192 protein-coding genes, 5 tRNA genes and 2 rRNA genes (2 of these 199 only partly in view) are annotated in these 230,686 nt (G+C 35.9%); 96 read left to right on the forward strand and 103 right to left on the reverse strand.

Annotation, left to right across the window (positions count from 1 at the left end; translation table 11 throughout):
* From OD90_RS06570 to OD90_RS06590, 5 genes are all read right to left on the reverse strand, one after another.
* Window positions 1-1,287 (reverse strand): 23S ribosomal RNA (locus tag OD90_RS06570); it reaches 1,541 nt to the left of the window's first position.
* A gap of 237 nt (window positions 1,288-1,524) precedes the next feature.
* A tRNA-Ala gene (locus tag OD90_RS06575) sits at window positions 1,525-1,601 on the reverse strand.
* A gap of 175 nt (window positions 1,602-1,776) precedes the next feature.
* A tRNA-Ile gene (locus OD90_RS06580) sits at window positions 1,777-1,850 on the reverse strand.
* Window positions 1,851-2,061: 211 nt separating this feature from the next.
* Window positions 2,062-3,585, reverse strand: a 16S ribosomal RNA gene (locus tag OD90_RS06585).
* The 16S and 23S rRNA genes sit together here with 2 tRNA genes alongside, the layout of an rRNA operon.
* A 669-nt stretch (window positions 3,586-4,254) precedes the next feature.
* Window positions 4,255-6,234, reverse strand: a complete 1,980-nt coding sequence (locus tag OD90_RS06590; RefSeq protein WP_144668178.1) for a putative porin — start codon at window positions 6,232-6,234, stop codon at window positions 4,255-4,257.
* Between the two features lie 65 nt (window positions 6,235-6,299).
* On the opposite strand from OD90_RS06590, the gene OD90_RS06595 reads away from it, so the two are divergent.
* The 11 genes from OD90_RS06595 to OD90_RS06640 all read left to right on the forward strand — a co-directional run bounded on the left by OD90_RS06595 (window position 6,300) and on the right by OD90_RS06640 (window position 18,536).
* Window positions 6,300-6,926: a ribonuclease HII gene (locus OD90_RS06595; RefSeq protein ID WP_144668180.1), complete on the forward strand. Its 627-nt coding sequence runs from the start codon at window positions 6,300-6,302 to the stop codon at window positions 6,924-6,926.
* A gap of 103 nt (window positions 6,927-7,029) precedes the next feature.
* Entirely contained in the window at window positions 7,030-9,477 is a 2,448-nt protein-coding gene (locus OD90_RS06600) for a hypothetical protein (protein ID WP_144668182.1), read from the forward strand.
* Between the two features lie 97 nt (window positions 9,478-9,574).
* The gene (locus OD90_RS06605; RefSeq protein ID WP_186434719.1) at window positions 9,575-12,403 is read left to right on the forward strand and encodes a response regulator; all 2,829 of its coding nucleotides are present in this window, start codon (window positions 9,575-9,577) and stop codon (window positions 12,401-12,403) included.
* A 339-nt stretch (window positions 12,404-12,742) separates the two neighbouring features.
* A complete protein-coding gene (locus tag OD90_RS13140) occupies window positions 12,743-12,901 on the forward strand; it encodes a hypothetical protein (RefSeq protein WP_186434720.1) in 159 nt (52 codons plus the stop codon).
* Window positions 12,898-13,899: a kelch repeat-containing protein gene (locus tag OD90_RS06610; RefSeq protein WP_144668186.1), complete on the forward strand. Its 1,002-nt coding sequence runs from the start codon at window positions 12,898-12,900 to the stop codon at window positions 13,897-13,899. The genes OD90_RS13140 and OD90_RS06610 overlap by 4 nt, the downstream gene beginning before the upstream one ends.
* Window positions 13,900-14,083: 184 nt before the next feature.
* Window positions 14,084-15,361 carry an OmpA family protein gene (locus OD90_RS06615; protein WP_144668188.1) on the forward strand — a complete coding sequence of 426 codons (1,278 nt, stop codon included), beginning with the start codon at window positions 14,084-14,086 and terminating at the stop codon, window positions 15,359-15,361.
* A 9-nt stretch (window positions 15,362-15,370) separates the two neighbouring features.
* Window positions 15,371-15,661, forward strand: a complete 291-nt coding sequence (locus OD90_RS06620) for a hypothetical protein (protein ID WP_144668190.1) — start codon at window positions 15,371-15,373, stop codon at window positions 15,659-15,661.
* A 37-nt stretch (window positions 15,662-15,698) separates the two neighbouring features.
* Window positions 15,699-16,364 (forward strand): hypothetical protein, encoded by a 666-nt coding sequence (locus OD90_RS06625; RefSeq protein ID WP_144668192.1) that lies wholly within the window; start codon window positions 15,699-15,701, stop codon window positions 16,362-16,364.
* A 23-nt stretch (window positions 16,365-16,387) separates the two neighbouring features.
* A complete protein-coding gene (locus OD90_RS06630; RefSeq protein ID WP_144668194.1) occupies window positions 16,388-16,927 on the forward strand; it encodes a hypothetical protein in 540 nt (179 codons plus the stop codon).
* A 70-nt stretch (window positions 16,928-16,997) separates the two neighbouring features.
* Window positions 16,998-17,477 (forward strand): hypothetical protein, encoded by a 480-nt coding sequence (locus OD90_RS06635; protein WP_144668196.1) that lies wholly within the window; start codon window positions 16,998-17,000, stop codon window positions 17,475-17,477.
* A 486-nt stretch (window positions 17,478-17,963) separates the two neighbouring features.
* Window positions 17,964-18,536 (forward strand): hypothetical protein, encoded by a 573-nt coding sequence (locus OD90_RS06640; protein ID WP_144668198.1) that lies wholly within the window; start codon window positions 17,964-17,966, stop codon window positions 18,534-18,536.
* A gap of 34 nt (window positions 18,537-18,570) precedes the next feature.
* Here OD90_RS06640 and lipB read toward each other — a convergent pair whose 3' ends face one another.
* On the reverse strand, window positions 18,571-19,287 hold the full coding sequence (gene lipB, locus OD90_RS06645; RefSeq protein WP_144668200.1) for a lipoyl(octanoyl) transferase LipB: 717 nt from the start codon (window positions 19,285-19,287) through the stop codon (window positions 18,571-18,573).
* A gap of 186 nt (window positions 19,288-19,473) precedes the next feature.
* A complete protein-coding gene (locus OD90_RS06650) occupies window positions 19,474-19,632 on the reverse strand; it encodes a YqaE/Pmp3 family membrane protein (protein WP_144668202.1) in 159 nt (52 codons plus the stop codon).
* Window positions 19,633-19,811: 179 nt separating this feature from the next.
* Between OD90_RS06650 and lysS the strand changes: the two genes are divergently transcribed.
* From lysS to OD90_RS06675, 5 genes are all read left to right on the forward strand, one after another.
* A complete protein-coding gene (gene lysS / locus OD90_RS06655; protein ID WP_144668203.1) occupies window positions 19,812-21,506 on the forward strand; it encodes a lysine--tRNA ligase in 1,695 nt (564 codons plus the stop codon).
* Window positions 21,507-21,958: 452 nt separating this feature from the next.
* On the forward strand, window positions 21,959-22,390 hold the full coding sequence (locus OD90_RS06660; RefSeq protein ID WP_144668205.1) for a hypothetical protein: 432 nt from the start codon (window positions 21,959-21,961) through the stop codon (window positions 22,388-22,390).
* A gap of 562 nt (window positions 22,391-22,952) precedes the next feature.
* Window positions 22,953-23,597 (forward strand): hypothetical protein, encoded by a 645-nt coding sequence (locus OD90_RS06665; RefSeq protein WP_144668207.1) that lies wholly within the window; start codon window positions 22,953-22,955, stop codon window positions 23,595-23,597.
* A gap of 691 nt (window positions 23,598-24,288) precedes the next feature.
* Complete coding sequence (locus tag OD90_RS06670) at window positions 24,289-25,107, forward strand: phosphatase PAP2 family protein (protein ID WP_144668209.1); 819 nt, start codon at window positions 24,289-24,291, stop codon at window positions 25,105-25,107.
* Between the two features lie 185 nt (window positions 25,108-25,292).
* Window positions 25,293-25,727 carry a hypothetical protein gene (locus OD90_RS06675; protein WP_144668211.1) on the forward strand — a complete coding sequence of 145 codons (435 nt, stop codon included), beginning with the start codon at window positions 25,293-25,295 and terminating at the stop codon, window positions 25,725-25,727.
* Window positions 25,728-25,814: 87 nt separating this feature from the next.
* Here OD90_RS06675 and hemL read toward each other — a convergent pair whose 3' ends face one another.
* The 4 genes from hemL to OD90_RS06695 form a co-directional block, all read right to left on the reverse strand.
* Window positions 25,815-27,101 (reverse strand): glutamate-1-semialdehyde 2,1-aminomutase, encoded by a 1,287-nt coding sequence (gene hemL, locus OD90_RS06680; RefSeq protein WP_144668213.1) that lies wholly within the window; start codon window positions 27,099-27,101, stop codon window positions 25,815-25,817.
* 84 nt (window positions 27,102-27,185) lie between these two features.
* Window positions 27,186-28,016, reverse strand: coding sequence for a glucosaminidase domain-containing protein (locus tag OD90_RS06685; RefSeq protein ID WP_144668215.1), 831 nt, complete (start codon window positions 28,014-28,016; stop codon window positions 27,186-27,188).
* A 1-nt stretch (window position 28,017) separates the two neighbouring features.
* Window positions 28,018-28,932 (reverse strand): 1-aminocyclopropane-1-carboxylate deaminase/D-cysteine desulfhydrase, encoded by a 915-nt coding sequence (locus OD90_RS06690; RefSeq protein WP_144668217.1) that lies wholly within the window; start codon window positions 28,930-28,932, stop codon window positions 28,018-28,020.
* Between the two features lie 3 nt (window positions 28,933-28,935).
* Window positions 28,936-29,262, reverse strand: coding sequence for a hypothetical protein (locus tag OD90_RS06695; protein ID WP_144668219.1), 327 nt, complete (start codon window positions 29,260-29,262; stop codon window positions 28,936-28,938).
* 118 nt (window positions 29,263-29,380) lie between these two features.
* On the opposite strand from OD90_RS06695, the gene OD90_RS13145 reads away from it, so the two are divergent.
* From OD90_RS13145 to OD90_RS06705, 3 genes are read left to right on the forward strand one after another with little or no spacing between them, the layout of a single operon-like run.
* Window positions 29,381-29,551: a DUF5522 domain-containing protein gene (locus OD90_RS13145; RefSeq protein WP_186434721.1), complete on the forward strand. Its 171-nt coding sequence runs from the start codon at window positions 29,381-29,383 to the stop codon at window positions 29,549-29,551.
* Between the two features lie 45 nt (window positions 29,552-29,596).
* The gene (locus tag OD90_RS06700; protein WP_144668221.1) at window positions 29,597-31,594 is read left to right on the forward strand and encodes a urocanate hydratase; all 1,998 of its coding nucleotides are present in this window, start codon (window positions 29,597-29,599) and stop codon (window positions 31,592-31,594) included.
* A gap of 9 nt (window positions 31,595-31,603) precedes the next feature.
* The gene (locus tag OD90_RS06705) at window positions 31,604-32,173 is read left to right on the forward strand and encodes a DUF4136 domain-containing protein (protein ID WP_144668223.1); all 570 of its coding nucleotides are present in this window, start codon (window positions 31,604-31,606) and stop codon (window positions 32,171-32,173) included.
* Between the two features lie 49 nt (window positions 32,174-32,222).
* On the opposite strand, the gene OD90_RS06710 is transcribed toward OD90_RS06705, so the two are convergent.
* Window positions 32,223-32,978 carry an enoyl-CoA hydratase/isomerase family protein gene (locus OD90_RS06710; protein ID WP_144668224.1) on the reverse strand — a complete coding sequence of 252 codons (756 nt, stop codon included), beginning with the start codon at window positions 32,976-32,978 and terminating at the stop codon, window positions 32,223-32,225.
* A gap of 78 nt (window positions 32,979-33,056) precedes the next feature.
* Window positions 33,057-33,668 (reverse strand): hypothetical protein, encoded by a 612-nt coding sequence (locus tag OD90_RS06715; RefSeq protein WP_144668226.1) that lies wholly within the window; start codon window positions 33,666-33,668, stop codon window positions 33,057-33,059.
* Window positions 33,669-33,853: 185 nt separating this feature from the next.
* Here OD90_RS06715 and OD90_RS06720 point away from each other — a divergent pair, with 185 nt between their 5' ends.
* On the forward strand, window positions 33,854-35,629 hold the full coding sequence (locus OD90_RS06720) for an aromatic amino acid hydroxylase (protein WP_144668228.1): 1,776 nt from the start codon (window positions 33,854-33,856) through the stop codon (window positions 35,627-35,629).
* On the opposite strand, the gene OD90_RS06725 is transcribed toward OD90_RS06720, so the two are convergent.
* On the reverse strand, window positions 35,604-36,560 hold the full coding sequence (locus OD90_RS06725) for a GSCFA domain-containing protein (protein WP_144668230.1): 957 nt from the start codon (window positions 36,558-36,560) through the stop codon (window positions 35,604-35,606). The genes OD90_RS06720 and OD90_RS06725 overlap by 26 nt on opposite strands.
* A 6-nt stretch (window positions 36,561-36,566) precedes the next feature.
* Window positions 36,567-39,179, reverse strand: coding sequence for an alanine--tRNA ligase (gene alaS, locus OD90_RS06730; RefSeq protein ID WP_144668232.1), 2,613 nt, complete (start codon window positions 39,177-39,179; stop codon window positions 36,567-36,569).
* 116 nt (window positions 39,180-39,295) lie between these two features.
* On the opposite strand from alaS, the gene OD90_RS06735 reads away from it, so the two are divergent.
* From OD90_RS06735 to OD90_RS06770, 8 genes are all read left to right on the forward strand, one after another.
* A complete protein-coding gene (locus OD90_RS06735; protein ID WP_144668234.1) occupies window positions 39,296-40,267 on the forward strand; it encodes a M23 family metallopeptidase in 972 nt (323 codons plus the stop codon).
* Window positions 40,267-40,596: a MerR family transcriptional regulator gene (locus OD90_RS06740; RefSeq protein WP_144668236.1), complete on the forward strand. Its 330-nt coding sequence runs from the start codon at window positions 40,267-40,269 to the stop codon at window positions 40,594-40,596. Before OD90_RS06735 ends, OD90_RS06740 begins: the two co-directional genes overlap by 1 nt.
* 140 nt (window positions 40,597-40,736) lie before the next feature.
* Complete coding sequence (locus OD90_RS06745; protein WP_144668238.1) at window positions 40,737-41,339, forward strand: LemA family protein; 603 nt, start codon at window positions 40,737-40,739, stop codon at window positions 41,337-41,339.
* On the forward strand, window positions 41,340-41,780 hold the full coding sequence (locus OD90_RS06750) for a TPM domain-containing protein (RefSeq protein ID WP_144668240.1): 441 nt from the start codon (window positions 41,340-41,342) through the stop codon (window positions 41,778-41,780).
* 114 nt (window positions 41,781-41,894) lie between these two features.
* Window positions 41,895-42,653 (forward strand): TPM domain-containing protein, encoded by a 759-nt coding sequence (locus OD90_RS06755; protein ID WP_144669654.1) that lies wholly within the window; start codon window positions 41,895-41,897, stop codon window positions 42,651-42,653.
* Window positions 42,654-42,781: 128 nt separating this feature from the next.
* On the forward strand, window positions 42,782-42,985 hold the full coding sequence (locus OD90_RS06760; protein WP_144668242.1) for a dodecin family protein: 204 nt from the start codon (window positions 42,782-42,784) through the stop codon (window positions 42,983-42,985).
* A gap of 104 nt (window positions 42,986-43,089) precedes the next feature.
* Window positions 43,090-45,129 carry a thioredoxin domain-containing protein gene (locus OD90_RS06765; RefSeq protein WP_144668244.1) on the forward strand — a complete coding sequence of 680 codons (2,040 nt, stop codon included), beginning with the start codon at window positions 43,090-43,092 and terminating at the stop codon, window positions 45,127-45,129.
* Between the two features lie 67 nt (window positions 45,130-45,196).
* Window positions 45,197-46,036 carry a mechanosensitive ion channel family protein gene (locus OD90_RS06770; RefSeq protein ID WP_144668246.1) on the forward strand — a complete coding sequence of 280 codons (840 nt, stop codon included), beginning with the start codon at window positions 45,197-45,199 and terminating at the stop codon, window positions 46,034-46,036.
* A 43-nt stretch (window positions 46,037-46,079) separates the two neighbouring features.
* On the opposite strand, the gene tsaB is transcribed toward OD90_RS06770, so the two are convergent.
* The 3 genes from tsaB to OD90_RS06785 are packed head-to-tail and all read right to left on the reverse strand — an operon-like array spanning window position 46,080 to window position 49,509.
* Window positions 46,080-46,757: a tRNA (adenosine(37)-N6)-threonylcarbamoyltransferase complex dimerization subunit type 1 TsaB gene (gene tsaB, locus OD90_RS06775; protein WP_144668248.1), complete on the reverse strand. Its 678-nt coding sequence runs from the start codon at window positions 46,755-46,757 to the stop codon at window positions 46,080-46,082.
* Between the two features lie 11 nt (window positions 46,758-46,768).
* Window positions 46,769-48,052: an efflux RND transporter periplasmic adaptor subunit gene (locus tag OD90_RS06780; RefSeq protein WP_144668250.1), complete on the reverse strand. Its 1,284-nt coding sequence runs from the start codon at window positions 48,050-48,052 to the stop codon at window positions 46,769-46,771.
* Window positions 48,053-48,057: 5 nt separating this feature from the next.
* Window positions 48,058-49,509, reverse strand: a complete 1,452-nt coding sequence (locus OD90_RS06785) for a TolC family protein (protein WP_144668252.1) — start codon at window positions 49,507-49,509, stop codon at window positions 48,058-48,060.
* 377 nt (window positions 49,510-49,886) lie between these two features.
* Here OD90_RS06785 and OD90_RS06790 point away from each other — a divergent pair, with 377 nt between their 5' ends.
* Together OD90_RS06790 and OD90_RS06795 are read left to right on the forward strand one after the other, a co-directional pair.
* Window positions 49,887-50,213 (forward strand): hypothetical protein, encoded by a 327-nt coding sequence (locus OD90_RS06790; protein WP_144668254.1) that lies wholly within the window; start codon window positions 49,887-49,889, stop codon window positions 50,211-50,213.
* Between the two features lie 104 nt (window positions 50,214-50,317).
* Complete coding sequence (locus OD90_RS06795; RefSeq protein WP_144668256.1) at window positions 50,318-52,543, forward strand: TonB-dependent receptor; 2,226 nt, start codon at window positions 50,318-50,320, stop codon at window positions 52,541-52,543.
* A gap of 96 nt (window positions 52,544-52,639) precedes the next feature.
* Here OD90_RS06795 and OD90_RS06800 read toward each other — a convergent pair whose 3' ends face one another.
* The 9 genes from OD90_RS06800 to cyoE form a co-directional block, all read right to left on the reverse strand.
* Window positions 52,640-55,129: an outer membrane beta-barrel family protein gene (locus OD90_RS06800; protein ID WP_144668258.1), complete on the reverse strand. Its 2,490-nt coding sequence runs from the start codon at window positions 55,127-55,129 to the stop codon at window positions 52,640-52,642.
* Window positions 55,130-55,277: 148 nt separating this feature from the next.
* On the reverse strand, window positions 55,278-55,532 hold the full coding sequence (locus OD90_RS06805) for a hypothetical protein (protein WP_144668260.1): 255 nt from the start codon (window positions 55,530-55,532) through the stop codon (window positions 55,278-55,280).
* A gap of 3 nt (window positions 55,533-55,535) precedes the next feature.
* Window positions 55,536-56,078 carry a DUF420 domain-containing protein gene (locus tag OD90_RS06810; RefSeq protein WP_144668262.1) on the reverse strand — a complete coding sequence of 181 codons (543 nt, stop codon included), beginning with the start codon at window positions 56,076-56,078 and terminating at the stop codon, window positions 55,536-55,538.
* A 2-nt stretch (window positions 56,079-56,080) separates the two neighbouring features.
* Window positions 56,081-56,815, reverse strand: coding sequence for an SCO family protein (locus tag OD90_RS06815; protein ID WP_144668264.1), 735 nt, complete (start codon window positions 56,813-56,815; stop codon window positions 56,081-56,083).
* Window positions 56,816-56,818: 3 nt separating this feature from the next.
* Window positions 56,819-57,505: a hypothetical protein gene (locus tag OD90_RS06820; protein WP_144668266.1), complete on the reverse strand. Its 687-nt coding sequence runs from the start codon at window positions 57,503-57,505 to the stop codon at window positions 56,819-56,821.
* 143 nt (window positions 57,506-57,648) lie between these two features.
* The gene (locus tag OD90_RS06825; RefSeq protein WP_144668268.1) at window positions 57,649-58,032 is read right to left on the reverse strand and encodes a cytochrome C oxidase subunit IV family protein; all 384 of its coding nucleotides are present in this window, start codon (window positions 58,030-58,032) and stop codon (window positions 57,649-57,651) included.
* 70 nt (window positions 58,033-58,102) lie between these two features.
* Window positions 58,103-59,080: a cytochrome c oxidase subunit 3 gene (locus OD90_RS06830; RefSeq protein ID WP_144668270.1), complete on the reverse strand. Its 978-nt coding sequence runs from the start codon at window positions 59,078-59,080 to the stop codon at window positions 58,103-58,105.
* Window positions 59,081-59,257: 177 nt separating this feature from the next.
* Window positions 59,258-59,839 carry a heme-copper oxidase subunit III gene (locus OD90_RS06835; RefSeq protein ID WP_144668272.1) on the reverse strand — a complete coding sequence of 194 codons (582 nt, stop codon included), beginning with the start codon at window positions 59,837-59,839 and terminating at the stop codon, window positions 59,258-59,260.
* Between the two features lies 1 nt (window position 59,840).
* On the reverse strand, window positions 59,841-60,734 hold the full coding sequence (gene cyoE, locus OD90_RS06840; protein ID WP_144668274.1) for a heme o synthase: 894 nt from the start codon (window positions 60,732-60,734) through the stop codon (window positions 59,841-59,843).
* A gap of 164 nt (window positions 60,735-60,898) precedes the next feature.
* On the opposite strand from cyoE, the gene OD90_RS06845 reads away from it, so the two are divergent.
* Window positions 60,899-61,780, forward strand: coding sequence for an MBL fold metallo-hydrolase (locus OD90_RS06845; protein WP_144668276.1), 882 nt, complete (start codon window positions 60,899-60,901; stop codon window positions 61,778-61,780).
* A 4-nt stretch (window positions 61,781-61,784) separates the two neighbouring features.
* The gene (locus OD90_RS06850; RefSeq protein ID WP_144668278.1) at window positions 61,785-62,147 is read left to right on the forward strand and encodes a glyoxalase; all 363 of its coding nucleotides are present in this window, start codon (window positions 61,785-61,787) and stop codon (window positions 62,145-62,147) included.
* An 8-nt stretch (window positions 62,148-62,155) separates the two neighbouring features.
* On the opposite strand, the gene OD90_RS06855 is transcribed toward OD90_RS06850, so the two are convergent.
* From OD90_RS06855 to OD90_RS06960, 22 genes are all read right to left on the reverse strand, one after another.
* On the reverse strand, window positions 62,156-62,425 hold the full coding sequence (locus OD90_RS06855) for a hypothetical protein (RefSeq protein ID WP_144668280.1): 270 nt from the start codon (window positions 62,423-62,425) through the stop codon (window positions 62,156-62,158).
* A 289-nt stretch (window positions 62,426-62,714) separates the two neighbouring features.
* Complete coding sequence (locus tag OD90_RS06860) at window positions 62,715-64,841, reverse strand: gliding motility protein RemB (RefSeq protein WP_144668282.1); 2,127 nt, start codon at window positions 64,839-64,841, stop codon at window positions 62,715-62,717.
* A 96-nt stretch (window positions 64,842-64,937) separates the two neighbouring features.
* Window positions 64,938-65,732, reverse strand: a complete 795-nt coding sequence (locus OD90_RS06865; RefSeq protein WP_144668284.1) for an energy transducer TonB — start codon at window positions 65,730-65,732, stop codon at window positions 64,938-64,940.
* A 172-nt stretch (window positions 65,733-65,904) separates the two neighbouring features.
* On the reverse strand, window positions 65,905-66,633 hold the full coding sequence (locus OD90_RS06870) for an energy transducer TonB (RefSeq protein ID WP_144668286.1): 729 nt from the start codon (window positions 66,631-66,633) through the stop codon (window positions 65,905-65,907).
* 52 nt (window positions 66,634-66,685) lie between these two features.
* Window positions 66,686-67,096 (reverse strand): VanZ family protein, encoded by a 411-nt coding sequence (locus tag OD90_RS06875; RefSeq protein WP_144668288.1) that lies wholly within the window; start codon window positions 67,094-67,096, stop codon window positions 66,686-66,688.
* Window positions 67,074-67,454 carry a glycine cleavage system protein GcvH gene (gcvH, locus tag OD90_RS06880; RefSeq protein WP_144668290.1) on the reverse strand — a complete coding sequence of 127 codons (381 nt, stop codon included), beginning with the start codon at window positions 67,452-67,454 and terminating at the stop codon, window positions 67,074-67,076. Before gcvH ends, OD90_RS06875 begins: the two co-directional genes overlap by 23 nt.
* 77 nt (window positions 67,455-67,531) lie before the next feature.
* Window positions 67,532-74,998 carry a cell surface protein SprA gene (gene sprA / locus OD90_RS06885; protein WP_186434776.1) on the reverse strand — a complete coding sequence of 2,489 codons (7,467 nt, stop codon included), beginning with the start codon at window positions 74,996-74,998 and terminating at the stop codon, window positions 67,532-67,534.
* Between the two features lie 16 nt (window positions 74,999-75,014).
* Window positions 75,015-75,596 carry a Holliday junction branch migration protein RuvA gene (ruvA, locus tag OD90_RS06890; RefSeq protein WP_144668294.1) on the reverse strand — a complete coding sequence of 194 codons (582 nt, stop codon included), beginning with the start codon at window positions 75,594-75,596 and terminating at the stop codon, window positions 75,015-75,017.
* A 225-nt stretch (window positions 75,597-75,821) separates the two neighbouring features.
* Window positions 75,822-78,119: an NADP-dependent malic enzyme gene (locus OD90_RS06895; protein ID WP_144668296.1), complete on the reverse strand. Its 2,298-nt coding sequence runs from the start codon at window positions 78,117-78,119 to the stop codon at window positions 75,822-75,824.
* An 86-nt stretch (window positions 78,120-78,205) separates the two neighbouring features.
* Entirely contained in the window at window positions 78,206-79,147 is a 942-nt protein-coding gene (locus OD90_RS06900) for a carbohydrate kinase family protein (protein WP_144668298.1), read from the reverse strand.
* A gap of 43 nt (window positions 79,148-79,190) precedes the next feature.
* Window positions 79,191-80,522 carry an MFS transporter gene (locus OD90_RS06905; RefSeq protein ID WP_144668300.1) on the reverse strand — a complete coding sequence of 444 codons (1,332 nt, stop codon included), beginning with the start codon at window positions 80,520-80,522 and terminating at the stop codon, window positions 79,191-79,193.
* 107 nt (window positions 80,523-80,629) lie between these two features.
* Window positions 80,630-81,556 carry a tRNA epoxyqueuosine(34) reductase QueG gene (gene queG / locus OD90_RS06910; RefSeq protein WP_144668302.1) on the reverse strand — a complete coding sequence of 309 codons (927 nt, stop codon included), beginning with the start codon at window positions 81,554-81,556 and terminating at the stop codon, window positions 80,630-80,632.
* Window positions 81,556-82,884: a cytochrome P450 gene (locus OD90_RS06915; protein WP_144668304.1), complete on the reverse strand. Its 1,329-nt coding sequence runs from the start codon at window positions 82,882-82,884 to the stop codon at window positions 81,556-81,558. Before OD90_RS06915 ends, queG begins: the two co-directional genes overlap by 1 nt.
* 68 nt (window positions 82,885-82,952) lie before the next feature.
* Window positions 82,953-83,975: a Holliday junction branch migration DNA helicase RuvB gene (gene ruvB / locus OD90_RS06920; protein ID WP_144668306.1), complete on the reverse strand. Its 1,023-nt coding sequence runs from the start codon at window positions 83,973-83,975 to the stop codon at window positions 82,953-82,955.
* Between the two features lie 173 nt (window positions 83,976-84,148).
* Window positions 84,149-85,972, reverse strand: coding sequence for a cbb3-type cytochrome c oxidase subunit I (locus tag OD90_RS06925; protein WP_144668308.1), 1,824 nt, complete (start codon window positions 85,970-85,972; stop codon window positions 84,149-84,151).
* A 30-nt stretch (window positions 85,973-86,002) separates the two neighbouring features.
* Window positions 86,003-87,085, reverse strand: a complete 1,083-nt coding sequence (locus tag OD90_RS06930) for a cytochrome c oxidase subunit II (protein ID WP_144668310.1) — start codon at window positions 87,083-87,085, stop codon at window positions 86,003-86,005.
* A gap of 27 nt (window positions 87,086-87,112) precedes the next feature.
* The gene (locus OD90_RS06935; protein ID WP_144668311.1) at window positions 87,113-88,507 is read right to left on the reverse strand and encodes a quinol:cytochrome C oxidoreductase; all 1,395 of its coding nucleotides are present in this window, start codon (window positions 88,505-88,507) and stop codon (window positions 87,113-87,115) included.
* Window positions 88,508-88,538: 31 nt separating this feature from the next.
* Window positions 88,539-89,237, reverse strand: coding sequence for a c-type cytochrome (locus tag OD90_RS06940; RefSeq protein WP_144668313.1), 699 nt, complete (start codon window positions 89,235-89,237; stop codon window positions 88,539-88,541).
* A 9-nt stretch (window positions 89,238-89,246) separates the two neighbouring features.
* Window positions 89,247-89,777 (reverse strand): DUF3341 domain-containing protein, encoded by a 531-nt coding sequence (locus OD90_RS06945; RefSeq protein WP_144668315.1) that lies wholly within the window; start codon window positions 89,775-89,777, stop codon window positions 89,247-89,249.
* Between the two features lie 6 nt (window positions 89,778-89,783).
* Window positions 89,784-91,547 carry an NrfD/PsrC family molybdoenzyme membrane anchor subunit gene (gene nrfD, locus OD90_RS06950; RefSeq protein WP_144668317.1) on the reverse strand — a complete coding sequence of 588 codons (1,764 nt, stop codon included), beginning with the start codon at window positions 91,545-91,547 and terminating at the stop codon, window positions 89,784-89,786.
* 32 nt (window positions 91,548-91,579) lie between these two features.
* Window positions 91,580-94,654, reverse strand: coding sequence for a TAT-variant-translocated molybdopterin oxidoreductase (locus OD90_RS06955; RefSeq protein WP_144668319.1), 3,075 nt, complete (start codon window positions 94,652-94,654; stop codon window positions 91,580-91,582).
* 91 nt (window positions 94,655-94,745) lie between these two features.
* The gene (locus OD90_RS06960) at window positions 94,746-96,029 is read right to left on the reverse strand and encodes a c-type cytochrome (protein WP_144668321.1); all 1,284 of its coding nucleotides are present in this window, start codon (window positions 96,027-96,029) and stop codon (window positions 94,746-94,748) included.
* A 220-nt stretch (window positions 96,030-96,249) separates the two neighbouring features.
* Between OD90_RS06960 and OD90_RS06965 the strand changes: the two genes are divergently transcribed.
* A complete protein-coding gene (locus OD90_RS06965) occupies window positions 96,250-96,639 on the forward strand; it encodes an SPOR domain-containing protein (RefSeq protein WP_144668323.1) in 390 nt (129 codons plus the stop codon).
* 277 nt (window positions 96,640-96,916) lie between these two features.
* Here the strand turns inward: OD90_RS06965 and infB are convergent, their stop codons facing one another.
* The 3 genes from infB to rimP are packed head-to-tail and all read right to left on the reverse strand — an operon-like array spanning window position 96,917 to window position 101,475.
* On the reverse strand, window positions 96,917-99,712 hold the full coding sequence (gene infB / locus OD90_RS06970) for a translation initiation factor IF-2 (protein ID WP_144668325.1): 2,796 nt from the start codon (window positions 99,710-99,712) through the stop codon (window positions 96,917-96,919).
* A 52-nt stretch (window positions 99,713-99,764) separates the two neighbouring features.
* Window positions 99,765-100,997 carry a transcription termination factor NusA gene (gene nusA / locus OD90_RS06975; protein ID WP_144668327.1) on the reverse strand — a complete coding sequence of 411 codons (1,233 nt, stop codon included), beginning with the start codon at window positions 100,995-100,997 and terminating at the stop codon, window positions 99,765-99,767.
* A gap of 13 nt (window positions 100,998-101,010) precedes the next feature.
* Window positions 101,011-101,475 carry a ribosome assembly cofactor RimP gene (rimP, locus tag OD90_RS06980; protein ID WP_144668329.1) on the reverse strand — a complete coding sequence of 155 codons (465 nt, stop codon included), beginning with the start codon at window positions 101,473-101,475 and terminating at the stop codon, window positions 101,011-101,013.
* Window positions 101,476-101,812: 337 nt separating this feature from the next.
* On the opposite strand from rimP, the gene OD90_RS06985 reads away from it, so the two are divergent.
* From OD90_RS06985 to OD90_RS07000, 4 genes are all read left to right on the forward strand, one after another.
* On the forward strand, window positions 101,813-102,160 hold the full coding sequence (locus OD90_RS06985; RefSeq protein ID WP_144668330.1) for a hypothetical protein: 348 nt from the start codon (window positions 101,813-101,815) through the stop codon (window positions 102,158-102,160).
* A gap of 698 nt (window positions 102,161-102,858) precedes the next feature.
* Entirely contained in the window at window positions 102,859-104,112 is a 1,254-nt protein-coding gene (locus OD90_RS06990; protein WP_144668332.1) for a tyrosine-type recombinase/integrase, read from the forward strand.
* A 160-nt stretch (window positions 104,113-104,272) separates the two neighbouring features.
* Entirely contained in the window at window positions 104,273-104,884 is a 612-nt protein-coding gene (locus OD90_RS06995) for a hypothetical protein (protein ID WP_144668334.1), read from the forward strand.
* Between the two features lie 77 nt (window positions 104,885-104,961).
* Window positions 104,962-105,246 carry a helix-turn-helix domain-containing protein gene (locus tag OD90_RS07000; RefSeq protein WP_144668336.1) on the forward strand — a complete coding sequence of 95 codons (285 nt, stop codon included), beginning with the start codon at window positions 104,962-104,964 and terminating at the stop codon, window positions 105,244-105,246.
* Between the two features lie 535 nt (window positions 105,247-105,781).
* Here OD90_RS07000 and OD90_RS07005 read toward each other — a convergent pair.
* The 12 genes from OD90_RS07005 to OD90_RS07060 all read right to left on the reverse strand — a co-directional run bounded on the left by OD90_RS07005 (window position 105,782) and on the right by OD90_RS07060 (window position 117,457).
* Entirely contained in the window at window positions 105,782-106,915 is a 1,134-nt protein-coding gene (locus OD90_RS07005; RefSeq protein ID WP_144668338.1) for a type II secretion system F family protein, read from the reverse strand.
* On the reverse strand, window positions 106,906-107,418 hold the full coding sequence (locus OD90_RS07010; protein ID WP_144668340.1) for a type II secretion system protein J: 513 nt from the start codon (window positions 107,416-107,418) through the stop codon (window positions 106,906-106,908). The genes OD90_RS07005 and OD90_RS07010 overlap by 10 nt, the downstream gene beginning before the upstream one ends.
* On the reverse strand, window positions 107,378-107,713 hold the full coding sequence (locus OD90_RS07015) for a hypothetical protein (protein WP_144668342.1): 336 nt from the start codon (window positions 107,711-107,713) through the stop codon (window positions 107,378-107,380). The genes OD90_RS07010 and OD90_RS07015 overlap by 41 nt, the downstream gene beginning before the upstream one ends.
* Window positions 107,701-108,954, reverse strand: a complete 1,254-nt coding sequence (locus OD90_RS07020) for a hypothetical protein (protein ID WP_144668344.1) — start codon at window positions 108,952-108,954, stop codon at window positions 107,701-107,703. The genes OD90_RS07015 and OD90_RS07020 overlap by 13 nt, the downstream gene beginning before the upstream one ends.
* On the reverse strand, window positions 108,951-109,445 hold the full coding sequence (locus OD90_RS07025; protein ID WP_144668346.1) for a hypothetical protein: 495 nt from the start codon (window positions 109,443-109,445) through the stop codon (window positions 108,951-108,953). The genes OD90_RS07020 and OD90_RS07025 overlap by 4 nt, the downstream gene beginning before the upstream one ends.
* The gene (locus OD90_RS07030) at window positions 109,445-110,107 is read right to left on the reverse strand and encodes a hypothetical protein (protein ID WP_144668348.1); all 663 of its coding nucleotides are present in this window, start codon (window positions 110,105-110,107) and stop codon (window positions 109,445-109,447) included. Before OD90_RS07030 ends, OD90_RS07025 begins: the two co-directional genes overlap by 1 nt.
* The gene (locus OD90_RS07035; RefSeq protein WP_144668350.1) at window positions 110,107-110,865 is read right to left on the reverse strand and encodes a hypothetical protein; all 759 of its coding nucleotides are present in this window, start codon (window positions 110,863-110,865) and stop codon (window positions 110,107-110,109) included. Before OD90_RS07035 ends, OD90_RS07030 begins: the two co-directional genes overlap by 1 nt.
* Before the next feature lie 344 nt (window positions 110,866-111,209).
* Window positions 111,210-111,722 carry a type 4a pilus biogenesis protein PilO gene (gene pilO, locus OD90_RS07040; RefSeq protein ID WP_144668352.1) on the reverse strand — a complete coding sequence of 171 codons (513 nt, stop codon included), beginning with the start codon at window positions 111,720-111,722 and terminating at the stop codon, window positions 111,210-111,212.
* A complete protein-coding gene (locus OD90_RS07045; RefSeq protein WP_144668354.1) occupies window positions 111,712-112,917 on the reverse strand; it encodes a hypothetical protein in 1,206 nt (401 codons plus the stop codon). Before OD90_RS07045 ends, pilO begins: the two co-directional genes overlap by 11 nt.
* Window positions 112,917-115,073 carry a type II secretion system protein GspD gene (locus OD90_RS07050; RefSeq protein ID WP_186434722.1) on the reverse strand — a complete coding sequence of 719 codons (2,157 nt, stop codon included), beginning with the start codon at window positions 115,071-115,073 and terminating at the stop codon, window positions 112,917-112,919. Before OD90_RS07050 ends, OD90_RS07045 begins: the two co-directional genes overlap by 1 nt.
* Before the next feature lie 7 nt (window positions 115,074-115,080).
* Window positions 115,081-116,508: a GspE/PulE family protein gene (locus tag OD90_RS07055; protein WP_144668358.1), complete on the reverse strand. Its 1,428-nt coding sequence runs from the start codon at window positions 116,506-116,508 to the stop codon at window positions 115,081-115,083.
* A 514-nt stretch (window positions 116,509-117,022) separates the two neighbouring features.
* The gene (locus OD90_RS07060; RefSeq protein ID WP_144668360.1) at window positions 117,023-117,457 is read right to left on the reverse strand and encodes a type IV pilin protein; all 435 of its coding nucleotides are present in this window, start codon (window positions 117,455-117,457) and stop codon (window positions 117,023-117,025) included.
* Between the two features lie 498 nt (window positions 117,458-117,955).
* On the opposite strand from OD90_RS07060, the gene OD90_RS07065 reads away from it, so the two are divergent.
* The 3 genes from OD90_RS07065 to OD90_RS07075 are packed head-to-tail and all read left to right on the forward strand — an operon-like array spanning window position 117,956 to window position 129,398.
* Window positions 117,956-121,507: a hypothetical protein gene (locus OD90_RS07065; protein ID WP_144668362.1), complete on the forward strand. Its 3,552-nt coding sequence runs from the start codon at window positions 117,956-117,958 to the stop codon at window positions 121,505-121,507.
* Between the two features lie 2 nt (window positions 121,508-121,509).
* Complete coding sequence (locus OD90_RS07070) at window positions 121,510-128,640, forward strand: MopE-related protein (protein ID WP_144668364.1); 7,131 nt, start codon at window positions 121,510-121,512, stop codon at window positions 128,638-128,640.
* Window positions 128,637-129,398 carry a toxin-antitoxin system YwqK family antitoxin gene (locus OD90_RS07075; RefSeq protein ID WP_144668366.1) on the forward strand — a complete coding sequence of 254 codons (762 nt, stop codon included), beginning with the start codon at window positions 128,637-128,639 and terminating at the stop codon, window positions 129,396-129,398. Before OD90_RS07070 ends, OD90_RS07075 begins: the two co-directional genes overlap by 4 nt.
* A gap of 41 nt (window positions 129,399-129,439) precedes the next feature.
* On the opposite strand, the gene OD90_RS07080 is transcribed toward OD90_RS07075, so the two are convergent.
* Both OD90_RS07080 and OD90_RS07085 read right to left on the reverse strand, forming a co-directional pair.
* Complete coding sequence (locus tag OD90_RS07080) at window positions 129,440-129,703, reverse strand: helix-turn-helix domain-containing protein (protein WP_144668368.1); 264 nt, start codon at window positions 129,701-129,703, stop codon at window positions 129,440-129,442.
* Window positions 129,704-130,579: 876 nt separating this feature from the next.
* Window positions 130,580-130,652 (reverse strand) — tRNA-Gln (locus tag OD90_RS07085).
* Window positions 130,653-130,892: 240 nt separating this feature from the next.
* Between OD90_RS07085 and OD90_RS07090 the strand changes: the two genes are divergently transcribed.
* The 3 genes from OD90_RS07090 to OD90_RS07100 are packed head-to-tail and all read left to right on the forward strand — an operon-like array spanning window position 130,893 to window position 135,842.
* On the forward strand, window positions 130,893-134,222 hold the full coding sequence (locus tag OD90_RS07090; RefSeq protein ID WP_144668370.1) for a DUF2723 domain-containing protein: 3,330 nt from the start codon (window positions 130,893-130,895) through the stop codon (window positions 134,220-134,222).
* A gap of 4 nt (window positions 134,223-134,226) precedes the next feature.
* Window positions 134,227-135,171: a TerC/Alx family metal homeostasis membrane protein gene (locus OD90_RS07095; protein WP_144668372.1), complete on the forward strand. Its 945-nt coding sequence runs from the start codon at window positions 134,227-134,229 to the stop codon at window positions 135,169-135,171.
* Between the two features lie 5 nt (window positions 135,172-135,176).
* Window positions 135,177-135,842 (forward strand): polysaccharide deacetylase family protein, encoded by a 666-nt coding sequence (locus OD90_RS07100; RefSeq protein WP_144668374.1) that lies wholly within the window; start codon window positions 135,177-135,179, stop codon window positions 135,840-135,842.
* A gap of 3 nt (window positions 135,843-135,845) precedes the next feature.
* On the opposite strand, the gene OD90_RS07105 is transcribed toward OD90_RS07100, so the two are convergent.
* The 3 genes from OD90_RS07105 to OD90_RS07115 all read right to left on the reverse strand — a co-directional run bounded on the left by OD90_RS07105 (window position 135,846) and on the right by OD90_RS07115 (window position 138,529).
* Complete coding sequence (locus OD90_RS07105; protein WP_144668376.1) at window positions 135,846-136,145, reverse strand: thioredoxin family protein; 300 nt, start codon at window positions 136,143-136,145, stop codon at window positions 135,846-135,848.
* 63 nt (window positions 136,146-136,208) lie between these two features.
* Complete coding sequence (locus OD90_RS07110) at window positions 136,209-137,435, reverse strand: metallophosphoesterase (RefSeq protein WP_144668378.1); 1,227 nt, start codon at window positions 137,433-137,435, stop codon at window positions 136,209-136,211.
* Window positions 137,436-137,557: 122 nt separating this feature from the next.
* Complete coding sequence (locus tag OD90_RS07115) at window positions 137,558-138,529, reverse strand: type I phosphomannose isomerase catalytic subunit (RefSeq protein WP_144668380.1); 972 nt, start codon at window positions 138,527-138,529, stop codon at window positions 137,558-137,560.
* A gap of 47 nt (window positions 138,530-138,576) precedes the next feature.
* Here OD90_RS07115 and OD90_RS07120 point away from each other — a divergent pair, with 47 nt between their 5' ends.
* Window positions 138,577-139,554 (forward strand): ABC transporter ATP-binding protein, encoded by a 978-nt coding sequence (locus OD90_RS07120; protein ID WP_261374472.1) that lies wholly within the window; start codon window positions 138,577-138,579, stop codon window positions 139,552-139,554.
* A 12-nt stretch (window positions 139,555-139,566) separates the two neighbouring features.
* Here OD90_RS07120 and OD90_RS07125 read toward each other — a convergent pair whose 3' ends face one another.
* On the reverse strand, window positions 139,567-140,025 hold the full coding sequence (locus OD90_RS07125) for a 3-oxoacyl-ACP synthase (RefSeq protein ID WP_144668382.1): 459 nt from the start codon (window positions 140,023-140,025) through the stop codon (window positions 139,567-139,569).
* Between the two features lie 95 nt (window positions 140,026-140,120).
* Window positions 140,121-141,236, reverse strand: a complete 1,116-nt coding sequence (locus OD90_RS07130; RefSeq protein ID WP_144669656.1) for an NAD(P)/FAD-dependent oxidoreductase — start codon at window positions 141,234-141,236, stop codon at window positions 140,121-140,123.
* 360 nt (window positions 141,237-141,596) lie between these two features.
* Between OD90_RS07130 and OD90_RS07135 the strand changes: the two genes are divergently transcribed.
* Both OD90_RS07135 and OD90_RS07140 read left to right on the forward strand, forming a co-directional pair.
* On the forward strand, window positions 141,597-142,292 hold the full coding sequence (locus OD90_RS07135) for a glycosyltransferase family 2 protein (protein ID WP_144668384.1): 696 nt from the start codon (window positions 141,597-141,599) through the stop codon (window positions 142,290-142,292).
* The gene (locus tag OD90_RS07140) at window positions 142,292-143,779 is read left to right on the forward strand and encodes a cellulose synthase family protein (RefSeq protein WP_144669657.1); all 1,488 of its coding nucleotides are present in this window, start codon (window positions 142,292-142,294) and stop codon (window positions 143,777-143,779) included. The genes OD90_RS07135 and OD90_RS07140 overlap by 1 nt, the downstream gene beginning before the upstream one ends.
* Window position 143,780: 1 nt before the next feature.
* On the opposite strand, the gene OD90_RS07145 is transcribed toward OD90_RS07140, so the two are convergent.
* Window positions 143,781-145,064 (reverse strand): putative DNA modification/repair radical SAM protein, encoded by a 1,284-nt coding sequence (locus OD90_RS07145; protein ID WP_144668386.1) that lies wholly within the window; start codon window positions 145,062-145,064, stop codon window positions 143,781-143,783.
* A gap of 189 nt (window positions 145,065-145,253) precedes the next feature.
* Here OD90_RS07145 and OD90_RS07150 point away from each other — a divergent pair, with 189 nt between their 5' ends.
* The 5 genes from OD90_RS07150 to OD90_RS07170 all read left to right on the forward strand — a co-directional run bounded on the left by OD90_RS07150 (window position 145,254) and on the right by OD90_RS07170 (window position 149,726).
* Entirely contained in the window at window positions 145,254-145,739 is a 486-nt protein-coding gene (locus OD90_RS07150) for a hypothetical protein (protein ID WP_261374473.1), read from the forward strand.
* Between the two features lie 144 nt (window positions 145,740-145,883).
* Window positions 145,884-146,771, forward strand: a complete 888-nt coding sequence (locus OD90_RS07155; protein WP_144668390.1) for a pseudouridine synthase — start codon at window positions 145,884-145,886, stop codon at window positions 146,769-146,771.
* 6 nt (window positions 146,772-146,777) lie between these two features.
* Entirely contained in the window at window positions 146,778-147,497 is a 720-nt protein-coding gene (locus OD90_RS07160; RefSeq protein WP_144668391.1) for a glycosyltransferase family 2 protein, read from the forward strand.
* On the forward strand, window positions 147,490-148,107 hold the full coding sequence (locus OD90_RS07165) for a lipid-A-disaccharide synthase N-terminal domain-containing protein (protein WP_144668393.1): 618 nt from the start codon (window positions 147,490-147,492) through the stop codon (window positions 148,105-148,107). The genes OD90_RS07160 and OD90_RS07165 overlap by 8 nt, the downstream gene beginning before the upstream one ends.
* Window positions 148,104-149,726, forward strand: a complete 1,623-nt coding sequence (locus OD90_RS07170) for an ArnT family glycosyltransferase (protein WP_144668395.1) — start codon at window positions 148,104-148,106, stop codon at window positions 149,724-149,726. The genes OD90_RS07165 and OD90_RS07170 overlap by 4 nt, the downstream gene beginning before the upstream one ends.
* Here the strand turns inward: OD90_RS07170 and OD90_RS07175 are convergent.
* Window positions 149,719-151,155 carry a mannosyltransferase gene (locus tag OD90_RS07175; RefSeq protein ID WP_261374474.1) on the reverse strand — a complete coding sequence of 479 codons (1,437 nt, stop codon included), beginning with the start codon at window positions 151,153-151,155 and terminating at the stop codon, window positions 149,719-149,721. The genes OD90_RS07170 and OD90_RS07175 overlap by 8 nt on opposite strands.
* A gap of 134 nt (window positions 151,156-151,289) precedes the next feature.
* Here OD90_RS07175 and OD90_RS07180 point away from each other — a divergent pair, with 134 nt between their 5' ends.
* On the forward strand, window positions 151,290-152,054 hold the full coding sequence (locus tag OD90_RS07180) for a TIGR03915 family putative DNA repair protein (RefSeq protein ID WP_144668397.1): 765 nt from the start codon (window positions 151,290-151,292) through the stop codon (window positions 152,052-152,054).
* A 17-nt stretch (window positions 152,055-152,071) separates the two neighbouring features.
* On the opposite strand, the gene OD90_RS07185 is transcribed toward OD90_RS07180, so the two are convergent.
* The gene (locus tag OD90_RS07185) at window positions 152,072-152,521 is read right to left on the reverse strand and encodes a nucleoside deaminase (RefSeq protein ID WP_144669659.1); all 450 of its coding nucleotides are present in this window, start codon (window positions 152,519-152,521) and stop codon (window positions 152,072-152,074) included.
* A 52-nt stretch (window positions 152,522-152,573) separates the two neighbouring features.
* Between OD90_RS07185 and OD90_RS07190 the strand changes: the two genes are divergently transcribed.
* The gene (locus tag OD90_RS07190; protein ID WP_144668399.1) at window positions 152,574-154,340 is read left to right on the forward strand and encodes a 1-deoxy-D-xylulose-5-phosphate synthase; all 1,767 of its coding nucleotides are present in this window, start codon (window positions 152,574-152,576) and stop codon (window positions 154,338-154,340) included.
* A 52-nt stretch (window positions 154,341-154,392) separates the two neighbouring features.
* Here OD90_RS07190 and OD90_RS07195 read toward each other — a convergent pair whose 3' ends face one another.
* Window positions 154,393-157,077 carry a T9SS-dependent M36 family metallopeptidase gene (locus tag OD90_RS07195; protein ID WP_144668401.1) on the reverse strand — a complete coding sequence of 895 codons (2,685 nt, stop codon included), beginning with the start codon at window positions 157,075-157,077 and terminating at the stop codon, window positions 154,393-154,395.
* Between the two features lie 80 nt (window positions 157,078-157,157).
* Window positions 157,158-158,489 (reverse strand): dGTP triphosphohydrolase, encoded by a 1,332-nt coding sequence (dgt, locus tag OD90_RS07200; RefSeq protein WP_144669660.1) that lies wholly within the window; start codon window positions 158,487-158,489, stop codon window positions 157,158-157,160.
* Window positions 158,490-158,711: 222 nt separating this feature from the next.
* On the opposite strand from dgt, the gene OD90_RS07205 reads away from it, so the two are divergent.
* Together OD90_RS07205 and OD90_RS07210 are read left to right on the forward strand one after the other, a co-directional pair.
* On the forward strand, window positions 158,712-159,974 hold the full coding sequence (locus OD90_RS07205; RefSeq protein ID WP_144668403.1) for a hypothetical protein: 1,263 nt from the start codon (window positions 158,712-158,714) through the stop codon (window positions 159,972-159,974).
* 99 nt (window positions 159,975-160,073) lie between these two features.
* The gene (locus OD90_RS07210; protein ID WP_261374475.1) at window positions 160,074-162,893 is read left to right on the forward strand and encodes a TonB-dependent receptor; all 2,820 of its coding nucleotides are present in this window, start codon (window positions 160,074-160,076) and stop codon (window positions 162,891-162,893) included.
* Window positions 162,894-162,985: 92 nt separating this feature from the next.
* On the opposite strand, the gene OD90_RS07215 is transcribed toward OD90_RS07210, so the two are convergent.
* Window positions 162,986-163,351 (reverse strand): nicotinic acid mononucleotide adenyltransferase, encoded by a 366-nt coding sequence (locus OD90_RS07215; RefSeq protein WP_186434723.1) that lies wholly within the window; start codon window positions 163,349-163,351, stop codon window positions 162,986-162,988.
* Window positions 163,352-163,689: 338 nt separating this feature from the next.
* On the opposite strand from OD90_RS07215, the gene OD90_RS07220 reads away from it, so the two are divergent.
* The 5 genes from OD90_RS07220 to OD90_RS13150 all read left to right on the forward strand — a co-directional run bounded on the left by OD90_RS07220 (window position 163,690) and on the right by OD90_RS13150 (window position 167,314).
* Window positions 163,690-165,927, forward strand: a complete 2,238-nt coding sequence (locus tag OD90_RS07220) for an inorganic phosphate transporter (protein ID WP_144668407.1) — start codon at window positions 163,690-163,692, stop codon at window positions 165,925-165,927.
* Between the two features lie 55 nt (window positions 165,928-165,982).
* Window positions 165,983-166,486 (forward strand): chromate transporter, encoded by a 504-nt coding sequence (locus OD90_RS13260; RefSeq protein ID WP_261374476.1) that lies wholly within the window; start codon window positions 165,983-165,985, stop codon window positions 166,484-166,486.
* Between the two features lie 6 nt (window positions 166,487-166,492).
* Entirely contained in the window at window positions 166,493-166,648 is a 156-nt protein-coding gene (locus OD90_RS13265; RefSeq protein ID WP_261374477.1) for a hypothetical protein, read from the forward strand.
* A 59-nt stretch (window positions 166,649-166,707) separates the two neighbouring features.
* Window positions 166,708-166,992, forward strand: coding sequence for a chromate transporter (locus OD90_RS13270; RefSeq protein WP_261374531.1), 285 nt, complete (start codon window positions 166,708-166,710; stop codon window positions 166,990-166,992).
* Window positions 166,993-167,161: 169 nt separating this feature from the next.
* A complete protein-coding gene (locus OD90_RS13150) occupies window positions 167,162-167,314 on the forward strand; it encodes a hypothetical protein (RefSeq protein ID WP_186434724.1) in 153 nt (50 codons plus the stop codon).
* A 193-nt stretch (window positions 167,315-167,507) separates the two neighbouring features.
* Here OD90_RS13150 and OD90_RS07230 read toward each other — a convergent pair whose 3' ends face one another.
* From OD90_RS07230 to OD90_RS07250, 5 genes are all read right to left on the reverse strand, one after another.
* Window positions 167,508-168,254, reverse strand: coding sequence for a succinate dehydrogenase/fumarate reductase iron-sulfur subunit (locus OD90_RS07230; protein WP_144668409.1), 747 nt, complete (start codon window positions 168,252-168,254; stop codon window positions 167,508-167,510).
* A gap of 10 nt (window positions 168,255-168,264) precedes the next feature.
* Entirely contained in the window at window positions 168,265-170,277 is a 2,013-nt protein-coding gene (locus tag OD90_RS07235) for a fumarate reductase/succinate dehydrogenase flavoprotein subunit (protein WP_144668411.1), read from the reverse strand.
* 11 nt (window positions 170,278-170,288) lie between these two features.
* Window positions 170,289-170,957 (reverse strand): succinate dehydrogenase cytochrome b subunit, encoded by a 669-nt coding sequence (locus OD90_RS07240; RefSeq protein WP_144668413.1) that lies wholly within the window; start codon window positions 170,955-170,957, stop codon window positions 170,289-170,291.
* 251 nt (window positions 170,958-171,208) lie between these two features.
* Window positions 171,209-172,114 (reverse strand): cation diffusion facilitator family transporter, encoded by a 906-nt coding sequence (locus OD90_RS07245; RefSeq protein WP_144668415.1) that lies wholly within the window; start codon window positions 172,112-172,114, stop codon window positions 171,209-171,211.
* A gap of 41 nt (window positions 172,115-172,155) precedes the next feature.
* Window positions 172,156-174,993, reverse strand: a complete 2,838-nt coding sequence (locus OD90_RS07250; protein WP_144668417.1) for a WD40/YVTN/BNR-like repeat-containing protein — start codon at window positions 174,991-174,993, stop codon at window positions 172,156-172,158.
* A 141-nt stretch (window positions 174,994-175,134) separates the two neighbouring features.
* Between OD90_RS07250 and OD90_RS07255 the strand changes: the two genes are divergently transcribed.
* Window positions 175,135-176,433: an aminopeptidase P family protein gene (locus OD90_RS07255; RefSeq protein WP_144668419.1), complete on the forward strand. Its 1,299-nt coding sequence runs from the start codon at window positions 175,135-175,137 to the stop codon at window positions 176,431-176,433.
* A gap of 98 nt (window positions 176,434-176,531) precedes the next feature.
* On the opposite strand, the gene OD90_RS07260 is transcribed toward OD90_RS07255, so the two are convergent.
* Entirely contained in the window at window positions 176,532-177,860 is a 1,329-nt protein-coding gene (locus OD90_RS07260) for an aspartate kinase (RefSeq protein ID WP_144668421.1), read from the reverse strand.
* 99 nt (window positions 177,861-177,959) lie between these two features.
* On the opposite strand from OD90_RS07260, the gene OD90_RS07265 reads away from it, so the two are divergent.
* Window positions 177,960-178,616: a hypothetical protein gene (locus tag OD90_RS07265; protein ID WP_144668422.1), complete on the forward strand. Its 657-nt coding sequence runs from the start codon at window positions 177,960-177,962 to the stop codon at window positions 178,614-178,616.
* Between the two features lie 4 nt (window positions 178,617-178,620).
* Here OD90_RS07265 and brnQ read toward each other — a convergent pair whose 3' ends face one another.
* Entirely contained in the window at window positions 178,621-179,892 is a 1,272-nt protein-coding gene (gene brnQ / locus OD90_RS07270; RefSeq protein ID WP_144668424.1) for a branched-chain amino acid transport system II carrier protein, read from the reverse strand.
* Between the two features lie 36 nt (window positions 179,893-179,928).
* Between brnQ and OD90_RS07275 the strand changes: the two genes are divergently transcribed.
* Together OD90_RS07275 and OD90_RS07280 are read left to right on the forward strand one after the other, a co-directional pair.
* Window positions 179,929-180,711: an alpha/beta fold hydrolase gene (locus OD90_RS07275; protein WP_144668426.1), complete on the forward strand. Its 783-nt coding sequence runs from the start codon at window positions 179,929-179,931 to the stop codon at window positions 180,709-180,711.
* A gap of 168 nt (window positions 180,712-180,879) precedes the next feature.
* Window positions 180,880-181,134, forward strand: coding sequence for a hypothetical protein (locus OD90_RS07280; RefSeq protein WP_144668428.1), 255 nt, complete (start codon window positions 180,880-180,882; stop codon window positions 181,132-181,134).
* Here OD90_RS07280 and thiL read toward each other — a convergent pair.
* Window positions 181,131-182,183 (reverse strand): thiamine-phosphate kinase, encoded by a 1,053-nt coding sequence (thiL, locus tag OD90_RS07285; protein ID WP_144669662.1) that lies wholly within the window; start codon window positions 182,181-182,183, stop codon window positions 181,131-181,133. The genes OD90_RS07280 and thiL overlap by 4 nt on opposite strands.
* A 142-nt stretch (window positions 182,184-182,325) precedes the next feature.
* Between thiL and OD90_RS07290 the strand changes: the two genes are divergently transcribed.
* The 6 genes from OD90_RS07290 (at window position 182,326) to OD90_RS07315 (ending at window position 188,544) form a co-directional block, all read left to right on the forward strand.
* The gene (locus tag OD90_RS07290) at window positions 182,326-183,753 is read left to right on the forward strand and encodes a choice-of-anchor B family protein (RefSeq protein WP_144668430.1); all 1,428 of its coding nucleotides are present in this window, start codon (window positions 182,326-182,328) and stop codon (window positions 183,751-183,753) included.
* Window positions 183,750-184,961, forward strand: a complete 1,212-nt coding sequence (locus tag OD90_RS07295; RefSeq protein WP_144668432.1) for a choice-of-anchor B family protein — start codon at window positions 183,750-183,752, stop codon at window positions 184,959-184,961. The genes OD90_RS07290 and OD90_RS07295 overlap by 4 nt, the downstream gene beginning before the upstream one ends.
* Before the next feature lies 1 nt (window position 184,962).
* Window positions 184,963-186,396 carry a hypothetical protein gene (locus OD90_RS07300; RefSeq protein ID WP_144668434.1) on the forward strand — a complete coding sequence of 478 codons (1,434 nt, stop codon included), beginning with the start codon at window positions 184,963-184,965 and terminating at the stop codon, window positions 186,394-186,396.
* On the forward strand, window positions 186,393-187,142 hold the full coding sequence (locus tag OD90_RS07305; RefSeq protein WP_144668436.1) for an MbnP family protein: 750 nt from the start codon (window positions 186,393-186,395) through the stop codon (window positions 187,140-187,142). Before OD90_RS07300 ends, OD90_RS07305 begins: the two co-directional genes overlap by 4 nt.
* The gene (locus OD90_RS07310; protein ID WP_144668438.1) at window positions 187,142-188,194 is read left to right on the forward strand and encodes a cytochrome-c peroxidase; all 1,053 of its coding nucleotides are present in this window, start codon (window positions 187,142-187,144) and stop codon (window positions 188,192-188,194) included. Before OD90_RS07305 ends, OD90_RS07310 begins: the two co-directional genes overlap by 1 nt.
* Before the next feature lie 128 nt (window positions 188,195-188,322).
* A complete protein-coding gene (locus OD90_RS07315; protein WP_144668440.1) occupies window positions 188,323-188,544 on the forward strand; it encodes a hypothetical protein in 222 nt (73 codons plus the stop codon).
* A gap of 77 nt (window positions 188,545-188,621) precedes the next feature.
* On the opposite strand, the gene OD90_RS07320 is transcribed toward OD90_RS07315, so the two are convergent.
* The 6 genes from OD90_RS07320 to OD90_RS07345 form a co-directional block, all read right to left on the reverse strand.
* Window positions 188,622-189,290, reverse strand: coding sequence for a class I SAM-dependent methyltransferase (locus OD90_RS07320; protein ID WP_144668442.1), 669 nt, complete (start codon window positions 189,288-189,290; stop codon window positions 188,622-188,624).
* Window positions 189,291-189,307: 17 nt separating this feature from the next.
* A complete protein-coding gene (locus OD90_RS07325) occupies window positions 189,308-190,066 on the reverse strand; it encodes a sulfite exporter TauE/SafE family protein (protein ID WP_144668444.1) in 759 nt (252 codons plus the stop codon).
* Window positions 190,067-190,070: 4 nt separating this feature from the next.
* The gene (locus OD90_RS07330; protein WP_144668445.1) at window positions 190,071-192,116 is read right to left on the reverse strand and encodes a TonB-dependent receptor family protein; all 2,046 of its coding nucleotides are present in this window, start codon (window positions 192,114-192,116) and stop codon (window positions 190,071-190,073) included.
* Between the two features lie 73 nt (window positions 192,117-192,189).
* The gene (locus OD90_RS07335; RefSeq protein ID WP_144668447.1) at window positions 192,190-192,372 is read right to left on the reverse strand and encodes a hypothetical protein; all 183 of its coding nucleotides are present in this window, start codon (window positions 192,370-192,372) and stop codon (window positions 192,190-192,192) included.
* 64 nt (window positions 192,373-192,436) lie between these two features.
* Window positions 192,437-194,233, reverse strand: a complete 1,797-nt coding sequence (locus OD90_RS07340) for a ribonucleoside-diphosphate reductase subunit alpha (protein ID WP_144668449.1) — start codon at window positions 194,231-194,233, stop codon at window positions 192,437-192,439.
* A 1-nt stretch (window position 194,234) separates the two neighbouring features.
* Entirely contained in the window at window positions 194,235-195,512 is a 1,278-nt protein-coding gene (locus tag OD90_RS07345; protein ID WP_144668451.1) for a ribonucleotide-diphosphate reductase subunit beta, read from the reverse strand.
* A gap of 494 nt (window positions 195,513-196,006) precedes the next feature.
* Between OD90_RS07345 and OD90_RS07350 the strand changes: the two genes are divergently transcribed.
* The 14 genes from OD90_RS07350 (at window position 196,007) to OD90_RS07415 (ending at window position 207,085) form a co-directional block, all read left to right on the forward strand.
* Window positions 196,007-196,336, forward strand: a complete 330-nt coding sequence (locus OD90_RS07350) for a HesB/IscA family protein (protein WP_144668453.1) — start codon at window positions 196,007-196,009, stop codon at window positions 196,334-196,336.
* Window positions 196,337-196,392: 56 nt separating this feature from the next.
* A complete protein-coding gene (sufB, locus tag OD90_RS07355; RefSeq protein WP_144668455.1) occupies window positions 196,393-197,838 on the forward strand; it encodes a Fe-S cluster assembly protein SufB in 1,446 nt (481 codons plus the stop codon).
* Between the two features lie 19 nt (window positions 197,839-197,857).
* Complete coding sequence (locus OD90_RS07360) at window positions 197,858-198,742, forward strand: N-acyl homoserine lactonase family protein (protein WP_144668457.1); 885 nt, start codon at window positions 197,858-197,860, stop codon at window positions 198,740-198,742.
* A 6-nt stretch (window positions 198,743-198,748) separates the two neighbouring features.
* Window positions 198,749-199,159, forward strand: coding sequence for a hypothetical protein (locus tag OD90_RS07365; RefSeq protein ID WP_144668459.1), 411 nt, complete (start codon window positions 198,749-198,751; stop codon window positions 199,157-199,159).
* Between the two features lie 11 nt (window positions 199,160-199,170).
* Entirely contained in the window at window positions 199,171-199,923 is a 753-nt protein-coding gene (sufC, locus tag OD90_RS07370) for a Fe-S cluster assembly ATPase SufC (RefSeq protein ID WP_144668461.1), read from the forward strand.
* 74 nt (window positions 199,924-199,997) lie between these two features.
* Complete coding sequence (gene sufD / locus OD90_RS07375; protein ID WP_144668463.1) at window positions 199,998-201,311, forward strand: Fe-S cluster assembly protein SufD; 1,314 nt, start codon at window positions 199,998-200,000, stop codon at window positions 201,309-201,311.
* 115 nt (window positions 201,312-201,426) lie between these two features.
* Complete coding sequence (locus tag OD90_RS07380) at window positions 201,427-202,653, forward strand: aminotransferase class V-fold PLP-dependent enzyme (RefSeq protein WP_144668465.1); 1,227 nt, start codon at window positions 201,427-201,429, stop codon at window positions 202,651-202,653.
* 17 nt (window positions 202,654-202,670) lie between these two features.
* On the forward strand, window positions 202,671-203,228 hold the full coding sequence (locus OD90_RS07385; protein ID WP_144668467.1) for a GNAT family N-acetyltransferase: 558 nt from the start codon (window positions 202,671-202,673) through the stop codon (window positions 203,226-203,228).
* A gap of 52 nt (window positions 203,229-203,280) precedes the next feature.
* On the forward strand, window positions 203,281-203,715 hold the full coding sequence (locus OD90_RS07390) for an META domain-containing protein (protein WP_144668469.1): 435 nt from the start codon (window positions 203,281-203,283) through the stop codon (window positions 203,713-203,715).
* Between the two features lie 2 nt (window positions 203,716-203,717).
* Window positions 203,718-204,143: a SufE family protein gene (locus OD90_RS07395; RefSeq protein ID WP_144668471.1), complete on the forward strand. Its 426-nt coding sequence runs from the start codon at window positions 203,718-203,720 to the stop codon at window positions 204,141-204,143.
* 6 nt (window positions 204,144-204,149) lie between these two features.
* On the forward strand, window positions 204,150-204,473 hold the full coding sequence (locus tag OD90_RS07400; protein WP_144668473.1) for a DUF59 domain-containing protein: 324 nt from the start codon (window positions 204,150-204,152) through the stop codon (window positions 204,471-204,473).
* A 26-nt stretch (window positions 204,474-204,499) separates the two neighbouring features.
* On the forward strand, window positions 204,500-205,009 hold the full coding sequence (locus OD90_RS07405; RefSeq protein ID WP_144668475.1) for a DUF2480 family protein: 510 nt from the start codon (window positions 204,500-204,502) through the stop codon (window positions 205,007-205,009).
* Between the two features lie 66 nt (window positions 205,010-205,075).
* Window positions 205,076-206,035, forward strand: a complete 960-nt coding sequence (locus OD90_RS07410; RefSeq protein WP_144668477.1) for a DUF3078 domain-containing protein — start codon at window positions 205,076-205,078, stop codon at window positions 206,033-206,035.
* A gap of 105 nt (window positions 206,036-206,140) precedes the next feature.
* Window positions 206,141-207,085 (forward strand): DUF3078 domain-containing protein, encoded by a 945-nt coding sequence (locus OD90_RS07415; RefSeq protein ID WP_144668479.1) that lies wholly within the window; start codon window positions 206,141-206,143, stop codon window positions 207,083-207,085.
* Window positions 207,086-207,193: 108 nt separating this feature from the next.
* On the opposite strand, the gene OD90_RS07420 is transcribed toward OD90_RS07415, so the two are convergent.
* Window positions 207,194-207,268 (reverse strand) — tRNA-Pro (locus tag OD90_RS07420).
* A gap of 186 nt (window positions 207,269-207,454) precedes the next feature.
* Between OD90_RS07420 and OD90_RS07425 the strand changes: the two genes are divergently transcribed.
* Together OD90_RS07425 and OD90_RS07430 are read left to right on the forward strand one after the other, a co-directional pair.
* Complete coding sequence (locus OD90_RS07425) at window positions 207,455-207,904, forward strand: hypothetical protein (RefSeq protein ID WP_261374478.1); 450 nt, start codon at window positions 207,455-207,457, stop codon at window positions 207,902-207,904.
* A 63-nt stretch (window positions 207,905-207,967) separates the two neighbouring features.
* Window positions 207,968-208,042: transfer RNA gene (locus OD90_RS07430), tRNA-Pro, on the forward strand.
* A gap of 53 nt (window positions 208,043-208,095) precedes the next feature.
* Here OD90_RS07430 and clpX read toward each other — a convergent pair.
* The 8 genes from clpX to OD90_RS07470 all read right to left on the reverse strand — a co-directional run bounded on the left by clpX (window position 208,096) and on the right by OD90_RS07470 (window position 216,499).
* Window positions 208,096-209,328, reverse strand: a complete 1,233-nt coding sequence (gene clpX, locus OD90_RS07435) for an ATP-dependent Clp protease ATP-binding subunit ClpX (protein ID WP_144668481.1) — start codon at window positions 209,326-209,328, stop codon at window positions 208,096-208,098.
* An 87-nt stretch (window positions 209,329-209,415) separates the two neighbouring features.
* Complete coding sequence (gene clpP, locus OD90_RS07440) at window positions 209,416-210,090, reverse strand: ATP-dependent Clp endopeptidase proteolytic subunit ClpP (RefSeq protein ID WP_144668483.1); 675 nt, start codon at window positions 210,088-210,090, stop codon at window positions 209,416-209,418.
* An 88-nt stretch (window positions 210,091-210,178) separates the two neighbouring features.
* Window positions 210,179-211,501: a trigger factor gene (gene tig / locus OD90_RS07445; protein WP_144668485.1), complete on the reverse strand. Its 1,323-nt coding sequence runs from the start codon at window positions 211,499-211,501 to the stop codon at window positions 210,179-210,181.
* 71 nt (window positions 211,502-211,572) lie between these two features.
* Entirely contained in the window at window positions 211,573-211,923 is a 351-nt protein-coding gene (locus OD90_RS07450; protein ID WP_144668487.1) for a phage holin family protein, read from the reverse strand.
* A 94-nt stretch (window positions 211,924-212,017) separates the two neighbouring features.
* A complete protein-coding gene (locus tag OD90_RS07455) occupies window positions 212,018-213,604 on the reverse strand; it encodes a G-D-S-L family lipolytic protein (RefSeq protein ID WP_144668489.1) in 1,587 nt (528 codons plus the stop codon).
* Window positions 213,605-213,615: 11 nt separating this feature from the next.
* Window positions 213,616-214,887 (reverse strand): OmpP1/FadL family transporter, encoded by a 1,272-nt coding sequence (locus OD90_RS07460; RefSeq protein ID WP_144668491.1) that lies wholly within the window; start codon window positions 214,885-214,887, stop codon window positions 213,616-213,618.
* A gap of 127 nt (window positions 214,888-215,014) precedes the next feature.
* Complete coding sequence (locus OD90_RS07465) at window positions 215,015-215,782, reverse strand: alpha/beta fold hydrolase (protein ID WP_144668493.1); 768 nt, start codon at window positions 215,780-215,782, stop codon at window positions 215,015-215,017.
* Window positions 215,783-215,785: 3 nt separating this feature from the next.
* Window positions 215,786-216,499, reverse strand: a complete 714-nt coding sequence (locus OD90_RS07470) for a pyridoxine 5'-phosphate synthase (RefSeq protein WP_144668495.1) — start codon at window positions 216,497-216,499, stop codon at window positions 215,786-215,788.
* 154 nt (window positions 216,500-216,653) lie between these two features.
* Here OD90_RS07470 and OD90_RS07475 point away from each other — a divergent pair, with 154 nt between their 5' ends.
* The 8 genes from OD90_RS07475 to murI all read left to right on the forward strand — a co-directional run bounded on the left by OD90_RS07475 (window position 216,654) and on the right by murI (window position 224,826).
* Window positions 216,654-217,310 (forward strand): CBS domain-containing protein, encoded by a 657-nt coding sequence (locus OD90_RS07475; protein WP_144668497.1) that lies wholly within the window; start codon window positions 216,654-216,656, stop codon window positions 217,308-217,310.
* A 5-nt stretch (window positions 217,311-217,315) separates the two neighbouring features.
* Window positions 217,316-218,197 (forward strand): NAD kinase, encoded by an 882-nt coding sequence (locus tag OD90_RS07480; protein WP_144668499.1) that lies wholly within the window; start codon window positions 217,316-217,318, stop codon window positions 218,195-218,197.
* Between the two features lie 155 nt (window positions 218,198-218,352).
* Window positions 218,353-219,027 (forward strand): DUF6089 family protein, encoded by a 675-nt coding sequence (locus OD90_RS07485; RefSeq protein WP_144668501.1) that lies wholly within the window; start codon window positions 218,353-218,355, stop codon window positions 219,025-219,027.
* 7 nt (window positions 219,028-219,034) lie between these two features.
* A complete protein-coding gene (locus OD90_RS07490; RefSeq protein WP_144668502.1) occupies window positions 219,035-219,775 on the forward strand; it encodes an isoprenyl transferase in 741 nt (246 codons plus the stop codon).
* Window positions 219,747-222,374, forward strand: a complete 2,628-nt coding sequence (locus tag OD90_RS07495) for an outer membrane protein assembly factor (protein WP_144668504.1) — start codon at window positions 219,747-219,749, stop codon at window positions 222,372-222,374. The genes OD90_RS07490 and OD90_RS07495 overlap by 29 nt, the downstream gene beginning before the upstream one ends.
* A 36-nt stretch (window positions 222,375-222,410) precedes the next feature.
* On the forward strand, window positions 222,411-223,388 hold the full coding sequence (locus tag OD90_RS07500; protein ID WP_144668506.1) for an OmpH family outer membrane protein: 978 nt from the start codon (window positions 222,411-222,413) through the stop codon (window positions 223,386-223,388).
* Between the two features lie 42 nt (window positions 223,389-223,430).
* A complete protein-coding gene (locus OD90_RS07505) occupies window positions 223,431-223,943 on the forward strand; it encodes an OmpH family outer membrane protein (protein WP_144668508.1) in 513 nt (170 codons plus the stop codon).
* Window positions 223,944-224,019: 76 nt separating this feature from the next.
* Window positions 224,020-224,826, forward strand: coding sequence for a glutamate racemase (gene murI / locus OD90_RS07510; RefSeq protein WP_144668510.1), 807 nt, complete (start codon window positions 224,020-224,022; stop codon window positions 224,824-224,826).
* A 6-nt stretch (window positions 224,827-224,832) separates the two neighbouring features.
* On the opposite strand, the gene OD90_RS07515 is transcribed toward murI, so the two are convergent.
* The gene (locus OD90_RS07515) at window positions 224,833-225,567 is read right to left on the reverse strand and encodes a LytR/AlgR family response regulator transcription factor (protein WP_144668512.1); all 735 of its coding nucleotides are present in this window, start codon (window positions 225,565-225,567) and stop codon (window positions 224,833-224,835) included.
* A complete protein-coding gene (locus OD90_RS07520; protein ID WP_261374479.1) occupies window positions 225,567-227,753 on the reverse strand; it encodes a histidine kinase in 2,187 nt (728 codons plus the stop codon). The genes OD90_RS07515 and OD90_RS07520 overlap by 1 nt, the downstream gene beginning before the upstream one ends.
* A 206-nt stretch (window positions 227,754-227,959) precedes the next feature.
* Between OD90_RS07520 and OD90_RS07525 the strand changes: the two genes are divergently transcribed.
* Complete coding sequence (locus OD90_RS07525; RefSeq protein WP_144668516.1) at window positions 227,960-229,147, forward strand: VWA domain-containing protein; 1,188 nt, start codon at window positions 227,960-227,962, stop codon at window positions 229,145-229,147.
* A 141-nt stretch (window positions 229,148-229,288) separates the two neighbouring features.
* Window positions 229,289-230,149, forward strand: coding sequence for a flagellar motor protein MotB (locus OD90_RS07530; RefSeq protein ID WP_144668517.1), 861 nt, complete (start codon window positions 229,289-229,291; stop codon window positions 230,147-230,149).
* A 79-nt stretch (window positions 230,150-230,228) separates the two neighbouring features.
* On the opposite strand, the gene OD90_RS07535 is transcribed toward OD90_RS07530, so the two are convergent.
* A protein-coding gene (locus tag OD90_RS07535; RefSeq protein WP_144668519.1) for a type IX secretion system membrane protein PorP/SprF crosses the window boundary here: on the reverse strand, window positions 230,229-230,686 show its end. 541 nt of this gene lie beyond the right edge of the window; only the last 458 of its 999 coding nucleotides appear in the window; its start codon lies beyond the right edge, outside the window — the gene reads right to left on this strand; it ends in the stop codon at window positions 230,229-230,231.

Here is a 230,686-nt window from a genome sequence, read left to right on the forward strand (position 1 = left end):
ATGCCTACATTTTCTTTTCTATCCGTTCCAGCATACCTCACAGTACACCTTCAACACAAATAGAATGCTCCCCTACCGATCACTGCTCTTGCAGGATCCCATAGCTTCGGTAGATAGTTTATGCCCGATTATTATCCATGCCGGACCGCTCGACTAGTGAGCTGTTACGCACTCTTTAAATGAATGGCTGCTTCCAAGCCAACATCCTAGCTGTCAAAGCAGTCCAACCGCGTTTTTTCAACTTAACTATCATTTGGGGACCTTAGCTGATGGTCTGGGTTCTTTCCCTCTCGGACATGGACCTTAGCACCCATGCCCTCACTGCTGATTAACATTTTATAGCATTCGGAGTTTGTCAGGAATTGGTAGGCGGTGAAGCCCCCGCATCCAATCAGTAGCTCTACCTCTATAAAACTATAAATCAACGCTGCACCTAAATGCATTTCGGGGAGTACGAGCTATTTCCGAGTTTGATTGGCCTTTCACCCCTACCCACAGGTCATCCCAAGACTTTTCAACGTCAACGGGTTCGGTCCTCCACTTTGGGTTAACAAAGCTTCAACCTGCCCATGGGTAGATCACACGGTTTCGCGTCTACTCAAACTAACTATGGTCGCCCTATTCAGACTCGCTTTCGCTACGGCTCCAACTCTTAAAGTTTTAACCTTGCTAGTTAAAGTAACTCGTAGGCTCATTATGCAAAAGGCACGCCGTCAGTCCGAAGACCTCCGACCGCTTGTAAGCGTATGGTTTCAGGTTCTATTTCACTCCCTTATTCAGGGTTCTTTTCACCTTTCCCTCACGGTACTGGTTCACTATCGGTCTCTCAGGAGTATTTAGCCTTATGGGATGGTCCCCACAGATTCATACAGGGTTTCACGTGCCCCGCACTACTCAGGATACTACTATCTGTAACTGTCTTTACTTATACCGGGCTATCACCGTCTATGGCCACTCTTTCCAAAGTGTTCTAATTCATAAAGCACAAAATATCGTAGTCCTACAACCCCAGCAATGCCGTAACATTACTGGTTTGGGCTAATCCGCGTTCGCTCGCCACTACTAGCGGAATCACTTTTGTTTTCTTCTCCTCCGGGTACTTAGATGTTTCAGTTCTCCGGGTTTGCCTCCTTGCGGATACTATATCTTCAATATAGTGGGTTGCCCCATTCGGATATTTGCGGATCAATTCTTGTGTGCAGATCCCCGCAACTTTTCGCAGCTTATCACGTCCTTCATCGCCTCTGAGAGCCTAGGCATTCCCCATACGCCCTTAATTAGCTTATTGTACTTAATTGCTCTTTTAAGGGCTTATGTATAAAATACATAAACCTTTATATTATAATGAGTTATTCTTAATTCATATTAATTTGCGTATATAACTGCTAAAGCTATACACGACTTCTCGTATTCTTTAATTATTTCCCAATATGTCAATGAACGTCGCGAGTCGCGACAGACAATTAAAACTATCTGTGCTCTCACTCGCAATACGCTAGAGATAAAATATCTCCAGGTATTGCCTGGTGGAGAATATCGGAGTCGAACCGATGACCTCCTGCGTGCAAGGCAGGCGCTCTAGCCAGCTGAGCTAATCCCCCATTTCTATGAAATCAAGATGATGACATCAGATTTCGAATGACGAAGTAATGATTCTCAACTTCTAAAATTTCCTTCAAAATGTAATTTTTATGAACATTGCGATTTATATGCTTTCGCGAAAGCGGTATTCAATAATCAAACATACTCCTGAAAATATGTCTGGTCATTGACCAGTAGTCTCAGGCAGACTCGAACTGCCGACCTCTACATTATCAGTGTAGCGCTCTAACCAGCTGAGCTATGAGACTGTCTATAAGTCTATAGTCAATAAACAATAGTTACTAGTAAAAACTAATTACTAAAGTAAAACTACTATGTACTTATTAAATTATAATTAAATCGACAGCTATTGAAAACTAAAACCTATTACTGACCTTTCAGTATCGTAAGTCGCTTTGCTGTATACTCTTGATGTTTTACTAATAAATTAGTAAGCACAAGTGCAGGGACAAGCTCTAGAAAGGAGGTGTTCCAGCCGCACCTTCCGGTACGGCTACCTTGTTACGACTTAGCCCCAGTTACCAGTTTTACCCTAGGCCGCTCCTTGCGGTAACGGACTTCAGGTACCCCCAGCTTCCATGGCTTGACGGGCGGTGTGTACAAGGCCCGGGAACGTATTCACCGGATCATGGCTGATATCCGATTACTAGCGATTCCAGCTTCATGGAGTCGAGTTGCAGACTCCAATCCGAACTGAGATAGGGTTTATAGATTCGCTCCTGGTCGCCCAGTGGCTGCTCTCTGTCCCTACCATTGTAGCACGTGTGTGGCCCAGGACGTAAGGGCCGTGATGATTTGACGTCATCCCCACCTTCCTCACGGTTTGCACCGGCAGTCTGGCTAGAGTTCCCGACATTACTCGCTGGCAACTAACCACAGGGGTTGCGCTCGTTATAGGACTTAACCTGACACCTCACGGCACGAGCTGACGACAACCATGCAGCACCTTGTAATCTGTCCGAAGAAAAAGCCATCTCTGGCCCTGTCAGACTACATTTAAGCCCTGGTAAGGTTCCTCGCGTATCATCGAATTAAACCACATGCTCCACCGCTTGTGCGGGCCCCCGTCAATTCCTTTGAGTTTCATTCTTGCGAACGTACTCCCCAGGTGGGATACTTATCACTTTCGCTTAGTCACTCAGCCCGAAAGCCAAACAACTAGTATCCATCGTTTACGGCGTAGACTACCAGGGTATCTAATCCTGTTCGCTACCTACGCTTTCGTCCATCAGCGTCAATATATTGTTAGTGATCTGCCTTCGCAATCGGTATTCTATGTAATCTCTAAGCATTTCACCGCTACACTACATATTCTAACCACTTCACAATAATTCAAGACCTGCAGTATCAATGGCAATTCTATGGTTGAGCCACAGACTTTCACCACTGACTTACAAGCCCGCCTACGGACCCTTTAAACCCAATGATTCCGGATAACGCTTGCACCCTCCGTATTACCGCGGCTGCTGGCACGGAGTTAGCCGGTGCTTATTCTTATGGTACCGTCATCAGTATATACATATACCTTATTCTTCCCATATAAAAGTAGTTTACAACCCATAGGGCAGTCTTCCTACACGCGGCATGGCTGGATCAGAGTTGCCTCCATTGTCCAATATTCCTCACTGCTGCCTCCCGTAGGAGTCTGGTCCGTGTCTCAGTACCAGTGTGGGGGATCTCCCTCTCAGGACCCCTATCTATCGTAGTCTTGGTAAGCCGTTACCTTACCAACAAACTAATAGAACGCATAGTCATCTTATACCGCCGAAACTTTAAAGTATAAATGATGCCATAAATACTTACTATGGGGTATTAATCTTCGTTTCCAAAGGCTATTCCCCAGTATAAGGTAGATTCTATACGCGTTACGCACCCGTGCGCCGGTCGTCATCAAAGTGCAAGCACTTTATGTTACCCCTCGACTTGCATGTGTTAAGCCTGCCGCTAGCGTTCATCCTGAGCCAGGATCAAACTCTTCATCGTGTGTTTTTAATAATATTAAACTACTCACAATACAGAAATATCCGGTCAATAATAAACTTCTAGTTTTCAAATTCTTTGTAATAATACCCGAAAGTATTAATACGCGCTGTCAATTCAATAAATCAATGAACTTTTTTTAATCCTATTTCTATTCAAAACAAAACCAAAAAACTCTTTGTTAAATGCAAAGGAATCGAACCTTTCTTTTATACCATAACATTCTCTAAAAATACTCCTGAACTTCGCCTAGCTAACTACTGTTTTTCTAAGCGGGTGCAAATATACAACTTAAATTTATCCTGACAACTTTTTTAGAAAAAAAATTAAAGAAAATTTAAACCTCAACTCGCAAATCTTTTACTGAACTTATCTCCGAATATCTTACCCCTCAAAGCGGGCGCAAAACTACAACCCTTTTTTATATTCTAAAGCACTTTTTTAAAAAATATTTTAAAATAATTTATTCCAGTAAAAAACTCTCAATGAACTACCCGCTCTCGTTTAAACGGACGGCAAAGATACACACTTCTTTGTCCTAAACAAGAAAAATATTAAGAAAATTTAAGGTTTTATGTAAAGCACTATTAAATGATCTTAAAATCCACAACCACTACCCTATTATTGAGCAGATTATAGGTGGTGAAAATTTTCGCGGAAGCGGAGGAAAGTTTATAGAAAGAAGTTCCAAACAATTCCAAATCTGACATTAAAGTCACGATACGGATAACTAGGTGCGCTATAAAAATTATTCCCAGTGAAGCTGCTATTAAAATGCTCGGCCTTTACGAAGATGCGGGTTTGACGCACTTTAAGGTTTATAAAGAAATCAAATAGCGGGAAATTACCTAACTCTTCTGTGTTTTGTACATAAAATTCTGAAAGAATAGGATCATAAGCATTCATGTTATATTTAGAAAAATAATTTGCCGTAATCCCTGTTTGTAAAAAAAGTGCTTTCTTAAACAATCGATCCGTGAAATAGACAGACCCTCGAGTGACAAAATCTGGTACATTAAGCACATTTTCTGCCCCACTTACATTTTGATAGGTTGCAGTAATATCAAAATTAAACTTCCGGTACTTTAAGTTTTTATTTGCTGTTATCTTTAGGTGGTTTATAGCTTCACTACTTTGGAAAGAGTTTACTAAAGTGTCTGATGGATCAACCTTAAAATAAGTATAGTTATTTATAGTACTAGCCGAAACCTCGGCATTCACCCAGTCTGGTGCTTTGAGCGATGCTGCTAGGGTGTTGGTCTTTACATTACTGTATACATCATCATTATACCAATTATAACTTATATAGTTACTTTGAAATAGTAGGTGGTTGTACGCCACAGGGCTTGAATTACTCAAAATGCTAGCAGAAAAATATTTTGTACTATCTATATCGTATCCGGCTTCTCCATATAAATTATACCCATCGAAATTTCCAGAGATATTTACTTGAGCGTTTGCTTTTACTATAAAACCGCGAATTTTGTTTTTATACCCTCCACCTAAGGCAAAAATCATCCCTTGTAATCTATTAGGTATGATGTCATTGTCCTCTCCTTGTAGTAGCACCCTTTTGTAACCATAATCATAATAGGTAGTGTTTGCTTGGAATTTTAATTGACCTAATTTTGCATCCTCATATACTACATTGAGCTCATTATAGGTCTCCTCGTTATCTGTTCTATCTGAGAAATTTACTTGTTTAAAAGCCTCTCCATATATATCGTTAGCACTTTCTTGAGAGAATTTATAAAACTTATTCTCGCTATTAAAAATATGACCGACACGTAGTGAATAGTCTTTTAAACTATCTTTCTTCTGGATGATGTTATAAAAATGATTAATGTACACACGTGTACCATCCAAAGTACTCTCTGCATCTTGATAGTTTACAGAAAGCCTAGATCTATCATCTACATCCTCATCTCCACTGGCAAATAAGCTTAATGCTTGAGGAGTTAATCCTCCATTTTCTTGGTTTAGTAAATCTTGTGCTACCCAATGTGTTTTAATATAATATCTTTCATTTTTTGTATTGTAGCTACCACCAAATCTAAAATTACCTGAACTGGTGAGTGCATTTTGGTACTTACCTAAACTACGAACTCCTTTATAAGCAATGAACATATTCAACCTAGGGTGTATATTCATTGTGAAATGTGCATCCAGTTGTTGCCCTTGCTCGAAGGCACTTCTATAGTACAGTTCTGTAAGGGGTGTAGGAGTATGATAATACATAATATCTTCAACCTCCATATATGCAAAGTGCCTAGCTTGAGCTATATAACCTGGCATAGTACGTACCTTATCAAATTTTTGAATAAGGGTGTTATGGGTTTGACCCGTATTTGCAAAAGGCAAAAGACCATATCTATCTCTACGGAGATAATTAAACTTATAATCCTTTTGTATATTAAGCGTGGTATCTACATAAGTAGTATCTCTGGCAATCGATATTATCTTATAGTCTGTTACAGGTGGTCGATCAAATGCTTTTATATTGGCACTTTTTGCATCCCGGGCATTAAGGCCGTCTGGCTCATCTGTAAAGATATCTCTTGAGTTTTTTCGAGGTACTCTATCGAGCTCGCCTACTTGAGCAAAAACGGCTGTTTGCACAAAACAAAAAAGAACTACCCAAAATTTATTCATAGAAAAAAATTATTGCGCCAAAATTACATTATTTACACCTATTCTAGTATTTTGACCCTCTAATTATGCTTAAACTCTCTTATCATTCTCACCTCATTGAATGTGGCACAGACGAAGCTGGTCGAGGTTGCCTTGCTGGACCTGTAACCGCTGCAGCTGTAATGCTGCCTTCTAAATTTTCAAATAATCTGCTTACAGATTCAAAACTTCTTACAGAGAAGAAACGAGAATTACTCAAACCTATTATAGAAGAAGCGGCCATTGCTTATGCTTTCTCCCATGTTTTCATGGAGGAAATCGATAAGATTAATATTTTACAAGCTTCCATAACGGCAATGCACCGTAGTCTGGATGGGATGATTGACACGCTTTCGCGAAAGCGTGACCAACCACAACATATTTTAGTCGACGGTAATAAGTTTAATCCTTACCCAGACATTTCTCACACAACTATCGTAAAAGGAGATAGCAAGTATTTACCTATAGCCGCGGCTTCTATATTAGCTAAAACCGAACGAGATCTCTTTATGAATCAAATACACGAGGAGTACCCTATGTATAACTGGAAGCAAAATAAAGGGTACCCTACTAAGGAACATCGTGAGGCTATACGCAAGTTTGGCGTTACGAAATATCATCGTAAAAGCTTTCGTCTATTACCTGAACAATATGAAATCAAATTTATAGACTAAGCTTAAAGAAAAATTGTTAAAAATTTTTAGATAACAATTTACACAAGGCCTCTGTAAGCATCGTAGGTATCTGTATTTTTGATACCTAAAGTGACCTATTCTAATGAGACATACGCTAGCCTTTTTATTGCTTATATTTTCTATTATTAGTTGCCAAAACATTAAGGACAGCAGTACTGACCTCACTCAGTACATCCCTAGAAAAGCTGCTGTTGTTATTAAAGTTAATGACCTTGCTGCACTACAATCTGATATTGCTAATAATGATTTTATCCAAACATTTAGTGAGACGCCTGCTTATAAATTTATAGCAGCTCAAAATAAGTTTCTTGTACAATTAAAGCCTCAAGGAGAAACACTTTTATGTTTTACAAAACTTGGTGCTACAGATTATGAAGTAAGTCTTATTACCAAGCTTCATAAGGATCTTATAAAAAATGATTCTACTCAAATTACCAAAGGAGCCATTAAGCAGCTGGACAGTACGGCTTCTTATGCATACATAGCAAAGGGCAATGTTTTTATAGCCAGTACCTCAACCTTACTTCTTGAAAACATAGAGCGTGCGACCACAGAAAAGATAGCCGAAGACCTCATTTTTAAAAAAGCATATCAATCTGCCAGCAATAGCGCAATTGCTACAGTATTACTCAAAGGTGAAGAAGGCGCCACCTTATTTGCAGACTTTTTTCCCGCTGCAGATCAAAACTACTTGCAAGATACATTCTCTTGGGTCGCTATGGATCTCAACCTGGATTATAATGATATAAAAACAGCAGGAGTTGTACTCACGCAAGAAGGTCGTGAAGCCCGTCTTAATTTATTACGCAACACTACTCCTAAGAAAAATCGTATTACCCATATTGCGCCTACCTCACTCCAATCTCTTACCGCAATTACCTATAAGGATTGGGAAGTTTTCAAAAACAACAAAGCTGCTTATCTAAGGGTAGATCCATCCGTTTTTAAGGTAGCTCAAGAAGACTTATTTTCTTCGTTTGATGAAGTGGGAACAATATCTTTGGGAGCTACCTCAGTAATCATTGCGATCTCTAATGACCCGAGCAAAACAGAAGAAGCACTCGTAGGCAACGATTTTAAAACCACCTTTAGAGACATAGAGATTTATAATTTTTCCCAGCAGGACGATTTCAAAAAAACGTATGGACCCCTGCTTAATTTACCAGACGTAACTATGTATGCTCTTGTAGATGACATATATGTATTTGCAAATGATCAAACAACGCTAGAGTCTATCATTGCAAACTATCAAAATAACGCTACACTACATAAGAACACTCTCTTTCAAAACTCTGCAAAGCAGCTAAGTGATGCTTCAAGTTATCTTTATATTGAAAGCCTAGATAGTGAAACATACAAACTGCGCAGTGGTAAAAACTCCCAAAAGTTGATGCGTAACATAAGCTTAACTAACTATCACTATGTAGCGCAGCAGCTAGTTCAAGAATCTGATTATATGCTACTCAATGGTTTGATCACAAAAAATGAAGACCTAGTAAATGCTGGCGGAATTGCTCAAATTGCTAATGTAAAACTCAATGCAGACCTAGTGATGTCACCACAATTGGTAAAAAATCATCGCACTAACGGGATGGACATTGTTACACAAGATGTAAACAACACGCTTTACCTGATTAGTAATGCAGGTAAGGTTTTATGGCAAAAAAATCTTGATGGACCCGTACTAGGCGATATGCAACAAGTAGATTTATATCGTAACGGGAGGCTCCAGCTCGCCTTTACAACACCTAAATCGCTATACATTTTAGACAGAAATGGTAAAGAAGTAGGTGCATTTCCCCTAAGCTTTAGTACTACTATTACACAACCTCTCGCTGTTTTTGACTACGACAATAATAGAAAATATCGTTTTGTTGTGGTTCAAAACGATCAACTATTAATGTACGATAAAAATGGGGATGCTGTTACTGGATTTACATTTAACAAAGCGCCGAGTCCAGTTCTATTTCCTCCTACTCATGTGCGCACTGCTAACAAGGATTACATAGTAGTTGCTGAAAACAACGGCAAATTAAATATCTTAAGTCGCACGGGTAAAAGTAGAATAGATGTAAAGAGGAAAATTGATTTTGGAAACACGCCTATCTATAAAAGCGGTAGTAATTTTGAAACCTATAATGTAAACGGCGAAAAAATAAGTATTACAACCAGCGGGAAATTAACCCAAAGTATATCGGAGCATAGTTCTGACTCAAAAATTACAATAAGCCCACAATTTAAAGTGGCACAGAGAGAAAATACCCTATACATAAACGGCAAGAAAATGGAGATTCCTTTTGGCTCTTATGCAAAGCCTACAGTTGCTATTGTTAAAAATAAAAAATACATTTCTTTAACAAATAAAGAATCAAGTGAGGTATTTATATACGATGGTAAAGGAAGGCTACTCCCTAACTTTCCTGTATATGGAATATCACCTGCTAGTATTGGTCATTTAGAACGTAATAAAACCTTAGGGTTTGTTACGCAAGGAAGCCCTAGCTCTGTATTAGTTTATAAGATCAATTGAGATAAATGTAACATAGATCTGTTACAATTTTTTGAGTGCTAATTAATTGGTATGGTTATAATTGCTACTTTTAAGTGGTAACAACCTATTAATGATTATGATCAAAGTCTTTTTAATTTTTTTTAGTTTTTCCTTTTGTTTCTCGAGTTATGCGCAAAGTGACAACTATACTTTAAAAAAAAATCTTTCTTTATCTCAAAGATTATTTGATGAAAAAAAATATGATAGTGCACATAAGATAGCACAGGTAGTCTACCATGAAGCTTTAGCTTCACAAAGCGATTCTCTTTTACTTGCCGCACTAGTCCAACAAGTGTTAACCTCATCAAAAGCTATTCCAAATAGCACAGATAGCCTGTATAAACAAACTCTAAATTTAGCTTTAGAATTTGATGATACTCCACTACTAATTCAAACCTATTATATTAAAGGCCAAACCCTGTATAACTCTAATAGATATGGTGATTCACAATCATATTTCTTAAAAGTAGATTCTCTTGCTAAAAAACACAATCTTCTAAACGAGACAGTGGTAAGAGCAATACTTGCCCGCTCTGAAATCTCACGAACAACTTTTACACATGAGGGAGTAAATAAAGCATCAGAATTACAAGAAGAAGCACTCCTGCTTGCTAAACAATTAAATAATGATGGTCTCAAATATGATATATATGTAAGACTCGCAGATATGAATGGTCTCAAAGGAAATATGGCTGAAGTAAAAAAATATTTAGATCTGACATTTCCTTATTATAAATCAAAAAATAATATCAAACTACTACACCGACTATATTTTACTGAAGTGAGTTACTTCTACGAATTGAATGAACTTGAAAAGGCTGAAGAAAGTATAATAAATTCCATCAACTATTTTATTTCTCAAGATGCAAAAGAAGAACTAGCTAGTAGCTACGTGAGATATGGAAACTATTTTAGAAAGAAAAAAAAAGATTGTGTTATGGCAATTTCACAATTCAAAAAAGCGCAAGAGATTTATAAAAATATGAATCAAGAGGTAACTGATCGCTTTATGTATTTACTGGAGGGGTTAGCACTATGCCAAGCGGCAAATAATAATTATAAAGAAGCATACGCATTTTATCAAAAAACATATGAAACAAAGAAAAAACTAGTCAAGAATGCAAATAATGAATTAACCCGCAACTTAGAATCAAAATATCAAGCAGAAAAGAAGGAGCAGGAAATTGCACTCCTAAAATCACAAAATCAGTATGCGATTATTCAAAAAACAAATGAGCGTATAGTACTAATTGGTGGGCTAGTCCTTACTACGATAGCTGGAACGTTTCTATTCTTTGGATTTAAAAATCGCAAGAAAACTAATAATAAACTGCGCGAACTCAATATTGCCAAATCTAACTTTTTTGCCAATATTTCTCACGAGTTTCGTACTCCTATATCGCTTATTTCAGGCCCTATTGAGCATCAATTGCAGAAATCTAATTTACCCAAACAAGAAAAACATCACTTGCAAATGGCTCAACGTAACTCTAAACGTCTTTTAACCCTAGTCGATCAACTTCTCGATATCTCAAAATTGGAATCTAATCAGTATCACTTGAAAGTAAGCCAAGGGAATTTAAAAATTTTCATCAACGCATTATCTTCCCCATTTGAATTTCTTGCTGGTAAAAAAGATCAAGACTTCCATCTTAACAACACTATCCCAGAAAAAATATGTTGGTTTGATAAAGATGCACTAGAAAAAATAATCACCAATTTACTTTCTAACGCTGTAAAATACAGTCCAGAAGAAGCTAAAATTGATCTATATACGACTCTGCTGGGCGATACACTTGAGCTTATTGTAAAAAATTCTGGTGTAGATATATCACACAATGTTCTTAAAACTATTTTTAATCGTTTTCAACGAGCCGATGAAGAAACTATAGGTTCCGGAATTGGCCTTGCACTAACAAAAGAACTTGTTGAGCTTCACAAGGGAACAATTACAGTCGTTAGCGATAATAATTGTATGCTTTTCAAAGTGATTCTTCCTGTTACTGCAGCGGCCTTTTCAGAGGATGAATTTTGTAACCATACAACTGCTATTAATAATGAGGCTATAATAGATTCCGAAGACACTTTTGTAAATCCAAATTCTACAAAGTTTATAATAGATAATGATGATGACATTTTCACAAAAAACACTACCCCTATTTTACTCATCGTAGATGATAATGCAGATCTAAGGAAATATGTAACGAGTCTATTTGATGAACAATACATTATTCACACAGCTGAAAATGGTAAATTAGGCTTTGAAATTGCAAAAGAAGTCGTGCCAGATATTATCATCACGGACCTTATGATGCCTCAAGAAGATGGTCTCATTTTTACAAAAAACTGCAAGTCTACAGATACTACATCACACATTCCGATATTGATGCTTACAGCAAAAGCGGGGGACGAAAACCAACTTAAGGGTTTAGAAACAGGCGCAGATAGCTATCTTACAAAACCCTTCAATACGGAAATTTTAAAAAGAACTGTCCACAATCTATTATACAGTTATAAAAAACTTCAGGAACGTTTTACCAAAGAGGTTGTGTTATTACCTAAAGATCTTGCCACAAACTCCACCGAGGAGAAATTTCTTGATAATCTTAAATCCGTATTGGATGATAAGTTGATTGAATCTGACTTCAGTACAGAAAAATTTGCACAAGCACTGGGGATGTCCCGAATGCAATTGCACAGAAAACTAAAAGCTCTGACAGGTCTTTCTGCGACAGAGTTTATAAGAACACAAAGGCTCAAACTAGCAGCCCAAATGCTCAAAAATTCTGATAGTAATGTTTCACAAGTTGGATATGCTGTGGGCTTTAACAATCATTCGTATTTTACAAAATGTTTTAAAGAGCAGTATGGAATTGCTCCTTCTGAGTACGACAAAAACCCATAAACACCTCTTTCCTTCAGGGGTGTTTACCCCTTTATAATCAACCTGTTACATCTGTTACAACCTTTGTTACATCTGTTACAGCAATAGCTGTAACAGTAAGATAGCTTTGTCCTATTGATACAGATATCATATATAGATAATTGCTAAGGATACCTAGTAAGATATCCTATTCTAAATCAATTATTACAGGTGTTTAATGGATCTAGCTTTTGCAAAAAAATAATTTCAAACCATCCTGTTACATATAAAATAGTATCTGTACATAACAGACAGGATGTTGGAATAAACAGAAATAGTTTTGGCTCAAGTATATAGTCTCTCACAAAATATACATCAGCAATGACTAAGTTAAAAAAATATGAAGGTACACTTCCAGAGCACCCCCACTTTGAGATTTACCTAAATATAGATCATCTGGCAAGTGGAGAATATGAATTGAAAATCGTAAATAAAAACAAAATCATAACAATAATAACCTTTAAAAAAAACCAATTATGAAAACCCTAAAATTCATTTTTGCATTAACACTATTTTTTAGCGGCTTCATATTGATTTCGTGTGACACCGATGATTCATCAGCTGGACCAGAGATAATAACTGATGATGGAGAAGACCTCTCTTTATTATTTACTACCCAGACGGAAGAAGATCAGATAGGTGAGTTTGCAAATAACGCCATGGTAGCTTACGATGGAAGTATTTGGGTAGTAGGAGGTCATATAGGTTTTGGTCCTCCTTATTTCACGTCGACTAGTCAAGTCTGGCGTAGTGAGAACGGTGCAAACTGGCTCTCTGTTTCTTCAGAACAGTTTCCAGCTAGAACGGGACATTCCCTTAATGTTATTGATGGTAAAATGGTGATGATAGGCGGCATAAACCCTGATACCTCAGAAGATTTTGCAGATATATGGACCTCTATCGATGGTTTAAGTTGGGTACTAGAGGGTACCCTTCCCTTTGGAAGCGTTTACCATCATACAGTAACTGAGTTTAATGGACGATGGTATCTCATTTATGCGAGTAGTGTGTTCTCCTCTATAAATGGTGTTGATTGGACTTTCGAGACCACAACTGGTTTTGCAGCGGCAAATTTTCAAAAGGCAGTTGTTTTTGATAATGCGCTCTATGTAGTAGGGGGGCTTACTGCAAGTAATAGTAGAGTAAATGAAGTCTGGAAAACCACAGACGGCAGTATTTGGGAAGAAGTAAGCCTCTCTGGTGATATTTATACACCTAGAGTTAATCATACAGTTACAACCTACAATGGTAAGGTTTTCATGATAGGTGGAAGAGCTGGAACAACGATTTTTAGGGAAATCTTCTACACTAATGATATGGAAAACTGGACGCAATATGACTTGGAAGAAGATACTGATGGTACGAGTGATGGGCTCTATGCACATAACACACTATTATATCGTGACGCTCTTTGGATTTTTGGCGGATACAACAGCACACAAGCCTCTAGCGAAATTCTCAGCATAACAGAAGAATAGACGTGTTAAACAACACACCCATTAATCGTATAGATGTGTTTCTTAACGCTTTCGCGAAAGCGATAAGGATTGCAATTACTAAAAAATCATAAAATGAAGAACAATCCCCCTGATACTGAAAATTCGTTGGAACACTAAGCTCAAGTATTAGAAAATGCGAAATAAAATTTAAAAACACACTCTTATGAAACCAGCTAAAATTATTTTAATTATCGGACTACTGTTTAGCTTTACAACCGCAGAAGCTCAATTTCTAAAAAAACTTGGAAAAGCCGCTGAACGTGCAGCAAAAAAAACTGTAGAGAGACGCACTGAAAGAGAAACAGAAAAAAGAACTGATGCTGCTCTTGATAGCGTACTTGATAACAAAAAACGAAAACGCAAGAGACGCAAGAACAGAAAAAATAAAGGCGGTCCTATTATAGGAGGTGAAACCGATAAGGGTACTACAGATCCCAATTATGAGATCAGTAGAGCTTCCGACTTTGAGCCTGGAGCAATGTCTCTATTTGAAGATGCATTTAACAAAGAGAATCAAGGCGATTTTCCAGCGCGTTGGGATACCAATGGTAGTGGAGAGATTACTGTAATCAATGGCGAAAAATGGCTGCGATTAGGAGGGAATTCTAAATACATTCCAATGCTCAAAAAAAGCCTGCCAGAAAACTACACCGTAGAGTTTGACATGCTTACGCAAGGACTCGATCATAGAACTAGTTCCCAAGCTTGGATCACCTTACTCTTAGAAGATAACTCTGATTTTAAACGTGCTAAAAACTGGTGTATGGTTGAGCTCTCACCGTGTCAATTCATCCACTCACCTGGTACCGTTGAAAAAGTTGTAAATGGAAAACGCGAGATACGCAACAATATTGGAAAAGACTACCGTAATCTCATTAATGGAAAATCCCATATTGCAATAGCTGTAAATAAAACCCGAATTCGTGTTTGGATGAATGACAGTAAACTGGTAGACATCCCTCGCCTAGTCCCAGCTGGAGCTAATGTTTTTAAAATACACACTAGAGGATTGCGGGATGCTGCTGGAGTAGATGAACTATATATAAGCAACTTTAGAATAGGTGCAGCAGGTGAGGACAACCGCAGCAAACTAATTACCGAGGGGAGACTTTCTACAAACGCTATCCTTTTTGAATCTGGTAGTGATCAATTAAAAAGTAGCTCCTATAAGATTATTCGTGAGATCGTAGAAGTACTCGAACGAAACCCAGAGGTACGCATCCAGATCATTGGTCATACAGATACAGATGGGAATACAGCTAGCAATCTTGCGCTTTCGCGAAAGCGAGCTCAGGCTGTTAAAAAAACCATGACTGTTCAATATGGAATTGCATCTTCTCGAATAACAACCGACGGAATGGGCGAGAGCCAACCCATAGCCAAAAATAGTTCCCCAGATGGCAAAGCCCAGAACCGTCGCGTAGAATTCATAAAGCTCTAAAATCCAAACATGAAAACAATAATCAAATTTGTTCATCTTATGATACTTACGCTATGTGTATCATGTGGAGGAGGTGTCAATTACGATGGTTTTACGACCAACGATGATGGAGGAATAGATGAACTAACATTGGTAGAGACTTGGGATACTTCTAGTGGAACTCTTTCAGGACAAGCTCAAAATGAATACCTCATACTTGAAGAGGACAATACGCTTGAAGGGTGTAGTGCTTATAGTATTGCCTTTAACGACGCGAACTTCTGGACCAATGCATCACCGCACACATCTGGAAAACAATAACTTATAAAAACTAATTTAATACTCTAAAATAACCCCTATGAAAAATCTATGTATTGCCATTGCAATTTTTGTCTGGCTACCAGTAGTATCTCAAAATTCCTGTAGTCAATTTTATCCTACAGAAGAAGGAAAAACCTTAATCATCCATCAACTAAATAAGCGAGAACGACTTTCCTCAATTACTGAGTTTACTGTGCTCGAAGCTACCACTGAAGGACTTAAAATAGGTATGATTTTAAAAGATAAACGTAATGAACCTATCACTGAGGCTACTTTTAGAGCAACATGTTCTAATGGGACAACGCTGCTCGAACCAGAATCTATAATGAGTGGATTAATGCGTCAATATGAAGCTATGGAATACAGGATTACAGGCGATGCTATTTCTATACCTAATGATTTAAATGTAGGACAGTCTCTACCTGATGCCGAAGTTACTATGGTTATCAATAGTGGAATCATGAATATTACCTCAACGGTAAAAATGACAGACAGAAAAGTTGTGGATGAAGAAGCTATATCAACACCTGCAGGCACTTTTGATTGTTTTGTCATCACGTATACAAACACGTTACAAATGGGACTCTCCAGAACGATGAAAAGCACTCAATGGATTGCCACTGGTTTAGGAATGATACAAGAAGAAACCAGAAAGGAAAATGGTAACCTCATTACTAAAAGCGTTTTATACGCTATAAATTAATAACCTTTTATAAAATGAATAGTATGGAAACTTTAAATACATTAAAAGGCATACTCTTATGCTTAGCGATAAGTTGTTTGATAGGTTGTGATACCGATATTCCTGAAACTGATAACATTTCACCGACGTTTAGATTTGAGATAAGGGGAGATGGTTTTAGCCGGGTGTTTACAGAAGAAGATGAATTTGATGATTTTCAACTCAATTTAAAAGCTGGAGCCTCTTTTACTATAATGTTCTCAGGAGCCGATCAAGGTGGATTAAAAAGACTACAAATGGAGTTTCCTCAGGAATACTTTGATTTTCAAACCGATATTGATAGCCCTTGGCAAACTACCACTAATACTTTTACAAGAACTATATACTGGAATGGAGATCGCGAGAACCCTCTTACAGGTTATGTTTTTAATGGTAGATTCATAGCAAGTAATGATGTTGGGTTTCCTTCTATATATCTACGTGCTGAGGATTTTGGAGGAGAAAGTGGTCCTCCCTTTAATATATCTGAGGGAACGATCAATATCAGTATTAACAATCACGATACGGAAGTACTAAATTATTAATTACAGGATCACAAGTGTCAACCATTTATGATATAAAATAACAAACAATAATTAATTTAAAACAACTATTATGAAAACACTTAAAAAACTTACCTATTTGACTTTTGTAGTATTATCTCTTTTTACCACAGCCTGTAGTGATGATGGAGAAGATGGAATGGACGGAATCGATGGCATTGATGGTGAACAAGGGCCTGCCGGGGAAGATGGCAATGCAAATGTCTCCTCTATCTTGCTAGAAAACCAAACAATCACAACTGGTAATACCATTATTGATATTCCAGAACTGACACAGGAAATTTATGATACAGGGATTGTGTATGCCTATGTTACTGTGACAGGAAATGAATACTGGGAAGTATTACCACTTAGTTCTTCAGGATCTATAATCTTAGAAATAGACAGAATTGAGGTTGGTCGAGTGACATTACGCTCCACATTCACGCAATCTAACTTGAGACTCAGGTTTGTGCTCATGGAAGGAAACTCATTGGGCGGGGTGGTAGATTTTAATGACTACGGACAAGTGGAGAGCTACTTAGGCCTGTAATCTTATTATTTAAGAATATCTTATTTTTTAAAGTTCCTGACAATTGATATGCAGTAAAAGATCCTTACGGCGCAAAAACTACTTAAAAAAATATATAGGTCACAAACACCTACGATACTGGAAATGATTTCAATAGTATAAAAAGATTTGTGGTTCCAAAAATTAGGTTATTATTATTTCCACTATGCAGTAAGAAAATCTAATACTGTTACAAATGCTTTTTAGGAATCCATTTTATGTAAACACTGAAATAAATTACAATCTAATGAAGGACGGCTACGGCATAAAAACCAACGTAAGCGGTAATTATTTTTTTAAATACTAGTCAAAAGTGTATCTACTCCTGAGAAATTTTTGTTAGAGATTTGATGCGGACATCGCTGTTAAAGGAAGTTGTGTTTAAAGCAAAAAAGTTGAATGAGCACAAAGGAGAGCTTTCAAATAATAATCCATATAATCAACACAATTAATTTAAAAACAACTATTATGAAAACTATTAAACAATTTATGTATTGTGCTTTTGTAGCATTATCTATTTTTTGTATCTCTTGTGAAGCTGAAGATGGTACTGATGGGGTTGACGGCCAGCAGGGAGTGCCTGGTCAGGATGGAGAAGATGGTAATGCAAATGTATTATTAAGAACAGTAGATCCTTTCCCAGCTTGGACAGCGGGTTCCTATCTAGGAGCGCCAGCTAATACTGTGGAAATTTCAGAACCACTATTAACTGGAGATATTCTCAACACATCCCTCGTACTAGTTTATTTTCAACTATTTAATCAGCCCACTTGGTATCCAATGACTTTGAATTACATAGAAAACGACGGTAGCGATCAAGTTATCACCTTTACTTATGAAGAAAATAAAATAGACATCTATGCAATGCAATCTGGTTCTGTACTAGACGCCGACATAACAAAGGTGAGATATTTTATCATCCCTGCGATGGATGCTGGTAGAAGTGCAAATAATTCAGAAAAAAATATTGGCGCATTAAAAGATGCAGGTGTAGATATCTCAAATATATACGAAGTAATGAATTATTTTAATATAGACTAAACTTAGAATTCTTGAATTAGCAAAGAGTCGGGATTTAAATCTCGGCTTTTTTTGTTACAAATTCTGCATCAAACAGCTGGGTAAAATGCTTAAGAAGTTTTTCCTTCACCTCAGCTTGATCTATGTGTGGCTTTGCCAGCTCTACATTGAGCGAAGTGACGGCCTTATCTTTAATCCCACACGGTATCATCAAGTCAAAATAACCCAGATCTGCATTTACATTTAACGCAAACCCGTGCATCGTCACCCAGCGACTGGCCCGCACACCAAGTGCACAAATCTTACGTGCAAATGGCGTACCTACATCAAACCACACTCCAGTTTCACCAGGAGAACGTTCGGCTTTTAGGCCGTACTCGGCTAAGGTAAGGATGACCATTTCTTCCAGTAAACGTAGATATTTGTGAATGTCTGTAAAAAAATGATCGAGATCTAAAATAGGATACCCTACAATTTGACCGGGTCCGTGGTAGGTAATATCTCCACCACGATTGATTTTATAGAAAGTAGCATTCTTTTCGGCTAGCTCTTTTTCGCTGACAAGCAAATTAGACATATCCCCACTTTTACCTAACGTAAACACGTGTGGATGCTCTACAAACAAGAAATGGTTTGTGGTTTCTAGCCCAGCATCTTCCCGTCTGTTCTTGATTTTTATATCGCGTGTAGCATCAAAAAGCTGCTGCTGGTAGTCCCAGGTTTCTTTATAATCCTTGTTACCAAGGTCCTCTAAAATGATTTTTCTATTCACGCCGCAAAGGTAATACAATTAAGCCCTTTCCATGAAAATCTGCTGTTTCTAAACTATTTTACAACGGATAGTTCCACTTTAAATAGATAAATCAAATTCTATCTTTAAGATTTACAAACTGACAATTGATTTGATGAGAATGCCTTTACTCTCAGGTACTATACACAAGAGAACCTACTATTAAGATTACCGCTGCGGCTTATTTAAAATAACTAATGCCGCAATTACCCCAGGCACCCAGCCACAAAGCCATAATAGAAACACGATAATAATGGACCCACAACCTCTGTCAAGAACCGCTAGGGGTGGGAAAAAGATGGCAAGCAAGACACGCCAGATACTCATAGATTTAAATTTTTATACTCGTATACATACGAGAATTGATGATTGATGTACCTATAGGTCTCAGATTATTTATAATTGTTACAACCGTTTCATATCTCCATAAGCAGTTACTATCTTTGCGGCTTCTTTGGCGCAGGGATGCACAAAGCTCATTACATAACATTATAAGGAATAACCGTATGCAATTGTCAGAACAAGAACAAGTACGCCGTCAAAAACTAGCGCGCTTACGCGAAATAGGAATTAACCCCTACCCTGCAGATTTATATCCAGTGAGTCACGCTTCCGCGAAAGCGAAACAAAACTACACAGAAGGGGAAAAAGTAGTGATGGCGGGACGTTTAATGTCACGACGCATACAAGGAAATGCCTCTTTTGCCGAAATACAAGACGGTGAAGGGCGCATACAGGTATACTTTAATCGAGACGAGATTTGCACAGGCGAGGACAAGTCAAAATACAACGAGGTGTACAAAAAGCTACTTGATATAGGAGATTTTGTAGGAATTGAAGGTGAAATGTTTACCACAAAGGTGGGCGAGATTACGGTTTTAGTAAAAGACTTTACCCTATTAAGTAAAGCCTTAAAACCCTTACCACAGCCACGTACAGATGAGGATGGAAAGGTACACGATGCCTTTACAGATCCAGAGTTGCGCTACCGCCGCCGTTATGTAGACCTTACCGTAAACCCACATGTAAAAGAGGTTTTCGTAAAACGTACGAAGCTCTTTAATGCCATGCGTGGTTTCTTTAATGATGCTGGCTATTTTGAAGTAGAGACCCCTATCTTACAACCTATTGCCGGTGGTGCTGCTGCTAGACCTTTTGTAACGCACCACAATTCGTTAGATATGCCATTGTATATGCGTATTGCTAACGAGTTGTATTTAAAACGACTTATTGTAGGTGGTTTTGAAGGGGTGTATGAGTTTTCAAAAAATTTCCGTAATGAAGGGATGGACCGTACGCACAATCCAGAATTTACGGCAATGGAAATATATGTAGCCTACAAGGACTACAACTGGATGATGGACTTTTGTGAGCGCTTGCTAGAGCACTGTGCACTTGCCGTAAATGGTACGACAGAAGCCACTTTTGGTGAGCACACGGTAGACTTTAAAGCACCGTATGCACGCGTGACTATGGCAGATAGTATCAAACATTTTACAGGCTTTGATATTTCTGGAAAAACAGAAGACGAGATACGCCAGGCAGCTCAAGAAATGGGCATTGAAGTAGATGCAACGATGGGGAAAGGAAAGCTCATAGACGAAATCTTTGGCGAGAAGTGTGAGGGGAATTACATCCAGCCTACCTTTATTACAGACTATCCTAAAGAGATGAGCCCGCTGTGTAAAGAGCACCGTGACAACCCAGAACTTACGGAGCGTTTTGAGCTTATGGTTTGTGGTAAAGAAATCGCAAATGCGTACTCTGAACTTAACGACCCAATAGACCAGCGGGAACGTTTTGAAGCGCAACTAGAACTGGCAAAACGTGGGGATGATGAAGCGACGGCTTCTATAGATTATGACTTCTTGCGCTCCCTAGAATATGGGATGCCTCCTACCTCTGGAATGGGAATAGGGATGGATCGCTTAATTATGTTTTTGACTAACAATCAGTCCATACAAGAAGTACTGTTCTTCCCACAGATGAAACCAGAGAAAAAGGCACTGGATCTTAATGTGAATGAAAAAACGATTTACGAGCTTCTTAAAAAAGAAAGCCCACAAGAACTAAATGCGCTCAAAGCTGCTGCTGGGTTGAGTAATAAAGCATGGGACAAAGGTGTAAAAGGCCTGACTAAACTAGGAGCTGCCAAAGTAAGCAAGACAGATGAAGGGTTGTTTATTACAATTACTGGCTAAGAAAATAAATTTTACGATTGTTATACAAGACCATCTCTTTATAGAGGTGGTCTTTTTTTATGCTTTCGCGAAATTAGAAATAGCCGCACAAAACCGTTGCAAAAAATTAAAATGAAGCCAAAATACATTGTGGTTATAACCTATGCCTTCCTTTTTAGTCGCAAGAATTCTGCATTGATTTTATGAGGCACAAGTTTGAAAGCGCCCTATTGATCTTGCCGAAGTAAGCTATATACGTCCTATACGTTGACAAATAAGTATATATTTATACAAGTATTTAATAGACAACCAAATACAAGCCATCTAGCAAAGCTTGTGCTGAGCTTGTCGAAGTATGCCACACTCGCTTTATGTAGTGGGTTGTAGCAAGTAATAGCGAAAATCACCCAAACTTTAAAAATGTAATTTAAAATTCTAAATTTAGAAAACTAAAAAAGCAGATTTAAAAAAATATGAAAAACGTATTTTACTTTTTATTTTTAATAGTTGGAATTTCTACTTATGGTCAAAATACTTCTTTCGAAGATAAATATAAAGTAGAATTTAAATTTGTTCAAGAAGAGACTAAGGAAGTTTTACTTGGATCAATAATTGAAATATTTTCTGGAAATGAGGGAATTGATGTCGGAATTTCAGACTTTTCCGGAAATATAAATTTCTATCTCAAAAAAAGAAAAATAAAGCATAATAAAATTAAGATAAAAGTTTACGGAATTAAATGTATGGTACATGAGCAAAAACTCATTTTAAAGAATAATTTAAAAAAAACTGTTTTCTTGAAATATGGAGAAACTGAATACACTAATCGTAAAAAATTAGGAGAGTTTATTAAAAAATTGAATTTCGCCGAACCTGACCCTTTTTTGTGTGGAACAATAGATTGAAAAATCTATTACTTGCAACTCCGTATAAAATTAATTGCTGGTTTAAGCCAGTTTACGAAAGTCCTCGCGGACTTTCTATCTGTAATTTATTTAATGCTAAATCAAAGGCAGTAATCATATATTAAAACGTGGCAGTCTATTTGGTTTGAGGGCTCGGATACTTATAAAAGTAAATATTTATCGAAGTGTTATAGCACAAAAGCTCTTTGCCGCTTTCTCCTATGGCTCCGCTCGAAATTCATTATAATCTAAATTAATACATACAAGGTAGAGTCTCTGGCTTTGTCCAAACTCGAGGTATACATCAGAAGCAGATTTTATAGCTCTAGTATCATTCTATTACTAGCATCATCCTCTCCGTCGTACCTCTCTCCTCGGTGATGGGATTCATTGGATGCAGCTTTGAAAGTTCTTTGTGCGGCTAACAGATTCACAAATAGCTGTATATTTATACAAAACAAATACAGACCACACGAAAAGCAAATTAGCAAAGCTTGTGCTGAGCCTGTCGAAGCATGCTGCACTCGATTTTTGCAATAGCCAGTTGGTCACAAGTTAAGAAATGAACAAATACGACAAAATTGGAATAATATTATTATTAATTGGAGTTGCGTTATATTTTGTACAATTTGGATATTTAATTGGTTTTCCTATTTATCTTATTGGAATTTTTATACTTCTTTTAGGAAATTTAAAAATTAAACATAAACTATTATGGATTCTTGCGCCTGCAGTCCTATTATTCTCATACATTAATTTAGCGTCACCACTTTTTTCTGTTAATAATAAGGTGGATTTAATTATTCCAGATGATTTTCGGGGAAATGCTATAATTATTGACAATACTGATTTTGGACAAAATCTTTCCCTTAATCAAATTATATTTGATGAAAATGGAATTGCTTTTTACCCAACCGATTTGGAATTAGGCATTTCTAAATTTAGAGTTTACACTAAACAAAAAAATGGAGAATTGAAAAGGATTTTATGGAGTTTCGAAAGCTCTGACAAAGTAACAATCCTTGGCTATGGAAAAAGCAGTTTTAAAAAAAATATAGATTCAGAAATTAAGTATGTACCATATGATTATGTCCAAATTGGAGAAAATTTTGTTGATCAAAATAATTCTGAAAAAAGATGTGAACTCATTGAACTTATTAAAAAAGGAGAATTAAAAACCGTGTACAACAATTGCTATAGGCAATAGCTCGAGTTCGGGATTGAAAAGCAAAAGTTCGGATTTATTTGTTAAATTAACTGAATAAAATAAAAATAAAGGCTTTCCTGTCCCTAATGTCTGTAGCAGAGCCGTAGCAGTCTGATTGTCTGAAGGGCTCGCCTATTTATAAAAGTATATATTTATCGAAGTGTAATAGCACAAAAGCTCGTTGCCGCTTTATCCTATGGCTCCGCTCGAAATTCATTATAATCTAACTTAATACATACACGGTAGAGTCTCTTTCTTTGTCCAAAGTCGAGGTATACATCAAAGCAGTTTTTATAACTCTTGTATCATTCTATCACTAGCATCAACCTCTCCGTCGTACCTTTCTCCTCGGTGATGGGATTCGTCGGAGGCAGGGCTAAAAATGCCTTTAGGAATATAGCCTAATTATAAAAAAAGCGAAATAAAGTTGCGACTTGTGCAATCAAGGCGTATAGCAAATCAGGTTCATTTATAGCTATCTGTGGGGTATGTATGATACTAAATGTAGTTTCACGATAATTATAAAACAGACAAATTTTCAATTAATCATATACTCGCAAATGAATTACACTCCACACACAGGGAGTGATATATATAAAACTAGTAGAAAAATTTAGTTTGATGTTAATTATTCTTTACAGATTTGTTAAACTGAACATACACCGTATAGCAGTATTTTACTTTTGCCCACATGAAAAACAGCATTACACTCCTACTATTAGCATTTATTAGTATCAATTTATATTCACAAAGCACGAGTCCTTATACTTGGGATTGGAACAAAGATGGATATGTACTAGGATCTGCATTAGGAGGAACTGCAGCCGGATTCTTAATGATTCAAAATAAAGAAGGATTCACAGAACAAGAAGTGGCAGATTTTCAGAATACTATCGATAATATCAATTTTATAGATCGTTGGGCAGCAGGTAATGACGATGAGAGTGCAAATGGTCCAAGTGATGCATTTTTCTATTCCTCATTTGCAGCACCTTTTGTTTTACTGTTAGATGATGAAGTAAACGATCATACGGGACAGGTAATGGGAATGTACGTTGAGAGTATGGCAGTTACTGGCGCATTATTTACCATTTCTGCAGGACTTACTAACAGAGCGAGACCATATGTTTATAGTGAAGAGCACCCTTTAAAGGAACAGCTAGGTACTAGTGCTACAAGGTCATTTTTCTCCGGTCATGTGGCAGCCACGGCGACAGCAACTTTTTTTACAGCAAAAGTGTATAGTGACTTTAATCCAGATTCTCCAGCCATACCTTACATATGGGCAGGAGCAGCGATCATACCTGCGGCAGTAGCTTATTACAGATTAGAAGCAGGACAACATTTTCCCACAGATTTAGCTATTGGCTATGCTGTTGGAGCGCTTTCTGGATATTTTATTCCAGAATTACATAAAACCGAAAAGTCAAACCTCAACGTCGCTGTCATTCAAGATCGTGATTACTTTGGTGAGCAATTTAAAGGCGTTTCCATAAGCTACGGTTTCTAGATTCATTTATTTAAGATCAGGAAAACCTACTTATAAAATAAAAATCTTCAATTACGCTTTCGCGAAAGCGTACACCTCATTGATTTCAACTATTTCTATAACTCTATAATTAATTTTAGAGCTTCATTTAAACCATTTTAAAATTGTCACGTCCTATTAATGTTCACAATTAAAAAATGATACAAATGAAAAAGGTACTAATGGCAGCAGCACTTTTTACAGCAATCACTGTAAGTGCACAACAAAATGGAAATAGAGATTTTGCAAAAGATCTAAGCGTTGAAGAAATGGCCACTCTGAAAACTAAGAAAATGACTTTGGCACTTGCTTTAGATGAAAAGCAGTCTGATAAAGTGTACAAACTAGTTCTTAATCAGGTTAAGGATCGTAAAGAAATGATGGCTGCTCGCAAAGCGCAAGGTGAAAAACCTACCTTTAATAAAGAGGAAAAACTGGCGCGAATGAATGCGCGATTAGATAAACGCATCGCGATTCAAAAGCAAATGAAATCGATTCTTACCGAAGCTCAGTTTGAAGAATTTAAAAAACTAGAAAAACACAACCGTAAACGAGGACACAAAAGAGGTGACAGAACAAAAAAACGTCACAGCCGAAAATAATACCGCATACCGTTATTTGAATTAGCTACAAATGACAATGGCTCCTCTAATCAAGGAGCCATTTTTTTGTGTAAAACAAATTGCTTTTTATAGCGTTTTGGCCACTTTATCAATCGCAGCAATGGTTGCGTCTAAATCTTCGTATGAAAGTGCGTTGTTTAAAAACCAACTTTCATAAGCACTTGGCGCGATATAAATTCCTTCTTCCAACAATCCGTGAAAGAATTTTTTAAATGTTTCGTTATCACCTGCCGCTGCTGTTTTAAAATCTACCACAGCATCTGGAGCAAAGTGCACAGAAATCATAGAACCAATACGATTGATTGTATAGGTTATATTATGTCTATCTAAAGACTCCTTAATTCCTTTATGTAAATAGGCTGTTTTTTGTGCAAGGCTCTCAAAAATCTCTCCGTCATTATTTAATTCTTGAAGCATTGCAAGTCCTGCAGCCATCGCTAGTGGATTCCCGCTTAAAGTTCCCGCTTGGTAAACGGGTCCTTCTGGAGCGAGGTGACTCATTATTTCTGCTCTTGCGGCAAAAGCTCCTACAGGTAACCCTCCACCTATGACTTTACCAAAAGTGACAATATCTGCCCGTACGTCCATCAATTCTTGCACACCACCTTTTGCTAGACGGAAGCCAGTCATGACCTCATCAAAAATAAGTTGCGCTCCGTGTTGATCACATAACTCTCTTAGACCTTGCAAAAATCCTTCTGCTGGAAGAATGCAGCCCATATTACCTGCTACAGGCTCTATAATAATTGCGGCTATCTCATTTGGATTTGCCTCAAACAAATCTTTCACTTGATCTAAGCTGTTATAGTCTGCAAGCAACGTATCCTTTGCAGTTCCTCTGGTTACTCCTGGACTATTGGGTGAACCAAAAGTGACTGCACCACTTCCCGCTTGAATCAAAAATGAATCTGAATGACCATGGTAACACCCTGCGAATTTTATAATTTTCTCACGCTTAGTAAAGCCGCGAGCTAGTCGCACTGCACTCATACATGCCTCTGTACCACTGTTCACAAAACGTATCTTATCAATACCTGGAACCATTGAAATAGCCAGCTTTGCAATCTCTGTTTCGATAGCCGTAGGCATCCCAAAAGAAGTTCCTTTTTGTGCTTTGGCTATAACGGCATCTACAACTGGTTTGTGTGCATGTCCTAAAATCATAGGGCCCCATGAAGCAATATAATCTATAAGTTTACGACCATCTTCATCATACAAATAGGCTCCTTTTGCTTCTTTTACAAAAATAGGATCCCCTCCCACAGACTTAAATGCTCTTACAGGACTATTTACTCCTCCCGGTATTACTTTTTGAGCTTCTACAAAAAGCTCACTACTTCTTTTATATATCATTTTATGAAATGTAGATGTTATTGATAAGCGCTGAATCTCTAAATCGACTAGATTATCATATTAAGCTGAAAATTCAGGTTTTAGTTAGTCTTTTATTAAAAGGATTTGACCCATAGAGATAATATTATCTCTTAAGTTATTCCATTTTTTTATATCCTCAACACTCACGTTATAGCGCTTTGAAATACGATATAGGTTCTCTCCTTTTTGAACACTATGCTGTGTATCGGTTGAGCTATCTTCTCGTTTTGAACTTATCTTATTGTAATCTTCTATCTGTTTTCCTAAAACCTTCCCATCGTATCGATACAACTCAAATCTCTCTATTAAACTGATGAGCTTCTCAGGGTACTTTTTATCTGTAGCATAACCTGCTTTACGCAGTCCTTTTGCCCAGCCTTTGTAATCATCTTTTGAAAGGGTAAAGAGATCTGCATAGCGTTTCCTTTTTGCTAAGAATAATGAGTGGTCACGATAAGAAAATTTTGGATCAGTGTATTTTCTAAAACATTCCCCTTTTTCATCATCATCATGATAAACGCGATCCCCTTCCCATGAGTGACATTTAATACCAAAATGATTATTTGCTTTCCTCACCAATTCACCGTTCCCTGCTCCAGATTCTAAAATGCCCTGTGCGAGTGTAATGCTAGCAGGCACACCGTATAATTTCATTTCTTCCATTGCTATGGGCGCATAAAAATCTATATATCCATTTACCCCAGATTTTGGGACAGGATTAACACCGTTTTCTAAACTTGAATCAGATGGTTGAATGATTTCAGAATTGATAGTGGGACGTGTTCTTTCTGTTCTAGGATTCTCAGACACACGCCTAGATGTAGTATTACGCGCTCCTCCACAACCTATCAAAAGGAGGCTTATACCTGTAATAAGAAAGTATTTTTTCAACATGCTATATATGTAACTTTGGAAGGCCTTTTTTTTCTAATAAGATATTCATTCCAGCGATTCCTTGTAGGCCTCCAGTATGAACCGCTAAAATACGAGAATCTTTCGGAAAAAATCCTTCATCTACTAGCCTTGACACACCATACATCATCTTTCCTGTGTAAATGGGATCAAGCTGAACGTCATAAGTCCTTTTAAATTCATTTATAAACCTAACAAGCTCCACATTTACTTTTGCATAACCTCCAAAATGATAATCAGAAATTAGCTCCCATTTATTATTTATAGTGTATTTTTCAATTTCTTCTTGCATCCAATTTCCTTTAAGGGCTGGAAAAATCAATGCCTTTTGGTGAGATTTTAAGCTATTAATAATTCCAGAAGCAGTACCTCCTGTTCCTGCAGCGCAGCAAACAAAATCAAACACCTCATCTTCATCAGTTAAAATCTCTTGACATCCCTTTACAGCGAGTGCATTGGTACCGCCTTCGGGCATAATATAAGGGTTATGGTATTTTTTTAGTACGCTTTCGCGAAAGCGGTCTTTATCCTTATCACGGTATTCTTCACGAGAAATAAAGTCAAAATCCATCCCGCATTCATGTGCAATGGCGAGAGTGGGATTACCACTTAGAGTTTTTTCAAGATTAACGCCTAACTCTTCTCCACGAATAATACCTATCGTTTTAAATCCTTCTAACTGCCCAGCTGCTGCTGTAGCGGCTATGTGATTAGAAAAAGCACCTCCGTAAGTGACTATAGTGCTGTGATGATGAGCTTTAGCATGGGACAAGTTGTATTTAAGTTTTCTGAATTTATTACCAGATACCGTTGGGTGAATTAGATCATCACGTTTTAAATAAACAGTGCATCCGTTTCTTTGAAAAACAAACTGATTTGGTAAAATTTGTATTTCCACAAATTAAAGATAGGCTAGAAAACTCCAGAAAGTTCGTGTTTCTAAATAATCCAATTGCATCTCTCTGGCGTAAGCTTCACGTTCAAAACTTATATTGAGATATGCTACATAATTATCACGATATTGGATTAATCTAACAAAATACTCAATCACATACCAGATAAAAAAAGGAATAACAAACATCTCTGCCTGCTGTCGAATGTGTATTTTTTCATGATTAATAAAATACCTATCACTTAGTAATTTTGGTTCACGCATCACTATGAAAGGCCAAAGTGTAACCCCCACAAAACGTTTACGCAACAGATATTTATTTACTACTAAAAACATAGATCAAATTTAAAAAATCACAACAGTACTATAAAAGGGGCAAAGGACTATTTTATAGACAACGTTATGAACAGTTGCCAAAAGGCAAAATTTATACCATACTTCCTATCTTTGCTAGATGTCTTATCAAAAAAAACATATTCCCATAGAAGAAGGTGATTTTTATGTAACCCCAGAGGGCTACAAATGCTTTACAGAACAATACCATCGTAAACGCGGCTATTGCTGTGAGAGTGGCTGTAGACACTGCCCATATGGATATAATAAAAAGACAAATACCCAATCTTAACATTCACATTGTGGTACTTTTCATCACGATATAAATTCAATGCAAATGCAGAATCAAACTTCTTTTCAAAAAGAAATTTTAGCTGGTATACCATCTAATTTGCCTACAAAAAAAGCGTACGATGAAACGGTAAACCACGCTCCAAATCGAAAAGACATACTAAATCCAGATGAGAAAAAACTGGCCCTTCAAAATGCGTTACGATATTTTGATGCTGCACACCATAGCACCTTGCTCACAGAGTTTAAAGAAGAGTTAGAGAACTACGGTCGTATATATATGTACCGATATAGGCCAGATTATAAGATATTTGCCCGACCTATAGAGGAGTATCCAGCACAGTCAAAACAGGCAGCAGCTATTATGCTTATGATACAGAACAATCTGGATCATACTGTGGCACAACACCCGCACGAACTAATTACCTACGGTGGAAATGGAGCCGTGTTTTCTAACTGGGCTCAATACCGTCTTACCATGCAATATCTCGCACAGATGAATGATGAGCAAACGCTTGTGATGTATTCCGGACATCCTATGGGGCTTTTTCCATCGCATAAAGATGCACCGCGCGTAGTCGCAACCAATGGCATGATGATTCCTAATTATAGTAAACCAGACGATTGGGAAAAATTTAATGCTCTTGGGGTTACACAATACGGGCAAATGACTGCTGGTAGTTATATGTACATTGGACCACAAGGGATTGTACACGGTACAACAATCACAGTACTTAATGCATTTAGAAAAATGAACATTCCCACTCAAGGAGGACTCTTTGTAACCTCTGGCTTGGGAGGAATGTCTGGTGCACAACCTAAAGCTGGAAACATCGCTGGCTGTATTACCGTTTGTGCAGAGGTCAACCCTAAAGCGGTACAAACGCGTCATTCTCAAGGATGGGTTGATGAAGTGATTAAAGACACTGAATCTCTGGTAGAAAGAGTCAAAAAAGCAAAAGCAGCAAACGAAGTGGTTTCTATCGCCTACCAAGGAAATGTGGTAGATGTATGGGAAGCATTTGACAAACACGAAATTAAAATCGACATAGGTAGTGACCAGACTTCATTGCACAATCCTTGGGCTGGAGGGTATTATCCTATGGATATGAGTTTAGAAGAAGCAAATCGCTTAATGGCTACAGATGCAGATCGCTTTCGCGAAAGCGTAAAAAGCACCCTTCGTCGTCATGTAGCAGCGATAAATGCTCACACTGCAAAGGGTACTTACTTCTTTGATTATGGAAATGCTTTTCTATTAGAAGCCTCACGAGCAGACGCAGCTATTTTTGCTGAAAATGGAAAGGATTTTAAATACCCTAGCTACGTTCAAGATATTATGGGACCCATGTGTTTTGATTATGGTTTTGGACCATTTCGTTGGGTATGTGCTTCTGCTAAACCTGAAGATCTTTTAAAAACAGATCAAATTGCGCTCCATGTTTTAGAGCAACTGGCGGAAGATGCCCCGGCTGAAATACAGCAGCAAATGCAAGACAACATCACGTGGATTAAAGGAGCTCAAGAAAATAAATTGGTAGTGGGTTCACAAGCCAGGATACTTTATGCAGATGCAGAAGGAAGAGCAAAAATCGCCAAAGCGTTTAATGATGCAATCGCTCAAGGCGAAATAGGAATGGTCGTGTTAGGAAGAGATCACCACGATGTTTCAGGTACAGATTCTCCTTATAGAGAGACGAGTAATATTTATGATGGAAGTCGCTTCACAGCAGATATGGCTATTCAAAATGTAATAGGAGATAGTTTTAGAGGTGCAACCTGGGTAAGCATACACAATGGCGGTGGTGTAGGCTGGGGCGAAGTAATAAATGGAGGTTTTGGTATGGTAATTGATGGTAGTAAAGATGCCGAAAGACGTTTACAGTCAATGCTTTTCTGGGATGTAAATAACGGGATTGCTAGACGTAATTGGGCTCGAAATGAAGGAGCAATTTTTGCAATAAAACGTGCTATGAAAAGCGAACCGAATCTTAAGGTAACGCTACCTAATCTGGTAGCCGAAGATTTATTAGATAACATTTAAAAAAAAATTATGAAAACACTTCGACTCTTACCGGTTTTTGCAGTTATAGTGCTGCTAACTTCTTGTAGTACTGTGCGTGTCGCATCAGATTACGACAAGAATATTAATTTTAATGATTATAAAACATTTGCTTTTTACAAACCAGGTATAGACAAGGCAGAAATCTCAGATCTTGACAAAAAACGCGTGTTACGTGCCATTGAATCTGAGATGATGGCAAAAGGCTACACTAAGTCTGAAGATCCTGCTGTTTTAGTAAGTATTTTTACTAAAGCTAAAGAACGTATAAATGTTTACCAAAACAACTTTGGCTTCAACGGAGGTTGGGGAGGATTTTGGGGTCCATGGGCAGGACCTTGGGGTTGGAATGGCGGATTCTACAATAACAATTCTGTCTCTAGAACCACACAAGGAACCTTGTACATTGATCTTATAGACTCAAATAAAAATCAATTAATTTGGCAAGGTCAAGGTACAGCCCCACTAGTCTCTGGAGATGTAGATAAACGTGAAGAGCGCATCAACTTGATTGTAAAAGAAATCATGGAAGTATACCCGCCACAAGTAGCTGGCAACTAAAATTCAGTTTGATACAAATATTAAAAAAGCATCCTGACGGATGCTTTTTTTAGTTCTTCAATTTGCTTAGCGTATTTTTAGTGAAATCACTCAAAACAAGCTTTCCGCTCATCGCGGCGCGTGTTTCTAAAAGTTCTGGCCAGTGTTCTGTATTATTCCAAAATGCCTGTTTCATAGCGGTGAGTGCTTCTGGATTGTAAGAGGCAAGTTTGTTTGCAAAAACCTCAACAGCTTCTTCCATTAAAATCCCTGTTTCATAAATTTCGGCAAATAAGTTTTTGTCTTTAGCCCACTGTGCGGTGTAAAATTCTGTAGCATTAAGTGTCATTTCTGCTAAGCATGCAACGCCTATTTTTCTTTCTATAGCGGGAGCAATTACAAAAGGTCCTATGCCAATTGTGAGTTCGCTCAACTTCACACTGGCGTATTTAGTTGCGAAGCAATAGTCTGTAGCGGCTGCTAGTCCTACACCACCACCTACAGCTTTTCCTTGTACGCTTCCAATAATAATCTTTGAACAAGAACGCATTGCAAGAATCACCTTTGCAAAACCCATAAAGAATTTTTTTCCTTCCTCTTCGGTTTCAATTGAAAGTAGTTCGTCAAAGCTAGCTCCTGCACAAAAAGTTCTATCGCCACCACTTTTTAGTACAATTACTTGCACAGTATCATCTTCTCCAGATCGTATAATAGCACTTTCTAAGTCTGAGAGTACACCACTAGGCATACTATTATGAGCTGGATGAAAAAAAGTAATGGTTGCGACACCGTTTGAGGTAAGTGTTTTTACGTAAGGTTGTGGCATTATTTTGTTTTTGATATAAGGATTATTTCTTACTAACTCCAAGTTGTATAATTATTTAATAGAGGTCTGATTTTGAAATTAGTTAACCGGTGGTGGAGGTGGAGGTGGAACTGAGTCGATTAATAATTTAAATGGATGAGTAAGTCCTAACGCCTGATGTACTTTTATTAAATTTAGAACAGCCACATTGAATTGATCTGTAACCTGAACTTCCCAATCATAATTAATAACATAAAAAAGCTTCTCTGCGCGATCGCTTAAACTAGGATTTTTCCCTTCGTTAAGAATATCCTCTCTAAGAAAAGTTACTACTTCTTGTATATTATCAATATCAATATTTTTTCCAGCCTTTGTAATCTTATTATTAATTATTCTAAAGACATTTTTTTCTCTTATTAAACCACAACCATATCTTTTCGTACACGGATTAATTAAATTCACAAGATAAGAATGGTTGTCATCCTGTATAACTAATTGGGGAGAAACTCCTTCGCAAACTAGATCCCCTATTTCTTGTTGAAAAGATTTAAAATCTGGATAATCATCTATAGCAATTCTCTTTGTAGAGCTTGACTCGGGAAATCTTACACCTATTTCGATGTAATCTTCGCTACTTTCAACCTCACTAAATTCTGTACAACTTGAGAAAAAAGTCAAAATACTAACTATTAAAAAAGTAAACTTCTTCAAAATATTTTTGTTTACGTAAAAGTAATAAAATATACCCTCAATATTGAATCACCTAATATCTAGAAAAATTTTAGCGCTTTAATTTCGCGAAAGCGAAACCACCCATTTAGTTACAATATGTTATCTCCCGAACTTGTCAAATAAATGGATTATAAAATTGAATAGTTTCTCCGTAAATTTACGTTATGGAAATGCATGTAGAGACAAACCCGTTACTCGATAAATTACCGGCACACTTACGCCAGTACATAAAACCACAGGCTTACGAGCAATATACACCTATCAATCAGGCGGTATGGCGATACGTAATGCGCAAAAATGTAAACTACTTAAGCCAAGTGGCTCATGAGAGTTATACCTCTGGTCTTAAGAAAACAGGTATTTCTATAGATGAAATCCCATCGATGTACGGAATGAATCGCATTCTCAAAGAGATAGGCTGGGCTGCTGTTGCTGTAGATGGCTTTATCCCTCCTAATGCTTTTATGGAATTTCAAGCCTATAAGGTGTTAGTTATTGCTAGTGATATACGCCAACTAGAAAATATTGAATATACTCCTGCACCAGACATTATTCATGAAGGTGCTGGACATGCGCCAATTATTGCAAGTCCAGATTATGCTGAGTATTTAAGGCGTTTTGGAGAGATAGGTGCGCGTGCTATTTCTAATGCACATGATATGAATATGTACGAGGCAGTACGTAAATTATCTATCCTAAAGGAGGCAGAAGGTATTCCAGATGAAGATGTACAAGCAGCTGAAGATGAAGTAAACCGTCTTCAAGAAATGACGGTAGCACCTTCTGAAATAGCCTTGATACGCAACCTTCACTGGTGGACTGTAGAGTATGGTCTTATAGGATCTGTAGATAACCCTAAATTATATGGAGCAGGTCTTCTTTCTTCCTTAGGTGAAAGCAAGCATTGCCTAACAGATGCGGTTAAGAAAATACCATATAGTATTGATGCTGCATATCAAGAATTTGATATTACACAAATGCAACCTCAGCTCTATGTGACTCCAGATTTTGGATACTTAATGGAAGTTTTAGAGGAGTTTGCAGAAACTATGGCTTTACGCAAAGGAGGATGGCGTGGAGTGCAAAAACTAATCGATTGTAAACAATTGGGTTCAATTGAATTAAACACTGGCCTGCAGGTAAGTGGTAATTTCTCTAAGATGATTCAAGATGAGGATAATAATGTGGTTTATTTTGAAACTACAGGTCCCTCTGCACTAGCCTACCGTAACAAAGAATTAATTGGTTTAGGAACTTCACACTTTAGAAAAGGATTCTCTTCACCTCTAGGTAAACTCAAACGAAGCTCTGTAGCGATTGAACGTATGAGTCCGCGGGATTTGAAGGCGTTTGAAATATATGAAGGCGGCATAAATTCTTTTGAATTTGAAAGTGGTATTACGGTGACTGGAATGATTACTACAGGAACTCGAAGTATAGATGGTACCTTGCTGGCGGTTCACTTTGATGGCTGCGAAGTGAGTTACAAAGGTGAAAAACTAATCTCTCGTAAAAACGGACCTTTTGATATGGCTATTGGTTCTTCTATCGTTTCGGCATTTGCGGGAGCGGCAGATCATACTTCATTTAATATGGTTAGTCACGTAAGTAGCACAAATACCATTCATCAAGAATTGTCTGAAGAAGACACGCTACTCAACAGTCTTTATAAAGAGATACGAGATATGCGTGAGTCTAATGATGTTAAGGTTGCGCGACTGGAAGAAATCTTTCGTCAGTTACAAGCGAATTTTCCAAAAGATTGGCTTGCTAGCTTAGAAGTATACGAACTCGCAATACCTATAGACGCTAGTTTTGCTGAGAACATCAAGGGATATTTAGAAGCTCAAACTAAAAAACTACCCAAAGTAGCACATCTCATAACAGATGGACTGTCCCTATATGGCAAGCCACTTATGCATGTGGTAAAAACTCCATAAAAGGATACATCTTTTGCATACTCTCAATTTTAGCATATAGCTTTGCTAGGAATTTTTGGTGCGCTTGAGATTCGGGCTGAAATGGTTTATGAGCTAATCCTTGTTGTATCACCGCTACTTCTTTTGCGGTTTGTTGCGCTTTCGCGAAAGCGTAATTCTCCATAAACTTTTCCCAGATATAATCGATAGCAACTGGACTGGGATGAATCATATCTGCATTGTAAAAACGATAGTCTCGTAGCTCGTCCATCATAATTTCATATGCGGGGAAATAATGAACGTTCTCATTGTCTACCACATGATGTACGGCAGCGATAAGATGCGATTTACTGAGTGTATTTTCTACAAAACCATCCTTACTATGACGTATAGGTGAAACCGTAAACGTGATACTCGCTGAAGGATTCAATTGTTGAACGTCTTTTAGGATTCTAGATAAACTTTCGGATATCTTTTGACTATCCAATAATTCCTTAGTAAACTCTTTCTGAGGCACTTTGTGGCAATTTGCAACCACTTGCTGGCGTGCTATGTGTTTGTAAACCCACGAAGTCCCAAGTGTGATAACAATATGGGATGCTTCTGTAAGTTGCTCCCTTAAAACTTGCTGGGCCTCTTGAAGATGAATCACTGCCTCCAGTCTACTGCTCGCATTTAAATCACTGTGTGCCGCAAAGGACTTCCAGATCCCGTTGTGTTCAAAAACATCAACTTCTGTAAATGTTTTATTGACAACCGCAGCATTGATTACAGTCTCTAATGCTATAGGGTTGAAAATAATTCCAAACGGATTAGTCACCGATTGAAACTTAAAATAGTCAAGTTTCTTTCCAATATTTTCTGCAAAACAAGAGCCCAATAACAATAGCTTATTCTCGTAACCAAATAGTTTCGCAGCTTGCTTTATTGGAATTTCGGTTTGTAGTTTCACCTATATTTATGCTAAATAGTTTTTTGCCTCTGCAAGTGCCGTATCAATACCTTCAGGGTTTTTACCTCCAGCCGTAGCAAAGAAAGGTTGGCCACCGCCACCTCCTTGGATGTACTTTCCTAATTCGCGCACTACTTGGCCTGCATTGAGATTTTTTGAAGAGACAAGCGCTTTAGAAATATAACAACTCAATAACGCTTTACCATTTTGTTCTGTACCAAAAATGATAAAAACGTTGTCTCTATTTTCTCCTAGTTTAAAAGCAAGGTCCTTAATGGCTCCAGCATCGAGATCTACCTTTTTTGCTAGAAAATCGATCCCATTTATATCTTCAAACTCTTTTTGAAGATCTCCACTTAAATTTTGTGCCTTTTTTTTAATAAAAGCTTCTACTTGTTTCTTAAGTGCTGTATTTTCCTCTTGTAAATTTGTAATGGCTTTTACTGGATCTTGATTCCCTTTGAGTAGTGCTTTTACTTCATTATAAGCCGTAGTTTCAGATGTAAAGTAATCCTTTGCTGCATCTGAGGTGATAGCCTCAATGCGGCGTATTCCTGAAGCAACAGCACCTTCAGAAGTTATTTTAAAATGCCAAATATCTCCCGTTTGCTGTACGTGCGTACCACCACAAAGCTCCATTGAATTTCCAAAGCGTATGGTACGTACGGCATCCCCGTATTTTTCACCAAACAGTGCAATCGCTCCTTCATTAATAGCTTGATCGTAAGAAATATTACGCTGTTCTGCTAAGGTTAAGTTCTCACGTATTCGTGCATTTACAAAGTCTTCTACTTCTTGTAATTCTTCTTGAGAAACTTTAGAAAAATGAGAGAAATCAAAACGAAGGCTTCTACTATGCACCATACTTCCCTTCTGCTCTACATGTTCTCCTAAAACACTACGTAGACCTTGATGCAGTAAATGCGTAGCACTATGATTTGCATTGGTACGATTACGCTGCTTAATATCTACTACCGCCTTAAAAGTCTCATCTACAGAGCGAGGTAAATTTTTTACCAGATGGATAATAAGGTTGTTTTCTTTCTTAGTATCAATAATGTATACTACCTCACCACTTGGCGTTTCTAAATATCCTTTGTCTCCTACTTGACCGCCACCTTCTGGATAAAAAGGAGTAAGATTAAAGACTAGTTGATACAACTCCCCATCTTTTTTACTTTCCACTTTGCGGTAACGTGTAATTTTTACAAAGGTTTCTAAGGTATCATAACCAATAAACTCTTCCTCAGAATCTTCATATAGTACAGTCCAATCTCCTGTTTCAACCTTAGTAGCTGCACGTGAACGATCCTTTTGTTTTTTGAGTGCTGCTTCAAAACCGGCTTCATCTAACTTAAGACCTTTTTCACTTAAAATAAGTGCTGTGAGATCTATAGGGAATCCGTACGTATCGTATAATTCAAAAGCTTTGGATCCAGAAATAGTATCACTTTTTTCTTCGGCAATAGCGTTGTCTAATAAAATTAATCCTTTGTCAAGCGTGCGTAAAAATGAACCTTCTTCTTCTTTTATTACATTGGTAATTAAATTCTTTTGAGCTTCTAGTTCTGGAAAAGCGGCTCCCATTTGACTTACCAAAGTAGCTACCAACTTATAAATAAACGGCTCTTTAGTGTTCAGGAAAGTAAAACCATATCTAATCGCACGACGCAATATACGTCGTATCACATAACCCGCTCCAGTATTAGATGGCAGCTGACCATCTGCTATTGAAAATGAAACCGCTCTAACGTGATCTGCAATTACACGAATGGCGATATCTATCTCTTCAGTCGTTCCGCAGGTTGTATTTGTAATGGTTTCAATCTCACGCATAAGTGGCGTAAAAACATCAGTATCGTAGTTAGATTGAACGCCTTGCAATACCATACATAAACGCTCAAAGCCCATACCGGTGTCAACGTGCTGGCTAGGAAGTTTTACCAACGATCCGTTTGCCAGACGGTTGTATTGCATGAAAACAAGATTCCATATTTCAACTACTTGTGGATGATCTTCATTTACGAGCGTCTTACCATCAACTTTTGCTTTCTCTTCATCAGATCGTATATCAACGTGAATTTCAGAACATGGACCACAAGGACCTTGAGCACCCATCTCCCAAAAATTATCTTTTTTATTACCGTTTAAAATTCGGCTTTCATCGATACGCTCTTTCCAAAAATTATAAGCCTCTTCATCACGACCTAAATCATCTTCTTTATCACCTTCAAAAATGGTCACGTAGAGAATGTCCTTATCAATTTTTACTACTTCGGTTAAGAACTCCCAAGCCCAAGAAATAGCCTCTTCTTTAAAGTAATCTCCAAAAGACCAATTTCCCAACATCTCAAACATGGTATGATGGTAGGTATCCTTTCCTACCTCCTCTAGATCATTATGCTTCCCAGAAACGCGCAAGCACTTTTGAGTATCTGTAAGTCTTGAATTTTTAGGCGTGGCATTTCCAAGGAAATATTCTTTAAAAGGTACCATTCCTGCATTGGTAAACATCAATGTTGGGTCATCTTTTAGCACCATGGGAGCAGATGGAACAATCGTGTGTTTTTTTGATTCAAAAAATTCTAAAAATCGTTTACGTACCTCTTGAGATTTCATACGATGGATGGTGTGGATAATTTATTTTATATTTGAACGTTGTGAGTGGTTGTCAGTTCGCTTTCGCGAAAGCGTAAAGCCATACAAACAAACCCCAAAAATAAGCATTTTAACTTATGTCTAAGGTAAAATATTACTATGACAGCGAGACGCTGTCCTATCGAAAAGTAGAGCGCAAAAAAGGGCGCACTGTAGGCGCTGTTCTTCTTTTTATCACAGGAACAGCCTTGATGGGTCTCTTGATAACGATTGCTGTTTTTAACTCAGGTGTAGATACACCAAAAGAACGTAAACTTGAGCGAGAATTATCTAATATCGAATTACAGTTCGAACTTCAACAAAAAAAGTTAGATCAAATTGAAAGTGTGTTAGCTAATGTTGAAGAACGTGACAATAATGTGTACCGCGTTCTTTTTGAAGCCTCGCCTATTCCTAATGATGTGCGACAGGCTGGATTTGGTGGGGTAAACAGGTATAAAAATCTTGAAGGCTACGACAACTCATCGATGATAATAGAGAGTGCGAAGCGTATTGACCAAATTACAAAACGTATTGTAGTACAATCAAAGTCTCTAGATGAGATAGCAAAACTTGCAGAAGAAAAAGAAGCGCTTCTTAAAACAATCCCTGCCATTCAACCCATTCAAAATAAAGATTTATCAAGAGTAGCTTCAGGTTATGGAATGCGTGTACATCCTATTTTAAAATATCGTAAGATGCACAATGGAATGGACTTTACAGCACCTCCTGGAACACCTATTTATGCCACAGGTGATGGAAAAGTGGTTAAGGCTAGTTTAGGTAGCGGATATGGTAAAATGGTTATCATAGAACATGGTTTTGGGTATAGGACTTACTACGGACATTTAAGCAAATACAATACTAAATCTGGGCGTTCTGTAAAACGGGGAGAAATTATTGGTTACGTGGGCAATACTGGTCTATCCTCTGGACCTCACTTACATTATGAGGTTCGTAAAAATGGCATTGTTCTCAATCCAGTAAATTTTTATCATAATGACCTTACCCCAGAAGAATATGATATAATGCTTGCCAAAGCATCCATAGAAAATCAATCCCTAGACTAATGCACATTAATCTTCCTGAAAAATTGTATTACAGTATAGGAGAAGTTGCAAAAGCCTTTGACGTAAATACTTCTTTAATACGTTTTTGGGAAAAAGAGTTTGATGTAATTACTCCTAAAAAGAATGCTCGTGGTGCTCGCAAGTTTACACCAGAAGACATAAAAAACTTAGGGCTCATCTATCATCTAGTAAAAGAGCGTGGTTTTACACTCGAAGGCGCAAAAACACATCTTAAAGAAGGTAAAAAAGAGATCTTAAGCAACTTTGAGATTATTAGTAAGCTGGAAACTGTCAAAGCACAGCTGCTAGAGATCAAAAAAGATCTTTAGTCTATTCTTAGTAAGCCCATCTGTATCTCTACTTCCTCTTTTAAGATTTATTTAAAAGAATGCACTTTTTCTTTCTGTAAATTGCCATATGCTTTTATATCACTAGGCAGATCAAAACCAACCTTAAATAAAATTATATTATGAAAAAAGGACTAATAGCTATCATCGCTGTAGTAGGCGTAATAGCACTCATAGGAATGTATGTAGCAAATACAAATAACAGACTTGTACCTCTTGATGAGAGCGTAAGTGCTCAATGGGGTAATGTAGAAAGTGCGTACCAGCGTCGCGCTGATTTGATCCCAAATATTGTTAGTACCGCAAAGGGCTATGCAGAATTTGAGCAATCTACTCTTGTAAAAGTTACAGAGGCTCGTTCTAAAGCTACATCAGTAAATATTGACCCTTCAAATATAACACCAGAGCAACTACAACAGTTTCAGCAGGCACAATCTGGACTTACTTCTGCTCTATCTAGATTACTGGCTACCTTTGAACGGTACCCAGACTTAAAAGCAAATGAAAATTTTAGAGAACTTATAAACGAATTGGAGCGTACAGAAAATAGAATTAACGTAGAGCGTAACCGTTTTAACGAACGCGCAAAAGAATTAAATCAGGAAATACGTATGTTTCCTACAAGCCTTATCGCAGGTATGTTAGGTTTTGATAGTCGAGCATATTTTGAAGCAGATGCAGGTACAGAAAATGCTCCAGACGTAGAATTTGACTTCGGCAGCTAGATGGCATCTACAGTAGAAGATTTTTTAACTAAAGAAGATGAGCAAGCTATTGTTGCAGCTATACGCCATTCAGAAACTCAAACCTCAGGAGAAATACGCGTCCATCTTGAACACCATGCAAATAAAGATGCATTGTTACGTGCTCAAGAATTATTTCATTTTCTCAAAATGGATAATACCAAAGATGAAAATGGCGTATTAATCTACGTAGCTGTAGATGACCATAAACTGGCCATATGCGGAGACGCTGGCATAAATAGAAAAGTACCTAGCGATTTCTGGGAAAGCACCATGAAGATGATGCTAGTCTATTTTAAAAAAGGTGATTTCCGCGATGGACTTATAGCTGGCGTTGCATCTGCGGGTGATAAGCTTGCGGCATTTTTTCCATGGCAACATGGTGACATTAATGAACTTCCAGATGAAATTACTACTTCATAATTAGTATTCTTATATTCTGCTTTCGCCAAATTGAAAGCTTCAAACCTATTCTAAGTGAAAAAGCTTCCGTATTTAGTAAAGTTCTCTTATCTCACTCTTTTCATTTTTATCTTGATGGGGAGTCAGGTAACATATGCCCAATATGAGATACCTGCAAAACCTACCAAGGCAAATCCTGATGCGGTTTACGATTACATAGGATTATTAACTCCCACTCAAAAATCTTCTCTTGAAAATAAACTTATAAAGTATAGTGATACCACTTCTACTCAAATAGTAGTGGCTATTATTTCTAGCTCTAACGGCGAAAGTTTAGATCAACTTGGTGCAAAATGGGGTCAGAAATGGGGAATTGGTCAAGCAGATGCAGATAATGGCATTTTAATATTACTTGCAAAAGATGATAGACAAATAGATATTAATACAGGATATGGAATTGAATCTATTATATCCGATAGAGATGCAGAGCAGATTATAAATCGCATTATGATCCCGCAGTTTAAAAACGGTGACTTTTACACTGGGCTAGATCAAGCGGCAGATGCTCTTTTCCAAGGTTTGCAAGAAAATTTTACCGGTACACGACCAGCTACTTCTAGTGGTCTTCCTATTAAGCCTATTTTAATGTTCGTTTTTTTTGTAGTAATGATGATTATCATGAGCCGCAAAAACCATAGAGGAGGCGGACGTAATGGAGGCAAGAAATCATTCGGCAGCTCCTTATTGGATGTCATCATACTTAGTAATATGGGTCGTGGCGGATTTGGAGGTGGAGGCTTCGGAAGCGGTGGTGGCTTTGGCGGAGGTGGTGGCTTTGGCGGAGGTTTCGGCGGAGGAGGCTTTGGTGGCGGTGGTGCCTCTGGTGGTTGGTAATTTACCTTCTTATTATCTAGGTTCTTTAAATTTATAAGAACCCACACCTTAACATAGGTTTACCAAATTTTGCTCTTACTTTCCGTAACTTACAGAAACAACTAATTATTAATTTAAAACCAATTAAAATGGCAGTATTAAAAGTTATAGAAGTATTAGCAAGTTCACCAACCAGCTGGGAAGAAGCAGCAGCAAATGCATTAGACCACGCAAGTAAATCTGTAAAGAATATAAAATCACTTTACGTAAATGAACAAAATGCTGTAGTAGGCTCTGACGGTAAAATAAGAGAATACCGTATGAATTGTAAAATTACCTTTGAGGTGAACTAATCAATTCGCTTAATCATTATAAAAATCCTGCCTTCCAGCAGGATTTTATTATTTTACAACAATAAGTTATCTAAAAAACGAAAAAACACTAATCCTTCCATTTAATGAATCATCCTTTTACAAACGATCTTATAAAAGAATCCAGTCCCTATTTATTACAACATGCGCATAATCCTGTAGACTGGAGGCCTTGGAATGAAAAGACACTTAAGAAAGCTGTCAAAGAAAATAAACTTATTCTTGTAAGCATTGGATATTCAGCATGTCACTGGTGTCATGTAATGGAACACGAGAGCTTTGAAGATGAAGCTATAGCTCAGCTAATGAATTCTAATTATATCAATATTAAAGTAGATCGTGAAGAAAGACCAGATGTAGATAATGTATATATGACAGCGGTACAACTTATGACTGGTCAGGGCGGATGGCCTCTTAACGTGATCGCTCTACCAGATGGTAGACCTGTATGGGGAGGAACTTACTTTAAAAAGGACGAATGGGTAAGCGCTCTTGATCAAATAGCAAACTTATTTAAAGAAAGCCCTGAAAAACTTCAAGAATATGCAGAAAAATTAAGCGAAGGGATGCAGCAAACAGATCTTATTACCCCCAACATGAACGAGGTACTTTTTAAAAAGAAAACCCTAGAAAACGCTATTGCACAATGGTCTCGACAATGGGATACCCGCCAAGGCGGATTAAACAGAGCGCCTAAATTTATGATGCCTACAAACTATAAATTTCTATTACGGTATGGGCATCAAACTAATGAGAAAGAAATTTTAGAATACGTACATACAACCTTAGAAAGTATAGCTTACGGAGGCATTAATGACCATATAGGTGGTGGTTTTGCTAGATATAGCACAGATATGAAATGGCACGTACCACACTTTGAAAAAATGCTTTATGACAATGCACAATTAGTAAGTCTATATTCACAGGCGTATATTCAGACTAAAAACAACTTGTATAAAGAGGTGGTTTATAACACCATAAATTTTATAAAACGTGAAATGTCTACACCTGAAGGTGCTTTTTATAGTTCCCTTGATGCAGATAGTCTTACAAAAAGTGGCAACTTAGAAGAAGGCGCTTATTATGTGTGGAAAATTGATGAACTTAAATTATTATTAGCAAATGACTATCCTTTATTTAGCACTTATTACAACATAAACTCTTACGGGCATTGGGAGGCAGGAAATTATGTTCTCATAAAGCAGGATAGCGATGTAGACTTTGCAAAAGCTCATGAAATACCTGTAGAAGAATTGAAATTGAAAAAGAATAGCTGGCATAAGAGATTATTACGCTTTCGCGAAAGCAATAAAGCAAAACCTCGCTTAGATGATAAAATTCTTACTTCATGGAATGGATTAATGCTCAAAGGCTATTTAGACGCTTATTCAGTTTTTAATGAACCTGAATTTTTAGAAGCTGCTCAAAAAAATGCCTTTTTTATTAAAGAACATCTTTTGAGAACCGATGGAGGTTTATACCGAACTCATAAAAATGGAAAAAGCACTATTAACGCATACCTTGAAGACTATGCGGCAGTAATAGATGCGTTTATCACACTGTATGAAACAACTGAAGAAACCTCATGGCTAGAACTTTCAAAATCTTTAATGGATTACACTTTCAAACATTTTTATTCAAATAGTAATCTTCTTTTCTATTTTACATCCAACCAAGACCCAAAGCTTGCAACCCGTCATATAGAATTTTATGACAATGTAATTCCTTCGTCTAATTCAATCATGTCACAAAATCTACATAAGCTCTCTAATTATTACCCCGAGACAAATTATAAAGATATCGCTTTAAATATGCTACACCATCTTCAAGTTAATTTTCATAAAAGTCCGACAAGTTTTTCGAACTGGATGTCTTTAATGCTCAATTTTACAAATCCATACTATCTAATTATTGTGGTAGGAATAAATGCAAAAAAGATTGTTAAAGAATTAAACACCTACTTTTTACCGAATGTGATCAAAGCCTACACAACTTCTCAAAGTGAACTCTCTGTATTTAAAAATCGCTTTCATAAAGACAAAACCCTCATCTATGTATGCATAAACAACACCTGCAAGCTACCCGTAAATACTGTTGAAGAAGTCTTAGAACAGTTAGAATTTTAACAGAAATTTAGCCTGCCAAATTGTGATCTTAACTAGCATCTTAACACTTTTGCAAAAAAATGAATACATGGATAATTTAAGTGAATATCAAGAACATATAGATCAAGCCATAAAATGGGTATGGGATTTTGCTCCCAAGCTATTAAGCGCATTTCTTTTATTATTTATAGGGTTTTATGTAGTCCGATTTATCAAAAAACTCGTACACCGCTTTTTTGAAAAAAAGGATTATGATCCTACTTTAGAAAAATTTATCGCAGACCTTATAAATTGGACGCTAAAAATTGTACTCATAGTCCTTGTGATTACACAGTTGGGCGTACAAACCGCTTCCCTAGTAGCAATTATAGGAGCAGCAGGACTTGCAGTAGGTTTAGCCCTACAGGGATCATTAGCTAACTTTGCAGGTGGAGTTCTCATCTTACTGCTGCGTCCTTTCAAAATGGGCGATTTTATAAAGGCTCAAGGTCAAGAAGGAACTGTAAAAGAAATTACTATTTTCCAAACAAAGCTCCTCACCTTTGGGAACCAAATAGCGATAATACCCAACGGTCAACTTTCAAATGAGACCATTGTAAACTTCACAGAAGAAGGATTAAGAAGAGAAGCTCTTACCTTTGGAATAGGTTATGATGACAATATAAAAACAGCAAAGGATGTCTTATTGAATCTTGTAAATGAGCAAAAAGAAGTATTACAACTTGAAGATAAAAAACCTGTAGTTGTAGTATCTGAACTTGGCGATAGTAGTGTGAACTTATCTGTCAGGTATTGGGCAAAAAATGAAGACTTTTGGAATTTAAGGTGGATAATTCTTGAAGAAGGAAAAGCACGATTAGAGGCCGCTGACATTACGATTCCTTTCCCACAAAGAGATGTGCATTTATATAGCACTGAAAAGAACTAATTCATCTAAAAAATCCCGCTTTGAAGCGGGATTTTTGTTTTTCTTAGTTAGCACTAGGCTTTCCTGCAATAAAATCTTTTAAGTAGTAAGGTTCAAAATAAGCCAGATCTTCAAAGTCTTTTGCCTCAAATTTTTCTTGAGCCAAGACTGCAAGTTGTACTGCAGATGGTAATTCATCAGGCAGAAATCTTGCATTTGTTGAGGTACAAACCTCTTTAAATTTAGAAACTCCATTCCCTATAAAGTAAACTAAACCATTAGATAGCTCTTTATCAAAAGAACTATCTTCTAAAATCTGCGCCTCTGTTTGTCTTAGTCTGGTGCCTTGATGATCATAGATCGCGCTATAAACCTCCATTCTACGAGCATCAAGCATAGGTACAACTAGCTCGTCTTTACTTATATTTACTTTTACAGATAGTGATTGTAAAGTCTCTACAGCTATTAATGGTATGTCCAAGGCATAACTCAAACCTTTTGCAGCAGAAACCCCTATACGTAGTCCCGTATAGCTCCCTGGACCTTTACTCACTGCAACCGCACAGAGTTGTGCTTTATCTACTTTCGCGGAAGCGAGAACCTCTTCAATATAAATATGTAATCGCTCTGCGTGAGAATATTTTTGTGCGTTGTCTTCTTTATAAGCTACAACTTGCCCATTCATAGACAAAGCCACCGAACAATTTGTGGTGGCTGTCTCTAGATTTAAAATGTATCCCATAGTACTTATTTCTAATCTTCCTCAGGTATTATGACAGCATCACTTTTTACTTCAATCTTATCTCCTGTTTTTAGAGATTTTGTTACAGTACTATAAGGACCTGTAATGATAAAGTCTCCTTCCTCTAAGCCAGTCACTATTTCTATATTAGAATCATCTTGAATTCCCGTAGTAACTACCCTCAATTTTGCTTCATCTCCATCTTTTACAAAAACGCATTCATACTTTTTGTCAAGGCCAGAAGATCCAATTTGAGGTGTAACACTTCTTGTTGAACTTGTATCTGACTTCACTACAATAGCACTGATAGGTGCTGCAAGAATATCTTGACGCTTCTTTGTAATAATATCTACAGTAGCAGTCATTCCTGGTCTGAATGGAGAATAAGAAGCTTTTTTACCTTCTAGTAAATCTTTGTAAGAATCTTCAAGAATCCTCACTTTTACCTTAAAATTTGTTACTTGATCTGCTGTTAAAGTTGACTCCGCAGAGTTTGCGATTTCTGTTACGATACCTGTAAATTTCTTTTTTAAATAAGCATCTACTTCCACAAGTGTAGAGTCTCCAACTTGTATTTTTACAATATCATTTTCATTAACATCAACCTCAACCTCCATATTTTGAAGATTTGCCACTCGAACAATTTCTGTTCCTGCCATCTGGGCAGTACCTACTACTCGCTCACCTAACTCCACATTAAGCTTAGAGATTGTACCATCTCTAGGCGCAAAAATAGAAGTTCTTCCAAGATTATCTGTAGCTTGTTTTACTTGAGCAGCAACACTTCTAACATTATAATAAGCACTTTGTTGGTTTGCCTGTGCTATCTGTAAATCTGATTGTGCACGCTCAAAGTCTGCTTTTGAAATTACCCCTTTTTCATATAAAGGCTTATTACGTTCAAAGGTTAGTTTCGCCTGGTTTAGGCTCGCCTCTGCTTGTGATAAACCCGCTCGGCTGTTTTGTAAAGCAGCTCTACTCTGGCTTACTGCCGCTTGTACTAAGTCAGGATTTATCTTTACAAGTAAATCACCTTTTTGAACATCCTGACCTTCTCGTATAGGCAGTTCAATGATCTCACCAGATACTTCAGAAGAAAGCTTCACCTCAACCTCAGGTTGAATTTTACCTGTTGCAGCAACGGTTTCTACGATGGTAGACCGCTCAAGTTTTGCTGTTTCTACTTCTTTAAAATTACCAGATTTACCAAAAGCTCCAGATTTTTTACCTACGATTAACGCAAGGATTAGAATTACAGCAATACCTAATATTATAAATAATGTTTTTTTACTCATTTTGGTTAGAATTTAAGTTCGGTTACAGGAACTCCAAAATAGAGCTCCAATACCTTTATGCGGAAAATATAATCGTATTTTGATCGTGCTAGTTCTATTTGAGCATTATCATATCTTAATTTGCTCTGGCTAAAATCGAAAGCATTTGTAAGTCCTACATCATAGCGATCTTTCGCATATTGATACGCAAGTTCTTGGGACTCAAGAGCAGTTTTTGCAGCTTCATAACTCTCCTTTGCTGCTTTAGCATCTGTATACGCTTGATAAACAGCAACTCTTAGGTTTTGCTCTGCGAGTTCTTTTTGAAACTCTGAACGCATCACATTTACCTCGCTTCGTTTTACTTGATTGCGTGTACTCCATCCGTTAAAAATAGGTACGTTAAGAGAAAGTCCATATGAAATACCATCATTAAGATAAAGCTGTTCAAAAAACGGTAATGGTCCTATGGCGTTGCCTCCTATTATATTAGGATCTAAGCTATTTACAACCTCACCACCTTCTGTAACTCCAATAGGATTTCCTTGAACGAAAGGCTCATTTGGGTCTATAACCACATCAAAACCGCTGTCTCTATTAGACTCTCTTGTATTATAGTTGAAAAAACCATCTAATGTTGGAAAAAAACCTGTCTTACTTATTTCTAAATCTTTACGTGCAATCTCCTCATTTTGAGTGGCGATTTTGATATCATATCGGGTGTCCTTAGCAGTAGCAATGAGTACTTCTGCCTCTGTATTTAAAATTTCTTCGCCACGCACCTGATAATTTGCATCTGCGATATCAAAATTTGCAAAGTCTTTTAAATTTAATAGTTGTGCCAAATTTACCAAACCTATTTGTACAGCATTCTCGCTAGATACGATACGCTGTATTTCATTTGCGTTTGTTGCCTTTATCTCCAGTAAATCTCCTCGTGGTAAAACACCGCCTTCTACAAGTTCTTGAGTACGTTCAATTTGCTGTTGTGTCACCGCATTTTGAGACACTACTACTTTAGCACTCTCCTTTGCTAATAGCACTTGAAGGTAAGCGACTGCAACATTTAAAGCAATATCATCTTTAAGTTTTGAAATATTATAGTCTGCGGCAATTCTAGAAAGTTCTGCCCTATCAAGTACCTTATGGTTTCTAAAACCATTAATAATCCTAACGCCTGAGCTTATAGAAAAAGAAGAGTTACGGGTTTGCTGTGTTTCTAATACACCTGTCAACACATTTTGAGTAAGACCAGTTTGCCAACTATTGTTAGCAGAGCCATTAAGGTTAGGTAGAAAGTTACCCACAGCATCAGATTTATCTATAGCTGCACTTTCCAGATCTAATTCTGTCTGTTGTATACTTATATTGTTTGCAAGTGCATATTGTACGCATTCCTGTAGCGTCCATTTTTTCTGTTGCCCAAAAGCTACACTCGACACTGTAGCTATAAAACAAAGTAGAAGTAATTTTTTCATAATCTTGGTTGATGTCAATATGACTACCCAAAGTGTAGATTGTTACAAATTTTATTATAATTTTTTTCTTATTGAGGTTACGCTTTCGCGAAAGCGGACTCTAGTGTGATTAACTCGAAGAACATATTTAAAATTGATTAGGAGATTAAAAGACATTTGATTTGATTTGATTTTCAATTTTAAACCTACACTCCAAAAAAAATTATAAATAAGAACCTCAAGCCTATCAATTACGTATATTTTTGAGTAACCCATCAATATTCTGAATACTGAATCCATTTTCACATATATCAAAAAAAACTATTGCAGTTACTTTCATTATTGTGGGACTTGTACTTCTTCCAAGGTTAAGTGATTTGCTTTTCAATTTTGGGCATATGCTGAGTCACACAATTATTCATCATCAATCGAGTAATGATTCACATCACCATCACTCTCACAAAACCGTAGATCATTCACATAAAGTTCTTTCACTTTTAAAATTTACTCCAACTATTCAAAGTGTGATAGACGGTCAACCTGAGTCAATTATAAGTTTAAAGTTTGACAGGTTTGTCACAAATGAAATTGATCAGGATAAAATAGATATACTATTTGTTTTAAGGAAAAATAACTGGAGATATAGAGTCTCTGAATACCAATGGCTTATAAAAAAGTCAATTCCTCCCCCGCAAATTCCTCATTTTGCAATCATTCGTTCCTAAATTAAGGAACCCTTTATAATTGTTAGGCTTCTATCCTTATCAGCTCACGTCTTGAGATGATCAAAGAAGCCCTTGCATGGTTACAATTAATTAAATATTAAATTATGAAAATGATGATTGGAGCTTTATTGCTCCTTATCGCTGCGCCTTTATATGGCCAATCTGTAACAGGTTACGTCCTGGATGACAATAATAATCCTTTAGAAAATGTAATTATCTTCAATACAAATTCAGAAAAACATAGTCATACAAATGCAACTGGCTTTTTTAGCATCAACAATACAAATGCTGGAGATTCTTTGTATTTTTCTAACTTGGGGTATGAAACTCATATTTATGTATTGACTAATAGAGATGAAGAAAAGACATTCACAATAGTGCTTGAGCCTAAATCTTTCTCACTAGATCAAATTGTACTTGTTTCTGAAGTTAATCAATTGAGTAAGATCGTAGACATTGATGTGCAAAATAACCCTGTAAAATCATCTCAAGAAATACTGAGAAAAGTTCCTGGGTTAATCATAGGCCAACATGCCGGAGGTGGGAAAGCAGAACAAATTTTCTTGAGAGGCTTTGACATTGATCATGGTACTGATCTAGCGCTAAGTGTAGATGGATTGCCTGTTAACATGGTCTCCCATGCACATGGTCAAGGATATTCTGACTTACATTTTGTAATCCCAGAAACCATACAGAATATTGAATTTGGCAAAGGACCTTTTTACGCAGAACATGGTAATTTTACAACTGCTGGATACATAGATCTTAAGCTTAAAGATGTTGTAGAAGAGAATCTGATAACTTTAGAAGTAGGACAATTTAATAGCAAAAGATTAGCAGGCCTTTTTCCAGTTCTCAATAAAACAAATAGTTCTTTATATCTCGCATCAGAGATTACACTTACAGATGGTCCATTTGAATCACCGCAAAACTTTAACAGGCTTAATTTATTGAGTAAGTACGTGTATTCTATACCTGGAGAACAAGAACTTGATGTAACACTCTCGCATTTCCAGAGTAAATGGGATGCATCTGGTCAAATTCCAGAACGTGCTGTAGCATCAGGTCTTATAAGCCGTTTTGGTGCCATAGACGATACAGAAGGAGGTTTTACAAGTAGGAGTAACTTGAGTATAGATTATTCTAAAAACATTAATGATCATAACTCTTTTAAAACCGCTGCTTTTTTATCAAAATATGATTTTGAGTTATATTCCAATTTTACTTTCTTTTTAGAAGACCCAATCAATGGTGATCAAATTAGACAAAAAGAAGACAGAGTATTAATGGGTGTAAGTAGCGTTTTTGAAAGAAAAAATCTAACCTTAGGAAACTTTGATGTTGATTATAATACCGGAGTAGGATTGCGATATGACGATGTAAATGATGTTGAATTGTCCCGTACAAAAAATAGAAAAGAGACTTTAGAGTATCTATCTCTGGGGGATGTAGATGAGCTTAATGGCTTTGGATTCTTTAATATTGATTTTAATATGGGTGATTGGAAATTCAACCCATCGCTTAGAGTAGACTATTTTAAATTTGATTATATAAATGCACTAAGCACATTATATGATCATAGGAGTGAGAGTAAGGTCGCTGCAAGCCCTAAATTTAATATTATTTATTCTCCATCTAGTAAAGTTCAGTATTTCGTTAAATCAGGAATAGGATTTCATTCAAATGACACCCGCGTGGTAGTTGCAAATGAAGGTGAAGATATCTTACCTGCTGCGTATGGTCTGGATATAGGTACTATTTTAAAACCCGTAGACCGTTTAGTACTTAACGCAGCAGTTTGGAATTTACACTTAGATCAAGAATTTGTATATGTGGGAGATGCTGGTATAGTAGAGCCTAGCGGTAAGTCTAGAAGATTAGGAGTAGAGTTTGGTGCCAGATATCAATTTAATGATTGGTTGTATGCTTATTCAGATATTAACTATACACACGCCAGAAGTGTTGATGAACCTGATGGAGAAGATTTTATCCCACTTGCTCCAGACTTCACTGCAGTAGGAGGAATTAATATAGAAAATTTAGGTGCATTTTCTGGATCATTAGCTTATCGTTATATTGATGATAGACCTGCAAACGAAGACAATTCTATCGTTGCTGAAGGCTATTTTATCATAGATATGAATGTTAACTACAGAAGAGGAAATTGGACATATGGTATCGTTATTGAAAATCTATTTGACACCGAGTGGAATGAAACACAATTTGCCACAGAAAGTAGACTAGCTTCTGAGGCTCAAAGCGTAGAAGAAATTCATTTTACCCCTGGAGTTCCCTTCTTCCTTAGAGGAAAAATCTCCGTGAGCTTTTAATTTTATCTGACAAGTAATTATAAATGCGCTTTCGCGAAAGCATAAAAAGCCCCGTCACTATGTGTAACGGGGTTTCTAGTTTATTACTAAAAAAAACTATCCTTCAAACTCATTATCATCACCATCATTAGAACGACCTCCTCGTTGACGTTGTTTCTTTTGGTTAAAACGATAGGTGAACGACAAGTTCACGGAACGTACTCTCCACTGAAATTCACTATCACTTGTAAATCGAACAGTGTCTGTAAAAGATCTTCTCTTAGCCGAGTTAAATACATCTCTAACATTTAGTCCTATTGTACCGTTATCATTAAGTATGTCCTTGCTAAAAGCAATATTTAAAAATAATAACCCTTCTGTTTCTGTTTGTGCATTATTGCTAGGACCTCTATAGAAAGCTGTCGTTTGCCAATCAATTTTATAAGGTAAGCTCACTTTTGCACTTCCTCGTGCAAAATAACTAGTGTTTTTTGCACCATAATCAACCTCATTAAAAGCTCCTTCTGTTTTGAACTGAAAAAAGTTAAAGCTTCCATTTAATCTCAACCATTTTTTAGGATTATACAAAAGACCAGCCTCAAAACCAATACGCTCATTCGTACTCAAATTAATAGGTAGTCTTCTAATAATTGGAGTATTATTAGATGTTACCTCCCCTGTATCTTCTTGAATAAACTCAAAAGAATCTGTCTCATTTTGATAATAAACAGATGAGGTAAGTGTTAGTTTTTTCCAACGTTTTAAATACCCTACATCAAATGCATTTGCAAATGCAGGACGTAGCGATGGATTTCCTTGGAAAACGTTTGCCTCGCTTGACCTTGATGGGAAAGGATTAACAAAAAATCCTCTAGGTCTGTTAATCCTACGATTATATCCTACAGTTACATTTTCTCGTTCTCCTAATTCATATGTTAGATTTAACGTTGGGAATAACCCATCGTAGGTATTATCAAAATTGAGGTCAAAACCAAGATTATTTTGATCTACTACAGCATCTACTTCACCCTTTTGCTGCGTACTCTCATACCTTAATCCAGCTAAGAAAGAAAACTGCCCAAATTTATTCCCATACTGGGTGTAAAGTGCGTGAACATTTTCATCATAAGTAAAAATATTACTCAGATTATTATTTCTCACAAAAGATCCTCCGGTAAAAAACTGTTCCTCTAATGTATAGTCTGTTACGGTTTTTTCTAGATTACCTCTGTAACCAGCTTCAAATTGTGCATTTTCCCCTATAGGCAACACATAATCAATTTGAGACAAATATTCTGTTTGATCTTCTATTTGAGCGATATTCTCTGCTGGCAGCAATGCATCCTCTGGAAAGATAATGCGTTCATCTATATAAGAAAGCTCCTCTTCTTCATCTTGGGCAAATTGAAATGCAGCTGTTAGTTCATGGCCATCATTATCAAATTTAGTTACATAATTAAGTGAAAACTGATAACTCAAATCTTCTTCATTCTCTGTTTCTATACGAGATCTTGATGTGGTACGATCATTTGTTGCATTAAATTCATCTGTGATATTGTCCGTAGAGGATTGATTATCTCCAAGTCTTAAAAAAACACTTCCGGTTATAGAGGTCTTATCGCTCAAAAAATATTCTATCCCTAGATTTGTATTAAACCCACCACGCTCTCTATCAAAATTTCTTTTTTCTCGTATTACTCGATCGATAGCTCCTGTACGCGTATTGTCTCCATCTAGTTCAAAAAATGTATTCTCAGCAAAGGAATTTCCTGGGGATTTACGTTTACTATAGCCTGTAGTGTTGAAAATATTAAAGTTATCTGTACGTAAATTAATGTTTCCTGTTACACCGTATGTAAGAGGATCTCCTATGTTTGTTTGGATTGATCCGTTTAGACCTAAAGTCTTTTCTTTTTTCAAAATTATGTTAAGGATACCTGCTGTACCCTCTGCATCATATCTTGCAGAAGGCGATGTAATCACTTCTACTCGTTCAATAGCATCTGCAGGGAGTTGCTGCAAAGCATCTGTAGATCCAAATCCGGCAATAGCAGAAGGTTTTCCGTTAATTAAGATACGCACATTGCCATTTCCTCTCAAAGCTATCGCTCCATCTACATCAACTGTAACCGATGGTACATTACTTAATGCATCACTCACAGTAGCTCCACTAGTGGTAAGGTCTTTTCCTATATTATATATTTTTTTATCTAATCTTACTTGAACCTCTGTGGTTTCTGCTCTTACAACTACTTCATCTAAAGATTGAGAATCTATAGAAAGCGTTTGTGTAGGTAGTATTGTGCTTTCAAATAATTGTTGTCCACGGAGTATTTTAGGTTCAAAAGAAATAAATTCAAACTTTACGTCATATATACCAGCAGGAACTTCTATAGCATAGCTTCCATTTGGATCTGTGATTCCACCAGTTACAATCTTCCCGTCACTATTTGTAAATGATACAGTAGCGTACTCCATAGGAGTATTTACTTCTGCCTCTAACACCTTCCCTGAAACAGTAACATCTTTAGGTGCTTTGTTAGTAGGGTTTTGACTAAAAACTGACAGTGCACAAATTGAAAATACCACTGTAAAAAATTTCTTCATAGCTTAAAATTTAGAAGTCTCAAAAATTTGGACTCACAAATTAAGCATAGGTAAAGTTAGGCTATCGCCAATTTTTTGTTAAACAACTTCCAGTAAATGTGAAATGATGACTACTTTCTTACTAAATTACTTTGTCACTATAATCGCCTTATAATTCACCTTGGTTAGATTTTGTTTTAGATTTATAGACAAAATAAAAAACACCTCCTACTAAGATATAAGGAATGATCATTAAATATTTGATTCCGTTATTAATGCCTTTGGCTGTACTGTTATCTTCCTCAGATTCTAGCACTGCACGACACATCGCGCATTGTGTTGTAGAGGTTGTTGTTGCATATACGTTCGCTTTCGCGAAAGCGAAAAATAAAAACACAAATAAGAGCAGCCTCAAATTTTTCATTTCTTACACGTAATATGGAGAAATCATTAAGTACACCACCACTCCAGTAATCGCAACATAGAGCCAAATAGGAAAAGTAATTCTTGCTATTTTTCTGTGCTTATCAAAACGTTGTGCTAATGCTCTAACATAAGTAATGAGTACAAGAGGTATGATGATTATAGATAGCGCAATGTGGCTTATTAGTATGAATAAATAAATATAGCGTATCAAGCCCTCCCCACCGAATGATGTGGAGTCTGACGTCATGTGATATGCCACATACATTAGTAGGAAAAGAACTGAGAGTGTGATGGCAATTTTCATCAAATACTCATGTGTTTTTCTTTTACCTTTTTTTATAGCTATGACACCAAATATTAAGACTATAGCTGTGAGACCATTTATTCCAGCATATATAGGTGGCAAAAAACTAAGAGGTTCTACATCAAAACCAAAATCTTTCAGTTTTATTGTAAATAATGCGGCAACTGCCACGGGAATAACAACAGATAATACTATTATCCATATTTTGTATCTCTTCTCTGTATCTGACAGCGTGCTCATAATTATTGAAGTAATTTTTGAATATCTTCTACTAAAATATCAATTTCTGAGGTTTCACCTCCTTCTGGCACCTGGGCATCCATAGGTACGAAACCTCTATAATAGGGCTTTGGATTACCGTAAGGATCTAATCTAGATCTAATAAATCCATTTTTATCAATAAGCGCAAATAAACCTGAATGGTATAAATCTTTTTCATCTCCCTCTTCATTTGTAGCAAGATAAAAACCTTCATTAGAGAGTTTTCTTATTTGAGCACGGTCCCCTGTCATAAAATGCCAGTTAGGGTTTGTTACGTCGTAACTTTTCTTGTATGCTTTAAGAACAGCTGGAGTATCATGTTCTGGATCTATGGAGAAGCTAGCAATCCCGAAGTCATTTCTTCCCTCAAATTTTTTTGATATAGACTTTAGATTATGACTCATGGGTATACAAATATCTGTACACCTCGTGAAGAAAAATTCTACCAGATATACTTTTCCTTTATAGTCAAGGTTTGAAATGGTATCTCGATCTTGATTTAAAAACTCGAAATCAGGTACTTTTCTATCAATGCCATTTTGATTAATATACACTAGCCCATCTGGTGCATTATTAATTAACTCACCGCCTTCTTGATGCATACGTCCTCCACGGGATATATCATCATTTATAATTCTTTGATATATTTTAGGCAGTACTATGATTCCAAAAATGAGAACAATAGCTGCTATACCTATGTAAGTATTTTTTCTCATCACCTATTTGCTAGTTGATCTACGCTGCTCTATTTTAGGGCTCGCGTTGTTGTTCTTTTTTAACGCTAATCTATACTCAGCTAATAATATTTTTACATCATCTTTAAGGTATCCCATCTCTACAGCTTGTGTAAAGTCGTACCCAAATTTATTAGCTTTTTTCTCTTGATGACCAGAACGTAGTGAAAGATTTTTATCAATTACAAATACATCTGGATGCCCACCATCTGACATTAATGTGAGGCCTGTATCTAAACTTTGGAAGTGCTTTGCAACTTGTGTTTTGTTTGCTATGATAAACCTCATCTTTGAAGTGTCAAATATTCTTGATAGCTCTTCTTCGAGTGCTTTAAGAACCTGTTCACTACCCTCATTAACAAATAACACTAATTGAAAATCGTCATAGCGTTCAAAATATTTGAAGATCATTAAATTCAAATTTGCTGTATAACCAGGATTTGTCTTAAGACCATCACCTAAATAACCAACAAGTGTGATGTGATTATCAAACGTAAGTGCAGTGTCTGCTGTGGGGCCTACATTGTATTCTTGTGACTCAAAATGCTGTATATCCATTACCTTTTCATTGAGTAGCGGTAAGTTTGCAAAATTGTAGATACCAGAAGCAAAAAAGAGATAAGCTACTATAGGCAACACAAAAAGAGATATAAGAACTAATTTCTTTTTCATAGACTGCAAAGATAAATCTCAATACCTAAATCTTATTGTAATGATTTCAATATTTGTGAAATCATTGGATAAGCACCCAGTGTTAATTTGGTTCTAAAACAGTTGTATAAAAAAAGCGGCTCTAAAGCCGCTTTACTATTTAATTAAAAGTCCCAACTTTGAAACCCTGTATTATACACGTCAAAAATATAATCACCCTCTGTAAGTAATATAAATACTAGGTAGCATATCAAAAAGATAGCTGTCCAGACTACTGCTCTACGCAACCCTTTTACTTCATCTCGCATGTGCATAAAATCCCACGTAATATAATAGGCTTTTACGATTGTAAGGATGATAAACACCCAGTTAAGGAGTTTCATTCTTATAAAAGTTGTTTCTAGTAGAAACGCTGGCTTATAAATACCTAATACAACTTCAATTGCTGTAACTAGTGTAAGGAATATAAGAACACCCCATATTTTTTGAGTATTATTCTTAAATTTTAAAGTCCCTCTAAAAATTGCAAGTTTATGTTCGTGTGCCATTTTAATCTTATTTAGTTTTCAAAAAACTATATCTGTTTTAATTGTAGCGATGTCGCTAGGTCTTATGGAATTATACTAGGTAGAAAAAGGTAAATACAAATACCCAAACAAGATCTACAAAGTGCCAGTACAACCCTACTTTTTCAACCATCTCATAATGTCCTCTTCGCTCATATGTTCCTAGAACCACATTAAAGAATATTATTATATTAATTAATATTCCAGAAAACACGTGAAAACCGTGGAAACCTGTGATAAAGAAAAAGAAATCTGCAAATAGTGGTGCGCCATATTCATTATGTCTCAAGTTTGCACCTTCTACAACTAACAATCCATCTTTGGCTAGTTTTTCTAACGAAGCCTCTCTAGAAAGCACTGTTTTCTCACCTTCATCTGTGAGTGTTTGTATACGTATCAATGCATTAGGAGTAGCAACAAAACCAGCTTTAACTTCTTCAATAGAATAAGTTGTTGGCGTGGCCTCTTCATCATACCAAACACCATTCTTACTCAAATGCTGCTCGCGCTCACCTACAGCAGGAATTGCAAAATCTGCAAGTGCCATGCGTTTACCATCTGTATCTACAAATTGTAGAATTTTTCCTCCTTTTGTTTCTACAGCACCATAATCTCCTTTAATAAAAGTAGCCCACTCCCATCCTTGTGATCCAACGAAGATAATACCTCCTATAATCGTTAAAAACATATAAAAAGCAACGCTTTTATGTTTTAAGTGATGTCCTGCATCTACTGCAAGAACCATCGTTACAGAAGACATAATAAGTACAAACGTCATAAATGCCACATAAATCATCGGGAAATTCCCGTGAATAAATGGCACGTGCGTAAATACTTCGTCTGCAATAGGCCAAGCATCTATAAATTTAAATCTTGAAAAACCGTAAGCGGCTAGAAAGCCAGAAAAGGTCAATGCATCAGAAACGATGAAAAACCACATCATCATCTTTCCATAGCTTGATCTAAGTGGCTCGTTACCACCACCCCAGGTGTTTTCCTCAGCGTTGTTGTGTGTCACAGTTGTGTCCATTCGTTGGAATTGGTTAATTTAATGGTTGCAAAAATAAGTATTTTATACTCGGCTTTCAATACTTGAATGCCGATTTATAATGGTTTTAGATACGCTTTCGCGAAAGCAAACTTCTCTCCATAATTTTTTCTCTTTCTCAAAAATAATATAGATGGCTCTACTACATTGTGATTACCACTATTTTGTCACATATAATAACACAAAAAGGAATACCCATAATAGATCTAAAAAATGCCAAAATGTTACTCCTAAGGATAAACCTAAATAATCTGTGGGGGTATACTTACCTCTTAATTGATTGATAAGAATAACTAATAAGGATATAAAACCTGCAATTACATGTGCTATATGTACTGCAATAATTAGAAATAAAAATGTCGTAGTGATATTACTAGAAGCACCGGTAAAATAATAGCCCTGCTCTTGAAAAGCTGAAAATCCAGCAAATTGTGATACTACAAAACCTATCCCTAATGCTATTGTAACTACTAGTAATCCAGTACCTAATTGAGACTTTCCTGATATGATTGCATTTTTTGCTAAATGTATAGTAACACTACTCACCAAAATTAGTAATGTAGAGATGATTAAAGCAACAGGAAAATCATAATTTTCTAACCAGTCTCTACGCTCCATACTTACGATATAAGCACTCGTGAGGCCAGCAAATGTCATACATAAACTTATGATGCCAAACCAAAGCATTTGCTTTTTAGCTCGGTCTTGTTTTAGTTTTTCTCCTCCTTTGGTATAATCCATACTATCTCAAAAATTTATCTACCACAAAAACTATTTGTAATAAAGTAATATAGGTTACACTTGAAAGCATTAACCTTTTTGCTGTTTTAGCGTCACGATTTTGATATAACTTTATAGCCCAATACAACATAAATAAACCTAAAGCCCCCACTATAACAGCAGATATTGGAGATAAAAATAAGGACCCCGTTACTCCAAATGCTGGAACGATAGATATTAAGACTGTCCATATGGTGTATAATACTATCTGGAGTGCAGTACCCGTATCACGTTTACCTGTGGGTAACATTGCAAAACCTCCCTTTTTATAATCATCATACAAAAACCACCCAATTGCCCAAAAATGTGGGAATTGCCAGAAAAATTGAATCATAAACAATGTGCCTGGCTCTATACCAAAGTTATTAGTTGCTGCTACCCATCCCAGCATGTATGGAATCGCTCCAGGAAAGGCACCCACAAAAACAGAAAGTGGTGTTTTTGTTTTGAGAGGTGTATACAATAACACGTACATAAATATAGAGATTCCTCCAAACATGGCTGTCTGAGGATTGATATACCATAAAGTGCCTAATCCCAATAAAGTAAATCCAATTGCAATTGTCAAAGCCATTGTCACAGACATCCTCCCGGAAGCAACTGGCCTGTTTTTTGTTCGGTCCATCAAAGCATCAAGATCTCTCTCTAGCACTTGATTATATGCATTAGACGCTCCAACCATAAAATACCCTCCTACTGCAAGCAGGAAGACAATAAACCAGTCTATGTGTTCTGCTGCAAGAAAGTATCCAGCAACACTAGAAAATACGACACTTATAGACAAGCGCATCTTTGTGATTTCTTTGAAATCGTACCAGCTAGAATAAGTTTGTGTATGAACAGCCACGTCGCTCAAAAACAGATATTTTAAGATTTTTTTAAGTCGTGCAAAGATACTGCCCAAAAGCAATGTGTACAACTCATAAAAATTGAAAGTAAATGATAAGGTCGTGTTAAAATAACGCTTTCGCGAAAGCGCAACTCCTAACTTAGATTCTTATCACAATAAAAGGTTATAATATGAAATATTTATTTTTGATTTCAGCAATACTTTTGACATCTATTATCTCTGCTCAGGGACGTTTTGATGCTATAGAAATAACCACAGAGAGGGTTACTGATCACATTTTCATGCTAAAAGGTGCAGGTGGAAATATTGCAATTTCTACAGGTAAAGATGGTGTATTTATGATTGACGATCAATTTGCTCCTTTAAGTAATAAAATCATGGCTGCTATTAGTAACGTTTCAGACCTGCCTGTTAAGTTTCTTATAAATACACATTTTCATGGAGATCATTCTGGAGGGAATGCAAATTTTGAATCTAGTGGGGCAATCATTATAGCTCATGATAATGTACGAGAAAGATTATCCAATAATGATGACACATCAGAAGCTGGACTACCGATTATAACCTTTAGCAAGGATGCAACTTTTTATCAAAACGGTGATGACATTTTTCTTACTCATGTGCACAATGCACATACAGATGGAGATGCACTTGTTTACTTTGCACAAAGCAATGTACTACACACGGGTGATACTTTTTTTAATGGTAGATTTCCTTACATAGATCTTGCTAGTGGCGGAAGCATTACAGGGGCTATCGTTGCTGCAAAAAAAGGGTTAATGCTTATAAATGATACTACAAAAATAATTCCTGGTCATGGAGACCTAGCCACAAAAGGTGATTATCAAAAATATCACGATATGCTCGAAGCCGTTTCAGATACTATCTCTAAAGCTATAAGTAATGGCCAGACAGAAGATCAAGTTGCAGCAGACAAGTCATTAACAGAAGCTTATTTTACAGATAAAGAAACTAAAAACGATTTTATCTCTGGCGAAAAATTTAGACGCACCGTATATAAAAGCCTTAATGAATCTTTGAAAAAAAGCTAATATTATGAATTTAACAGTTGGCTCTATACGCCCTTTTATTGGCGCTCGCGATTATAAAACTTCTAGAGCCTTTTATAATACTATCGGTTTTGAAGAAAAAGTCATTTCTAGAGATATGTCAATTTTTAAATTAAAAAACTGTTCTTTTTATTTACAAGATGCCTATGTAAAAGATTGGATAGACAATAGCATGATATTTCTAGAGGTAATAGAACTTGATGAATATCTAGCAAAACTTAAAGTGCTCGATTTACCATCACTATTTAAAGGAGTTCGGATTTCAGAAATCGTTAAAAAAGATTGGGGCCGAGAATTTTTCTTACACGATCCATCTGGGATTCTATGGCATATAGGTTCATTTTATTAGAAAAAAAGCTACTCCACAACATATTCTATCGAATCATAAACAAGCCCTGACCAACCGTAATCTGATGCTTGCTTTTTAAATTTGAGCCCTATAAGTTGTGCTCCTTGATATCCTTTAGAAGAGTCAATTTTTATTTTTACAGCATCTTTTTCGGAGATAACTAGACATAGCTTACCGCAAAACGAACTTCCATAAGCATTTACAACTAAATAATCTTGACCAAATATCTCTTCGCGCATCTCATAATAATAATCTACTTCTGGACTTTCTTTTATCAAACGATATAACTCGGCTTGATAAGCTTTACTGCTATAAACATTTTTGGATAAAATGAAATTACTCTGGGTATTACTACAATTCTTTTCTTCGCAAGAAAAAAAGCAAAGAAATACCACTACCCTAATTAAAACTCTTTTGGATAACATCGATTAAAAATAAAATAAAGTAGTAGTGTTCCATAGATAGAACGGATTGTAAGACAAGTTAGTATTAACCGAGAATTTAGTATAGAATATTTAATCTAACGGAGAGAGTAGTATACTACTTTAGAGTTAAGTGTAAAATGATTTAATAATCATAATACCAATTAAACAAATCTGTTCTAAATCCGATATTTACCCATAGAGTATTAGTATCAAATGTTTGAACATCTTGAATTTCAGATTTGAAATCTCTAAATATTGGGTTTATATACACTTTTAGATTTGTGGCTGGATTTATTAGGTAGCCCATTTCTAGATCTGCATGAAAGGATTTTACTTTGTTACCCTGAAAAAAATCGATGCCGTTATCAGAGGGGCGATTTTCATCACTTCCATAAATACTTCCTCCGTAATACACATCATTTATGTCCCCAATCTCAAACCCCCGTGTTCCAAAAATAACTTTTGCACTCCCATACCACCTATGGTACTCATATCTAGCAATCCCAATGAGTTCTTTAAAATTAGCTCCCCATTGGTGCGCTAACGACTGATTTGCATGACCATAATTTAATTGGATTTCGTTATTTGAATACACATACGGTCTTACTTGATTATATTCACCTTGCAGGGTTAGGTTTTGTACACCAAAAGCATCGTAATATTTTGCTCCAAACTGAAAGCCTTGTTTGTTTTTGTAACTTCCATTTGATCCTAAGATATCACTACCTGAAAATTCATCAATAACTATTTGACCGTAAAAGTTCAAATGATTATTAAATTTATACTTCCCTGTCAAGCCAATCAATGCATTTCCACCCCTTGACCCTGTAGAAAATTCGATCGCTCTATAAAAAATTACGGGGTTTAAATAATTGAAATCAAAGCCGCGATCATTTTCATCATCCCATAGCACTGACTCAAAGAAACCAAGGTTCAACTTCTTGCTTACATTCCAACTCAAATAATGATTACTCATGTATTTTGTTCTAAATGAACCATCGGCGGTTACCTCCGGTCTTACATCTCTTAAAGATGTCCACGTGTTTGTGTACTTTATTTTCCAAAACTTTGTATTTAATTTTAAGTAAGGAAAATAACTTGTATTATCACTGAGTAATAATGACCTGTAGCCATCTCCTACAAATTGTTTTCCGTGACCTAATTGTACATTAAAAAATTCATTAGGTGTGTAAGAAATATATCCCTCGGCAGTGGGGTAATCAAAATCACCTTTTCTACCTTCTTTTGCAATACCTCTACCTGGGACGATACCTGGATTACCACCATCTGGACGCAATGACCTTATAATATCGTTATAGTATTGTGCAAAACGACCTTGGCTTTCATAAACAGCTGCAAAGAAATTTATTTTTTTTCCTAAACCACCTTGCACAAATACGGCTCTGGTATTGTTGTAAGTGAAAGAGTTTTTCTTTAACTCATCTGTTTCGTAGCCCAATTGTAGATCTGCAGCTGGATCAAGAGTGATCCAATAATTATCTCCTTGAATTTGCACCATATGCTCATTGTACCATTTTCTACCTAGCCATGTAGTTTTTGGTTTTCTGAGTATTGCTGCTTTTTCTGTAAAATCATAATAAGGATCTACCGAGCTATATAAGAAGGGTTTACTTGCTGTATGTGTGTTTACACCTACACTGTTTAATTCCTGATCAAAACGACTATAGATTTGATGTGATAAAGGAATATTTAAATGACTTTTAGATTCATTCTTTAAATCGAAAATTTTATTCTGAATACGATCATACTCTGTCTGTAATTTGTTTTCGGTAGCATTTACATCTGGTTTATTGAGTCTCGGAGAAGCACCAGTACTTTCCATAAGGTTTGACTCAATCTTATTTCGCGAAAGCGGCAGCAACACAGGTAAACTAAATTGCATATACGTAGCTTCGCTATTATAGGTCGCTGGCTCGATAACTGGGAGTAAATCAAATACTTCTTGTGCAGCTATTTTGAGTTCTTTATATATCGCATCTGTATATAATAGTCTAAATTTACCTTCTCTTGTCACTTCAAATAATAAAACTATTTTTCCTTCGAACTGCTCTTGAAATACTTTGTCTGGAACTTTGAGATTTTTAGTTATAAAATCAACAATTGTTTGATTAAAGCAGTCTGGTAATCTATTTATAGAAGCGTCTTTACACTCTTGAAATACAGGGTATTTTTCAAAGTCGCTTAACACTACTTGTGCATTACTTAATACACTTATTAAAAACAGAAAAGCGGCCACCTTATTTCTCATAAAGAAAGATTAAATATAAAGCGAAAGATAGCATTTTTAGCCTAAAATATCCCGCTACTTTCATAACGGGATTAAGCGTATTTATATTCTATAAGGCTACTCTTGTATTTTGAAATTAATAGGTAATGAAAACAAAACTTCGACATTTTTACCACCTTGTTTTCCTGCGATCATATCTGGAAGTAACGAAGTCACTCGTTTAGCCTCTTCCTCCAATTTATTATGAGGCCCCCTTGCCACGACATCAACCACTTTACCTTCCGCATTAATTTTAAAAGTAACAAAAATCCTATTAGCTCCCTCTAGCCCAAGACCTTCTCCTTTTTCTGTTCTAAAGCGTTTAGAGACAAATTTTGAAATTTTACTACTCATACAGTCCCGACGCTCTCTATTATCTGACAGGCCTTCACATCCAGGAAATAATGGAACCTGCTCGACTAAAGAAAAAATGGTTGTTTCTGGCTCCGACTCATCTAGTTTACCAATAAAATCTACCATACCAGGTTCAACCATAGGTTCATCTGTGGGATCCATAAAATCAATAGGACTATCAACCATAAATAGATCATCGGTGATTTTTGGATCTTTATCTAACACCTTTGATGTTTCTGGACGTTTTGACTTTTGAAATTTTTGGGCTTTAAGGACCTCCCTTTCTACCTGCACTTGATCTATGGTAAAAATTTCTTCTACAGGATCAGGCATTCTAGGCTCTAAGATAGCCTTTTGCGGCATACGCATCTCAATAAGGAAGATGGCTGTTAAAAGTGCTAAGATTAACCCAATTTGAAAATGAAGGGTAGGGTTTCTTCGTAAATTTACAGCGCGTTTGCTTGTTGATGTGTAAATGCTGTTTTGGCGAACAGCTTTACTTTCTTGTGATTTTCTCATAAGATATAGTTTTAAAATGTTGAACAATTCTTAAAACGAATCAACAAGTGAGCCAAAAAAGGGTTGCCATACATACGGCAACCCTTTATTTTTTCTCAAAAGGTCTTAAATAGAGAAAACCCACTTCTCTAAGAGAAATGGGTTTTAAATTTTAGTACAAGATTATATTTAATTAGTCTTCTACTTTAAACGTAATAGGCAATGAATATAAAACTCCTACTGCTTTACCACGTTGTTTACCTGGTGTCATTGTAGGCAGTAAGTTAATTACACGTTCAGCCTCAGTCGCAAGTCTTGGATGCGGTGCTCTTGATCTGATATTTGTGATATTTCCGTTTTTATCAATTTTGAAGCTTACAAATATTCTATTTATTCCAGAAAGACCTAAGTCACTACCTAGTTCTGTATTAAATTTTTTATTTACTAGCTTGCTAACCTTCTCAGACATACATGCTTTACGAGCATTGTTATTGGTTTCACCCTCACACCCTGGAAAAATTGGTACGTTTTCAATTACTGCAAAAGGTACATCTGCAATTTCTTCTTCTTCTTCAATTACTTCAACTTCCTCTACCTCAACAATCTTTTCATCAGAGTCTGTTTCTGTAGACTCAATAATAGTCTCTTCTATTTCCTCCTCATCTTCTACCACTTCAATAATTTCTGGTGCTGGTGGTGGTGGAGGTGGTGGTGGAGGTGGTGGTGTGTTTAACTCCGTAATTGGAATTTCATCATCTAAATCGTCATCAACATTAAGTTGACCTAAATCAATAGCTGTACGATCGTACGTCTTCCACTCTATAGTGACATATGTCAATAAGAGGATTAAAATCAGACCTATTTGAAAAAATAGTACACTATTCTTGCGAAGATCTGCTTTTGGATTTTTTTTGGGTTCCATATTAAATGTGTTAACAGAAGCTAAATTAACGAAATAAATATCGTTTCCGAAACTAATTTATCGATTTTAACCTCTTAAAATTTTTAAAAATGATTACAAAAATCAAACTACCTATAAACACCCCAATGGTATTTGCAAGCACATCCCATACATCAGGGGTTCTGTAATTTGTAATTCCACCTTGTAATACCTCAATAATTATACCGTAAACTATAATCATTACAGCAATTACGAAGTGAATTTTACTAAAATTTACTTCTGGAGTAAAAGATCGTTTTTGTAATTGATAAAAAGACATCCATAAAAATGCGAGTCCTAGATAAGCACATAGATGTATTAATTTGTCTACATGGCTAAAACTTGCCTTTATCACTACAGGTTTTATCAATGATCCTACTGTAAGTGCAATCGTATATACTATTGTAACGATCGCTATACCTTTACGCACCCACGAGCTCTCCATAAGCTTGTGCGCTTAGAAGCTCTTCTACCTCTGTAGCATCAGAAAATTTAATTTTTATCATCCATCCCGCTCCATAAGGGTCTGTATTTACTGTTTCTGGATCGTCTTCTAATGATTCATTAAAAGAGATAATCTCTCCAGTAAGCGGCAAGAAAAGGTCTGACACTGTTTTTACAGCTTCAACAGTTCCAAAAACTTCATCTTTATCTAAAGTTTCATCTACCGTTTCAACCTCTACATATACAATATCTCCTAATTCTCCTTGTGCAAAATCTGTGATGCCCACGGTAGCTGTATCACCTTCTATACGTACCCATTCGTGGTCTTTTGTGTATTTTAAATCTGCTGGTATATTCATTATTATTTACTGTTATTTACTGTTATTTACTGTTTTATATGTGTTTTTGTTACGCTTTCGCGAAAGCGTAACACCTTTTAATTTCCAAAATTATACCTCAACGTAAATCCAGACCTAATGGTTGTTTGAGGAAATGCTGTCGATATTGCAAATGTCGAAAAAGTATGGTCATAAAAGAAGAGTGCAGTGAGATTTTTACTCAAAGCATAATCTGCTGTAAATCTGAGTCCATAAATATCTTGCCCTGCTGTGGTCTGACTGTTATCAATATCCAAATAGCGAATGATCGTCTCATTTTGACGAAGGGATAGATCTGCCTTAAAATTAAGGTCGCTTTTTAGCACCTTCTTACTTCCTCCAAAATTTGTCACAAAACGTAGATCCTTAATTCTATACCCGAGTCCTAGTGTATACTCATTCCCTTTAATTTCTGTAAGTAAATTGTTATCGAAACTTAGTCCCAATGCTCGATCCCTTTTAAGCTCTGCTAAAATCTTGACAGAGTTCTTCATTTCAAAATCAAAACGAACTAGTGGTGTAAATTGTTCTGTTAGGGTCACTGCACCAAGTAATGTTTTATTAATAAAATTACCTGCTTGATCACGCTGGGCGGTAGCTGGATCATCATCGGTATTACGGTTGTATGCTAAATTAGTTTGGAAATTATTGACAGCATACCCGGCCGTATATCCATGTTGTAAAGAGAACCTTTTAAAGCGATCTTTAAACCACTTGAGATTCATCAGTCCTGTATATTTGATATTCCAATTAGGTAGTGGAACACTTCTTAAGAAGCCAGTATCGGTTTTTGACACATCGGTACCTGAATATGCAGATAGAAAAGCTGGCAATAAAACTTTTTGATTTGTTCTACCAAAGCCTTCTGGATACCCATTCTCATCTCTATTAAAGCTTTCTCCTCCGTAAAATTCTGTGGCTAATCTATTTGCAACAGCTAGTCTATTTTCTCTAAAATTATCAAATGTACTTGAAAAATCTGATGTGCTTTCATTAAAAGCCGTACCTAATAAAATGGTTGAAATATTAAATCTACCAAAACTATTTCCTGATAGCGACTCGTAAGTGAGTGTAGTAGGATCTACGCGGTAGTTCTCTTGATAATTTTCTTGAAATACTCGATTCATATTGAGGTCAATATCGAGATCTTTAAGTAGACCCACTCTCGCTTGGATTGCGAGATTTCTACTTTCTATCTCTCTATATTGCTCATTAAAATTTTGAAATAAAGTAAGCCATCCGTTTCTCGCTGCTAGCTCTCTTACCTCTGCTTGACTACCAAATATGAAGCCAGCTGTAGGCTTTAAGCTCCCAGCAAAGCCAATTGATGGCAGGTAACCTGGAAGATAGGTACCATGGTCCTCTTTATATGTAATCTGTATTTTTTTTATAGCAGTAAGTAAACTTACCCCTGTATTCAATGCTTTATCTGAAGTGCTTAAACCTGACGTTTCAGCTACTACAGCTCCTTCTTTTTCACCCTTTTTGTTAAGTGGTTTCTTGTCGTCTTCTGGAGATGGAAGACCTCTAGGGCGTTTGGCATTAGGCTTTTCCTTCTTCCTTTTTGTAAGCCCAACATATTTGTAGAGCTTCTCCATATCCAAGGTACTGTTTATGGCATGCGTATTTGCATTTTCAACACTATTACCAATAGAAGGTATATCATTTCCATTTTCATCCACAAGAGTTTGTAACTGCTGAGAGCCTCGCTGCCATCTGTAATTAGCCGTATACGAATAGGTCGATGTGGCCCAATCTAAAAATGGAAATTTTTCAAAAGGCAAATCATAGTTAAGTTGTAAAACTCCAAAGTGAGTATCTGGTGTTCCCGTATCAAAGAAACCATTATACAACCCATAGCCATCTACCTCCTGCCCAGAAGCATCAATAAAAGCCGGAGCTCCATCTTTATCTAAATAATTACGTACGATTCGGTTGTGATTTACATTATAGTTAAGTCTCAAACTCTTTGTAATAGGAAAATCTACGGCATACCCCCAATCAAATAAATAGTTGCGTTGAAAAAGCTTTGGGATTTCGATATCTCCTTCATTTGCAAATATATCTCTGAATTTTTGCTCATTATACTGCCTCGTAATATTAGACTGTAGCGCTAGGTTAGAAGGCAGGTAATTGAAATTGATATCTTTTAAAAACTGATAATATTTCCCAATAAACAAGGAGTCATTTTTTGCAAAAGGCTCAATAGGCTTTGGAGTAAACGCAAAACTATAGGTACCGCCTAAACGAACGTTTTGATCTTGAGATTGCTCGATCTCAAAATCCTTATGATCTACTTGGCTATAGGAGTAAGAAAATGTAAGGTTTTCTATATCATAAGGTTTAGGTTTTTTCTCTGAGGTTCTATTTTTTCTCACCCCTATTGCGTTAAAACTCTGACGTCTCGTGTAATCAATCGCATAGTCTTTAATATTAGCACGCTGTTCATCAGATTCTGCATTATCAAGTACTTGATCTAACTCAACATCCTCATAGAGAGGGTCATATTTTGGAGTAATACTCTCTTCCCCTACCGCATAATTGAGAGGAAGCTGTAATCCCCACTTTTTTGGAAGTAATTGTCCTGCATTAAGGTTTGTTACCACATCATATTGCACAACATCTTCGAGACTGCGTTCTCCCGCATTTTGATCAACACTTCCAAAACCAACAGAGCTAACACGTCCAGTTGCTGAAACATTAGCAAAATCAGCAACATTAGCATCCAGACTTACAACACCTGCATACCCAGCATCATTGCTGAGTTCTGATAGACGTAGTTCATTAAACCAAACTTCTGCTCCTAATTCACTAGAAAAACAAGAACCTTGATTACTTTCTGGGTTCCCATTTTTAACTCCTAGCATTATTGTTCGTATATCCCCAAAACTAGGAAGTCCTTTAATACCTACTCGCAGCTCGCCTTCTTCATAACACTTATTTTCTGCATCCATAATACGCTCACCATCTTGATCAAAATAAGTAATAGCATCTGGATCTGGATTAACATCGCCAGCAATGACCTTTGATTTAATTACTTGTAGTAGTTCTAAAGGTAAATCCATCTCATTTGCTGCAGGCCATATAGCCTGTCTATCTGACTGGATGGTTCCAAATGGAGTTGGCTCAAGTGGGACTTCAATTTGATAAAAGTTTGCACTAAGATCTGTCCCCATTCTCAAAAACCCAACAACAGTATCGTCATCTAGTCCATTTGTTCCATCATCTACTAATGCTTCTGTATGCATAAACATTTTTAGATTTTCATATTGGCGCATGTCTAGGTTATAATATTTGTAAACACCACGGGCATCTTGAGCCTCTAGATTATCAACCCTAATTGATAATGATTGTTCATTTTGTCGTACGTTAGTATTGTTATTGTTAAGCTGCTCTCTTACAACATTTGGAGGTAAATTGTAAGGTACAGGCGATCGTGTTTCATTTGCTTCTATGTTTACAGCAGCTACTTCAAACAACGTGTTATCCATATTATCTATTCCTGTAGGCTCATTAGGGTCTAATGTCAAAAGATATCTTCTAAAATCACCACGGACTAAATCAAGAGTTCCAAAACGAAGCACAACTTCCTTACTCCATCCACTCATAAACATTCTCATGAAACGTATTGATCTGAAGTCATTAATACCTCCCACTACTCTAGTCGATTGATTTATTGGTACACGAAATTGCACCCATCTGGTAGGAATTTGATTTCCGTTTTGGGCAGTAACTGTAAGTTGCCGAACATCTGTAACGAAGGGATTATTATCTATACTTAAGGATTGAGGATTTATAGGAATTTCATATTCAAAATATGCGTCTACAGTATTCATCGTATTATCGCGGTTTACATCCTCTACATCAGGGAATGTTGTAGACCCACGATTAGTCTGCGTTACTTCTACTGGGGAATTTCCTTGATTATTATTGTAGTCGCGATACCTAGTTACGATTCCACCTTGGGCATTTATAAAGTAATTATAATTATCACCTGCAGGATCTGGTAGCCCAGCAAAGTTAGGGAATTGAGTTGCCTCATCAATATCGTTAAGTCCATCATACCCTACGTCCTGATTTGCCCTCTCTTGACCCTCCGTATCAAAAGCATAGACTAGTGATTGGTTTGTAGGCACTTTCCCCCAAGCGGTAGGAGAAGTATCCTCAGTACCTCCTTCTTCTGGAAGTCCGTTTTCATATTGTTTACGACCATCTTTTAAAATATCTTCTGAAATACTACCTAGATTTATAGTAAGATTTCCACCAGGACTTGTTGTATCACCATCTCCATAAAATGGGTCTAGTAACCAAAACTCAACAAACTCTACATTAGCTTGTTCAAAATCTGTTGAAGTTAACTGTCTTGTAATTCCTCCAAAGTTTTGTTCAGGGTTCATCAATACACCATCCTGAGCGTCTGGACTAAAATTGTAGGGACCTCTTTCTGAAGGGAAGTAAGCCAGGTCGAGTGTAAATAACGCTTGTGTCTGTCCAGCAACAATATCTTGTTGAGGAAAAATTTCATCTCTAAAAACACGTCGAGTTTCTGGTAAAGAAACATCATCATCTGATATTCCATCGGGTCGCTGTGCGTTGTAAAATATAGGATCTATTGTATACCAAGCAAATTTTGCGCGTCGATAGCCCGCATCAAGATCTCCATTTCCAAATTCTCCGCCGAAACCAATCGGAGGAGAAGATAAATTCCACTGTAAAGGCCCACCTATATCTATTGATGTTTGAGAACCCTCAAAATCATCTACATAAGAGGTTGCTTCACCATTAAAATCAGTTCTATTAGGTTGTCCTGGTAATAGATATGCTACTTCACCTCTTACTGATAAGTTTGAAGGAACGTCTGTATCAATATTTGGTAATTTATTCACCCAACGCGTTAAGAATGGTAACTCTGTAGAATAGCTTGTGTTTAATCCAAATATCGTATTGTTAATTGGCTCAAAACTATACGTAGCCTTCTGAGTAAGTGGCTGCTCATTTAGATTCAAAAAAGTTCCTCCTACAATAAAGTTCTCATTAAATTGGTGCTCTACATTAATTCCAGTAAAGCGTTTGTTTTGTTGTCCAAAAATGGTGTTATTTTCTACAGAAGCAGAGATAGGTATTCCAGAGGCTTCGAGTGATTTATCTAAAATTATAACTCGTCCTAATGCATAATTAACCGTATAATCTAGCCCCTCTGTCAACACCCTACCTCCAGCAGTAACCGTTACAGATCCCTGTGGAATATTAAAGGCGTTGAGTGGAATGCCTTGCTCTTGAGTAGATTTATAACGCCCTTTAAGTATAAATTTATTTTTCTCTGCGTTATCCCTAGCAATAGTCTTTGTAGATTGATATAGCGAACTATATACGTACTTCTCTTGATGCGGGTTATAGGTAGTTGTATTCTCGTAGTTTTCTGAAGCATCATTTATACTAAGTAAATCGAACAGGGTTTTTCCAAATGGCTCTACTGTTGTAAAAACAATACTCCCATTTTGAACGTGTACGGTGCGACCTGGTACAAAGTCAAAAAATCCATCTCCACCAATTTGTGGATCGCCAAACGTAGTTAGCCTATCTAAATTAAAAATTCTGAGCAATGTATTTGAGTCTAACGCACCTCTATCAGCTTCACCAGCAGGGTCATTATTTGCACCGTCAAAAAGTGTGGGGACCGGAGCTCCCGCTACGGGTGTAATGTAGTTTAAAGGAGAAGGATCTGAATACACAATATTCATTCTAAAGCCTTCTTGTTCTAATTGAAATGCTCCTAATGGATAAATATTCTTCATCATCAGGTCCCAGACGGGTTCTTGAACACTTGTGAGATTACTTTTAAGCATCTTAACAACAAGATTCACAGGACTCCCTGCTTGTCCTGCTGGTATGACAGTATCTAAAATTCCGTCACCATCTGCATCTGGACCGTTGAGTGCCCCGTCACCATTACGATCTGCGTCTGCATTATCTGCGATACCATCATTGTCTTCATCTGGTCTTACAACAGGGCTATCTGCATCTGCCACATCTGGAATTCCATCTTCATCTGCATCAGGACGTGAACCTTCTGTAGCATTTACACCGTCGTTTGCAAACTCGCCCACCTGATACACTTGACCTCCTACAGTATACTGAAAAGCAACGCCAAGTACTTCATCATTATTTAATCGCTGACTAAGGGATATGTAACCTAGCTCGGGATAAAGTGTAAATTGTGATAATTCTAGCTTCCTTGCATTCTCCAGAAGTACATAATCTGTACCATCTTGAACGTTAACGTTTCCAAATCCTTGCCCCACTGTAGCAACATCACGTATTGCAGGAGTTAATACTGATTGAACAGAAGAATCATTTATTCCTCTTGGGTTAAAATCATTATTTCGGTTATCAGGAAAGGCTCCAGGTGCGTTATTTATAAAACCGGCAGGAGCAGTGTCAAGTCCTATATTGTTTGGGTTAGATTCTCCTATATCTTGTATTGCTACGATGTTCCGAGCATTAGTAGTTTGGTTTTGTCTATTGGTAATCCAGACTTCAACACGAGTTATTTGTATACCTTGGTTATTGATAAACGGATAATTCTCAAGGGCTTTATTATAATTATCTCTAAAATAATGGGATAAAAAGAAGTGGCGATTCTCATCATAATCAAGTGCTGGTACTTCAAAATCTTGAACAGTGGCACCTCCTTCTGAAGTTACCGTCTTAGGTTGAGACCTACTTTCTGAAAAGACAGCTGTTACTCTAGTTTTCCCAAATTGTAACTCTGTCTTCACCCCAAAAAGACTTTGCGAGCCTTGAATCAAAGCGCTATTAAGTGGCATAGCAATATTACCCACTTCAATCTTTTGGATAATATCATCTTCTGTAGGTGTGTATTCTAATTTTACTTGATTTTGAAAATTGAAGGTTGACTCTGTATCATAATTTGCTATTACTTGTAAGCGCTCTCCTACTTGCCCTAATAAGCTTAAACTAATCCGTTGGTCAAAATCAAATGTAAAATTCCTTCTATTTCTAGGTGAAAATGCAGGATTATCTTGCTTCGTAAAAAGCAAGCCTAGATCCATTTCTACAGAGCCCTGTGGTATAAATTCTATCTTATCTCCGCCAAAAATGGTTTGAAACAAATCACTCTTAACATAAAATACAGGTAATAGATTTTTTTGAGCCTCTTTTCCTTCTTCAGTTTTTCCATCTAAAGCAATCACTTTACTTCTAAAATAATCACGCATCTGCTCATCTCGCACACGCCGTTCATACTCCTCCGGAGTTAAAATGAGCGGATATGAAACACTAAAGGAGCCTAACTCTTCTGTATACACATACCGATCTAACTCTACATCATAAGTGTATTTTGAAACTATACTATTGGGATTAGGCAAAGAAAGACTTCCTAATGAGAATGTTGTAGAAGTAGAGTCTCTTACCGTTTCTTGTTCTTGCCCTGAAACATTCGTTTTACTTAGAAAAATAACTAAGAAACAACAGAATATTGGAATTCGAATATTCGAGTAGATGATTGATTTCAAAATAGGCTTACAGTTTTTTAAGTGCTTGCTTGATAATTGACTCTACGGTAGCATCAGGATACTCCTTCAAAATAGCGCTACAAACTTTTTCTGCTTGTTTACGCATAAAGCCTAATGTTTCTAATGCAGATAACGCCTCTTCTTTGTTTGTATTGCTTAGTATGGCACTTTCGGTAGATATATCATAAACTTTGATAATTTTATCTTTAAGATCTAAAATTACTCGTTGCGCTGTCTTAGCCCCAATGCCTTTTATACTTTGTATAGTGGCAACATCATTAGATGCGATAGCTTGTTTTATTTGATTGGGGTCTAATGATGATAACATCGTACGAGCAGTACTTGCTCCTATACCAGAAACAGATAACAAAAGTCTAAAAATCTCACGTTCCATGGCATCAACAAACCCGAATAATGTGTGACTATCTTCCTTTACTTGTAAATGAGTAAATAACCGTAAGTTTTCTTCAACACCTAGTTGCCCAAAGGTGTATAATGAAATATTAATAAAATACCCTACCCCATTGCAATCTAAAACAACATGAGTTGGGTTTTTTTCTATAAGTCTTCCGCTAAGATGGGTGATCATTTAACAATTTATTAAGGATCGTAAATGTAAGAAAATAATGTGTAGATGAGTGGTTATTTTAAGTTTACGCTTTCGCGAAAGCGTAAGAGAAAAAACTTCTATAGAACTAGGTGTTATTTAAGCCATTTACAACATCATGTATAGAAAGAGTTATTCCCATAAAAAATGGAGGTAAAACATATGTTTCACCTCCATTTTATTACTAAAAATCGTTTTGAAAATAAGCTATTCTTTACTTAACTTCTCTTCTAGATGCTTCTTTTTTTGAGCATCAATTACCGTTATGGCCGCCATATGTACCATTTCATCAACACTTGCTCCTAATTGCAATACGTGAACAGGCTTACGCATGCCTAACATGATTGGACCAATGTTATCTGCCTTTTCTAGCTCTTTGATCATTTTATAGGTGATATTTGCACTATCTATATTAGAAAAAACTAAGGTATTTACTTTTTTTCCTGCTAGTTTTGAAAATGGAAATTTACTCTGTAACATCCTTCTATTTAGAGCAAAATCTGCCTGTACTTCTCCATCTACTATGAGATCTGGTTGGTAACGATGGAGGTAAGAAACCGCATCACGCACTCCCGACGCCCGCTCATTTGTTGAAGACCCAAAGTTAGAGTAACTCACCATAGCGATTACTGGCTCTAATCCAAACATTTTTACTGTAGCAGCGGTCATTTGAGTAATATTTGCAAGCTCTTTAGACGTTGGATTAATATTTATAGAAGTATCTGCTAGAAATAATGGTCCACGTGAGGTAACCATTAGATTACAAGCTGCCACTTTCTTTACTCCTGGAGCAACCCCTATAACCTCTAATACTGGTTTTACTACAGATGGATAGCTACGACTATACCCTGAGAGCATACCATCTGCATCACCTTCACTCACCATCATTGCGGCAAAGTAATTACGTTGTCGCATTAACTTTTGAGCTTCATACAGAGTAATTCCTTTACGCTTTCTTGCTTGCCAATAGATCTCTCCATAGGCATTCACTTTAGAAAGCTCTTCACTAGATTTCGGATCAATTATTTCTACATCTGCCTCAAACCCAATTTCTGATTTTAATTCTAAAATAGTTTCTCTATCCCCGAGAAGTACAGGTATAGCGATACCTTCTTCATTAACTATTTGAGCAGCCTTTAAAACATCGAGTTGGTCTGACTCTGCAAATACAACACGCTTTGGGCTTCTTCGTGCACGCTCCATGAGCAAACGTTGGATTTTATTATCATCGCCCATACGTTCTAAAAGCTCATCTCTATATACATCCCAATCTTCAATAGGATGTTGTGCTACTCCACTCTCCATCGCTGCCTTTGCAACGGCTGGCGGAACAGTTTCAATCAATCTTGGATCAAATGGTTTTGGGATAATATAATCTCTACCAAATGTAAATCGCGTCTCTCCGTATGCAATATTTACTTGTTCTGGCACAGGTTCTTTAGCCAGCCTTGCAAGTGCTTTTACTGCTGCCATCTTCATCTCTTCATTGATAGCTGTTGCTCTTACATCTAAGGCTCCTCTAAAAATAAATGGGAAACCTAATACATTGTTCACCTGATTAGGATGATCTGATCTTCCAGTCGCAAAAATAATGTCTTCCCTAGCCGCTGTCGCTACCTCATAAGAGACCTCTGGAGTAGGGTTTGCCATTGCAAATACAATAGGATCATGCGCCATAGAGCGTAACATATCTGAAGTAACGAGGTTACCCACTGATAGTCCTAAAAAAACATCTGCACCCTTGAGCGCTTCTGCTAAAGAGCTATAGCGTTCCTTAGATTTAAATTGCTTCTGCCAAGGGTCAATATCTTCCCTGTCATCTCTCAATAAACCCTCTATGTCAAACATTGCAATGTTCTCTATCCTTGCGCCGAGTAACACATAAAGTTTTGCGCAGGATATAGCTGCACTTCCCGCTCCTGAAATAACAAAACGAACTTCTTCTATTTTCTTATTTGCAAGCTCTAGTGCATTAATTAATGCGGCAGCAGATATTATCGCAGTACCGTGTTGATCATCGTGCATTACAGGAATATTCAACTCTTCTTTAAGCCTACGCTCTATTTCAAAAGCCTCTGGAGCTTTTATATCTTCTAAGTTGATACCTCCAAATGTTGGTGCAATGTTTTTTACGGTTTCTATAAAAGAGTCTACGTTCTTAGTATCTACTTCTATATCAAAAACATCAATCCCTGCAAAAATTTTAAACAGAAGTCCTTTTCCCTCCATCACAGGTTTAGATGCTTCAGGCCCTATATCTCCAAGACCTAATACAGCAGTACCATTTGAAATTACTGCAACAAGATTCCCTTTTGCTGTATATTTATATACGTTTTCTATATTCTTTTCTATCTCAAGACAAGGTTCTGCAACCCCAGGCGAATATGCAAGCGCAAGATCTCTCTGACTTGAATATTTTTTTGTAGGAACAACTGCAATTTTACCTGGTGTTGGCTTTGCATGATACTCAAGTGCCTCTCTTCTTTTGTTATTGTCTTTACTCATATACTGGCTATAGATTTCATAACAAAAATACAGATACTTGCGCGCTTATATAGAATTATCTTAGTATTAGTAATACATTGACATGTCTACTTAAAATCCAGTAATTTTGTAAGGATATCTATATGTTGAGGAAGCCTACCTACGTGCTGTAGTTTAATAGCTGCGAGAGAAAGCGCAATTTTAAGTGATTTCTCTACACTATATCCCTTTATATGAGCAAATAAAAAACCACTCCAAAAGGCATCTCCTGCACCTGTAGCATCTAACACATTATCCACTCTTGCTGCCGGCAGTGCTATTATTTCTTTATGCTTCCGCGAAAATTTAACCCCCTCACTTCCTAGCGTTAAGCACACACTGCTTACGTTCATTTCATTATGAAAAAAATCAAAAATATCTTTATGTGATTTCTTTTCTCCAAATAAGCGTTCCATATCATCCTCACTAATTTTTACCAAAGGATCATAGGAGCAATATTCTTTAAAAACAGCCAGCGCTTGTTTTCTATTTTTCCAAATACGAGGCGAGTAATTAAGATCAATACTTAACGTACAGTCATGTTTAAACGCTTTATTAGCAAGCATTAAAATAGTTTGCTGCGCTGGATCTCTACTTAAAGCAAAGGCCGTAGTATGAAATATAGAAGTTTCTGAAAATAAAATTTCTGGAATTTGGTTGCCTAATATTTGAGTATCAGCATGTCTATAGGCAACAAAATCTGGTGTGCTGGTGGTTTTTGAGACAAAAATAACACTTGTAGGTGTGTCATTATCCACTCGTATCAAGTCTGTTTGAACTCCATTATCTTTTAGCTTCTCTAACATATAGTTCCCAAACCCATCATCTCCTACCGTAGCAGCCAGCTTTACATTCATTCCTAGCCTAGCCAAGTTCATGGAAACGTTTGTAGGGCTTCCACCTAAGTATCTATGATAATCTCGAGTGTTGCTAATGGCAGCCTCATTTTGATGTCCTATAAAGTCAATAAGGATTTCTCCTGCGCAAATAATGTCTGTTTTACGAGTCATAATAGGCATATTTATCTTTTAATTTAAAATATTACATTTCATATTAGTTATCATAGACCTCTTGTGCTTGTTTAGGATTTAATCTAAGAGCTAAAATTGCCGAAATAGCAAAAAACACCCCAGCAAAGAAAATCGCATATACTGCATTATTGTCCAAAATATATTTATAAATAGGTCCAAAGGTGAGTGTTTCAATAGCCATTGGTATGACAATCATCATATTTAATATACCCATATAAATTCCTCGTTTGCATTGAGGAACGATTTTAGAAACCATTGTATAAGGAATACCCATCATTGCAGCCCATCCTATACCGAAGAGAACCATAGGAACCAAAATTAAAGTAGTGTCGGTAATATTAGGGACTAAAAACATGGCTACCGCGGTACAAAATAAACTCGCAGCATAAATCTTCTTACCTCCATATTTTAATGTTAAAGGTACTAATGCCAAAGCTACCACCATCGTTATAGAATTATAGGCCCAACTCATCTTTGCAGCTTGAGCAGCGGCCTCTCCTGTTGTAAAATTGAGTGTAGTCTTAAGAAGTGGTACTATAAATTGCCAATACACAAATAAAGCATACCATTGAAATAAATAAACACCCGCTACTTTCCACATAAATTTAGGCATTTCTTTTACTGTGCGTGCGATCTCTAAGAAAGGTTGCTTAAAACGCTCTATAAAGCTAAGTGATCTAAACTCATTGATCTCCTCCATTTCCTCTTCTGATGGTGGGATTTCTGGAGTTTTAAGTACAGACCATAATATAGTGGTTATAGACAATACGGCTCCTATAAAAAATGAGTAATAGAGCCACTTAGGTATAGCTCCTACAGTTTCATTTTCAACCCCAAACCAATCTTGAAATAGAAAAATAGATGCGGTTGCTAGCAATATACCGGCTCCTACAAATAAGCTTTGCATTTGATACCCAAAACTCAATTGTTTTTCTGGCAACTTGTCTCCTACAAAGGCTCTGTAGGGCTCCATTGCCATATTATTTCCAATGTCTAAAATCCATAACAATGTTACTGCCACCCATAATGCTGGGCTAAAGGGAAAGGCAAATAAACATATGCTACCTAATACAGCACCTATTAAGAAAAACGGCTTTCTCCTACCAAATTTTGGCGACCACGTTTTATCACTTATCGCTCCAATGATAGGCTGTACAATAAGTCCTGTTATAGGTCCTGCTATATTCAAAATAGGCAATAAATCTTCGGCTGCTCCTAGATAAAGAAAAATAGGGTTGATGGCTGTTTGTTGTAATCCAAATGAAAATTGAATACCCAAAAAACCAACATTCATATTAAAAATCTGCCAAAAGGTAAGGTTTGGTTTCTTTATCTTATTTAAAAATTTATCCATTGGAGTTCTTTATAAAATGAGTTCTACAAAGTAATATCCGTATTTTTTTTAAGATAGCATTAAGAGGTAGTAATTTTTGAGAATATCGCAATTTTTAAAAATCTAAGTCATTTCTTTATCGCCTTTATATTACGAGTAAGGCCAGAATACTTAGTTCTTTTTACGGCAGACTTTTTAAAAATCTCTGAGAATACCTCTTGTGTAATTTCTTCCCATTCTTTCTTATCATAGGTTAGAAGTTTTGGATTTGGATTAAAGAGGGGTTCACTATGTGCTTTAGAAAATCGATTCCAAGGACATACATCCTGACAGACATCACAGCCAAACATCCAGTCATCGAGATGTTTTTTTGCATAAGTGGGAATCTCATTTTTCAACTCTATGGTAAAATAACTTATACATTTACTCCCATCTACTTTATAAGGCTCTACAATAGCTTGTGTGGGGCAAGCATCAATACAAGCGGTGCAGTTACCACAATGGTCTGTAACGGGAGTATCATACTCAAGATCTAGATCAACAACAAGCTCTGCTATAAAATAAAAGGATCCTGTTTTTTTCGACAGTAAATTACTGTGCTTTCCTATCCAACCTAAACCACTTTTTGCCGCCCAGGCCTTATCTAGGATGGGAGCACTGTCCACAAAGGCACGCCCGTGGACATCGCCTATTTGCTCTTGAAGGCTATGTAAAAATTCTTTAAGCTTATCTTTGATTACAAAATGATAATCACGACCGTAAGCGTATTTTGAAATTTTGTAGCTATCTGCTCGCTGTAATTCATGTGGGTAGTAATTAAGCAATAATGAGATCACACTTTTTGAACCTTCTACGAGTTTTGTAGGGTCGAGTCGCTTATCAAAATAATTCTCCATGTAGGACATTTCCCCATGCATGTTTTTTTGCAACCAAGACTCTAAACGTGGGGCCTCTTCCTCCAGAAAACCAGCTTTACTAATACCACAAGACATAAAACCTAATCTGGCTGCTTCTGCCTTTATAAATTCAGTATGCTTTCTACGGTTTTCAATCATTACTTTCTAGGTAAAAACTCCAAAATTGCATTTTTAGGTTTCAGAGTTATAAGGGGTAATATTTCAATAGGATTATCTTTAAACCCTATTTTAAATTCTTTCACAAGTTCTGTAATTGTTAGTATCATCTCATACATGGCAAAGTTGTTGCCTATACACATTCTAGGACCCGCACCAAATGGGAAGTATGCTGGATGTTTCATCCCCGCGTTATCATTAAAACGGGTAGGGTCAAATTCTTGAGGTCGTTCCCAAAAATCTTTATGGCTATGTATCTCGATGATAGAAAATAACAGATTAGATCCCTCAGGAAGAACCTTACCATCGTGTACATCTTCTTTTATATTTACTCTATCTATAAAATAAGCAGGTGGATAGAGCCGCATCGATTCCTCTAGCACTTGTTTAGTGATAGGACATGTTTTCAAAAATTCATTTAAAGTTTGTGTGTTCGCTTTCGCGAAAGCGTACTCCTTATAAATTCTATCCTGCCAACCTGGGTTCCTTGCTAATAATTCAACCGTAAATGTCAGTGCGTTAGACGTAGTCTCATGGCCTGCAGAAAAAAGGATTAAAATCTCATCGATAAGTTGCTCCTCATCCATAAAACTTCCGTCTTCATACTGGGAGTCAAGAAGCATATCTAGTAAGTCTCCGGGTTTCTCTCCACTCTCTTTACGCTCTTGCACGAGGTCTTTTAAAATAGATCTAGCTTCCCTAGTAAGTGCAAGGTGCTTATCTATGGGGCCTCCATACTTAAAGTACAATGATTTATAAGGCTGGCGAAGCTCTTTCACAAGCATTTTTTGTGCTTGTTCTGTAATGTATTGTAGTCTATTAATTTTTGAGCGATCTACATCTGTTTGAAAGAGTGCTTTTACCACAGTCATAAATGCAAGGTCATTGAAAACATCAAATACATCAAAGGGAGTATTGGGCGTAATGCGAGCCAGCTCCTCTTTGATAACCTCAAACATAGTATCCAGAAGCTTTGCTAGCTGTTTTTTATGAAATGCAGGTTGTATAAGTTTACGTTGCTTTTTCCAATGATCACCTTGTGCTGTAAGAAGTCCTTCTCCCACATATTTTGCAAGGTCTCTTGTTTGTATGGGTGACTTTTCATAATTGCGCTGGTTTTTCTGAAGTGCATAGCGTGCAAATTCTGGATCGCGAGAAAAAATTACATGCTTTCCAAAGCCAAGGTTTAGCTTAAAAGTATCTCCTTTTGTTTCAAAATTTTTGTGATGAAAAGGCAGCGGATTTTTTAAAATTCGCCCTGCGTTTGCAAGAAATTTAAAAACGGATACCGAAGGAATGTTTGAAAGCATACTTTATTTTTAATCTTGATTTTAAAACATAGCGGTTATTAAATTACCACTAACTAATCTTCAGAAATTTAAAACAAACCTCCTTGTACAGGTCCCTTTATTCTTCCTAAATGTTTATAAGCTTCCTCTGTAACTTCTCTTCCTCGAGGCGTGCGCATTATAAAGCCTTGTTGTATTAAAAAAGGTTCGTAAACTTCCTCGATTGTTTCTGCACTTTCAGAAACTGCGGTAGCAAGTGTCGTGATACCCACTGGCCCTCCTTTAAATTTATCTATGATAGTTGCTAAAATTTTATTGTCCATTTCATCCAGACCGTGAGCATCCACATTAAGTGCCTCCAGACTGAAACGGGCAATTTCGATATCTATTTTTCCATTTCCTTTAATTTGTGCAAAATCGCGTACACGTCTCAACAGTGCATTTGCAATACGTGGCGTACCTCTACTTCTACCGGCGATCTCTACAGCGGCTTCCATAGAAATAGGAACTCCAAGAATTTGCGCACTACGCTGTACAATTGTAGTTAACAATTCTGTACTATAATATTGAAGCCTACTTGCAATGCCAAAACGTGCTCTCATAGGAGCCGTAAGTAATCCAGATCGGGTTGTAGCCCCTACTAATGTAAATGGAGCAAGGTCAATTTGTACTGTTCGAGCATTTGGTCCCGTTTCAATCATGATATCTATGCGATAATCTTCCATCGCAGAGTAGAGATATTCTTCTACAATAGGGCTTAAACGATGTATCTCATCTATAAATAACACATCACGTTCATCAAGATTTGTAAGAAGTCCTGCAAGATCTCCTGGTTTGTCTAGAACAGGGCCTGAAGTAATTTTGATGTGTACTCCAAGTTCGTTTGCAAGAATATTTGCAAGAGTTGTCTTACCTAATCCTGGAGGTCCATGGAAAAGTGTATGATCAAGGGCTTCTCCTCTTAAGTTTGCAGCTTGTACAAAGATTTTTAAATTTTCAAGCACTTGATCTTGTCCAGTAAAATCCTCAAATGATAGGGGCCGCAACGCTCGCTCTACATCATTTTCTTCAGGAGAAAATCCGCTGTTTGTTGGGTCTAGGTGTTCATTCATCTGTAGTGTGGGCTTTCAATCAAAGATAAGGAATAGTGGGTGCAGGTTATAATCCTAAAATTTGAATTAAAGATTACAAAAATTACTTTAAATGCCTTTGTAACGCTTTCGCGAAAGCATAAAAAAGAAAACCCATCCGTTTCCGAATGGGTTGCCTTTATTTATAGAACATCCTAGTGATGCATTTCTTCTTCATTAACTTGAAGTGGTACCGTTTGTGGTACGTAATCTTGACCTGCTAGCACATAATCAGATTCATCTTTATTCAATTTTGAATAATCATAAGGCCATCTGTGTACTTCTGGAATCGCTCCTGCCCAGTTTCCATGTATATGCTTATGTTCTGTTGTCCATTCAAGCGTATTAGATTTCCAAGGGTTTTTAGAACCTACTTTTCCAAAAAACATAGAGTGGATAAAGTTATATAAGAAAACTAGCTGTGCGGCAGCAGTAATAAAAGCAAATATTGTGATTGCTTTATTTACGTCTACTAAATCATCGAAGTATGGAAATGCGGAGTTTGTATAATAACGTCTAGGCAATCCAGCCATTCCAATAAAATGCATTGGGAAAAATATACCGTATGCTCCAATTACAGTTACCCAGAAGTGTACATAACCTAAATTTTTATTCATCATTTTCCCTTCAAACATTTTAGGGAACCAGTGATAAACACCTGCAAACAGACCATATAATGCAGATATACCCATCACTAAGTGAAAGTGAGCCACTACAAAGTAAGTATCGTGTACATTGATGTCAAGTGTAGAATCTCCCAAAATTATACCCGTAAGACCTCCTGATATGAAAGTAGATACAAGGCCGATAGAGAATAACATTCCTGGGTTGAATTGTAAATTACCTTTCCAAAGAGTGGTGATATAATTAAAGGCTTTTACCGCTGATGGTATCGCTATTAAAAGTGTTGTAAATGTAAATACAGATCCTAAAAATGGGTTCATTCCTGAAATAAACATATGGTGACCCCATACAATTGTAGATAAAAAGGCAATTGCAAGTATCGAAGCAACCATTGCACGGTATCCAAAAATAGGCTTACGTGAATTCGTTGCAATAATCTCTGAAGTTATCCCAAGTGCTGGTAATAATACAATGTAAACCTCTGGGTGACCTAAGAACCAAAATAAGTGTTCAAAGAGTACAGGTGATCCACCAGAATTGTGTAGTACCTCACCTCCTATATAAATATCTGACAAGAAGAAGGAAGTTCCAAAGCTTCTATCCATAATAAGCATTAAAGCTGCAGACAACAGAACTGGAAATGATACAATGCCTATAATAGCAGTTACAAAAAACGCCCATATAGTTAGCGGAAGTCTAGTCATAGACATTCCCTTTGTACGTAAATTAATAACTGTTACTACGTAGTTAAGCGAACCTAATAATGAAGAAGCAATAAATATCGCCATAGACACTAACCATAAAGTCATACCCATACCAGAAGCAGGAATACTATTAGGTAAAGCAGATAATGGTGGGTAAATGGTCCAACCAGCTGCTGCAGGACCTGACTCTACAAAAAGAGACATTACCATAATAACAGATGATAGGAAAAATAACCAATAGGATACCATATTAAGGAATCCAGAGGCCATATCGCGTGCACCTATCTGAAGTGGAATAAGCAAGTTACTAAAGGTACCACTTAGACCTGCAGTAAGTACAAAGAAAACCATAATGGTACCATGTATCGTAATAAGAGCTAGGTAAATATTTGGATCCATTACACCGTCTTTTCCCCAATCTCCGAGTAATACCTCATAAATAGTGAATTGGTGATCTGGCCAAGCTAGTTGTAAACGGAATATAAGAGACATTCCTATACCTATAATACCCATTATCAAACCAGTAATTAAGTACTGCTTTGAGATCATCTTGTGATCTGTACTAAAGATATATTTCGTTATAAACGTTTGCTCGTGGTGGTGCTCGTGATCATCGTGACCATGATCTGCTGTTGGTGCGTGTGCTGCCATACCTAGTTTCTTTAGTTTTATTTTTTTCTTTTATTCTTGAGAAGCTACTAATGAACTACCAAAAGTTTTTTGTTCTGACATCCAAGCATCGTATTCTTCTTGAGTCTCAACAACAATTTTCATTTGCATATTATAGTGTGATGCTCCACAAATCTTATTACATAGCAAGTAATAATCAAATTCATCATAGTCGTCTATTGGGCCATTTCCAGCGGCAATAGACTCTTTATTTTTTTCTTTTCTTAATTCCTTGATGGTTGCCATCTTGTCTTTCATATAATCCGTATCTCGGATTTCTGCAGTGGTCTTAGAAGGTGTAAATGAAAATTGTGTTATCATTCCAGGTACGACATTCATTTGCGCTCTAAAGTGAGGCATATATGCTGAGTGTAAAACGTCTTGAGAGCGAAGTTTGAATACTACCTGTCTTCCAACTGGAAGATGAAGTTCTGTAGTGATCTTATCATCCATTGCATCTGCATCACTCTCATCTACTCCTACAGTATTTGCACCTTCTATAAATCGTACATTGGCATTTCCGAGTATATTATCTTCTCCAGCGTATCTAGCTTGCCATCCAAATCGTTTTGCATAAAGCTCTACAACAATAGCATCCTCTTCTTCCTCAAAATTCATGATATCAGACCATGTAAAAAGACCATAAATTATAAGACCAGCGAGAACTATTACCGGAATAATGGTCCAGATAAATTCAAGCTTATCATTATCTGCATAAAACAATGCCTTTTGACCTTTTTTTCCACTATACTTATAAGCAAAGTAATGTAGTAATGCTTGAGTAATTACTTGAACAAACATTATGAGTGCAAGAGATATGAATAATAAGTTATCATATGCCCCCCCGTGCTCAGAAGATGCTTCTGGTAAATAAAATTTACTGTAATGCCAGAAACAGTAAAACATTATAAAATAAAATACGATGGCAAAACCTAACATCAATTTTCCGTTGATACGGTTGTCCTTATCATCTGCTACCTGAGCAGATTCACTATTAGTATCTTTATTAAACTGCGATAGTTTAAAAATCTTTGACATTTGCCAAAGTGTGACTACAAATAGAATTACTACGATGAGTGCTAATAAACCTGTCATTGCTTTCTAACTTCTTTAATCTAAATTCTAATAATGAAAATGCTTACTTTCTTCAATAAGCGGGTTACGCTTAGGCTCTAATGGACGACTTGCTAATGAACTAAATACGATTAATATAAATAAACCGAAGAAGAACATAAGTGCTCCAATCTCTACAAAACCAAATGACCATACTGTCCCTACTGTTCCAGGCATAATCATGTTAAAAATATCTACATAGTGGCCTAATAAGATCACTACACCTGCCATTACGACAAACCAGTTCACTCGCTTAAAATCACTGTTCATTAATATTAATAATGGAAAAATAAAGTTCATTACTAACATCCCAAAGAACGGTAAGTTGTAATCTTCAATTCGCTGAATATAGTACGTTACTTCTTCTGGTATATTAGAATACCAGATAAGCATGAATTGAGAAAACCATAAATATGTCCAAAAAATACTGAAACCGAACATAAATTTAGCAAGGTCATGGATATGGCTATCATTCACATTAGGTAAGTAACCAGCACCTTTTAAAATCATTGTTATCAATGCAATAGTAGTAATACCACAGACCATCATACCCGCAAGGACATACCATCCAAATAGCGTACTAAACCAGTGTGGATCTACAGACATAATCCAGTCCCAAGACATCATAGACTCTGTGTATAAAAAGAATACTAAAAATCCTGCTGCTAATTTGAAAGATTTTTTATGCCATCTATTATCAGAGGCTTCATCTTGATTTCTTGAAAACTTAACAGCAAAGAAACGATAAGCACACCAACCACCTACAAAAATAACCGCTCTTATCAAAAGACCAGGAACGTTTAACCAGCCAGATTTTCCTGCAATTAATTTATCGTAGTTATCACTCGCTGGATCAGTTATACCGTCTGCCATCCAATGAAACATATGGTTAAAATGAAAACCTGATAGTGCAAGAAGTACTATCATTATAACCCCTCCAGGAAGTAAGTAAGCTGTTATGGCTTCCATAACTCTCAAAAGTAATGGAGACCATCCAGCTTGTGAAGCATATTGAACTGCATAAAATGCAAGACAACCTAATGCAATCATAAAAAAGAAAAACGCAGCTATATAAATAGCAGACCAAGGTTTATTATGGTAACCATCTAATAAATGTTGATTGTGCTCCTCCTCCGTCATTACGTGACCTTCGGAGTGATCTTTTATTGAGGCAACTTCAATATGGGACGTAGATCCATGTTCTGCATGAGCAATATCATTCGTACTGTGATCATCTACTAGCGCGTGGTTTTCATCACCATGCCCATCACCGTGACCTGCATGCATAGCCTCAATATCCTCAATGGTATGCGGCATAAATAATGCATCTACAGTAAAAAGAACTGCTCCTACTACCATAAAGATAATAGCTGATAATTTTAAATTGTTAGATAATGTATACATATCTTAAATATCGGTTGTTCCGTTAGTTAGTTTAGTCTTCGTCTCCAGTTGCATTCACAGGATCAGATTCTGGTCCTGGAATGGCATCTACAGCTCCTTCATTTAAATCTACATCAATCTGTCCTTCGGTCATTTCCTCTATAATATCTTCTGAAGAAAATACTCTTTCTGGATTACCGTCTAATTTCGCTTTTAGCGACATTACATAGTGATTGACCATCCATAATTCGTCTTCCGTCATTTGAGACGCATACGACCCCATGGAGTTGATTCCGTAATACATTACGTGATATACGCTTCCTTCTGTAATTGCTCTTCCTTCATCGTTATAAGCAGGTACACCAAGAATTTTCTCGCGTTTTGCTAAAATACCTTGACCATCACCTTTCTCACCATGACAAATACCACAATAAATATTATAGAGTTCATTTCCTTTAACAAAGTTTTCCTCTGTATAAGGTAGCGGATTTATCAAATTCGCTTTTGCAGAAGCTTTTCCCTCTTGCGTGTTGTCGTAATCGTAAGGTAACCACCCTCGTGCTATAGAGCCCTCTGCTGGTGTCATCGCTTCATATCCATCAGGAAACACCTCGTATTTACCATAGGCCTCATAACCTACAGACTCATACATATTAGGCATATATTGATAGTTAGGCTTATTATCATCCTTACAAGAAATAAGACTTGAAAAGGCAACTAATAAAACTGCTATTTTTAAAATATTCTTCATTGCGTTGAGTTAAGCTTCGTTTGCAATTAAATTAATCTCTACAGCTCCAGTTGTTACTAAAAAGTCTGCAAGTTCTTTTCCATCCTTTCCAGTAGCATCGATTTCCATTAGGAAGTGATCATCTGTAGTTCGTATATCTGGGTTTTCTGCTTTTTTAAATGGCCATAATTTACTCCTCATATAAAAGGTAATTACCATTAAGTGAGCAGCAAAAAATACTGTAAGTTCAAACATAATTGGCACGAATGCTGGCATGTTCTCTATATAGCTAAATGATGGTTTACCACCTATATTTTGAGGCCAATCTTCTATCATGATAAAATTCATCATAGTAATAGCCACAGTAAGACCTACACATCCATATAAGAAAGCTGTAATTGCCAATCGTGTTGGAGCTAGCCCCATAGCCTTATCAAGTCCATGAACAGGAAATGGTGTGTAAACTTCGTTTATATGAAGATGTTTATTCTTCACCTCTTTGACAGCATTCATTAGAATGTCGTCATCTGTATATAATGCATGTATAACTGTAGATGCCATACTTAGTTATTTAAGGTTGTTAGCTTGTCCTGCCCAATCGTCACGCTCTGCACGACCTGGGAAAGAACCCGTTAAATTATCTAATAAATTATACTCACGTGAAGTCATTCTACTTACTTGCTCGTAAGTGTAGATACCCAACTCATTAAGCTTTTCTTCCATCTTTGGACCTATACCATTGATTACTTTTAAATCATCAGCTTTTTGAGATGCCGGATCAAATGAACCCAGACGATCGGTAAGTGATTCATTACCATGCGTATCTTCGGTAATAAGAACTTCATCCACAGCAACCTCTTTATGTGTTGCTACGTAAGAGCCATCCAAATTCATTTTAACTGGACCACCAGAAGTACGTGGGTCTGCACCAGTACCCACGAGCGACTGTCCAGATTCTCTTAATCGCTTATAACGCTCTCCAGATGATTTCATAATCGTCTTTACTTCGGCCTGTGCAATCACTGGGAAAGTACGAGCATACAATAGGAAGAGTACAAAAAAGAATCCTATTGTTCCTATGAAAATACCAATATCTACAAATGTAGGCGAGAACATCGTCCATGAAGATGGAAGGTAATCTCTGTGAAGTGAAGTTACAATAATTACAAAACGCTCAAACCACATTCCAATATTTACCACAATAGAGATAAAGAAAGAGAACATAATAGATCTTCTCAATTTAGGTATCCACATAAATTGCGGGGAGAATACATTACAGATCATCATACTCCAATATGCCCAAGCATAAGGACCAGTTGCTCTATTTAAGAATGCATACTGCTCGTATTCTACACCAGAATACCAAGCCATGAATAACTCTGTAATATAAGCAACACCCACTATAGAACCAGTAATCATAATTACAATGTTCATAAGTTCAATGTGCTGTACTGTTATATAAGCTTCCAAATTAGAAACCTTACGCATCACAATAAGAAGCGTATTTACCATAGCAAAACCAGAGAAAACCGCACCTGCCACAAAGTATGGAGGGAAGATTGTCGTGTGCCACCCCGGTATAACTGATGTTGCGAAGTCAAAAGATACAATCGTGTGTACAGAAAGTACTAGTGGTGTTGCTAAACCTGCAAGAACAAGAGACACCTCTTCAAATCGCTGCCAATCTTTAGCTCTACCAGACCATCCAAAAGATAGAAGACTGTAGATTTTTTTCTGAAATGGCTTTACTGCTCTATCACGGATCATTGCAAAATCTGGAAGTAACCCTGTCCACCAGAAAACTAATGATACAGATAGATACGTTGATATAGCAAATACATCCCACAGTAAGGGAGAATTAAAGTTTACCCACAGTGAACCAAATTGGTTAGGAATAGGCAATACCCAGTATGCTAACCAAGGACGTCCCATATGAATGATCGGAAACAAACCTGCTTGAACTACTGAAAAGATAGTCATTGCCTCTGCAGATCTGTTAATTGCCATACGCCATTTCTGACGGAATAGTAATAGTACTGCCGATATTAAAGTACCTGCGTGACCGATACCTACCCACCAAACAAAGTTTGTGATATCCCAAGCCCATCCTACGGTTTTATTTAGACCCCAACTACCTATACCGTTTGTAATGGTATAAATAATACAGCCTATGCCCCATAAAAAGGCAACAAGTGCAATAGAAAATACTATCCACCAAGATTTGTTAGCCCTCCCTTCAACAGGAGCAACTACGTCGAGTGTCACATCGTGATACGTCTTATCTCCGGTAACTAGTGGTCTTCTTATAGGTGCTTCGTAATGCGCCATAATCCTATATAATTAGTTCTTTTGATTAGTTGATTTTATACTTCTTCCGTGTTACGTACTATCGTTTGATAGAATACGTTAGGCTTAGTTCCTACATGCTCAAGAAGGTGATACATTCTATCATCTTCTTTTAATGCAGCTACTTTACTGTCTTTATCATTGATATCTCCAAACGCGAGTGCACCATTAGTACAAGCGTTAGAACAAGCCGTAGCAAATTCACCATCTTCAATCTTACGTCCATCACGCTTAGCGTCAAGAATTGTTTTTTGTGTCATTTGTATACACATAGAACATTTCTCCATTACACCACGAGAACGTACCGTCACATCTGGATTAATAACCATACGACCTAAGTCGTTGTTCATAAAGTAATCAAATTCGTCATTACCACTATATTGGAACCAGTTAAAACGACGTACTTTATAAGGACAGTTGTTTGCACAATATCTTGTTCCTACACAACGGTTATAAGCCATTTGATTTTGACCTTGACGACCGTGTGACGTTGCTGCTACTGGACATACAGTCTCACAAGGAGCGTGGTTACAGTGCTGACACATAATCGGCTGGAAAGCCACCTGTGGATTTGCAGCAGGATCTTCTAATTCTCCAAAACCTCCCAAAGAACCATTATCACCACCTAGACCACTAAAATCATTCTTCTTAGTATTATCTAGCTCAAATTCATCCTCAGAAGAATAATATCTATCGATACGCAACCAATGCATATCACGACTACGTCTTACTTCTGATTTACCTACTACAGGCACGTTATTTTCTGCGTGACATGCAATCACACATGCACCACAACCGGTACACGCATTGAGGTCTATCGCGAGATTAAAGTGATGCCCTACAGAGCGATCAAATTCATCCCAAAGATCAACCTCTGGTGAAGTAACCTCATATTCTATATGACCTTTACTTACTTCCGGAACTGGATTCCAGAAATGCTTATCTTTTGTATTAAATATCTCAAGAGAAGTTTCCCTTACGATATCACCACGCCCCATTAGTGTATTATGTAATTGCACAGAAGCAAACTCGTGCACACCTCCTACTTTCTCTATAGAAACTTTTTGCGTGGTTTGGAAATTTTGCATTAACGGGAATGCGTTTACCCCAACCTGCATTTCTTCTTGAATAGATTCTTTACGACCATAACCTAAGGCTAGACCTACAGAACCTTTAGCTTGCCCTGGCTGTATCATCACGGGTACATTTTCAATAGTAACCCCATTTACAGTTACATTTGCATAGTGACCATTAAGACCTCCATTTGCATCGTGACGTGCCTCGGTAAAGAACGTACTTCTGTCAAACCACAATCCTAAATCTTTAGCATCTGCCTCAGACATAGTTAGATAATTATCCCAAGTACAACGAGTTAAAGGGTCTGGCATCTCTTGTAACCAAGGATTATTTGCCTGAGTACCATCACCCATTGAAACTTTTGTATATAAAGTCAATTCAAAATTACCATCTCCTTCTTGTAGTACTGAAGAAGAAAGACCTGCATCTGAAGTTATAGAAGCATCTGAAGTAGATCCCGCTTTCGCGAAAGCGCTAGTCATCACAACCCCCGCTTGCACAGATTTATTAAATTCTACTCCTGCAGTAGTCATTGTCTCCTTTAGGTACTGATAATATGTTTTATCCTGCCCCATCCAAGTCAATAGGCTCTGCTGAAATTGACGTGTATTAAATATTTCTTTAATGGTAGGTTGCTGTAAACTAACCTCCCCCATTTTAATTTGAATATCCCCCCATGATTCTAGATAATGAGGCACAGGTGCAATATGTGTTGAAAGTGCAGCGGTTTCATCTGCACGTAAAGAACAAGAAACAGATACATCTACTTTCTTAAGACCCTCTACAAAATCTACAGCATTAGGAAGTGAGTAAGCCGGGTTAACACCTGCCATAATCAAAGTTCCCACCTGACCTGTGTTCATTTCCTTAACCAACTGCATTACTTCACGAGCATCTGCAGAACGAGTTAATATTGGATTTGCGGTGTCTACAGCTTCTTTACCTTCATTAAAGTCGAGTGCCATTTTTTGTGTAGCTACATCTTGTACACCTGTCACAAGAACTCCTTTTGCTCCAGCAGCTTGCAGAGCTTTACGAGCCTGCATTACTTTCTGCTGTACATTTTCTGGTAATCCAGAAGCAGAACCTCCAGTAAGCGCTTTAACAATTGCTTTTTGTTGAGAAGGTGTAACCGGAATTCTTACATCAGCATTTGCACCTGTAAGAGACATATTTGCCTCAAATTGGTAATGTTTAGACATCTTACCGTTTTCTGGAATACGTCCTTTTGAATATCCAGCATCTGCGCTGCCACCATTCCAATCACCTAAGAAATCAGCTCCAACAGAAACAATCACTTCTGCTTTTCCAAAGTCATAGTCCGGTAAGGCACGGAAACCATATTTTAATTCATAAGCATCTAATGCAAACTGCTCCCCAGCTGCATCGTATGCAACATGAGAAACATTAGGAAACATAGTCTTGAACTCTTCAATCAATTTTTCTGTAGATGGACTTGCAAAAGTTTGGGTTAACAAAACCGCCCTCTTACCACCTTGTAATGAGGCAATAACACCTTTGTCAATAGCATCCCAAGACACTTCTTCACCCCCTGCAGTAGGGTACTGAGCTCTTTTAGTGTCATACATACCAAGAACAGATGCATGCACACGAGCATTTGCACCGTAACCAGCTTTTGCAAGATCATTATTTTCAATCTTAATAGGACGACCTTCTCTAGTTTTCACAAGAACACTAGCATAGTCAAAACCATCTGCAATAGTCGTTGCATAATAATCTGCAACACCAGGAATGATTTGTTCTGGCTGAACCACGTAAGGCACAGACTTCACAACAGGGCCCTCACAAGCAGCAAGTGAAACCGCCGCTGTAGAAAATCCTACATATTTTAGAAAGTCACGACGTGTAGTTTCTGTACTCTCAAGCGTTTCTTTATCGCCCAAAAATTCATCTGTCGGAATTTCTTGTACAAACTCATTCTGTCTTAGCGCCTCTACAGATGCATCTCCGTGGAGCTCATCGACACTTTTCCAGTATTTCTTGTTTGATGACATATAATTGATTGTTATAAATTGTGATTCTTTAGGAATCGATACTTATTATACTTTTAACCTGCTTACGCTACAGATCTATAAAAAATTAAACCTAGTAATGACACTTACCACATTCCAGTCCACCCATTTGAGCAGCTGTCACCTTTTCAACACCATACTTTTGAGCTAATTGCTCATGAATCTCTTCATAGTATGCATTACCCTCGATTTTTACGTTTGTTTCACGGTGACAGTTAATACACCACCCCATTGTAAGAGGTGCATATTGGTACATGACTTCCATTTCTTGAACAGGACCATGACATTTTTGACATTCGATCCCCGCTACACTAACGTGCTGTGAGTGATTAAAATAAGCAAAGTCTGGTAAATTGTGTATACGCACCCACTCTACAGCTTGAGTTTCCCCCGTATAAGACTGTGTCGCCTGATCCCAACCTACAGCTTTGTAAAGCTTTTGTATTTCTTTATCATAAAAAGCCTTAGAGTAATCTTCATTTACACTAGTATAATCACCGTCTCCAGCTACTTCTGAAATAGACTTGTGACAATTCATACAAATATTAAGAGACGGAATCCCCGAATGCTTAGACACCCTAGCAGATGAGTGACAATACTTACACTCAATTGCATTTTCACCAGCATGTATTCTATGCGAGTAATGTATTGGCTGTACTGGCATATACCCTTGATCTACACCTACCTGAGACATCCAACCGTAAGCAAAATAAGCACTCCCTAGCAATAAGAATATTACAGAGACCAATACGAGAAATTGATTCTCTATAAAAGCTTTCCATATAGGCGTCCCATTTTCTTTGGCAGGAACCTCAATCCCTTGCTTTTGTGCGAATTTATTAAGCGTATTATTCACTAAGAACAACACCGCCACTAACAATAAAAGCACAAATGCTAAAATTGCAAGAATAACCGTATTAGAAGCCCCTCCAGTTGCAGCGCCCTCAGCAACACCAGCAACTGCGACAGGAGGTGCAGGTTGAGGCGTATCAGTATACGCAAGAATATTATCTATATCTGCATTTGATAATGCAGGGAAAGAATTCATTACTTTATTTCCGTTTGCTTCGTAAATACTCACAGCAAGTGCATCTCCAGATTTAATAAGCCCTTGGCTATTCTTGATCCATTTGTATAAAAACTCACGGTCGTATTTTTCAGAAACCCCATTAAGCTTAGGCCCTGTCATGTCCTTATACAACTTATGACAAGCAGCACAATTTGCATTAAATAGTGTTTTACCCACTGTAGCATCTGCTGCATCTTGAGCAAATAATGACGAAGATATCGAGATAAGAGCCACCACAGTAAGCGTAATGAGTCTAGAGAATGAATGTTGGCGTTTAACCTGTATCATAATTGGTATTGAATTAGCTTCAAAAAGATGGCACGGTTTTTACATCTAGTTATGTTAATAGGCTGTTAAACCCGCGCACAAAATTGTATGCAAAAATAATACTTACGCCCCATTTTATTTAGGACTACAAAGTTCATATTATTAATTTATAACAGTTCTAAATAATAAAATGAATTTCTTTAAGTTTTTATCTTTTACCTTTGTTTAAAACCCACTCATAATGAATAGATTTCAGTTCAAAAATATCATTTTTACCCTAGTTTTAAGCTGTATGTTTTCAACATTTTTGAAAGCACAAACAGGACAAGCAACCATTAACCAGGATGCTAGAATCACTCAATTAGTTGATTTACACAGCAAAATGATCTTAGCAGACAAGCTGAGTGATCGCTATAAAATTCAATTATTTTCTGGAGATGCTACCACTGCTAGTTCGACTTTAAAAAAATATAGAAATCGTGTAGGAACATGGTCTTCGTCTATAAAGCATGAAACTCCTAACTATAAGGTATGGGTAGGGAACTTCAGAAATAAACTTGAAGCCGAGCGCGCTTTAATTGATATAAGAAAAACATTTCCTATCGCTTTTATATTTAAACCAGCTCGTTAAAACACATGGTAATTAAAATAGAAAAAACGCTTTGAAATGATTCTCAAAGCGTTTTTTTTATGCTAAAACTATAGGCCAGAACTATCTCAATAACTACTAAGAATACAACTCAAAACACCCAATGTACGTATTAATTCTGCAGCTTATTTACAAAGTAAAGACAGCAAGTAAATGAATGTAATAAGTCACTCTAGCTTGCGCAACCTATTGGTCGCTATCAATAAAAAAACCACTTAACAAATTGCTAAGTGGTTCAATTTTTCGCGAAAGCGAATTCTTATTTAGACTTCAACTTCTTCTTTACAGCTACTTCTTGGAATGCTTCTATCACATCATCAATTTTGATGTCATTATAGTTTTTAATTTGCATACCACAATCGTATCCTTTTGAAACTTCTTTCACATCATCTTTAAAACGCTTAAGTGTTGCTAACACGCCTGTGTATACTACTACACCATCACGAATAAGTCTAATATTGGAGCTTCTAAAGATCTTGCCTGTAGTTACCATACAACCTGCAATGGTCCCCACTTTAGAAATTTTGAATGTCTCACGAATCTCTGCGGTTCCAGTGATTTCTTCTTTCATCTCTGGAGATAGCATACCCTCCATGGCATCCTTAAGATCATTAATCGCATCGTATATGATTGAATACATACGGATATCGATTTCTTCTTTGTCTGCAACCATTCTGGCGTTACCAGCTGGTCTTACATTAAATCCTATTATAATTGCATCTGACGCAGAAGCTAGTAGCACATCACTTTCTGTAATAGCTCCTACTCCTTTGTGTATAATATTTACAGCAATCTCTTCTGTAGATAATTTTTGGAAACTATCTGTAAGCGCTTCAACAGATCCATCAACATCTCCTTTAAGAATAATGTTAAGCTCTTTGAAATCACCAAGGGCAATACGACGACCTATCTCATCAAGTGTGATATGACGTTGAGTACGTACACTTTGCTCACGTTGTAATTGTGAACGCTTAGTTGCAATATCTTTTGCTTCACGCTCATCAGTCATGACAATAAATTTATCACCTGCCTGAGGGGCGCTATCAAGACCTAAAACTGAAACTGGTGTAGAGGGTCCTGCTTTTTTAATGCTTTTTCCTCGCTCATCATGCATTGCTTTGATCTTACCAGAAGTTGTTCCAGCTAATACATAATCTCCTACCTGCAACGTTCCACTTTGAACAAGAATAGTAGAAACATATCCACGACCTTTGTCTAAGAAAGCCTCTACAACAGTACCATTTGCATTTCTTTCTGGATTTGCCTTAAGCTCTAAAAGTTCAGCTTCGAGAAGTACTTTTTCTAAAAGCTCCTTCACACCTGTACCTTGCTTGGCAGAAATTTCTTGAGATTGAATTTTACCACCCCAATCTTCTACAAGAAGATTCATTTGAGCAAGTCCTTCTTTAATTTTCTCAGGATTTGCTGTTGGCAAGTCAATTTTATTTATTGCAAAGACAATAGGGACTCCTGCAGCTTGTGCGTGAGAAATTGCCTCCTTCGTTTGTGGCATGATATCATCATCTGCGGCAACCACAATCACAGCAATATCTGTGACCTGTGCACCACGAGCACGCATTGCCGTAAAGGCTTCGTGACCTGGTGTATCAAGGAATGCTATTTTTTGTCCATTTTCTAATTGTACACCATAGGCTCCGATGTGCTGAGTAATCCCACCACTTTCTCCTGCAATAACATTTTCCTCACGGATATGATCTAGTAATGATGTTTTACCATGATCTACGTGACCCATTACCGTAACAATAGGAGCTCTTTCTACTAAATCTTCTGGAGCATCTACTACCTCTTCAATAGAATCTTCTAGATCTGCCGTGACGAACTCTACTGTATAGCCAAATTCGTCTGCTACAATAGATAATGTCTCTGCATCTAAACGCTGATTCATAGTCACCATCATCCCAAGAGACATACAAGCAGAAATGATTTGAGTCACTCCTACATCCATCATCGTAGCAACCTCACTTACTGTTACAAATTCTGTAACTTTAAGTACTTTACTTTCTGCGTCTTGCTGAGCCTGATCATCTTCTGTCTTTTGACGGTGTTGGTCTCTCTTATCACGACGGTATTTTGCTCCTTTACCTTTACTAGATTTCCCTTGAAGTTTTTCAAGAGTTTCTCTAATTTGCTTTTGCACCTCTTCTTCAGTAGGTTCTGCTTTAACTACACGACCTCTACCTTTGCCCGCATTACCACGTTGGTTATTACCCTTACCACGATTATTACCGCCTGTAGGTTTTGACCCAGCTGTACCAGGTTTTGTAATACGACGACGACGTTTTTTCTTGTCGTCTGAAGAACTTTTCTTTTCTGGCTTCTTAAATTTAGAAAGGTCTATTTTTTGACCTGTGAAGTTAGGTCCGTTGAGTTTTTTATAGTCAGTTTTAAGAACTTCATCTCCAAGCCCCACTTCCTTCTCTTCCACTTTTGGTGCCTCTTCTGTTTTCTGCTCTTTTTCCTTAGCAGGAACTTCAGTCTTTTTAGAAGGTTTTTCTTTTGCCACCTCTTCCTTAGCTACTTCAGGTTTTGAAGATTCTACTTTAGGAGTTTCTTTTTTATGAGAAGACTCCTTAGGGCTTACCGCAGCTACAGCATGATCCTCAACTTTAGAAGCCTCTTCAGGTTTCTTTTCTAAGGACTTTTCTTTTGTAACCTCTTTAGGCGTTTCAACTTTACCGGTGGGTTTGTTGAGATCTATTTTACCTACTTTCTTAGGCCCGTTAAGCTGTGCTTTTGCTTTAACAACCTCTTGCTTTTTAGGCACTTCAGCTTTCTCCTCTACTTCCTCTTCACGAGCGGCACGTAGTGCTTCTTTCTCTTTTTGCTTTTCTACAGCAACTTCCTTAGAAGCTACTTTTTTATTGGCATCTGTCTGAAATTCACCCGAAAGCACCTCATAAATATCATTTGATATTTTTGTAGTCGGACGCGCCTCTATCTCAATACCTTTAGAGTCCAAAAACTCCACGGCACGATCTAAAGAAATATTCAGTTCTCTTAATACCTTGTTTAATCGCATTGTTGCTGCTGCCATAAACTGCTTTACTAATTATATTCTTAACCTACTTTTAAATATTGTAGGTGTTTTAATCTTCAAATTCTTCTTTAAGGATACGCATTACATCAAGTACGGTTTCCTCTTCAAGATCTGTACGACGTACAAGATCTTCTACATCTTGCTCTAACACACTACGTGCAGTATCAAGACCAATCTTTGCAAAGGCCTCAATAACCCAAGCTTCTATTTCATCTGAGAACTCTGTAAGCTCCACATCTTCTTCTACTCCTTCTCTATACACATCAATTTCATAACCAGTAAGTTGTCCAGCAAGTCTGATGTTGTGACCACCACGACCTATTGCTTTACTAACTTCTTCTGGCTTTAGGACCGCTTGCGCTGTCTTATTCTCTTCATCGATTTTTATACTTGTAATACGAGCAGGACTTAATGCTCTTGTTATATACAAGTTTAAATTTGTTGTGTAATTGATAACATCTATATTCTCGTTACCTAATTCACGAACTATGCCGTGTATACGTGAACCTTTCATTCCCACACAAGCCCCTACAGGATCAATACGATCATCATACGAATCTACAGCTACTTTTGCTTTTTCTCCAGGGATACGAACTACATTCTTTACTGTAATCAATCCATCAAAGACTTCTGGAATTTCTGACTCAAATAATTTTTCTAAAAATAAAGGGGACGTACGCGACATAATGATAGCCGGTTTATTCCCTTTGAGCTCTACACTTTCTATTACCCCTCTCACATTTTCTCCTTTGCGGAAAAAGTCTGATGGTATCTGACGATCTTTAGGTAAAATTATTTCATTCCCATCATCATCTAGTAATATAATAGCCCTATGACGTATGTGATGCACTTCTGCTGTATACAACTCACCCTCTAGCTCTTTGAACTGCTTATAAATGTTTGTATTGTCATGTTCATGTATCTTACTAATAAGGTTTTGACGTAAAGCTAGAATAGAACGACGCCCTAAATCTATAAGCTTTACCTCTTCAGAAACATCTTCTCCTACTTCAAAATCCTCTTCGATCTTGCGCGCATCTGTAAGTGAGATTTCCTCATTATCATCTTCTACCTCTCCATCTGCAACAACAACTCTGTTACGCCAGATCTCAAGATCTCCCTTGTCTGGGTTTATAATAATATCAAAATTATCATCACTACCAAAACGCCTCTTAAGTGTACTTCTAAAAACCTCCTCTAAGATGGCCATTAAGGTAACACGATCAATTAATTTATCGTCCTTAAATTCTGAAAAAGAATCGATTAACGCTAAATTCTCCATATCAATAAATTTCTTAAAATTTAATCATCACTTTTGCCTCTACAATCTCTGCATAGGCAGTTGTCTCTATTTTCTCTACAGTTACTTTTCCTTTACCCACTGGCTTAGGCTCTCTTGCTTTCCACGTAAGTGTAATCGCATCATCAGTAGCTTCTGTTAGCACTCCTTCCATCTTATCTCCAGATGTTGTTTTCACTTCTAAGTGCCTTCCTATATTTTTTTTATACTGCCTTGGTAATGTCAAAGGACTTGTTGCCCCTGCAGACATTACTTCTAAAGAAAAATCTTCATCTTCACGATCTAGGTTATGTTCTACCTTTCTACTCACCGCGATACAATCCTCTACCTTAACCCCATCATCACCATCTATTACTACTTTAATCTCGTTAGCCCCTTGTATATCTAGGCTTATTAAAAAAAGAGTTGGATTTTCAGCAAGAGCTTCTTCTAATAAATCTTTTACTTTTTGCTTTAACATAATAGTCTATAAAAAGAGGGGACCGCTGTCCCCTCTGTATTATTTTGCCTTTCAACGGTGCAAATATACTACAAATTATTGGTTTTTAAAAGTATCAATAGCTACACCCTAAATGATTTTCAAAACTCAGAAACTAAGGACCATTTGTATGTAAGTTTTCCACCACAGTTTTACCCCAATAATTGAAACTAGATCGCAATAAGGTGTTGTGTTAAATAACGCTTTCGCAAAAGCAAGCTAGCTCATATATAACTGTTAATCTATTATTAATTAAGATTTCTTTAAAATCATATAATGAGTTGCGCTACTATATTTACATCACTATAAAACAAACATCATGGATATTTCTTTACAAAATGCGATCATTACAGAATTACATAACTTAATAGATTATAGTTGTGAGTCTCATAATGAAGAGTCTGTAGATTACGGGAGTCTACACAGAGCACTGATCAAAAAATATTTTGAAGCAGAGTCTGTAGTAATAGATCGAGGACAGCATAAAGTGCTTTTAGAAATTTGCACTGATAAAGAAATTAACGAAATTTCATGTAGAGATGTAGATGTAGATTTTAACAACTTCAATCAGTTTTTAAAATCTTGCATTGATGAGAAGCATGCCTCTATGCGCTTTTATCGCAATATGCTAAGATATTATCATGTCGTTGAGCCTATTTCTGCATAAAATAAGCGATATATACTAAATACCAAGCACCCCTAATTCACAGGGGTGCTTTTTTTTAAAATATAACCAACAAATAACAGTTTTGCTTAAACATCTTGCTTATTGTGGTGTAACTATATTATATCATATAGAGCAGTAAATCATTTTAAAAGACTAAACCTATATGTATTAGGTAGTATTTTATATTCTTATTAATCGTTTTACGATTACTCACCAATCCAAAACCCATAAAATAGTAATACACCTACAATACAAATGAATAGTATTCCCTATAATCACAATGTTTTAAACGCATTATGAATCAACGAAAGAAAATTAACTAATAAGATAACCCCAGCACATTCCAGTCTCATCCTCTCATAGTTATGCCTAAATGGTTACCCCTGTCTTTCCAATCAATTAAATTTCTCCAATACAAGAAGTTTCTTTTTTTTAGCTAGTGTGTTTTTTAAAGTACTACAAAATTAGGCCCAACGCCCATTATTACAAAAAACAAAACTCCCTCTGAAAATCAGAGGGAGTTTTTAAATTAATGTTGGCCCACTAGGACTACATTAATTCTAATTTAAATCCACGTAAACACCAGTAAATATAACTTCTAAACCCTTATTTTAATTAACTTTACAGTTAGGTAAAATTAAGCTAGATTTGCTTTAATTAAAAATCGGGCGGTACTATGGGCGGTACTGAAATCATTTATGGGAAGTACTACACTGAAATTACGAGAACACAGGATATACGTACATGTCAACTTTGGACGTAAAAAACAAAAGAGGTACGCTACAGACTATTCAGTCAATGAAATCAAGAATTGGGACGTACGTACAAAAAAGGTAAAGAACGTTACTGCAGAGCCTAAAAGCATGCTTATTAACTCAAAACTTCAAGAGCTAGTTCTTGCTTCTGAACAATTACTAGATGATAGCATAAGAAACAACTTCGAACTCAATAATGATCTCATTAAGGAAGTGCTGGATGGCGTGACAAACAAAGGAGTATCACAAAAAGACAAATCCAAATATTCACTTCTAAGTTTTTATAAGTGGTTTATAGACTACTATGAAGATAACCCACATCCCTCGTCAAATAAGCCATTATCAAATGGAACAATACGTACGTACAGAACAGCCTTGAAAAAACTACAAGATTACAACGACACCATTAAAAAAGTTGATTTTGATGATATTACTTTAGACTTTCATAAATCATACACATCATACCTTCAGAACAAAAAATACTCTAACAACTATATTGGAAATCAGTTCAAGCAATTGAAGGCTATTATGAATGCTTCTCTTGAAAGGAATATTCACAACAACATAGAGTTTAGGAAAAGAAGCTTCTCTAAGATAACTGAAAAAGTAGATCACATATACCTAACAGGAAGTGAAATTGATAAGATTGAATGTACTCAGTTAACTACAGATAAACACAAAAGAGCTAGAGATCTATTTTTGATTCAGTGTTATACCGCAATGAGAGTTGGGGATCTAATGAAACTCACTTCTGAAAATTTGAAGGCTACAAAAGATGGAACACGCTACCTTGAATACGTACAGTCTAAAACAGGGAAAACCGTACAAGTTCCCCTGTCCAGAAAGTTTCTTGCTCTAATTGAAAGAAATGACAATAAACTCCCAAAAAAAATGTCAGAGCAAAAAATAAATGATTACATAAAAGAGATAGCAGAAATAGCAGAACTAAACGAAATTATACATATTGAAAAGACGATTGGCGGAAAAACTGTAAGAACGCCTTATAAAAAATATGAAATAATTTCTAACCACACTGGAAGAAGGTCATTTTGCACCAATGCTTACTTAGCAGATATGTCCACAATTGACATAATGGCAATGAGTGGTCACACTTCAGAAACGGTTTTTTATAGGTACATAAAAGTCACACCCACTGAACGATTACAGAGACTATCAAAACATATTTTCTTTAAATAACTCTATGAGCAAAAAACAGAGTTAAATAATAATAATTAGAATGTTGGCTTTAAAAATATTATATGAATTTTAGAACACAGAATTTATACTCTAAACAGATGATTAGGCTTAACATTAATTTCAAAAAAATTATAGCTACTTAAATAAAGTCAAAAAATAAATGCTAAACCTTAAACAACAATATATCGATTTCCTGAAACTTGTTAGATCCGGAAGTTCAATTAGCGAAAAAAAACTAACTGATTCATTTCTTCACCTAATTGAAATATCAGATAGTAATCTGCAATATTTTCCACTTTGCTCATTTAAAACTTATCTATCTACATATGACGATAGATTAAGAAAATTTCAAAATGAACATTACGATGCAATTGAGATTGACTTTATAGAATTTGAGGAAGAACAAACTGAATTTTTTGATTTTCCAGATGCTCCATTTTTCTATAAATACGCTGTATATAGTGAAAGAAGAAAGGAAGAATTTCGCAATAAAAGAAAACATGAATTTGTTGCTACTTACGACTTGGGTGTAATTAATGACAGTTCAAAAACAATATCCAATCTTTTTCTTCTCAAAATTCTTGAAAGAACTAAAATATTATCAAGTATGGTTAATAGAGGGTATACATATGAGAAAATTGCAGAAATTTTTGGAATCATATTGGGCAGAGGTTCTGAAAGCATAAGACAAAAAATGACTAAACTTCACAACCCTATAAGTAATAAGCAGCAAGATAAAATCAATAAAATTTTTACTGACTTGGAAATTTAGTAACCCCTTACTGTATTATTACAACTAGTTTATTTACCTCAAATAAGAGTAAAATTGCATCATAAAACCTAATAATTATGAGCAAATCAGTAACACAACTTCACAACACAACACCTGAACAGCTAAAAGCTGAACTACTCGATGGTGTACGAGAATGCCTTGTGCAGTTCTCAAAAGATTCAAAAGAAAAAGAGACTTCCGAATGGTTAACAAGAAAAGAACTCAAAGTCATGCTTTCGGTATCTCTTGTAACTATTCATGATTGGTCTAATAAAGGTATTCTTAAGCCCTACAAAATTGGGCGCCAGACTAGATTTAAAAAGAAAGAAGTAATCGAAGTTTTAGAAAGTTCACTTACGTAGAGAAGTTTATTCAAATATTCCGTTACGTACGTCATCAAAACGTTATTATCCGTGAGTCACATACCTCGAATATCTATTTTACAATACTTTACACTATATTCCTGTAGTTATACGTACGTATATAGTTTGCACTTGAATATCTTGCAATGGATATAAAACTTTCCTAGAAGCGTACGTAATCGATATTGATTTTTATTATGATGTTGAAATATACAATTAAAAATAGTAAGCACAGAAAGCAACTTAAAATTCAAGCTGATACATTATCTGAGCTCTTAGATATAGAAGATTTATAAATAGAATCTATAGTATTGTCAGAGGTATTAAAGTATGTTGATAAAAGTGCCTTAAATAGATGCTAAAAATATTTCACCGACAGATAGATTAATTCTTATAGTCATCGAGCGGTGTAGAAAAATGGATAATTTAAAAAAGTTATGGTGCGAATTGATTTTATAGAATTCGCCACCTAGTACTGCTTGAATTTAACTTGACTGATTAATACTAAGAGATATTTGAGAAATCATTCCATTCACTATTTAAATACGTTACCCATCTCGAACATGGGCAAATATATAGCGACTAAAATAAGTCCAACAAGAACACCTATAACGATGTTAATTATAGGTTCTAGAACAATAGAAAAACGCTTTGATTTCTGGATAACTTCATTATTATACTGCTCATTAAGTTTGTCAAACACGAAGGAAGTTTTATTAGTTTCTTCAGCTACACGAAGTAGGGCAATCATCTTTGAATCAAAAAAACCTGTGCTTCCTAAAGCAATGCTCAGATTCTCTCCTTCTAGCATTTGACTTTGGGCTTCAAGCAAAGCATTTTCTAGAGGTATAAAGCGTATCATATTTTGAACCATGCGTAATGCTTCTAAAATAGAAACCTTAGCACCTACGAGTAACGCTGTGGCTTCAGTGAATTTTGCGGTATGAGTTGTTTTGATAAAACTACCTAGTAAAGGAATTTTCAGTATCGAGTGATCTATTATATATCTTACTCTTTTTTTACTCTTAATAAAATTAAAGATTAATAAAGAACCTATTATAATTATTATAATTATTAGGAAATAGTCTTCTAAGAAGTGAGACCAGTTCAAAACCATTTTTGTTAAATATGGTAGCTCAACCTGATTCTGTCTAAAAATCTCTTCAAACATTGGAACGACAAATTTTAACATAAACCCAAATATTAAAATAGCTGTAGTAAGTAGGATTATAGGATAAGAAATAGCATTGATAAGATCTTTGCGCTGAGCGTTCTTTCTTTTAAAGTATCCCGCTAATGTAGTTATGACCTTATCGAGAGTCCCACTTTCTTCACCTATTTTTATAGAATAATATTCATATGGTGAAAACTGGGTTGTTTTTTCTAAGGCATTAGAGAAGGATAAGCCATCTGTAGTTTCTTTGAAAATTGTTTGAAATAAAAGTTTACTTTTTTCATTATTTTCTGATTCAATTACAAGCTGTAAAGCCTCATTGAGTCGAATTCCAGAACTGAGTAAAACAGATAGTTCTTCGTATAAACGCTCTCTATTTTTGCTACTAAAATTTTTATTTGTAGTAAAAGAAATTTCTTTATTGAGAATTGAACCCTTCTCTTTTCTTTTTTTTTCTTGTGCTATTTTTTCTATTTTAGAAACGTTTAATCCCATTTAAAGTCACTTCTATCAATTACTGGCCTTCTCTTGCTTATAAATATAGGAATAGTGCTCTTGCTTAGACCAAACTCTAACCACAATGCGTCTATATTTCCATTAATTATATCCTTACCCTCAGAGTAAGGGTAAATAGTTTTAATTGGTAATGGTATGGTGTCATCTATTTTATTTATAGCAGTTGTTTTAAATTCCCAAAACTTCATGATCTCTCCATTGTTGTACGCAGAAAGTTTTCTTAGATCACTATCCCACACTACAGAATCCGTTGATTGAAAACTTACATTGATCTCACGCTTTAATAGTAGAATGCGATTTTTTTCTGTTCTTAAATTATTAATCCTATCAAATTGTAAGTTAACAATACGCAGTGTCATAAAGCCTATACTTGCTATTATGGCAGAAATTACAAGTACGACTAGCATTTCTTGCAAGGTAAAGGCATTTATTTTATGTGATTTATTCAATCCAGCGCTTTTGTTCAAATTTAATGGATTCATCTTTACTAGTTACCTGCATGATTAATTGAGTAATTTCGTGATCTGTAGTGTGAAAGATTTTAATGAAGAATTTTTCGTACTCCTCATCATATGGAATTTTTAGCTGTCCATTTTCGTATTTATAAAATAAAAAATCCAACTTATTTTGAACCTTAAAAGTGTTTGATTGCATACCTCCCCTCATCACTGTTGTAAAGGTTATTGAAGCGATTGTGAATACTACAATTATGATAACGGTAGCAATCACACTTTCTATGAGAGACGCACCTTTTACTTTAGTATTTAGTCTAACCATAGTAAATGATTACGTTTGAAATCTTTTCCTGACATAAGACCCCCAAAATTTACAGGAATGGTGCGCGTATCAATAACACCATCCAAAATATGATTTATGTATGAGGAGCCTTTGTGGGTGACAATGAAATTTTTAGTATAAACACTTCCATATACTTTACCACGTAACTCTAAATAACCTTGAGAATATATTTCACCAAACACTTTGGAGTTCTTACATAATAAAATTTCGGGTAATTTTTTTTTACTTTGTATGTCACTTATATACAGCATACTACCTTCAATAGATGCTTGTTGTCCAATAATTATTTTTGGTGTTTCTAATTCTTGATCATTTTCATTAATCAAAACGATAGCAGATGGATACTTCAAATGGGCTTCACTCTCAACACTAATTGATGTGGAAGCTATAGCTTGTAGTTGGACTACAGCATTAGATTCAATTTTAATTTTAGGAGCAATTAAAATAATGTTTTTTGCTTTCGCGAAAGCGGAAACTGTGATAGATACGTCAGATATAAATATAATATTGCCCTCTAAATATTCTTGACCAATATATAGTGCTTTGGGGCTATAAATCATAGCAGTAGGCTCACTGAAGCTACGTATATGTGTCAGTGAGCTTTCAAGCCGTAAAGGTTCTAACGCGGACTCAAAATCATGGGAGACTAAATCCTTTAGATGCTTCACTTTTTCTGGATTGAGTTCTGGAATCAAACCGTAGTTTGACAACTCACTCCCATGAATAAGAATTTCATTTTCTAAATATGATCCTGCTATAGAACCAGTTTTAGCTCCTCTTTCTGATAATTGTACATTACCGTATACGCTAGTTGCTCCTGTCAAAACTAGAGATTGTTCTTCATTGGGCATTGAAATAGCTAAAATTTCTTCTTTGGATTGAGTGAGTGCAGAAAGTGTTTTAAAATTATAATTAAAAGAATGAGATTTACCCGTGCTTTCAATGATATCATAGATGCCCCAATGTTTTTTATAAATATCCTGAGTACCATTGTTATCTCTATTTAATGTGAGCGTGTCGTTATAAGGAATATTAAAATTTTCCACATAACTAAGACCATCTTCCGCAAGTGCAATACTATTATTTGCCCACTCTGATTGTTTAGAGAATTTGAGTTGTATATGCGTGTATAGTAGAAACGCAGCAAGTATACCTCCTATGATAATACTTATGGTTATCGCATATTGCAAGGACCCGGCGTTTATTTTTTTTAATTTCATGCGCCTTGAGCGATCCTTAACTTCACACGTTTATTATCAACAAGTAAAATGATACTATTTACATCTCCACGAATGACTTTTACGTTTTCAATAGATTGACCCTCTTTTAATGTATATTCTATTTGATCTATAGCAATGGTGAAAATTTGATTTTCATTATTTTGATTTGAAATCACTCCTTTATAAATAATTTGTGGAGCTATTATAGTATTATCAAAAATAGGTGGTGGTAGAGCATTTTTAATTTTCTTAATAACCTTTTGAGGTTTTTTTATTATATGAAATGGATCTGGATAATCGATTTGAAGTTCAAAGGTATCATTAAGATTATACTCCTGCTTAACAAAAGCTGCTGTAACCTTAGGCGTAGTTAATGGTATTTCAGGTGCTTGATTAAAAAAGCCATAGTAAATAATTTGACCAATTACCACGCACCATATAGTGATTACAGAGATTACTACAAGTTTGTTGGGTTTTTTTGCACTAGCCATTATTCAATAGTTAACGAGCGTTCCACATATATTGTAGATGCTGTCTCATTTTCACCACGTACTTTCCAGTTATAATCGCCTGCGCTTAATGTAACAATTCTTTGCATAGATGTAGCTAAGGTCTCATAGATAACAGTATCCGTGTTTATATTAGTCACAATTAAACGGTACTGTTCGATATTTTCTAACTCTTCCCAAGAAAATAAAATAGAAGTTTCTGTTGTGATAAAATTTTCTTCTGGAGTTAAAAGTTGTACTTCAAGGTCAGCAACTATAACATTTTCTGGTATTACAACTAGGATATTAGTAGTGTAAGCAGTTTCATAACTGGAATTTAATCCTTTAACTCTCCATTCATAATTCCTAGGGGTTAAGGTTTTATCAACTGTCATCGTAGTAGACATGGTATCAGAAACAACATCCGTTTCTGAGATTTCTAGAGCATTTGTAAAACTTGGTGTGGCAATCTGGAATTCATATGTTGTTACAAATGGAACTTGTGACCATGTAAAAGTAATATTTCCTTCTGTCACCTCTGCATTTTGGCTAGGAGCGAGTGTAAGTATCTGATTCTCAGAAATATCTTCTACACTCACGATATCCTCACAAGAAATCAATGTTAAGATCGAGGTGATAAATATTATAAGTGTAAATCTCATCATTAAAAGTCAAATAAACTTTTTTGTTCTTTAAAATCTTGAACCCTATTTTTTAAGGAATTATCACATTTTTTTCCAGCTTCTAAAACATCCATCACTTGTATTTGAAATTTTTGATTTAAACCGTAACAAAATGTAGAAACCTCATAATCTAACAGTTGAAATTCCTTAAAGGAAACTATTGATATATCATTTTGAGAATCATGTACCTCTAAATATAACGTATTGTCTTTTGCTTGTTTCAAAAAAATATTTGAGGCAGTATTAAGTCTTTGATTATTTCTTGTGATAATACTTATTTTAGTAATTACTCCCGCACTTGAAGTGTTCTTGATAAAGTTTAGTGTAGCCTTATCATTATTAATTTGTTGAATATATTTAATGTCATCTATAAGTTCTAGCTCATAATAAACATCAGGTCTAATAGGCTGTAGCGTATCAATAATAGCTTTACTTTTTAAAAGTTTTGTTGCTTTTTTCTTGAGTGGTGCTATCTCTTTAATAGTTACACGTAAAGGAGTAGAAAGAGGAGGCGTTGTTTTTACCTCCAGATCCTTGCTTAAGCCCCCCCTTGTATCAATAATTTGACCAATCTCAAGATGTGCAACTACCTCTTTTCGAATTACCTGCTCACGTATGCTATTGCAACTTGTTAAAATTACAATTATTACTATATATAAGGTTGCTTTCTTCATTGCATTCAAATATAATAGATTAATAAAGAAAGAATTTATAGCGACTACTTTTTTTAATAAAAACAATTGAAATTATAATCTGATCTAATTCTTTCTTTTTCCAAGCGTGCTGTGATTTGTCCAATAAATACCTCTATTCTCTTATGCATACATAAAATAGGTAAATTAAATCTGTTATAAATAACTAAATTTCAACTGATTGATTAGAATGTTAGATCAACACCTACTATTCATCATAACTTTGTATGTTTTAAACTTTCTCAAAAGACTTTTGTTTTCATAACTAATATTATCTAACTTTTATAATTTAATGATTTAGCTGTAGGCTTCCCCTTTTTAGGGAAGCTTACATAGCAAATCGAAATGCATTTCAAAAGTAGAAACACTATGGTGACCTCAGTGTTTAAAACTTACTTAATTAATTGTAGCAGAATATTGCCTACAAGATGATTTTCTTTTGAATATTTAATTCTAACTTTTTCTAAATTTAAACTAGCAATCATTCCAAATTTATGTCGCTGTTCTAAATGATAGGCAAGTTTTAGAATGGCATGATATTCACCAGTGACAGAGAACTGGTAGGATTGTACAGTGTAGTCATTTATGCTGGAGATATGAGGCTTTTCAAAAGATAAAATTTGTAGTTTTTCTTTTTTAGCAAAATCCTCTAACACGTTGAGTAAATTATTTTGTAAAGAAGTATCTGTAATGCGATAGTGATGTAATAGGCTGTCGTAATAGTTACTTTTTGTTTCTAATGCATATTTTTTTTGAGGAAAATTAGCTGCTAATTTTTCTTGCTCTATGAGCATTTTATAATTTGAATAAACTGCAAGCGTGTCTTTAAAGGCGGCAAAATAACCTATAAGAATCATTAATATAAAACCAAATAATAGTAAGTAGTTTTTGTTTTTAATCTTCATTCAAATCGATATTTAAAATAAAACTAGACTGCCGGCTTTGATTTGATACACTTTCAATGGAAATATTTTTTATAAACTTTTCTTTCTCAAGTAACCTTATCCAACCTGTCAATTCATTAATCTCACTTAGTGTGCCTGAAACAACAATGTTATTTTTAAATATTTCTATAATTTTATCTGTACGAATTCGTTTTTGAATGGGTTGGTAGATAATAGCAGAAAGATTTATTGAGGTAGGTTTTGTTTTTGCAATTTGATTAATAAAAAAGGAGCTTCTAGAGGATGTTGAATGTATGACGTCTTCAAATAATTTTTGTTTTTTATTTACTATTGAATCTTGCTCAATAATCGCTTCTCGTTGAGATTTATTTATCTCTGATAACTGAATTAGGTGTTGGACTTTGTCGAAATAATGAGTATAATAAAATGTATTTAGTACTGCAATTACAAATAAAAATCCAACACTAATGGGTAGCGCCAAGTTAAACAATCGATTTTGCTTAAAGTTTTGTAGCTGCTTATTCTCAAGGACATCAAAATTTGAAATTGTCTGGTTTTCTTTTCCTGTATATAAAGTTAGTGCCCCAGAAAATAATAAAATATTAGATGAGGATAAGGTGAGTCCCTCTAGATAATATTCTTCATAACTGTGTGCTGAAGATGGGATGATTTCAAGATGTTTACCTGGATTTAAGATTTTATAATTATTAAAATTAAGACTTTGAGATAATTTTAAATATGGAATGATTGTTTCTATACAAGAACACCCTAAACTCAACTGTGTAATGTGAATGTTATGTTTCTCAAAATCCACTATACATTCATCAATATATGCTTTCTGACAGATGAAGAGATGAACATCTTCATCTGCTATAAAATACTGATAATAAAAATCTTCACTACGAACGCTCGGGTATACTTCTTGAACAATTTTATTTAAATCGTATTGATTTTTTGTTACAGTTTTGTAAATAACCTCCTCATTGTTAACTATAAGATGGTGGGCTTTTCCCTTTGCGTTTGTAATTAGTTTGTCATCGATGGATGTGTATGTTTCTGCACCTACAATACTTAAGTCACTATGTATTACTTGTGTAACTAAATTATTTAAAACTAAGCCATCGTTGAGTTGGGTGACTTCAATACAACTGTAGGTATTTCTGTAAATAATATTTTCTAACAAACTAAATCCCATTAGTAAAAAACAGTTGGTTTAATTAATATACTGAGTTTAGATTTAGATGCACTTCTGGTTCTTTGACTAAATAAATATTTAATAATTGGTATCCTAGCTAGAAAAGGTACACCTTGTCCAGAACTCACTTTGGAGCTTGATTCTAACCCCCCTAAAACAATAATGTCATTACTTTGAGCCCTTACTATAGAAGTAAGTTCACGGCTATTAATTCCTGGAGGTGCATCTGGAGCAATACGTTCCCCATTAAAATTTGATTGAATTACCCTTATATCCATAGTGATTTCTCCGTCTAAAGAAACGAATGGCTTAACTTCTAAAGACAACTCTGCGTCTATAGGTTGATAATTTACAATTTCTGAAGTAGCAGGGTTTTGTGAACCAATGAAAGTCTGTGATGTCACAGCATAATAACTAGTTTGACCATTAGAAAAACTAGCTCTATGACCATTCAAAGTAGCAATTCTAGGAGAGTCTTTTATTTTAAAATTTCCATTTGTTTCTGATGCTCTTATATTTGCGTAAAAATTTGGAACTACTTTTCCGATATTAAAAAAACTTGAACCATCAATACGACCAAGAATGCGATTAACAGTGTTTGCTCCTAAGTTAAGATTGGTTGATGGAAAGATTTGACCCTGTGTTGAAGTAGGCTCAGTACCTATACCCCATTCTACCCCGAGGTCAATTGAACTATTTTTGTTGGTTTCTAAAATCATAACCTCTAACACTATTAAGGGTACTTTTTTATCAATTTCAGAAATAAAAGCTTTAAAGCGTTCTATATTAGAACTAGGTCCACTTACTACAAAAGCATTTAATTCTTCATCTATTGTAATTTCAATATCCTTCTGTATGTCAATAGGAATAATTTCTTTAAGATTACTGTTAACTAACAAGTTACGATTACTTAAGCTCTGAGTACTATTATTTTCCTGTTGATTTCTATTAAATGGTTGGTTTCCATTATTAGTAACTGCACTGCCTAATTGAGAATTAATAGAAGCTGTTCTTCCGGCCCTTCTGGTGCCAGTATCGGGATCTGATAATATGATAACAGATCTATTTTTTAATTGAATAAGCTCAGAGCTGCGCACCGTGAGTTGTTCTGACAAACCGAAGTAATAAATGTCATTTTGCTTTTTCCAAGTAAATTGTTTATTTTTTTGTGAAGGGGTCTGATTATTTATATTAACTGAATTTTTAGAAACACTGGCAGAATTTTGGCCATTTTCAAAAATTTTGGCTAAGAGGGTGTCAAATGATATTTCTTTAGATTTTACACTAACTAAACCTGCATCATCAAGGGGAGTTGCTGTAAAGATGTCGATATCTAATTTTTCACTAATGTCGTAGATAACATCTTTAATGGAGGCATTGAAAAAATCTACCTCTAAAAGTTTTAACTCTTTATCTAATACTTCAAAAAAGAAGTTTGAATTTCTCACATTTGAGACTCTCCTTCTTTTTGCTGGAGTAGTACCATTATTGGATGAGATAGCATTTTCTTCTAACCCATTTTCAAACTCATAAACACCATCTTTAGAGATATTAAGGTTAAGATTATTTGAGAAAGCTAGCTTTTCCATAGCTAGGTCAAGGGGCAAATCATTAATAAAACCATTAACTATAGTGTTTTCAAGATCTGGAGAATAAAATATTCCTTTACCAGTTTTTGTTGATATCAATTTTAAAACCTCTGGTAGTGGGTCATTTTTTAAATCAATACTTAACCTCATAGTATTCTGACTATATTCAACAGGTATACTTCTCTCTACAGGTGCGACATATGGAGGTTGGAAGTTTTTGAAAAACAAAATCTTGCCAGAGAAGTCGATTTCAAGATTATAAGTTTTACATAAATAAAGTAAAACGTCCTTAACAAGAACATTTCTAAAACTATTATTCACTTGAATTCCTGAAAGGCCTTGACTTGTGTCAATGTTTATGTTATGTATCTCAGATACACTTATTAAAAATGTTGTGAGATTTATATTTTGAGCCTTTATATTGAGCTCTTCAGAGAGCCCTGGTATTTCAGGAATCAAGCTTTCTAGGCGTTGCTCAAGTAAAATTATTCGAGACTTACTTCCATCTTGACTGTAAGAGTAGTTGGCAGAAAGTAAAATTAGGACGATGACAAAAATGTATTTCATAAAAATATTACTGATCATTTACTAAAAGGGAGAAAACCTCATCTGGACTTGTTACTCCTTCTAGGATAAGAGTCCAAGATTGTTGAGCCAAAGTTCTTAAATTATTCTTTTTGTAATAATTATCTATTGATAATTCATTATTTTTAATATGCTTACCTACCTCTCTAGAGATAGGAAGGAGTTCATATATTGCTTGTCTACCTGTATAGCCCGTAAAATAACATTTATTGCAACCCTTAGCAACATAATGACAATCAATAGGCTGGGGTGGTGTAAATTTTTTAGGAAATGAAGATTCTGTTATTGCAACTTTTTGTTTGCAGCATTTACAAAGCTTCCTTATCAATCGTTGTGCAACACTTAATTTTAACGTAGTAGCTATTAAATGATTAGGAACTCCCATATCTTTTAGTCTTGAAACTGTATCCCATGCAGAATTAGAATGTATGGTAGATAAAACTAAATGCCCAGTAAGGGCAGCTCTAATTGCCATATTTGCCGTTTTTGCATCTCTTATTTCCCCTACCATAATAATATCAGGGTCTTGTCGTAAAAATGTTTTTAGCGCAGTTTCAAAATTCAAGCCTATATCTTCTCTTAATTGCATTTGCATTACACCTCCTAGCGTATATTCTATTGGATCTTCAATGGTTAAAATTTTAGTATCTGGAGTGTTTAATTTTTTTAACGTGGCATATAAGGTTGTTGTTTTACCAGAACCTGTAGGTCCAGAAATCAATATTATTCCATGAGGATTTTTGATACTATCACTATAAGTTATAATGTCCTCATTAGTAAATCCTAAATTTGATATATCTATATTAGAAGTATCTCTACTTAAAATTCTTAAAACAATACTTTCACCATTGAGAGAGGGTAATGTTGATACTCTTATATCAAATTCCTCGTTTTGTGTTTTAATTGTAATTCTTCCATCCTGAGGGATACGTTTTTGGGAAATATCGAGTCCTGCTTTATTTTTTATGCGATTAATTATTGTTGCATAGTCCTTCTTTTTAATTGTATAATATTCTTTTAAACGACCGTCTAATCTCAAACGAACTCTACAGGAATTTTCTAAAGGCTCAAAGTGTACATCACTACTACCTATTGACTTAGCAGAGAGAAGAACTTTGTCTAGAAAATCTTCAGTGTAGTGGAGGCTCTCTTTTTTTGACTGAGAGGATTGCCGGTAATTTAAACTTAGTAAATCATTAAGTTTCTCAGTTTCAATATAATTAAGCTGTATACCCTTCCCTAAAAGAATGCTTAGCTCTTTGGAGCGTCGTTTGAGATCCTTGGTATCAGAATAACATAAAAGCGTATTGCTATCAAATTCTTTTGGAACAATACGGTAGGTATAGGCTTGATCTGCAGAAATGGTTTGTTTTAATACCAGAGGCAACTCAAATTCTTTCTGATTTTTTTTTGTCATAATAAATACAAATTAGCATTGTAGCCTAACCAATAAACAATATAAACTAACAAGTAATAAATAGCCAGATATCCAGCTAAAGGTACCATAGTAGCAATGTGTTTAGAATTTCGCTTTCGCGAAAGCGTAACCCTCGCTACACGTGTGATTATTAAGTGACAAATTAATGAAGCAATGAGCCCAAAGACAAATAACACCGCAAAACTATAAGTGGCAAATGTACAAGATATTGCTATGAACATTAGAATGTCCCCTAGACCAATTGCATCTTTATAAGAAAATTTACCAGTTTTAAAATATATAAAGAGTAACAGAAAGAATAGAATAAATCCCGTAAAAATAAGATTAAAGCTAGTATTAATAATCAGGTTTTGGAAGCCTACCTCTTGGTAGTGCAAATATGTAATTTGAATCGCTAAAGTCAAAAATAGAAACCAGTACACAGCACGGTCTCTAATATCTTGATAAAAAATAGCAATTAAATTAAGTGTGAGAAGAATTTTGACCGTAAGAATCAATCCAATATTTTTTGTTTAGGAACACCATTTTCATTTATTTCCCAGACGTTATAAATTCCATCAGAGTCAAAATCAATAATTGCTGTTGCCGTAGCTTTAAATTGCCCTGCTCCTGCAGAGATTATTTCATATGAGTAATTCGCATTGCCTCCTGCCTTTACAGATTTAGGAGCTTCAAAATAAATATCTGTGAAATTATCTGCATAACGAGAATTTGTATAAAAAAACATTTCTTGCAATGTATGTATATATTTGAGCTGAGCTTGGGCCTCTGAGCTTTTAAACTTGACAATAAGAGGCATTGTTTTAGGCACGGCAAACATCATGAGTATCCCCATCAATGCTAAAGCTAGGAGCATATTTTGGAGGTTATAAGCGGCTAACCTTACCTTACACCATCCATTAAACTTATTAATAAATTGTTTTATCATATTGATTCATTTATAGAGGACTAATATCAATAAAATTTAACAAATAAATAGGTTTAGAGAATTTAAAATCTATATTACAACTTTAAAATAAAGGCCTCTTTATAGGAGGTACATGTAGTTTTATTTCTAATTATCATGACAATAAAATTATTTGTAAAATACTCACTTTCATGAATTTATAATTTTATTTTTTCTTTACAATTTTTTAATGAAAAAAATCATGAAGAATTGATATGTAATTTTATTATGTTCGCAAAATTATAATTTTAGATTGAAATTATTTCTAAATATTAGATTAAGTTTAAATCATGCATACTTAACTATGAGATTATTATTCAGCAATAGACCCGGCGGTAGGATTTCTAAAAGAATACACATTATTAAGCTACCTAAACTAAATGCTATTTATTCAATTGACTTATCTGATATTTTTTTGTCAAAAAAACTTACTTAAGCCAGGTATGAACCACTTAACAAATTAAAATTAATTTGATCATTATGATTAATAAATCCTTACTTTTTACTTCCGTTTTTGTTTGTTATTCATATGTGTTTGTTATTGCACAGGGACAGGTTGATGATACAGGAAATAATTCATATGAATACAATTATGCATCAGAGCTAGCGAGGATTATCGAAATTCCCAATTCTCCTGAAGCTGCCGCTTTTCAAAAATATGGAAATGTACCTGTAGACCTATACAGAGGTATGCCGAATATAGATATCCCTATTTATACTATAAAAGGTAAGGAAATAGATGTTCCGATAAATTTGAACTATGATCCAATGAATCTGAAGGTAGAGGATATAGCTACTGGCGTTGGACTTGGCTGGAATCTTAATGTAGGAGGAAGAATTACTAGAAATACAAATGGATTGCCAGATGATTACATCACAAGTGATTATAAAACTCCTTATAATGATAATGCAACGGCCACAAAATTCTATGATTATAGAGAAAAGATTTTTACTCAAGCAGGGTTTAATTCAGATAGTGATCTTTTTAATTACTTTAAATTCTTAGAGGATGTAGGTAAAAATAAAATAGACTTATTACCAGACACATACAGTCTTAATATTCCAGGTTTAAATAGCCAAATCATTATCATTAATAATGAAGTATATTCATTAGATAATCCTCGATTAAAAATTAAAGTTTTTCGCTCAAATCATTCAATATCTGGTTGGGAAGTAATAAATAATGGTACAAAATATACCTTTAATAAAGCAGAAGTTACTAATTATAATAATGATGATGACCTAGGTGACGCAGGAGCATTAGTTCAAGTATACAATAGTTCTTGGCTTCTTACAAGTATAGAAAGTCCAAATCACAGGGACGTTTATACATTTTATTATAATGATCTTGGATTTTGGAATAAACCTAGACCTATTTCTGCGAGTTCTCAAATTTCTGAAACTAGGGTGAGTAGCACTGGTAATCTTACCTGGGTGACAGGCTCACCAATTTTCTCTACAGGGCACGAGAAAATTAAGCAACAGTTTTTAACAAAAATTATTTATAACGGTAATAATATTATTGATATATCATTAAAGGAGCGACACGACTTATCTATTCCGTCTGCAATTTCAAATATATCTATTACAAATACTCTAGGAAATAGAGTTTCTAGTTTTAATTTTTTCTATTCTTATTTTGGTATTTCTTCCGATAGTGATCCTAATAATTTTGACGAAGAAGAATTGAGATTAAAATTAGATGGAATTGGGATTTCTGGCGAAGGTATTAATATGAATATTGACTTAAATAGTTACGATAAAAAATATGTGTTTACATATAATGCTCCTGAACAAGTGCCATCTCGAGATTCAAAAGCACAGGATATATTTGGATACTATAATGGCGTGAATAACAGCAGTTTAATTCCTAAAGTAGACATTTATGGGAAATCTTTTTCAGGAGCAAACCGTGATTTTAATGTGAATTATGCAACAAAAGGTATTTTAGAAAAAATAACATACCCCACAGGGGGTCATAGTACGTTCAAATATGAACAAGCTTATACTAATGAGTATGGAATGCGACCAAATGAACAGATATACTTTAGTTTAAGTACAAATAATCAAATACCTATTGATTTTTTTAACCAGCGTCATAACCCAAGTAATACTGCGTATACAGATGAATGTTTAGAAAATGAATGCTGCCCCTCTCCAAATATTATTAATTCAAAAGGTGATACTGGTCTTGATGCAATTGGTATTTATAATTCAGAAATCTTTGAAGTCTCTGAATCTACATCCTATGATATAATCTCAAAACTTAATACTAGTTTTATAGTAGATGCCTCTGTAAATTACCTTAAATCTTTTATAATTGAGTTAAATGAATGTGTTCCTTTGAGTTATGCAGAAGCTTTAACCGCATGTGAATCTGGGTCTTTTGTTGTATGGGATTATCATGATAGTGTTTCTAATACGGTAGCTTTAGATGCAGATAAGTGTTATCAAGCAGTAATCTTTAACGCAATGATGGTTAATGACCCATTAGAAGGTCATGATGAATCAACTTTAGGAACTATCGATTTTGATATAATAATATCTAGAACAGAAGATGAGCCTTACATAGCAAGGACAGAAATGTATCCTTCTTATCGCTTAAAGGAAATTACAAACTACACAGAGATTCAAAAAGTCTCTACCAAGAAAGAATATAAATATGGTTTTGTTAATGAAAATTTAAACCCTATATTTTCTTATCTCACAAATGAAGCATATTTTGATGAAACCTATAACCAAATCAAACAAAGACCTAAATTAATTAGATACTCTAAACCTGTAATGGGATCTGAACCGATTCTTTCGTATTCAGGAGTTTCTGAAATTAATAGGAATGTGTACAGTGGAGAAAAGAATGGCGAAACAAAATATTCGTTCAATACAGCTGGGACAAAAGGTAATTCTCCACAACATAGCCCACCTTTTTCCAGAAATTATTTTCCTAATTACAAGAAAGGAAAAATGTTAAACTCCACTACCCTCAATAGTACAACAGGAGCTATTTCACATCATGAGAATGACTATGTAGTAAGTGATTTTTCAGAGAACATAATAAATACTCTAGGGTATACATATAAAAATAATGAGAACAAAAAGTTACATGTAATTGTTACATATGCAGATAATCCAGGTCAATACTCCTATCTTCCGTATGAATTATCTGGATTTCAATCTTTAGGAATGGTTCTTGGTTTTCCGCAAATTTGTTCGAGTCCAACGGTTAATTGTTTTCAAAGCATTAACCCAACAATTGGATATCAAGCGGGAAATTCATCATTTCAAGTAGGCAATATTAATTCTACAAGTAGATTAAATTTCTTAGATGAGCACAGCGTGGAAAGTTCAGTAACATATGAGTACAATAGTGATTATCTTTTAAGTAAATCAATTAAAACAAATAGTTCTCACCAAACTCTCACCACAGAATTTTATTATGAGCCTTCATCTCCCATAATTGGAGATTTTAATTCTCCATTTCCAGAAGATCCTCTTGTAATAAAACAATTTAAGAATTCTTCACTCTTATCAACTAAAGAAATAAAATTTGGGAAAGTAAGTAATGGACCTGAAATGATGATTCTTCCTCATACAATCGCCTCATCGAAGGGTGGTATTCCAGCAGAAGACAAGATTTATATTAATAGATATGATTCTTTTGGAAATGCCATTGAGATACAACAGAAAGATGGACCGGTTGTATCATATGTATGGGGTTACAATGGTAAATATTTACTCTCTAAAATTGTTAACATAAAATATGCAGAGATTGAATTGTTACCCGAATTTGGTTCAGAGTTTCTACTTACTCAAGGCTTGAACTCATCTCAAATTCAAGCATTATATAAATTACCTAATGCGCAGGTTACTAATTATACTTACAAGCCGATGGTAGGTTTGACAAGTAAAACCTCTCCTAGTGGAGAGACTATTTATTATGAATATGATATTATGAATAGATTAGAAAATATTAAGGATATAGATGGTAATATAATAATTGAGAATAAATACAATTATAGAGATCAAGATTAGCTATGAAAAGATTTATATGTATATTATTCTTTATTTTTTTTACAGGGACTCTCTTTGCACAATTTCCTGTTGGAGATAAGGATGGTCCTATTTTGATTAATCGAAACTGGTATCTCGATAGTGACGGTGATGGTTATGGTAGTTCAACTAATGTAATTGTGGATAATGTTCAACCTTCAGGGTATGTTTCCGTTAGTGGTGATTGTAATGTTGGTGACTCTTCTATTTTTCCTGGTGCTTTAGAGATTTTAGATGGAATAGATAACGATTGTGATGGGACTATAGACGAGGGTTTAACCCCATTAATACCTTCTACAATAACTGTAACTACAAATTGTGGGAGCAGTGTTTTAAATCGTAGTCTCCCTCCATTAGGGGTGACTTGGTTCTGGCAAAGTAGTGCTTCTGGCACATCGACTTCTAGTTCTGCAGCATCTATTACTCGTACTAGCGGGACTATATATTACTTAAGAGCTAAGAGTAATCATAATGGACTATGGAGTAGTGCTCGATCTGTTTCTTATAGCATACAGCAACCACCAGTATGGTATGCAGATGTTGATGGCGATGGATATGGGAACATTGCTATCTCACAAAGCTCTTGTACACAGCCTATAGGGTATGTTTCCGTTAGTGGTGATTGTAATGTTAGTGACTCTTCTATTTTTCCTGGTGCTTTAGAGATTTTAGATGGAATAGATAACGATTGTGATGGGACTATAGACGAGGGTTTAACCCCATTAATACCTTCTACAATAACTGTAACTACAAATTGTGGGAGCAGTGTTTTAAATCGTAGTCTCCCTCCATTAGGGGTGACTTGGTTCTGGCAAAGTAGTGCTTCTGGCACATCGACTTCTAGTTCTGCAGCATCTATTACTCGTACTAGCGGGACTATATATTACTTAAGAGCTAAGAGTAATCATAATGGACTATGGAGTAGTGCTCGATCTGTTTCTTATAGCATACAGCAACCACCAGTATGGTATGCAGATGTTGATGGCGATGGATATGGGAACATTGCTATCTCACAAAGCTCTTGTACACAGCCTATAGGGTATGTTTCCGTTAGTGGTGATTGTAATGTTAGTGACTCTTCTATTTTTCCTGGTGCTTTAGAGATTTTAGATGGAATAGATAACGATTGTGATGGGACTATAGACGAGGGTTTAACCCCATTAATACCTTCTACAATAACTGTAACTACAAATTGTGGGAGCAGTGTTTTAAATCGTAGTCTCCCTCCATTAGGGGTGACTTGGTTCTGGCAAAGTAGTGCTTCTGGCACATCGACTTCTAGTTCTGCAGCATCTATTACTCGTACTAGCGGGACTATATATTACTTAAGAGCTAAGAGTAATCATAATGGACTATGGAGTAGTGCTCGATCTGTTTCTTATAGCATACAGCAACCACCAGTATGGTATGCAGATGTTGATGGCGATGGATATGGGAACATTGCTATCTCACAAAGCTCTTGTACACAGCCTATAGGGTATGTTTCCGTTAGTGGTGATTGTAATGTTAGTGACTCTTCTATTTTTCCTGGTGCTTTAGAGATTTTAGATGGAATAGATAACGATTGTGATGGGACTATAGACGAGGGTTTAACCCCATTAATACCTTCTACAATAACTGTAACTACAAATTGTGGGAGCAGTGTTTTAAATCGTAGCCTCCCTCCGTCAGGGGTGACTTGGTTCTGGCAAAGTAGTGCTTCTGGCACAGCGACTTCTAGTTCTGCAGCCTCTATTACTCGTACTAGCGGGACTATATATTACTTAAGAGCTAAGAGTAATTATAATGGACTATGGAGTAGTGCTCGATCGGTATCTTATACAGTGCAAAAGCCTACCACTTGGTATGCCGATGCAGATGGAGATGGTTTTGGTAATTCTTCTAGTAGTCAAAGTTCTTGTTCACAGCCTATAGGGTACGTTTCTGTAAATGGAGACTGTAATGATTCTAAGAACTTAGTTTTTCCTGGAGCTTTAGAGGTGTTAGATGGAATAGATAATGATTGTGATGGGACTATAGACGAGGGTTTAACCCCATTAATACCTTCTACAATAACTGTAACTACAAATTGTGGAAGCAGTGTTTTAAATCGTAGCCTCCCTCCGTCAGGGGTGACTTGGTTCTGGCAAAGTAGTGCTTCTGGCACAGCGACTTCTAGTTCTGCAGCCTCTATTACTCGTACTAGCGGGACTATATATTACTTAAGAGCTAAGGGTAATTATAATGGACTATGGAGTAGTGCTCGATCGGTATCTTATACAGTGCAAAAGCCTACCACTTGGTATGCAGATGCAGATGATGATGGTTTAGGAGATTCCTCCATTACAAAAAGTGCTTGTAATCAACCTTTAAATTATGTCAGTATTAGTGGTGATTTATGTCCTGAGGTTTCAGGTAATGAAAATGGTTGTCCTACCCCAGCTAGTTACGAGTTGAGTAACGAGAATCATATTTTTACTCGAAAATACTTAACTCCAACTAAGACTCCAACGACTCAAATAGGTTCTGATAATGTGATAGAAGATGTTACTTATTTCGATGGATTAGGGAGAGCAAAGCAGCAAGTTTTGATTAATGGGTCTAGTCATCCGAGGAATAATATTTCTTCAACGTCTTTTAACTCAAGTTCGACTACTAACTTCAAGCAGGATTGGTCTGAAGGTATAGGAGGAACACCTTTTTATAATAAAAATGGAAGCCTTGGGGAGAATCGTCGTGTGTATGGTGCAGCTCCTAATGGTTCTTCTGACCTTCTGTGGGAGTGTGGTAGTGATACAGCAAGTGATGCAGATGGAGGCTGGAATACAAACTATTTTGCTATAGATAATACAGCCACCTATTATTATTCTGTATGGGTAAAGCGCACAGGAGATCTTACTAATGGCTATGTGTATCACGGTACTCAAAACGTAAATACATTAGCTGGGGAGCAGAAATCTAATCCTTATTTTATGTCTACTCATTTGCCATCACTAAATACTTGGTATTTAATGATTGGTGTTGTGCATGGATATAATTACACGGGTAATGATACTGGTGTAAGTGGAATTTATGACATTCATGGGAATAAAGTTAAGGATGGAGTAGAATATAAATGGCGTAATACTACAACGCAAACTCGTTTTCGTAATTACCTATATTACTCGACAGACTTAAGTACTAAGCAGTATTTCTGGAATCCCAAGCTTCAGAAGTTTAAAAATGCTCCAACCGGTTGGGAATCTGACTGGGTGGAGGGTCCCGGAGGCACTCCCTTTTTTAATGCGAATGGTGCTGTTTCTGAAAATTCCAGAATATATGGTACTGGGCCTAGCGGAGATTTAGAGTTGCTATGGAAGTGTGATGATGACACAGCTAAAAATGCAGATGGTGGTTGGAACACAGATTACTTTCCAATCGATAGAACAAGAAAGTATCGCTATACAACTTGGGTTAAACGTACAGGGAGTCTTGATGGAACAACCTACCATGGTACAAAATCCGTAAGTAATTTGAGTGGCGTTGCTCAGAGCAATCCATATTTTTGGTATGGGGATCCTCCAGAATTGAACAAATGGTACCTTATGGTTGGAATTATACACCCTTATACATATTCTGGGGGCAATAGTGGAGAATCCGGATTATACGACCTTGATGGTAATAAACTTTCTAATGGGAATGATTTTAAATGGAATAGCAATTCTGCTACTTCGTCTATGAGGAGTTATTTATTCTACTCTGAAGATCCTGCAAGTAAACAGTACTTCTCGCGGCCTACTTTTGAGCAGATAAACGATGCTAATGCTGGATTAAGTAGTGCTTTTCAAACCAATTCCTCTTCTAGAGATATTGTTACACACATAGCATACGATGGCTTAGGGAGGCAGTCTAAAAAGTTCTTACCTTACGCATCAACTGATGCCAATGGTACTTTTCGCGAAAGCGCACTGGAAGAAACTTTGAATTATTATTATGACCCGCTTTATGATTTAACAACCAACCCGTATAGTGAGACGCATTTTGAGGCTTCTCCATTAAATAGAGTCTTGGAACAGGGAGCACCTGGTGATTCTTGGAAAGTGGACAGAGATAGTGATCAGGATCATACGGTCAAGTTTGGATATCATACAAATTCTCTTTCAGAAGTACGATTATTTAGTGTAGATCTATCGGCTGATTATATCCCGTCTTTAGTTGATGGTAATCGTCATTATGAGGCTGCGCAACTTTATAATAACATTACTAAAGATGAAAACTGGCAGCCATCTTCTGGAAAGAAGCACACCACAGAGGAGTTTAAAAACAAGCAAGGTCAAGTACTTCTAAAACGTACCTATGCGACAGTTAATGGAACGGATACCACTCATGACACCTATTATGTATATGATGATTTTGGAAATCTTACTTATGTATTACCTCCCGCAGTAAACTTATCAGAAGCTATAAGCATTACGGTATTAAAAAACTTGTGCTATCAATACAGATACGATGAGCGCAATAGGCTTATTGAAAAGCAAATCCCTGGCAAAGGCAAAGAATATATTGTGTACAATAAATTAGATCAACCAGTATTGACTCAAGATTCAAAGATGAAACTAGCGGGTCAATGGTTATTTACTAAGTATGATGCATTTGGAAGAGTTGCATTTACGGGTATTATTAATCATAATGGAGAACGAGACAATCTTCAAACTATTGCTTATAATACAAACACATACACTAGTCAATTTGTTGAAAGAATACAAACTTCCAATACCGTAGGGGGTACACAAATATTTTATACAAACACGGGTACCTTTCCTCAAAACATAACAGAAATTCTTACCGTTAATTATTATGATGATTATGCGTGGGATTGGAATCAATATCCAGGAACTTTAAGTGACCCGAACACAATTACATCCGTTTATGGGGAACCCACAGCTGGTGTAGGTATTGCTACTATTACGGCAAAGGGGAGCGTTACGGGCTCTAAAGTTAAAGTACTTGAAACTAATGACTGGATAGTAAGTTATATGATGTATGATAAGAAGGGTAGAACTATCTTCTCGACTAGTTATAATCAATATTTAAAGACAAAGAATAGTCAAAGTGTAGATCTTGACTTTGTAGGTAAGCCTGTACGTACAGAGTCAAAACATCAAAAAGATAACGCAGCAGTAGTTGTTACTGTAGATGAGTTTGAGTATGACCAACAGCAACGGATAATAAAACATACACAGACTATAAATGGTGCACAGCCACAGCTAATTGCTCACAATACTTATGACGACCTTGGCGTTTTAAAACAGAAGAATGTAGGTGGTGTAGCTATGCATAGCTCAGGCTTACAAACTATAGATTATGATTACAACGTAAGAGGGTGGCTTACTGATATTAATGATGTGAACGACCTTCAAGCCAGTGGGAATGATCTTTTTAGTTTTAAAATTAATTACGATACAGATATTGAAGGCACTGCGAATACCACACCCCTATATAATGGTAACATCTCACAAACTATTTGGAGGACTAACAACCAGTATAATCAAAAGAAAGCCTACAGCTATAGCTATGATGCCCTTAATAGACTTACGAAGGCTATGGGGAGAACAAATAATAGCTTGAATGCCGTAGATCGTTATGATGTACCTACCATAACTTATGATAAGAATGGAAATATTAAAACCTTAGTTAGAAGTGGGCATACCAATGAAGCGGTCACTGCTTATGGAACTATGGATAGCTTGACCTATTCTTATTTGGCTAACTCTAACAAGCTCACAGCAGTGGGAGATGCAGGTAGTGAAATAACTGGATTTAAAAATGACTATACTGGTGCTGTAGATTATACCTATGATCTTAATGGTAACATGACCAAAGATCTGAATAAGGGGATTACAGGAATTGCTTATAACCACTTAAACCTCCCAACTGCAGTTACCTTAGATCCTGTAGGAACTGAAAATGACGGAGTAATTTCCTATATTTATGATGCCACTGGTGTAAAGCTCGAGAAGAAAGTAGATCCTGTGAATAGCTCTCTAGATCAAGTAACCCAGTATGCTAGTAATTTTATTTATAAGAATAACCAGCTAGAGATGTTTAGCCATCCAGAGGGTTATTTAGAACCCGATGGGTCAGGTGGGTTTAGATATGCTTATCAATATAAAGACCACTTAGGGAACGTTAGACTTACATACTCAGATAGCAATGGAGATGGGTCTATCAACCCTTCGAGTGAAATTATATCTGAGAAAAATTATTATCCTTTTGGGCTTAAGCACAAAGGGTACAACGGAGATGTTACAGGGAATGCTAATAGTGTTGCAAAGAACTTCGGATATAACGGAAAGGAAAATAATCTTGAGTTAGGATTAGATTGGATGGATTTTGGGGCGAGAAATTATGATGCAAGTTTAGGAAGGTGGATGAATGTGGATCCACTAGCAGATCAAATGAGGAGGCATTCGCCTTATAATTATGCATTTGATAACCCAGTATATTTTATAGATCCAGATGGTATGGCACCTAGAGGACCTTGGCCGCCATTTTCTACTTTTAAGAATATTCTAAATGTTAGTCGGAAAATCTATAAAGGGGTCAAGACTTTAGTGGGAATGGATCTTAAAGGAAATACTAAAGGAGCGCCAGGAAATTCTAGTCCATCCAGAATAGGTTCTGCAGTTGAACTTACGACTGAAGATGGACGCGCTGGAAACGATCTAGGAGCACAAACGAATAGAGCAGATCATCCTGAAGATAACATTGAACTTGATGCAGATGTATTATTTGCTTCAAATGGTATAGCCAATGGGAAAAAAGCTTCTGGAAATACTTCAAAGCCAGATACTCAAGGAAATACAGAGATGAAAAAATTAATTAAAAAAATTGAAACTCCCAAGACGGTAGTAGATGGCCTAGAAAAAGGTGCAGATGTAACTGGAGGAATACAAGAAAATGTTGTCAATGCAGAAGCCGTAGATGTTTTGAGTATGACATTTGATGTTAGTCAGAACCCTACAGCAATTGATTCTTCAAAAACAACTAAACTACTAATAGGATCACCTGAAGATGTTCAAAGACAGAAAGATTCTATTAATAGGACAAACGAGAATAAAAGAGAAAATGCTCGTTTATATAGTGGTCAACAATGAGAAAAGTCTATTTAAATATTATTTTTATTTTTCTAATTAGCTGTGCTGAGAAGGATTGGAAAGAGATTCATTATCCAAATGGAAATGTTAAGGTTAGGGTTCAATTAGATAAAGATGGAATTCCAAATGGTATACACGAAGAGTTCTTTGAATCTGGGAAATTGAAATTGCGATCTACCAGCACCAACGGTAAGCTCTTAGATACAGTTAAAGTCTATTCACAAGACGGGTATTTAAAAGAGAAAGGGTTGATGCGAAATGGACTTAAAGATTCTTGGTGGTCTGAATTAGATAAAAAAGGGAATAAGTACATAGATAGAGAATATGTAATCAAGAATAATGACACTATTTTAGAGAATCAAATAAAAAAATATAAAGATAATGGGGAGTTAGATTTGACTTCTAGTTGGTTCTTTAATGTAAAGGTTGAAGATAGTTTGTCTAACGGAAAGCTTAATGGAAAAGTAACCTATCATTCTAACTTTAAGCCTGAGGATCAATTTTTATATATGGTAGTCAATAAGGATACTTTTTATGGAAGAAATAATGAAATTTCTTTTTCTGTAAAAATAGAGAATCAAGACACTATTCAACTTTCAGGTGAAATTTTTGAAGAAGTTTTGGCAGTAGAAAAAATCAACGATACTCTTTCTTCTTTAAAACAGGAAACCTATAATAAGTATTTTAAACAAAAGTTTATTGTTGTTGATTCGGTTGTATCAAAAACAAGAGATTTAAAAAAGCTCAGATATTTATGATATTAGTAAGGAACTAAAAACCGCCCATCGAGGCGGTTTTTTTATGCAATAGATTTAAGTCTCACATTTTTAATAAGCGCATCAAGTGTATAGAGAATATGGTCTTTATCTTCCTCGTCCATCTGCTGTACCTCTAGCACACGTTTTAAGAGGGTGTTATCTACTTCTACTTCCACCTTACCCAATAAGAAGTCTACAGAGACTCCTAGCTCGTCTGCGATCTTAGAAGCAACCTCTATAGATGGTTTTACTTCGTCATGTTCATAACGTCCTATAATATCCCCAGAGGTTCCTATTTTTACCATTTATCCATAATATAAATGTTTAGTTGTGATCTAGAGTTATCTGGAGCGACAATGGAATCTATTAAAAGCTTTTTGAAATTTAAATAAACAAATTCTATTTCTTTAAAGAAAGCGCCGAATATTCATTGTGTGATTTGTTTCCTTCTGAGAAACACACTTTATAATAAACATCTAAGTAAATATTCTTCCCAGGTTAGGCTGTTCTAGTTGAAATGTAGGTCTTTGAACTTTCATTGAAATAATAGGCTGCCTTTTTTAATTCTACTTTTACATTTGTTATAGAAATTGGAAGGATATCAAGTTAACTCTTCATTTTGGGGATTTGTTTTAGTCTCTGGACATATTATAGCAAATAGTAAAGTATAGGTAAGAAGTAGGCATCCATTAAATAAGCAACCCAGTAACTGGACAGAGAACCAGTATCAAAGAAGTAACATTTTATTTAAAGAATATCCAAATATCAAAACTACTTTTAACTTGCTAAGACACTTAGGCATATATCCAAGACCACAACTTTAATTGAGGTAGGGTATACTAAACTTGCGCACTGGTACAAAGATGTTGAGAGCACTAATATTAAAGCATTTTATTCCATTGATAATACGAGAACACTTTATTATAGATCCATACTCAACTATATCATATATAGAAGTAAAACAAATCAACAGTATTATTTAAGGCTAAAATAAAAGTTTTTAGAACTTAGTGTTTAGAAACTAAAAATGTTTAATTCTTCCTGTGCCAAATAATCATGTTAAATACATAAACGCGACGGTTTATCTTGAACTACTACATAGCGGCGGTACAATGGGCGGTACAAATACTTTATGAAAACAATTAACCCTCTGAATATCAGAGGGTTAATTTTAATTAATGTTGGCCCACTAGGGCTCGAACCTAGACTCTTCGGTACCAAAAACCGACGTGTTGCCAGTTACACCATAGGCCATCCTTGTGTAATGCGGGTGCAAATTTAAGCCAAACTTTTAAATCGACAAACTTTTTTTAAAAAAAAATTTAAAGTTTATAAATTGAATAAGCCACAAAAAAGTAACGTACTCATTTATCCATACTTACTCTTTAAATTTTTTAGAAATAAATACGCAATATGCTTCAATAATTAATCAATAAATCACGTTACAAAAAATCACACGTATTACGTAACTTCGTCTTTTACAAAAGAACTATTATGACAGACTTCAACTTTACGAAGTATAATAAAATATTAGGATGGGCAGTTTTTGCAATCGCCCTTATCACCTATTCTCTTACCGTAGAGCCTACGGCTAGCTTTTGGGATGCTGGAGAGTATATCTCTACCTCATCAAAACTAGAAATAGGACACCCACCGGGAGCTCCATTATATCAAATACTAGGCGCTTTTGTTTCTATGTTTGCACCAGACGCTACCTACATTGCTCTTGCAGTAAATTACCTTTCTTGCCTCTCAAGTGCTTTTACGATACTATTCATGTTCTGGTCACTTACGCTTTTACTATCACGTGTGCTTACGTTAAACAATGAGGTTGTTACAAAAACAAAACAGCTAGCCATATTAGCTAGTGCATTTATAGGATCTCTTGCTTTTTCATTTACAGATAGTTTTTGGTTTAATGCGGTAGAGGCAGAAGTATATGCACCCGCAGCATTTGTGATGTCACTATTATTTTACCTTGGGCTACTTTGGGAACGCGACATGCTACTTCCTAGAGGTAATCGCTGGTTAATACTTATCGCCTTTATCGTAGGATTATCTTTTGGGATTCACTTTATGGGATTACTTACCATTCCAGCTATTGGGCTTCTATATTTCTTTAAAAATACAGAAAAAGTAACCATTAAAAACTTCGGTATTGCTTTAGTAATTGTAGTGGCAGTATTAATGTTTATATTCAAATTATTGCTTCCATACACACTTGCTATTTTTGGAAATTTAGAAGTTTTCTTTGTAAACAGCATTGGCTTACCTTTTAACAGCGGGACCATAATCGCTGGTCTTCTATTAATTGCCTTGTTTTATTATGGCCTTACGCTTTCGCGAAAGCGTAATTATCCTCTTCTCCACACAATGCTGTTATGCACATTGTATGTGTTTATAGGATTTTCGAGCTGGATGATGTTACCCATACGTGCAAATGCAGGAACTACGATAAATGAAAATAACCCCGCTAACGCACGTTCCCTTTTAGCATATTACAACCGTGAGCAGTATCCAGAAACCAAACTGTTTTACGGCCCTCAATTCACCTCTGACTATTCTGGTCTAGATGCTGATGAACCGTACGTAGATAAGCCAAAACTTTACGAGAAAGATGAAGAGCTAGGTAAGTATGTTGTGGTAAATGAATGGCGTAAGGCAAAACAGAATCTTGATAGCGACCATAATGCCTTCTTACCAAGGATGTGGAGTCCTGAGAATAGTGTAAACTATATGCAATACACGGGGCCATTAAAATTCAGAATCAAATATGATCCTGAAATGCCCGAAGAAGAGCGGGCTTATATTCAGGATGTTGTTACGCAATTCAAACTAGACTATGCCGATGGCAAAGTAAGTTATGATGGTTATAATGCCTTTCTAAAAAGTACTGTGGGACGCTATCTAGATGTTGAAAAGCCCTCTTTTGGGGCAAACATGAACTATCTATTTAGTTTCCAATTTTCATATATGTACTGGCGCTATTTTATGTGGAACTTTGTAGGACGTCAGAATGATATACAAGGAAAAGGGGATGATTTTAATGGAAACTGGCTTTCTGGAATCGATTTTATAGACAGTGCCTTTTTAGGCTCTCAAGAAAACTTACCGTCAGATGTACTCGAAAACAAAGCGCGTAATACCTATTATTTCTTACCTCTTTTACTGGGTCTATTAGGATTACTTTTTCACGCGAGTAAAGACTGGAAACGTTTTGTAGTCTTACTAGTGTTTTTCTTGTTTACAGGTCTTGCGCTTAAAGTATATCTTAATGAAAGAGCTTTTGAACCTCGAGAGCGAGACTATGCCCTCGTAGGCTCATTTTATGTTTTTGCTATGTGGATAGGCTTTGGCGTCTATGCTCTTTTTGACATTTTAAAAGATTTTATAAAACCAAAAGTGGCTTTACCCATTACAGCTATAGTATGCTTACTTGCTGCTCCTGTGCTCCTTGCATCTCAAAACTGGGATGATCACGATCGCTCAGGCAGAAAAACAGCACTTGCAATGGCAAAAAAATACCTAGACTCTGTAGATGAAAATGCGATCCTATTTACCATAGGTGATAACGACACCTTTGCCCTGTGGTATGCTCAAGAAATTGAAGGATATCGTACAGATGTACGTGTAGTAAATACGAGTCTTATAAATACAGACTGGTATTACGACCAGATGAAGCGCAAAGCTTACAAAAGTGATCCAGTACCAAGTACTTTAGACCACGATAAATATAGTGCAGATAATAGAGAGGCACTTTTCTACCAGCCCATAGTTACTGATACAGTAATGCCTATAAGCCAGTGGATGAATTGGGTTGCTAGTGATGATCCTAGAACTAAAGTTGAGCTTCAAAATAATCAATTCATAAATACATTCCCTAGCAAGCGAGTACGAATTCCTGTAAGCAAAGAATCTGTGCTTAACAATAGAATTGTACCTGTAGAAGATGGAAATGATATTGTGCCATACATAGATATTGAGCTCAATGGGGACGTTTTATATAAGAATAGACTGTTAATGCTAGATATTATAGCCAGCAATAACTGGGAGAGACCTATTTACTTTACTGGTGGTAGTTTTGGAGATGATGATTATCTATGGATGAAAGATTTCCTACAATTAGATGGCGTAACCTATAAGCTCCTACCAATTAACACCCCTATAGACCCTCGTAATCCTTACGATATGGGTCGCGTTGATGCAGATAAGATGTACGATATTGTCATGAATTGGTCTTGGGGTAATAGTGGTGATCCTTCTATTTATCATGATCGAGAAACGAGAACTAATGCTATTACCTACCGTGGTAATATGGCAAGGCTTGTTGAACAGCTTTTACAAGAAAATAAGCCAGAGAAAGCAAAGAAGGTAATGGACCTAGCTATGGAGAAAATGCCTGTTGATATTTTTGAATTTTACACACTGGTAGAGCCATATATCACTGGTTATTATGAAATAGGTGAAAAACAAAAAGCGAGGGATATCTGGCAACAAATCGCGACCAAATATCAAGAGCAACTCTTTTATTTTAGTACCTTAACCGAGGAGAAACAACTTCAATATTTTGATGAAATTTATACGAATGTAGAGAAATACAGAAGCCTTGTAGACTTGTTAATCATTAACGATGATAGAGAGCTTTTTGAAAAAGAAGCATTAATTTTTGATAATTATATGAAAACCTTCCCCTACTTATTAGGTGATGAAGAACAGAGTGAAGGTTATAGCGAAGATAGTCTAGAGACTGTTCCCAATTCTGGAGGTTTTGATAAACCTATAGACTCTGCAGTGCAGAATGCGCTTGATATTAATAACGAATAGCGATATGCCTGATTATTTGCTTCCTTGGACAGTTCTTATAGGTCACATTGTTATCTTATTGCTGTTAGACTTTTTTGTGCTTCACAAAAAAAACCAAGTAATAAGTGTAAAAAAAGCCTCTTACGAGACACTCTTTTTTGTAGCTAATGCTTTGCTTTTTGCTGGGTTTATATTTTGGTTTTACAAAGAGGGACTGGTAGAAAATCCTTATAATTATAGTCCTAGTAAATCTGTAGTTACTTACTTAACTGGTTACCTTGTTGAATTATCGCTAAGCGTAGACAACCTATTTGTCATTGCTGTGATTTTTACATCTTTTAAAATACCAAGTCAGTATCAACATAAACTACTATTTCTTGGAATTCTAGGCGCAATCATTTTTAGAGCTTTATTAATAGGTCTTGGCATCACACTTATAAACAAAATTCCTGGGATGCATTTTATCTTTGGAGCCATCTTGTTATTTACAGCTTTCAAAATGTTGAAAGATGACCAACAGCCTATAAAGAATGAAGAACCTAAGGGTCTTTCAAAGTTTTTTAAATTTAGTAAAGTTATTGATGGCGATAAGTTTGTCACACGAGTAGATGGAAAACGTATTTTCACAGCACTTTTTGGTGCGCTCGTCACAATAGAATTTACAGATTTACTTTTTGCACTAGATAGTATTCCAGCAATTTTAGCCATTACTAAAGATCCGTTTATTATATACAGCTCTAATATTTTTGCAATCATGGGACTTAGATCGCTGTATTTCTTTCTTGCTAATATGCTAGAAAGATTTAAGTATTTGAAGTATAGTGTGTTTGTAATTTTACTTTTTGTGGCTGCAAAACTTGTTGTGGGTCATTACTACCCTTTCCCAGAATGGCTATCTTTAGTGGTCATATTCCTATCTTTAGGTACAGGGATTTTAATCTCTATTCAAAAAGGTAAAGCGCAAAACTAGCTGTAATGATGTTTTCTAAAATAGCAAGGATACCCTCCATCGTAAAGTGGTTTTATCCTTCTTGGTATATTTGGGACAAGAAAACTGGAAAGAAAATCATATATCTAACTTTTGACGATGGTCCTGTTCCTGAGGTTACAGACTTTGTATTAGATACGCTTTCGCGAAAGCGAAAAAAACCCATACCCGCCACATTTTTTTGCATAGGAGATAATGTGCGTAAGAACCCGACCATTTTTAAGCGTATTCTTAAGGAAGGGCACTCAATAGGTAATCATACTTTTAACCACCTCAAGGGAACAAAGACACCACTGGACATTTATATTAAAAATGTCCAACTTGCTAATCTAGAAATGGCAAAGCATTTAGACACAACGCCAAAAGAACTGAGTACTACTCTTTTTAGACCGCCTTATGGGATGTTTAAGAAAAAACAAGGCAAAGCCCTTAAAGACCTAGGTTATAAAATAATTATGTACCGTGTGGTTGGATATGATTGGCATGTAAACGTGAGCGCAGAAGACTGCTACCAAAATATTATAAAGAACACAAAGGACGGTGACATAATCGTGCTCCACGATAGTCTAAAAGCAGCAAAAAATATGGAATATGCACTCCCTAAGGCACTTCGTTATTTTGAAAAAAATGGATTTGTTTTTGAAAAGCTATAAGCATTAATTTGCGTACTCCTCCATAATCCCAATTAATGTGGTTGCATCCTGCTCTCCACTTTGTCTCCAGATCATTTCTCCCTTTTTATAGATAATTAAAGTAGGTAAAGATTTAATGCGCAGAGCATCTGCTAGCTCATTGTTTTTATCAACATTAATCTTAATAATCTTACCACGATCTCCTACAGCTGCAGCAACGTCTCGCAACACAGGATGCATGGCTATAGAATCTTTGCTCCATTCTGTGTAGAAGTCTAAGAGTACAGGAATGTTAAGATCAATCAGTTCTCCAAATTTTGACATAATCACAATGATTTAATAGGTCAACCTAAGATGGCTTCTCTCAAAGATAAGATATTATGTTCATTATACATTTGCCGTATTCTTCCTAAGCGTAATCACAGTGATTTCTGGCCATATACCTACTCTACCTGGAAAGGCAAGGTACCCAAATCCTCTATTTACATTAATATACTGCTTAGCATCCTCATAAATTCCTGCCCAGTATTGATAACGCCATTTTACGGGACTCCACTTAAACCAGCCTGGGATTTCAATACCAAATTGCATCCCATGTGTGTGACCGCTTAGTGTTAAATGAAAGTGTTCTGGATGGTCTTTTACTTCAAATTCCCAGTGAGAAGGGTCGTGGCTCATCAAAATTTTGAAGTCAGTATCTGCAAGACCAGCGATTGCCTTATTAAGGTCTCCTGCCTTTTTAAATCCACCAGCGCCCCAATTTTCTACCCCAATAAGAGATATACGCTGTCCATTTTTTTCAATAAAGCGATGCTCATTGAGCAGAAGATTGAAATCCATTTCTTGTTGAATTTGTTTGAGCTTATCGAGATTTGCTACTTTCTCTTCATTAGAAGACCAGTTTACATAATCTCCATAGTCATGGTTTCCTAATACAGAAAATTTTCCATCTTTTGCTTCTAACCTAGCAAAAGAATCCTTCCAGGGTTCCATCTCGCTTGCAAGATTATTTACCATATCGCCAGTAAAGAGAATAACATCACTGGCTTGTTCATTAATAAGGTCTATCGCATAATTTACCTTTTCAGAATTGTCAAAACTTCCACTATGTATATCACTTATTTGAGTGATTTGATAGCCATCAAATGCATCTGGAAGATCGTCATAGGAAAGTTCATATTTCAAGACCTTAAAGTTATAACGCCCTTTAAAGACACCATATAAAATGGAGGCAAAAGGAATGGCAGCCAGCCCGAGTGCTAGTTGCGAAACAAATTTTCGCCGTGATGGAATTATAGATCCTTCAGGCTTAGTTATGAATTTGTTATAGATAGCTTTAAAAAATCTATATACATCTTCTCCAAACATAGTGGCAATAATAAACAGCTTACAAACAATTAAGATGACAAAAGAGACGATGAAAAACTGTGTGAGCGCGCTCATATTACGCCGACCACCTGTTGAAAATTGATAAAAAAGACCGCCAATAACAAATAGGGTAATTAAAAAATAAAAAACAGTACCCCAGCGACCTTTGATTAAAAAACGGAACGCCTGATATGCATAGATATCTAACGCGATTATGAATAGAATGAATAATATAAATCTCAACACAGCTAAAAAATTTTTCAAATGTAAGTCGCACATAATCGATAGACGTTACATTTACGTTTCTTTAACTAATTACTAAAACTAGATTGTAGATGGTTGTTCCGCTTTCGCGAAAGCATAAACCTCTAGATTGTAACTTCTAACAATTTTGCATTGCTACTTTCTACTGTTACTGAGGTTAGCATTGCTGGGAGTAGTATTGCATACCCAGTAGCAAGATGGAAGATGCTTTTATTATAGATAACATTTACAGAACCCTCTACACACATTAAAATAACAAAGGAATCTGTGTCAGAATAGTCCAGCTCCACCTCGCTTGTTAAAGAGATAATATTTGTAGTAAAAAATGGCGTGTGGATAGCATCCGTGCGTTTATTTTCTTCTAAGGTATATGAAGTTTTATATGATTCTTTAGAGGTATAATCAATTACATCTTCTGCAAGTTCATTATGTAATTCGCGCTTTTTCCCCGTCTTTTTATCCACTCTATCATAATCATAAATCCGGTATGTAATATTTGAGGTTTGCTGTATTTCTGCTAACAAGACCCCTGCACCTATAGCGTGTACACGGCCTGCGGGTATATAAAACAGGTCACCAGCACTTACTTTCTCTTTATGAAGTGAGTTCTCTATAGTACCCCTCTTTAATTGATTATTAAATGACTGCTTATCTGTATTATGATTAAAACCTATCACAATTTCGGCAAAAGGATCTGCCTGCATGATATACCACATTTCATTCTTACCCACGCCATTGTGTCGCTTTTTTGCAACCTCATTAGTAGGGTGAACTTGAATAGACAAAGGTGTTTTTGCATCGATACACTTTACAAGTAGTGGAAATTGATCTCCAAATCGTGACATTACAGAATGACCCAAAAGCTTAGGCCCATAGATTGCTATAAGATCTGTAAGCGTTTTTCCTTTTAAATGTCCATGTGCTACAACAGTTTTACTACCCTTTACATCTGAGATTTCCCAAGATTCACCTATTTGATCTTCTGAACATTCTTTATGAAGAGTCGTACGAAGTTTGTTCCCTCCCCAAATGCGGTACTTAAAAATAGGTTCAAAAACCAGAGGGTATAAATCCATTCAAATATTTTTTACAAAGATACACCATACAAAAATTTTTGGGCTTTATGAGAACTAGATTGCTTGCTTTATTTTTGTACCCTATGTTAAGAATAGAGAAGCTACACCATCAACTATCTAATCGCTTTACAATAGGCCCCCTATCACTGACTATAGATAGTGGGACTCATGTCGCAATTATAGGTGAGAGTGGCTGCGGGAAGACAACACTGCTCAAAATTATTTATGGACTCTACGAGGTGACCAATGGTACTATCTTTTGGGGGGATCAACATGTCACGGGTCCAGATGATAATTTAATCCCTGGAATGCCTTACATGAAATACCTTTCGCAAGACTTTGACTTGATGCCTTATACTACGGTTGCAGAAAATATTAATAAATATCTTAGCAGACTAACGCCTAAGAAAAGTAGACAACGTACAGATGAGTTACTCAGAGTTGTAGAAATGACTGCTCTAGCTGATGTTAAAGTAAAAACACTTTCTGGAGGTCAAATGCAGCGAGTAGCACTCGCTCAAACACTGGCAAAAGAACCTGAACTCTTGCTACTTGACGAACCATTTTCACACATAGATAATTTTAGAAAAAATAAATTACGCCGAAAATTATTTAAATACTTGAGAGAACAAAACATTACTTGCATAGTAGCTACACACGATAGTACAGACGTATTATCTTATATGAATCAGACTATTGTGATGAAAGATGGACAGGTAGTTTGTAAAGATGATACCCAAGCTATTTTTGAAAACCCTCCGTCTTGTTATGTTGGTTCTCTCTTTGATGATATCAATGTGTTACCAAAAGAATGGTTTGATGAAGTGTCTTTATCCGATAAAAAAAGGCTTTTATATCCTCACCAAATACAGATAACTCCTCAAGGTAAAGAGATTGTCATAGAGCACTCTTATTTTATGGGTTCACATTATCTTATTATGGGATATCATGGTGATCAATCTGTTTTATTCAACCACAGGGAAGATCTAGAGAAAGGATCAAATCACAGAATTAGCATTAAATAAATGTATTTCTTATCAATAAACTGATGTGATTGTTATCTCGTTTTCGCGGAAGCGAATTACATCTCCTTTTTTCTTACCTAACAACAGTTGCCCTATTGGTGCAGATAAAGCTATTGCATAATATGAACGATCTTTTGTCTTGAGTAGACCTGCAGATATGGAAATAAAAAAACTGCTGTTATCAGTGTGTACAATACTCCCGAGCCTCACATGATCACTTACAACTTTTATATCAACCTTAGAGAGTGCTTCTTCAATTTTTGAAATTTCCTTTAGTTGTGCTCCTACTTGCTCTCGATTAATTTGCAACATCGCCCTGCCAGTCTCGTGCTTGTCTCCTGCAGAGCTTTTGGTTTCATTTTCTAGTGATTCCACAATATCTGCAATGACGTTTTCAACTTTATCACGTCTGTTGGCAATCCATTGTTTGCACTTATCATACAATGCTATCTTTATCTCCAAGTGATTCATTAATAAATTTTTACAGATAGGTTTACAGGATTTATTGAGTTTATTAAACTTTTATATTATTCTGTTTAGACAGTTGTCTTTACGTTACAATGAATTCAATCCACTAAATTTGCTAATTCTTCACCTACCGTACTTCCTATGGCAACACCCATTCCTCCCAATCTGACTCCACAGTAAACATTTTCTGAAAGTCTCTCTAAAACAGGTTTCTTCTGTGTGCCTACCCCCATGATTCCGCTCCATCGATACGCTATTTTAATTTCTTTTCCTGGCAAGATTACTTCTCTGAGAAGTCTTTCTAATTCATTTTGAACTAATCGTGTCTGACCTATTTGTGTGGTTTCTTCGGTCTTAAAATCAAGATTCCTACCCCCTCCCAACAGTATCCTATTATTGATATTTCTAAAATAATAATATCCTTGGTCTAAATGAAATGTCCCTTTTATTCTCAAATCTTTTAGAGGTTCTGTAATTAGTACTTGTGCTCTCGCTGGCTTCACATCAGAAATATGAAGATCTTTAGCAAAGCCATTGGTTGCGATGAGCATTTTTTTTGAAACAAATGAAAAATGCGCGGTATCAATAATCACTTGGTTCTGCTCCTCACTGTAATCAAGTACAGTACAATTATTTAAAATATAAATGTCGTTTTTATATGCTTTTAAAAGTAAGGCCTTCATCATCTTACCCGTGTCTATCTGGCCTTCTAATTCATTAAAGATGAGTTTAGGTTGTACATTATCAAAACAAAATGGATCCTCTACTATACTATAAACGTTTTTGTTAAAAATGGGAAAGAGCAACTTATTTATAGAATTCATCTCTTTTAGGCAGGACTCATATAACTTGACATCCTCTTCTTGAAAAAGTTCATATCCGCCATATTGCCTATAGTCAAGAGTATGATCACCTATTAACTTCCTAAGTTTAGACAATCCATTAATACGTTTTTTAACGAGTGAAACAACCTCATCCTCAGAATGGGATTTTAGATCTTCAAGAATTTCGGAGAGACTACCAAAGCAAGCAAAACCTGCATTTTTGGTACTTGCTCCTTGCGGTAGAACTCCTTTTTCTAGTATGCATATTTTTGAATTTGGAAATCTTTCGCGTAAGCGTAAAGCACAAGTTAATCCCACAATCCCACTACCTACTACCGTATAGTCTATGTTTGTAAACCACGAATTATGTTCCCAAAAACTAAGTTCCATGTTTTCTTTTCGTAAAAATACTCTATCCATGTTAGTCTTAAGCTTGAGAAACGTCTAAATACCTTTAGCATAATGAATACTTAGAGCCCCAAACTTAGCATCATATAAATAAGAATTGGGAACTTATAAGTCTAACCAGAAATAGAGCGTAACTAAGTAATGGATTTTTTTTTACGATCTTGCACATCAATTTAAGATGTGAGCCCTAGACACAACAAAATAATAATAGAAATAGCTTATTATATTTTACGAATATAATTTGCATATTAAATTTGAAAAATTACAATCGAAGATCTTACTGATGAGTGGCTCAGATCAACAGCTGTTACTGTAAAACCATTCTTTTGCCTCCTAAACCAAATGAAAGAAAAAATCATTAAAGTAATTATACCAGCCTATAATGAAGAAGATTCAATAGGGCTTGTTATTAAAGACATTCCAAAAATCGTAGATGAAATTATTGTAGTTGATAATGGGTCTACAGACCGTACGGCATCTGTTGCAGAAGCTGGAGGTGCTACAGTGTTGCATGAAGATAATCGCGGTTACGGATACGCATGTCTTAAAGGTATGTCACACATTGCAAATGCTGATCCAAAACCAGAGATTGTTGTATTCTTAGATGGAGATTATAGTGATTACCCTGAGCAACTTACAGATTTAGTAGCCCCTATTATAGAAAGAAATTACGATTTTGTAATAGGAGCAAGAGAAAAACGCTTTCGCGAAAGAGGTTCAATGACCACGCCTCAAGTTTTCGGAAACTGGCTAGCCACTGGTTTAATGACTTTATTTTTTAGCGCTCATTATACAGACTTAGGTCCTTTTAGAGCAATTAAATATGATAAGTTACTTTCATTAGAAATGGAAGACAAAACTTATGGGTGGACGGTAGAGATGCAATTGAAAGCATTAAAGAAAAAGTTAAAGTATAAAGAAATACCTGTAATGTATCGCAATAGAATAGGTGTATCAAAAGTTTCTGGAACATTGAAAGGAGCGGTTAATGCAGGTGTAAAAATTCTTGGATGGATTTTTAAATACAGTGTAAAATGATGATTTTAGAATTTACGATAATAGCAATTTACACTGCTGCGCTACTCATCATTTTTGCATATAGTTTATCACAGCTTAATTTGCTTTTTAATTATTTAAGAGCACAGCGCAATACTGATGGTTCTCAAAAATTTAACTTTAAAGATCCTGAGCAAATTCCAGAAGTGACCATTCAATTACCCGTGTATAATGAGTTGTATGTAATGGAACGATTGCTGGATAATATTGCTCTTTTAGACTACCCTAAGGATAAGTTAGAAATCCAAGTATTGGATGACAGTACAGATGAGTCCATCTTAACGACTAAAGCACAAATTGACCGTCTTAGAAGTTCAGGTTTAAATATTAAGCATATCACTCGAACAGATCGTAAGGGATTTAAAGCTGGAGCCCTTAAAGAAGGTTTAAAGCTCGCAAAAGGGGAGTACATCGCTATTTTTGATGCAGATTTTTTGCCAGAATCAGATTGGTTACTGCTTACCATTCCATACTTCAAAGATCGAAATATAGGAGTAGTGCAAACTCGCTGGGGGCATATAAACAGGAATTATTCTTTACTTACAAAAGTGCAAGCTTTTGCGCTCGACGCTCACTTTACATTAGAACAAGTAGGGCGCAATAGTAAAGGACATTTTATAAATTTTAATGGAACTGCTGGTATTTGGCGTAAAGCTTGCATACTGGATGCTGGAAATTGGGAAGGTGACACACTCACAGAAGATCTTGATTTAAGTTACAGAGCTCAACTCAAAGACTGGAAATTCAAATACCTAGAAAAAGTGGAGACTCCAGCAGAATTACCTGTGGTGATAAGTGCAGCTAGATCTCAACAATTTAGGTGGAATAAAGGTGGAGCAGAGAACTTTCAGAAAATGTCAAAAAATGTTATCAATAGCAAGCGCATTTCTACTAAAACCAAACTTCATGGACTATTACATTTATTGAACAGTACAATGTTTTTAAATGTACTCATTGTGGGTCTACTTAGTATCCCTATGCTCTATATCAAAAATGAACATAAAAGTTTAACTCCCTACTTTTATGTAATGAGTTTTTTTGTAATAAGCAGTATCATATTTTTTATTTGCTATTGGTTTATGTTTAAAAATATTTATGGCGGTGGTTTAAAGCAATTCATAAAATATATTGGAATGTTTTTTACTTTCTTTAGTATTGCCATGGGTTTCTCTCTTCATAACTCTATAGCAGTCATTGAAGGTCATTTAGGTAAACGAAGCGAGTTTGTACGCACACCAAAGTTTAATATCAATACCATTAAAGACTCTTGGAAGGGGAACAAATACCTCAAGAAAAAAATTTCTATAAATGTTATTTTTGAAGGGATATTAATGCTCTATTTTGCTTTTGGGATTTACTCTGCATTTGTGGTAAAAGATGGCGGCGATTTTGGTTTGTTACCATTTCACCTTATGCTATGCATAGGATTTGGGTTTGTGTTTTTTAAGTCCTTGACATCTAAGATATAGATCAAACTGTGAGGGGAGCATTAGAGCCAAAAAGATTGAGTTGATTACTATATGCACCACTCCATTTACTACTTGAATTTCTTAATATCAAACTCTTAAGCTGTGCCGGCGTTCTGTCCTTTAAATCAAATTGAGGAGAGTCACATACTAAGAAATATTGAGCTCTATTCATTGAGATTCCTATTGCTTTTAGATGCTCCCAATTAAGTCTACGTTGTCTTCTTGCATAAATTATTTTATGAACAGATCGCATCCCAATTCCTGGAATCCGGGCAATCATTTTACGATCTGCACGATTAACATCAATTGGGAATTGATCAAGATTACGTAAAGCCCAGCTCAATTTTGGATCAATATCAGTATCCAAATTTGGGTATTCTTTGTTTAGAATTTCTTGTATATCAAACCCATAAAACCTCAATAACCAATCCGTTTGATAAAGTCTATTCTCGCGCATCATAGGCACCTCTGTACCAATAGAAGGTAAACGATCATCATAACTAATAGGTATGTATCCAGAATAGTATACTCGCTTCATCTGAAACTTCTTATAGAAATAAGCACTTGTATACATGATCTCTGCATCTGTCTCTCCACTAGCCCCTATAATCATTTGTGTGCTTTGACCTGCTGGAGCATAAACAGGAGTACTTTTAATGAGTTTTTTTTCACTCTTGTATTGAATGATTTCATTTTTAACTTTCACCATTGGCTTGAGAAAATCTGCACGATTTTTATCGGGAGCGAGAAGTTTTAGTCCTTTTTCTGATGGAATTTCAATATTCACAGAGAGACGATCTGCATACAGTCCTGCTTCTCGCATCAACTCATCACTAGCGCCAGGAATAGACTTGAGGTGGATGTACCCATTAAAGTTTTCTTCCTCCCTCAATTTCTTTGCTACTGCAATGAGACGCTCCATGGTATAGTCTGCATTTTTGAAAATGCCACTACTTAAAAATAGTCCCTCTATATAATTACGTCTATAAAAATTTATAGTAAGACCTACGACCTCTTGCACTTTGAAGGCCGCGCGTTTAATGTCGTTACTTTTACGAGTAACACAATAGGCACAATCAAATATGCAATGATTAGTTAGCAGTATTTTTAATAAACTCACGCACCTACCATCCTCCGTATAGGTATGACAGATACCCATTCCGCTAGAATCACCTAGTCCTTTATTTTTATTGGATCGTTTGCTACCACTGGACGAACAGGACACATCATACTTAGCAGCATCTGCAAGTATGTTTAATTTTTCTTTAATACGTTCAAAATTCATAAAGGTGGGTTTACGCTTTCGCGAAAGCTAATAATATATTGTCCAAAAATATGGAATATATCCTATGTTATTTAATGCTTCTCAAATTATGTTGACGCAATTAATTATTAAATAGCGAGTTTTTTTATGATATTTGTTGCTTAATTTTTCAAGGGTAAAATAGGTATGGGGAGAAAAACGAATTCGAAAATGAGAGTAATACATCGCTATTTAGGTTTTTTCCTCACTGGCATTATGGCTGTCTATGCCTTGAGTGGGATTGTACTCATCTTTAGAGATTCTGATACTTTTAAAAAAGAGGTAGTGATCGAAAAAAAGATCGCCAATAACCTTTCTGAAAAAGAATTACCAAAGGCGATAGGGATAAAAAAGCTTAAAATTATTAAAGAGGAAAATGGAGTTTATTACTTTAAAGAAGGAACGTACTCAATAAATACAGGGATAGCAAGTTATTCTAAAAAAGAACTTCCTTATATTCTTGATAAGCTCACCCATTTTCATAAAGCTAAGTCTGGTGATCCTCTTTATTTTTTCAATATCTTCTTTGGCTTAGCGTTATTATTCTTTGTCATCTCTGCTTTTTGGATGTTCATGCCTGGCACCAGTATTTTCAAAAAAGGATTACTTTTTGCACTAGGAGGCTTTGTCCTAGCGATCATCCTGTTGTTTGTTTAAGTGTTCTGTTTTCTATTTTTAAACTAATGCCTAAAAAATATTCTAAATTTCAGTTTAGGATATATTGATTAGAACATACAATTTTCGCGAAAGCGAACAAATACAACATACTAAATCTTACCTTTGCACATTAAACAAAATGTAATGAGCAGAGGAGCAGAAAATAGCAGAAAAGGAAAACCATCTGGACGAACAGGGGCTGGCGGAAAATCAAAAAGTGGATCACGTGGCACACAACCTGTGCGCAAATCGACTAATAAACCACCTAAACAAAAAGACAAAGCTTTTGATGCTCCTAAAAAGTCTTCTCAAAAAAAGAAAGACGACGGCACTATGCGACTTAACAAATACATTGCAAACGCAGGTATTTGCTCTCGTCGTGAAGCAGATATGTATATATCTGTGGGCAATGTGACTGTAAATGGAAAGGTTATTAATGAAATGGGGTATCAGGTAAAACTGGATGATGATGTACGTTTTGATGGGCGCCGTATTAATCCTGAACCAAAAGCATATGTATTATTAAATAAGCCAAAGGGTTTTGCTACTACAACTAGTAATGACAAAGGTAACACGGTGATGGATCTTGTATCTGGATCTACAAAATCACGTATACAACCTATAGGCCGCCTGGGTCGTAATGCCACAGGATTACTTCTTTTTACAAATGATGATGAGCTCATGCAGCGCTTTACCAATTCAAAAAAAGGAGTAGATAAATTATACCATGTGGAGCTTTCTAACAATCTAAAGGCTGCAGATCTGGAGCGCATCAATGAAGGAATTAAAATAGATGGAAAAACCATCCAGATTGAAGAAATTAAATATGTTGATGGGGCTCCAAAAAAGGAAATAGGGCTGCGTCTTAAGCATATTGGAAATAGCGTGATTCGTACTATTTTTGAACATCTTAAATATGAAGTTGTACGTGTAGATTGTGTTACAATCGCAGGACTCACAAAAAAAGATTTACCTCGCGGTAACTGGAGGCATCTCACTAAACAAGAAGTTATCAATTTGAAAAACGGTTAAGTTTTTATGGAGTATCGTCTTACAGTTGTTGTTCCAGTATATAACGAAGAAGAAAACCTCGCTCGTGTAGAAGAGGCTTTTACAACATACTTTAAGGTAGCAGCTGCCCCTACAAAAGTCCTTTTTGTAAACGATGGGTCTAAAGATCAGAGTTTACAAATGATATCTGCTATTTGTGAACGCAATTCACATTTTGAATTTATTTCATTTTCAAAAAATTGCGGTTTGAGCGCTGCTATTAAAGCAGGTTTTGACTATACAGATACAGAGCTTGTTGGTTATATAGATAGTGATCTTCAAACAACACCAGATGATTTTAATTTATTGCTTGAGCATATAGGTAACTTTGATTTAGTAACCGGTGTACGGTCAAATAGAAAAGACAGCTTTGTAAAAAATATGTCTTCTACCATTGCAAACGGTATACGTCGTACTTTTACCCATGATGGTATGGATGATACGGGCTGTCCTCTCAAAATCTTAAAGACAGATTATGCAAAACGTATCCCAATGTTTAAGGGGCTACATCGTTTTTTACCTGCAATGATTTTATTACAAAACGGTACTATAAAACAAGTCACGGTTAGCCATTTTCCACGTATCGCAGGTGAAGCAAAGTTTGGATTATGGAATCGCTTACTTGGACCTCTTATGGATTGCTTTGCTTATTTGTGGATGAAGAAAAAGTACATTAACTATCACGTAGGATCCTCAAGTCGTGGATAGTCTCTCCCTACTTGCATTACTAGCACAGCTTCTCTTTGGGGCTCGTATGTTATCACAATGGCTGCTTTCTGAAAAAAGCAAGAAAGTCGTAACCCCACTTACCTTCTGGTGGCTAAGTCTTTCTGGATCATTTGTGCTTTTTGTTTATGGATATTTACGCAATGATTTTCCCCTTATGCTGGGACAAGTATTAGGATATATCATATACATAAGAAATTTACAGATCCAAAAGCAATGGAGATTACTACCACTATGGTCTAAAATTCTTATCATTTTTATCCCAATCATGATTATTATATTTGGGTGGAATAATGGAGAATTTGATATAGATGCATTATTTTCAGAAAAAGAAATGGCACTCTGGCTCTTAACGCTAGGCATTATAGCCCAGATCTTATTTACTCTTCGCTTTGTTTATCAATGGCTTTATGCAGAAAAAAATAAGCAAGCTACCTTACCACTAGGATTTTGGCTATTTTCATTCATTGGAGGTTTGTTATCATTATTATACTTTTTATATCGCGCAGATTATATTATGGTACTCTCTTATAGTTTAGGCACATTTATTTATGCACGTAATATCTATCTTTATTACAACTCAAAGTCGTGATTAAGTTTTTAGAAAAATATCCAATTCTCTCCATTATTCTCTTTGTGGGAACACTGCTATTTCCTCTTTTAGATGCGATGGATGTGACAATAATGGAAGCTCGTAATTTTGTAACAGCTAGGGAAATGCTTACTGAGAACCACTGGATTCTTACTACAAACAATGGTCTGCCTAGGTATCAAAAGCCACCGCTCCCTACTTGGTTTTCTGCAGTTTCTGCAAGCATTTTCGGGATTAAAAGTGTCTGGGCGATGCGCCTTCCTGCTGTATTAATGGTCATGCTTTTAGGAAGTATGGTTTTTACGCTTTCGCGAAAGCTTAAACTCACCTCAAAACATAGCACAATAAATGGATTTATTTCTGTTACGTCACTTTATGTAGTTCTTATCGCTTTTGAAGGCCCCTGGGATATCTATGCCCATGCATTTATGATTGCCGGAATTTATTATTTGTTTCAGATACTTCAAAAGAATCATAATATTAAAAATTGGATACTTGCTGTGGTATTTATTGCAGCTTCTATACTAAGTAAGGGTCCTGTCTCATTGTATGCGCTTTTTCTTCCCTTCTTAATTTCCTATTTAATCGTGTTTAGGAAAGGAACTCTTAAAAAAAGCTGGGTTTTATTCACTAGCTCCATAATTATCGCAATAATTATAGGGTTTGCATGGTACGTGTATGTGCGCTTTGCAGATCCAGAGGCATTCAATGCTATTGCAGAAAGAGAAACTGGAAACTGGACGAGTCGTAATGTGCGCCCTTTTTATTACTACTGGAGCTTTTTTGTACAAAGTGGTTTATGGACCATCCCTGCTTTTATAAGTTTACTGTATCCTTACATGAAGTCAAAAGTGATACATTTTAAAACATATAAATTTACATTAATCTGGACACTAGCATCTGTGATACTCTTATCTATAATACCAGAAAAGAAATCGCGTTATCTAATGCCTGTCCTTATACCCTTAGCTATAAATACTGGGTTTTATATAGAGTATTTGATACGGAAGTTCAAGAATATTAAAGACAGAAGAGAAACTGTTCCAGTGTATTTTAATTTCGGATTACTTACAGTGATCTTTATAACCTTACCAATAGCCCTTAGTTATTTTATATTAGCAAATGAAGTTCACTTCAGAATCATAGGAGTGATATCACTAATTCTTGTTTTTATAATTGCAATTTTAATGGTGCGGTCGCTGTTAAAGAGAAATGTATACCGCCTATTTTATTTAAGCGTTGGAGCAATAGCATTTACAGCATTGAGCGCATTAACTTTTATAAAGGATTATAGCCCTAATCCAAATTATACCACATTTGAAGATTTAAATTTAAACGCTTCGATACCATTTTACGCATATGAGCGCATCGCTCCTACTTTGATCTGGAATATTGGCCAAAAAGTCCCCATACTTTCTGAGAAAACTCTAGACCTCAATAAAGAAGCTTTTTATCTTTTGATATGTGAAAATTGCGATACACCTGATGAAGGACAATTTTCTAATTTTTCCAAAACTGATGTTGGCTTTTTAGACATTAACAAAGCACTACCAGATTCAAAGGCCTATAAGTTGCGTAAGGCTGGAGAGGTTTTTTTATACAAAAAGAAAACTAAGTAGAAGATTTTAAAACTTCCACAGGCATTTTTTCCTTCAAAAATACTTCCCAGATAAAAAATCCAATGACAATAGCATATTCTATTGCTACCAGCCAAAGATTTTCTTGGAATCCTGAAACCCCATACGCAGCATAGCTAAGCATTACAGTAAAACTCCACACTAGAGGAAATCGATACTTTGTAAATACGCACAATAAAAGTGGTGTAGCCACATACCAGGGATGTACTGTCGTTGATAATAGAAAATAGATAAACGTTGCTATTAACATCCCAGTAATCATATCTAACATTTTTCTATTATTTCTCAAAATAGCAATCATTAGAATACACACTACAACAACCTTAGATAAAAAGGGCCCTGCAGTACCTATTATATTATAGCCCATCTTTTGAAAACCTATGTAACGTATGATATAATATAGACTGGCGTTAAATTCAAATTTTTTAAACCAAAGCGCAATGGATGCTCCAAAATTTGCGACAAAATCCGCTTTAATAAAAGGCAAAAAGGTTAGCAATGTTAAACCCAAAATAATTAGGTAGAAATAAATGAGTTTGGGTAAATTTTTAACGCTTTCGCGAAAGCGTACTTTTAAAGGATATGAACTTCTAAAGTGAGTCGTTATTTTTCCGCCTTTGGTTAAGAAGTAATTTAAAAACAATGGTAGTAATAACAAGGGAAGTAATTTTGTAGCTATGGAAAAAGCAAAAAATACTGCACTCCAAATCCACTTATTAATTACTAGCAAATAAAAAGATAGTATTACAAAAAAGAGCATGACTGGCTCAAAATGCAAGTTACCAGTCATTTCAATAATAACAAATGGATTAAGTGCGTACCAGAAAATATGATAGGTGGGAAGACCTACTTTTTCTAATAACTTCTTACCATATATTATAATTCCTACTTCTGCGAGGATAATAATAGCACGAAGAACTATAGTGGCTCCTAGAATACTTTTACTGGATAAAATACCTGCCAAATAGAACATAAACTGATTGATAGGTGGATAGTTTGTATAGTGACTGGCATTAAGTAAACCCATCCCCTTATAAAGTTCTTCGGCTTGCGAAATAATGGATAAATTTCCTGATTCGATATAGCTAAGTGGCGTGGACAGATAAGGATTTATACCACTAGCGAGCATCCTTCCATCCCATATAAATCGGTAGAAGTCTTGGGATAAATTTGGGATACTAGGCAAGAATATTAACCTCAACAGTATTGCCATGACAGTTAATACTAAAAAATGAGATTTACCGTTTGCTACAGTGACATAAAATAAAGCAAAGAGCATTGCAAACAACCCTATGAATAATGGGAAGTTACTGCGCTGTATTTCATATCCAAAATACCATAATCCTGTAGCTGAAAGCAGTGCGCATAGTATTACTAGCTTATTTGAAAGTATCGTGTTATGAAATGGCAATAAATAATTGATTATGTAAAGTGAGTTAAAATACGCTCACAAGATACTGAAATTGTATGGCTAATTTATTTTAAACCTAGCCAGTGTCTTTAATTCTGAACTCCTTAACTTTATGGATAAATTTACATTACCTAATGACAGAACAATACCTCTATGATGGAACATTTGACGGATTCCTTACAGGCATTTTTGATTATTATGATCGAAAAAGTATAATTATCGAGTTTGTAAAAGAAAGTAAAGGAACAGTAAATTTATTTGATGCTGTTTATAGAGTGCATACAGATGAAAGTAAAGCAGAGCGTGTCTGGAAAGGGATTCTTAAAAAAATAGGAAAGATAACTGGTCGAGATATTTACAAGGCCTTTTTGAGTGAGGAAGTTGGTTCTGAAAAAATACTATTTAATGTAATTAAAAAGGGTTTTACAGGTCAAAAAATAGAGGGTGATTATGGAGATCCTGATGCATTGCAGCTGAGTAAGATTGTTAAAAAAGTAGGTCGAGAAAAGCATAGAATGGATGCTTTTATTCGGTTTAGAAAAACAAAAGATGACATTTATTTTGCTACGATAGAACCAGATTTTAATGTCCTACCTCTTAATGCTATACATTTTAAAAATAGGTATGCAGATCAAAAATGGCTTATCTATGATCTCAAAAGGAGTTATGGGGTTTATTATGATATGGAAAAGCTAGACTACATCTCTCTAGAGGTTTCTAAAGATATCAACACCAATACCGCAGCTGGTTTTTATTTTACCGAAGATGAATTGTTATACCAAGATCTATGGAAAAATTATTTCAAGAGTACAAATATACCTTCTCGTAAAAATATGAAATTACACATCCAGCATGTACCCAAAAGATATTGGAAATACTTAAGCGAAAAACAGCCATAGCAGCAACCTCCTACAACTTAATTAAGCTTTCTTTTATCTACAAAAAAAAGTTTCATAAGCCGCTCACATTCTTGAGATAAGACACCGCTTTCTACTTTTGTTTTTGGATGTATGGTTGTACCCATCACACTATAACCTCTCTGTAAATCCTTTGCACCATATACAATACGTCCTATTTGACTCCAATACAAAGCACCTGCACACATTTGACACGGTTCTAATGTGACGTACAATGTACATTGTTGTAAGTATTTACCTCCTATATAATTTGAGGCGCTTGTAATAGCCTGCATTTCTGCGTGAGCAGTAACATCTGTAAGTCGCTCTGTGAGGTTATGTGCGCGTGCAACAATTTTTTTATCAATTACGACAACAGCTCCAACTGGAATCTCTCCTTGATCAAAAGCTACTTGAGCTTCTTGTAAGGCTTTTTGCATGAAATAACGATCATCGTATGGCTCTATCATAACAGTGCTTTCTGGAGCATAAAAATACAGATTCAAGACGTACCTTTGTTTAATGCAGCTAAGTATTCTTGATAAAATACAATCACCTCTGGACCTCCGTAAGGTTCCAGAAATACAACTACCTCTGCTTGCTAAAGAGCTCCGTAAATTTATTATAAATATTTTAGCAACAAAGGAAGGCCATTTAGGTGCAAGTTTAGGCGTTATAGAGCTTACCATAGCATTACATTATATTTTTGATACACCAAATGACAATCTTATTTGGGATGTAGGGCATCAAGCTTATGGCCACAAAATATTAACAGGAAGAAAAGAAATTTTTCACACTAATAGACAGAAAGGAGGTATTAGTGGTTTTCCTAATCGCGGTGAAAGTCCTTATGATACGTTCGGAACTGGCCATAGCAGCACCTCTGTTTCAGCTGCATTGGGCATGGCAATGGCAGCGTCCTTAAAAGGTCAAAAAGAAAGGCACCATATAGCCGTCATAGGCGATGCCTCCATTGCAAGTGGGATGGCTTTTGAAGGAATGAACCACGCAGGAGTTACAGATGCAAATCTTCTTATTATTCTCAATGACAATGCGATTGGTATTGATCCGAGTGTAGGTGCGCTCAAAAAATACCTTACCAATGTAAAAAAAGGAACTGCTCGAGAAGAGAATATCTTTGAGGCACTCAACATTAAATATTTTGGCCCTATAGATGGTCACAACTTACCAGAACTTACGGCTACATTAGAAAAGCTAAAAACTATAAGCGGACCTAAATTTCTTCATGTTATCACTACAAAGGGTAAAGGTCTTGCACTCGCCGAAAAAGAACAAATTACCTACCACGCCCCAGGAAAATTCAATGCCATCACAGGGGTTAGAGATAAAGAGAGTAATGCACCTCAACCGCCTAAGTACCAGGATGTATTTGGACACACACTGGTTGAGCTTGCTAGAGAGAACAAAAAAATTATCGGAATCACACCAGCTATGCCTACGGGCAGTTCTCTTAAATATATGATACGTGAGTTTCCAGATAGAGCTTTTGATGTAGGTATTGCAGAGCAGCATGCAGTAACACTCGCTGCTGGTCTCGCCACAGAAGGTATGGTTGTCTTTTGTAATATTTATTCTACGTTTTTACAAAGGGCTTATGATCAAGTTATACACGATGTTGCCCTTCAAAAATTACCTGTTATTTTTTGTTTAGACAGAGCAGGATTAGTTGGTCAAGATGGAGGGACCCATCAAGGGGTATACGACCTCTCTTACCTAAGTTGCATACCTAATTTGATTATTTATGCACCAAGTGACGATAGAGCTTTGCGTAATATTATGTATACTGCTCAACGCGGGCTTAGAGCTCCTATTGCAATACGGTATCCTAGAGGTAGAGCCGTTCACATAGATTGGAAAAAACCTTTTCGAGAGATACCCATAGGCAAAGGTAGCTGTATTCAAGAGGGTGAAAATATTGCTATAATTAGTATCGGTAGTATTCTTAAAAACGTTTTAGATGCTAGCGCAAAAATTACGGCAGAAATAGGAATCTATGACATGGGCTTTCTAAAGCCCCTAGATACAGATCTTTTAGATATCATATTTGACAATTATCAACACATCATCACTATTGAAGATGGGTCAAAAATTGGCGGGATGGGTAGTATGGTTTGTGATTACGCTTTCGCGAAAGCAAAACAACATATAAACATTACCGTTCTAGGTATTCCAGATATGTTCATTGAACACGCCACTGTAGAAGAACAACAAGAAGAGGCTGGAATCTCAGTTGCAAAAATTGTAAGCTTACTTGAAAATTTGGCATAAAAAAATCGGCAAGCTCTTGCCTGCCGATTTATGACCTCTGCTTTATAAGGAGTTATTCTATAATTAACTTAATAGTTTCTGTAGCAACATCACTTTGAACTTGCAATAAGTAAACTCCAGTAGATAAATTTGAAGCTTCTACTCTTACGTTACCCTCTAATAATGATTCTTGAGTGTGTATAAGACGACCATTAATATCAAATATCTTAACAGTACCAGCACCCACAGATTTATTAATTCTTAAATTCATAGTTCCATTAGATGGGTTAGGATACACGCTGAAATTTGTAGCGTCAATTCCACCCACTGATAATTCATTACAGAAATTATCATTCCCTTCTGGAAAATCAAAAGCTTCAACTTGATCAGTACGACTAAATCTTGCTCCCTGCGAAGCACTAAATCCAACCCCTCGATTTGCAAATGCTGTATATATTAAACATTTAGCATCTCTTCGCTCGCCATCAGTAGTCCATCTATCATTCATATCAACTGCAGCGAGTATTGCATCGCGACCATCTACGAATCCTGGTAAGCATGGCTGATTTTTTAAACCATCCATTACAAGTTGCAAAGCAGTATTATTACCTCCAGTTCCATTATAAATATCTGCATCAAACCCATACAGATCAATTAGTTCCCAGGTCATATCCCAAAGAATGGTTGCCCAGATAGTCCCTATACCGTGAGGTTGAGAAATTGCAGCTTCATCATTAGTATCACCATACGTCAATCCATTAATATTTGTATCTGTACTATATTGTGCTGGGCGTATACCAGATCCATCAACAGGTTGATTTGTAGCAAATGTTCCAATTCCACGACCTTCAATTGCAGTATCATCAGCAGTCATTGTTAACATAAGTCCAAAATAATCAGACCATCCCTCTCCCATTTGCTCTTGCTGTTGAGTTGTACTCAAACATCCAGAATTAGTAGGACCTCCAGTTAATCTTGTTGAAATACCGTGACCATACTCATGAATAATAATTCCATTATCTAAACTTCCATCAATAAATCTCGGTCTAGTAGGGTTTACAATAATTGTTTCACCATTTAGAAGTGCAGAAATTAGAACATCACCATCTTCTTGATTTATCATTCCTGCAGGAATCACATTACTATTATTCTCTTCACCTCCTAAATTTATTATTTCATCAGCAACATTATTCGCTATAATAACTCCAATTGCTCCTGCCGCTTGAGCAGATGCTACTTTCAAAGTAAAATTACATGAGCCACGACGTATTAGTGCGATATTCCCATCCAATTCTTCTGGATTTAAAAAAGTATCACAACCGTCATTTGGATCTGTTGAATCAGCAGATGCATCATCATCTTCTACTAACACTAGTTGAGCATTAGGGTCAGGATTTTCCAAGGAAGCGAAAAATGAATTATTAGGCTGGCCATTAGTTGTCGAAAAGGCACTTACACTCAATTCTATATTTCTTGCAAGACTAGCTGGCTCTATAATTTCTAAATTTCCTCTTTCACCAGAGGTGTTCCAAAGAAACATTTGCATTCTAGGATTATTTCCCTCAGGAGGTGTTGCAAAATTTGCGTTATTTACACTCCTACGAACATTATCAAAACCGTCTGCAATTACATGATCAAATCCACTTCCATTACCAGTATAATTGTTTTGTTGAAAATTACCCGAAGCCTCATCAAATCCATAATTATAGAAAACGTCATGGACAATGTTATTCCAATAAAATAGATTTGTTATAGCGGCGTCTCTAGAACCTTCAGCATCGGCAGTAAGGTCGATAGGGAAATCAAATGCTAACTCCGACCCACCATCTGGTGATTCACCTTGATTATTATTTCCTAAGAGATCTTCTTGTGCATATACATTGTTCCCCCTTGTTATTGTAAATTCTGCACCTTCTACGCCATCAGTATCGTGCCATCCAAAAGGAGAAGCCACGACATCTTGAGGATTTTCAACAATAGAACGGTCACCATGATTTGGACTCTCTAGTGGCATTGCATAAACATTGTATGATTCTCCAGCATAGGGAGCAGAAATAGAAGTTGTAAGCTGATTATCAAATAGAAGCTCAAACTCCTTATTCGATTTATCTCTACTTCTATCTTGATGATTATGACCATCAAAAGTGCAATTTATTACCCAATCATTCTTGTTTATTATTGATCCTGTCAAAGCATCTATCCTTACACTCCACCAGTTTTTGGAATCCATAGTATAAATACTTAAATCCCAAGCAAGTTTTAATTCACCGCTTTCAGAAATAGTATACACTAATTTTACGGGAACGTTTTCTTGTGATACACCTCCATTGGATAATACTAATTTTTGAGGTGATGTAGTATTTACAACAGAGAAGTTAGAACCACCTAGATTCAACGCAATTGCTGCTGTTGAAGCCGCACTAACCGGGCCAAGTGATGGTGTAGAAATATTTGCTCGATTAGAAATGTTACTTTCTAAATTATGAGAGACATAAATTATTTTTCCATCTTTAAAAGTAGCAGTAATTTGAGAATTATTAATTGGTATTCCATTGAACTGTTGTGCTAAATAAATACGTTTGATATTGTTTTTACTGGAATGAACTTCTTCAATGATTTTTAAATCTTGAATATCACCAGCATCCACTTTATCAGTTATTAAATAATCCTTAACTGATTGAATGTAGTTCTGAGCACTCAAATTTGCTGAAAAAAACAAAATTGAGATCATTAAAATTTTAAAGTAATTTATTTTCATATTTTTTTATTTATTGAAGCTTCGAATATACTGCATAGATTGATTAAAATCAATGAACTTGAGGTAATTAACAATTTTGTTTACCCTTTAATATTATGACCCCGTAGCTGCTCAAAAATGCGGAGTGACTTGCTATCAGTCATGATAGAAATCTGATTGCAGATAAATAAAAGCTCTTCGTAACGCGTAGCTCCCTCTTGAGCATTAGACAAAAATAATTTTTTAACAAGCTTATCATAGTGCGTAGGCTCCTCTACCAATGATCTACAACGAGCTTTCAATAACGTACTTAAAATCTCATACCCAGCAATTTCTTTTGCAATTACTTCCTCACTTTGATATATTTTTTCAACACTAATTTTTAAAATATCCTGTATTTGAGCCTCGTAGCTTGACTTATCTAATAAAGCTTTCGCGAAAGCGCCCTTTAAAATTGCCTCTTCATTTTCCATAAATATAACTACCGCCTCATCAATAAGTTTCCCTATTGCTAGGGCTCTTAAGTAACCTACTCTTGCCGCCTTATCTGTAAGTGAGGCATATTTACTCCTATTGATATGAGGTACTAATTTAACTAGATATTCAAGCGCATATTCTTCAGAAATAAGTCCTAGATTAATCCCATCTTCAAAATCTATAATTGTGTAGCAAATATCATCTGCTGCTTCTACTAGATAGGTTAAGGGGTGCCTCGCATAACTTATATCAGCTCCTGATCTGGTTTGAATAAGTCCTAGCTCGTCTGCGATGTCCTTAAAAGATTCTTTATCTGCTTGAAAAAAACCATATTTTTTATCTGCGATGTGATTTGTAGGTTTAAAGGGTAGCGATTCTTTTGGGTATTTCATAAAAGCACCTAATGTGGCATAGGATAGTCTTAAGCCTCCCTCTGCGCCAGGTCTTGACTCAGTAAGAATTTTGAACCCATTTGCATTCCCCTCAAATGTACAGAGGTCTTGATACTCCTTTGCTGTAAGTTCTTGTTTATATATCTTCCCAGGGCCATTTTTAAAAAAATCCCCTATAGATTTTTCTCCAGAATGACCAAAAGGTGGATTGCCAATGTCATGAGCTAATGCTGCTGCTGCTACTATGGCTCCAAAATCATTCATCTTATAACCATGAACTTCCGATAGGTGAGGATATTTTTCTAAAACTCGCTTTCCCACCTGCCTGCCTAAGGACCTACCTACTACAGCAACCTCAAGGCTATGTGTCAACCTTGTATGCACAAAGTCAGTCTTAGATAATGGAATCACTTGCGTTTTGTCTTGCAGGCTTCTAAAGTGTGAAGAAAAAATAATACGGTCATAATCTACTTCAAAACCTAGTCTGGTCTCATCTTGTTCTGTACGTAATCTTTTATTTGTATCGCCTTGTCTCTTTAAGGAAAGTAAGCGTTCCCATTGCATCATAATGCTCTTTTTTAGAAAGAGCAAGATAGTGGGTTTTACGCTTTCGCGAAAGCGAAATAAAATCACCATACAGAGATTTTAAGCATAACTCTTAACAATGAGGTTACACTAAAATTACAAGAAGCTAATACAACTATAACTTTGAGGTAACTTCAAAAAACAATAATGACAGCATCTTTGCATCGAAGATTTTAAATGACAATCAAATCGAAAACCAAAATGAAAAAATTAATTTTTAGTCTAGCCTTATTAGGTGGAATTTTAACGGGATGTTCAAGTGATGATGATCAACCTATTGTAGTAACTGAAGTTCCTGGAAATGGAGGAGGTGATGATACAGGTAGTGTAGACACTACGCTATCTGGAAATATCACAGAAGACATGACATTAACAAATGACGTAATATGGCAACTTGATGGCCGTGTAATTGTGACAGCTGGAAATACGCTTACAATCGAGCCAGGAACAATCATTAAAGCATTTGCAGGTCAAGAAGCAAATGCGTCTGTTTTAATTATTGCACGTGATGCAAAAATAGAAGCAAATGGAACAGCTGCTGCTCCAATTATCATGACTTCTAGTGCAGATGGTATACAATTAGGACAAACAGAAGGAACTCTTGATGAAAACACTCGTGGCTTATGGGGAGGACTTATCGTATTAGGTAACGCACCTATTTCTGAGGATGGTGATGTAGAAGCGTCTCAAATTGAAGGAATACCTGCTAGTGACACTAACGGTCTTTATGGAGGTACTGATGCAGCAGATGACTCAGGAACTATAACTTATGTTTCAATACGTCATGGTGGTACACTCATAGGTGAGGGTAACGAAATTAACGGACTTACTTTAGGTGGTGTAGGAACAGGAACTACTATCGATCACGTAGAGGTTGTAGGAAATGTAGATGATGGTATCGAATTTTTTGGAGGTACTGTTAATGCATCAAATCTTTTAGTTTGGGCTCAAGGAGATGATGGTCTTGACATTGACCAAGCATATGCAGGAACTGTAACAAATGCAGTTGTAATTGCCGGAGATATCTCTGACCACGCTTTAGAAATTGATGGACCAGAAGGGTCTTTAAATGGTGCTTTTACGCTTAATAACATCACTCTTATAGGAAGTGCAACTGCTCCAAATGGAGAATATGCAGACTACAGAGATGGGGCGCAAGGAGCAACAAACAATGTTTTTGCAACAGGATTCCAAGACGGGAAAGATGTCGAATTAGATAACAATGGGGTTGCTCAAAACTATATTGATGGTTTAATTTCTTTCACAAACTGGATCGTAGAAGGAGTTACTCCTGCAAATTCAATTTTTGTTGAAAAAACTGGAGATGGTGAATCAACTATTATTTCACCATCATTTACAGATCAAGCTGCAGATTGGACAACAGCTGGAACATCTGGAGGTGCAGATCTTACTGTATTTGCTTGGACATTTGCTGCAGCAACTACATCTGGTGTAATTGACTAAATAATAAAAAGGGGCGTTAAAATCCCACACGCATACAAACTATACAATAATATTGATTGCCCGCCCTTAATGGTGGGCAATCTTATGAATTACAATATAATGAAAACCGTTTTATATTCACTCTTACTTTTACTGTCTGCAATAACTGCAAATTCTCAAACGGGAATTATCGCTGGTACTATTAATGATGGGCAGCTCAATGACATACTGCCATTTGCAAATGTTATTGTTCAAGGAACAACAAAGGGTACTACTTCAGACTTTGATGGAAAATACTCGCTAGAGATTGCTCCCGGAACGTACGTCATAGAATTTTCTTTTGTTGGATATAATACACAGCAAATTTCTGAAGTGATTGTCACAGAAAACAATACTACAACTCTTGATGTAACACTATCAGGGGCATCACTAGACGAAGTTATCATCACATCTACTACGCGTCAGAATACAGAGCAATCAGTTTTAAATCTTCAAAAAAAATCGGTTCAATTGCTCGATGGATTGTCATTAGAAAGTATTAAAAAAAGTGGCGCTAGTAATGTTGCTTCCGCTGTAAAAAACATACCGGGAGTATCTGTTCAGGGTGGAAAATATGTATATGTAAGAGGTTTAGGTGATCGTTACACAAAAACTATACTTAATGGAGTTGATGTGCCTGGACTTGATCCAGACAGGAATACATTACAACTTGATATTTTTCCTTCTTCTATTTTAGAAAATATCATAGTAGTAAAATCGTCTGCTGCAGATCAACCAGCAGATTTTACTGGAGGTGTAGTTGATATTGTTACTAAAGATATTCCTAATAGTAATGAGACTAGCGTTTCAATAGGTCTTGGCTATAATCCTAACTTTCATTTTAATGATAGCTATATTAGCAATGAATCAAGTGGAACAGATTTTCTAGGTTATGACAACGGACAGCGATCTAATCCTTTTAATGAAAATCAGGTTTTTGATTTTCCTACAAACACGCCTAATACTGCTTCTTTTTTAGCTGGCAGACTTAATCCTGTATTAGCTGCGCAAAGAGAAAATAGTGGTGCAGATTTCAACTTATCTTTTACTACAGGAAACTCTTATGATGTAGGCGATAATAAATTAGGATATCTTGCTTCCATTTCTTACCGTAATGAAACTACTTACTATGATGACTACGTAGATGGACAACGTTTTAGAAAAGATACTGATTCAAGCATTTTTGAACTTAATACAGACAGAACACAACAAGGTGAAAGAGGAGAAAATAATGTTCTTATAAGTGCACTAGGTGGATTATCTTACAAAACTAACAATTCTAAATACCGTCTTAATGTATTGCATATTCAGAATGGTGAATCTGGAGCTTCACTACTTAGTCAAACTAACAGAATAGACAATAGTAATACTATTAAAAAGGATATTTTAATTTATACAGAACGCGCTCTTACAAATGTACTTTTAAGTGGAAAACACACTAATGAAGATGCTACTTGGATAACAGAATGGAAATTATCTCCTACATTCTCAAATGTAGATGATAAGGACTTTAGAACAACTCCTTTTTTAGTAAATGATGAAGATGGAAGTTTTACAATAAGCCCAAGTGAATCTGGAGACGCTTCTCGTTTTTTTAGAAACCTAGATGAAATTAACCTCGCTGGTAAAGTTGATGTTACTCGCAAACATAAACTATTTGAAAAAGACGCAAAATTCAAATTTGGGGGAGCCCATACTTACAAGCAACGTGATTTTAAAACAGTACGTTTTGCAACTCCTTTCAGAAACTTTAATAGTGCGCTTTTAAATGGAGACCCTAATGCTATTTTAGGAGAAAATATATACAATCCAGATAGTGACAGCGGCTTCTTTGTAAGAAGAGATTCAAATGATAATGATCAATTCGACTCAAATATAAATGTGGGAGCATATTACGTATCTGAAGAACTTAGACCTACCTCATGGCTTACTGCAATTGTGGGAGTACGCTTTGAAAAATTTGATTTAATCTATACGGGACAAGATCAACAAGGAAACGTATTTCAGGATGAAAGAATATTAGATAAAGCAGATCTATTTCCTTCTGCAAATTTAATTTTTGATCTTAATGAGGATGGCAATAAAAAGGTTAGAGCATCATACTCAAGAACTACAGCACGCCCTTCATTTAAAGAAGCGTCTCTTGCACAAATATTTAATCCTATCGAGAACGAGCTTTTTATAGGTAACATAAATTTACAACCTACATATATAAATAACTTAGATTTAAGATATGAAATTTATGGAGCTAGTGACAAGAAATTTAACATAGGTGATTTTGCAGCCATCAGTGGTTTTTATAAAAGTTTCAAAGACCCTATTGAACTAACATTTTTCGCTGAGGCAACTGGACAGGTCACACCACGTAATCTAGGGGATGCAAATGTTTTAGGTGCAGAAATTGAGCTACGTAAAAACTTAGACTTTGTAGGACTTAACAATTTCTCACTTAATATAAATTACTCTATTATTGATTCTGATGAAACCTATAATGAAGATGAAAGATTGCTAAGGGAAAACTTACTTAGAGATGGAGAAAATCTTGATTCTGGGAGAGTGCTACAGGGACAATCACCATTTTTACTTAATGCAGGCATTGCTTTTGAATCTGAAGATTCAACATGGAAATCCAGCCTATCTTATAATGTGCAAGGTAAGACGTTGCAAATTGTAGGCGCAGGTGAGATTGCAGATGTATATAGGCTACCATTTAATGATTTGAAATTCAATCTCTCCAAATCTTTCGGAGAAGATCAAAATCAAACAATCACTCTTAAAGCAGCAAATCTACTTAATGATGATCGCGAGAGTGTTTTTCAATCATATAATGCACAAGATCAGTTATACTCAAAATGGAGTCCTGGGCAAGATTTTAGCTTAAGCTACAGCTTTAAGTTTTAATCTCCCATTAGTAGAATTAGCCATAAAAAAAGGTCTCCTATATTAGGAGACCTTTTCGTTTATGATTCTTGTTATGCTTTCGCGAAAGCAAACTAATATCTATTACTTACCACTTCGGTATTTTTATTTTTCCAAGTATTCACCACTGCAATGCGGGAATTGTTATAATCAACTTCTGTCAGTTTATCATCTGCCCAGAAAAACCAAGTTCCTACTTTCTCTCCTGCTTCATACTGAGCTTCTGCGGTTTTATTACCAGTGCGATCATAACTGATCCACTTACCAGTAAGCTGACCTTTTTTATTAAAAAATCCAGTCTGACTCACAGTGCCATTGTCATGCATCAATGTAGCCTCTATAATGTCTCCATTCTGGATGTAAGTATTTTTAACTTCTTCTTGTGCGCTTACTGCTATATTAACTAAAAAAGCAGCTGCAATAATCAATATCTTTTTCATCTTCGGGGATTTTAATTAATGTATACTACAAACATAACTCAAATTTTACAATTATCAAACTTTTACATAACATTTTGTTTACATAAAGTTTACATTAATCTTATAATTAGCTGAAATACAGTTTATTATGATTGTTTTTTTTATAATTACCTGCCATATTAGCGTAACAAATTGCTTATTATCAATACTAAACATAGAGCTAGCTTAAGTTCACTTTATACATGTGCGTGTTATGAAAACGAAGTATCGTCTATAATCACAATTTTAAATAACATTAAGATAACAATAGAAATGTCGGAATTACTGAATTTTACAAATTATAGATTTGAATAACCTTTATGGAAAACATGTACATTTTTATGATTGGCGCACTTGCTATATTAGCAGTAGCCGATCTAGTTGTAGGCGTAAGTAATGATGCCGTAAATTTTCTAAACTCTGCCATTGGTTCTAAAGCAGTATCCTTCAAAACAATTATGATTGTCGCTAGTTTGGGTATTGCATTTGGTGCCTTATCGTCTAGCGGAATGATGGAAGTCGCTCGTAAAGGAATTTTTGATCCATCTCAGTTTTATTTCAATGAGATCATGATCATTTTTATGGCTGTGATGGTCACAGATATTATTCTGCTAGATATTTTTAACAGTCTAGGTATGCCTACTTCCACAACAGTGTCAATAGTTTTTGAATTACTAGGAGCGGCAGTAGCTATGTCGATAATTAAGATTTCTAAAAATAGTGACTCATTATTAGATATTGCAAATTATATAAATACGGATAAGGCAACTGAAATTATTGTCGGGATATTACTTTCAGTTTTTATAGCATTCACAGTCGGTGCAATAGTGCAGTTTTTAACACGCTATCTACTTACTTTTAGATTTGACAAAAAACCTTCTTGGGCAGCTGCTCTATTTGGTGGAGTAGCCATAACATCAATTGCTTATTTTATAATTATTAAAGGACTAAAAGGTGCAGATATTTTGCCTCAAAATTTCAGCGAATGGGCAGGGAATAACTTATACCAGTTTTTAGGTGCAAACTTTATAGTTTGGACTATTTTAGGGTATGTTTCTCATGCAATATTGAAAATCAATATTTACAAACTCATCATAATCTTAGGAACCTTTGCGCTTGCAATGGCCTTTGCTGGGAATGATTTAGTAAACTTCATTGGTGTACCCATGGCCGCTTATAATGCATTCCAATCGTGGTTAGGATCTGGAATTTTGCCTTCTGAATTTGGAATGGAAAGTCTAGCAGAAAAAGTACCTACACAGCCTGTTCTTTTATTAGTCGCTGGCCTCGTGATGGTACTCACACTCTGGTTTAGTGAGAAGGCACGTCGTGTTGTTAAGACATCCGTAGATTTATCAAGACAAGATGAAGTCAAAGAGCGTTTCAAACCAAACTGGTTATCTCAAAATTTAGTACGAGGAGTTATAGTTGCAAATGTTGGACTCAATAAACTACTACCTACTACAACAAAACGAAGCATTAGTAAGAGCTTTGAAAAAGCACCCATACCTATGGTTGCGCAATCTGAAGCTCCAGCTTTTGATATGGTTAGAGCTGCGGTAAACCTTGTTATAGCAAGCGTTTTAATTTCTGTAGCGACTGGACTTAAACTTCCCCTTTCTACCACTTATGTTACCTTTATGGTTGCCATGGGTACCTCCCTTGCAGATCGTGCTTGGGGTAGTGAAAGTGCCGTATATAGGGTAGCTGGCGTATTAAATGTAATAGGAGGATGGTTTCTTACTGCACTTTCTGCATTTACTGCTGCTGCAGTCCTCGCATACTTAATGTACTTAGGAGGCATTTATGCAATTGTGGCTTTATTCCTTTTTGCACTTTTTATGTTAGGACGTCACTACTTTTCAAATAAAAAGGAAAATTTAGAAGCTCAAAAAGAAGAAGACTTACGCAAAGCAGAAAGTCAAACGATTCAAGGAATCATCGAAGAAAGTGCAGATAACATTGTAAAAACTGTAGAGAGAACTAATAAAATTTATACAAATGTTCTAAAAGGGCTTGCAAAAGGAAAAGTCAAAAGCCTTAAGAAAAGTCGTGAAGGAGTAGAAAAACTTAATGACGAAGTAGATGATTTACGTAGTAATATCTTTTACTTTATAAAGAACTTAGAAGAAACTAGTGTGAGAGGATCTAACTTCTATATTCAGATTTTAGGGTACTTAGAAGATATAACACAATCATTAGATTATATAGCCAAATCTAGTTATAAGCATATTAACAACAATCACAAACCATTACGTTTTAATCAGATTAGAGATCTCCAAGAAATCAATAATAAACTAAGCTTATTTTTAGATGAAACTGCCACTGCTTTCAAGGACCGTAATTATGACATGATAGACGTGCTCATCGGCAAGAAGAAAGAATTGTATGCTGATATTACAAAGAAAATTGAAAAACAGATTGAGCGTACTCGCTCTGAGGAATCAAGTCCTAAGAACACAACACTATATTTTGGACTCTTACTGGAATCTAAAGATCTTGTTGAAGAAATAATGAATCTTCTAGAACTTTATAGCACAGAGAATAAGCAATATTAATTTATTGACTGGAGTATAATTAAAGACCCGACTTGCTTATCGCATCGGGTCTTTCTTGTTTTATGATATAAATACGCTTTCGCGAAAAACAAATCCCACAGAAAAAAATAAACTCAAGGAAGTTGCAGCTGTTTTCCTAAAAATGGGATGTTTTGCTTTTGGTGGACCTGCAGCTCACATCGCAATGATGGAAGATGAGATTGTATCTAAAAGAAAGTGGAACTTTAGAGATCAATTCCTTGACCACATAGGTGCTACAAGCTTAATTCCAGAAGCTAATTCTACAGAAATGACCGTGCACTGCAGCTATCACTATGCAGAGAAAAAAGGTCTTTTTCTTGCAAGTAAAACTTTTATTATTCCAGCTATTAATATTACAGGTGTACTTGCTTACTTCTATATAACGAATGGAAATCTCCCAGGGATAAAACCTTTTTTTATTTGGTATAAACCTGCAGTTATTGCGGTGATAGCTGCCGCTGTTTTAAAGTTCGAAAAAAAAACAATTAAATCGATTGAATTGGCAGTCAATGGACTCATAGTACTTGGTTTAACTTAATTTGGATTGAGCGATGTTATAGCACTTATAGTCGCTAGTGTATTGGGAACAGTATACTTCTTTTTAAAAATGGGTCCCATTTTGTACGGTTGTGGTTATGTTCTCTTTGTATACATAGATGCAGAGCTCGTTTCATTTGGATTATTATCTAGAACAGCATAAATTGAAGAATTGCAGCTGGGCAATTCACACCATCCCCCGCATTATATACAGCTACTTTTATAGGATATCAACCCTCCAGAATACGGGGAGCAGTTGTAGCCAGTATAGGTATTTTTCTTCCGTCTTTCCTATTTGTACTTATACTTACTCCAGTGCTCCCAAAATTACGGCAATCGACACTATTTCGTTATTTTCTAAATAGTGTTCATGTGGCTGCTGTGGCGGTCATGCTATCCGTTTTAATACAAATGAGCTTAGAGAGTATTATAGATTGGAGATCCGCTTTAATCTATCTAATAAGTGCCTTATTAGTCTTTGGTACATGGAAAATATCTTTGATGTGAATTATTCTTGGTGGTTCAATGTAAGGGTATTTATTATTTCTCGCATAATCTCACAATATTTGAAATTAGTTCGTTAAAAAATTTCAAAACCTATTGTTAATCTTACTTAACATTTCAACTTCAAAACAATTATACTCGTAGATTTATATTCAACCAAATAATATAAATTATGGCAGATATAATTAAAGACGAAGAAGATCCAACAGAAGAGTATCTTTTACAAGACAATAAAAAGACAAGGTTTGGCGCAACTTTTATAGTTATCACCCTTATCATATTAATACTAGCAGTAGTAGCAACCTATTTTGTAGTAGGATTTTAAATAATACAAATTTCTAAAAACCTCTAATTCTCAATTTTTAGAAATAGAGGTTTTTTTATGTCATATTTTAAACGATGTATAAGCTGTTCATTATCCACATTAATAATAGGCTATCACATTTTCGCGAAAGCAAAAAACCCAAACACTTCGTAGCGTCTGGGTTACATTTTATAGAATAGTTTAATCTAACTGATTACCCTTTTAAGGAAGCTGCAAGATATTCACGGTTCATTCGAGCAATGTTTTCTAAAGAAATTCCTTTAGGACATTCTACTTCACAGGCTCCTGTGTTTGTACAGTTCCCAAATCCTTCTTCGTCCATTTGCTTAACCATGTTTAATACACGATTAGTCGCCTCTACCTCACCTTGTGGTAGTAATGCAAACTGACTTACTTTTGCACCTACAAATAGCATAGCACTAGAGTTTTTACAACTTGCTACACAAGCACCACAACCGATACAAGTTGCTGCTGCAAAGGCGTCATCTGCATTTTCTTTTTCAATAGGTGTTGCATTTGCATCAACAGTATTACCAGAGGTATTTATAGAAATAAATCCACCTGCATGCTGTATTCGATCAAAAGAAGATCTATCTACCATTAAATCTTTTACAACAGGAAACCCTGCTGCTCTAAAAGGTTCTATCGTAATGGTTTCTCCATCTTTAAATTTACGCATGTGAAGCTGACATGTGGTTACCAGACGATCTGGTCCGTGAGCTTCGCCGTTAATAAACATAGAGCAAGACCCACAAATTCCCTCACGGCAATCATGATCAAAAACAACTGGCTCTTCACCTTTATTGATAAGTTCATCGTTAAGGACATCCATCATTTCTAAGAAAGACATATCTCCATCGATTCCGTCAATAGGGTATGTTACCATTTCTCCTTTTGCGCTAGCGTTCTTTTGACGCCATATTTTTAAGGTAAGTTTCATAGTATCTTTCTTATTTATAACTTCTTTGTTTCAATTCAATATTCTCAAACTCCAACTGCTCTTTGTGAAGAATAGCATCTTTAGGAACTCCTGTGTATTCCCAAGCAGATACAAAAGTAAAGTTTTCATCATCACGTTTTGCTTCTCCCGCTTGCGCTCCTCCCTCTTCAACAGACTCTTCTCTAAAGTGTCCACCAGCAGATTCATTTCTAGTTAATGCATCTTTAGCAAAAAGCTCACCTAGCTCTAGAAAATCTGCGACACGAAGTGCTTTTGCAAGTTCTTCGTTAAATTCATTCTGTGTTCCTGGAACTCTTACTTCCTTATAGAATTCATCACGTAAGGCTGAGATTTCATCTATTGCACTTCTTAGGTCTGTCGCATTACGAGACATACCACATTTGTTCCACATGATTTTTCCTAATTTCTTATGGAAATAATCTACGGCTTTAGTACCATTATTATTAATTAAAGCATCTACTTGCTTGCGTACATTCTGTTCTGCCTCTTCAAATTCTGGACTATCGGTAGGGATAGGTCCCGTACGGATATCGTGAGATAAGTAATCTCCAATAGTATAAGGTAGTACAAAATAACCATCTGCAAGCCCTTGCATCAATGCAGAAGCTCCTAGTCTGTTTGCTCCGTGATCTGAGAAGTTTGCCTCTCCTATCGCATAGAGTCCTTCAACATTAGTTTGTAAGTTGTAATCTACCCAAAGACCTCCCATCGTATAATGTACTGCTGGGTAAATCATCATAGGTGTTTTGTATGGGTTTTGATCTACAATCTTTTCATACATCTGGAAAAGGTTGCCATACTTATTTTTTACAACTGCAGCTCCTAGCTCAGTTACCAGTGCTTTATCATCTGCATTAAGACCTTTTACATAAGCTTCTTCTTTACCGTATCGTTCTATTGCAGAGGCAAAATCAAGGTACACAGCTTCTCCAGTTTTGTTTACTCCAAAACCAGCGTCACAACGTTCCTTCGCAGCTCTAGAGGCAACATCACGTGGCACTAAGTTTCCAAAGGCTGGATAACGACGCTCTAGATAGTAATCTCTTTCTTCTTCTGTAAGTTCTGTAGGTTTCTTTCTACCCTCACGTATTGCAATGGCATCCTCTTTCTTTGCAGGAACCCAAATACGTCCATCATTACGTAATGATTCTGACATCAACGTTAACTTAGACTGGTGATCACCAGATACTGGTATACATGTTGGGTGAATTTGTGTATAGCAAGGATTTGCAAAATAAGCCCCACGCTTATGTGCTTTCCAAGCTGCTGTCACGTTAGAACCCATTGCATTAGTAGAAAGGTAGAATACATTTCCATATCCTCCAGTTCCTAATACTACGGCGTGAGCAGAGTGACGTTCTATCTCTCCTGTAACTAAGTTACGAGTTATTATTCCACGAGCTTTGCCGTTAACCTTAACAACATCAAGCATCTCGTGACGATTGTACATTTTAATCTTACCACGACCTATCTGACGGTTCATAGCAGAGTATGCTCCTAAAAGAAGTTGTTGTCCAGTTTGACCTTTTGCATAAAAGGTTCTACTTACAAGTACTCCACCAAAAGAACGGTTGTCTAGCAGTCCACCATAATCACGTGCAAAAGGAACTCCTTGAGCAACACATTGATCAATAATATTTGCAGACACTTCAGCAAGACGGTATACGTTTGCTTCTCTTGAACGGTAATCTCCACCTTTTACAGTATCGTAAAATAAGCGGTAGGTTGAATCCCCATCCCCTTGATAATTTTTTGCTGCATTAATTCCCCCTTGAGCAGCGATTGAATGCGCACGACGAGGCGAATCTTGAAAACAGAATGCTTTTACGTTGTAACCCAGCTCTGCAAGCGTTGCTGCAGCAGACCCTCCAGCAAGTCCAGTACCTACTACAATTACGTCAATAAGGCGCTTGTTTGCAGGATTTACAAGGTTAATTTCATTTTTATGGTTTGTCCACTTATCAGCTAGTGGTCCTTGAGGTATTTTAGAATCTAATGCCATAGCTTTATGTTTTAGTGAGGGATTTGATTAAGGTGTAAATACACAGCAATAAATATGAATCCCACTGGTATAGCGATTGCCCAAACTTTTGCAAATTTTGATAATGCTACAGAGTATTTGTTATTAAACCCAACCGATTGAAAGGTGGATGCAAATCCGTGCCATAAATGAACGGCTAATAATATAAATGAGATTACATATAGAACCACACGTACAGGGTTCTCAAATTTATGTACCGTTTCTGCATAATATCTTGTAGGGTCTTCAGGATGTGACTCGACATATTTGTGAATCATTTCTGGAAACCAAAAGTCATAAAAGTGTAATCCTAAAAACGCAAGAATCACTGCTCCAGAGATAATCATATTTCTCGAAGCCCAAGTTGCGTTTGCACTTCCTTTATAATTTGCATAGCCTACAGGTCTCGCCTTTCGGTTTTGAATTTCTAGTACGAAGCCCATAATAAAATGGAAAATGACTCCTAATATTAATATAGGCTGTAATCCGTATTGAACTAGACCGTTTGATCCCATAAAATGTGACCAAGAATTGAATAAGTCTGGTGCAAGCACTGCTGTGCTATTAATCACAAAATGCTGTGTTAAGAAAACAACTAGAAAGAGTCCAGAAAGTGCCATTGCTACTTTGCGACCAATCGATGATTTAAGTAATCCGCTCATTTATTTTTAGTTTGGAATAATCTTAGCAAAAATACGGCGCAAAGGTTGTATAGGCAACTTTAGGCAGTTCTCATTCTTATTATTTAGAATGATTATAATCACCATGGCAAAATATTCATTGACAATGTTTTATGAAAAATAAAAAGTATAAAATCACTACATATTCTAAATTAGTATGAAATTGACTTTAGACTGAACCTAAGTTCGCTTTCGCGAAAGCGAGACAAATCATAAAACTTAATGGTAACAAATTAGTGCCTATTTTCCATAGTGCAATTTTCACCCTCAAATTCAAACTCCAAGGTAGCGTGTTCAATATGATGCTCCTTGAGATAAGCTCTCACATTTCCTTTGAGAGTGGCCATTTCTAATGCAGAGAGATTCTTATTCAAGACAAGATGTGCGGTTAAAATGGTGTACTCTCCATCCATAGACCATATATGGAGATCGTGTGCTGCCTCTATTTCCTTAAATTCGGTTAAACCAATTTTGACCTTATCATAAGCGACACCTTCTGGAGTTCCCTGCATTACAATCTGGATGGTTTCTTTAAGATTTTTATACACGTTAAAGACGATGTACAACGCTATTCCTAACGAGAGTATTGGATCCAATATCGGGATATCAAAGAAATACATTAAAACCGCTCCTATTAAAACAGCTACCCATCCCAATACATCTTCAAGTAAATGTAGCGACACTACTCGCTCATTAATACTTGTTCCTTTTTTTAATCGTAAAACAGCCGCACCATTAAAAATTACCCCTAGAATTCCGAGTATAATCATTCCTTTGGCATCTGGAGTTACTGGATTAATCAATCTTGGCACTGCCTCAATAATTATAAATACACCACCAACAACAAGCACAATAGAATTGATGATTGCGCCTAATAAAGAAAATCTTCTATACCCGTAACTATATTTTTGAGTGGCTTCTTTCTTAGAGTAGTTTTGAAAATACCAAGCGAGACCCAATGACAAACTATCACCCAGATCATGAACTGCGTCCGAAAGAATTGCCACACTATTAGTCATTATACCACCAATGATCTCAATAATTGTAAAAATAACATTGAGAAAAAATGCAACTTTTATATTTCCTGTATGGTGATGGTGTGCATGCGAGTGATTATGATGCGAATGACCTTTTGACATTTATATTAACGTGTTAAAATTTAAGTGTTGCTAATCGATATTTACTCAACGACTAGCTGTGTACGATCACTATGGTTAATACCTTCCAAGGTTATATCATATGTTCCTGCTGGTAAATAGTACTTCCCATTTTTTGCCTTCTGAATATCCAAAACACTATTAGCTTTTTCTAAGATTTTCTTTCCTTTTTCGGTAATTGTCAAATCATATTGAGCTTCATTCAACCCAGCTGATGGCGTTAATTTAATCTTTTGCAATTCTTTCCCATCTTCAGATTTAATTAAAATTGCGTATTGCTTGGCTTCTTTTGTATAATACGGCAAACTTAATTTAGGCTCATAAGCTTCTTGCCATGTGCTCCATGAACTTCCCCATCTAGGACTACTCTTTACTTCATTCAAATCAAAGAGCTGTACATCTTTGTTTAAATCTGTGTTTTGGATAGCGGTAATATCTGCTGTATAAATACTACGTCCGTGAGTTCCTAAGAGTAAATGATTTTCTCTTTTTTGAATTTTTATATCATGTATAGCTACTGCGGGTAACGCTTTCGCGAAAGCGTGATACTCTTCCCCACCGTTCATACTTACATAAGCTCCATTATCTGTACCTACATAGATGATATTTTCTTTTACAGGATCTTCCACAATAACATTTACAGGAGATGCTGGAATGTTTGCTGAAATATCCTTCCACGTCATTCCATAATCATTTGACACATACACATAAGTTTTAAAATCATCCCAACGATATCCATTTAAGGTTGCATAAACACGGCTTTTCTTATGCTCACTGGCCACTACCCTACTTACCCATAAATCTTTAGGAAGGTTTGTGCTTATATCCATCCAGTTACCTCCGCCATTCTTTGTAACAAATATTTTCCCATCATCACTTCCAGTATAAATCAACCCAAATTGAAAAGGAGACTCACTTAAAGAAGTAAGAGTTCCGTAAGCAACATTACCAGGCTTACCACCCTTGGTAAGGTCATCACTTATCGCCACCCAATCATCACCTTGATTCATAGATCGCATTAATTTATTACCACCTAGATACAAAATATCTTGATTATGACTACTTAGTAGTATTGGTGTTTGCCAATTAAAACGATAGGGGCTTTCTCCTAGCTCGTGTTTTATATCTAATCTTTTATTTTCTCCGGTATCTCTATTAATTCTGTAATAGTTACCAAATTGAAACCCAGTATAAACAATATTTGAGTTGCGGCTATCGACTTGAATCTGCATCCCGTCACCTCCCATAATACTCTCCCAAGGGTATTTCCCTTGTTGTAACCAGCTCTTATCTTCGGCAGCATTGTGTGCAGCGACCCATACCCCATTATCTTGCAACCCTCCATAGACATTGTAAGGTGTCTCGTTGTCCACTTGAATAGCGTAAAACTGACCGACGGATGGATCATTTGCTTTAATCCAGTTTTCACCATCGTCATACGTAATATTCACCCCTCCATCATTACCATTAATTAAGTGTTTCTCGTCTTTAGGATTAATCCAAAGCGCGTGGTGATCTGCATGTACATTTTCTGCACTTATACTTGTAAAGGTTTTTCCTCCGTCTTTAGATTTTATGATGGGTACGCCATAGATGTAGATATCATTCTCGTCACTTGGGTTGACATTAATCTCCCCAAAATAATATCCGTAACTATAATAGAGATCATTAATATAATCCTCATGTGTTTTCTTCCATGTTTTTCCACCATTAGTGGATTTATACACCTCTGCTCCCACTACAGGTGTGTCAAATAATTGCGTGTTTGCTGTTTCTAAATAAGTTGCGAGGTCTGCTGGCTTAACATCTCCCTGGCGTACCATCGCTTTCACGTTTGATGCACGGTATTTTTCTTGAAAGCCATTACGCTTTAAAAATGCATCAAGCTTTTTATCTTCTAGTTCAAGAAAAGTTGATGTTGACATAGATTTAAATTCATCTTTATCTAGTTGTCCGCCCTCTGCCTTATTACCATTTTCTTTTCTACGGAATTGACTATCATGAACTGCATAAACCGTGTTCTCATCAAACACTGCTACACCTATACGGCCCACTCCATCACCAGACGGGAAGCTATTGAGTTTCATCCAAGTATTACCAGCATCTATACTCTTATAAATTCCAGATCCCGGTCCAGATCCATTAAAATTCCATGCCTTGCGGTCACGTTCCCAAGCAGAAGCATACAAAACATTAAAATTCTTTGGATCGTGATCAATATCTATAATTGCGGTCTCATCATTTATAAATAATGTCTTTTTCCATGTCAAACCTCCATCCATTGTTTTAAAAATTCCACGTTCGTTATTCGTAGAATATAAATGACCTAAAGATCCAACAATTACCTCATTTGTATTGTCAGGATTAATTAAAATCTTACCAATATGATGAGAGTCTGTAAGACCCATGTTTTCCCAACTTTTTCCTTTATCTGTAGATTTAAGTATCCCTATTCCTGCATAACTAGATCGAGAAGAGTTATTCTCTCCAGTACCCACCCATATAGTTCCGCTTTTCCAGTCTACTGCAATCTCTCCTATATTTTGAGTAGGTGCATTATCCATTACTGGTGTAAACGTAGTTCCATTATTGTTTGTGTACCAGAGACCTCCACTAGCATAAGCCACATAAAACTCGGTTGTTTTATCTGGATTTACAGCAAGATCTACTACCCGACCACTCATAATTGAAGGGCCAATATTTTCAAATGGAAGTTCTCTTACTGCGCTATTTTTTAAAGACATTTCCTTTTGAGATACAGCTTTTTCCTGCATCTGTGTAGATGTGGGAGGTTGCTGGGCATGAAGAAGTGATGCGATTGTAATAAGTAAACTTGTTGCTAGAATGGACTGTAGTTTCATTTAAAAAGTTTTAAAGGCAATGAAAATACGCAACAGCGTTATTTTAAGAAAATTTTTGGATTTAGTTTAACAGTGTTAGGTGTTACGCTTTCGCGAAAGCGTACCCAAATTTGTACTTTTACAGAAATACTACGATTTACTATGAAATACGATCAAATAGACAGCTCACTTTTTATTAAAAACCGCAAAAACTTTATGGCTCAAATGAAGCCTAATAGTCTAGCAGTTTTTAACAGCAATGATATATATCCCATAAGCGCAGACAGCACAATGCCGTTTGAACAACACAGGGATATTTTCTATTTAAGTGGTGTGGATCAAGAGGAGAGTATACTTATTCTATTTCCGGATTGCCCTAAAGAAAAATATCGCGAGATGCTATTTTTAAAAGAAACGAATGACCATATCGCAGTCTGGGAAGGTGAAAAATTAACTAAAGAAGCTGCCTTTAAAACAGCTGGAATTAAAACTGTTTTTTGGCTACAAGATTTAGAAAAAATCTTTGCAGAACTAATGACCTATGCAGAAACTGTTTATGTTAATACAAACGAGCATTACCGCGCTGCTGTAGAGACAGAAACCCGCGAAGACCGATTTACAAAATGGTGGAAATCTAAATATCCCGCTCATAATGTTGCAAAAAGCAATCCAATTTTACAACGCCTGAGAGCTGTAAAAGATCCTATTGAAATTAAGTTGATGCAAAAGGCTTGTGATATTACAAATAAAGGATTTAAAAGAGTGCTCAATTTTACAGAGCCTGGGGTTTGGGAATATGAGATTGAAGCAGAGTTTATGCATGAATTTTTACGTAATCGCTCAAGAGGCTTTTCGTATACACCTATTATTGGTTCAGGAAAAAATGCCAATGTATTGCATTATATACAGAACAATCAACAATGTAAAGCAGGTGAACTAATTCTTATTGATGCTGGTGCAGAATATGCAAACTATAGCTCAGACATGACACGTACTATCCCAGTTTCGGGAAGATTTTCAGATCGTCAAAAGGAAGTTTACAATGCAGTGTTAAGAGTAAAGGATGAAGCTACAAAAATGCTTACACCAGGAAATCTCTGGGAGCCTTATCACGTGGAAGTTGGAAAATTAATGACTTCAGAACTTATAGGACTAGGGTTGCTTGACAAGGCAGATGTACAAAATGAAAACCCAGACTGGCCTGCATATAAAAAGTATTTTATGCACGGTACCTCACATCATATTGGGCTTGACACACATGATTATGGATTGCTTCATGAGCCAATGCAAGCAAACAATGTCTTTACCGTTGAGCCTGGGATTTACCTTCCAGATGAAGGTTTTGGTATACGCTTAGAAGATGATGTGGTGATTCAAGAAAATGGTGAACCATTTAACTTAATGAGGGACATCCCAATTACTGTAGAAGAAATTGAGGACATCATGAACACTAACAGTTAAATCTCTTTTCCTAAAGCAGTTTATAAAGAGGTTTAAAAAAATCAAAGCCCAGTGTCAACATATACACTGGGCTTCTACATTTAATTAAAACAATTAACTTAAATCACTATTTCATGTGGGAAGACATACTCTTGTAATAAAGAAAGTGCACGATTTTTATCTTTTGTTGCAACTAATAAGGAGATGTTATTTTTACTTCCACCGTAAGATATCATTCTTATATCTACGTCTTTGAGTATATTAAAGAGATGGTGCGTACTTTTATCTGCACTTATTTGATTTCCCACCAAGCAGATAATAGATTGTGCTCTATCTATCGATAATAATGCAAATTTTGTGAGTTCATTTGCTATTTTTTCTAAATTTTGGGTATTATCTATAGTTAATGATACAGCAATCTCAGAGGTGGTGATCATATCAATAGCTGTCTCATAACTATCAAAAATTTTAAAAACATTACTTAGAAAACCATGAGCCTGTAACATTCTAGCCGATTTTATTTTAAGAGCCGTAATTCCGTCTTTTGCTGCAATAGCCTTAATACCCTTACCCTTTGCTTTATGAGTGATCATCGTACCTCTTGCTTTCACATCTAATGTATTTTTAAGATGTAAAGGAATTTTGTATTGCCTCAAAGGTTCTACGGTAAGTGGGTGGAGAATTTTTGCGCCAAAATAAGCTAGCTCTGCAGCCTCATCATATGACAAATGAGCAATAGAATGAGTCTCTTCTACAAAACGAGGATCATTGTTGTGAAAACCATCTATATCAGTCCATATTTGAACAGATGTTGCTTTTATAACAGCACCAATAATAGTTGCAGTATAGTCACTACCTCCACGTTGTAAATTTGAAACTTTACCCTCATAATCACGACAAATAAATCCCTGTGTTATATAAATATGTGCGGGTGGCAAATTTTCTATAGATCGATAAATATTTTGCTGTATATAAAATGTATCTGGCTCTTTATGCATATCTATCCGCATGAAATCCAGAGCTGGCAATAAGCATACACTCACATTTTCCTGCTCTAAATAACTTGTAAGAATCCATGTAGAAAGCAGCTCTCCTTTAGACAAAATCTCGTCAACTGTAATGGTTGAAAAATTTGTAACCTGTATAGAGTTTTCAATACTAGAAAATATCCCATCCACATAACCTCTTACTTTTGAGAGTATGCTCAATTCTGTAAATAATTCTTCTAAAACTTGATCATACTCCTTTTGTAATTGTATAGCAAGATCAGCTGCAAGCGTTCTTTCACCTATTCTTACAGCATCTGCAATCTGAAGTAACTTGTTTGTAGTTCCAGCCATTGCAGAGAGTACGACGATTTTTAGTTCTGGAGTATCGATAATCTCACGAACTTGCTTTAGATTTTGAACAGAGCCAACTGAGGTGCCACCAAATTTTAATACTTGCATTTATATTTTTTAGAAAGCAAATGTAGGATCAAAAAAGATAAGAGGTAAAATATCCAACAAAAAAGACTAAATTTGAACATAATGTTAATTATATAACAATTGAGAACAATAGCCGATTGTGTTACAGAAATCATAGGAAGTCAACCTTACATTGAGGAAGCTCTTTCACAAAAAATAATCAATTATGCTGCATTAGCAGAGAGCATGAACCCTCGCATCGAAAAAATGCTAGCTAAACCTGTAAAAAATGGAGCTATTCTTATGGCCCTGCGCAGGTATGTCCCGCCTACGGAAACAAAAAAATCGATGCGCCTTAAAGAAGTGCTCTCAAATTTGGGTGATATTACAGTGCGCTCTAATCTTGTTGATTTTACCTTTCTTAACTCTGCGACACTCATAAAGAATCATGCGCAAATATTAAGCACCGTTGCTCAAAATTCAGAAATTTTTTATGCTTTTACGAGAGGAATGCATGAGAGCACACTTATCATTTCTTCAAAGGAAACCAGCAGAATAAAAGACCATTTTAAAGATGAAAAAATACTTGAATTTAAAGATCTGCTCTCTGCAATAAGCATTAGATTGCCACAAGGTAATGCTACTGTTGCGGGTCTGTATTACCAGATTTTTAAAAGTCTTGCTTGGGAAGGGATCTCTTTACACGAAGTAATTTCCACGACTAATGAGTTTATTATTTTAGTTGAAGATCAACTTGTAGAACGTGCTTTTTCTGTTATTAAAAAATTACAGCAATAAAGGATTATGACCGCTTTCGCGAAAGCGTATACACATTAATCACTATAAAAATTATGAACGATGGCAGTAACCACCCTAAACTATCAGTTCCTAAAGGCAGTGCCTTCTGTATAGGAAGCATTTGTTCTCCAAAACCTATAGATGACCAAAAATCTGGTGAACTGAAAAGAATTATCACTAAAATAACTCCTCTAAATACCAAAGGTGATGCATATCTCTTTGGAAACGTGTTGAGTAGGATTAAAACAATTGTAACTGGGTAAATAAACATTAACGCAGGTACCGCCACTGCTATAATGGACATTACATTAAGCTGTCCCATTACGACCCCTAAGATTGCACCTAAAATGGCTGTAAGTTTATAGGCTACTTGAGAATTATGGAAAATACCCTTTACAAAATCTGCAGTACCAGTAACGATACCTACAGCAGTTGTAAAACATGCCAGACTCACGAGAACAGCTAGTATACTACTCCCTATATTACCTAATGTAGTCTTACTTAAAAAAGCAAGAAGTGTAGTACGATCTGTGTTTTCTAAACCACCGCTTTGTAAAGCACCTAGGTAAATTAATCCGCCGTAAATAATAAGTAAGCCTAGGCCTGCTATGACTCCTGCATTGGTTAAGATTTTCCTATTTTGTGCTGCCGTACCTCGTGTATAGCCCAAAGAGATAACTACAACACCTCCCACTACAACACCCCCTATGGCATCAAAGGTCTGATAACCTTCCAAAATTCCATTCACAAATGCGTTTTCAAAAACAGAAGTTTGTAATGGCTCATGATCCATGAAAATTCCAATACCTATTACAAGTAGTAGTATCGCAAGTATAGCTGGAGTAAGATATTTACCTACTAGATCCATGACCTTTGATCTATTAAGTGCAAAAAGTAATACGAGCGCAAAATATACACTACTCCACACCCAACTTGATATTTCAAAATAGGGCTGAATAGCCATTTCATAAGCTACAGATGCGGTACGTGGAGCGGGTAATGCAATGGAGATTGCATAGACTATAAAACAATAAATTAATGCAAAAAGTGGAGAAACTTTATGAGCAAAATCTATCATAGTCCCCTGTAATCGTGCATGACCATAAATTGCTAATATAGGAATAACCACAGCTGACACAGCAAATCCAAGCAACACTAAAAACCAAGAACTCCCTCCATTATACCCCAAAAAAGGTGGTAATATGAGGTTACCTGCTCCAAAAAAGAGGGAAAATAAAGCGAAAGATGTTATAAAAGTTTGTTTGGTGAATCTCATGGCTTACTTGATATTTGTTGCTCAAGATAATAACAAATGAACATCATACACAAAGGAGCCTCTATTTATTATACTGATGAAGGAAAGGGATTACCAGTGGTCCTTTTACATGGTTTTTTAGAGAATAAAACTATGTGGGATAATTTCGTAGGACCTTTAACTCATAATTACCGGGTTATATGTATTGATTTACTAGGTCACGGCCAATCTGAGTGCACTGGGTATATTCATACCATGGAAAATATGGCAGCCGCAGTTTATGCTGTTGTCTCTATACTGAAAATTTCCAAAATTCAGATTATAGGTCACTCTATGGGTGGATATGTGGGAATCGCTTTCGCGAAAGCATTCCCAAAAATAACAGCAGGGTTGTGTCTATTAAATTCTACACCTAGACCAGATGATCTCGCACGTAAAAAGATACGCACTCGGGCAAATGAAATGGCAAAAACGCAATATGAGCAACTCATAAGAATGTCTTTCGTAAACTTATTTGACCCTGAATATAGAAAATTAAATAATGAAGATATTTCATTAGCTCTTGAGCAAGCACTTAAAACGCCAATACAAGGTTATATTGCAGCAAATGCTGGAATGTCGTTGCGACAAGATCATTCTGATTTCTGGAGAAAATCCACTATAAAAAAAGGTATCATAGTAGGAACTACAGATAGTATTATTCCTAGTGATATAGAAGAAGAACTTTTTTTATCCTATTGTGATTTCTTTAAAAATATTAGTGGCGGTCATATGTTACATATCTCTAATCCTGAGCAAGTATTAATCGCTCTTAAGGGTTTCCTAAACTATTTATGCTAAAGTTGTGCGGATTTAAACATCTATGCAATTTTATTATAAAATGCTACTAATAAAGTACTAAATAAAGTCATAATGGGTTTTTCAAATGTTAAATTTTGATGCTTTTTGTCGATTCATTTGTGTACTTCATAGATTTTACATTTATTTGTTACATATAATCCCCACAATATGAAAACAATAGACCTAAATGCTGAAAAACCTACACGTAATGTACTAGTTGAAACTGCTTGCAAAATTTTTGGACACAAGTATCGTATTACAAAAAGATACGAGTCTAATATGAAAGAGTTTGAATGCGCAAACTGTAAAAAACAATATACGCTAGACGGTTTTGGACATTACACGCCACTTACTCCAAAACTCAGACACATCAACGAGGTGTATGAAAATTTTTACACTCGCAAATTATCACGTACGTCTTAACCTTTTTTACTGAGGGCGTTCCATCCACGAGCAATAAGTTCTATTTTGGTATTTGCACGAGTAATTAAGTGAATACCTTCACTCTCTTGAGTCATATGACCTATAATTGAGAAGTTAGGATTGGCTTTAATTTTAGGAAAATCTTCTTGACTAATCGTGAAAAGCAATTCATAGTCTTCACCTCCACTCAAAGCAATCGTAGTACTATCAAGTTCAAACTCCTCACAACTACTAATGACTTGAGGATCGAGCGGTATTTTATCTTCATATACATTACATCCCACATTTGAGTTTTTACAAAGATGTAATACTTCTGACGAGAGACCGTCGCTCACATCAATCATTGAAGTAGGTTTTACCTCGAGTTCTTCTAAAATGGCTCGAACATCTTTTCTTGCTTCTGGCTTAAGCTGCCTTTCTATGAGGTATGTATAATTTTCTAAATCTGGCTGATTACTTGGGTTTACTTTGAATACTGCTTTCTCCCTTTCAAGAATTTGTAATCCCATATAAGCGGCACCTAGATCACCTGTTACCACTAACAAATCACCTTCTTTTGCTGTTGATCTTTGCGCAATTTTACCTTTCTCACAGTGGCCTATTGCAGTTACACTTATCACAAGACCTGTTTGAGAAGAAGTTGTATCTCCACCCACTAGGTCGATTTTATAATTCGTACAAGCAGTTTGAATACCTGCGTATAACTCCTCTAAAGCTTCTAAAGTAAATCTATTGGAAACTGCGATTGATACCGTTATTTGACTAGCTTGAGCATTCATGGCATATACATCAGAAAGATTGACCATAACCGCCTTATATCCTAAATGTTTTAGCGGCACATAACTCAAATCAAAATGTACTCCTTCAACAAGTAGGTCTGTGGTAACCAACACTTGTTCTTTGGGAAACTCAAGAATTGCAGCATCATCACCTACTCCTTTTACCGTTGTTTTTTGACCAACTTTAAAGTATTTTGTCAGATGATTTATGAGACCAAATTCTCCTAACTCTGATAATGATGTGTGCTCTTGATTTTTATCTTCTAACATAGCCACAAAGATACTCAATATCGCTTTTTTAAACCTTAGAGTATAAATGACTTTGTAAAACTTTTTAAAGATTAAGAAAAAAGTAAGTTATGTTAGGTAAAGGCACCTTACATTTGTTTAGAACTACCTCATTACAAACCAAATGAAAACTAAATCATCAATTACATTTTCTGTTATAATCGTACTATTACTTTCAATTAGTTATCCGCTATACTCCCAAATACCGTGTGAGAATGGTTTTGCTGGAGATTATCCATGTGATAGATATGGGTTGCAAGACCACCTCACAGAAAGCGATTTAGGGGCAAATTTTGTAAATGATAGCTGGGGATGGACAGATGAAACTACCGGTAAAGAATATGCTTTGATCGGACTAAACAATGGAACCGCTTTCATTGACATTTCGGCACCTAACAACGTTGTATTACTCGGAACGTTACCTACACACACTTCATCTAGCACTTGGAGAGATGTAAAAGTATTTGAAGATTTTGCCTTTATTGTAAGTGAAGCAAGTGGTCACGGAATGCAAGTATTTGATCTCAAAAGATTGAGAGACGTAAGTTCTCCGCCTGAAACTTTTATAGAAGACGCTCATTACAGTGGATTTGGTAATGCTCATAACATTGTTATTAATACAGAAAGTGCGTATGCATATGCTGTAGGTACATCAACTTTTAGTGGTGGCCCTCACTTTATTGATATTTCAGATCCTATCAACCCAACCGCTGCCGGGGGGTATTCTAACAATAATTATAGTCATGATGCGCAAATTGTAACTTACAATGGTCCAGATACAGACTATATTGGTAGAGAAATATTTATAGGAAGTAATGAAAATGTCGTTGCGATTGTAGATATCACGGATAAAGGAAATCCTATCGAAATTTCAACAATTTCATACCCTACCATTGGGTACACTCATCAAGGCTGGTTTACAGAAGATCAACGATATTTTTTACTAGGTGATGAAACTGATGAAATAGGTTTTGGCTTCAATACAAGAACGCTCATTTTTGATTTTAATGATCTTGACAACCCATCGCTCTCATTTGAATATGAAGGACCTACACAAGCTATAGACCATAATGGCTATGTGGTAAATGATCTATTTTATCTTGCAAACTACAGAGCAGGAATGCGGGTAATCGATATTTCTTCAATTTCTGATAATTCTATTACAGAGGTTGGATTTTTTGACACATATCCAGCTAGTAACTCTGCAAGTTTTAATGGTGGACTATGGAATGTATATCCCTTTTTTGAGAGTGGGAATATTGTTTTGAGTGGTGGTGGTGGATTTTTTCTTATAGCCCTCAATGAAAATTTAGCAGTTGAGGAAAATCTAAAATCCAATACACATATCAGTATTTACCCCAACCCGGCAACAAATGAATTACAATTAAAATCAAATGAACCTATCGGTGGGGTGGTCATCTATAATCTTCTTGGACAAGAAATGCTTAGTCAGCACTTGGGAGTATCGGGAAGAATAAATATTGAAAAATTAGCAAGAGGCATATATATAGTTAAAACTAGCAAAGGTTCACATCGCGTAATTCTACAATGAAACTTAAATTAGTCATTTTCTTTTTAGGCATACTTACAATAGCATGTAGGGAGGACGATCTTGTAGAAGAAGATTTTGCAGTAAGCATTGAAGGGAGAGTAATTTGTCAAAATGGATTAGCAGGTAGTTATGCTTGTGATAATTATGACATTATGAGTCGCATATCTAATGATACCCTAGGTGTCACTAGACTTAATGATCTCTGGGGATGGACAGATCCAAATACTCAAAAAGAATACGCACTATTGGGCACATATAATAGTACTATTTTTATTGATATTTCACTTGCAGAGTCGCCTAAAATAATTGGCTATTTACCTAGTAATAGTGACTCTTCAAACTGGAGAGATATTAAAGTATATGAAAACCATGCGTATATTGTAAGTGAAGCAGAAAATCATGGCATGCAAGTCTTTGACCTTACAAGACTTAGAAACCCTCAAGAACAGCCCATGGTTTTTAATGAGGATGTTTTATATACTATATTCACTACGAGCCATAACTTAGTGATTAATAAACAGAGCGGTTATGCTTACGCGGTGGGTAGCGACACATTTAATGGTGGAGTCCATATCATTAATATTCAAAATCCACAACAATTAATATTTGAAGGAGGGTTTGATTTCATAGGCTACACTCACGATGCACAGGCAATTACCTATAACGGTCCAGACTTAGATCATGTAGGGAAAGAATTATTATTGAGCAGCAATGAAGATTTTGTTACTATAACAGATGTCACAAATAAATCAAACCCTACACTCATCTCTCGAGTAGCTCAAGATAATGTGGGATATATACATCAAGGGTGGATAGATGAGAGCCATAGATATTTTTATGCCAATGATGAATTAGATGAAGCTGAATTTGGCTTCAAGTCACGAACGTTAGTTTTTGATTTTACAGATCTTGATAATCCCGTATACAGGGGCCCTTACTTAGGTCCAACACAAGCAATAGATCATAATTTATATACAAATGGTACAGAGCTTTTTTTGTCTAACTATACTAATGGCGTAAGAATTGTAGATATAACAGAATCAGATCCAGCACTTATGAGTGAAATTGGCTTCTTTGATACCTATCCCCAAAATGATGATACTATTTTTGACGGAGCTTGGAGTGTGTACCCTTATTTCGAAAGTGGAAACATTATTATTTCTGATATTTCTAACGGATTGTTTATTATACGTAAAACAGGAACTTAAAATGAAAACAGTGTGCTACTACATATGTGATTTTACGCTTTCGCGAAAGCGCATGTATCTCCCTATACTTTTTTTTATGTGCTTTGTAGCTTGCTCAAAAGAAAGTCCAAATTTAGATGATAATGATGGAGATGTGACTACTGACGATGAGATGTCATCTGCAGGTTTAACTATTCTTTTTGCAAATGCCATTGGTGGTAGTCAGAATGACACCTTCAAAGCTGTAGTAGTTACCTCAGATGGCGGATATGCTATGTTAGGTGATTCCCAAAGTATTGATGGAGTTATTTCTGATAATGACACGCAGATCAATAAATTATGGTTTGTAAAAACGGAGAGTAATGGAGAAGTGCAATTTTCAAAGACTTATGGAGGAAGTGAGGATAGTCGAGGAACTGACATAATAACTACTACTGACGGAGGGTATGCCATCTTAGGTTATAGCGAGAGTAGTGATGGAGACCTCACAGAAAATAACGGCTTTTATGATCAATGGATCGCAAAACTGGACGCTCAAGGCAATTTAATTTGGCAAAAAAGCTTTGGTTTTTCAGGATCAGATCAAGCAAATGCACTAATTCAAACTAAGGATGGAGGGTTTTTTACAACAGGGTTTCTTGATGTCTCTGCTTCTAATGGAGAGGGTAATGATGGACTTTTACCAAATAGAAAAAGCACACCATCTTCAAAAGGGATATTACATGGTGTAGGTGAATTTTGGGGTCATAAGCTCGATTCAAATGGTAATCTAGAATGGAGACGCTACTTTGGTGGGTCAGACAACGATCGTTCCTACGATGTGGTTCAGGCACCAGATGACGGTATACTTATGATAGGAAATTCAGAAAGTAATGATTTTGACATCACAGCCTCTCAGGGTAGTTATGACTTCTGGGCAGTACGATTAGATGGTGATGGCAATCTCTTATGGCAAAAATCGCTGGGGGGTTCTCAAATTGATATAGGCTATGCAGTAACAACTACTACAGATGGGGCTTATATCATTGCTGGAGATACCAGAAGTGATGGTGGAGATGTGACAAATTTACGAGGTAGTGCAGATGTCTGGCTCGTAAAGCTAAGTGACTCTGGAGAACTCTTATGGGAAAAAAGCTTTGGAGGTTCTAACTTTGATTCTGCCAGAGCGATAACAAAAATTCCAAAGGGATATGCCATTGCTGGAGCATCACGAAGTGTAGATGGGCAGGTATCAGAAAATAATGGGCAAAATGATTTCTGGATAGCCACCATTGATTTTTCTGGCAATCTTATGGATGAAATTACGTTAGGAGGTAACAATCAAGATTTTGGTTATGGAATTTCTGCTACCTCTCAAGGAGAAATAATTGTAGTAGGGGACACTTCAAGCACTTCTGGACCTCTCACCACAACAAATGGAGGTACAGATGGCGTACTTATAAAAATAACACAATGAAAAAATATCTATTCTACACGTTCTTCTTCACTACTCTAATAAGCTGTAATAGTGAGTCAGGTATGGACGAGCAAAATTTTGGGAGCCTTACCCTCAAATTTAATAATAAGGTAGCTACAGAAGATCTCGTTTTGCTTACTCAAAGCTATAGTAATACTCACGGTGAGGTATATACAATTGATGAGTTAAAGTATATCATATCGAACATATCTCTGCACCAAGACAATGGAAAAACATTTACTGTACCCGTAGAGGAAAGCTATTTTGTAATAGATGAATCAAACGAACTTTCAATTAATTTGAGAGATATCCCAGTAGGCTTGTATACAGAGGTAACTTTTGGATTTGGAATTGACCCTACTAGTTACCCTATAGAATCTGGAACTTTAAATTTTGTTCCCACAGCAGAAGAAGCTGGAATGTTGTGGACATGGTCTGCTGGCTATAAATTTCTAAAATTTGAAGGTAATTATTCTAGCGCCACAAATGCCACAGAAGTTTCCTCTTTTGTTTATCACGTAGGAAGCCATGGCGCCACATTAGATAATTATAAAGAAATTACACTCGCTTTTGTAAAATCTATCACACAAGATAGTACTGAAGATCTTGCTATAAATTTTGATGTATCTAAAATTTTTGATAGCACCTACTCCTTATCACTCGCCGAAAAAGACGACATACAAGTAGATCCTGAAAACGCACCAAAAATTGCTGAAAATGTACGCACTGCCTTTAGCATAGAATAATGAAATATGTAAGCTACATAATAGTTTTTTTAATATACTCTTGTTCTGGCATAGAGGATGTAAATGATGATGGATATACTCCTATGCCTAATCCTAAGCTTGTATTTCAAATACCATCTAATTTCCCAGAAATCACCTATGATTTAACTCAAAACCCTCCTACAGAAAAAGGATTTGATTTAGGAAAGAAATTGTTTTATGATGGTAAACTGGCCTCAGATGGTGTCGTTTCCTGTGGCTTTTGTCATATCCAAGAGTTTGCTTTTACACACCATACTCATATTACAAGTCATGGTGTGGATGGCCAAATAGGGGAGCGTAACGCTCAACCTTTGCACAACCTTGCATTTATGGAAGATTTTACTTGGGATGGCGCTGCCAATTTTTTAGATTCACAATTTATCATTCCTATTACAGCCCAAGAAGAGATGAATGAGACCATCTCAAATATTATAATAAAATTGGAATCAGACGAAAACTATCCTCGTCTATTTGCAGATGCCTTTGGAGATGATGAGGTTACTACAGAACGTATTTTTAAAGCCCTTTCTCAATTTATAGTTATGATGGCAAGCGCTAACTCAAAGTTTGATAAATGGCAACGTGAAGAGTCCGTTATGCTTACTGCAGATGAGGATGCTGGAAGAGTACTCTTTGACTCAAAATGTGCTTCTTGTCATGCTGGTACTCTCCAGACAGATCAAAGTTATCGCAATAATGGCCTCCCGCTTGATCCAGAATTTCAAGATTATGGCCGCGAGCGAGTAACTGGACTTCCCGAAGACCGTCAGAAATTTAAAGTCCCTAGTTTACGCAATGTAGAAATGACATTCCCTTATATGCATGATGGTAGATTTAATTCTCTTGAAGATGTACTAGACTTTTATACGGATGGAATCACACAAAGTTCGACACTAGACGCACAACTTATCATGGAAGATAGTTCATTGGGGCTTGACATAACAGATGATGAAAAAGTCAAAATTATCCTTTTTTTAAAGACGCTTACAGATAATGATTTTATATTGGATAATCGTTTTTCAGAATTCTAGATCTTAACTCTTTTGAAAAAAATCATTCTATATCAATCCATTGTATCTTAAACTTTTATTAAAGTCACTAAGAAATTATCTAGATATAAAACGTTTAATTAAATTAAACAAAAATTAAACGTCTTATTATGGAACTTTTACAACAAGCTGAGCTATACGAAAACGCAACAATGAGCCATATGTCTACTAGTGATAGAGTAGCCGCTTCTAGAGAAGGAAAAAGATTGATCCTTGCTATCAATGAAGTTTACAAAAAAACAAAAGATAGTAATCTTATGGACGTGATGAAACGTCTCACAGTGAAGAAAAAGAAAATAGAGAAGCGCATTAAAGGTAGATTAGCCGCGTAGATAGATTGTGGTATTTAGGGTTTTGCTTTTGCGAAAGCGAGAAAATATTTATATCTACACATAAATTAGAGCTGGAGTTATAGTGTATACAAAGTAGTAACTACTATTCCTTTGTGATCGGTAGACTTAACTGATAACAGCACTTCATGAGCTGTAATATTAAAATTAAACGGTGCTGCTAACACATCTAAACCACTTTGTTTTTTTAAGCGTGTCCCTTGACCTGAAATGATATCAAGGTTAGGTTTAAATTTTCCTTCAGGAAGGTGCTCCGTAAGAATTACATATTTATAATTTTTTAATTTGCTTAGAACAGATTGCACCTCAATATTAGACAGATGTTGCAAAACTTGCCGTATAAGTGCACAATCTCCTTTAGGTAACTTATTTTCTGCAATATCTAGGCATTTAAATAATACATCATCCTCTCTAAAAACTTTTTTATGATAATCTATTAGTTTTTGAACGATGTCTACAGCTACATATTTCTTCGAGAATTTTACTAGTTGTTTTCCCACATTAAAATCGCCACATCCTAAATCACAAACAGTTATCGGACTTTCAAATTGCATTAGAAAGTTGCTTACAGCCTTAATATAAGGATTAACTAATCTCGGATCGTGAGAACCTATACCAGAGTAAAATGTTGAGGAAGCACCACCCCAAAGATTTTTATCATATACTTGCTCCATGGCTTTAGAGGTTGGCCATGGTCTCTTGCATTTTTTATCTTTTAAACTGCTCATACATAAATTATAAACTCCTACCCTAAAAATAATTTAAGCACTGCCATTATGAGAACTATAATAAGTACATAATACGCTATCTGATCTGCCTTTTTATTTTTTGTGGCAAACTTTGCCGTTACATATCCCCCTAGTGTTTGCCCTACAGCCATAATAGCGCCTAACTTCCAATCTATCAGTCCTTGAAAATGAAATAAAGCAATTACCATAAGCGTATAGAGTCCTATAACAAAGCCTTTAAGTGCATTACTTTCTGTTATATTCATACGGAAAGCCAGCACCATGATGATCAAAAAGAAAACACCCATGCCCATTTGTATGAAGCCTCCATAAAAACCTAAAGCAAACAATGCGGGAATATAGATGAACCATTTTGGCTTGAATTCTAGATCAGTCTCTCTTAGCCAGCGCTTAGGTCTTACTAAAACAGCTACCAGCATAAAAATCATCATAAATTTAAATACTGCCTTGAACTCTTCATTACTCACATTAACAGCAAGCAAGGCTCCTGCAATAGCACCTATAAATATGGGTAGGATGTACTTAGTATTGCGCTTTATATTTAATTTTCCATTTTTATGAAAAACCCAAGAGGTTGCTGCACATTGTGTAAACACACCTATACGATTTGTCCCATTAGCTATATTAGGAGGTAAACCTAATACCTCAGTAAGTATAGTGAGTGTGATTGCGCTCCCATTACCAGCTAGCGTGTTTATACCTCCAGCAATAAGCGCTCCTACAATTGCAATAGTATAAGTTTGTAAGTCTGTCATTGCCTTAAAACATTAAAATAACACCCGCATAGACAGCAATAGTGGGGGCCGGTTCATAGTATCTGCCACCAAATGCATTGATGCGCACATTATCTGTATACTCTTGATTGAGCACATTTTGAACTGACACATAAGGTTTGATTTGAGCTGTTCTAAGATGCATTTGGTAACTAGCATCAAAACTTATAAATTCATAACCATCAACTCGGGTTTCATTCGCATCATCTGCATATTGCTCCCCTACGAGGTAACTATTTAAACTGGCATTAAAACCTGATTTGTCTGTATAATTTACACCAAAGGTAGTTTTATGTTTAGGGATTCCAGGCAGAAATTTTCCTTTAAAATTAGTACCATCAGTAACAAAATTATCATATTGAAAATCTGATAATGTATACGTTAGCGATGACGAAAATGACTTTGTTAATGGATATTCTAGGGCTACTTCTAAACCGTTTCTTATCGTGCTACCAGCATTTCTATAAAACGTACGCTCTGGAAATTGCTCAACTTCAAAAGGAACGAGATCATCTTCTGTGCTACTACTAAATAAGGTGATATCGTATCGTAGTGCATTCATAACACCTTTAGCGCCCAACTCTATTGTTGTTGCCGTTTGAGGCTTTAAATTATCATTAAAACCGTCACTTCCATCAGGTCGCGCAGATAGTTCTGAAAGTACAGGGGTTTCAAAACTGGTGGAGAAATTGGTATAGAGGGTGATCGCTTTCGCGAAAGCGTAACTCACACCAACACTCGGGTTCCAACTAGCTAAGTTGATGCTCCCAGAATCGTCTCCATTTTCTAGAAAATAATCATCTGCACGTAATAGATTATAGTCATATCGAAGCCCTGCGTTAAAAAACCAATTTCTATAAGTAAGATGATCTAAAAGATAAAATCCAATGTTTGTGAACTGTTCTTTTTGACCTAGAGATTGTTCTCCTCTCTCGCCTTGTAAATTATTGAAGCGCTTTCTGTCATCATTTTGATAGCCAAAATCATAGCCTGCTTGTAATGTGTTATTAGATTTTCTATACGTAAGATTCGTCCCTTGACCGAGATAGTTACGATTCAAATCTACAATACCTCCGCTTTCAAAAGGTAACAGACCAAGAAATTTTCTATTGCTGTAAAAGGCATACCCATTTACTGTAGTTGATTTTGAGTTGTTCCATTCAAGATGCGTCCCTGCTTTAAATTGAGATACCGACTCTCCACTTTTAAAATCCGTATTACGGCTCCTCGCTTGTCTTCTATCTTCGTTAACCTCATCAAGGGTTAAACCGCCTGCGTCATTTGCTTCTGGAGCATCTGCATAATTTACAATAGCAGTAAGCTTTGCATTATCGTTTAGCTTAAACTCTCCCTTAAAATTTGTATTTATTTGTTGATAATCACTGTTCGCTCTATATCCATCGGATGTAATATAATTCCCATGAAATATATAGCTCGCGATGGAATCTCCTAAGGCTGCTGTGGCTTGATAGTTTTGAAAGCCAAAAGCGCCTATTGCTATTTTTGCCTTCATAGCACTTTGAGATATTGAATCTATATCAAAAGAGTCAAAAGACAGTGTTTGTATATCCACCACACCTCCAGATGCATTCCCATATAAGCTGGAACTGCTCCCTTTTAAAATTTCTATTTGATCAATAATCCCCAGATTTAGGTTGTCTAGTTGCCCTTGACCGTCTGGTGTTGTTTCTGGAAATCCATCTACAATAAGTTTTATCCCTCGTAGTCCAAATGCGGCTCTCGAGCCAAAACCTCGAATGGAAATTCTTGCGTCTTGCGCAAAGTTGGTGGCGTTTTGCACAAAAACTCCTGCTACAGACTGTAAACTTTCTTGAATGGATTGCTGTGGCTTGATATCATCTATAGGAGTAAATTGAATCTTAGATACTGCCTTAGGAAGTTTGTTTTGAGTACTTTCAATTCTCGCAGCAGAAATTGTTATGGTATCTATTTGCTGCGGTGGTATTGCTTGTCCGTATCCTAGACTAAAACAAAAAAATAGCAGAAAAAAAAATGGAGTAAAGTGCTTCAAGATATTTTTATTTAAAAGTACAAAATGACTATTTGCATAAAATTTTGACTATACCAACCATGACTTGATCAAATTATATATCAAAATCATCTCCATCCCAATCACCATCATTGTTTCCATTTCCACCATAACTGTTTCCACCTCCATATTTAGTATAGCTTATTGTTAATAAGCCTATAATAAAAACAAGTAATACCCCTCCGACTACAAAACAAACTTCAAACAAGCTTGGGATGTATAATAGTACATTGTTCATGTAATCAAAGATGTTCAAATTAAAAGCCGACTATAAAAAGTCGGCTTCTAGATATTTCGATTAATTAAGCTTCACAACTCGCACAGTCTTTTTTCTGTTTAAATTTTTGTGCAGCATTCATACTATGTTGGTAATACAGTGATTTTAAACCAAGTTTCCAGGCTGTCACGTGTATATTATTAATTTCCTTCACAGGCATCTCTGGATGTACGATAATGTTTACAGACTGACCTTGATCAATGTGGTTCTGACGGTTTGCAGCCTGATAGATAATATCCATTTGATCAATCTCAGAATAGGTCTTAAATGTATCCTTTTCATCCTCACTCAAAAATTCTAAGTGTTGTACAGATCCATCCATATCACGTATACTTCTCCACACCTCTGTTGTATTCATTCCTTTTTCTTCTAGAAGATCTACTAAGAAAGGATTTTTGATTGTGGTTTTAATTTTGGCGATATCCTTTACATAGATATTAGACCAAATGGGCTCTATACCTTGAGAAACTTGACCTAAGATAAATGCAGATGAAGTTGTAGGTGCTACCGCATTAAGTGTGGTATTACGTCTACCATAACCTTTCAACACTTCTGGCTCACCAAATTTTGCTGCAAGTTCTTCTGAAGCTTTATAAGAACGCTCTTTAATTCCTTTAAATATCTCGCTATTAAGGTTGTAGGCCTCTTGACTATTAAAAGGCAACATTCTAGATTGTAATAAAGAGTGCCATCCTAAAACGCCTAAGCCTAAAGCTCTATTCGCTTTCGCGAAATTGTAAGCGCGCTCCATAAACAAGAACGTCTGACGATCTTCTCTTGAATCTGAATCTCTGTATACTTCTAACTTTTCTAAAAATTCTGTAATAACAGCATCTAAGAAATACACCATGGTCTCAACAGCATCAGTATCCTTCCACTTATCGTAGTGTAACACATTTACTGAGGAAAGCACACACACAAAAGACCAATCATCGCTAGAAGGTAACATGATCTCTGTACATAAATTACTGGCGTAAATCTTATGGTTTTTGTCTTTATAAACATCGGCAGCTCCGTTGTTTGCATTATCTGTGAAGAAAACATAAGGATACCCCATCTCACCACGGCTTTGCAATACTTTTGCCCAAAGCGCGCGCTTTTCAGAATCACCATCAATCATTTCTTGCATCCATTGATTGGTCACCGTAACTCCGTGAGTAAGTTCTTGAATGCTATTTCCTTCTGTACCTATTTCTAAAAATTCTTTAATATCTGGGTGCTCGATAGGTAAGTAAGGAGAGAAACGACCACGTCTTACAGAACCTTGACTTACAACATCCACCATAGATTCAAAAAGCTGCATGATATGCACAGAACCAGACGCTTGACCATTATTTTTAACCTCTGCCCCTCTTGGTCTTATTTTACCAAAATATCCAGAAGTACCTCCCCCTAGTTTAGACATCATACCCACTTCAGACTGTGTGTATAAAATGTTACCCATATCATCCGAAATATGAGATCCAAAACAACTAATAGGCAAACCACGTTCTTTCCCAAAGTTTGACCACACTGGAGAAGCTAGTGAGTAAAATCCTTCTGACATGTAGCCATAAAATTTGTCACTAAAGCCATCGATTCCTAAAATTTGTTCAGCACGATCTGCAACCTCACGTATACGCTGTTCTGGAGAAACACCAGGACTAAGATAACCAGCACCTAAAAATTTTCTACTATTTTCTGTAAGCCACTCAAATCCACCTTGGTCTTGAGCATCTTCTTTGCTTCCCGCTAGCGCTTCTTTACGAGCTGCAAGCAATTCATTTTCATTTGCAACGATTGTCGTAGCAGCCTGTTCGTTTATTGTCTTTTGGTCGTTCATCTTAAAATAGGTCGTCTGAAGTTATACTTTGTGCTCTTTTTGTGTAGTTTACAGATCTCTTAACAAAGAAATCTCCGTGTTTGGTCCCAATGATTTCATCATCAAACCACTCTGTATCTTTAAGTAATGTTTCATCTACATCAAATACAGGTTCGATTTCAATACTCTTCAAAGATTTATTGAATCTATCTTTAATAAACTCATTCACTAAATTTTTAGGTAGAAAATCAAGTTCTCCAGCTTCAAAAATCCAGTCTACAATATTGCTTTCAGAAGTAAAAGCTTGTCTACACATCTCTCTTACGTTCTCATGATGAGCGGCATCAAACCATTCTGGATTTTCAGATTTAATGATTTTAATAATATCAATACCAAAGTCACCATGTATTTGTTCTTCCTTAGAAGTTGCCTCTACAACATTTGATATTCCTTTAAGCATGTTTTTATGCTTATTGAAAGCCATGATAATTAAAAACTGAGAAAAAAGCGATACGTGTTCTATAAATAAAGAAAATAACAAAATAGACTCTGCATATTCTTTATTATCCTCACTTTTTGCATTTTTTAGCGCTGTCTCAAGATACTGGACACGCTTCATCATTACAGGCTTCTTTTTGAGCATTTTGAACTCCTTATTGAGTCCTAAGATTTCAAGAAGATGTGAATAAGCGTCTGCATGTCTTACCTCACTCTCTGCAAATGTTGCTCCTACAGCTCCAATCTCAGGTTTAGGCATTTTGTGATAAATATCACCCCAAAAACCTTTTACAGCAACTTCAATTTGAGAAATGGCAAGCATCGTATTTTTGATAGCACTACGCTCCACATCTGTAAGGCGTGTCTTGAAATCTTGGATATCACTTGTAAAATTGTATTCTGTATGAATCCAATAAGAATGTCTTATTGCTGGAACATAATCATACAATTGAGGGTACTCATAAGGCTTAAGACTTATTCGTTTTTCAAAAATGTTAGTTTTACGTTTTTGAGCTTGCTCATCTCTATACAAGATGTATGTTTTTGCCACATCTGTAAACTCCCCACTCTTCATTAACTGCTGCTCAACGAGATCTTGTATTTGCTCTATAGTTGGCACATATCCATTGTCACGATCCTTTCTTTTCTCAAGATCTGCATTTACAAGGTTAGAAATACGTTCAGCATCCTCAGGGCTTCCGTGTTCAACGGCAGTCATTGCCTTAAGGATTGCATTTGTAATTTTCTCCTGATGAAAGGGTTGCGTTTGAAAGTCACGCTTTACGATGTGAGTTATTTCCATGATTTTTGAGATGTTATGATTTGTTATGAGGGGATAATAAAGGTCTTGTTTTTATGCGTTCAAAAAAGGGTTTTTAATATTACGTTTTCAACACATTATTCACAATAACCATTTTATTGGGCTTCGCAAGCGTTCGGTTTTTTTCTATTTCTTCGCCATCAAGTGTGTTTACTTAATATTAAGAGAAAGTGAAAAATATGTCAACAATGCACTGTGGAAAACTATATTAAAATCTTAGCGTATTTTATTTGGAGACCATTGCTATTTCGGATACACATTTACTCCAATATTTAGTCTAAGACTCCTGATACGTAATTTTAGAAATATTTCGCGAAAGCGTAGTAAATACAAGACACCCCATAAAAATTCACACCTCAAAAAAGATTTCCATCTCCTCTATAAGGAACCCCTATATCATCATCTATTAAGTATATGTTAGACTGCATTGAAAAACGATCCCTAAGCCGTATATTTGCAAACTATTTAGAACGATTATGATTAAAGTAGATTCTCAAGCAAAAGTTAAGATTGCCAGCCTTATGAAGGATGACGGTTTTGACGTGACCACAGACTACGTGCGCGTAGGTGTAAAGAGTGGTGGTTGTAGTGGCTTATCTTATGATCTTCATTTTGATAAAACACACACAGAAGATGATAAGGTTTTTGAAGATAACGATGTAAAATTAATCGTAGACAAAAAAAGCTTCCTTTATCTCATAGGAACTACCCTTGAATACAGTGGTGGCCTTAATGGAAAAGGTTTTGTTTTTAACAACCCAAATGCGCAACGCACTTGCGGTTGCGGAGAAAGCTTTTCACTATAAATTAAAGGTTTTAAATACGCTTTCGCGAAAGCGTATACAAGCTAGAAAAATTAAAGATGGCATATACTGAAGATGATTTAAGGGAAGAATTAAAAACCAAAGAATACGAATATGGTTTTTTTACCGACATAGAGACGGAAACATTTCCTGTAGGATTAAATGAAGATATCATACGCGCAATTTCTGCAAAGAAAGAAGAGCCGCAGTGGATGACGGAGTGGAGACTAGATGCATATAGAGTGTGGCTTTCTATGGAAGAGCCAGACTGGGCAAATGTGAATTATGAAAAACCAGATTTTCAAAATATCGCTTATTATTCTGCTCCAAAGGATATAGATCCTAATAAAACACTTGATGATGTAGATCCAGATTTACTGGCGATGTATAAGAAATTAGGGATCTCTTTAGATGAGCAAAAGAAAATGAACAATATCGCTATGGATATTGTGGTAGATTCTGTTTCTGTTGCTACAACATTCAAAAAGACTTTAGCAGAGAAGGGAATTATATTCATGAGTATCTCTGAAGCTATTAAAGAGCATCCAGAGCTTGTAAAAAAACATTTAGGAACAATTGTTCCTGTAAAAGACAACTATTATGCAGCATTAAATAGTGCTGTATTTTCAGATGGTTCGTTCTGTTATATTCCAAAAGGAGTTCGCTGTCCTATGGAGCTTTCTACTTATTTCCGTATTAACCAAGGAGGAACGGGGCAGTTTGAAAGAACCTTATTAGTAGCAGATGAGGGAAGTTATGTAAGCTACCTTGAAGGTTGTACAGCTCCTAGTCGCGATGAGAATCAATTGCATGCTGCTGTTGTAGAACTTATTGCTCTTGATGACGCAGAGATTAAATACTCTACCGTGCAAAACTGGTACCCTGGTAATGATCAAGGCAAAGGAGGAGTTTACAATTTTGTTACTAAACGTGGGCTTTGTGAGAAGAATGCTAAAATCTCATGGACACAGGTGGAAACAGGATCTGCTGTAACGTGGAAATATCCTTCATGTATTTTAAAGGGAGATAATTCTATAGGTGAGTTTTATTCTATTGCTGTGACAAATAATTATCAACAGGCAGATACGGGTACAAAGATGATTCACTTAGGTAAAAACACTAAGAGTACTATCATCTCAAAAGGAATTTCTGCTGGTAAATCACAAAACTCATATAGAGGGTTAGTCAAAATTAACGCTGGAGCTACAAATGCTCGTAATTTCTCACAATGTGATTCATTATTGATGGGTAATGAGTGTGGCGCACACACATTCCCATATATTGAAACCAAAAACAAAACAGCTCAAGTAGAGCACGAGGCAACCACAAGTAAAATAGGTGAAGATCAAATATTTTACTGTAATCAGCGAGGAATTGATACTGAAAAAGCTATCGCACTTATTGTAAATGGTTTCTCAAAAGAAGTGCTTAATAAACTCCCTATGGAATTTGCGGTAGAAGCACAGAAGTTGCTCGAGATAAGCCTTGAAGGATCTGTAGGATAATTAAAATAGAAAAATAGTTATGAAAAAAATACTGGCAATTGCAATCTTACTATTATCCATAACTTCTTGTGAAGACTTTAAAAAAGGGTACGAAGAAGGAAAAAAAGCTGCCGAAGAAAATGCTGTTATAAAAGTAGACACGCTACCTGAAATAACGCTACATAAACTTGATGGAGGTTCTATTATGGCAAATAACCTAAACTTATTTGCACAAGGAGACACCTATAAAGGGGAATCAAAACAGTTAGCAGATGCTTTCTTTATTATAAAGCACCCCAAAGGAAATTTGCTTTGGGATACTGGTTTACCAGAAATGCTTGTAGGTAAAGACCCTTACACCCCAGAAGGAGGAGCTTTTACTATCTCACGTAAAGATTCAATTAAGACACAGCTTGCACAAATTGGGATGACAACTTCTGACATTGATATGATTGCGTTCTCGCACATACATTTTGATCATACAGGTGCAGCAAATAATTTTCCAGACGCAAAATGGCTTGTACAATTTGAAGAATATAGTTTTGCAAATGGAGAAGAAATTAAGGGAAACACATTTTACGACCCAAGCAGCTTCTCAAAATTAACTAATGTAGAAAAACTCACTGGTGACAAAGATGTTTTTGGTGACGGCACCGTAGTTATAAAATCTATGCCAGGTCACACCCCAGGACATCAAGTACTATTCTTAAAGCTTAAGAATAATGGACCTACACTTCTCTCTGGTGACATCTATCATTTTGAAAAAAATCGTGAAAATCAAATTGTACCACAGTTCAATTATGATATTCCAGAAACAGAAAAAAGTATAAAAGATTTTGAAGCTTTCGCGAAAGCGAACAATGCAAAAGTGATCATCCAGCATGATGCTGAAGATTTTGCTAACACTCCTTCTAAACTCAATTAATAAATAATGAGACGTGTCCTTCTGTTATTTTTAGCGGTTTTTTTAACAATAAGTTGTAAAAATGATGCCGCCTCTAGCGTATATGAAGGAGAATTTATTTTTCTTACAGACGCTGCGGTATTAAAAGGAGACACTTACATTTATGGTGTTACTTTAGATGAGAAAATGCACGAGCTGGCAACTATTATAAAGCCCTTACAAAGAGATGAGTTTGACATGGTTCCAGTTATCGTAAAGGCTACAGTAAAAGCCAAAGAAGAAGGAACTGAGGGTTGGGATAGTATCGTAACCATTAAAGAAATTATAGAAGTGAAGGCTCCTAAAGGAGATACCCCTTTACGATTAAAAGCAGGTGACAGACTCAATGCTGGGGATGTGCCTATAGAAGTAGAAAGTGATACGCTATCACAAAATTAGAACGTAGAATTATGTTATCAGTAAAGAATCTGCAAGCAGGTATTGAAGAAAAAGATATTCTTAAAGGAATCAACCTTGAAATGAAAGCTGGCGAAGTGCATGCTATTATGGGACCTAACGGTTCTGGAAAAAGTACGCTCGCTTCTGTAATTGCTGGAAAAGAAGAGTATGAGGTAAACGGTGGAGAGATAGAACTTAATGGAAATTCTATTTTAGAAATGGATCCAGAAGAGAGAGCACATGAAGGTATCTTTCTATCTTTTCAGTATCCTGTAGAAATCCCTGGGGTTTCTGTAACAAATTTCATCAAAACTGCGATCAATGAGACTCGCAAAGCAAAAGGCTTAGAAGACATGCCTGCCAGCGAAATGCTTAAAAAAATCAAAGAAAAAGCAGAGCTTCTTGAAATGGATCGTAAATTTCTTTCTCGTTCCTTAAATGTAGGATTTTCTGGTGGAGAAAAGAAGCGTAACGAAATTTTTCAAATGGCAATGCTTGAGCCTAAGCTAGCTATTCTTGATGAAACAGATTCTGGTCTTGATATCGATGCGTTACGTATTGTAGCAAATGGTGTAAACAAACTCAAGAGCGAAGATAATGCCGTATTAGTTATTACACATTACCAGCGATTATTAGAATATATAGTGCCAGATTACGTCCACGTTTTGATGAATGGTAAAATTGTACGTTCTGGTGGAAAAGAACTTGCCTTGGAGCTTGAGGAAAAAGGATACGATTGGCTGAAAGAAGAGGTAGGCGCTTAAAATAATTTCATAGTGATGCGCATTGAGTTTATTTTAATCATAAACACATCACTTTGAGATCATAATTTAACAATATGAGTTTAAAAGAAAAATTAGTAAGTAATCATATTATTCTTCAAGAAAGCATTGATGCAGACTCGCCTATTTACGATATCCGCAACAAGGCCATAAAAACTTTTGAAGCAGAGGGATTTCCAACTAAGAAATTAGAGAATTGGAAATACACCTCCTTGAATAGCGTTCTAAAAGAGGATTATTCAATTTTCCCAAGTAAAGAGGCTGCTCTTGACTTTAAAGATGTTAAGCAATACTTCCTGAATGATTTAGATACGTACAAAATTGTTTTTATCGACGGGGTTTTCAGTTCTTATCTTTCTGAAACAACTCATGATGGCATAGACGTCTGTACGATGGGGGCTGCTTTATCAAAGCCTAAATACAAACAAGTAATTGATGTGTATTTTAATAAAATTGCCAAGGGTGATTCTATGGATGCTCTCAATACCGCTTTTACCAAAGACGGAGCTTATATCTACATTCCTAAAGGGAAGGTAGCTGCAAAACCTATTCAAATCATTCACTTCTCGACAGGAATAAATGATGCTGCCATGTTACAACCTCGCAACCTGATCGTTGCAGAAGAAAATAGTGAAGTGCAAATTATCGAACGTCATCAGAGCCTTACAGATAAAAAAGTGTTGACTAATTCTGTAACAGAAATTTTTGCAGATAAAAGAGCTCTTGTTGATTATTATAAGATTCAGAATGACAATCTAGAAGCATCACTTATAGACACTACAGAAATTGAGCAACATAAAGAAAGTATCGTTTCTGTACACACTTTTTCACTAGGTGGCAATATCACCCGAAATAATCTCAACTTTTACCAAAAAGGAGAGTATATGGATTCTATCCTTAAAGGAGTGACCATTATTGAAGGGAAGCAACATGTAGATCACAACACCTTAGTGCACCACATTACTCCTAACTGTGAGAGTCACCAAGATTACAAAGGCATATTTGCAGACAAATCTGTGGGTGTTTTTAATGGTAAGGTAGTAGTAGAAAAGGAAGCTCAAAAAACAAATGCCTACCAGTCTAATAACAATATTTTATTAGATGATACCGCAACCATAAATTCAAAACCTCAATTAGAAATCTTTGCAGACGATGTACGCTGTTCACACGGTTGCACCATAGGTCAACTAGATGAAAGCGCACTATTTTATTTACAGTCTCGTGGTATCGGAGAAAAAGAAGGACGCGCTTTATTAATGTATGCCTTTGCAAACACAGTATTATCTAGTGTGAAAATCCCACAGTTAAAAGACAGAATCACAAAGCTTATTGCAAAGAAAATAGGTGTTAACATTGGATTTGAACAATAACAGAAATTAGAGAGTTTATCAAAAATTTTGTTTTTTGTTAAAAGAAACAAATGAACATAAAAATCCCCTCTCTTTTTGACTAAAGAGAGGGGATTTAATTTACAACAGCATTTAAATGACCTTAAACGAGCAAGATATTCTTAAGATACGTAACGATTTTCCCATTCTCAAAAGAGAAGTAAATGGTAAGTCCCTTATTTATTTTGATAACGCAGCAACCTCTCAAACACCACAAATGGTAATTGACACTATTGTAGATTATTACTCTAACTACAATGCAAACATACATCGCGGCGTACACACCCTTTCTCAAGAAGCAACGGATAAATACGAGCAGGCTCGCATTACAATTCAACATCATTTTAATGCTGCACAACCTTACGAGATAATTTTTACTGCAGGAACAACACATGCTATAAATTTAGTTGCAAATGGCTTTACAGATATTTTAGAAGATGGCGATGAAGTATTGGTTTCAGCATTAGAACATCACAGCAATATTGTGCCTTGGCAAATGCTTTGTGAAAAGACTGGAGCTGTTCTTAAAGTAATCCCACAGACAGAAAGCGGTGAGTTAGATATGGACGTTTTCGCGAAAGCGATGTCATCAAAATTGAAGCTCGTATTTGTAAATCACGTTTCGAATGCATTAGGAACTATAAATCCTATCAAACATATAATTGAAGAGGCTCATAAAGTGGGAGCAGCTGTTCTTATTGATGGCGCACAAGCAACACCTCATATAAAACCAGATCTTCAAGATCTCAATGCCGATTTTTATGTTTGTTCTGCTCACAAAATTTGCGGTCCTACAGGAGTGGGAATTTTATATGGGAAAGAAAAGTGGCTAGAAAAATTACCTCCTTACCAAGGTGGCGGTGAGATGATTGATCAAGTAACTTTTGAAAAAACTACGTATGCAGGCTTACCTCATAAATTTGAGGCAGGGACACCTAACATTTGTGGAGGTATCGCAACCGCTGCAGGATTGGATTACATGAATAAGATTGGCTTTGATAAAATAGCTGCTTATGAGAGTGAATTACTTAAGTATGCCACAGATGAACTCCTAAAGATAGAAAATCTAAAGATCTACGGAACTTCAAAAGAGAAAACGGCTGTGATTTCTTTCAATGTAGGAGACATACATCCTTACGATATCGGGACTATTTTAGACAAGCTAGGTATTGCGGTTAGAACTGGGCATCATTGCGCGCAGCCTATTATGGATTTTTATAAAATACCTGGAACTATCCGTGCTAGTTTTTCATTTTATAACACAAAAGAAGAAATCGACGCCTTCGTGACAGCAACAAAAAGAGCGGTGCAAATGCTATCTTAAACAGAGTTCTTAGTAGGATGATTCAAATTTCTGAACTTATTTTTCTTGATGCTATAAAAAGTAAAGATCAAGAAGAACTTTGGGAACTAATGTGGGAAATTTATCCTCCCGTATACATGCATTACTGGAAAGATGATTGTTCTTGGTATCTAACTAACATATACAATCAAGAAAATCTTGATCTTGAATTAAACCAAGAGGGAGGTTCATATAATTTTATACGCTTTCGCGAAAGCAATACAGAAGCATTTCAAACAATAGGAATTTTAAAGACCATATCAGATTGTACATATGAGCCACTCGCTGAACCTAATGCTTTAAAAGTACATCGTATTTATTTAAAACAAGAGATGCAAGGCAAAGGAATAGGAAAACAACTAATGAATTATTGTGAATATCTTGCAAGATCAAAAAAAAGCAACCTTATATGGCTAGATGCTATGGAAAAACAAACACAAGCTCAAGCATTCTATAAAGGATTAGGATATTATAAGTCTGGATCGCAACTGTTAGACTTTAACCTATTACACGACGATTATAGACGTATATGCTATATGCATAAAATGCTATCATAGTCAAGATGGCAGTTACACATTTGGGCACTATCTTTGTCACAATATTTATATTATGAAAAAAAACTTATTCATTCTGAATTTGGCCATTGTTGCGCTACTTATAAGTTGTAAGTCTACCCAAGTAAAAAGTATAGAAGATAAAACCGTTATGGGCCCTCGCTTTGCCGGATATTTTACAATAACTCAACTAGGGGATAAAACTTTAATGACTAATAGGCCAACTTTTAATATAGACAATCAACTTAGGCGTATTCAAGGATTTGCAGGTTGTAATACATATAATGCAGCTTTTACAGAAGGAGGTGGAAAATTAGAAATAGTTGCTCCTTTGGCTACCAAAAAGGCTTGTGCAGATGGTATGGATATAGAGCAGAAGTTTACAGAAGCGCTACCCAAAGTAAATGCATTTACGATTGAAAAAAACATACTCATTCTGTTTGATAAAGAGCGTAATGTTCTTTTAAAGGCTAAACCTACAGACATCTAATTATGGCAACGATACAAGAAATACAAGAAGAAATCATAGATGAGTTCTCTATGTTTGACGACTGGATGCAACGCTACGAGTACATGATAGATTTAGGAAAGTCTTTACCTCTCATTGATGATCAATTTAAAACACAAGATTATATTATCAAGGGGTGTCAAAGTAAAGTATGGGTTCATGCAGATATGAAAGATGGAAAAGTAGGCTTCACAGCAGATAGTGATGCCATTATCACAAAAGGTATTATTGCTATTCTCATTCGTGCTTTTTCTGGGCAACCACCACAAGCTATTTTAGATGCAAACACAGATTTTATTGATGAGATAGGCTTGAAGGAACACCTTTCACCTACACGCGCAAATGGATTAGTGAGCATGATAAAACAAATAAAATTATATGCTGTTGCATATCAAACACAATTGAACTAGATAGTTATGAGTGACCAAATAAACACAGAAGAACTCGGAGATAAAATTGTACGTGTCCTTAAAACCATATATGATCCAGAAATACCTGTAGACATCTACGAGTTAGGACTTATTTACGATGTTTTTGTAAATGAAGATATGGATACAAAAATTTTGATGACGTTAACAACGCCTAACTGTCCTGTAGCAGAAACACTTCCTCTTGAAGTAGAAGAAAAAGTAAAATCTCTCAAAGAGGTAAAGGATTGTGAAGTAGAAATCACTTTTGATCCACCGTGGACACAAGATTTAATGAGTGAAGAGGCAAAACTTGAGCTTGGAATGCTTTAAATGCTTATTCTAAAAAATGCATATACATGGCTGAGGAGATTATCAATAGAGTTGCAAATAGTAAACTTGTTACATTTGACCTAGAGGATTTATATCCTCCTGGAAGAAGAGTAGTATTAGATATTTCTCAGTGGTTAGAAGAAGGAATTTTATTGAGGGAGTCCCGCTTTCGCGAAAGCGTAAAAAATCACAATTGGCTACAATACAATCACTGTTTTGTAGCATTACAATGTAGCACGAATGCAATTATTCCTGCATGGGCATTCATGCTTGTTTCCACACATTTAAATGGCATTGCAAATAAAACCATAACTGGCTCTTTAGAGCTTCTAGAAACTGTTTTATACACTGAAAAAATTGCAGAGCTAAACACTTCGCAATATGAAAATGTACCTCTTATTATAAAGGGGTGCTCAAATAAGCCCGTTCCTGAAAATGCTTATTTATTACTTATTGAAAAACTACAACCCATCGTACGCAGTTTGATGTTTGGTGAAGCTTGTTCTTCTGTCCCACTTTATAAAAAAGCCAAATAGATTTCTATTTAATTTTTTTATGCTACACAGGTATATTTAACTTTTAATTTCCAAAGTAGAATACTCATGTCTCGTTTACTTCTAATATTTTTTCTAGGTTTCTCAACCCTACTTTATTCTCAAGAAAAAACTAAAAAGAAAAAAGACTCAATACCAGATGGCTGGCGTAGTGTAGGTCTTACAGAGCTGTTATTCTCTCAAAGTGCATTTAGTAGTGACTGGCAAGGTGGAGGAACCTCTAATGTTGCAGGTAACTTTAATCTTAATTGGGATATTAATTACAAAAGACGAAAACTCAATTGGGATACAAAGCTCACTGCAATTCTTGGGCTAGCAGCTACAAAAGATCAGAAATATACTCGTAAAACCACAGATAAACTGGAATTAAATAGCCTGGTAGGTAGTAGAATAAGAAAAACAAATTGGTATTATTCTGGGCTTTTAAATTTTAGAACACAAATAGCTCCTGGATATACTTTTTTTGATAGAGAAATTCTAGATGATACTGGTGAAATTGTAGAGGTTGTTCAAGATCGAATAGAAATATCAGATAGTTTTTCACCAGCATACCTGCAATCTGGACCTGGGATTTTATGGAAAAAAAGTAATGATCTCAGCATAAATCTTGCACCAGCGACTGCTAGATTTATTTTTGTTAAATCCAAATTTACATGTATTGACAAGACAAATCCTGAGGCTGTGGAAGCATACGAACCTTATTTTGGTGTAGAAGCAAATGAATCCTTTCGGTTTGAACTAGGTGCTTCTTTAAGTTTATATTACAAAGAAGAGCTCTTAAAAAATATGGAGTTTGAAAACACACTCAATCTATATGCAGACTACTTAGAAGAAACCAAAAATATTGATCTCGATTACACACTAAATCTAGCGATGCAAGTGAATCGATATGTTACTACAAATTTAGCTTTACAACTTATCTATGATGATAACGGAGTTTCTGGCCTACAAGTCAGGGAAGTTCTGGGAATAGGCTTAAAATATGCTTTCATTGAGTGGAAATCGTAAACTGACCAATAATTTAATTTTTATTGTAAAACATAAAAACTTTCTAAGTTGATGAAGTATTTTTTATAATAAGCTTTATATTTCACAATTAAATAAATTGATAGTATGAAAAGAATTTTTACAATTACTATAGCATTACTTCTATCAGTAGGTATCCAAGCTCAAACAGAGGAAGAATTAAAAGCTGAGCAAGCTCCTAAAAATGCAGAGATTAAGAAACTTCAAGGAGAAGTAGCTGCTTTGCAAGCTCAAATAGACGCTCTTCCAGGTTGGAAATATGGAGCATTTGGCACGATAGGGGCTAACTTCTCTAGATTTAATGATTGGTACTCTCAAGGGAACCCTAATGTTTCTTCAGGAAATATAGGTATTACAGGAAATGTATTTGCCAATAAAATGGCACCTAAATATTTTTGGAGAAATAGCCTCAATGTAAATTTGGGCTGGGTCAAGTTTGACGATAAGGATGATCCAACAGATGATGATAGCTTTAGAGAAGCGACAGACGTTTTTAATATATCTTCATTGTATGGTTATAAATTATCAGAGAAACTTGCGATTTCCACACTGGCAGAATATAGAACAACGGTGTTGAATAACTTTAATGACCCAGGTTATTTAGATATAGGTGTTGGTGCTACTTGGACTCCTATCGCAAATCTTGTAGTAGTGGTACACCCCCTTAACTATAATTTTGTATTCAGTAACACTGAAGCAGTATATGAGTCTTCCTTGGGCGCAAAAATTGTTGCAGATTACACAAGGCAGATTGGTAAAATCGCTTTTAAATCAAATTTATCTGCTTTCCAAAGTTATAAAAGCAATGATTATTCTAATTTTACTTGGATTAACTCATTTAATTATAAATTATTTAATCAAATAGGAGTTGGTTTTGAATTTGGATTAAGAGGTAATAAGCAAGAAACACTTGCTTATGAGCTAGGTCAATATGCACTGATAGAGACTCCAATCGAACCTGAGCCTACCTTTAAAAATATAGATAACACTATACAGACCTACTACTTATTAGGACTGACGTATTCTTTCTAAGAAATTATTTTTGAATACCTAGAAAAAAAGTGAGTACCATATGGTACTCACTTTTTTATTAAACAATAACACATCACTTTTGAACCGAGTGCTCTAGCTCAAAGTATGTCGGGTAGAGAGGATTCGAACCTCCGATCTCTGGTCCCCCAGACCAGCACTTTAACCGGACTAAGCTACTACCCGTATCTAAAATATAGCTCCACATTGAGCTTATTACAGTGTAATTTGTACATACTATACTGAATGATAAATATAGAAATTTGAAGTTTAATTCTTTCCACTTTATACAATCGTGCTCAAAAAAATAGTCAGTTTTTTTTCGTACCTTAATGTACTGTAAATCAAAATTTTATTAATTAAAACCCACAGATGATGAAAATATTACTGCTTTTTTGTTGCTATGTGATGGGTGCTACACTTATCTCAAGTGATGGATTGAATTACGAAAACGCTGAACTAACTTTAGAAGGCGTATGGGAATTAGAGAACCAACAAATGTATGAGAATGGAATGCTTTCTGAAACACTTCCAAACGAAAATGGATACAGACAAGTAAAAATGTACAGCAATGGGCATGTAATGTGGACACGAAACGACCCCTCAGACAGTAATGAATGGTTTGGCTACGGGAGCTACACAGTGTCAAATGGGATTTTAGAAGAACGTCTCGAGTATGCTTCAGGACCCATGATGAGGATTGTTGATACCACAAAGGTTTTCCGTTTTGAACTGCTCCTCAGTGCAGATAGTTACCAACAAATCCAGCTTGATGAGGAAGGCAATAGATTTCAGGGAGAAAGTTATATTAGAATTAAATAGAAAATACAATTAATGTTGTGCTTACTAAATTCAATTTACTATATTTGCACCCCGATAATAGTTCGGGGTATAGCGTAGCCCGGTTATCGCGCCTCGTTTGGGACGAGGAGGCCGCAAGTTCGAATCTTGCTACCCCGACAAAAAAACCAGCCTTTTAGGCTGGTTTTTTTATATCTCAATAATAAAGGTTTTTAAGATGCAGCTTTAAGCTTTTTAAGTGTAGACTTATTAAGTTTTGCCTCTGCATAGCTTTTTGTAACCTGTAATTCCTTTTCATCAGAGCTGGGCATATCAAACATAGCGTCTGTTAAAATAGCTTCACACAAACTACGTAAACCTCTAGCTCCCAATTTGTATTCTATTGCCTTATCAACGAGATAATCTAAAGCATCATCCGTAATAGAGAAGGCCACACCATCCATATCAAACAATTTGATATATTGCTTAATGATAGCGTTTTTAGGCTCTGTCAAAATTGCTCTTAAGGTTCCAGAATCTAATGGATTCATATGCGTTAGCACTGGTAAACGTCCAATGATTTCAGGTATTAAACCAAAATCTTTTAAATCCTTTGGGATAATATATTTAAGTAAATTATCTTTTTCTACAGCTTCATCACTTTTACTGGCTACAAATCCCATAGCTTGCATATTCAAGCGTTTTGAGATATGACGCTCTATACCATCAAAAGCTCCTCCTGCAATAAATAAAATGTGCTCTGTATTTACTTCTATAAATTTTTGATCTGGATGTTTACGCCCGCCCTTTGGTGGTACATTTACTGTAGTTCCTTCTAGCAATTTTAGTAGGGCTTGTTGCACCCCTTCTCCACTTACATCACGTGTAATAGAAGGATTATCACTTTTACGAGCGATTTTATCAATTTCATCTATAAATACAATCCCACGCTGGGCTTTTTCTAGATTATAATCTGCAGCTTGTAACAATCTTGTCAATATACTTTCTACATCTTCACCTACATAGCCAGCTTCTGTAAGTACAGTGGCGTCTACAATAGCAAGCGGTACATTGAGCATACGAGCAACTGTTTTTGCAATAAGGGTTTTCCCAGTACCTGTCTGACCCACCATTACAATATTACTCTTTTGAATTTCAATGTCATCATCAGATGCAGGCTGCAGTAAGCGCTTATAGTGATTATAAACTGCTACAGACATTACTTTCTTAGTAAATTCTTGCCCTATCACATACTGATCAAGAAATGCCTTAATTTCATGAGGTGTTTTTAATTGTAACTCCCCTTCTAGGTCGTTAGTAGCGGTATCTTTTGACTCTTCTGCCACAATACCGTGAGCTTGCTCAATACAGCGGTCACATATGTGCGCATCAAGTCCTGCAATCAAAAGATTGGTTTCTGGCTTTTTCCTACCACAAAATGAACATTCTAAATCTTCTTTCGCCATCGTATCTTCAATATATAAGGGTCATTCACTGGTTTAAATAACATTACGCTTTCGCAAAAGCGTAATAACCATAGAATTTTTTTAAAATTAATCTCTCTTCAAAATTTCATCTATCATACCATACTCAAGGGCTTTATCTGCCTTCATCCAGTAATCACGATCACTATCATTATATACCTTCTCATAGTCCTGACCAGAATGTTTTGCTATAATCTCGTACAATTCTTTCTTGAGTGTAAGTATTTCCTTTGCAGTGATCTCTATATCACTTGCTTGACCTTGAGCGCCGCCCATAGGTTGGTGTATCATCACGCGTGAATGTGGTAAACCACTACGTTTTCCTTTTTCACCAGCACATAAAAGTACCGCCCCCATTGATGCAGCCATTCCCGTACAGATTGTCGCAACATCTGGCTTGATAAATTGCATGGTATCATATATTCCTAATCCTGCATATACACTCCCTCCAGGAGAATTGATGTAGATTTGAATATCCTTATTTGCATCTGTGCTTTCTAAAAAAAGTAACTGTGCCTGTACAATATTTGCTACTTGATCATTAATTCCCATTCCAAGGAAAATAATACGATCCATCATAAGTCTAGAAAAAACATCCATTTGAGCAATGTTCATCTGACGTTCTTCAATGATATTAGGAGTAAGTCCTACAGGTGTCATTGCAGAGGTTAATTTATCGTAATAAGTAGAGCTTATCCCTCTATCTTTAATAGCAAATTCTTTAAATTCTTTTCCGTAATCCATATATCTTATTCCACTATTTTTTTTAAAAAAAAGCGTTTTACCTATACAAGTAAAACGCTTTAAAGATACTTATTATCTAGGACCTATTCTAATTGTAAACTTCCTTTACAAACTCATCAAAGGTCACTTCTTTTTCTTTTAATTTCATATTTTCTTTGAAGAAAGATAGCATTTTCACGTTCATAAGTTGCTCAGAAAGGCGTTTTACTTCTTCTTGATTACCTAATATTCTAGCTGCTATATCATCTAGTTCTTTATCCTCAGGATTCATTTGACCATATTGCATCATTTGCGATTTGATCATTTCTTTTGCATATTCTTTTAACTCTTCGAAGGTAACTTGAAGCTTGTTATCTGCAATTAGTTTTCCTTCTATAAGTTGCCATCTTAATCCTTTTTCAGAACGTGTGAATTCTTCTTTTGCTTCTTCTTCTGTCATAGGCTTTTCACCTGTAGACTGTATCCATCTAGAAAGAAAATCTGATGGTAAATCAAATTTTGTCTCATCGATAAGACGCTCTGTAACGTCATTCATTAACTGCTGATCGCTTTGTTGTACAAACTGGCGCTCACCATCTTCTTTTATTTTAGCTTCCAGCTCTGTAACACTTTTTACAGCATCTTTACCAAATAATTTGTCAAAAAGCTCTTGATCCAAGTCAGCTGGCTCTCTCTTATTTGTCTCTGTTAAGGTAAAAGCAACTTCAGCATTAAGATCTTTTGCCTCTTCTTCAGATATTTTTAATGCAGACTGATAAGAACTTGTTTCTGAAAATAAACCTTTAGTCTTTAGAGTGATTACATCACCTGGCTTTGCTCCTACAAATGCGTCTACATTTTTCTTTCCTTTCAGGTTTGCTACCTCAAAAGTAGTTTTAGAATCTATACCAGCTTGTTCGTTCAAGAATGTTCCAGAAACTTCACTATCTTTTCCTACTTCGGTCTGAGATATAATTTTACCGTATTGTTTTCTAATGGTAGTGATTTGATTATCTACCATTTTATCATCAACCTTTATTTTATAGCTAGTAATTGCTTTTTTAGGTGATAAGTTAACATCAAACTTTGGAGCAAGGCCGAGTTCAAACTCAAAGCTGTAATCTTCAGAATCCCAATTAAAATCTTCTTGATTTTTAGGTAATGGATTTCCTAAAACATCTAGTTTTTCTTCGTTTAAAAATTTACTTAGAGCTTCTTGAATTAATTTATTTACTTCATCAACACGCACAGGCATTCCGTACTGTTTTTTGACCATACCCATAGGTACATGTCCTTTTCTAAAACCAGGAATATTTGCCGTTTTGCGATAATTTTTAAGTATAGACTCCACCTTCTCGTTATAATCTTCCTTAACGATTTCAACCTTTACTACTGCGTTCAAGTCGTCTATTTGCTCTTTTGTAATATTCATTCTTATCTAATTTTGAGGGCGCAAAAATACAATTTTTTTTTCATTCAGACAATCTTTTAATTAACTGTCTCTTAGTCCTTTTTGCTGTCTGGCACAAGGGTAAACAAGACACTTTGAAATATACTTAATAAGATACTGAACAGTAATGCAGTCCAAATACTACTTACTTCAAATCCTGAGATAAAAAAGTCTGTAAGCATAATAAGTAATGCGTTGATTATAAATAAGAACAGCCCAAATGTTACAATGGTCACGGGCAATGTGAGAATTATTAAAATAGGCCGCACAATGAACTTAAGAAGAGATAATATAATGGCTACAAATATTGCATACATATAACTAGCTACAGTTACCCCTGGTATGATTTTCGCAAGTATAACAACAACAAATGCTGTAAGTAAAATTTTTAAAATAGATTTCATGTTTTTTTGTTTTAGCACGCTTTCGCGAAAGCAAAAATAAATATAAAAAAAAAGCACCTTAAAAGGTGCTTTTTAATTTATGATAAAAATGCTGTTAATTTACATCGTTACTCGCTGTAACTGTGCCGTAGTTCCCAATATTTACATTAGGAACCGTTGCATTGTATTTTTCATTAATGGCATCTATAATTGCGTTTGCTGTAAAAGCATATCCACGAGGAGATGGGTGAACACCATCTAAAGAAAAGGCACCTCCTGTCACAAATGCAGATGTCAAAACACCTCCATTAAAAGCAACACCTCCTTGAGCTACTGCTTGAAGTTCAGATTGCGCATCAACAAAGGCAAGATCATTTGCATCTGCTAAAGCCCTTATTGTAGCATTATATTGTGCTTGAGCATTAGCAATAAGTGTTTGCTCTGAAGTTGTCAAAACATTTGCGTCTTGAAGTGGTCTTGAAACACCATTAATAGATTGCAAAGCAGCTTGCTCAGGACTCACACCAGCGACATTAACTAAGAAATCAAAAAACTCTTGATCTGTCGTACCCAGTACTCCAGATGCAGGAAGAGGAATAAGATCTTCATTAGTAGTCTGGCGTAATTGAGATAACAAACCTGCTGTTATTGGATCTAGATTGAAAGGCGCTCCTTGAACAATTGTAGAAATATCTGTTAAATCTTCATCTTGAATAGTTATAAAGTTTGCTCCTTCTTGAAAAGTAACTTGACGTAAAGCAGCTTCATCAGCAGTGATTACACCAAATTGTACAAGTCCAGGTAAAATCTGAGTGTTGTAAGCTCCAAAAACTGCATTTAATGTACCAGCTGTCTGAGCATCTAATGGAATTGCTTGAGAAGGAACCGTAGTAAAGTATGGTATAGAAGTTACATCTGGAATGTTAACTAAAGCTCCTTTTGCACCAGTTGAAACTAAAGCTGCAACTTCTTGAGCATAAACGCTTGCAAAAACATTAGGATCTGTGATATCATTACCTCCATAGGTAGTAGGATCAAGATTTCCTGTTTGATCAACTCCTGATCCTCCAGAAGTAGCAAACCCTAGAATATCATTGTTTCCTATCCAAAGTGAAAAGAATGTTGGATTTGCAGCAACTGCATCTCCAATAACTGTAGCATTCGCACTAGAAGCAAAACGGACAAAATAAGGATTTGCCTGACCTGTCTGAACTCCAGCAACGTTACCATATCCAGGCGCTAATAGGTGAAAACTTTTTGCACCAGGAACCCCATAATTATTAAAAGACCCCGTCAAAACGTTAGTTATATCAGTTGTTGGTGTTCCTGATAGTCTTGCTGGCCCAGGATTACCCTCTGCATCAACAGCTAGTACGAAACGGTTAGGTAAAATTTGTTGCCCCCCTAAAAGGATTCCTCCAGTATTATCATTTACAAGAGGTTGTGTAAACTCACCTCCACCAGCAAGCTCAAACTGTTGAGCCATAATATTAGGATATGAATTTTGCTGTCCTGTAATATACAATGCTTGATCTGCATACCCAGCAGTAAGAGAGTTTCCTACAGCTACATAGTTTGAAAAGTCTGCCTCTCCACTTGTATATACACCTTCATCTGTAATATCATTATCAAACTCAGGCTCACAAGCCACAAGCCCTAAAGCAATCGCAGGCAATGCGATATAATTTAAATATTTTTTCATTGTAATAATTTTTAAAGTTTATAGCTCACGCCAATACCTGGTGAAAAAGCACTTGATTTATACGTTCCTTCAAATGGAGTTATCACACCATTTTCCTCATAATAGTCATATGAAGCATCTACCTCTTTAAAGCGTAAGTATAAGAATGAAGCATCAATAGCTAATTTATCCGTAACATTAAAGGTCAAACCTCCCGTAAATCCAAAAGAATCATTTCTAGGGGTTTCTGGAGCAAAATATCCATCTCGTACTGGAGACTCATCAAAATATGTTCCTGCTCTTAACGCAAATTTACTGCTAACTTCATATTGAGCGCCAAGTCTAAAAGTAGAAGCATTCTTATAGTTACGAGCATTTCTAGACTCTAAAGCTACAGAACCATCACTGTTTAGAAAATCGAGATCTAATGAATCATATGCTTCCCACTCTGCATAATTATAATCAAAATTTAAAGTCCACTTTTCTGTAGGTTTAAACGAAGCCCCTACTGTCCATTCTGCAGGTAATGGTAATGTTGCAGTAAAATCATATGTACCATTTTGTATTGGTGATAATGGAGAATTTGGAACATTTGTAAAAACCGCATCCCCGTCTCCAGCTTCTACCTTTACATCAATCTTAGACCTATAGTTTAATCCAAAAGACCACATGTCGCTAGGCGTGATCATTGCTCCAACTGAAAAGCCAAAAGCATTCACTCCTTGCGCATCGATCTCAACATTGGATCGATTACCATCGATATCTACAGTTGATCTTGATAGGTTTCTGTTAAAGTTTACACCTCCTATAGCAAGAATTGGTCCCCCTCCTATACTTAAGTCATCCAAAAGCTTAAATGATGCTAACGGCTGTATGAATATCGCAGATAATTCTATACTGTTTACTAAATGAGAGCCCGCCCAATCTGTTGGATACTCAACAGTACTTCCATACGGTGTATAAACCGCTAGTCCTACTGCAACCCTTTCATTTAGCTTGTAACTTGCATATAAATACAACGGCGTTCCTGTTGGACTATCTGTCTGAACAGACTGTCCGTACTCAGGATTTTGAAATTTTACGTCAGAAAACACACCAAAACCACCTGCAGCGATATTGAGTTTATTTTCAAGATGTATGAGACCGCCAGGGTTAAAAAACGCAAGCTCTGCGTTGTTAATCATAGCCACACCTGTGTGGCCCATAGCTAGACCGCGTTGTCCCTGTAGGCTTACACGATAACCACCTGCGTACACCATGGTACCAACAAGCAATAGTACAAAGGCACTTAATACTTTTTTCATAATTTAATGATGTTAAGGAAATTTAAATATATCTCAAAAATAAGCACGTATACTGTAAATTACTTAAGAGTTCTCTAATAATATTATTAATTTACTATGCGTACATAACAAATTCTTTGTGACAATGTTATAAAAAATTTATCACTTCTTTATAAAAATCTTTCGGATTTTCTGCATGAAGCCAATGCCCAGCCTTAGAAATAGGTTTTAATTTTGCTTTCGCGAAAGCATTAAAAATCTCATTCTCATCTTCTAAAAGAATATAATTTGATTTTTCTCCCTTTAGAAAAAGTGCTTCTCCACTATAGCTCGCGCCATCTGGCAACGGTTTTCCTATTTCTTCAATATGTGCAACTAACGCTGGTAAATTCATGCGTAATGCCAGCACCCCTTTCTCTTTCCAATATAGGTTTTTAAGCAAAAACATTCGGGTTCCTTCATCAGAAACATAGGTCGAAAGAAAATTATCAGACTCCGTTCTACTTGAAAGCGCATTAGCATTTTTTGAAAGCGCCATTAATCCTTCTAAAATTTGCTGGTGATGTTGTGGGTAAGCTTTTACTCCTATATCTGCAATGATGAGTTTTTTTACTAACTCTGGATACGTTACTGCAAAAAGCATAGCTGTCTTTCCTCCCATAGAATGACCTAAAAGATGAATCTGATCAAGACCTTTTTCGTCACAATACACCTTTAAATCCTCTACTAACAGGCTGTAGTTAAAATGCTCACTATGAAAACTCCTTCCATGATTACGCTGATCTACCAAATGCACTTCATATCCATCTGCTGCAAATTGCCGCCCTAATGTCTTCCAATTATCACCCATCCCCAAAAATCCGTGCAGAATAACCAAAGGAGTGCCTTTTCCGATTATTTTACTATAAATAGTCATAGGCTATTTTAATTTTTCAAGATAAGATTGTATCGTAGTTTCAAATCCAAGATATAGTGATTCTGCAATAAGTGCATGTCCAATAGATACCTCTAAAAGATCTGGAATGCTATTATGAAAATACTCGATATTTTTAAGAGACAAGTCATGACCTGCATTTATTCCAAGACCTAAATCACTTGCAATAAATGCACTCTCTATAAAAGGTTTTACCGCCGCTTGTCTATCTGTCATATACTTAGTTGCATAAGACTCTGTATACAGCTCTATACGATCTGTACCCGTTTCTCGAGCCCCCTCAATCATTGCTGGAATAGGATCCACAAATATTGAGGTTCTAATTCCTTCTTCTTTAAACTGAGCAATCACTTCTTGCAGAAAACTTTTGTGTTTTACAGTATCCCAACCAGAATCACTTGTAATTGCGTCTACAGTGTCAGGAACTAATGTGACTTGCGTTGGTTTTGTTTCTAATACAAGATCAATAAATTTCTGAATAGGGTTTCCTTCGATATTAAACTCTGTTGTTACAATATCAACAAGATCACGCGCGTCTTGATATTTTATATGGCGCTCATCTGGACGAGGATGAATGGTGATCCCTTGAGCACCCATCCTTTCAAGGTCTGTTGCTACTTTTAATAAATCTGGAACATTCCCGCCTCTTGCATTTCTGAGTGTAGCAATCTTATTAATGTTTACACTTAATTTTGTCATATTCTTTTACTTGTCAACTTGAAATCTAATTTTAAAATACCACATACATCCAATAAAAAATTAAACTTTATTAATTTAAGATTCTTAAAAATGTAGGTTTACAAAAATACGAAGACAGTTGCCCTGAGCGGTTATTTTTTCATTATTTTGCATTATGACATTAACAGACTTTATTATTAATGACATACAGCCGGTTTCTGAAAAAGAAACCATAGGAGATGTCCAATCGATCTTTAGCCAGACCACATATTCTCATGTTCCTATCCAAAGGGATGGTGTATATGTAGGATCACTAGCTGAGAATGATACTCATTGCTACAATGCAAACGCTATAATTAGTGAGTATAATCAAGGGTATGAACATTTTTTTGTGAGGTATGAGACCTCTTGGCTAGATGTACTGGAGTCTTTTGCTCAGCACGGTTGTAATTTAATGCCAGTTCTAGACCAAGAAAGTCAATATTTAGGATATTATGAATTAGAGGATGTTATGAGTTTTTTTAACAACACTCCTTTCATTCAAGAACCAGGAAGTGTTGTTATTATTGAGAAAGGAGTGCTAGATTATTCTTTTAGTGAGATAACACAAATTGTTGAGTCTAATGAAGGGAAGATTTGGGGAATGTTTATTTCAAAAATAGAACAAGACATAGCTCAGATTTCTATAAAAATAGGAAGATCTAACTTCAATGATATCTTAGCCGCTTTTAGAAGGTACAGCTATAATGTTGTTTCTAGCCATCAGGAAGATACTTTTATTAAGGATCTTCACAAGCGATCAAAATACCTTGAAAAGTATTTAAACATGTAAACTTTATGAAAGTAGGCATTTACGGTCAATTCTATCACAAGGAAGCTGGACAATATATACAAGAGCTACTGGACATCTTAGACAAAAAGAAGATAGAAGTTATTATTGAAAAAAATTTTTTAAAACTTATACACGAAAATGATACTATAGATAAGGATTATGGACACTTTAGTACCTTTAGAGAATTAGACAATAGCTATGATCTTTTTGTAAGTATTGGAGGTGACGGAACCATTCTAAAAACTGTAACGTACGTAAGAGACTTAAGCATACCCATTATAGGCATAAATACAGGTAGACTAGGATTTCTAGCTACTATTAAGAAAACAGATATTGCTCCTTCTATAGAAAAAATTCTTACAGGTAAGTACAGCATTTCAAAAAGAAGTCTCCTGCAAATTACTACAAAGAACAAAGATACTTTTGGTGAATTGAACTTTGCACTTAATGAAATTTCAGTAAGCAGAAAAAATACAACTTCTATGATTTCTGTAAAAACAAAGCTCAACGGAGAAGATCTTACAAATTATTGGGCAGACGGACTAATTGTATCCACTCCAACAGGTTCTACAGGCTATTCTTTGAGTTGCGGAGGCCCCGTAATTGCTCCGCACACATCAAGTCTCATTTTGACCCCAATAGCCCCGCACAACCTCAATGCAAGACCTCTCGTTATTCCGGATGACACTGTTATTGAACTTACTGTTTCTGGAAGAGAGGAACAGCATCTCATATCACTAGATTCTCGCATCGCCACTTTAAATAATGAGACTATCATCACCCTTGAGAAAGCTCCGTTTCATATAAATCTCATTCATCTAGAAGGCGACAGTTTTTTACAAACACTTAGAGCCAAACTTCTTTGGGGAGAAGATAAACGTAATTAAACAATATATTTGTCCTCTTACTGTTTTGTTAATGGCTAGCATACACGTGAGTGGAGTTCGCTTTCGCGAAAGCGTAAGCACAATCACCCCATCTTAACATACGGTATTGTTAGTACGATCACAGAATTAGTATATTTGCAAACTTTTATAGCTATATGAGGTATCTGACGATTATAATAGTCGCCCTTTTTTGGAACGTGAACCTGACTGCGCAAACCTATGAGATAGGTGCTTTTCTAGGAGGTTCAAACTTTATAGGAGATGTAGGCTCTACAAATTATATCGCTCCCAATAAACCTGTTATAGGAGGGATTTTTAAATGGAATAGAAGTGCAAGACATTCTTTTAGATTTACAGCTCTTTTTTCTGAACTAGAAGGTGATGACAACAAGAGCAGTGAGGCGAGAAGGAACTCTCGAGGATTGAGTTTTAAAAATAGTATAAAAGAATTCTCTTTAGGTCTAGAATATACCTTTTGGGAATTTGATATGTTTAACAAAAGAAACCCTAATGCTCCGTACTTATATACGGGTTTTACATATTTTAATCATGAAGAATTAAACCTTAGCAACAGTAATCTAGTCTCAACAGGGTATACTTGGGATGTGGCTATCCCATTAGTATTAGGTTACAAGGCTGCTTTTAATTCTAATGTAGTATTTGCTCTTGAAGGAGGAATACGCTACACTTTAACAGACAACTTAGATGGGAGCGCTCCCGGTGATGGCATGTTAGAGTTTGGAAATAAAAACAATGATGACTGGTATATGTTTACAGGAATTACTGTAAGCTTTACCTTTGGTCGCAGGCCTTGTTTCTGCGTTTTTTAAGATAATAATGGACATACTAGCCCAAATTGACAAAGACAAACTGCCACAACATGTTGCCATCATTATGGATGGCAATGGAAGGTGGGCAAAAAAGCAAGGTCTATTAAGAGCTGCTGGTCATAAGAAAGGAACAAGAGCTGTTAGAGAAGCTGTAGAATGTGCTGCAGAGTTAGGAATCAAACATCTAACGCTTTATGCCTTTTCTACAGAAAACTGGAATCGCCCCAAAGCTGAGGTTGATACCTTAATGAAACTGCTCGTTTCTTCCTTAAAAAAAGAAATAGCCACTTTACAAGATAATGATGTGGTGTTAGGAACAATTGGTGCCATAAACACACTACCTGACAAAGCTCAAAGAGAATTAGAAGAAGTAATTTCTAAAACTCAAAACAACAAAGGATTAAAACTTACGCTTGCTCTAAGCTATGGAAGTAGAGAGGAGATCGTAAAAACAGTCCAAGAAATATGTATTAAAGTTAAAAATAACCTACTTTCGCCAGCTGAAATTGATGAGGATTGTGTTAACAGCCATTTATATACGGCAAATATGCCAGATGTAGATTTGTTAATTAGGACAAGTGGAGAGCAGCGAGTTAGTAATTTTTTATTGTGGCAAATAGCCTATGCTGAATTCTATTTTACAGATATTCTCTGGCCAGATTTCAGAAAACACCATTTACACGACGCGATTTACAATTATCAGAAAAGAGAACGAAGATTTGGAAAGACAAGTGAACAAATTAAATAATACTGTTATTTTTTCAAAAATAACCACAAAATTAATACTCTTTTTTGCCCTTTGCAGTGCTACTTTAGTGCAAGCACAAAGAGTTTTACCATTAGATCCCGACACTAAATACGAGATAGGTGACATCAAAGTAACAGGGACAACTACTTATAATGAAAATACTGTAATTGCATTTACAGGGTTGAGATCTGGTGAATCCATTTTTTTACCTGGCGATAAAATCACCAATGTGATAAAGAAACTCTGGGGGCTAGAATTGTTCTCTGATATTAGTCTTTATGTTACAAGTGTTACTGGCAAAAAGGTAGATTTACAATTAGATATTAAGGAAGTTCCACAACTTAATGAAGTACGTTTTGAAGGCATAAAGCAAAAGAAAGGGTCTACGTTTATAAAAGACAATGGTCTTAACAAAGGGGCCAAAGTGACAGAAAATCTAGAGACTACAACAAAAAATTACATTGAGAATAGTTATAAGAAAAAGGGTTACTACAACTCTAAGGTTTATATTAACACTATTCCTGTCGCAGATACGGTTTCTAGCAACAAAGTCAATATGATAGTGAATATTGACAAAGGAGAGCGTGTTAAAATTGCTGACATTAATTTTATGGGTCGCGAGAAGTTAAAAGAAAAGAAACTTCTAGGTGCCATGAAAAATACAAAAGAGAAAAAAATCTGGAGACTCTGGAAACGATCCAAATTTGCAAAAGCAGATTATGAAGAAGATAAAGTATCTCTTATCAACAAGTATAAAGAAAAAGGTTATAGAGATGCGCGCATTATATCAGATTCAATTATTAAGAATGATGAAAATAGTATTACTCTTAATTTAGAAATTGAAGAAGGTAACAGGTATTATATAGGAGACATTGACTTTATAGGAAATACAGTCTATACAGATGAGCAATTAAGCCGTCAGCTAGGCTTAGGAAAAGGAGATGTTTATAATGGAGTTCTTCTCAAAGAACGTATTCAAGATGATTCAGATCCAAACTCAGATAACATCGCAAACCTTTACCAAAATAGCGGGTATTTATTCTCAAACGTAAATGCTGTAGAGACGGGCGTAGCTAATGACACAATTAATTTTGAAGTAAGAATATCTGAAGGAAAACTCGCTTATTTCAATAAAGTCACTGTAAAAGGAAACGACAAAACCAAAGATCCAGTTATTTACCGTGAGCTATTAACAAAGCCTGGACAGCGTTATAGTAAATCTGCAGTTGTCAATACCGTTAGGGAATTGGGACAACTAGGATTTTTTGATGCACAGCAACTTACGCCAGAGTTTAAAAACTTTGATCAACAAGCGGGAACCGTAGATTTAGAATACAATGTCGTAGAGCAAGGCGCTAGCCAGATAGAACTTCAAGGAGGTTTTGGTGGTGGTGGTTTTGTAGGGACCTTGGGGCTTTCATTCAACAACTTTTCTATACAAAACATTTTTAATAAAGAGGCTTATAAACCTCTGCCCATGGGAGATGGTCAAAAGTTTTCTTTAAGAGCACAAGCAAGTCAGTTCTATCAAACATATAGTGCTTCACTCACAGATCCATGGTTTGGGGGAGAGAAGCCAGTTCAATTTTCTGCCTCTTTTTCACATTCTATCCAATACTTATTTAACAGTAGGGCTACAAGTCAAAGAGATCGTGTAGATAGAGACAGAAGATTTTTAATTACTGGAGGATCACTAGGTCTCGCTAAAAGACTAACGTGGCCAGATAGAAACTTTACATTATCACATGCGATAGGCTTTCAACATTACGATTTACAAAACTACAACACAGGTCTCTTTACCTTTGGAAATGGTTCGTCTGAAAACCTTGCCTACACTATCGGTCTAAGCAGAAAAGAACTTTATGGAGGATTAATCTTTCCAACAGGAGGTTCTGACATCAGTATTTCAGGTAAGTTTACTTTACCTTATTCTGTTTGGAATGGAACTGACTATGAGCAGCTAGCTCTAGATCGTGAAGATGCAGTTGCAAATCAAGATAACCAAAGAATAGGAGAGATTGATCAAGAAAGATTTAACTGGCTTGAGTATTACAAAGTAAAATTTGATGGAAAGTGGTACACGGGACTTGTAGATAAATTTGTTTTACAAACAGGTATTGAGCTCGGATATCTCGGAGCATATAATAATGCTAGAGGCATCCCACCATTTGAACGTTTTTTCTTAGGTGGAGATGGTCTAGGAGGTTTCTCTCTTGACGGAAGAGAGGTAATTAGATTGAGAGGGTATCCTAATCAAGCGGTAACTCCAATTGATAGAGAGTTTTCAAGGACGTCTAATTCTGCAAATGATGGCGCCACTATTTATAATAAGTTTAGTCTTGAACTAAGATACCCTATTACTTTTAGCCAGCAAGCAAGTATTTATGCACTTACTTTTGCAGAAGGTGGTGCGTCTTATGACAATTTTAGAGACTATAACCCGTTCCAATTGAGTAGATCTGCTGGAGCTGGAATTCGTATCTTTATGCCTGCATTCGGTTTATTAGGACTTGACTTTGGATATGGATTTGATCCTATACCAGGTACCGTAGGTGCAAATGGTTGGGAAACTCATTTTATAATCGGACAGCAGTTCTAGTTTTGGCACGGTTATTTCTAATGCAACTCTGAACTTATGAAAGTAAAAATTTTTATCGTTATTCTTGGGATCCTAAGTTTCTCAACGTCGGCAAAAGCTCAACGAGGTATACGCATTGCTTATATCGATATGGATTATATTCTTGAAAATGTTCCGGAATACAAAGAGGCATCTGCTTTACTTGATACTAAGGTAGGGAAATGGAAAAGCGAAATAGAAACAAAACTTCGTAATGTTGATGAAATGAACGCACAGCTTGATAATGAACGTGCATTATTAACTAAAGAGCTTATAGAAGAAAGAGATGAAGAAATAGCTTTTGAAAGAGAGCAAATATTAGAATACCAGCAAAAAAGGTTTGGGCCTGGGGGTGACTTATCAATACAACGTAGGCAATTAGTACAGCCTGTACAAGATCAAGTTTTTAATGCTGTACAAGAAATATCAACTGCAAGAAAATACGATTTAGTCTTTGACAAATCTTCAGAACTAATGCTTCTATACACAGCAGACAGACTTGATATTAGTGATCAAGTTTTACGAAGTATTACAAGAGCCTCAAAAAGGACACAACTCAATTCTAAGAAAGATGAAAAAATTTTTGATATAGACGAGGCGAAAACTTTTGATGAAGACAGAGCTACACAAGAACGGCAAAGTAAAATTGAAAATAAAAAATCTGAACGTGAGGCAGCCTTAGAAGAAAGAGCTAAGAAAAGAGCCTCTGAAAAAGAAGAGAGACAAAAAGCTTTTGAAGAGAGAAGAAGAAAATTACTAGAAGCTCGTGAGCGTAGAAAAGACTCTATTGCTGATGCTAGAGCGAATAAAGAAACCCGATCTTCTTTACCAGAGCCGCTATCTGTAAACAAGACAAGTAAGGAAGATGCTGTACAAGCAAGACAAAGGCAAAAAGATTCTATTATAGCAGCACGCACGAGAAAAAGAGACTCTATACTAGCCGCGAGAAAAAAGAAAGTTACCCCATCTGGAAGTGATGATGGTGATAACGATTAACCCAATTTTTAAAACAACAGTTAACTTAAATTTAAAATCACAATGAAACAGTTTACAAAAGTCGTAGTAGCAATAGCATTATTAATAGGTATGACTAGCGCTGTACAGGCACAAAGTAAAGTAGCACATATCAACTCACAAGGACTTGTTGAGGCAATGCCTAGTTATAAAACTGCTATGGGCGACTTAGAAAAATTACAAACATCTTATCAAGCAGAGATCTCTGGAATGGGCGCAGAATTGCAAAAGACTGCAGATCGTTACAACCGTGAAGCTGACTCGCAAACTGACGAGGAAAATGCAAGACGTATGCAAGAAATACAAGAAACACGTACAAATATTTCAAAGTACCAACAATCTGCTTACGGTAAACTTCAAGAAAGAGAGCAGGAGTTACTAAAGCCTATTATTGAAAAGGCAAGAGTAGCTATCCAAAAAGTAGCTAGAGCAAAAGGTTATGATTTTGTTCTTGATTCAACTCCTGGAGCTGGTGGCGTTCTTATGGCAGATGGATATGACCTTATGGTTGATGCAAAAAAAGAATTAGGCATCTAAGAATGTAATAATTTACAGCTAATAAAAACAAAAAAACTGCTCTCTAAACGAGGGCAGTTTTTTTTATTTTTGACTTATGGAGAATCAGCAGGCAATAGGTGTTTTTGATAGTGGTGTAGGTGGCACTTCTATATGGCAAGAGATTGTTACACAATTACCTTTTGAGAATACTATATATCTAGCCGATAGTAAATATGCTCCTTACGGCACTCGCTCTAGTGACGAAATTATTTCTCTCTCTATAAAAAACACAGAACGATTAATAGACTTAGGATCAAAGATTATTGTTGTTGCCTGTAATACTGCCACTACAAATGCTATTGATTATTTAAGAACACATTACGACATTCCATTTATAGGTATAGAACCTGCTATAAAACCTGCAGCTTTGCAATCTATCACAAAATCCATAGGAATACTTGCTACAAAAGGGACACTTAACAGCAACCTCTTTCATAGTACCATGGACAAATATGCTCAAGATGTAAATGTCTTGGAAGTTATAGGTGAAGGGTTAGTTCCTTTAATTGAAGCAAATCAATTAGAGAGTGAGGAATTAAAAACTCTTCTCACTTCCTATGTAGAATTAATGCTTGATGCAGGTATAGACCACCTAGTTTTGGGCTGTAGTCACTATCCTTTTCTTATTCCACAGTTAAAAAAAATACTCCCAACCCACGTTAAAATAATTGATTCTGGATTGGCTGTTGCAAAACAAACTGAAACAGTGCTATCGCTAAATGGCAATCTCAAAATAGAGGGCATTGGAAGTCATATGCTTTACTCTAACAAGGATGTAGGTGTGCTGGAGAGTTTTGTGTCACGCTTTCGCGAAAGCGAATTAAAAAACAATACTGTAAATATTAGGTATCTAGACTTTTGATGAAATTTACTGGAAATGAGCCAGTAAATTTGCTTTTTGACTTGCAGAAACATTGATCTCTTTTCCACCACTCAATACGACACTTCCACCTTTACCTTTCTTATAACTTGTAATTTCATTAAGATTAACAAGGTATGATTTGTGGACTCTAGCAAAACCAAAGTTATTCAATGCATTTTCAAAATACTTAAGGGTTTTACTCACTAATAGCTTAGCTCCAGAGTTTAAATAAATCTGAGTATAATTATCATCTGCCTTACAATACAAAATATCCTTTACAACAAGTACCTCAAATCCATCTTGCACTGGTATTGTGATTTTACCTTGCTTTTCCACCGTAGTTGCAACTAGAACTTTATTTTCTAACTCATTTTCTTTCTTTTTTATAGTCATCACAATATCTACTGCCTTAATTAATTCATCAATAGATACTGGCTTAAGAAGATAATAGGCCGCGTGACTATTAAGAGCATCCATGGCATATTGATTATAAGCCGTGACAAATACCGTTTCAAATGCACGATCTGCTATTTGTTCTAAAAGGTCAAAGGCGTTACCCTTAGGCATTTCTACATCTAAAAAAACAAGGTCTACAGTTGTGCTTTGAAGTAAGCTTAGCGCCTCACTTACATTGGCTGCTTCACCCACAATAGTAACTCTAGGGCAATACTTAGAAAGATAATTACGTAATATCTCTCTGCTTGTCTCTTCATCTTCGACTAATATTGTTCTAAGCTCCATTAATTTCTTTTCTTTAATGTCAAGGCAACTTTTGTTCCTTCTCCGTTTTTAAACGCATCGGTTATGCTTACATTAATAGTATTTCCGTACATATCGTTGAGAATTGCAATACGCTTCTTGATATTTCCCATCCCTTTGGACTTTTGCTTCTTTTGATGGTCCGTTTTTAAAAGTTTACTTTGCAACCTACCTACACCGTCATCTGTAACTCTTATTACTGCAGTTTCTTCATCCTTTTGTTTAAAATCAATCTGTAGGTTTCCTTTCTTTTCTTTGTACCTCAAGCCATGCCATATTGCATTCTCTACATAAGGCTGTAATAACATAGGGGGTATAAGGAAATCATCAAGATTCATATTTTCATCTATTGTAATTGTATAGTCAAATTTATCTTTAAAACGGAAATGCTCTAACATGGTATATCTTTTAATAAGCTCAAGCTCATTAGATAATGGAATAAAATCTTCTTCACTATTTTCTAATACTGCTCGCATCAGAATTGAAAAATCTGACAAATACTTGTTTGCTGTTCGTTCATCATTGGTCGCAATAAAACTATTTACAGAATTTAATGCATTAAATATAAAATGAGGATTCATCTGGGAGCGAAGGCCTTTTAAGGCGAGTATGTTATTTGCAAGTTTTTGTTGCTTATTACTTCTATACATTGAAAATGCTGTAAGCAGCAATAAAACTGCTATGACTGCTAGCGATCCAATAATGAGCCTTTGCCTCATATCGCGGGCCTTAACAAGCTCCTGCTCTTGAGTATAGAGCTGATACTTGCTTTCATTGAGCAAACGGTCTTTTTCGAGACTCATGATTCTATTTTGCTTTGCTGCTATTTCTTTACCAAATCTAGTTGCCTGAGATATTTCTTGTTCTTTTCTATTATAACTTAAATCTACCACTTCTTTATAGGCTTCATAAGCGGTGGCAGCTTTTTCAAACTCGCCGTTATCACGAAACACTTCTGAAAGACGTCTGCGCGCATCTTTCTCAACAATAAGATCTTCTTTTGTGACCGCCTCTTCAATACTTTTCTCAAAGTAAGGTATGGCTTCCTCTAGCTTTTTTTGAGCAGCCAATGCATTTCCAATTTTGTAATTCTGTTTCTGAACCGTTATGTTATCATCATTAGATATAGAGTCTACGGCAATCTCTTTAAGATCCTCTAAGGCTGATTGTCGCAATTGTATCTCTGCGTCAAAAGAATTATTTTTGCTATAAAAATCGGCAACTTTTGCTTTTGCCCGGATAGAAACTTCTGATGTTTCTCTATTTGACAAAGCTGCTGCTTCATTAAAATAGGTAGCAGCCTGTTGAGGCGAACCTTGTTGCTCGTAAACAGCACCTAATTTAGTATTTAGGCGGGCAGCTTCAGATATTTTTTTACGTTTTGATACATCCTTTTCGACCGCGGTATAATTTGTTATGGAGCTCACATAATCACCTGTGGCTACATAAGCGTCGCCTAAACCTTCTTTTATCTTAACGCTCTGTTCTGGACTAATATCCTTACGGGAAAGTTTTAGATATAGACGTATACTCTCTTGGTAATTTTTATTAGCATACAGTGCCTTTGCTAAAAGAATTTCTACTGGTATAGCGGGTAGATTTTCAATACTATTCTTATAATTTGATACTGCAAGGTCATATTGTTTCCAGTAGCTATAAATATCACCTAGTAGCCTAAAACTTTCTGCCCGTTGACTTTTAGAAATAGTTGTCTTAGACAGTGCTTCTATGATTTTATCAATTGCTTGCGCAGCATCATTTTTATAAATACGCTTAGCTTCGCTTAGCAATTGAGTGTAAGAATTCTGAGCCCTTGTTTTTTTGTTTGATGCACTCTCTTTGCTGGATGTCACTTCTAAACGTATGCGCTGCCTGTCCTTTATTGTATAGTATACTGGTGTAAAATTTTCTCCTCTTATTACTAACTCATCCCCAATCTTTCCTCGAATTCTAAACGTGCCATCCCTACTTGTTATCGTGTACGCTCCTCCTGTAATTTCTACATTAACCCCACCTACAGGCTTCATATGCTCTGTGTCTAACACAGAACCTACAATTATAAAGCTTGAGTTTCCTGTACGACTTACAGCTTCAGTTTCTTGTTGTGAAAAAGCTATACTGCATACCACAAACAAACATATATTTACGATGCTTTTCAAATAATTCATTGTGTCAAACATAATCTAAAAATATAGCATCTTAAAATCAACACATGTAGATCTAAGCTCAAAACTTATGTAACAAACAACTGGTATACGCGATCACAAGTCCGCTTGTAGACTTCCCTAATCGAGAAAAGAGGTTCCCTCATTTATCCTAATATCAGCTTTTACTTCTTGCTATGTTTACAATCTATTCATCAATAAATTAAATTATGAAATCACTCACACTCCTCGGATTAAGCATCCTTTTAACAATTTCTACCTATGCTAAAAAGGATCATTTTAAAGATTCCGCTTTCGCGAAAGCGAATCAGTCATCAAACGCTATCTCTTCTAAAATAGAAATGGAAAATAAAAATTCTTTACCTACCATTAGAGTAGCCCTACTACTAGACACTTCCAATAGTATGGACGGACTTATAGATCAAGCAAGGGCACAGCTCTGGGAACTCGTAAACGAATTGTCATATGCAAGATGCGGTAATGACATACATCCAGAACTCAAGATTGCATTGTATGAATATGGAAATGATAGACTAGATGCACGAGAAGGTTATATAAGACAAGTAAACTCCTTTAGTAACGATCTAGATGAAATTTCAAAAAACTTGTTCGCACTTACTACAAATGGAGGCAATGAATACTGTGGAAACGTGATATTATCTTCTTTAAATCAACTTGACTGGGGTACGGAAAGCGAGGGTTTGAATATTATTTTCATAGCAGGCAATGAACCGTTTAATCAAGGCCCTGTAGCGTATACACATGCAGTAAACAGAGCTTGCGACAAAGATGTTACCGTTAATACTATATTTTGTGGTGATTACAACACAGGTGCTAAAGCACTATGGAAAGATGCAGCAAGATTATCAAAAGGAGAATATATTGCAATTAATAGCGATCGAGCAACCGTTCATGTTTCTTCTCCGTATGATGATAGGATTTTAGAAAAAAATGAAGAGTTAAACAAAACCTACATTGGCTATGGCGCTCTAGGACAAGTAAAGTTGCAACTTCAATCTACACAAGATGAAAATGCTCAGACCTATGGCGAGGCAAACGCTGTAAAGAGAGTGGTTACAAAAAGTTCTAGATTTTACAAAAACAGTAGTTGGGATCTGGTAGATGCTCTTGAAGAAAACGAAGAAATCGTTGAGAGTATAAATAAATATGACCTACCTAACCATCTCAAAGGAAAAACAAAAAAAGAACTAAAAACATACTTAGAACTTAAAAAATCAGATCGAGTTGAAATACAAGAAGAAATTGCAACGCTCAATCTTAAACGAAAACAATATGTTTCAAATAAAACAAATATCAAAGATAATGAGTTACGTAATGCTTTAGTAGCTGCGATAAAAAAACAAGGAAAAGAGAAGGGTTTTGTGTGGAAGCAATAAGCAAGACCTAAATTATCACTTAACTTAACGGGTGGGTGATTTTTTAGTTAAAAGCGTTCATTGTATGAATTTAAGATATCGTTAACGTCTATATGTATAATCAGGGACGTATAACCATCAACTTAACTTTAAATAATGATCATGATGAATTCAAAAACAACTAGAAATGTCTTGCTTATAGCTATTACCGCAGGAACTTTAACCTCTTGTGTTTCTAAAAAGAAATATACACAACTTCAATCTGAATATGATGACACAAAAGTCACCTTAGTAAAAACTACTGTTGAAAAAGAAGAAATAGAGGCAAAGTATGCTGCAATTGAAGCTCGTGTAGAAAACTATAATTCAAAAATAAATTCACTTCAAGAGACAAACGATGCCAAGTTTGATATCACCACTAATGGCACTGTGATCTCAGAGGACACTAAAAAGCAATTAAGAACAGTCCTTGCCAATGTAGATCCTAGTGAACTCGCTCAAGCAGAAACACTAGAAGACTCTATGAATCTTGCGGTTTCATATAAATTAAAGCGCAATCTTGATAAAGACTTAGAAAGTAATTCAAATCCTGATGATATAGCTATTGATATAGATAATACCGTTGTTATGATTTCAATTTCAGATAAAATGCTATTCCGTTCTGGTAGCTACCGCATGAGCAAAGAAGCAGATGATTTACTCCAACGTATTGCAACAGTTGTCAATTCAGAGCCTGCCGTAGAAGTTATGGTGGAGGGTCATACTGACAGCCGTACTGTTAAAAAAGGATCTCACCTTAAAGACAACTGGGATTTGAGTGTGCAAAGAGCTACCTCTATTGTAAGAGAATTACAAAATAGATATAATGTAGACCCTTCAAAATTAATTGCATCAGGAAGAAGCAGCTACGTACCGCTAGTTCCTAATGATAGCAAAGAAAATATGGCAAAAAACAGAAGAACAAAAATAATCATACTTCCTAATTTGGATAAGTTTCTTGCATTAATGGCTTCAAATGAATAGCCTTCTTTAATAGAGATATTCGTTTTTACCATATTATAATAAATCCTTCAAAATAATTGATTTTGAAGGATTTATTCTTTTAATTTATCGCAGGACAGTTACAATCATAAGGTGCTCTAGTCTCACCAAAATTATAACCAAGTGTTATTTGATGAAAGCCTCCTGTCGTTAAGACAGTATCATTTGCTTGATATGAATAGGTATAACCCACAAGAAATTCATTATAAGAACCTCCTATAAAAGGTGTAAAAAACTGCGTCTTTTGTAAGTTAATCGTTTCTCCATTAGAACTAAACTCTCCACCATCTAAATTTCTACGGTAGGAAAGGCCTCCCCATAATCGCCCCCAGTCTGTCTTGTAATAAGCTTTTAAATTTCCATCTATTGCAGCCTCACCAGTACGCTCTGTTGCTTGAAATAGTACTGAAGGCTCAAAACTCCACGCAGATACTATAGGAGAAATCACATAACCTAGTGAAACTATGTAACGTCGTTGATTATTTGGTTCAAGATCTTCACTAAAGATGTCTCTTTTTG

Source organism: Dokdonia sp. Hel_I_53 (assembly GCF_007827465.1).
Classification (GTDB): Bacteria; Bacteroidota; Bacteroidia; order Flavobacteriales; family Flavobacteriaceae; genus Dokdonia.

What these genes read in the sequence shown, in the direction of transcription:
- OD90_RS06870 (WP_144668286.1), bottom strand. Translation starts at nt 66,633, where the DNA reads ATGGAACCCAAAAAAAATCCAAAAGCAGATCTTCGCAAGAATAGTGTA.
- OD90_RS06860 (WP_144668282.1), bottom strand. Translation starts at nt 64,841, where the DNA reads ATGAGAAATAAGGTGGCCGCTTTTCTGTTTTTAATAAGTGTATTAAGT.
- OD90_RS06780 (WP_144668250.1), bottom strand. Translation starts at nt 48,052, where the DNA reads ATGAGTAAAAAAACATTATTTATAATATTAGGTATTGCTGTAATTCTA.
- OD90_RS07105 (WP_144668376.1), bottom strand. Translation starts at nt 136,145, where the DNA reads ATGTCAAAATTTGGAGAACTGATTGATCTTAACATTCCTGTACTCTTA.
- OD90_RS07530 (WP_144668517.1), top strand. Translation starts at nt 229,289, where the DNA reads ATGATGAATTCAAAAACAACTAGAAATGTCTTGCTTATAGCTATTACC.
- OD90_RS07345 (WP_144668451.1), bottom strand. Translation starts at nt 195,512, where the DNA reads ATGGAAATAACTCACATCGTAAAGCGTGACTTTCAAACGCAACCCTTT.
- OD90_RS06620 (WP_144668190.1), top strand. Translation starts at nt 15,371, where the DNA reads ATGAAAACAATAATCAAATTTGTTCATCTTATGATACTTACGCTATGT.
- OD90_RS06940 (WP_144668313.1), bottom strand. Translation starts at nt 89,237, where the DNA reads ATGAAGAATATTTTAAAAATAGCAGTTTTATTAGTTGCCTTTTCAAGT.
- OD90_RS06905 (WP_144668300.1), bottom strand. Translation starts at nt 80,522, where the DNA reads ATGGATAAATTTTTAAATAAGATAAAGAAACCAAACCTTACCTTTTGG.
- OD90_RS07060 (WP_144668360.1), bottom strand. Translation starts at nt 117,457, where the DNA reads ATGATAAAACAATTTATTAATAAGTTTAATGGATGGTGTAAGGTAAGG.
- OD90_RS07250 (WP_144668417.1), bottom strand. Translation starts at nt 174,993, where the DNA reads ATGAAACTACAGTCCATTCTAGCAACAAGTTTACTTATTACAATCGCA.
- OD90_RS06675 (WP_144668211.1), top strand. Translation starts at nt 25,293, where the DNA reads ATGAAAAAGGTACTAATGGCAGCAGCACTTTTTACAGCAATCACTGTA.
- OD90_RS07305 (WP_144668436.1), top strand. Translation starts at nt 186,393, where the DNA reads ATGAAAAAATATCTATTCTACACGTTCTTCTTCACTACTCTAATAAGC.
- thiL (WP_144669662.1), bottom strand. Translation starts at nt 182,183, where the DNA reads ATGTTAGAAGATAAAAATCAAGAGCACACATCATTATCAGAGTTAGGA.
- OD90_RS07210 (WP_261374475.1), top strand. Translation starts at nt 160,074, where the DNA reads ATGAAAACCGTTTTATATTCACTCTTACTTTTACTGTCTGCAATAACT.
- OD90_RS06640 (WP_144668198.1), top strand. Translation starts at nt 17,964, where the DNA reads ATGAAAACTATTAAACAATTTATGTATTGTGCTTTTGTAGCATTATCT.
- OD90_RS06925 (WP_144668308.1), bottom strand. Translation starts at nt 85,972, where the DNA reads ATGGCAGCACACGCACCAACAGCAGATCATGGTCACGATGATCACGAG.
- OD90_RS07475 (WP_144668497.1), top strand. Translation starts at nt 216,654, where the DNA reads ATGACATTAACAGACTTTATTATTAATGACATACAGCCGGTTTCTGAA.
- OD90_RS07320 (WP_144668442.1), bottom strand. Translation starts at nt 189,290, where the DNA reads ATGAGCAGTTTAAAAGATAAAAAATGCAAGAGACCATGGCCAACCTCT.
- OD90_RS07255 (WP_144668419.1), top strand. Translation starts at nt 175,135, where the DNA reads ATGAAATACGATCAAATAGACAGCTCACTTTTTATTAAAAACCGCAAA.
- murI (WP_144668510.1), top strand. Translation starts at nt 224,020, where the DNA reads ATGGAGAATCAGCAGGCAATAGGTGTTTTTGATAGTGGTGTAGGTGGC.
- OD90_RS06845 (WP_144668276.1), top strand. Translation starts at nt 60,899, where the DNA reads ATGAAATATTTATTTTTGATTTCAGCAATACTTTTGACATCTATTATC.
- OD90_RS07125 (WP_144668382.1), bottom strand. Translation starts at nt 140,025, where the DNA reads ATGAATCACTTGGAGATAAAGATAGCATTGTATGATAAGTGCAAACAA.
- OD90_RS07190 (WP_144668399.1), top strand. Translation starts at nt 152,574, where the DNA reads ATGCAGCTAAGTATTCTTGATAAAATACAATCACCTCTGGACCTCCGT.
- OD90_RS06695 (WP_144668219.1), bottom strand. Translation starts at nt 29,262, where the DNA reads ATGTTTTTAGTAGTAAATAAATATCTGTTGCGTAAACGTTTTGTGGGG.
- OD90_RS07205 (WP_144668403.1), top strand. Translation starts at nt 158,712, where the DNA reads ATGAAAAAATTAATTTTTAGTCTAGCCTTATTAGGTGGAATTTTAACG.
- OD90_RS07115 (WP_144668380.1), bottom strand. Translation starts at nt 138,529, where the DNA reads ATGGATTTATACCCTCTGGTTTTTGAACCTATTTTTAAGTACCGCATT.
- OD90_RS06995 (WP_144668334.1), top strand. Translation starts at nt 104,273, where the DNA reads ATGCTAAACCTTAAACAACAATATATCGATTTCCTGAAACTTGTTAGA.
- OD90_RS07185 (WP_144669659.1), bottom strand. Translation starts at nt 152,521, where the DNA reads ATGATAGAGCCATACGATGATCGTTATTTCATGCAAAAAGCCTTACAA.
- OD90_RS06595 (WP_144668180.1), top strand. Translation starts at nt 6,300, where the DNA reads ATGCTTAAACTCTCTTATCATTCTCACCTCATTGAATGTGGCACAGAC.
- OD90_RS07260 (WP_144668421.1), bottom strand. Translation starts at nt 177,860, where the DNA reads ATGCAAGTATTAAAATTTGGTGGCACCTCAGTTGGCTCTGTTCAAAAT.
- OD90_RS06830 (WP_144668270.1), bottom strand. Translation starts at nt 59,080, where the DNA reads ATGGACACAACTGTGACACACAACAACGCTGAGGAAAACACCTGGGGT.
- OD90_RS07045 (WP_144668354.1), bottom strand. Translation starts at nt 112,917, where the DNA reads ATGGGATTTAGTTTGTTAGAAAATATTATTTACAGAAATACCTACAGT.
- hemL (WP_144668213.1), bottom strand. Translation starts at nt 27,101, where the DNA reads ATGATATATAAAAGAAGTAGTGAGCTTTTTGTAGAAGCTCAAAAAGTA.
- OD90_RS07390 (WP_144668469.1), top strand. Translation starts at nt 203,281, where the DNA reads ATGAAAAAAAACTTATTCATTCTGAATTTGGCCATTGTTGCGCTACTT.
- OD90_RS06610 (WP_144668186.1), top strand. Translation starts at nt 12,898, where the DNA reads ATGAAAACCCTAAAATTCATTTTTGCATTAACACTATTTTTTAGCGGC.
- OD90_RS07500 (WP_144668506.1), top strand. Translation starts at nt 222,411, where the DNA reads ATGAAAGTAAAAATTTTTATCGTTATTCTTGGGATCCTAAGTTTCTCA.
- OD90_RS06990 (WP_144668332.1), top strand. Translation starts at nt 102,859, where the DNA reads ATGGGAAGTACTACACTGAAATTACGAGAACACAGGATATACGTACAT.
- OD90_RS07490 (WP_144668502.1), top strand. Translation starts at nt 219,035, where the DNA reads ATGGACATACTAGCCCAAATTGACAAAGACAAACTGCCACAACATGTT.
- OD90_RS06755 (WP_144669654.1), top strand. Translation starts at nt 41,895, where the DNA reads ATGGGGAGTCAGGTAACATATGCCCAATATGAGATACCTGCAAAACCT.
- OD90_RS07160 (WP_144668391.1), top strand. Translation starts at nt 146,778, where the DNA reads ATGGAGTATCGTCTTACAGTTGTTGTTCCAGTATATAACGAAGAAGAA.
- OD90_RS06765 (WP_144668244.1), top strand. Translation starts at nt 43,090, where the DNA reads ATGAATCATCCTTTTACAAACGATCTTATAAAAGAATCCAGTCCCTAT.
- OD90_RS06740 (WP_144668236.1), top strand. Translation starts at nt 40,267, where the DNA reads ATGCACATTAATCTTCCTGAAAAATTGTATTACAGTATAGGAGAAGTT.
- OD90_RS07145 (WP_144668386.1), bottom strand. Translation starts at nt 145,064, where the DNA reads ATGAATTTTGAACGTATTAAAGAAAAATTAAACATACTTGCAGATGCT.
- OD90_RS07520 (WP_261374479.1), bottom strand. Translation starts at nt 227,753, where the DNA reads ATGAATTATTTGAAAAGCATCGTAAATATATGTTTGTTTGTGGTATGC.
- OD90_RS07315 (WP_144668440.1), top strand. Translation starts at nt 188,323, where the DNA reads ATGGAACTTTTACAACAAGCTGAGCTATACGAAAACGCAACAATGAGC.
- OD90_RS07010 (WP_144668340.1), bottom strand. Translation starts at nt 107,418, where the DNA reads ATGAATCCATTAAATTTGAACAAAAGCGCTGGATTGAATAAATCACAT.
- sufB (WP_144668455.1), top strand. Translation starts at nt 196,393, where the DNA reads ATGGCATATACTGAAGATGATTTAAGGGAAGAATTAAAAACCAAAGAA.
- OD90_RS07300 (WP_144668434.1), top strand. Translation starts at nt 184,963, where the DNA reads ATGAAAACAGTGTGCTACTACATATGTGATTTTACGCTTTCGCGAAAG.
- OD90_RS07100 (WP_144668374.1), top strand. Translation starts at nt 135,177, where the DNA reads ATGATGTTTTCTAAAATAGCAAGGATACCCTCCATCGTAAAGTGGTTT.
- OD90_RS07220 (WP_144668407.1), top strand. Translation starts at nt 163,690, where the DNA reads ATGGAAAACATGTACATTTTTATGATTGGCGCACTTGCTATATTAGCA.
- OD90_RS07470 (WP_144668495.1), bottom strand. Translation starts at nt 216,499, where the DNA reads ATGACAAAATTAAGTGTAAACATTAATAAGATTGCTACACTCAGAAAT.
- OD90_RS06935 (WP_144668311.1), bottom strand. Translation starts at nt 88,507, where the DNA reads ATGTATACATTATCTAACAATTTAAAATTATCAGCTATTATCTTTATG.
- OD90_RS07030 (WP_144668348.1), bottom strand. Translation starts at nt 110,107, where the DNA reads ATGATGAGATTTACACTTATAATATTTATCACCTCGATCTTAACATTG.
- OD90_RS07465 (WP_144668493.1), bottom strand. Translation starts at nt 215,782, where the DNA reads ATGACTATTTATAGTAAAATAATCGGAAAAGGCACTCCTTTGGTTATT.
- OD90_RS06785 (WP_144668252.1), bottom strand. Translation starts at nt 49,509, where the DNA reads ATGAAAAAATTACTTCTACTTTGTTTTATAGCTACAGTGTCGAGTGTA.
- OD90_RS06805 (WP_144668260.1), bottom strand. Translation starts at nt 55,532, where the DNA reads ATGAAAAATTTGAGGCTGCTCTTATTTGTGTTTTTATTTTTCGCTTTC.
- OD90_RS06865 (WP_144668284.1), bottom strand. Translation starts at nt 65,732, where the DNA reads ATGAGAAAATCACAAGAAAGTAAAGCTGTTCGCCAAAACAGCATTTAC.
- OD90_RS07335 (WP_144668447.1), bottom strand. Translation starts at nt 192,372, where the DNA reads ATGAACAATGTACTATTATACATCCCAAGCTTGTTTGAAGTTTGTTTT.
- OD90_RS06825 (WP_144668268.1), bottom strand. Translation starts at nt 58,032, where the DNA reads ATGGCACACGAACATAAACTTGCAATTTTTAGAGGGACTTTAAAATTT.
- OD90_RS07485 (WP_144668501.1), top strand. Translation starts at nt 218,353, where the DNA reads ATGAGGTATCTGACGATTATAATAGTCGCCCTTTTTTGGAACGTGAAC.
- OD90_RS07135 (WP_144668384.1), top strand. Translation starts at nt 141,597, where the DNA reads ATGAAAGAAAAAATCATTAAAGTAATTATACCAGCCTATAATGAAGAA.
- OD90_RS07050 (WP_186434722.1), bottom strand. Translation starts at nt 115,073, where the DNA reads ATGAAATACATTTTTGTCATCGTCCTAATTTTACTTTCTGCCAACTAC.
- OD90_RS06735 (WP_144668234.1), top strand. Translation starts at nt 39,296, where the DNA reads ATGTCTAAGGTAAAATATTACTATGACAGCGAGACGCTGTCCTATCGA.
- nusA (WP_144668327.1), bottom strand. Translation starts at nt 100,997, where the DNA reads ATGGAGAATTTAGCGTTAATCGATTCTTTTTCAGAATTTAAGGACGAT.
- OD90_RS07065 (WP_144668362.1), top strand. Translation starts at nt 117,956, where the DNA reads ATGATTAATAAATCCTTACTTTTTACTTCCGTTTTTGTTTGTTATTCA.
- OD90_RS07080 (WP_144668368.1), bottom strand. Translation starts at nt 129,703, where the DNA reads ATGGTAAAAATAGGAACCTCTGGGGATATTATAGGACGTTATGAACAT.
- clpX (WP_144668481.1), bottom strand. Translation starts at nt 209,328, where the DNA reads ATGGCGAAAGAAGATTTAGAATGTTCATTTTGTGGTAGGAAAAAGCCA.
- OD90_RS07215 (WP_186434723.1), bottom strand. Translation starts at nt 163,351, where the DNA reads ATGAAAAAGATATTGATTATTGCAGCTGCTTTTTTAGTTAATATAGCA.
- OD90_RS06760 (WP_144668242.1), top strand. Translation starts at nt 42,782, where the DNA reads ATGGCAGTATTAAAAGTTATAGAAGTATTAGCAAGTTCACCAACCAGC.
- sufD (WP_144668463.1), top strand. Translation starts at nt 199,998, where the DNA reads ATGAGTTTAAAAGAAAAATTAGTAAGTAATCATATTATTCTTCAAGAA.
- pilO (WP_144668352.1), bottom strand. Translation starts at nt 111,722, where the DNA reads ATGAAGATTAAAAACAAAAACTACTTACTATTATTTGGTTTTATATTA.
- OD90_RS06955 (WP_144668319.1), bottom strand. Translation starts at nt 94,654, where the DNA reads ATGTCATCAAACAAGAAATACTGGAAAAGTGTCGATGAGCTCCACGGA.
- OD90_RS06615 (WP_144668188.1), top strand. Translation starts at nt 14,084, where the DNA reads ATGAAACCAGCTAAAATTATTTTAATTATCGGACTACTGTTTAGCTTT.
- OD90_RS13140 (WP_186434720.1), top strand. Translation starts at nt 12,743, where the DNA reads ATGACTAAGTTAAAAAAATATGAAGGTACACTTCCAGAGCACCCCCAC.
- OD90_RS07350 (WP_144668453.1), top strand. Translation starts at nt 196,007, where the DNA reads ATGATTAAAGTAGATTCTCAAGCAAAAGTTAAGATTGCCAGCCTTATG.
- OD90_RS07015 (WP_144668342.1), bottom strand. Translation starts at nt 107,713, where the DNA reads ATGGTTAGACTAAATACTAAAGTAAAAGGTGCGTCTCTCATAGAAAGT.
- OD90_RS07385 (WP_144668467.1), top strand. Translation starts at nt 202,671, where the DNA reads ATGATTCAAATTTCTGAACTTATTTTTCTTGATGCTATAAAAAGTAAA.
- OD90_RS07280 (WP_144668428.1), top strand. Translation starts at nt 180,880, where the DNA reads ATGAAAACAATAGACCTAAATGCTGAAAAACCTACACGTAATGTACTA.
- OD90_RS06835 (WP_144668272.1), bottom strand. Translation starts at nt 59,839, where the DNA reads ATGGATTATACCAAAGGAGGAGAAAAACTAAAACAAGACCGAGCTAAA.
- dgt (WP_144669660.1), bottom strand. Translation starts at nt 158,489, where the DNA reads ATGCAATGGGAACGCTTACTTTCCTTAAAGAGACAAGGCGATACAAAT.
- OD90_RS06720 (WP_144668228.1), top strand. Translation starts at nt 33,854, where the DNA reads ATGGAAATGCATGTAGAGACAAACCCGTTACTCGATAAATTACCGGCA.
- OD90_RS06810 (WP_144668262.1), bottom strand. Translation starts at nt 56,078, where the DNA reads ATGAGCACGCTGTCAGATACAGAGAAGAGATACAAAATATGGATAATA.
- OD90_RS06745 (WP_144668238.1), top strand. Translation starts at nt 40,737, where the DNA reads ATGAAAAAAGGACTAATAGCTATCATCGCTGTAGTAGGCGTAATAGCA.
- OD90_RS07000 (WP_144668336.1), top strand. Translation starts at nt 104,962, where the DNA reads ATGAGCAAATCAGTAACACAACTTCACAACACAACACCTGAACAGCTA.
- OD90_RS06965 (WP_144668323.1), top strand. Translation starts at nt 96,250, where the DNA reads ATGAATAGATTTCAGTTCAAAAATATCATTTTTACCCTAGTTTTAAGC.
- OD90_RS07150 (WP_261374473.1), top strand. Translation starts at nt 145,254, where the DNA reads ATGAGAGTAATACATCGCTATTTAGGTTTTTTCCTCACTGGCATTATG.
- OD90_RS07095 (WP_144668372.1), top strand. Translation starts at nt 134,227, where the DNA reads ATGCCTGATTATTTGCTTCCTTGGACAGTTCTTATAGGTCACATTGTT.
- brnQ (WP_144668424.1), bottom strand. Translation starts at nt 179,892, where the DNA reads ATGAGATTCACCAAACAAACTTTTATAACATCTTTCGCTTTATTTTCC.
- OD90_RS07325 (WP_144668444.1), bottom strand. Translation starts at nt 190,066, where the DNA reads ATGACAGACTTACAAACTTATACTATTGCAATTGTAGGAGCGCTTATT.
- OD90_RS07140 (WP_144669657.1), top strand. Translation starts at nt 142,292, where the DNA reads ATGATTTTAGAATTTACGATAATAGCAATTTACACTGCTGCGCTACTC.
- OD90_RS06815 (WP_144668264.1), bottom strand. Translation starts at nt 56,815, where the DNA reads ATGAGAAAAAATACTTACATAGGTATAGCAGCTATTGTTCTCATTTTT.
- queG (WP_144668302.1), bottom strand. Translation starts at nt 81,556, where the DNA reads ATGATTGAAAACCGTAGAAAGCATACTGAATTTATAAAGGCAGAAGCA.
- infB (WP_144668325.1), bottom strand. Translation starts at nt 99,712, where the DNA reads ATGGCAGCAGCAACAATGCGATTAAACAAGGTATTAAGAGAACTGAAT.
- OD90_RS13150 (WP_186434724.1), top strand. Translation starts at nt 167,162, where the DNA reads ATGGCAGATATAATTAAAGACGAAGAAGATCCAACAGAAGAGTATCTT.
- OD90_RS07275 (WP_144668426.1), top strand. Translation starts at nt 179,929, where the DNA reads ATGAACATCATACACAAAGGAGCCTCTATTTATTATACTGATGAAGGA.
- OD90_RS06700 (WP_144668221.1), top strand. Translation starts at nt 29,597, where the DNA reads ATGCAGAATCAAACTTCTTTTCAAAAAGAAATTTTAGCTGGTATACCA.
- OD90_RS06750 (WP_144668240.1), top strand. Translation starts at nt 41,340, where the DNA reads ATGGCATCTACAGTAGAAGATTTTTTAACTAAAGAAGATGAGCAAGCT.
- OD90_RS07230 (WP_144668409.1), bottom strand. Translation starts at nt 168,254, where the DNA reads ATGAAACTTACCTTAAAAATATGGCGTCAAAAGAACGCTAGCGCAAAA.
- OD90_RS06600 (WP_144668182.1), top strand. Translation starts at nt 7,030, where the DNA reads ATGAGACATACGCTAGCCTTTTTATTGCTTATATTTTCTATTATTAGT.
- OD90_RS06875 (WP_144668288.1), bottom strand. Translation starts at nt 67,096, where the DNA reads ATGGAGAGCTCGTGGGTGCGTAAAGGTATAGCGATCGTTACAATAGTA.
- OD90_RS06665 (WP_144668207.1), top strand. Translation starts at nt 22,953, where the DNA reads ATGAACAAATACGACAAAATTGGAATAATATTATTATTAATTGGAGTT.
- OD90_RS07295 (WP_144668432.1), top strand. Translation starts at nt 183,750, where the DNA reads ATGAAACTTAAATTAGTCATTTTCTTTTTAGGCATACTTACAATAGCA.
- OD90_RS07235 (WP_144668411.1), bottom strand. Translation starts at nt 170,277, where the DNA reads ATGGCATTAGATTCTAAAATACCTCAAGGACCACTAGCTGATAAGTGG.
- OD90_RS06635 (WP_144668196.1), top strand. Translation starts at nt 16,998, where the DNA reads ATGAAAACACTTAAAAAACTTACCTATTTGACTTTTGTAGTATTATCT.
- OD90_RS07240 (WP_144668413.1), bottom strand. Translation starts at nt 170,957, where the DNA reads ATGAGCGGATTACTTAAATCATCGATTGGTCGCAAAGTAGCAATGGCA.
- OD90_RS06820 (WP_144668266.1), bottom strand. Translation starts at nt 57,505, where the DNA reads ATGAAAAAGAAATTAGTTCTTATATCTCTTTTTGTGTTGCCTATAGTA.
- OD90_RS06795 (WP_144668256.1), top strand. Translation starts at nt 50,318, where the DNA reads ATGAAAATGATGATTGGAGCTTTATTGCTCCTTATCGCTGCGCCTTTA.
- gcvH (WP_144668290.1), bottom strand. Translation starts at nt 67,454, where the DNA reads ATGAATATACCAGCAGATTTAAAATACACAAAAGACCACGAATGGGTA.
- OD90_RS07450 (WP_144668487.1), bottom strand. Translation starts at nt 211,923, where the DNA reads ATGAAATCTATTTTAAAAATTTTACTTACAGCATTTGTTGTTGTTATA.
- OD90_RS07130 (WP_144669656.1), bottom strand. Translation starts at nt 141,236, where the DNA reads ATGGAACTTAGTTTTTGGGAACATAATTCGTGGTTTACAAACATAGAC.
- OD90_RS06850 (WP_144668278.1), top strand. Translation starts at nt 61,785, where the DNA reads ATGAATTTAACAGTTGGCTCTATACGCCCTTTTATTGGCGCTCGCGAT.
- ruvA (WP_144668294.1), bottom strand. Translation starts at nt 75,596, where the DNA reads ATGATCACCCATCTTAGCGGAAGACTTATAGAAAAAAACCCAACTCAT.
- OD90_RS07070 (WP_144668364.1), top strand. Translation starts at nt 121,510, where the DNA reads ATGAAAAGATTTATATGTATATTATTCTTTATTTTTTTTACAGGGACT.
- OD90_RS07005 (WP_144668338.1), bottom strand. Translation starts at nt 106,915, where the DNA reads ATGGGATTAAACGTTTCTAAAATAGAAAAAATAGCACAAGAAAAAAAA.
- OD90_RS07055 (WP_144668358.1), bottom strand. Translation starts at nt 116,508, where the DNA reads ATGACAAAAAAAAATCAGAAAGAATTTGAGTTGCCTCTGGTATTAAAA.
- OD90_RS07245 (WP_144668415.1), bottom strand. Translation starts at nt 172,114, where the DNA reads ATGTCAAAAGGTCATTCGCATCATAATCACTCGCATGCACACCATCAC.
- OD90_RS07380 (WP_144668465.1), top strand. Translation starts at nt 201,427, where the DNA reads ATGACCTTAAACGAGCAAGATATTCTTAAGATACGTAACGATTTTCCC.
- OD90_RS06895 (WP_144668296.1), bottom strand. Translation starts at nt 78,119, where the DNA reads ATGAGTAAAGACAATAACAAAAGAAGAGAGGCACTTGAGTATCATGCA.
- OD90_RS06625 (WP_144668192.1), top strand. Translation starts at nt 15,699, where the DNA reads ATGAAAAATCTATGTATTGCCATTGCAATTTTTGTCTGGCTACCAGTA.
- OD90_RS06900 (WP_144668298.1), bottom strand. Translation starts at nt 79,147, where the DNA reads ATGACTCGTAAAACAGACATTATTTGCGCAGGAGAAATCCTTATTGAC.
- rimP (WP_144668329.1), bottom strand. Translation starts at nt 101,475, where the DNA reads ATGTTAAAGCAAAAAGTAAAAGATTTATTAGAAGAAGCTCTTGCTGAA.
- OD90_RS07410 (WP_144668477.1), top strand. Translation starts at nt 205,076, where the DNA reads ATGTCTCGTTTACTTCTAATATTTTTTCTAGGTTTCTCAACCCTACTT.
- OD90_RS06705 (WP_144668223.1), top strand. Translation starts at nt 31,604, where the DNA reads ATGAAAACACTTCGACTCTTACCGGTTTTTGCAGTTATAGTGCTGCTA.
- OD90_RS07460 (WP_144668491.1), bottom strand. Translation starts at nt 214,887, where the DNA reads ATGAAAAAAGTATTAAGTGCCTTTGTACTATTGCTTGTTGGTACCATG.
- OD90_RS13145 (WP_186434721.1), top strand. Translation starts at nt 29,381, where the DNA reads ATGTCTTATCAAAAAAAACATATTCCCATAGAAGAAGGTGATTTTTAT.
- OD90_RS06930 (WP_144668310.1), bottom strand. Translation starts at nt 87,085, where the DNA reads ATGACAGGTTTATTAGCACTCATCGTAGTAATTCTATTTGTAGTCACA.
- OD90_RS07395 (WP_144668471.1), top strand. Translation starts at nt 203,718, where the DNA reads ATGGCAACGATACAAGAAATACAAGAAGAAATCATAGATGAGTTCTCT.
- OD90_RS06590 (WP_144668178.1), bottom strand. Translation starts at nt 6,234, where the DNA reads ATGAATAAATTTTGGGTAGTTCTTTTTTGTTTTGTGCAAACAGCCGTT.
- OD90_RS06985 (WP_144668330.1), top strand. Translation starts at nt 101,813, where the DNA reads ATGGATATTTCTTTACAAAATGCGATCATTACAGAATTACATAACTTA.
- tsaB (WP_144668248.1), bottom strand. Translation starts at nt 46,757, where the DNA reads ATGGGATACATTTTAAATCTAGAGACAGCCACCACAAATTGTTCGGTG.
- OD90_RS07360 (WP_144668457.1), top strand. Translation starts at nt 197,858, where the DNA reads ATGAAAAAAATACTGGCAATTGCAATCTTACTATTATCCATAACTTCT.
- OD90_RS06800 (WP_144668258.1), bottom strand. Translation starts at nt 55,129, where the DNA reads ATGAAGAAATTTTTTACAGTGGTATTTTCAATTTGTGCACTGTCAGTT.
- OD90_RS06650 (WP_144668202.1), bottom strand. Translation starts at nt 19,632, where the DNA reads ATGAGTATCTGGCGTGTCTTGCTTGCCATCTTTTTCCCACCCCTAGCG.
- OD90_RS07090 (WP_144668370.1), top strand. Translation starts at nt 130,893, where the DNA reads ATGACAGACTTCAACTTTACGAAGTATAATAAAATATTAGGATGGGCA.
- OD90_RS07455 (WP_144668489.1), bottom strand. Translation starts at nt 213,604, where the DNA reads ATGAAAAAATATTTAAATTATATCGCATTGCCTGCGATTGCTTTAGGG.
- OD90_RS06945 (WP_144668315.1), bottom strand. Translation starts at nt 89,777, where the DNA reads ATGGCATCTACAGTTATACATGCATTATATACAGATGACGACATTCTA.
- OD90_RS06660 (WP_144668205.1), top strand. Translation starts at nt 21,959, where the DNA reads ATGAAAAACGTATTTTACTTTTTATTTTTAATAGTTGGAATTTCTACT.
- OD90_RS07525 (WP_144668516.1), top strand. Translation starts at nt 227,960, where the DNA reads ATGAAATCACTCACACTCCTCGGATTAAGCATCCTTTTAACAATTTCT.
- OD90_RS07290 (WP_144668430.1), top strand. Translation starts at nt 182,326, where the DNA reads ATGAAAACTAAATCATCAATTACATTTTCTGTTATAATCGTACTATTA.
- sufC (WP_144668461.1), top strand. Translation starts at nt 199,171, where the DNA reads ATGTTATCAGTAAAGAATCTGCAAGCAGGTATTGAAGAAAAAGATATT.
- OD90_RS06770 (WP_144668246.1), top strand. Translation starts at nt 45,197, where the DNA reads ATGGATAATTTAAGTGAATATCAAGAACATATAGATCAAGCCATAAAA.
- OD90_RS07075 (WP_144668366.1), top strand. Translation starts at nt 128,637, where the DNA reads ATGAGAAAAGTCTATTTAAATATTATTTTTATTTTTCTAATTAGCTGT.
- OD90_RS06685 (WP_144668215.1), bottom strand. Translation starts at nt 28,016, where the DNA reads ATGTTGAAAAAATACTTTCTTATTACAGGTATAAGCCTCCTTTTGATA.
- clpP (WP_144668483.1), bottom strand. Translation starts at nt 210,090, where the DNA reads ATGGATTACGGAAAAGAATTTAAAGAATTTGCTATTAAAGATAGAGGG.
- OD90_RS07340 (WP_144668449.1), bottom strand. Translation starts at nt 194,233, where the DNA reads ATGAACGACCAAAAGACAATAAACGAACAGGCTGCTACGACAATCGTT.
- ruvB (WP_144668306.1), bottom strand. Translation starts at nt 83,975, where the DNA reads ATGAATGAACACCTAGACCCAACAAACAGCGGATTTTCTCCTGAAGAA.
- OD90_RS07515 (WP_144668512.1), bottom strand. Translation starts at nt 225,567, where the DNA reads ATGGAGCTTAGAACAATATTAGTCGAAGATGAAGAGACAAGCAGAGAG.
- OD90_RS07120 (WP_261374472.1), top strand. Translation starts at nt 138,577, where the DNA reads ATGAGAACTAGATTGCTTGCTTTATTTTTGTACCCTATGTTAAGAATA.
- OD90_RS07505 (WP_144668508.1), top strand. Translation starts at nt 223,431, where the DNA reads ATGAAACAGTTTACAAAAGTCGTAGTAGCAATAGCATTATTAATAGGT.
- OD90_RS07365 (WP_144668459.1), top strand. Translation starts at nt 198,749, where the DNA reads ATGAGACGTGTCCTTCTGTTATTTTTAGCGGTTTTTTTAACAATAAGT.
- OD90_RS07400 (WP_144668473.1), top strand. Translation starts at nt 204,150, where the DNA reads ATGAGTGACCAAATAAACACAGAAGAACTCGGAGATAAAATTGTACGT.
- OD90_RS06605 (WP_186434719.1), top strand. Translation starts at nt 9,575, where the DNA reads ATGATCAAAGTCTTTTTAATTTTTTTTAGTTTTTCCTTTTGTTTCTCG.
- OD90_RS07155 (WP_144668390.1), top strand. Translation starts at nt 145,884, where the DNA reads ATGAGCAGAGGAGCAGAAAATAGCAGAAAAGGAAAACCATCTGGACGA.
- lysS (WP_144668203.1), top strand. Translation starts at nt 19,812, where the DNA reads ATGCAATTGTCAGAACAAGAACAAGTACGCCGTCAAAAACTAGCGCGC.
- OD90_RS06630 (WP_144668194.1), top strand. Translation starts at nt 16,388, where the DNA reads ATGGAAACTTTAAATACATTAAAAGGCATACTCTTATGCTTAGCGATA.
- OD90_RS07020 (WP_144668344.1), bottom strand. Translation starts at nt 108,954, where the DNA reads ATGAAATTAAAAAAAATAAACGCCGGGTCCTTGCAATATGCGATAACC.
- OD90_RS07415 (WP_144668479.1), top strand. Translation starts at nt 206,141, where the DNA reads ATGAAAAGAATTTTTACAATTACTATAGCATTACTTCTATCAGTAGGT.
- OD90_RS07425 (WP_261374478.1), top strand. Translation starts at nt 207,455, where the DNA reads ATGATGAAAATATTACTGCTTTTTTGTTGCTATGTGATGGGTGCTACA.
- tig (WP_144668485.1), bottom strand. Translation starts at nt 211,501, where the DNA reads ATGAATATTACAAAAGAGCAAATAGACGACTTGAACGCAGTAGTAAAG.
- OD90_RS07405 (WP_144668475.1), top strand. Translation starts at nt 204,500, where the DNA reads ATGGCTGAGGAGATTATCAATAGAGTTGCAAATAGTAAACTTGTTACA.
- OD90_RS07180 (WP_144668397.1), top strand. Translation starts at nt 151,290, where the DNA reads ATGACAGAACAATACCTCTATGATGGAACATTTGACGGATTCCTTACA.
- OD90_RS07480 (WP_144668499.1), top strand. Translation starts at nt 217,316, where the DNA reads ATGAAAGTAGGCATTTACGGTCAATTCTATCACAAGGAAGCTGGACAA.
- OD90_RS06710 (WP_144668224.1), bottom strand. Translation starts at nt 32,978, where the DNA reads ATGCCACAACCTTACGTAAAAACACTTACCTCAAACGGTGTCGCAACC.
- OD90_RS06915 (WP_144668304.1), bottom strand. Translation starts at nt 82,884, where the DNA reads ATGCTTTCAAACATTCCTTCGGTATCCGTTTTTAAATTTCTTGCAAAC.
- OD90_RS07195 (WP_144668401.1), bottom strand. Translation starts at nt 157,077, where the DNA reads ATGAAAATAAATTACTTTAAAATTTTAATGATCTCAATTTTGTTTTTT.
- OD90_RS07025 (WP_144668346.1), bottom strand. Translation starts at nt 109,445, where the DNA reads ATGGCTAGTGCAAAAAAACCCAACAAACTTGTAGTAATCTCTGTAATC.
- OD90_RS07310 (WP_144668438.1), top strand. Translation starts at nt 187,142, where the DNA reads ATGAAATATGTAAGCTACATAATAGTTTTTTTAATATACTCTTGTTCT.
- OD90_RS06790 (WP_144668254.1), top strand. Translation starts at nt 49,887, where the DNA reads ATGCTGAGTCACACAATTATTCATCATCAATCGAGTAATGATTCACAT.
- OD90_RS06960 (WP_144668321.1), bottom strand. Translation starts at nt 96,029, where the DNA reads ATGATACAGGTTAAACGCCAACATTCATTCTCTAGACTCATTACGCTT.
- OD90_RS06670 (WP_144668209.1), top strand. Translation starts at nt 24,289, where the DNA reads ATGAAAAACAGCATTACACTCCTACTATTAGCATTTATTAGTATCAAT.
- alaS (WP_144668232.1), bottom strand. Translation starts at nt 39,179, where the DNA reads ATGAAATCTCAAGAGGTACGTAAACGATTTTTAGAATTTTTTGAATCA.